181 protein-coding genes, 1 pseudogene and 1 riboswitch (1 of these 183 cut by a window edge) are annotated in these 192194 nt (G+C 68.7%); of the genes and pseudogenes, 85 read left to right on the top strand and 97 right to left on the bottom strand.

The window, feature by feature from the left end; genetic code table 11:
- Nucleotides 1-208: 208 nt before the first annotated feature.
- Complete coding sequence (locus ABD260_RS02765; RefSeq protein WP_344231683.1) at nucleotides 209-1552, top strand: HNH endonuclease signature motif containing protein; 1344 nt, start codon at nucleotides 209-211, stop codon at nucleotides 1550-1552.
- A gap of 346 nt (nucleotides 1553-1898) precedes the next feature.
- On the opposite strand, the gene ABD260_RS02760 is transcribed toward ABD260_RS02765, so the two are convergent.
- The 9 genes from ABD260_RS02760 to ABD260_RS02720 form a co-directional block, all read right to left on the bottom strand.
- The gene (locus ABD260_RS02760; RefSeq protein WP_344231682.1) at nucleotides 1899-2036 is read right to left on the bottom strand and encodes a hypothetical protein; all 138 of its coding nucleotides are present in this window, start codon (nucleotides 2034-2036) and stop codon (nucleotides 1899-1901) included.
- Nucleotides 2037-2983: 947 nt separating this feature from the next.
- Nucleotides 2984-3115, bottom strand: coding sequence for a hypothetical protein (locus tag ABD260_RS02755; protein WP_344231681.1), 132 nt, complete (start codon nucleotides 3113-3115; stop codon nucleotides 2984-2986).
- Nucleotides 3116-3308: 193 nt separating this feature from the next.
- Nucleotides 3309-4292: a porphobilinogen synthase gene (gene hemB, locus ABD260_RS02750; RefSeq protein WP_344231680.1), complete on the bottom strand. Its 984-nt coding sequence runs from the start codon at nucleotides 4290-4292 to the stop codon at nucleotides 3309-3311.
- 2 nt (nucleotides 4293-4294) lie between these two features.
- Nucleotides 4295-6010 (bottom strand): bifunctional uroporphyrinogen-III C-methyltransferase/uroporphyrinogen-III synthase, encoded by a 1716-nt coding sequence (locus ABD260_RS02745; RefSeq protein ID WP_344231679.1) that lies wholly within the window; start codon nucleotides 6008-6010, stop codon nucleotides 4295-4297.
- Nucleotides 6007-6891, bottom strand: a complete 885-nt coding sequence (gene hemC, locus ABD260_RS02740; protein WP_344231678.1) for a hydroxymethylbilane synthase — start codon at nucleotides 6889-6891, stop codon at nucleotides 6007-6009. Before hemC ends, ABD260_RS02745 begins: the two co-directional genes overlap by 4 nt.
- Nucleotides 6888-8210 carry a glutamyl-tRNA reductase gene (locus ABD260_RS02735; protein ID WP_344231677.1) on the bottom strand — a complete coding sequence of 441 codons (1323 nt, stop codon included), beginning with the start codon at nucleotides 8208-8210 and terminating at the stop codon, nucleotides 6888-6890. The genes hemC and ABD260_RS02735 overlap by 4 nt, the downstream gene beginning before the upstream one ends.
- Nucleotides 8207-8962 carry a redox-sensing transcriptional repressor Rex gene (locus tag ABD260_RS02730; RefSeq protein WP_344231676.1) on the bottom strand — a complete coding sequence of 252 codons (756 nt, stop codon included), beginning with the start codon at nucleotides 8960-8962 and terminating at the stop codon, nucleotides 8207-8209. The genes ABD260_RS02735 and ABD260_RS02730 overlap by 4 nt, the downstream gene beginning before the upstream one ends.
- 125 nt (nucleotides 8963-9087) lie before the next feature.
- Nucleotides 9088-9324: a glutaredoxin family protein gene (locus ABD260_RS02725; protein ID WP_184840041.1), complete on the bottom strand. Its 237-nt coding sequence runs from the start codon at nucleotides 9322-9324 to the stop codon at nucleotides 9088-9090.
- The gene (locus ABD260_RS02720; protein ID WP_344231675.1) at nucleotides 9321-10769 is read right to left on the bottom strand and encodes a class I adenylate-forming enzyme family protein; all 1449 of its coding nucleotides are present in this window, start codon (nucleotides 10767-10769) and stop codon (nucleotides 9321-9323) included. Before ABD260_RS02720 ends, ABD260_RS02725 begins: the two co-directional genes overlap by 4 nt.
- A gap of 360 nt (nucleotides 10770-11129) precedes the next feature.
- On the opposite strand from ABD260_RS02720, the gene ABD260_RS02715 reads away from it, so the two are divergent.
- Both ABD260_RS02715 and ABD260_RS02710 read left to right on the top strand, forming a co-directional pair.
- On the top strand, nucleotides 11130-11702 hold the full coding sequence (locus tag ABD260_RS02715) for a sigma-70 family RNA polymerase sigma factor (protein WP_202887630.1): 573 nt from the start codon (nucleotides 11130-11132) through the stop codon (nucleotides 11700-11702).
- A gap of 106 nt (nucleotides 11703-11808) precedes the next feature.
- Nucleotides 11809-13029 (top strand): DUF5667 domain-containing protein, encoded by a 1221-nt coding sequence (locus ABD260_RS02710; RefSeq protein ID WP_344231674.1) that lies wholly within the window; start codon nucleotides 11809-11811, stop codon nucleotides 13027-13029.
- 110 nt (nucleotides 13030-13139) lie between these two features.
- Here the strand turns inward: ABD260_RS02710 and ABD260_RS02705 are convergent, their stop codons facing one another.
- Both ABD260_RS02705 and ABD260_RS02690 read right to left on the bottom strand, forming a co-directional pair.
- A complete protein-coding gene (locus tag ABD260_RS02705; protein WP_344231673.1) occupies nucleotides 13140-14249 on the bottom strand; it encodes a lysophospholipid acyltransferase family protein in 1110 nt (369 codons plus the stop codon).
- A gap of 1030 nt (nucleotides 14250-15279) precedes the next feature.
- The gene (locus ABD260_RS02690) at nucleotides 15280-15381 is read right to left on the bottom strand and encodes a 30S ribosomal protein bS22 (protein WP_008356322.1); all 102 of its coding nucleotides are present in this window, start codon (nucleotides 15379-15381) and stop codon (nucleotides 15280-15282) included.
- A 282-nt stretch (nucleotides 15382-15663) separates the two neighbouring features.
- Here ABD260_RS02690 and ABD260_RS02685 point away from each other — a divergent pair, with 282 nt between their 5' ends.
- Genes ABD260_RS02685 through ABD260_RS02675 form a run of 3 tightly spaced genes read left to right on the top strand, consistent with a single transcriptional unit; the run spans nucleotide 15664 to nucleotide 16925 of the window.
- Nucleotides 15664-16152 (top strand): class I SAM-dependent methyltransferase, encoded by a 489-nt coding sequence (locus ABD260_RS02685; RefSeq protein WP_425553272.1) that lies wholly within the window; start codon nucleotides 15664-15666, stop codon nucleotides 16150-16152.
- Nucleotides 16153-16196: 44 nt separating this feature from the next.
- Nucleotides 16197-16688: a GNAT family N-acetyltransferase gene (locus tag ABD260_RS02680; protein WP_344231670.1), complete on the top strand. Its 492-nt coding sequence runs from the start codon at nucleotides 16197-16199 to the stop codon at nucleotides 16686-16688.
- A gap of 21 nt (nucleotides 16689-16709) precedes the next feature.
- A complete protein-coding gene (locus tag ABD260_RS02675; RefSeq protein ID WP_344231669.1) occupies nucleotides 16710-16925 on the top strand; it encodes a hypothetical protein in 216 nt (71 codons plus the stop codon).
- A gap of 9 nt (nucleotides 16926-16934) precedes the next feature.
- Here ABD260_RS02675 and ABD260_RS02670 read toward each other — a convergent pair whose 3' ends face one another.
- Entirely contained in the window at nucleotides 16935-18740 is a 1806-nt protein-coding gene (locus ABD260_RS02670; RefSeq protein WP_344231668.1) for an AfsR/SARP family transcriptional regulator, read from the bottom strand.
- A gap of 53 nt (nucleotides 18741-18793) precedes the next feature.
- On the opposite strand from ABD260_RS02670, the gene ABD260_RS02665 reads away from it, so the two are divergent.
- The gene (locus ABD260_RS02665; protein WP_344231667.1) at nucleotides 18794-19663 is read left to right on the top strand and encodes an alpha/beta fold hydrolase; all 870 of its coding nucleotides are present in this window, start codon (nucleotides 18794-18796) and stop codon (nucleotides 19661-19663) included.
- A 54-nt stretch (nucleotides 19664-19717) separates the two neighbouring features.
- On the opposite strand, the gene ABD260_RS02660 is transcribed toward ABD260_RS02665, so the two are convergent.
- Nucleotides 19718-19933, bottom strand: a complete 216-nt coding sequence (locus ABD260_RS02660; protein ID WP_132209923.1) for a helix-turn-helix domain-containing protein — start codon at nucleotides 19931-19933, stop codon at nucleotides 19718-19720.
- 188 nt (nucleotides 19934-20121) lie between these two features.
- The gene (locus ABD260_RS02655; protein WP_344231666.1) at nucleotides 20122-21297 is read right to left on the bottom strand and encodes an acetoin utilization protein AcuC; all 1176 of its coding nucleotides are present in this window, start codon (nucleotides 21295-21297) and stop codon (nucleotides 20122-20124) included.
- A gap of 127 nt (nucleotides 21298-21424) precedes the next feature.
- Between ABD260_RS02655 and ABD260_RS02650 the strand changes: the two genes are divergently transcribed.
- From ABD260_RS02650 to ABD260_RS02635, 4 genes are all read left to right on the top strand, one after another.
- Complete coding sequence (locus ABD260_RS02650) at nucleotides 21425-22540, top strand: GDSL-type esterase/lipase family protein (protein ID WP_344231665.1); 1116 nt, start codon at nucleotides 21425-21427, stop codon at nucleotides 22538-22540.
- A gap of 224 nt (nucleotides 22541-22764) precedes the next feature.
- Nucleotides 22765-23544, top strand: coding sequence for an SGNH/GDSL hydrolase family protein (locus ABD260_RS02645; protein WP_344231664.1), 780 nt, complete (start codon nucleotides 22765-22767; stop codon nucleotides 23542-23544).
- A gap of 147 nt (nucleotides 23545-23691) precedes the next feature.
- Nucleotides 23692-24660 carry a tryptophan--tRNA ligase gene (gene trpS / locus ABD260_RS02640; protein ID WP_344231663.1) on the top strand — a complete coding sequence of 323 codons (969 nt, stop codon included), beginning with the start codon at nucleotides 23692-23694 and terminating at the stop codon, nucleotides 24658-24660.
- Nucleotides 24657-25415 carry an endonuclease/exonuclease/phosphatase family protein gene (locus ABD260_RS02635; RefSeq protein ID WP_344231662.1) on the top strand — a complete coding sequence of 253 codons (759 nt, stop codon included), beginning with the start codon at nucleotides 24657-24659 and terminating at the stop codon, nucleotides 25413-25415. Before trpS ends, ABD260_RS02635 begins: the two co-directional genes overlap by 4 nt.
- A gap of 18 nt (nucleotides 25416-25433) precedes the next feature.
- On the opposite strand, the gene ABD260_RS02630 is transcribed toward ABD260_RS02635, so the two are convergent.
- From ABD260_RS02630 to ABD260_RS02620, 3 genes are all read right to left on the bottom strand, one after another.
- A complete protein-coding gene (locus tag ABD260_RS02630) occupies nucleotides 25434-26006 on the bottom strand; it encodes a hypothetical protein (RefSeq protein ID WP_344231661.1) in 573 nt (190 codons plus the stop codon).
- 87 nt (nucleotides 26007-26093) lie between these two features.
- Complete coding sequence (proC, locus tag ABD260_RS02625) at nucleotides 26094-26897, bottom strand: pyrroline-5-carboxylate reductase (RefSeq protein ID WP_344231660.1); 804 nt, start codon at nucleotides 26895-26897, stop codon at nucleotides 26094-26096.
- A 29-nt stretch (nucleotides 26898-26926) separates the two neighbouring features.
- Entirely contained in the window at nucleotides 26927-27856 is a 930-nt protein-coding gene (locus tag ABD260_RS02620; RefSeq protein ID WP_344231696.1) for a proline dehydrogenase family protein, read from the bottom strand.
- A 151-nt stretch (nucleotides 27857-28007) separates the two neighbouring features.
- Here ABD260_RS02620 and ABD260_RS02615 point away from each other — a divergent pair, with 151 nt between their 5' ends.
- From ABD260_RS02615 to ABD260_RS02605, 3 genes are all read left to right on the top strand, one after another.
- A complete protein-coding gene (locus ABD260_RS02615) occupies nucleotides 28008-29042 on the top strand; it encodes a DUF695 domain-containing protein (RefSeq protein ID WP_344231659.1) in 1035 nt (344 codons plus the stop codon).
- 95 nt (nucleotides 29043-29137) lie between these two features.
- Nucleotides 29138-29647: a SigE family RNA polymerase sigma factor gene (locus ABD260_RS02610; protein WP_344231657.1), complete on the top strand. Its 510-nt coding sequence runs from the start codon at nucleotides 29138-29140 to the stop codon at nucleotides 29645-29647.
- 11 nt (nucleotides 29648-29658) lie between these two features.
- The gene (locus ABD260_RS02605) at nucleotides 29659-30702 is read left to right on the top strand and encodes a hypothetical protein (RefSeq protein WP_344231656.1); all 1044 of its coding nucleotides are present in this window, start codon (nucleotides 29659-29661) and stop codon (nucleotides 30700-30702) included.
- Nucleotides 30703-30747: 45 nt separating this feature from the next.
- On the opposite strand, the gene ABD260_RS02600 is transcribed toward ABD260_RS02605, so the two are convergent.
- Genes ABD260_RS02600 through ABD260_RS02575 form a run of 6 tightly spaced genes read right to left on the bottom strand, consistent with a single transcriptional unit; the run spans nucleotide 30748 to nucleotide 35210 of the window.
- The gene (locus ABD260_RS02600; protein WP_344231655.1) at nucleotides 30748-31485 is read right to left on the bottom strand and encodes an ABC transporter permease; all 738 of its coding nucleotides are present in this window, start codon (nucleotides 31483-31485) and stop codon (nucleotides 30748-30750) included.
- Nucleotides 31482-32204 carry an ABC transporter ATP-binding protein gene (locus ABD260_RS02595; RefSeq protein WP_344231654.1) on the bottom strand — a complete coding sequence of 241 codons (723 nt, stop codon included), beginning with the start codon at nucleotides 32202-32204 and terminating at the stop codon, nucleotides 31482-31484. The genes ABD260_RS02600 and ABD260_RS02595 overlap by 4 nt, the downstream gene beginning before the upstream one ends.
- 43 nt (nucleotides 32205-32247) lie before the next feature.
- Nucleotides 32248-32817, bottom strand: coding sequence for an HDIG domain-containing metalloprotein (locus ABD260_RS02590; protein WP_344231653.1), 570 nt, complete (start codon nucleotides 32815-32817; stop codon nucleotides 32248-32250).
- Complete coding sequence (locus ABD260_RS02585) at nucleotides 32817-33422, bottom strand: TetR/AcrR family transcriptional regulator (protein WP_344231652.1); 606 nt, start codon at nucleotides 33420-33422, stop codon at nucleotides 32817-32819. Before ABD260_RS02585 ends, ABD260_RS02590 begins: the two co-directional genes overlap by 1 nt.
- Nucleotides 33419-34273, bottom strand: a complete 855-nt coding sequence (locus tag ABD260_RS02580; protein WP_344231651.1) for a sugar phosphate isomerase/epimerase family protein — start codon at nucleotides 34271-34273, stop codon at nucleotides 33419-33421. Before ABD260_RS02580 ends, ABD260_RS02585 begins: the two co-directional genes overlap by 4 nt.
- Nucleotides 34274-34277: 4 nt before the next feature.
- The gene (locus tag ABD260_RS02575; protein ID WP_184839986.1) at nucleotides 34278-35210 is read right to left on the bottom strand and encodes a Ppx/GppA family phosphatase; all 933 of its coding nucleotides are present in this window, start codon (nucleotides 35208-35210) and stop codon (nucleotides 34278-34280) included.
- Between the two features lie 97 nt (nucleotides 35211-35307).
- Between ABD260_RS02575 and ABD260_RS02570 the strand changes: the two genes are divergently transcribed.
- Complete coding sequence (locus ABD260_RS02570; protein ID WP_344231650.1) at nucleotides 35308-36048, top strand: DUF3109 family protein; 741 nt, start codon at nucleotides 35308-35310, stop codon at nucleotides 36046-36048.
- A gap of 55 nt (nucleotides 36049-36103) precedes the next feature.
- On the top strand, nucleotides 36104-36736 hold the full coding sequence (locus ABD260_RS02565; RefSeq protein ID WP_184839981.1) for a VOC family protein: 633 nt from the start codon (nucleotides 36104-36106) through the stop codon (nucleotides 36734-36736).
- Here ABD260_RS02565 and ABD260_RS02560 read toward each other — a convergent pair.
- Entirely contained in the window at nucleotides 36733-38118 is a 1386-nt protein-coding gene (locus ABD260_RS02560) for a WS/DGAT/MGAT family O-acyltransferase (RefSeq protein ID WP_344231649.1), read from the bottom strand. The two genes, ABD260_RS02565 and ABD260_RS02560, sit on opposite strands and share 4 nt — an antisense overlap.
- A gap of 122 nt (nucleotides 38119-38240) precedes the next feature.
- On the opposite strand from ABD260_RS02560, the gene ABD260_RS02555 reads away from it, so the two are divergent.
- The 11 genes from ABD260_RS02555 (at nucleotide 38241) to ABD260_RS02505 (ending at nucleotide 51033) form a co-directional block, all read left to right on the top strand.
- Nucleotides 38241-39434 carry an MFS transporter gene (locus ABD260_RS02555; RefSeq protein WP_344231648.1) on the top strand — a complete coding sequence of 398 codons (1194 nt, stop codon included), beginning with the start codon at nucleotides 38241-38243 and terminating at the stop codon, nucleotides 39432-39434.
- A 4-nt stretch (nucleotides 39435-39438) separates the two neighbouring features.
- A complete protein-coding gene (locus ABD260_RS02550; protein WP_344231647.1) occupies nucleotides 39439-40134 on the top strand; it encodes a class I SAM-dependent methyltransferase in 696 nt (231 codons plus the stop codon).
- A 97-nt stretch (nucleotides 40135-40231) separates the two neighbouring features.
- The gene (locus tag ABD260_RS02545) at nucleotides 40232-40783 is read left to right on the top strand and encodes a P-loop NTPase family protein (RefSeq protein WP_344231646.1); all 552 of its coding nucleotides are present in this window, start codon (nucleotides 40232-40234) and stop codon (nucleotides 40781-40783) included.
- Nucleotides 40773-42023, top strand: a complete 1251-nt coding sequence (locus tag ABD260_RS02540; protein ID WP_344231645.1) for an ABC transporter substrate-binding protein — start codon at nucleotides 40773-40775, stop codon at nucleotides 42021-42023. The genes ABD260_RS02545 and ABD260_RS02540 overlap by 11 nt, the downstream gene beginning before the upstream one ends.
- On the top strand, nucleotides 42023-43795 hold the full coding sequence (locus ABD260_RS02535; RefSeq protein WP_344231644.1) for an ABC transporter permease subunit: 1773 nt from the start codon (nucleotides 42023-42025) through the stop codon (nucleotides 43793-43795). Before ABD260_RS02540 ends, ABD260_RS02535 begins: the two co-directional genes overlap by 1 nt.
- On the top strand, nucleotides 43792-45090 hold the full coding sequence (locus tag ABD260_RS02530; RefSeq protein WP_344231643.1) for a tetratricopeptide repeat protein: 1299 nt from the start codon (nucleotides 43792-43794) through the stop codon (nucleotides 45088-45090). Before ABD260_RS02535 ends, ABD260_RS02530 begins: the two co-directional genes overlap by 4 nt.
- 9 nt (nucleotides 45091-45099) lie before the next feature.
- On the top strand, nucleotides 45100-46500 hold the full coding sequence (gene radA, locus ABD260_RS02525) for a DNA repair protein RadA (protein ID WP_344231642.1): 1401 nt from the start codon (nucleotides 45100-45102) through the stop codon (nucleotides 46498-46500).
- A 131-nt stretch (nucleotides 46501-46631) separates the two neighbouring features.
- The gene (locus ABD260_RS02520; protein WP_344231641.1) at nucleotides 46632-47585 is read left to right on the top strand and encodes a beta-ketoacyl-ACP synthase III; all 954 of its coding nucleotides are present in this window, start codon (nucleotides 46632-46634) and stop codon (nucleotides 47583-47585) included.
- Between the two features lie 180 nt (nucleotides 47586-47765).
- On the top strand, nucleotides 47766-48860 hold the full coding sequence (disA, locus tag ABD260_RS02515; RefSeq protein WP_319036389.1) for a DNA integrity scanning diadenylate cyclase DisA: 1095 nt from the start codon (nucleotides 47766-47768) through the stop codon (nucleotides 48858-48860).
- A gap of 107 nt (nucleotides 48861-48967) precedes the next feature.
- Nucleotides 48968-49540, top strand: a complete 573-nt coding sequence (locus ABD260_RS02510; RefSeq protein ID WP_344231640.1) for a PadR family transcriptional regulator — start codon at nucleotides 48968-48970, stop codon at nucleotides 49538-49540.
- Entirely contained in the window at nucleotides 49516-51033 is a 1518-nt protein-coding gene (locus ABD260_RS02505; protein ID WP_344231639.1) for a DHA2 family efflux MFS transporter permease subunit, read from the top strand. The genes ABD260_RS02510 and ABD260_RS02505 overlap by 25 nt, the downstream gene beginning before the upstream one ends.
- Here the strand turns inward: ABD260_RS02505 and ABD260_RS02500 are convergent.
- A complete protein-coding gene (locus ABD260_RS02500; RefSeq protein WP_344231638.1) occupies nucleotides 51030-51761 on the bottom strand; it encodes a hypothetical protein in 732 nt (243 codons plus the stop codon). The genes ABD260_RS02505 and ABD260_RS02500 overlap by 4 nt on opposite strands.
- 54 nt (nucleotides 51762-51815) lie before the next feature.
- Here ABD260_RS02500 and ABD260_RS02495 point away from each other — a divergent pair, with 54 nt between their 5' ends.
- Complete coding sequence (locus ABD260_RS02495; RefSeq protein WP_344231637.1) at nucleotides 51816-52694, top strand: HhH-GPD family protein; 879 nt, start codon at nucleotides 51816-51818, stop codon at nucleotides 52692-52694.
- A gap of 51 nt (nucleotides 52695-52745) precedes the next feature.
- On the opposite strand, the gene ABD260_RS02490 is transcribed toward ABD260_RS02495, so the two are convergent.
- The 6 genes from ABD260_RS02490 to ABD260_RS02465 form a co-directional block, all read right to left on the bottom strand.
- Nucleotides 52746-53696 (bottom strand): DivIVA domain-containing protein, encoded by a 951-nt coding sequence (locus ABD260_RS02490; RefSeq protein WP_344231636.1) that lies wholly within the window; start codon nucleotides 53694-53696, stop codon nucleotides 52746-52748.
- A gap of 72 nt (nucleotides 53697-53768) precedes the next feature.
- Nucleotides 53769-55883 carry a kinetoplast-associated-like protein gene (locus ABD260_RS02485; RefSeq protein WP_344231635.1) on the bottom strand — a complete coding sequence of 705 codons (2115 nt, stop codon included), beginning with the start codon at nucleotides 55881-55883 and terminating at the stop codon, nucleotides 53769-53771.
- 494 nt (nucleotides 55884-56377) lie between these two features.
- The gene (locus ABD260_RS02480; RefSeq protein ID WP_344231634.1) at nucleotides 56378-58930 is read right to left on the bottom strand and encodes an ATP-dependent Clp protease ATP-binding subunit; all 2553 of its coding nucleotides are present in this window, start codon (nucleotides 58928-58930) and stop codon (nucleotides 56378-56380) included.
- 358 nt (nucleotides 58931-59288) lie between these two features.
- Nucleotides 59289-59618 (bottom strand): histone-like nucleoid-structuring protein Lsr2, encoded by a 330-nt coding sequence (locus ABD260_RS02475; protein WP_344231633.1) that lies wholly within the window; start codon nucleotides 59616-59618, stop codon nucleotides 59289-59291.
- A gap of 285 nt (nucleotides 59619-59903) precedes the next feature.
- Complete coding sequence (gene lysS / locus ABD260_RS02470) at nucleotides 59904-61424, bottom strand: lysine--tRNA ligase (RefSeq protein ID WP_344231632.1); 1521 nt, start codon at nucleotides 61422-61424, stop codon at nucleotides 59904-59906.
- Between the two features lie 9 nt (nucleotides 61425-61433).
- Nucleotides 61434-62645, bottom strand: a complete 1212-nt coding sequence (locus ABD260_RS02465) for an MFS transporter (protein WP_344231631.1) — start codon at nucleotides 62643-62645, stop codon at nucleotides 61434-61436.
- A 58-nt stretch (nucleotides 62646-62703) separates the two neighbouring features.
- Here ABD260_RS02465 and ABD260_RS02460 point away from each other — a divergent pair, with 58 nt between their 5' ends.
- The 4 genes from ABD260_RS02460 to ABD260_RS02445 all read left to right on the top strand — a co-directional run bounded on the left by ABD260_RS02460 (nucleotide 62704) and on the right by ABD260_RS02445 (nucleotide 65434).
- Entirely contained in the window at nucleotides 62704-63270 is a 567-nt protein-coding gene (locus ABD260_RS02460; RefSeq protein WP_344231630.1) for a helix-turn-helix domain-containing protein, read from the top strand.
- Nucleotides 63271-63352: 82 nt separating this feature from the next.
- On the top strand, nucleotides 63353-63799 hold the full coding sequence (locus ABD260_RS02455; RefSeq protein ID WP_344231629.1) for an NfeD family protein: 447 nt from the start codon (nucleotides 63353-63355) through the stop codon (nucleotides 63797-63799).
- Nucleotides 63787-64692, top strand: a complete 906-nt coding sequence (locus ABD260_RS02450; protein ID WP_344231628.1) for an SPFH domain-containing protein — start codon at nucleotides 63787-63789, stop codon at nucleotides 64690-64692. Before ABD260_RS02455 ends, ABD260_RS02450 begins: the two co-directional genes overlap by 13 nt.
- Nucleotides 64693-64750: 58 nt before the next feature.
- The gene (locus tag ABD260_RS02445; RefSeq protein ID WP_344231627.1) at nucleotides 64751-65434 is read left to right on the top strand and encodes a DedA family protein; all 684 of its coding nucleotides are present in this window, start codon (nucleotides 64751-64753) and stop codon (nucleotides 65432-65434) included.
- Here ABD260_RS02445 and ABD260_RS02440 read toward each other — a convergent pair.
- Nucleotides 65420-66718 (bottom strand): hypothetical protein, encoded by a 1299-nt coding sequence (locus tag ABD260_RS02440; RefSeq protein WP_344231626.1) that lies wholly within the window; start codon nucleotides 66716-66718, stop codon nucleotides 65420-65422. The genes ABD260_RS02445 and ABD260_RS02440 overlap by 15 nt on opposite strands.
- 132 nt (nucleotides 66719-66850) lie before the next feature.
- Here ABD260_RS02440 and ABD260_RS02435 point away from each other — a divergent pair, with 132 nt between their 5' ends.
- On the top strand, nucleotides 66851-67423 hold the full coding sequence (locus ABD260_RS02435) for a carboxymuconolactone decarboxylase family protein (protein ID WP_344231625.1): 573 nt from the start codon (nucleotides 66851-66853) through the stop codon (nucleotides 67421-67423).
- On the opposite strand, the gene ABD260_RS02430 is transcribed toward ABD260_RS02435, so the two are convergent.
- Genes ABD260_RS02430 through ABD260_RS02410 form a run of 5 tightly spaced genes read right to left on the bottom strand, consistent with a single transcriptional unit; the run spans nucleotide 67412 to nucleotide 72391 of the window.
- Complete coding sequence (locus ABD260_RS02430) at nucleotides 67412-68179, bottom strand: type III pantothenate kinase (RefSeq protein WP_344231624.1); 768 nt, start codon at nucleotides 68177-68179, stop codon at nucleotides 67412-67414. The genes ABD260_RS02435 and ABD260_RS02430 overlap by 12 nt on opposite strands.
- Nucleotides 68179-69033 (bottom strand): carboxylating nicotinate-nucleotide diphosphorylase, encoded by an 855-nt coding sequence (nadC, locus tag ABD260_RS02425; protein WP_344231623.1) that lies wholly within the window; start codon nucleotides 69031-69033, stop codon nucleotides 68179-68181. The genes ABD260_RS02430 and nadC overlap by 1 nt, the downstream gene beginning before the upstream one ends.
- Nucleotides 69026-70693 (bottom strand): L-aspartate oxidase, encoded by a 1668-nt coding sequence (locus ABD260_RS02420; protein ID WP_344231622.1) that lies wholly within the window; start codon nucleotides 70691-70693, stop codon nucleotides 69026-69028. Before ABD260_RS02420 ends, nadC begins: the two co-directional genes overlap by 8 nt.
- A 22-nt stretch (nucleotides 70694-70715) precedes the next feature.
- Nucleotides 70716-71543 (bottom strand): pantoate--beta-alanine ligase, encoded by an 828-nt coding sequence (gene panC, locus ABD260_RS02415; RefSeq protein WP_344231621.1) that lies wholly within the window; start codon nucleotides 71541-71543, stop codon nucleotides 70716-70718.
- Nucleotides 71540-72391, bottom strand: a complete 852-nt coding sequence (locus tag ABD260_RS02410) for a Rossmann-like and DUF2520 domain-containing protein (protein ID WP_344231620.1) — start codon at nucleotides 72389-72391, stop codon at nucleotides 71540-71542. The genes panC and ABD260_RS02410 overlap by 4 nt, the downstream gene beginning before the upstream one ends.
- Nucleotides 72392-72474: 83 nt before the next feature.
- Between ABD260_RS02410 and ABD260_RS02405 the strand changes: the two genes are divergently transcribed.
- Complete coding sequence (locus ABD260_RS02405) at nucleotides 72475-73035, top strand: 2'-5' RNA ligase family protein (protein WP_344231619.1); 561 nt, start codon at nucleotides 72475-72477, stop codon at nucleotides 73033-73035.
- Nucleotides 73032-73682: pseudogene (locus ABD260_RS02400) on the top strand (SAM-dependent methyltransferase); the annotation flags it as partial. The gene ABD260_RS02405 and the pseudogene ABD260_RS02400, both read left to right, overlap by 4 nt.
- Before the next feature lie 104 nt (nucleotides 73683-73786).
- On the opposite strand, the gene ABD260_RS02395 reads toward ABD260_RS02400, so the two are convergent.
- Both ABD260_RS02395 and ABD260_RS02390 read right to left on the bottom strand, forming a co-directional pair.
- Complete coding sequence (locus tag ABD260_RS02395) at nucleotides 73787-75196, bottom strand: PH domain-containing protein (protein ID WP_344231618.1); 1410 nt, start codon at nucleotides 75194-75196, stop codon at nucleotides 73787-73789.
- A complete protein-coding gene (locus tag ABD260_RS02390; RefSeq protein WP_344231617.1) occupies nucleotides 75193-75681 on the bottom strand; it encodes a PH domain-containing protein in 489 nt (162 codons plus the stop codon). Before ABD260_RS02390 ends, ABD260_RS02395 begins: the two co-directional genes overlap by 4 nt.
- Nucleotides 75682-75707: 26 nt before the next feature.
- Here ABD260_RS02390 and ABD260_RS02385 point away from each other — a divergent pair, with 26 nt between their 5' ends.
- Nucleotides 75708-76901, top strand: a complete 1194-nt coding sequence (locus ABD260_RS02385; protein ID WP_344231616.1) for an NADH-quinone oxidoreductase subunit D — start codon at nucleotides 75708-75710, stop codon at nucleotides 76899-76901.
- A 47-nt stretch (nucleotides 76902-76948) separates the two neighbouring features.
- Here the strand turns inward: ABD260_RS02385 and ABD260_RS02380 are convergent, their stop codons facing one another.
- The 14 genes from ABD260_RS02380 to dacB form a co-directional block, all read right to left on the bottom strand.
- Nucleotides 76949-77719 (bottom strand): inositol monophosphatase family protein, encoded by a 771-nt coding sequence (locus ABD260_RS02380; protein WP_344231615.1) that lies wholly within the window; start codon nucleotides 77717-77719, stop codon nucleotides 76949-76951.
- A gap of 382 nt (nucleotides 77720-78101) precedes the next feature.
- The gene (locus tag ABD260_RS02375) at nucleotides 78102-78542 is read right to left on the bottom strand and encodes a hypothetical protein (RefSeq protein ID WP_344231614.1); all 441 of its coding nucleotides are present in this window, start codon (nucleotides 78540-78542) and stop codon (nucleotides 78102-78104) included.
- Nucleotides 78543-78553: 11 nt separating this feature from the next.
- On the bottom strand, nucleotides 78554-79075 hold the full coding sequence (locus ABD260_RS02370; RefSeq protein ID WP_344231613.1) for a DUF3180 domain-containing protein: 522 nt from the start codon (nucleotides 79073-79075) through the stop codon (nucleotides 78554-78556).
- Nucleotides 79075-79632 carry a 2-amino-4-hydroxy-6-hydroxymethyldihydropteridine diphosphokinase gene (gene folK / locus ABD260_RS02365; RefSeq protein WP_184839914.1) on the bottom strand — a complete coding sequence of 186 codons (558 nt, stop codon included), beginning with the start codon at nucleotides 79630-79632 and terminating at the stop codon, nucleotides 79075-79077. Before folK ends, ABD260_RS02370 begins: the two co-directional genes overlap by 1 nt.
- Nucleotides 79629-80024, bottom strand: a complete 396-nt coding sequence (folB, locus tag ABD260_RS02360) for a dihydroneopterin aldolase (RefSeq protein WP_344231612.1) — start codon at nucleotides 80022-80024, stop codon at nucleotides 79629-79631. Before folB ends, folK begins: the two co-directional genes overlap by 4 nt.
- Nucleotides 80021-80506, bottom strand: a complete 486-nt coding sequence (locus ABD260_RS02355) for a nuclear transport factor 2 family protein (RefSeq protein WP_344231611.1) — start codon at nucleotides 80504-80506, stop codon at nucleotides 80021-80023. The genes folB and ABD260_RS02355 overlap by 4 nt, the downstream gene beginning before the upstream one ends.
- Nucleotides 80503-81300 carry a dihydropteroate synthase gene (folP, locus tag ABD260_RS02350; protein ID WP_344231695.1) on the bottom strand — a complete coding sequence of 266 codons (798 nt, stop codon included), beginning with the start codon at nucleotides 81298-81300 and terminating at the stop codon, nucleotides 80503-80505. Before folP ends, ABD260_RS02355 begins: the two co-directional genes overlap by 4 nt.
- A gap of 169 nt (nucleotides 81301-81469) precedes the next feature.
- Nucleotides 81470-82627, bottom strand: a complete 1158-nt coding sequence (locus ABD260_RS02345; RefSeq protein ID WP_344231610.1) for a S1 family peptidase — start codon at nucleotides 82625-82627, stop codon at nucleotides 81470-81472.
- A gap of 132 nt (nucleotides 82628-82759) precedes the next feature.
- Nucleotides 82760-83332, bottom strand: a complete 573-nt coding sequence (gene folE, locus ABD260_RS02340) for a GTP cyclohydrolase I FolE (RefSeq protein WP_344231609.1) — start codon at nucleotides 83330-83332, stop codon at nucleotides 82760-82762.
- A gap of 118 nt (nucleotides 83333-83450) precedes the next feature.
- Complete coding sequence (gene ftsH / locus ABD260_RS02335; protein WP_344231608.1) at nucleotides 83451-85487, bottom strand: ATP-dependent zinc metalloprotease FtsH; 2037 nt, start codon at nucleotides 85485-85487, stop codon at nucleotides 83451-83453.
- Between the two features lie 174 nt (nucleotides 85488-85661).
- Nucleotides 85662-86216: a hypoxanthine phosphoribosyltransferase gene (hpt, locus tag ABD260_RS02330; RefSeq protein ID WP_184839903.1), complete on the bottom strand. Its 555-nt coding sequence runs from the start codon at nucleotides 86214-86216 to the stop codon at nucleotides 85662-85664.
- 5 nt (nucleotides 86217-86221) lie between these two features.
- Nucleotides 86222-87307: a tRNA lysidine(34) synthetase TilS gene (tilS, locus tag ABD260_RS02325; RefSeq protein WP_344231607.1), complete on the bottom strand. Its 1086-nt coding sequence runs from the start codon at nucleotides 87305-87307 to the stop codon at nucleotides 86222-86224.
- The gene (locus ABD260_RS02320) at nucleotides 87279-88373 is read right to left on the bottom strand and encodes a zinc-dependent metalloprotease (protein WP_344231606.1); all 1095 of its coding nucleotides are present in this window, start codon (nucleotides 88371-88373) and stop codon (nucleotides 87279-87281) included. The genes tilS and ABD260_RS02320 overlap by 29 nt, the downstream gene beginning before the upstream one ends.
- Before the next feature lie 63 nt (nucleotides 88374-88436).
- Nucleotides 88437-89732 carry a D-alanyl-D-alanine carboxypeptidase/D-alanyl-D-alanine endopeptidase gene (gene dacB, locus ABD260_RS02315; protein ID WP_344231605.1) on the bottom strand — a complete coding sequence of 432 codons (1296 nt, stop codon included), beginning with the start codon at nucleotides 89730-89732 and terminating at the stop codon, nucleotides 88437-88439.
- A gap of 125 nt (nucleotides 89733-89857) precedes the next feature.
- Here dacB and ABD260_RS02310 point away from each other — a divergent pair, with 125 nt between their 5' ends.
- The gene (locus ABD260_RS02310; RefSeq protein ID WP_344231604.1) at nucleotides 89858-90346 is read left to right on the top strand and encodes an inorganic diphosphatase; all 489 of its coding nucleotides are present in this window, start codon (nucleotides 89858-89860) and stop codon (nucleotides 90344-90346) included.
- Nucleotides 90347-90499: 153 nt separating this feature from the next.
- Here ABD260_RS02310 and ABD260_RS02305 read toward each other — a convergent pair whose 3' ends face one another.
- Nucleotides 90500-90934: a MarR family winged helix-turn-helix transcriptional regulator gene (locus ABD260_RS02305; protein ID WP_344231603.1), complete on the bottom strand. Its 435-nt coding sequence runs from the start codon at nucleotides 90932-90934 to the stop codon at nucleotides 90500-90502.
- A gap of 87 nt (nucleotides 90935-91021) precedes the next feature.
- Here ABD260_RS02305 and ABD260_RS02300 point away from each other — a divergent pair, with 87 nt between their 5' ends.
- Nucleotides 91022-91987, top strand: coding sequence for a quinone oxidoreductase family protein (locus ABD260_RS02300; protein ID WP_344231602.1), 966 nt, complete (start codon nucleotides 91022-91024; stop codon nucleotides 91985-91987).
- A gap of 368 nt (nucleotides 91988-92355) precedes the next feature.
- On the opposite strand, the gene ABD260_RS02295 is transcribed toward ABD260_RS02300, so the two are convergent.
- The 3 genes from ABD260_RS02295 to ABD260_RS02285 form a co-directional block, all read right to left on the bottom strand.
- Nucleotides 92356-93792 (bottom strand): C40 family peptidase, encoded by a 1437-nt coding sequence (locus ABD260_RS02295; RefSeq protein ID WP_344231601.1) that lies wholly within the window; start codon nucleotides 93790-93792, stop codon nucleotides 92356-92358.
- Between the two features lie 245 nt (nucleotides 93793-94037).
- Nucleotides 94038-94850 carry an endonuclease/exonuclease/phosphatase family protein gene (locus ABD260_RS02290; RefSeq protein ID WP_344231600.1) on the bottom strand — a complete coding sequence of 271 codons (813 nt, stop codon included), beginning with the start codon at nucleotides 94848-94850 and terminating at the stop codon, nucleotides 94038-94040.
- Nucleotides 94851-94933: 83 nt separating this feature from the next.
- Entirely contained in the window at nucleotides 94934-96004 is a 1071-nt protein-coding gene (locus ABD260_RS02285) for a WD40/YVTN/BNR-like repeat-containing protein (RefSeq protein ID WP_344231599.1), read from the bottom strand.
- Nucleotides 96005-96341: 337 nt separating this feature from the next.
- Here ABD260_RS02285 and ABD260_RS02280 point away from each other — a divergent pair, with 337 nt between their 5' ends.
- Complete coding sequence (locus tag ABD260_RS02280; RefSeq protein ID WP_344231598.1) at nucleotides 96342-97931, top strand: ABC-F family ATP-binding cassette domain-containing protein; 1590 nt, start codon at nucleotides 96342-96344, stop codon at nucleotides 97929-97931.
- Nucleotides 97928-99238, top strand: coding sequence for an MFS transporter (locus tag ABD260_RS02275; protein ID WP_344231597.1), 1311 nt, complete (start codon nucleotides 97928-97930; stop codon nucleotides 99236-99238). Before ABD260_RS02280 ends, ABD260_RS02275 begins: the two co-directional genes overlap by 4 nt.
- On the opposite strand, the gene ABD260_RS02270 is transcribed toward ABD260_RS02275, so the two are convergent.
- From ABD260_RS02270 to ABD260_RS02260, 3 genes are read right to left on the bottom strand one after another with little or no spacing between them, the layout of a single operon-like run.
- Complete coding sequence (locus ABD260_RS02270) at nucleotides 99235-99540, bottom strand: thiamine-binding protein (protein WP_344231596.1); 306 nt, start codon at nucleotides 99538-99540, stop codon at nucleotides 99235-99237. The genes ABD260_RS02275 and ABD260_RS02270 overlap by 4 nt on opposite strands.
- A complete protein-coding gene (locus tag ABD260_RS02265; protein WP_344231595.1) occupies nucleotides 99537-101117 on the bottom strand; it encodes an MDR family MFS transporter in 1581 nt (526 codons plus the stop codon). Before ABD260_RS02265 ends, ABD260_RS02270 begins: the two co-directional genes overlap by 4 nt.
- On the bottom strand, nucleotides 101114-101734 hold the full coding sequence (locus ABD260_RS02260) for a TetR family transcriptional regulator (RefSeq protein WP_344231594.1): 621 nt from the start codon (nucleotides 101732-101734) through the stop codon (nucleotides 101114-101116). Before ABD260_RS02260 ends, ABD260_RS02265 begins: the two co-directional genes overlap by 4 nt.
- Before the next feature lie 127 nt (nucleotides 101735-101861).
- Here ABD260_RS02260 and ABD260_RS02255 point away from each other — a divergent pair, with 127 nt between their 5' ends.
- Nucleotides 101862-103523, top strand: coding sequence for a GMC oxidoreductase (locus ABD260_RS02255; RefSeq protein WP_344231593.1), 1662 nt, complete (start codon nucleotides 101862-101864; stop codon nucleotides 103521-103523).
- Nucleotides 103524-104090: 567 nt separating this feature from the next.
- Here the strand turns inward: ABD260_RS02255 and ABD260_RS02250 are convergent.
- From ABD260_RS02250 to ABD260_RS02235, 4 genes are all read right to left on the bottom strand, one after another.
- Entirely contained in the window at nucleotides 104091-105242 is a 1152-nt protein-coding gene (locus ABD260_RS02250) for a cation:proton antiporter (RefSeq protein WP_344231592.1), read from the bottom strand.
- Between the two features lie 59 nt (nucleotides 105243-105301).
- A complete protein-coding gene (locus ABD260_RS02245) occupies nucleotides 105302-106621 on the bottom strand; it encodes a GGDEF domain-containing protein (protein ID WP_344231591.1) in 1320 nt (439 codons plus the stop codon).
- Between the two features lie 152 nt (nucleotides 106622-106773).
- Complete coding sequence (locus tag ABD260_RS02240) at nucleotides 106774-107940, bottom strand: MFS transporter (protein WP_344231590.1); 1167 nt, start codon at nucleotides 107938-107940, stop codon at nucleotides 106774-106776.
- Nucleotides 107941-108145: 205 nt separating this feature from the next.
- On the bottom strand, nucleotides 108146-110554 hold the full coding sequence (locus ABD260_RS02235; protein WP_344231589.1) for a PEP/pyruvate-binding domain-containing protein: 2409 nt from the start codon (nucleotides 110552-110554) through the stop codon (nucleotides 108146-108148).
- Nucleotides 110555-110663: 109 nt separating this feature from the next.
- On the opposite strand from ABD260_RS02235, the gene ABD260_RS02230 reads away from it, so the two are divergent.
- From ABD260_RS02230 to ABD260_RS02205, 6 genes are all read left to right on the top strand, one after another.
- On the top strand, nucleotides 110664-111233 hold the full coding sequence (locus ABD260_RS02230; protein ID WP_344231588.1) for a TetR/AcrR family transcriptional regulator: 570 nt from the start codon (nucleotides 110664-110666) through the stop codon (nucleotides 111231-111233).
- A 76-nt stretch (nucleotides 111234-111309) separates the two neighbouring features.
- Complete coding sequence (locus ABD260_RS02225) at nucleotides 111310-111756, top strand: MarR family winged helix-turn-helix transcriptional regulator (protein ID WP_344231586.1); 447 nt, start codon at nucleotides 111310-111312, stop codon at nucleotides 111754-111756.
- The gene (locus ABD260_RS02220; RefSeq protein ID WP_344231585.1) at nucleotides 111753-112967 is read left to right on the top strand and encodes an MFS transporter; all 1215 of its coding nucleotides are present in this window, start codon (nucleotides 111753-111755) and stop codon (nucleotides 112965-112967) included. Before ABD260_RS02225 ends, ABD260_RS02220 begins: the two co-directional genes overlap by 4 nt.
- Nucleotides 112968-113036: 69 nt before the next feature.
- Nucleotides 113037-115433, top strand: a complete 2397-nt coding sequence (locus ABD260_RS02215; RefSeq protein ID WP_344231584.1) for a GH116 family glycosyl-hydrolase — start codon at nucleotides 113037-113039, stop codon at nucleotides 115431-115433.
- A gap of 38 nt (nucleotides 115434-115471) precedes the next feature.
- Nucleotides 115472-116002, top strand: a complete 531-nt coding sequence (locus tag ABD260_RS02210) for a TetR/AcrR family transcriptional regulator (RefSeq protein ID WP_344231583.1) — start codon at nucleotides 115472-115474, stop codon at nucleotides 116000-116002.
- A 17-nt stretch (nucleotides 116003-116019) separates the two neighbouring features.
- The gene (locus tag ABD260_RS02205) at nucleotides 116020-116517 is read left to right on the top strand and encodes a DUF2867 domain-containing protein (RefSeq protein WP_344231582.1); all 498 of its coding nucleotides are present in this window, start codon (nucleotides 116020-116022) and stop codon (nucleotides 116515-116517) included.
- On the opposite strand, the gene ABD260_RS02200 is transcribed toward ABD260_RS02205, so the two are convergent.
- The gene (locus tag ABD260_RS02200) at nucleotides 116474-118300 is read right to left on the bottom strand and encodes an FtsX-like permease family protein (protein ID WP_344231581.1); all 1827 of its coding nucleotides are present in this window, start codon (nucleotides 118298-118300) and stop codon (nucleotides 116474-116476) included. The genes ABD260_RS02205 and ABD260_RS02200 overlap by 44 nt on opposite strands.
- Nucleotides 118301-118369: 69 nt before the next feature.
- Nucleotides 118370-118924 (bottom strand): TetR/AcrR family transcriptional regulator, encoded by a 555-nt coding sequence (locus tag ABD260_RS02195; protein ID WP_344231580.1) that lies wholly within the window; start codon nucleotides 118922-118924, stop codon nucleotides 118370-118372.
- 118 nt (nucleotides 118925-119042) lie between these two features.
- Here ABD260_RS02195 and ABD260_RS02190 point away from each other — a divergent pair, with 118 nt between their 5' ends.
- Nucleotides 119043-121538 carry a bifunctional FO biosynthesis protein CofGH gene (locus tag ABD260_RS02190; RefSeq protein ID WP_344231694.1) on the top strand — a complete coding sequence of 832 codons (2496 nt, stop codon included), beginning with the start codon at nucleotides 119043-119045 and terminating at the stop codon, nucleotides 121536-121538.
- A gap of 525 nt (nucleotides 121539-122063) precedes the next feature.
- Here ABD260_RS02190 and ABD260_RS02185 read toward each other — a convergent pair.
- Nucleotides 122064-122711, bottom strand: a complete 648-nt coding sequence (locus tag ABD260_RS02185) for a hypothetical protein (protein WP_344231579.1) — start codon at nucleotides 122709-122711, stop codon at nucleotides 122064-122066.
- Nucleotides 122704-124635 carry an acyl-CoA dehydrogenase family protein gene (locus ABD260_RS02180; protein ID WP_344231578.1) on the bottom strand — a complete coding sequence of 644 codons (1932 nt, stop codon included), beginning with the start codon at nucleotides 124633-124635 and terminating at the stop codon, nucleotides 122704-122706. Before ABD260_RS02180 ends, ABD260_RS02185 begins: the two co-directional genes overlap by 8 nt.
- A 108-nt stretch (nucleotides 124636-124743) precedes the next feature.
- Here ABD260_RS02180 and ABD260_RS02175 point away from each other — a divergent pair, with 108 nt between their 5' ends.
- The 9 genes from ABD260_RS02175 to ABD260_RS02135 all read left to right on the top strand — a co-directional run bounded on the left by ABD260_RS02175 (nucleotide 124744) and on the right by ABD260_RS02135 (nucleotide 136109).
- Nucleotides 124744-125130, top strand: coding sequence for a TOBE domain-containing protein (locus ABD260_RS02175; protein ID WP_425553274.1), 387 nt, complete (start codon nucleotides 124744-124746; stop codon nucleotides 125128-125130).
- Nucleotides 125130-125936: a molybdate ABC transporter substrate-binding protein gene (modA, locus tag ABD260_RS02170; protein WP_344231576.1), complete on the top strand. Its 807-nt coding sequence runs from the start codon at nucleotides 125130-125132 to the stop codon at nucleotides 125934-125936. The genes ABD260_RS02175 and modA overlap by 1 nt, the downstream gene beginning before the upstream one ends.
- Entirely contained in the window at nucleotides 125933-126739 is an 807-nt protein-coding gene (gene modB, locus ABD260_RS02165; protein ID WP_344231575.1) for a molybdate ABC transporter permease subunit, read from the top strand. The genes modA and modB overlap by 4 nt, the downstream gene beginning before the upstream one ends.
- Entirely contained in the window at nucleotides 126736-127797 is a 1062-nt protein-coding gene (locus ABD260_RS02160; protein ID WP_344231574.1) for an ABC transporter ATP-binding protein, read from the top strand. Before modB ends, ABD260_RS02160 begins: the two co-directional genes overlap by 4 nt.
- Nucleotides 127798-128029: 232 nt before the next feature.
- Nucleotides 128030-130591, top strand: coding sequence for a class III lanthionine synthetase LanKC (lanKC, locus tag ABD260_RS02155; RefSeq protein ID WP_344231573.1), 2562 nt, complete (start codon nucleotides 128030-128032; stop codon nucleotides 130589-130591).
- 3 nt (nucleotides 130592-130594) lie between these two features.
- On the top strand, nucleotides 130595-130732 hold the full coding sequence (locus tag ABD260_RS02150; RefSeq protein WP_184839847.1) for a SapB/AmfS family lanthipeptide: 138 nt from the start codon (nucleotides 130595-130597) through the stop codon (nucleotides 130730-130732).
- Between the two features lie 147 nt (nucleotides 130733-130879).
- Nucleotides 130880-132766, top strand: coding sequence for a prolyl oligopeptidase family serine peptidase (locus ABD260_RS02145; protein ID WP_344231572.1), 1887 nt, complete (start codon nucleotides 130880-130882; stop codon nucleotides 132764-132766).
- Nucleotides 132763-134415 carry an ABC transporter ATP-binding protein gene (locus ABD260_RS02140; protein WP_344231571.1) on the top strand — a complete coding sequence of 551 codons (1653 nt, stop codon included), beginning with the start codon at nucleotides 132763-132765 and terminating at the stop codon, nucleotides 134413-134415. The genes ABD260_RS02145 and ABD260_RS02140 overlap by 4 nt, the downstream gene beginning before the upstream one ends.
- The gene (locus ABD260_RS02135; RefSeq protein WP_344231570.1) at nucleotides 134412-136109 is read left to right on the top strand and encodes an ATP-binding cassette domain-containing protein; all 1698 of its coding nucleotides are present in this window, start codon (nucleotides 134412-134414) and stop codon (nucleotides 136107-136109) included. The genes ABD260_RS02140 and ABD260_RS02135 overlap by 4 nt, the downstream gene beginning before the upstream one ends.
- Here the strand turns inward: ABD260_RS02135 and ABD260_RS02130 are convergent.
- Nucleotides 136088-136651 (bottom strand): response regulator transcription factor, encoded by a 564-nt coding sequence (locus ABD260_RS02130; protein ID WP_344231569.1) that lies wholly within the window; start codon nucleotides 136649-136651, stop codon nucleotides 136088-136090. The genes ABD260_RS02135 and ABD260_RS02130 overlap by 22 nt on opposite strands.
- A 214-nt stretch (nucleotides 136652-136865) precedes the next feature.
- On the opposite strand from ABD260_RS02130, the gene ABD260_RS02125 reads away from it, so the two are divergent.
- Entirely contained in the window at nucleotides 136866-137201 is a 336-nt protein-coding gene (locus ABD260_RS02125; RefSeq protein ID WP_344231568.1) for a hypothetical protein, read from the top strand.
- A gap of 89 nt (nucleotides 137202-137290) precedes the next feature.
- Nucleotides 137291-137953, top strand: a complete 663-nt coding sequence (locus ABD260_RS02120; RefSeq protein WP_344231567.1) for a transglycosylase family protein — start codon at nucleotides 137291-137293, stop codon at nucleotides 137951-137953.
- Between the two features lie 66 nt (nucleotides 137954-138019).
- Here the strand turns inward: ABD260_RS02120 and ABD260_RS02115 are convergent, their stop codons facing one another.
- Genes ABD260_RS02115 through ABD260_RS02105 form a run of 3 tightly spaced genes read right to left on the bottom strand, consistent with a single transcriptional unit; the run spans nucleotide 138020 to nucleotide 139935 of the window.
- Nucleotides 138020-138670, bottom strand: coding sequence for a class I SAM-dependent methyltransferase (locus tag ABD260_RS02115; protein ID WP_344231566.1), 651 nt, complete (start codon nucleotides 138668-138670; stop codon nucleotides 138020-138022).
- A 4-nt stretch (nucleotides 138671-138674) separates the two neighbouring features.
- Entirely contained in the window at nucleotides 138675-139319 is a 645-nt protein-coding gene (locus tag ABD260_RS02110) for a Pr6Pr family membrane protein (RefSeq protein WP_344231565.1), read from the bottom strand.
- 40 nt (nucleotides 139320-139359) lie between these two features.
- Nucleotides 139360-139935 carry a 2TM domain-containing protein gene (locus ABD260_RS02105; protein WP_344231564.1) on the bottom strand — a complete coding sequence of 192 codons (576 nt, stop codon included), beginning with the start codon at nucleotides 139933-139935 and terminating at the stop codon, nucleotides 139360-139362.
- Between the two features lie 105 nt (nucleotides 139936-140040).
- Between ABD260_RS02105 and ABD260_RS02100 the strand changes: the two genes are divergently transcribed.
- The 3 genes from ABD260_RS02100 to ABD260_RS02090 all read left to right on the top strand — a co-directional run bounded on the left by ABD260_RS02100 (nucleotide 140041) and on the right by ABD260_RS02090 (nucleotide 143385).
- Nucleotides 140041-140640 carry a TetR/AcrR family transcriptional regulator gene (locus tag ABD260_RS02100; protein WP_344231563.1) on the top strand — a complete coding sequence of 200 codons (600 nt, stop codon included), beginning with the start codon at nucleotides 140041-140043 and terminating at the stop codon, nucleotides 140638-140640.
- Nucleotides 140641-140722: 82 nt separating this feature from the next.
- Complete coding sequence (locus ABD260_RS02095; protein WP_344231562.1) at nucleotides 140723-141235, top strand: AAA family ATPase; 513 nt, start codon at nucleotides 140723-140725, stop codon at nucleotides 141233-141235.
- A 65-nt stretch (nucleotides 141236-141300) separates the two neighbouring features.
- Nucleotides 141301-143385 (top strand): molybdopterin-dependent oxidoreductase, encoded by a 2085-nt coding sequence (locus ABD260_RS02090; RefSeq protein WP_344231561.1) that lies wholly within the window; start codon nucleotides 141301-141303, stop codon nucleotides 143383-143385.
- A gap of 100 nt (nucleotides 143386-143485) precedes the next feature.
- On the opposite strand, the gene ABD260_RS02085 is transcribed toward ABD260_RS02090, so the two are convergent.
- A complete protein-coding gene (locus tag ABD260_RS02085) occupies nucleotides 143486-144511 on the bottom strand; it encodes a LacI family DNA-binding transcriptional regulator (protein ID WP_344231560.1) in 1026 nt (341 codons plus the stop codon).
- A gap of 296 nt (nucleotides 144512-144807) precedes the next feature.
- Between ABD260_RS02085 and ABD260_RS02080 the strand changes: the two genes are divergently transcribed.
- From ABD260_RS02080 to ABD260_RS02060, 5 genes are all read left to right on the top strand, one after another.
- On the top strand, nucleotides 144808-145557 hold the full coding sequence (locus tag ABD260_RS02080; protein WP_344231559.1) for a sugar phosphate isomerase/epimerase family protein: 750 nt from the start codon (nucleotides 144808-144810) through the stop codon (nucleotides 145555-145557).
- The gene (locus tag ABD260_RS02075; RefSeq protein WP_344231558.1) at nucleotides 145554-146651 is read left to right on the top strand and encodes a Gfo/Idh/MocA family protein; all 1098 of its coding nucleotides are present in this window, start codon (nucleotides 145554-145556) and stop codon (nucleotides 146649-146651) included. The genes ABD260_RS02080 and ABD260_RS02075 overlap by 4 nt, the downstream gene beginning before the upstream one ends.
- The gene (locus ABD260_RS02070) at nucleotides 146648-147256 is read left to right on the top strand and encodes an SGNH/GDSL hydrolase family protein (protein WP_344231557.1); all 609 of its coding nucleotides are present in this window, start codon (nucleotides 146648-146650) and stop codon (nucleotides 147254-147256) included. The genes ABD260_RS02075 and ABD260_RS02070 overlap by 4 nt, the downstream gene beginning before the upstream one ends.
- A gap of 76 nt (nucleotides 147257-147332) precedes the next feature.
- On the top strand, nucleotides 147333-149780 hold the full coding sequence (locus ABD260_RS02065; RefSeq protein ID WP_344231556.1) for a glycoside hydrolase family 2 protein: 2448 nt from the start codon (nucleotides 147333-147335) through the stop codon (nucleotides 149778-149780).
- Nucleotides 149781-149987: 207 nt separating this feature from the next.
- Entirely contained in the window at nucleotides 149988-150659 is a 672-nt protein-coding gene (locus ABD260_RS02060) for a polysaccharide deacetylase family protein (protein ID WP_344231555.1), read from the top strand.
- Here ABD260_RS02060 and ABD260_RS02055 read toward each other — a convergent pair.
- Nucleotides 150646-152106: an NAD-dependent succinate-semialdehyde dehydrogenase gene (locus ABD260_RS02055; RefSeq protein WP_344231554.1), complete on the bottom strand. Its 1461-nt coding sequence runs from the start codon at nucleotides 152104-152106 to the stop codon at nucleotides 150646-150648. The two genes, ABD260_RS02060 and ABD260_RS02055, sit on opposite strands and share 14 nt — an antisense overlap.
- Before the next feature lie 88 nt (nucleotides 152107-152194).
- Between ABD260_RS02055 and ABD260_RS02050 the strand changes: the two genes are divergently transcribed.
- The 3 genes from ABD260_RS02050 to ABD260_RS02040 all read left to right on the top strand — a co-directional run bounded on the left by ABD260_RS02050 (nucleotide 152195) and on the right by ABD260_RS02040 (nucleotide 156833).
- Nucleotides 152195-152431: a response regulator transcription factor gene (locus ABD260_RS02050; protein WP_344231553.1), complete on the top strand. Its 237-nt coding sequence runs from the start codon at nucleotides 152195-152197 to the stop codon at nucleotides 152429-152431.
- 77 nt (nucleotides 152432-152508) lie between these two features.
- A complete protein-coding gene (locus tag ABD260_RS02045) occupies nucleotides 152509-155418 on the top strand; it encodes an ATP-binding protein (RefSeq protein WP_344231552.1) in 2910 nt (969 codons plus the stop codon).
- Nucleotides 155419-155603: 185 nt separating this feature from the next.
- Nucleotides 155604-156833: an ROK family transcriptional regulator gene (locus ABD260_RS02040; protein ID WP_344231551.1), complete on the top strand. Its 1230-nt coding sequence runs from the start codon at nucleotides 155604-155606 to the stop codon at nucleotides 156831-156833.
- Here ABD260_RS02040 and ABD260_RS02035 read toward each other — a convergent pair.
- From ABD260_RS02035 to ABD260_RS02020, 4 genes are all read right to left on the bottom strand, one after another.
- Nucleotides 156826-157002: a hypothetical protein gene (locus ABD260_RS02035; protein ID WP_344231550.1), complete on the bottom strand. Its 177-nt coding sequence runs from the start codon at nucleotides 157000-157002 to the stop codon at nucleotides 156826-156828. The genes ABD260_RS02040 and ABD260_RS02035 overlap by 8 nt on opposite strands.
- A complete protein-coding gene (locus ABD260_RS02030) occupies nucleotides 156999-157124 on the bottom strand; it encodes a hypothetical protein (RefSeq protein WP_344231549.1) in 126 nt (41 codons plus the stop codon). The genes ABD260_RS02035 and ABD260_RS02030 overlap by 4 nt, the downstream gene beginning before the upstream one ends.
- 86 nt (nucleotides 157125-157210) lie before the next feature.
- Nucleotides 157211-157963: an alpha/beta fold hydrolase gene (locus ABD260_RS02025; protein ID WP_344231548.1), complete on the bottom strand. Its 753-nt coding sequence runs from the start codon at nucleotides 157961-157963 to the stop codon at nucleotides 157211-157213.
- Nucleotides 157960-158637 (bottom strand): DUF998 domain-containing protein, encoded by a 678-nt coding sequence (locus ABD260_RS02020; protein ID WP_344231547.1) that lies wholly within the window; start codon nucleotides 158635-158637, stop codon nucleotides 157960-157962. The genes ABD260_RS02025 and ABD260_RS02020 overlap by 4 nt, the downstream gene beginning before the upstream one ends.
- A 109-nt stretch (nucleotides 158638-158746) precedes the next feature.
- Here ABD260_RS02020 and lysX point away from each other — a divergent pair, with 109 nt between their 5' ends.
- The 3 genes from lysX (at nucleotide 158747) to ABD260_RS02005 (ending at nucleotide 163491) form a co-directional block, all read left to right on the top strand.
- Nucleotides 158747-162103 carry a bifunctional lysylphosphatidylglycerol synthetase/lysine--tRNA ligase LysX gene (lysX, locus tag ABD260_RS02015; protein ID WP_344231546.1) on the top strand — a complete coding sequence of 1119 codons (3357 nt, stop codon included), beginning with the start codon at nucleotides 158747-158749 and terminating at the stop codon, nucleotides 162101-162103.
- A 52-nt stretch (nucleotides 162104-162155) separates the two neighbouring features.
- The gene (locus ABD260_RS02010; protein WP_344231545.1) at nucleotides 162156-163073 is read left to right on the top strand and encodes a hypothetical protein; all 918 of its coding nucleotides are present in this window, start codon (nucleotides 162156-162158) and stop codon (nucleotides 163071-163073) included.
- A 76-nt stretch (nucleotides 163074-163149) separates the two neighbouring features.
- A complete protein-coding gene (locus ABD260_RS02005) occupies nucleotides 163150-163491 on the top strand; it encodes a hypothetical protein (RefSeq protein ID WP_344231544.1) in 342 nt (113 codons plus the stop codon).
- A gap of 352 nt (nucleotides 163492-163843) precedes the next feature.
- Here ABD260_RS02005 and ABD260_RS02000 read toward each other — a convergent pair whose 3' ends face one another.
- Nucleotides 163844-164671: a helix-turn-helix transcriptional regulator gene (locus tag ABD260_RS02000; RefSeq protein ID WP_344231543.1), complete on the bottom strand. Its 828-nt coding sequence runs from the start codon at nucleotides 164669-164671 to the stop codon at nucleotides 163844-163846.
- Between the two features lie 103 nt (nucleotides 164672-164774).
- On the opposite strand from ABD260_RS02000, the gene ABD260_RS01995 reads away from it, so the two are divergent.
- Nucleotides 164775-164921: a hypothetical protein gene (locus ABD260_RS01995; protein ID WP_344231542.1), complete on the top strand. Its 147-nt coding sequence runs from the start codon at nucleotides 164775-164777 to the stop codon at nucleotides 164919-164921.
- On the opposite strand, the gene ABD260_RS01990 is transcribed toward ABD260_RS01995, so the two are convergent.
- Together ABD260_RS01990 and ABD260_RS01985 are read right to left on the bottom strand one after the other, a co-directional pair.
- Nucleotides 164908-166281, bottom strand: coding sequence for an L-serine ammonia-lyase (locus tag ABD260_RS01990; protein WP_344231541.1), 1374 nt, complete (start codon nucleotides 166279-166281; stop codon nucleotides 164908-164910). The two genes, ABD260_RS01995 and ABD260_RS01990, sit on opposite strands and share 14 nt — an antisense overlap.
- A gap of 80 nt (nucleotides 166282-166361) precedes the next feature.
- Nucleotides 166362-166454: riboswitch (glycine riboswitch) on the bottom strand.
- Complete coding sequence (locus ABD260_RS01985; protein ID WP_344231540.1) at nucleotides 166452-166805, bottom strand: DUF3817 domain-containing protein; 354 nt, start codon at nucleotides 166803-166805, stop codon at nucleotides 166452-166454. Its footprint overlaps the riboswitch before it by 3 nt.
- A 109-nt stretch (nucleotides 166806-166914) precedes the next feature.
- On the opposite strand from ABD260_RS01985, the gene ABD260_RS01980 reads away from it, so the two are divergent.
- Complete coding sequence (locus ABD260_RS01980; protein ID WP_344231539.1) at nucleotides 166915-167886, top strand: alpha/beta fold hydrolase; 972 nt, start codon at nucleotides 166915-166917, stop codon at nucleotides 167884-167886.
- The gene (locus ABD260_RS01975; RefSeq protein WP_344231538.1) at nucleotides 167883-168209 is read left to right on the top strand and encodes an alpha/beta hydrolase; all 327 of its coding nucleotides are present in this window, start codon (nucleotides 167883-167885) and stop codon (nucleotides 168207-168209) included. The genes ABD260_RS01980 and ABD260_RS01975 overlap by 4 nt, the downstream gene beginning before the upstream one ends.
- A gap of 6 nt (nucleotides 168210-168215) precedes the next feature.
- Here the strand turns inward: ABD260_RS01975 and ABD260_RS01970 are convergent, their stop codons facing one another.
- On the bottom strand, nucleotides 168216-169238 hold the full coding sequence (locus ABD260_RS01970; protein ID WP_344231537.1) for a M24B family metallopeptidase: 1023 nt from the start codon (nucleotides 169236-169238) through the stop codon (nucleotides 168216-168218).
- Nucleotides 169239-169722: 484 nt separating this feature from the next.
- Nucleotides 169723-170460 carry a GntR family transcriptional regulator gene (locus tag ABD260_RS01960; protein ID WP_344231535.1) on the bottom strand — a complete coding sequence of 246 codons (738 nt, stop codon included), beginning with the start codon at nucleotides 170458-170460 and terminating at the stop codon, nucleotides 169723-169725.
- A 124-nt stretch (nucleotides 170461-170584) separates the two neighbouring features.
- On the opposite strand from ABD260_RS01960, the gene ABD260_RS01955 reads away from it, so the two are divergent.
- The 3 genes from ABD260_RS01955 to ABD260_RS01945 are packed head-to-tail and all read left to right on the top strand — an operon-like array spanning nucleotide 170585 to nucleotide 172775.
- Nucleotides 170585-171337, top strand: a complete 753-nt coding sequence (locus ABD260_RS01955; RefSeq protein WP_344231534.1) for a LamB/YcsF family protein — start codon at nucleotides 170585-170587, stop codon at nucleotides 171335-171337.
- On the top strand, nucleotides 171337-171942 hold the full coding sequence (locus ABD260_RS01950) for a 5-oxoprolinase subunit B family protein (protein ID WP_344231533.1): 606 nt from the start codon (nucleotides 171337-171339) through the stop codon (nucleotides 171940-171942). Before ABD260_RS01955 ends, ABD260_RS01950 begins: the two co-directional genes overlap by 1 nt.
- Nucleotides 171939-172775 carry a 5-oxoprolinase subunit C family protein gene (locus ABD260_RS01945; protein ID WP_344231532.1) on the top strand — a complete coding sequence of 279 codons (837 nt, stop codon included), beginning with the start codon at nucleotides 171939-171941 and terminating at the stop codon, nucleotides 172773-172775. Before ABD260_RS01950 ends, ABD260_RS01945 begins: the two co-directional genes overlap by 4 nt.
- A 54-nt stretch (nucleotides 172776-172829) precedes the next feature.
- Here the strand turns inward: ABD260_RS01945 and ABD260_RS01940 are convergent, their stop codons facing one another.
- The gene (locus ABD260_RS01940; protein WP_344231531.1) at nucleotides 172830-173330 is read right to left on the bottom strand and encodes a VOC family protein; all 501 of its coding nucleotides are present in this window, start codon (nucleotides 173328-173330) and stop codon (nucleotides 172830-172832) included.
- An 87-nt stretch (nucleotides 173331-173417) separates the two neighbouring features.
- On the opposite strand from ABD260_RS01940, the gene ABD260_RS01935 reads away from it, so the two are divergent.
- Nucleotides 173418-173771 carry a UBP-type zinc finger domain-containing protein gene (locus ABD260_RS01935; RefSeq protein WP_344231530.1) on the top strand — a complete coding sequence of 118 codons (354 nt, stop codon included), beginning with the start codon at nucleotides 173418-173420 and terminating at the stop codon, nucleotides 173769-173771.
- A 39-nt stretch (nucleotides 173772-173810) separates the two neighbouring features.
- Here ABD260_RS01935 and ABD260_RS01930 read toward each other — a convergent pair whose 3' ends face one another.
- From ABD260_RS01930 to ABD260_RS01905, 6 genes are all read right to left on the bottom strand, one after another.
- On the bottom strand, nucleotides 173811-174812 hold the full coding sequence (locus ABD260_RS01930) for a proline racemase family protein (protein ID WP_344231529.1): 1002 nt from the start codon (nucleotides 174810-174812) through the stop codon (nucleotides 173811-173813).
- Entirely contained in the window at nucleotides 174809-175711 is a 903-nt protein-coding gene (locus ABD260_RS01925) for a dihydrodipicolinate synthase family protein (protein WP_344231528.1), read from the bottom strand. Before ABD260_RS01925 ends, ABD260_RS01930 begins: the two co-directional genes overlap by 4 nt.
- Nucleotides 175708-177768 carry an FAD-dependent oxidoreductase gene (locus ABD260_RS01920; RefSeq protein WP_344231527.1) on the bottom strand — a complete coding sequence of 687 codons (2061 nt, stop codon included), beginning with the start codon at nucleotides 177766-177768 and terminating at the stop codon, nucleotides 175708-175710. The genes ABD260_RS01925 and ABD260_RS01920 overlap by 4 nt, the downstream gene beginning before the upstream one ends.
- The gene (locus ABD260_RS01915) at nucleotides 177765-178919 is read right to left on the bottom strand and encodes an NAD(P)/FAD-dependent oxidoreductase (RefSeq protein ID WP_344231526.1); all 1155 of its coding nucleotides are present in this window, start codon (nucleotides 178917-178919) and stop codon (nucleotides 177765-177767) included. The genes ABD260_RS01920 and ABD260_RS01915 overlap by 4 nt, the downstream gene beginning before the upstream one ends.
- A gap of 110 nt (nucleotides 178920-179029) precedes the next feature.
- The gene (locus tag ABD260_RS01910; protein WP_344231693.1) at nucleotides 179030-179614 is read right to left on the bottom strand and encodes a helix-turn-helix domain-containing protein; all 585 of its coding nucleotides are present in this window, start codon (nucleotides 179612-179614) and stop codon (nucleotides 179030-179032) included.
- Nucleotides 179615-179670: 56 nt separating this feature from the next.
- Nucleotides 179671-180723, bottom strand: coding sequence for an SDR family oxidoreductase (locus tag ABD260_RS01905; RefSeq protein WP_344231525.1), 1053 nt, complete (start codon nucleotides 180721-180723; stop codon nucleotides 179671-179673).
- Nucleotides 180724-180794: 71 nt separating this feature from the next.
- Between ABD260_RS01905 and ABD260_RS01900 the strand changes: the two genes are divergently transcribed.
- Together ABD260_RS01900 and ABD260_RS01895 are read left to right on the top strand one after the other, a co-directional pair.
- The gene (locus ABD260_RS01900) at nucleotides 180795-181688 is read left to right on the top strand and encodes a LysR family transcriptional regulator (protein WP_344231524.1); all 894 of its coding nucleotides are present in this window, start codon (nucleotides 180795-180797) and stop codon (nucleotides 181686-181688) included.
- On the top strand, nucleotides 181681-182613 hold the full coding sequence (locus ABD260_RS01895) for a cation diffusion facilitator family transporter (RefSeq protein WP_344231523.1): 933 nt from the start codon (nucleotides 181681-181683) through the stop codon (nucleotides 182611-182613). Before ABD260_RS01900 ends, ABD260_RS01895 begins: the two co-directional genes overlap by 8 nt.
- On the opposite strand, the gene ABD260_RS01890 is transcribed toward ABD260_RS01895, so the two are convergent.
- The gene (locus ABD260_RS01890; RefSeq protein WP_344231522.1) at nucleotides 182598-182783 is read right to left on the bottom strand and encodes a DUF3099 domain-containing protein; all 186 of its coding nucleotides are present in this window, start codon (nucleotides 182781-182783) and stop codon (nucleotides 182598-182600) included. The genes ABD260_RS01895 and ABD260_RS01890 overlap by 16 nt on opposite strands.
- Before the next feature lie 2 nt (nucleotides 182784-182785).
- Nucleotides 182786-183235, bottom strand: a complete 450-nt coding sequence (locus ABD260_RS01885; RefSeq protein WP_344231521.1) for a MarR family winged helix-turn-helix transcriptional regulator — start codon at nucleotides 183233-183235, stop codon at nucleotides 182786-182788.
- Nucleotides 183236-183359: 124 nt separating this feature from the next.
- Between ABD260_RS01885 and ABD260_RS01880 the strand changes: the two genes are divergently transcribed.
- The gene (locus tag ABD260_RS01880) at nucleotides 183360-184550 is read left to right on the top strand and encodes an MFS transporter (RefSeq protein WP_344231520.1); all 1191 of its coding nucleotides are present in this window, start codon (nucleotides 183360-183362) and stop codon (nucleotides 184548-184550) included.
- Here the strand turns inward: ABD260_RS01880 and ABD260_RS01875 are convergent.
- Nucleotides 184527-185747 (bottom strand): glycoside hydrolase family 113 protein, encoded by a 1221-nt coding sequence (locus tag ABD260_RS01875; protein WP_344231519.1) that lies wholly within the window; start codon nucleotides 185745-185747, stop codon nucleotides 184527-184529. The two genes, ABD260_RS01880 and ABD260_RS01875, sit on opposite strands and share 24 nt — an antisense overlap.
- Before the next feature lie 106 nt (nucleotides 185748-185853).
- Between ABD260_RS01875 and ABD260_RS01870 the strand changes: the two genes are divergently transcribed.
- Nucleotides 185854-186801, top strand: coding sequence for a TetR/AcrR family transcriptional regulator (locus tag ABD260_RS01870; RefSeq protein ID WP_344231518.1), 948 nt, complete (start codon nucleotides 185854-185856; stop codon nucleotides 186799-186801).
- A gap of 505 nt (nucleotides 186802-187306) precedes the next feature.
- Here the strand turns inward: ABD260_RS01870 and ABD260_RS01865 are convergent.
- Genes ABD260_RS01865 through ABD260_RS01855 form a run of 3 tightly spaced genes read right to left on the bottom strand, consistent with a single transcriptional unit; the run spans nucleotide 187307 to nucleotide 190900 of the window.
- Nucleotides 187307-188824, bottom strand: coding sequence for a dihydrolipoamide acetyltransferase family protein (locus ABD260_RS01865; protein WP_344231517.1), 1518 nt, complete (start codon nucleotides 188822-188824; stop codon nucleotides 187307-187309).
- On the bottom strand, nucleotides 188821-189807 hold the full coding sequence (locus ABD260_RS01860; protein ID WP_344231516.1) for an alpha-ketoacid dehydrogenase subunit beta: 987 nt from the start codon (nucleotides 189805-189807) through the stop codon (nucleotides 188821-188823). The genes ABD260_RS01865 and ABD260_RS01860 overlap by 4 nt, the downstream gene beginning before the upstream one ends.
- A gap of 4 nt (nucleotides 189808-189811) precedes the next feature.
- Complete coding sequence (locus ABD260_RS01855; RefSeq protein ID WP_344231515.1) at nucleotides 189812-190900, bottom strand: thiamine pyrophosphate-dependent enzyme; 1089 nt, start codon at nucleotides 190898-190900, stop codon at nucleotides 189812-189814.
- A 121-nt stretch (nucleotides 190901-191021) separates the two neighbouring features.
- Between ABD260_RS01855 and ABD260_RS01850 the strand changes: the two genes are divergently transcribed.
- Nucleotides 191022-191510, top strand: coding sequence for an Lrp/AsnC family transcriptional regulator (locus ABD260_RS01850; protein ID WP_184839738.1), 489 nt, complete (start codon nucleotides 191022-191024; stop codon nucleotides 191508-191510).
- Between the two features lie 139 nt (nucleotides 191511-191649).
- On the opposite strand, the gene ABD260_RS01845 is transcribed toward ABD260_RS01850, so the two are convergent.
- Nucleotides 191650-192194 carry the final stretch of a LacI family DNA-binding transcriptional regulator gene (locus ABD260_RS01845; protein ID WP_344231514.1) on the bottom strand. Its footprint extends 793 nt past the window's final position, so only the last 545 of its 1338 coding nucleotides appear in the window; its start codon lies off the right edge, out of view; the stop codon is at nucleotides 191650-191652.

Here is a 192194-nt window from a genome sequence, read left to right as displayed (position 1 = left end):
CAGATAGCCTGACCACCTCACATCGACCCTGTCCGTCGAAACGGGTCAAGCCCACCCCCACCCCAAACGCCAAGCCGACGCCCTGACCACCCTCCTCAACATCGCCACCAACACCAGCACGAACGTACGAGCATCCAACGGATCGGATGAGTACGTTGGATCGGCCAACGACTTGCGATCGGCTGACCACACTGACCCCACGCCGTACGTGGAACCTGACGACTGCCCTACTCCCAGCACGCGCGAGACGAGCAACAAGCTCACCCCCCTGTACGCCACCGAGCGCACCACCGACTCGCCGGTTCAACCTGCCCGTGAACCAGCCATCGTCGATCCACCGACCGTCCAACCGCCCGATCCAGTACCAGGGCACGGCCCCAAACCGCAGATCAGCGTCACCATCGACTTCGACGACCTGCGGACCGCAACCACCAACGCAACAGGCGCCCTCGTCTTCGGCGAACGCTTGTCCGCGGCAACCGTACGCCGCCTGGCCTGCGACGCCGACGTACTCCCCCTCGTCCTAGGCTCCAAATCCCAGCCCCTGGACGTAGGCACCACTCAACGCCTGGTGACCCGACCGATCCGCCGCGCCCTCAACGCCCGCGACAAAGGCTGCGTCATCTGCAACGCCCCACCGATCATGTGCGAAGCCCACCACATCATCCACTGGGCCGACGGCGGCATCACCGCCATCTCCAACCTCGCCCTGCTCTGCAAACGCCACCACCTCGACCTGCACTCAGGCCACTGGCAAATCCGCATCCTCAACGGCGTAGTCCAGGTAACCCACCCCACCTGGTCCACCCCCACCCACATCCCACCCACCAAGTACCACCCACCCACCACAAACCTCATCCACCACCCCCACACCCCACCCGACCCATGGAACGACCACGCCCCACCACCCACCCCACACACCGACGACACCCCACCACCCGGCCCATGGAACGACCACGCCCCACCACCCGACCCGCGGAACGACGACACCCCATCACCCAACGCGCAGAGCGGCCAGACCCGGACGCCCACCCCACGGAACGACGGCACCCCAACACCCGACCCATGGAACGACCACGCCCCACCACCCGACCCGCGGAACGACGACTCCCCATCACCCAACGCGCTGAGCGGCGAGACCCGGACGCCCGGCCCATGGAACGACCACGCCCCACCACCCGATCTGCAGAGCGACGACATCCGGATGCGCACCCCGCGGAACGGCAACACCCCAACACCCGACCCGTGGAACGACGACGCTCGACCCCAAGACCCACCCGACGCCGATCCACACCCGACGCCTCGACTTCGCCAGATCCCAACGCCTCCCGAGATCCCCTGGGCCAACGACCCACTCCCGCAAACCACCACCCACACACGATCCGCCCTTCACATCCCCTGGGCAGACGACCCCACACCTCCCACCACCCCAACCCGCCTCCCCCACAACCCGTGGGCCGACGACACCCCCACGCCGCACACGACTCCACCACCCCTCACCCCAAACAACCCCCAGAGCGACGACCCAACCCCACTACAACCCACAGGCTGAACACCACGCCCTACGAACCACCCCACGCGCTCTGACAACTGCTCACCAACCGCGGGGTTATCCCACCCCGCCGACAGACCACCCGCATCAGGCGGCACCATTCCACCCGCAGCGCTCGGCACGCCGCCACGCCCGGAACGCCTCCTTGCCCGTGAGCCACCCCGCACGCCATTCCTCCGCATCCGGAACGCTGCCCCGCTGCACTCGGCACGCCCCCTGCTGCAGCCGGCATGCCGTGCCGCCGCCCCAGGCGTGCCGCGCACCACGCCGAGCAGCACCAGACCGGGCAGCACCGCCCCACCAACCACTGACCCGAAGCACCCGCCCACCACACGCCTACGCCCACCTAGCTCCGGGCCGACCGCCCCGGCTGCAGCCGGGGCTGCCGCGCCGCCGCACCAGGCATGCCGCGCACCTGGCCGGGCAGCACCAGACCGGGCAGCACCAGACCGAGCAGCACCGCCCCACCAACCACTGACCCCAAGCACCCACCCACCACACGCCTACACCCACCTAGCACCGGGCCGACCACCCCGCCGCAGCCGGCACGCCTCGTTGCCGCACCAGGCGTCCCGCGCACCACGCCGAGCAGCACCAGGCCGGGCAGCACCACGCCGGCAGCACCAGACCCGGCAGCACCGCCCCACCAACCACTGACCCCAAGCACCCACCCACCACACGCCTACACCCACCTAGCACCGGGCCGACCACCCCGCCGCAGCCGGCACGCCTCGTTGCCGCACCAGGCGTCCCGCGTTCCACGCCGAGCAGCACCAGGCCGGGCAGCACCGCCCCACCAACCACTGACCCCAAGCACCCGCCCACCACACGCCTGCACCCACCTGGCACCAGCACCGGGGCGACCACCCCGCCGCAGCCGGCATGCCCCGCGGCAGCCGCATGCCGTGCCGCCGCGCCAGGCGTGCTGCGCTGCTCAACTCGGGGCGCCTGCCAGTCAGCGGACATCGCCCAGGGCGTCGACTCTGTCAACGGCGATCCGACGAAGCCGCCACCTGCTCATTCACGCATGGGGCGTCGTGTCCGCGGTCCTTGATCTCCCCTGAGCACGCCTCTAGCTGCAGGCCGCGCCGACCGAACGGTCCAGCGTTCACCGGTCCTGCACGGCCCACCTGCTGTACCGCGCATGCTCATATGCCGCAGCGCACCGGGCACCCACTCGCCCCATGCTCGTACGCGATCGCCTGACGCGCTGGGCACACGCAGCCCTCGTACGCCCCGGGTGCACCGGCCCTTGGTCGTTCACGACCTGGGAGTCGCCTACCCACTCCCCCAACTTGAGCACGTCAGACTGCTTGCACACGTACGCGGTCTGGCGAGTCGCATACGCCCATCGATCCGATCAGCTGCCTTCAATTGGCCGGGCCCGTGCGGCTACGTGCGCGAGCGGTCGCTCCGCTCGTACGTACGTGATCAGCTGGTACGTACGGCACGCGCGACCGCTCGTACGCCCGGGTGCACGCCGTGCTTGTGCGGCTTGAGCGCGTCAGTCTGCTCGTCATGCACGCACCCGTGCGGGTGCAACCACCACAGTCCCCTGGTCATGCGCCAGCCACACATGTACGCCGCCCGCACGCCCGGGAGAGCTTGCCTGGTCGTTCGACTTGAGCAGGTACGACCGCTCGCTTTCATACACGGCCTGTAGAGCTCGTCAACCGGGCACGCACTGTGCGGTCGCGTGCACAAGCACAGTCGCTTGCGTACGACAGGTGCGTCCGCCCAGGTCGTGCGCCAGGTGCTAGCGGTGGTTGAGTGTCTGGGCGGTTTCGGTGGCCCAGTAGGTGAGGATGGTGTCGGCGCCGGCTCGGCGGATGGCGGTGAGGGTTTCCATGATGGCGCGGTCGCGGTCGATCCAGCCGTTGGCGGCGGCGGCTTCCACCATCGCGTATTCGCCGGAGATGTTGTACGCGGCAACCGGTACGTTCACGTGGTCGCGGACCTGGCGGATGATGTCCAGGTAGGCCAGCGCCGGCTTCACCATCACCATGTCCGCGCCCTCGGCGATGTCCAGGTCGACTTCGCGGATCGCCTCGCGGGAGTTGGCGTTGTCCTGCTGGTACGTGTTCCGGTCGCCGGTCAGCGACGAATCGACCGCCTCCCGGAACGGACCGAAGAACGCCGACGCGTACTTCACCGCGTACGCCAGAATCACCGTGTCGACGAACCCAGCGGCGTCCAGCGCGGTACGAACGGCGCCGACCTGCCCGTCCATCATCCCGGACGGGCCAACCACATGTGCGCCGGCCGAAGCGTGCGCGACGCCCATCTCCGCATAGATCGCCAGCGTCGCGTCGTTGTCCACCCGGCCGGCAGCGTCGAGTACGCCGCAATGCCCGTGCGAGGTGAACTCGTCCAGGCACAGGTCCGACATCACCAGCAGCGCATCGCCGGCCTCGGACACCGCGTCCTCGATCGCGACGTTCAGGATGCCCTCGGGGTCCAGCGCGCCGGACCCCGTCTCATCTTTGACCGAAGGGATACCGAACAGCATGACGCCGCCGAGGCCGAGCTGGGCGGCTTCGGCGATCGCCTTGCGGGCGGTGTCGCGGGTGTGCTGGACGACGCCCGGCATCGACTTGATCGCGATCGGTTCGCGGGCGCCTTCCCGGACGAACAGCGGCAGGACCAGCTGCCGTGGTTCGAGGGTGGTCTCCGCGACGAGCCTGCGGACCGCGGCCGACGTCCTCAGCCGGCGCGGGCGTACTTCCGGGAATCCAGACATGGTCAGCTCTTTCGGCGGGAACCGGGACGGCGTTCGGACGGGCGGGTGACCGGCTCGCCGGCCTCCACCATGGTGTCGCGGCGGTCGGCGCCGAAGCGGGCCAGGGCGTCGGCGAGCTCTTCGGCGGACGGGGTTTCGGCCATCGCGTCGACGCGCAGGCCGTGCTCCTCGGCGGTCTTCAGCGTGGCCGGGCCGATCACCGCGATCACGGTGGAGGCGTGCGGCTTGCCGGCGATGCCGACCAGGTTCCGGACCGTGGACGACGAGGTGAAGACGACCGCGTCGAACTTGCCGGACTTGATCGCCTCGCGGGTCGGGGCCGGCGGCGGAGCGGCGCGTACGGTCCGGTACGCGGTGACGTCGTCGACCTCCCAGCCGAGATCGGTGAGGCCGGCGACCAGGGTTTCGGTGGCGATGTCCGCGCGGGGCAGGAAGACCCGGTTGATCGGGTCGAGTACCTCGTCGAACGGCGGCCAGTCCTCGACCAGGCCGGCCGCGGACTGCTCACCGGACGGGACCAGGTCCGGACGGATGCCCCAGGCACCGATCGCCTCGGCGGTCTTGTCGCCGACGGCCGCGATCTTCAGCCCGGAGAACGCCCGCGCGTCCAGCCCGTACTCGTCGAACTTCTCCCGGACCGCCTTCACCGCGTTGACCGAGGTGAACGCGACCCACTCGTACCGGCCTTCGACCAGGCCGCGGATCGCCTTGTCCATCTGCTGCGGGTTGCGCGGCGGCTCGACCGAGATGGTCGGGACCTCTTCGGGCATCGCGCCGTACCGGCGGAGCCGGTCCATCAGCGGGCCGGCCTGGTCCTTCGTCCGCGGAACCAGGATGCGCCAGCCGAACAGCGGCTTGGTTTCGAACCAGGACAGCGCCTCGCGCTGCTCGACCACGGCGCCGACGACGATCACTGCCTCGCCGGTGACCTTGGCGGCACGCAGGTCCGCGACGATCGTCTCGAGGGTGCCGACCACGCTGGTCTGGGTCGTGGTCGTCCCGCCGACCGTCACCGCGACCGGCGTGCCGGCGTCGAAACCGGCCTCGATCAGGGCGGCGGCGGTCTCCTTCAGGACCTCGGACGCGTTCAGCAGGACCAGCGTCTGCTTCGGCTGCAGCCGGGTCAGGTCGAGCTTGTTCTCGGCCAGGTCGACGACGGTGACCTCGCGGTCGCCCTTCATCGTCAGCGGAATTCCCGCGTACGTGGGCACCGCGCTGACCTCGCTGACGCCCGGCACGACGTTGAAGCCGATACCGGCCTTCCGGCACGCGGCGGCCTCTTCGGCACCACTGGAGAACGTGAACGGGTCGCCGCTGAGCAGCCGGACCACGTTCGCCGCGGACTTGGCGGTCTTCACCACCAGCCGAGCCCGGGCCGCGACCCGGAGCGCGCGGCTGCCCTCGGCGCCGGAACCGTCGATCACCTCGACGCCCGGCGGGCAGTAGGTCAGGAACGCGTCGTGCTCGGGACCCTCGACGACGACCGCGTCGGCGTTCGCGAGCACGTCCCGGCCGGCCAGCGTCAGCAGCGCCGGGTCACCAGGACCGACGCCGACGAACGTGACATGGCCGAGTGGTTTGGTCTGCTTGACGGTACTGGTGGCGGCCTTCTGCGGTGCCGCGGTGGCGGCTGTCTTCGCGCTCACGTCTGCCTTCGCCCTCGTCGTTTTCCTGCTCGTCTTGTGGGCCTTCGTGGTGGTGCCCTGTGCCGGTGTCATGTTCGCTCCAGCAGTTCGTACGCCAGCGCCTTGCCGAGCGCCACCGGGTCGTCGACCGGTCCGTTCGCGGACAGCCGGCGGACTCCGTCGTCCTGGCCGAGCGCCCCGCGCAGCCACAGCTCCGGGCCGTCCTCGCCCTCGACCACCTCGGCCAGGGCGCCGACCGGAGCCGTACACCCCGCCTCGAGCGTGGCCAGCAGCTGCCGCTCGGCGGTCACCGCGGCCCGGGTGGCCGGATCGTCCAGCGGCGCCAGCACGCTGAGGATCTCGGTGTCGCCGGCCCGGCACTCGACGCCCAGGGCGGCTTGTCCGGGTGACGGCAGGACCTGGATCGGGTCCAGCGTCTCGGTCACCTCAGCGAGCCGGCCGAGCCGGGCCAAGCCTGCCCGCGCCAGAATGACCGCATCGACCTTGCCCGACTTGACCATCCCGATCCGGGTGTCCACGTTGCCGCGGATGCCGGTGCACTCGACGCCCAGGCCGAGTGCGTCGATCTGGGCCGCCCGGCGGGGCGCCCCGGTGCCGATCAGGGCTCCGCGCGGCAGCTCGCCGAGGGTCAGCCCGTCCCTGGCGACGAGCACGTCGCGTGGGTCCTCGCGGACCGGGATCGCACCGATGGTCAGACCCTCGACCGGTGCGGTCGGCAGGTCCTTCAGCGAGTGCACGGCGATGTCGATCTCGTTCGCCAGCAGGGCATCCCGCAGCGAACTGACGTAGATGCCGGTGCCGCCGATCTGCTCGACCGGGGACACCTTGTCGGCGTCGCCCGTGGTGGCGATCGGGATCACCTCGACCTCGTGACCCAGCTTCCGTAGCGCGTCCGCGACCAGCGTCGCCTGCGCGTTCGCCAGCGCGGACCGGCGGGTGCCCAACCGGATCATGCGTGCTCACCTCCGGTGGCGTTCGAATCGGCGCGGGTGTTGCTCGTCTCGCCCGGTGTCTTCGCGGCGGTCACGGCGTCCACCGCCGCCTGGTCGAGCGCGAACAGTTGCCGAAGCGCATCGGCGTACGTCGGTCCGCCCGGGTCACCGCCCAACTCCTTCACCCGAACCGTCGGGTTGTGCAGCACCTTGTCGACGACCCGCCGGATCGTCCGCTCGACCTCGTGCCGCTCGTGCTCGTCGAGACCCGGCAGCCGGCGCTCGAGCCGGGCCAGCTCGCTGTCGACCAGCCCGCTGGCCATCGCCCGCAGCGCGACCACGGTCGGCGCGACCGACGCGGCCCGGCGGGTGGCCTCGAACGAACCGCTCTCCTCGCCGACGATCCGGCGGACCTCGTCGATGTCGTCCTCGCTGCCGCCGGCCGTCCGGGCCAGATCGGCGAGGGTGACCAGCGCGACGCCCGGAATCCGGGCCGCCTCGGGCGCGACATCGCGCGGCAGGGCAACATCCAGTACGCCGAGCGGGCGGCCGTCGGACGCGTCCCGGAGCATTTCCTCGGTCAGTACGACGCCGCGCGCGCCCGTACACGAGACCACCAGGTCCGCGTCGTGCAACGCCTTCGGCACGTCCGCCAGGCGGATCGCCGTGCCACCGATCCGCTCCGCCAGCACGACCGCGCGGTCGTAGTTGCGGTTGGCAACGGTCACGCTGCGGGCGCCACCGTTCGCGAGCGTCTGCGCGGCCAGCGACGCCATCGAGCCGGCGCCGACGATCAGCGCCCGCCGGTCCTCGAACCCGCCGACGGCTTCCAGGCCGGCCGACACGACCGAACGGCCGGCGGAGTCGATGCCGGTCTCGGTCCGGGCCCGCTTGCCGACCCGCAACGCGTGCTGGAACAGGGCGTTCAGGTCGCTGCCGATGGTCTCCAGGTCCTGGCCGACGCGCAGCGTCTCCTTCACCTGGCCGAGGATCTGGCTCTCGCCGACAACCATCGAGTCCAGCCCGACCGCTACCTGGAACAGGTGCGCGACGGCGCCTTCCTCGAAGTGCACGTACAGGTGCTCGGCCAGGTCGATCAGCGGTACGCCGGTGATCTCGGAAAGGATCGCGGTGATCTCGTCCATCCCGGCGTGGAAGCGGTCGACCGACCCGTACACCTCGGTGCGGTTGCAGGTCGCGAGCACCGCGGTCTCGGCCACGGCCGGGGAGTTGTTCACCGTCAGGGCCAGCTTGGTCGCCGCGTCCGCGTCAAGCGCGACCCGCTCGAGTACGTCGATCGCCGCCGACCGGTGACTGATACCCACCACCAGGTAGCTCACGCTCCGACACCTCCCCCGACACTCGGGAGATCCGTCAGACCGTTCATTGCTGGTAGCTCGGGCACCTGGGGGAGCGCCGCCTCTCCGGACTTGCGTTGTTCGTGGTACGCCAGGATCTGCAACTCGATCGAGAGGTCCACCTTGCGGATGTCCACGCCGTCGGGCACGGACAGCACCACCGGCGCGAAGTTCAGGATGCTGGTCACACCGGCGGCGACCAGCCGGTCGCACACCTCCTGGGCCGGGCCGGCCGGGGTGGTGATGACGCCGATCGAGACCCGGTCGGTCTCGACGATCTCCTCCAGCTGGGCGAAGTCGCGGACCTCCATGTCGCCGATCCGCTCGCCGACCAGGTCCGGGTCGGCGTCCAGCAGGGCGACGATCCGGAAGCCGCGGGTGCCGAAGCCGGAGTAGTTCGCCAGCGCGTGACCGAGATTTCCGATCCCGACGATGACGACCGCCCAGTCCTGGGTGACGCCGATCTCACGGGCGATCTGGTACCGCAGGTACTCCACGTCGTAGCCGACGCCGCGGGTGCCGTACGAACCGAGGTAGGAAAGGTCCTTGCGGAGCTTCGCCGAGTTCACCCCGGCGGCGGTGGCCAGGTCCTCGCTGGAGGCGGTCGCGATGCCGTTGTCGGACAGCGCGGTCAGCGCCCGCAGATAGACCGGCAAGCGCGCGACAGTCGCCTCGGGGATGCCGCGTTCGGTTCTCGTCGGCGGGCCGGGGCGACGGCTGCTGGCACGCGTCACAATTCTCCTGGGAGCAGGTTGGTTCACCGCGGTCTGACGGCCGGCGGCTCTCTTACTCTAGGAGCTTGTGAACGTGAGAACAAAATCGGCGGGAGTGAGCTGAGAGACACTCCCGGCCGGATCGCTTACCTCATCAGGGCTTTTCGGAGCCGGGCGGGGTCCACTCGCCAGAAGTCGTGCTGCTTGCCGTCGACGAAGGTGACCGGGATCTGCTCGCCGTACTGGGTGAACAACCGGTCATCCTGGGTGATGTCCACCTCGTCCCACTCCACCCCGGCCTCGGCGCAGACGGCGCGGATGATCTCGCGGGCGTCGTCACAGAGATGACAGCCGGGTTTTCCGTACATCGTGACCCTGCTCATGTGTCTCCCGCCCGCAGTCTGCCCTTGGCGACCTTCCCGGTGACCGAGTGCGGCAGGTGGTCCACCACCTCGATCTCGACCGGGCACTTGAACCGCGCCAGCCGGCCCTCGGCGTACGCGCGCACCGCCGCGACGTCGACCGTGGCGCCCGGCAACGGAACCACGAACGCCTTCACCGCCTCGCCGGTGTCCTCGGACGGTACGCCGATCACCGCCGCCTCGCGGACCCCGTCCGCGCCGACGAGCACGTCCTCGACCTCGCTCGGGAACACGTTGAACCCGGACACGATGATCAGCTCCCGCAACCGGTCGACCAGGAACAGGTCGCCGTCCGCGTCCAGGAAGCCGACGTCGCCGGTCCGGTACCAGCCCTCGGCGTCCGGTCCGTCCACGCCGTCCGGCCAGTAGCCGGAGAACAGGTTGCCGCCGCGGATCAGGATCTCGCCGGGGTCGTCGCCCTCGACGTCCTCGCCCTGCTCGTCGGCGATCCGGAGCTCGACGTTCGGCAGCGCGCGGCCGACCGAGCCGGGCTTCGGCGCCGCCTCACCAAGGGTCGTGGTCACGCCTGGGGACGCCTCGGTCAGCCCATAGCCCTGGTGTACGTGCAACCCGCTCGCCTGCTCGAACCGGTCGGCGAGCCCGCGGTCGAGCGTGGACGCCCCGGTCAGGACGACCTTGACCGACTTCAGCGCGGTGCGCAGGTCTGGCCGGGAGAGCAGTGCGTTCAGCGCCGGTGGAGCCAGCGGAAGGCGGCTCACGCCGTACCGGCCGATCAGGTCCAGGGTGTACGCGGGGTCGAACCGCTGTTCGACGATCAGCGCGGCCCCGGTCGCGACCGCCCAGCCGAGGACGGCGTTCAGCCCGAACGCGTGGAACATCGGCAGCACGCCGAGAACCACGTCCTCGGGCCCCATCCGGTCCTCGCCGAGCTCGGTGAGGTTCTGCACATTTCCCATCAGCGCCCGATGGGTGAGCATCGCGGCGCGCGGATCTCCACTGGTTCCGGAGGTGTACAGCAGCACCGCGAGCGTCTCGGGGTCGATCGGCGGCGGTAACTGAGCGTCACCCCGGAGCTCGTCCGGCGCGACCGTCCGGACCCCTTCGAGGCGCTCCGCGAGCCCCGGCCCGGCGATCGCCAGCCGGGCACCGGAATGCGCCGCGACGGCCGCCAGCTCGGGCTTCGTCAACCCGGTGTTCAGCGGTACGGCAACCAGTCCGGCACGAAGAATGCCCAGGTAGGACGTGACGAATTCGATGCTGTTGGCAACCAGCAGCAGGACCCGGTACCCCGGCACCAGGCCGGCCGCGGCGAGGCCCCGCGCGGTCCGGTCGACGGCCTGGTCGAGCTCGTTCCAGGTCAGCCGCCGATCCCCGTCGACCAGCGCGGGACGCTCGCCGTGACGTTGCGCTGTGTCACGAAGAATGTCCGCGAAATTCACGTTCACCAGGCGAGTCTGTCACGGCGCCGAGCCGGTCCAGGACCGGCCGGGTTTGGCAGAACGGTTGCAGCGGAGCGTGACCACCGATATACAGGTGCTTCGCGAACGCGCTTCTGCTGAACCTCACACTGCAGAAACTCCGTCCGCGCGGGGAACCTCATGCGCGATGGACCCTCCCCGACAGCAGGCTGCTCCGATCCCGGACGCAGTCCGCTGGCGCATTCGATGACGCTCGGAGCGAACGGAAGGCGGCACGCCCCAGGCTGTTGACAGTATGTGTTGCACCGATGACGCTCGGTGCTGTCGCAGCCACTGTGGCCATTCGCGAATGTGTCAGAAGACGTGTCAGTTGAACGGGGAGAAAACTTGACCACGCCGGAGCCAAGCCCGGACGGGATCAGACGCGCGGAGCTCGTCGATCGCGCCCAGGCCGGGGACGTCGGTGCCTTCGGTGAGCTGTACGACGAGTACTCGCTCACCGTCTATCGCTACATCTACGCCCGCGTATCGTCCTCGGCCCTGGCCGAGGATCTGACCAGCGAAACCTTCGTCCGGGCGCTCCGGGCGCTGGACTCGTTCCGCTGGCAGGGCCGGGACTTCGGTGCCTGGCTGGTGACCATCGCCCGGAACCTGATCACCGACCACTACAAGTCCGGCCGGGTCCGGCTCGAGGTGGTCACCGACGAGATCGAGACCCACGACCGGCAGACCGAAGGCCCGGAGATCGACGTGCTGGCCGCGGCCACCGCGGAGGTGCTCCGGGAGGCGGTGGCCGGCCTGCCGGACGAGCAGCGCGACTGCCTGACGATGCGGTTCTTCGCCGGTCTGTCGATCGCCGAGACGGCCAAGGCGCTGGAGAAGTCCGAAGGCGCCGTGAAGCAGCTCCAGCTGCGGGCCGTGCGGCACTTGGCGAAGGTTATCCCCAAGGACTTGAGGTGAGGAGGATGACAACGGATGTCTTTCGTAACCCGTCAGGGAGTTTCCTCGTTTGCCTGGTGAGGACCTGTCGGTGACCCCGGCAGGCCATTGAGGAGAACGAGAACTCATGAGTGACCTACACAGGGCTCGAGCGCGCGCGGAGGCATTCGCGCACGCCGTCGATCACGGGCCCCGTCACTCCGCGCGACTGAGCGAAGACCCCGAGTTGCTGGAAGCTGTGGAGCTGGCCGGACGGCTGAGGACCGCCGGCGCAGTTGCACCGCGACCGGAGTTCAGCGCCGAGTTGCGGCACCGCCTGATGGAGCAGGCGGCGGCGCGCGCGGCAACCACTGCGACTCCGCTGCTGGTGCGCAGCACACCGGACGACTCGGATGACCCGCCGGGTAGCGAGGACGTGGGCGCGTCCGTGACAGATATCCGCCGTCGCCAGGGCCGGAGGATCCGGCTGGTGGCATCGACCGCCGCGCTGGTACTGCTGGGAGGTGGCATCGGTTCCGCCGCCGCTGCCCAGCAGGCGATGCCCGGCGACACGTTGTACGGCATGAAACGCAGCATCGAGAACGTTTCGACCAACGTGAGCGTCGGTGACGACTCACGCGGCCGGCGCGATCTTGAGCACGCGATGACCCGACTGTCCGAAGTCCAGGAACTGGCCGCGAACGGCGGTTCGGTGGACACGATCAACGCGACGCTCGACGACTTCTCGGCGCAGGCCCGCAAGGGCGTGTCCCGATTGGTCGCGTCGTACCAGCAGAACGGCGATCAGAGTTCGATCGCCGCGATCACGGCCTTCATCACCAGCGCCCGCCAGGCTCTTGGTGAGCTCGCGCCGAAACTCCCACCGGAATCGCTGAAGTCCGGGGTGGAGGCGCTGGCCACGATCGAGCAGCTGGCTCAGCACACCACGGCGGCCTGCCCGAAGTGCAACACCCCGAAGCCGGCCACCGCCCCGAGTACGGGGACGAACCACCAGCCGAACCGCACCACCCCGGAAACCGAGCCGAGTGACCCGGTGAAGGCGAGCTCGAGCACGAAGGCGTCGACGACGATCCCGACGCCCGGTGCCTCGACCTCGCAACAGCCGAGCACGACGCCGACCAAGGTGCCGAACACGACCATCGTGGAGGAGTCCACCGCTCCGCCACCGACCGCACTGAAGACACCACCACGGCCTTCGTCGTCACACTCGCCGACTGCGACGCCCACGGTGCTGCCTTCCCTGACCCCGTCGACGCCGTCCTGGCCGTGGCCGTTCCCGACCCTGCCGACGACGCCGCTGATCAACCTCCCAGGCGTGCTGCAAAGCCTGTTCCCACCCTGGAAGTAAGCACCACCCCGAAGCCCCCGGTCCGACGGACCGGGGGCTTCTCCACTGTTGTGCTGGGTTCTCCACCCGGATGCCGGTGGAGAACCCACCAGACGAGTGGAGAAGCAGGCTCAGAAGAAGACGCTGCGGCGTTGCATCAGGAGGGTGTAGAGGGTTTGCTGGATGGTTTCGCGGACCTGGTCGGTGACGTTGAAGACCAGCATCGGGTCGTCCGCGGCGCCGTCCGGGAAGTCGTCGGTGCGGATCGGTTCGCCGAACTCGATCAGCCACTTCGACGGCAGCGGGACCAGGCCGAGCGGGCCGAGCAGCGGGAAGAACGGCGTCACCGGGATGTACGGGACGCCGACCAGGCGGGCCAGCGACGCCAGGTTGCCGACCAGTGGATAGATCTCCTCGGCGCCGACGATCGAGCACGGCACGATCGGTACGCGGGTACGCATCGCGGCGCTGACGAACCCGCCCCGGCCGAACCGCTGCAGCTTGTACCGCTCGCTGAACGGCTTGCCGAGGCCCTTGAAGCCCTCCGGCCAGACGCCCACCAGGTTGCCCTGCCGGAGCAGCCGCTCGGCGTCGTCGTTCCCCGCCAGCGTCGCGCCGCCCTTGCGGGCCAGCTCCCCCACGAACGGGGTCTTGAAGACCAGATCGGCAGCCAGCGTACGCAGCGGGCGGCCGGTGTGGTCGGCAACGATCAACTGGGTGATCAGGCCGTCCAGCGGCATCGTGCCGGAATGGTTCGCGACGATCAGCGCGCTGCCGGTGTCGGGGATGTTCTCCACCCCGCGTACTTCCACCCGGAACCACTTCTCCGCGAGCGGACGCAGCATCGGCAGTAGTACCTGATCGGTCAGATCGGTGTCGAAGCCGAACTCGTCGACCTCGTACTCGCCGGAGAGCCGCCGTCGCAGAAACGCCAGCCACTCGGCAACTCGCCGCTCGCCGTCCTCCCCGAACAACTCCCGCACCCCACGAGCCAACCGCTCGAACTCAGCCGCCCCAACCCCCGGCTCCCCCACCTCGAACCCAGCCGCGCGGCTCTCGTCGCCCTCAGTCGGAGCAGCGGTGGAATCGGTGGTTTCGGCGTCTGAGCCGGCCGGGGTGGCGCGGCGGGTTCTTTTGCTGCCGGCGAGGGTTCGGGCGGCAGCGGAGGGGGTGGTTTTGTTGCCGGTGGCTCGGCCTGGGCGGCCGGCGGTGCCGATGGGGATGATGTCTGCGTCAGCCACGGAGAGCTCCCAGGCCGGCGGTCAGCAGGCTGGAGGCGCGGGTGACGGCGCCGGTGCCGAGCGAGGCGCGGAAGGCGTCGAAGGCCGACGCGGTCGTGTACGCCGGCTCGAAGCCGAACTCGGTCCGCATCCGGGTCGTGTCGACCCCACGCCCGTACGTGAGAAAGGTGATCTGATCCGGCGAGAAGTCCGCCAATCGGGCCCGGCGCACCACCGCAGCGGTGCTGGACGCGGTGAACGAGGGCAGCCGCAGCGCGGGCCGGCCGAGCCGGCGGATCGCCTGCGAGAGCATCAGCATCCCGTCGCCGGCCAGGTTGAACGTGCCGGGCAGGTCGTTGACGGTGGCGTGCCGGATCGCCTCGACGCCGTCGTCCTCGTGCAGGAACTGCAGCCGCGCGTCGTACCCGATCACGGTCGGTACCACCGGCAGGCCGAAGTACCGCGTCATCGGGGAGTCGGTCTTCGGGCCGATCCAGTTCGCCATCCGGAGCGTGCTGACGCAGACGTCCGGGCGGCGCCGGGCGAAGCCGCGGACGTAGCCCTCGACCTCGACCGCGTCCTTGCTCAGCCCATGCTGATAAGTCGGAGGCCAAGCGGTCTTAGGAAGACAACTCACAAGACCAACTCCTTGGCTCACAGAACGACATGGCTACGATCCGACTTGGCCACGCCGGGCGCCTTCTGGCAGGCGGCGAGCAGCTGCATGGTGCCGATGACGTTGATTTCCTTCATCGACGACCGGCCACCGGCGCTGCCAGGCGTGGCCACCACCCCGGTGTGGACGACCGTGTCGACGCCCTCCGCGGCGATCACCTTCGCGATCACCGGGTTGCGGATGTCGGCCCGGACGAACCGCACCTTGCCGAGCTCCGCCCGCGGCGGAACCACGTCGACACCGATGACGGTGCCGATCGACGGGTCAGCCGCCAGCGCACGGGCACAGCGAGCACCGGCGTCTCGCGAGACGCCGGTCACCATCACTACCCGTGCCACCAGACACCCCCAGCCGGACCGGGCGCGGCGGAACTGCCTACTTACCGAGCTTGCGGCGCTGTACCCGCGTCTTCTTCAGCAGCTTGCGGTGCTTCTTCTTCGCCATCCGCTTACGGCGCTTCTTGATCACAGAACCCACGTCGGACCATCCAAACTCAAAGAGAACGTCGGCAAAGCTTACCCGTAGGTCGCTGCCCCGACCTAAAGCAGGCTCCACAAGTAGACTGAACGGGGACCTGGGGAGGCTGTATGAGAGCTCGGTACGACGGTTTGGCGGACTGGTACAAGTCGGATCGTAGCCATGTCGTTCTGTGAGCCAAGGAGTTGGTCTTGTGAGTTGTGTTCCTAGACCGCTTGGCCTCCGACTATCGGCTGCGGCACCGGGCGGAACTTCGGAACGATCCGCGCCACCGGCCGTACGGTGATCGGGCTGGACTACTCTGCCGACCAGCTCCGCCGCGCCCGGACGCGTACCGACGGGCCGTTGATGCGCGGTGACGCGACCGCGCTCCCGTTCCCCGACGCGAGCTTCGACACAGCTGTGACGATGTGGATCTCCACCGACGTCGAGGACTTCGGCGGGGTCGTTCGCGAGGCGGCGCGGGTGCTGCGGCCGGGCGGCGTACTCGTCGTGTACGGCGTCCACCCGTGCTTCAACGGGCCGCACATGTTCTTCAACGAGGACGGCAGCCGGCTCGTCCACCCGACGTACCGGCAGCGGGGCTGGCACGACGAGTCGCCGTTCTGGGGCGAGGACGGGATCCGGCGGCGGGTCGGGATGCATCACGTGCCGCTGGCGGACTTCCTGAACGCGTTCCTGATCCCGTCGCTGTCGATCGAGCGCTTCGAGGAGCCGGATGGTCCGGAAGTGCCGCATGCGCTGGCGGTGCGGGCCCGGCGTACGAGCTGAAACGCGGGCTGAAAACTGTCCGTGCGAGGTGATGGACTGTCGCCATGGTGACGCTGGAATCGTGGAGCGAGCAGGACTTCGGGTTGCTCGAGCGGTGCAACACGCCCGAGATGACGGCGCATCTGGGTGGTCCGGAGACGCCGGAGAAAGTGCGGGACCGGCATCGCAAGTACGCCGAGAACGCTTTCACCGGGCAGATGTTCGTGATCGTCACCTCCGACGGTGAGCGCGCGGGGCTGATCGGGTACTGGGAGCACGCCGACGATCCCGAGGACACCGAGACGGTTTGGGAGACCGGCTGGGCGGTGCTGCCGGAGTTTCAGGGTCGTGGTCTGGCGGTCTCGGCGGTGCATGCGGTGGCGGAGGTCGCGCGGGCGGTGGGTACGCACCGAACGCTGCATGCGTACCCGAACGTGGCGAACGCGGCGTCCAACGCGTTGTGCCGCAAGGCCGGATTCAGCTTCGTCCGCGAACGAGATTTCGAGTACCCGAAAGGACACTGGATGCGCTGCAACGACTGGAGCCTGGAGCTTTAGGCGCGCGGTACCGTGAGGGGCATGGCGTACGTGGTGTTTCTCGGTGGCGTCGTGGTCGTGCTGGGCGGGCTGACCTGGTTCGCCGCGTGGGCCAAGCGGACCGGGCGCGGGTCCGGCGTGGCGGGGGCGTTGGCGGCGTACGACGAGGCGTACCGGACGACGGCGCACAAGTCGCACTACGAGCTGCGGCAGCAGGCCGACCGGAAATCCGAAACCGGGTCGCCGGACGATCTCTAGCCGGCGCTACTAATCCAGGTAGTCGGTGACTGGGCCGAGGGTGAGGAGGCCGCTGCCGGCTGTGTGTTCGTCGGCCGCGGGTTCGAGGGCGGCCTGTGCTTTCGCGAGCAAGCGGAGATCGCCTGACTGGCGTGCGTTGTGGACAGTCAGCGCCCAGTACGCCTCGAGCAGCAAGCCCGGTGGCGGTGATCCGTTCATCGCCTGCGTATGGGGCCCGTAGTCGGCCGCCGGGATCGGTTCCCCGTGGCGTACGGCGTGTGCGGCCAATGCCAACGGAAGCAGACCATCGCTCAACCCAGGCATGCCCGCATCGTCCAGCAAGGTGGCGGCCGCGCGATAGGACTCGGGGGTGTCGTCGCGCAGGGCGGCGTACCAGCGGGTGAAGACCGCGACCAGTGGAAGTTCATGGCGTGCTGCCAGCGCGTCCGCGGCCTGTGCGTGCTCGTCGGCGCGAACGTGATGGGCTGTGGCGCAGGCGGCTTGCATGCTGATGAGATGGCCCAGAACCTCGTACGTAAAGAGGTTGTGGCGCTGGGACAACGTGACGAGCTCCGCGCCGATCGCCGCCCGTTGGGGCGCGAGGCCGGCGCGGTAACAGCTCTGCATGAACACACCGTTCAACGCGAACGCGAGCAGCATCGGGTCGTCGAGCCCGCGCGCCAGTTCCTCGGCTTCCAGCGCGGCCTCGCGGGCGCGCGCCGGTTCCCGTGCGCCGCGCGATTCGAGGGCGATGGTCGCGAGCAGGCGGGCGCGGATGCTCGGGTGATCCTGCGTCGGCAGGACCCGCTCAGCCGCCGCGACGATCGCCGCCGCCTGCGCTTCGTCGTCGGATCGCGTCCAGATCGCCGGTACGTCGTACGCGCCGATCACCCGCGCGGTCAGGTCGGGATCACCAAGCTCCTCGGCCGCCGCGACCGCAGCCAGCCGATGCCGCCGAGCAGCCACCAATCCTCCGCCCCCGGTCACCGCCAGACTCCGCAACAACCCCACCGAAGACTCGATCCGAGCCCGCGATCCGCCAACCACCCGCCCGTAAACCGCCGCGGCCTCCTCCCAAACCCCACCAACTCCAGCAGCTGACGTGAGGTGAGGTGCTTGGTTGAGGATGTCTGTTTCCAGGTGGAAGAGAGTTGAGCTGGGATCTAAGCCGAGTTGACTGACCAACGTCTCGCGAGCGCGACGTAGTACAGCGAGCGCATCGCCTTGGCGCCCGCTCTGGTACAGCGCCAGCGCCAGCAGCCGCCAGGCGTCTTCGCGCCACGGATGCTCGGTCACATGCGCATCCAGCTCAGGTACCGCATCCGCCGCCCGCCCCAGCGCGAGCCGCGCCTCGGCGACCCGCTCCACCGCCCGCAACCGCAGCTCCGTCAACCGCGTCCGCTCGGCCAGCGCCCACCCTTCATCCGCGAATTCCGCGTACGCCGGGCCGCGCCACAACTCCAACGCGGACAGCAACTCCGGCAACAACTGATCCGCCGGCAAGGACGCCCGTACCGCAGCCTCGAACCGCCACGCGTCGACGTTCTCCGTTTTCAGCGCGTACCCAGGACCGGAGGTGATCAGCAACCGCGGCGGCGTACGCGGCGCCCGATCCGGTTCGATCGCCCGGCGCAACGCGGCGACAAACGTCCGCACCGCACTCAACGCCCCAGCCGGCGGAACCGTCCACAAGTCATCGATCAGTACGTCGACCGGCACGACCCGCCCGCGCGCCACAATCAACCGCCCCAGCACCGCCCGATGCCGAGGCCCCTTCAAATCAACCGGCTCCCCCGCCGACCACCCCACCACCGGCCCCAACACCCCGAACTCCACCCGCCCACGGTAACGCTCATCGAATGCTCATCCGCCGGCGCGACGCTGGTCGCATGAACATCGAAGGATTCGAGTACGTCCGGGTACCCGGCACGGACGGCGTCCAGTTGAACGTCGCCGTCGGGGGTTCAGGTTCGGCGGTTGTGTTGTTGCATGGGTTTCCGGAGACGCACGTGATGTGGCGTGCGGTGGCTCACGAGTTGGCTGCGGAGCACACGGTGATCGTGCCGGATCTGCGGGGGTACGGGGCTAGCGACAAGCCGGTGGAGGGGTACTCGAAGCGGGTGATGGCGGCGGATGTGGTGGAGGTGGCGCGGGAGCTCGGGTACGAGCGGTTTGCGTTGGTGGGGCATGACCGGGGCGCGTTGGTTGCGTTTCGGGCCGGGCTGGATCATCCGGACGTGGTCACGCACCTGATGTGTCTGGATGTGCTGCCGACGCTGGACATGTGGGAGGTCATGCACGGCACGTCGGCGGCAGTCGGGTTTCATTTGTACCTGATGGCGCAGCCGCCTGGGCTTGCCGAGCGGATGATCGCTGCCAGCTCGGACGAGTTCTTTGGGTACTTTCTTGACCTGTGGGCGAAGGATCCGGCGGCGATTCCCGCGGACGTCCGCGCGCATTATCTCGAGGCGTGCCGGGCCGCGGTGCCTTCGATTGTTGCGGATTACCGGGCGTCGGCGACGGTGGATGTCGCGGACGACGAGGTTGATCTTGCTCAGGGCAACAAACTGCGGATGCCGGTGACGGTGATCCAGCAGGACTGGGGTTCGGCGCTGGGGTTCGACGCGGCAGCGCGCTGGAAGGCGTGGGCGCCCGACCTGCACCACCAGACCACCACCGCCGGGCATTTCATGGCCGAGGAGGACCCGGCCGAGATCACCACCGCGATCCGCGCCCTGCTCACCCGGCAGCGACCCTGACCATGACGAAGGGACCGGTCCGGTACTCGGAGCCGGTCCCTTCGTATCTCGTGGTTATCCGGCCTGAAAGTAGGCGCCTTTGAGGTAGTCGTGCACGGCGTCCTCCGACACCCGGAACGAACGTCCCACGCGGACCGCGGGCAGTTCACCGGAGTGCACCAACCGGTACACAGTCATCTTGGACACGCGCATGGCCGTGGCGACTTCCGCCACGGTCAGGAACTTCACCTCGGCGAGCGGCTGCTCACCACCGGACTTCTTTGATGCCATTGCGCACCGCACTTCCAGCACGGATCGTGCGCCGGCTTCCCCTCCGGCACCTCCGTCCGTGCATGTCACGAGCGTAGTGGCTGTTGGTACGAATGGGAAAGAGGGGGACTCCTGTGACTCAATCGTTGAACTCGGAACGGGGCCGGTCGAACTCGCTACGGAGCCGTTGAACTCGGTCCGGGGCCGCCTCAGTAGGTCGGATCGAGGCCCAGCAGCGGGAAACTGGCGTCCCGGGTGGCCTTGATGGCGCGGTCGAGCCAGGCGCCGGGGTTGTAGCCGGTCGACCAGTCGGCGTACGTGGGCTCGCGCCCGTCGGTCATCCGCACCGGCGCGACCCGCCCGAACCGCAGCTGGATCTCCTCACGCCAAGCGTCCGGTACCGCGGTGGCCGGATCGATCGGCTCCCCGGCCACGATCGCCAGCAAGTGGGTCCAGGCCCGCGGAACGACGTCGATGATCGCGTACCCGCCGCCTCCGGTCGCGACCCACTTTCCCCCGGTCAGCTCGTGCGCCAGGTCGTGCAACGCCAGGTACGCGGCCCGCTGCCCGTCGATCGTCTTGGTCAAGTGCGCCAGCGGGTCCTCGACATGCGAATCACAGCCGTGTTGCGTCACCAGTACGCTCGGCCGGAACGCCTTCACCACCTCGGGTACGACCGCGTGGAACGCCCGCAACCAGCCGGCATCGCCCGTACCAGGCGGTACCGCGACGTTGACGGCCGTACCTTCCGCACCCGGTCCACCAGTCTCACCAGGGCTGCCCGTACCCGGGAACAGCGTGGTCGGCGACTCATGCAGACTGACCGTCAGCACCCGCGGGTCGTTGTAGAACACCGTCTGCACGCCGTCCCCGTGGTGTACGTCCACATCCACGTACGCGACCCGCTCGGCGCCGTGATCGAGCAGCCACTGAATCGCGATCGCCGGGTCGTTGTACACGCAGAAGCCGCTGGCCTGGTTGGGCATCGCGTGGTGCAGACCGCCCGCGACGTTCGCCGCATGCAGTACGTCGCCCTCCCAGACCGCGCGCGCCGCCTCCACCGAAGCGCCGACGATGTGCGCCGAGACCTCGTGCATGTTCGGGAAGCAGTAGGTGTCGCTGGTCCCCAGCCCGTGCGCCGGATCCGCATCGTCCGGGTACTCGCCGGCGCGCTTCACCGCGGCCACGTACTCGGCGGTGTGCACGCTCTCCAGCAGCGCGTCGTCAGCGGTCGGCGCGGGCGCCACCTTCAGCCGGTCGAGTACGCCCAGCTCCCGCGCGAGCTTGATCGTCAGCTCGACCCGGACCGGACTCATCGGATGCCCATGGCCGAAGTCGTACGCGGTCAGCCCGTCGTCGAACACCAGCAACGCCTCGCCACTCATGCCCTTGACCTTAACCGCCACTCCGCCGGCTCAGACCACAACGAGCTTCCAGGCCGCTCGAATAGATTGCCGCCGGCCAGGCGCGGGCTGACGATCGGGGCATCCGCCGCCCCGAAGGAGACACCCCATGCGTGGATTACTCCGTGCCCTGCCCGCCATCGCCAGCGTCGGCGCCCTGGCCTTCACCTTCACCCCCGCTCCGGCTCCGGCTCCGGCTGCCGATGAACCAGCAGTCCCGATCAGGCGCGCGACGCCGACCAAGCTGATGCCGCTCGGCGACTCGAACACCGTCGGTGGTGACGCCGCCGGAGCCGCGTACCGGGCCGACTTGTGGCAACTCTTGCGCGCCGACGGCAGACCGGTCGACTTCGTCGGATCGGTGAACAGCGGACCGGCCGGCGTACTCGGCGACCGCGATCACGAAGGGCACGGCGGCTGGACGATCGGGCAGCTCCAGGGCAGTGTCACCGGCTGGCTGACCACGTACCGGCCGGACGTGATCACGCTCCAGATCGGCACCAACGACATGTACGACGACGCGTCGGCCGGCGCCGCGCCCGGCAAGCTGTCGACGCTGATCGACACCATCACGACCACCTTGCCGGACGTGAAGCTGTTCGTCGCGAGCATCCCGCAGCTCGCCGACCCGAATCACTACGCCCGCGTCGCGGCGTTCAACTACACCATCCCCGGCATCGTCGCGGCGAAGGCGGCGGCCGGGAAACAGGTGCGGTACGTGGACGCGAACTCGGGTCTGTTCCAGCCGTACGACTTCGTCGACATGTGGCACCCGAACTACGGCGCCGCGTCGAAGGCGGCGATCCGCTGGTACAGCGCCCTGACCGGCGTACCGATCACCCGGTACGAGGCCGAGCAGACCGCGAACGCGAGAGTCACGAACGCGAAGCGGGTCCAGATCACGTCGGCGTCCGGCGGCGGGAAGATCGGCTACATCGACTACGCCGACAGCTCGGTCACCTTCACTTTCCAGGTCGGCAGCGCGGGCACGTACCGGATTCGCGCCCGGGGCGCCAACGGGATGGGGACGGTCTGCAGCCACCAGGTGTCCGCGAACGGCGGGCCGAAGGCAACGGTCAAGTACCCGTCGTACAGCTGGGACCTGCTCGGTGAATCGGCCGTCGATCTGCCGCTGAACGCGGGGCCGAACACGGTGAAGTTCACCAAGGGCGACTGCTACACCGAGCTGGACGCCATCGACCTCAGCCTCGTGCCAACCGCTTGACCGGCTCCTGACGCACGACGACGGGCGGCGCGAACACCCCTCCCAGGTCGCGCAGCCCGCCTGTGGTCCAACAGTCGGTTTATCGGGCCCGGACTGCAAAGCGTTACAAGATCTGCAAATTTCTGTCGATCTACTCCCGGGTAACGCGCGATCCGACTGCATACAGTGAACTTGCGGTGAGATCCGGACTTGCGTGTCTCCGGTCCAGGCCGCACAGTTCTCCGGTGAGGAAGCAGACAACCCCGAAGCGCCGGCAGATCGTCACGGCCGGAGCGGCGGCGGCCGCCGCCATCGCCGCGCAAACCCAGACGGCCTCGGCCCAGACCGCCGCGGCACGCCCGGCTGCCGCGGAACTTGCGGCCTCAACCACCTCCACCGGACCGTACGGGTCGGGCGTCGCCGGTTTCTGGTCGTCCGCGACCCGCGCGATCTCCACCCCGGCGCAGATCGAGCGCACCCGCCAGACCGGCGGTGTCTACATGTTCGGTGACAGCATCTCGGTCCAGGACGGCAAGGCGCTGGCGGTCCGGCTGCTGAACCGCAACGGCACCCAGCTGGCCGTACACAACTGGTCGAGCCGTCCCACTTCCGGCGCGGTCGACGCGCTCCAGCAGTGGGCGTCGACGTACGGGCTGCCGCGCCGCATCCTGATGGCGAGCGGTTCCAACGACATCTTCGACCCGCCGAAGTTCGCCGCCCAGGTGGCCCGCGCGGTCAGCATCGTCGGCCAGAACCGGACGCTGTACTGGGTGAACCTCCAAGTCGTACGCCGCAGTGTCTCCGCGGCCGTACAGCTCGCGGACCAGCGGAACAGCTCCTGGCTGAACATGCAGCTGTACGACGCGCAGGAGCGGTACCCGAACCTGCGGATCATCCGCTGGGCCGAGTGGCTCTGGGTCAAGCCGTACCGGCTCGCGAACTACCTCCGCGACGGCGTACACCCATCCGTGCCGCTCGGTCAGGACGCACGCAACGAGCTGATCGTCCAATCGCTGGTAGGCTGATGGTGTGAACACGAACCTGCAGCAGTGGTGGGCCGCCTAGGGCGGTCCATCCCAGCGCGTGTTCGCACGCAGCCACCAAGGCCGCCTCGCCGAGGCGGCCTTTTTCGTGCGCTCGGTGGGGCTCAGACTCACCGAAAGGGCACGATCATGACCTCGCTTTCCGGCATCACCCCGTCCGGCCGGCTCACCATCGGGAACCACCTCGGCGCGCTCCGCCGGTTCACCGACCCGGACGGCTTCTACTTCGTCGCGAACCTGCACGCGATGACGATCAAGCACGACCCACGAAGACTCGCCGCGCTGACCCGCGAGTTCGCGACGCTGATGCTCGCGGCCGGTGTCCCCGAAGGCACGGTGTTCGTGCAGTCCGACGTACCGACGCACGCCCAGCTCGCGTACCTGCTGGAGTGCACTTCGTACGTCGGTGAGCTGTCCCGGATGATCCAGTACAAGGAGAAGGGCAACGGCCGGCCGATGACGCGGGCCTCGTTGTTCACGTACCCGTGCCTGATGGCCGCGGACATCCTGCTGTACGGCGCGGAGCGGGTGCCCGTCGGCGGTGACCAGGACCAGCACGTCGAGCTCGCCCGGGACATCGCGATCCGGTTCAACCGCGAGTACGGCGAGACGTTCGTCGTACCGCAGCTGAACAAGGCCGCGCTCGCGACGCGGGTGAAGGACCTGCAGAACCCGGCCGCGAAGATGAGCAAGTCGGACGCCGACGACGCGATCGGTACGATCCGGCTGCTCGACCCGCCGGACGTGATCCGCCGCCAGGTAATGCGCGCGGTCACCGACTCCGACAACGAGGTACGGCACGACGAGGCGAACAAGCCGGGCGTGACGAACCTGCTGGAGATCCTGGCGGCCTGTACCGATGGCGATCCGGTCGAGCTGGCGAAGGCGTACGCGTCGTACGGCGCGCTGAAGCAGGACGTCGCGGATGCCGTACTGGCGATCATCGAACCGCTGCAGAAGGAGTACGCGCGGCTGGCCACCGACCCAGGCGCGATCGATCACCTGCTGGCCCAAGGCCGGGACCGGGCGCTCGAAGCGAGCACGCCCCGGCTCCAGGCTGCGGCACGAGCGATGGGTTTGGCAGGATCTGCCCCATGAAGCTCCGCCCTAAGATTCGCGCTGCCTCGTTCAACATCCGCAACTCCTCCGCACCGGACGGCGAGAACGCCTGGCCGCTACGGCGGAAGGCGGCGGTGGCGGCGATCGAACAGCTGGACGCGGACGTGGTCGGGCTGCAGGAAGTGCTGCCCGACCAGCTCGAGTACCTGCGCTGGCGGTTCCCCAAGTACGAGATCGTCGGCGCCGGCCGGGACGACGGGATGAGCGCGGGTGAGCACTCCCCGGTCCTGGTTCGGCCCGGCGACTGGCGGATAGAGCGCCATGAGACGCGCTGGCTGTCGGACGATCCGGGGACGCCGGGATCGATCGGCTGGGACGCCGACCTGACCCGGATCGCGACTCTGGTCTGGCTCCGGCACCACAACGGGACAACGGTCGGCGTCGTGAACACGCACTACGACCACGCGGGCGAGGTCGCCCAGCTGCAGTCGTCGCGGCTGATCGCCCGCTGGATCACCGGCTCACTGCCGTGGATCGTGATGGGCGACCTGAACGCGACCCCCGATTCCGCCCCACTGAAAGCCCTACTGGCCTCCGGCCTGTCACTCGCCGTCCCCCTCGAAGCCGGCGGCAGCTGGCACGACTTCACCGGCGCCACCGACGACGCCCGCATCGACCACATCCTCGTCACCCCTGACTGGACCGTCACGGACGCAGCCGTCTCCCACCACCGCCCCGAAAACCGCCTCCCCAGCGACCACTGGCCAGTCGCCGCGACGCTGTCCTTGAGCTGAGTCAGCTAGCCGGCTGAGTCAGATGACGATGTGCCAGCGGAGTAGGAATGCGCCGATGGACAGGACCAGGTAGAGCAGGACGAGGAGGGCGCCGATGCCGGGGCGCGGGCGGTGGCGGCGCGTTGGGGTGTCCGCGGCCTGCTGCCGGATCGCCGCCATCACGGCGCCCACTTCGGCCGTCCGGTCCTTCGGGATGCCGTTGATCTCGTTCTCGTCCGGGCCATGGGTGAGTACGACGTTGTCGTCGCCGATCTCGATCGCGTCCACGTCCTGCCAGGACAGGCTGCGGATCAGCATGCTCGTCCGCGCCTTCAACGACGTCGCGGTCAGCTCGACCCGGTAGAGCACGACGCCGCCGGCAACTCGTACCACCGAGGCGCCGATGATCGTCAGCAGCCCGACCGCGAGCATGTCCCGCGCGCCCATCCACAGCCAGGAGTTCAGCGCCGGCACGGCGATGAAGGGCAGGATGAACAGCGCCCACGCCCACCAGGGCGCCGGGTCCAGCGGCACGCGCCACGGGAGCTGGGGCACCTCGTGGTGTTGCGGCTGCGCAGGTGTGGTGGCCGGCTCGACCGAACCATTACCCATGGGCGGAATCATCCCTCGAACATGGCAGGAATACCTCGGCGCCCAACCTTAACGCCACCTGAGGGACAGGTGTTACTCAGCGGCCCCTTACTCGGCGGCCAGGTCTCGTGACCGGTTGCGAGCGGCTTCGATCGCGGACAGGAACGCCGCGCGCACCTTGTGGTCCTCCAGCTCGCGGACCGCGGCGGCGGTTGTGCCGCCCGGGGAGGTGACGCGTTCGCGCAGTACGGTCGGGTGTTCGCCGGTTTCGCGGAGCAGCTTCGCCGAACCGACCACGGTCTGTACGACCAGATCGGTCGCCGTACCGCGCGGCAGACCCATGTGCACGCCCGCCTCGATCATCGCCTCGACCACGAAGAACAAGTACGCCGGACCCGAACCGGAAATCGCGGTCACCGCGTCCTGCTGCTTCTCCGGCACCCGGATCACCCGGCCGGTCGCGGCCAGCAGGCTCTCGGCCAGCTCCAGGTGGCTCTCGTCGCAGTGCGCGCCACGCGAGATGGCGGCCATCCCCTCGTCCACCAGGGCAGGCGTGTTCGGCATCACGCGGACGACGGCAACGCCTTCCGGCAGCCGCGATTCGACGAACCGGGTGCTGATCCCGGCAGCCAGCGAAACCACCGTCTGCTCGACCCGGATCGCGGGCGCGATCTCCGCGAGCAGCTCGGGCATGTCCTGCGGCTTCACCACCAGGACCAGCGTGTCCGCCCGCTTCGCCGCCTCCACGTTCGTGACGACCTCCACGCCGTACCGCTCGCGCAACTCGGCGGCACGTTCCTCCCGGCGCTCGGTGATCAGGAGGTCCTCCGGTCGCCGGCCGGCCCGAATCAGCCCGGACAGCAACGTCTCCCCCATCACTCCGGCCCCGAGGACCGCCACCTGTGCACTCATGGTCCACAGGCTAGTCCCCCGCGGGCGGGCTACTTCTTGCTGATCAAGGAGCGGGCGAAGAACTGCAGGTTCGCGGGCCGTTCGGCGAGGCGGCGGACCAGGTAGCCGTACCAGTCCTCGCCGTACGGGATGTAGATGCGCATGGTGTGCCCCTGCCCGGCCAGCCGGAGCTGCTCCTCGGGGCGGATGCCGAACAGCATCTGGTACTCGAAACTGCCCGGCCGGCGGTTCGCCCGGTCGGCGAGGGCGCCCGCGATCGCGATCAGCCGCGGGTCGTGCGACGCGATCATCGGGTAGCCGGCGCCGTTCATGAGCACCTTCATCGCGCGCACGTACGCCTTGTCGACCTGGCGCTTCTCCTGGAACGCGACCGACTCCGGCTCCTTGTACGCGCCCTTGCACAGCCGAACCCGGGAGCCCGCGTGCGCGAGATCGCGGCAGTCGGCCTCGGTCCGCCGCAGGTATGCCTGTAGGACCGCCCCGGTCTCCGGGAAGTCCTGGCGCAGCTCGCGCAGGATGCCCAGCGTGGAGTCGGTGGTGGTGTGGTCCTCCATGTCCAGCGTCACCGTGGTGCCGGCGTTGCGGGCGGCGTGGCAGATCGTCCGCGCGTTCTCCAAAGCGATCTTCTCGCCGTCACCGGGCAGCGCCTGACCGACGGCCGACAGCTTGACCGAGACCTCGGCGTTCTTGGTCAGGCCGGCCGCGGACAGCTGCTTCAGCAGGTCCAGGTACGCGTCCGCGGTGGCGGTCGCCGCGGCCAGGTCGGTGACGTCCTCGCCGAGGTGGTCGAGCGTCACGTGCAGGCCGTTGCTGACCAGCTTCTCGGTCGCGAGCACGGCTTCCGGCGCGGTCTCACCGGCGACGAACCGGGCCACGATGCCACTGGAAACCGGCAGCGACGACACTGCCTTCTTGATCTGGGGGCTGCGGGACATGCCCAGCAGGACTCGCCGAAGCACTACGTGTTCCTCCTCGTCAAACCCACCCATCTGCCAGTGGTGTCTGCAGGTTACGCGCCTGAACCGAGCGCTCCCTAATCGTGTGGCCGGGACCACACCAGCAGGCCTACTGGTTCGGCGGTCGCACCCCTGGCTGGGAGAAGATGCGCACATGCCCATCTTCAAGCGTCGCAGGCGGATCGTGGTGGACGCCGACCCGATCGGCGCGTTCTGGTCCTGGTGGTCCGGTACCGGCGCCACGACGGTCGCGGACGCCGTCGCGCGCCGGCAGCCGGCCGACGCGAACGCGATGCTGAACGAGCGGATCGCCCGCATCCACCCGGACCTGGAGTGGGAGCTCGGTCCCGGGCTGCACGCCGAGCACGTGCTGATCGTCACCGCGGCCGGCAACCCGGCCCAGCGCGCGGTCGCCCGCCGCTGGCTGCGGGCCGCACCGCCGTCGGACCAGCTCTGGGAGTACGCGGACCTGCGCCGCCCGGGGCCGGCGGTGACGATCCAGTTCGACGGCCTTCCGCCGGTCGCGATCGACGAATCGGTAGTGTCTATCGACCCGGATTCGGCGTCGGTGCATGTCGGCGTACATCACCCGGTCTTCGAGTCCTTGCCGGTGGATGCGCAGCGGCGGGTGACCTTCCTGATCCTCGATCTGGTGCTCGGCGAGGAGATGGTGGAGACCTGGGTCGGCGCGATCGACCCGTTGGCGCAGGCACCCGCGGGCGCCGTACCCGTCCAGGAGCTGCTGCCCGCGGTGGCCGGTTTCGCCGCCGAACACACGCTCGACGACGGCAGCCCGGCGTGGAAGATGCTGGAGGGTACCCGGGACGGTCAGCGCGTGATCGCCACCGCCGAGTACCCACTCCGCTCGATCCGCCGGCCGCACCTCGACACGCATGTGGCGGTTTCCATCCAGTACCCCTTGGTCCGCGACGACGGTCTGCCCGAGTCCGAGATGCTCGACGAGCTCCGCGCCTTCGAGGACCACCTGACCGACCGCCTGGGCGGCTCCGGCAACCTCCTGGCCCATGAGACCTCGGCCGGCACTCGAATCCTGCACTACTACGTCGACAGCACCACCCCCGCCGACGCCCAGCTGCAAGCCGCCACCACCGGCTGGCCGCACGGAAAAGTGACCCTGGTCACCACCCCCGACCCCGCCTGGCAGAACGTCACCCACCTCTCCAGCTAGCCGCGGCCGCCGGGTTCCTGTGCGAATCTGGTGGCGGTGCAACCTGGGCGATTCGGCTTTCCGTCTTGGGGGTGAGATGGAGAGTGGAGGCTCGGATGGCGGAGCGGGACCGGGAGTACGTCGAGTTCGTCGAGGTGGCGGGTGCGTCGTTGCGGCGGACGGCGTTCTTGGTGTCGGGTGATCGGCATCGGGCGGACGACATCGTCCAGGACGCGCTGTACAAGCTGTATCTGGCCTGGCCGAAGGTGCGGCGAGTGGGGAATCCGCTGGCCTACGCCCGCCGGATGGTGGTGAATGCGGCGTACGACGGTGGCCGGCGCCCCTGGCGGCGCGAGGTGGCGATCGCCGAGGTACCCGACCGGATGGTTCCGGACGACTTCGCCCACGGTCACGCCGAGCGGGACGAGGTACTGGCGGCACTCAAGTCACTCGGGCCGCGGCAACGTGCCTGCGTGGTGCTGCGGTACTACGAGGACCTGTCGATCGAACAGACCGCGGAAATCCTCGGCTGCTCGCAAGGCACCGTGAAAAGCCAGGCAGCCCGTGGCCTCGACACTCTCCGACGGGCCATCGACCTCCGGCGAACCGGCCGGGCGGCGCTGTGAAGGAGAACGAGATGGAAGACACACGTGAGGTCAGCGCCGAGCTGCACCGGCTGGCCGAAAGCGAACCACTGCAACCCGTCGACAGCGCGCAGGCGCTGGCCCGGGGCCGTCGCGGCCGGCGCCGCCGGACGTTCATCGGCGCGGGCGGAGCGGTCGCCGGCGTCGCGGCGGTCGCGCTCGCCGTCACCGTCCTGCCGAACCTGACCTCGGCCGGCCGGCAACCGAGCGTCGCCGGCCAGAGCCAGGCGCAGAACTCGGACTTCAGCGCGGTACCGGGCGTCCCGCGCGGCGAGGCGGGCGCCGACCAGCGGGTCTCCTACGACGAGGCGCAACGCCGGTGTTCGCTGCGGAATCCGGACGAGAAGCGGCCGCTGGAGAAACATGCCGGTACGTACCGCACCGGCCGGATGGCGATGTACAAGGTCGCGAACGGCGAGCGGTTCAACCGGTGCATCGTCCCCGGTGGTGACAAGCCGTCGGCCGAGCTGGTCGCGGCGGCGGCCAAGGATCCGGTGCCGACGAGCGTCGCCGGCAAGTTGCGGAACTGCTCGGTGCTGTCCTGGGTCGACCTGACCAAGTGGCAGGTGGTGGCCTCCGACCAGTCGAAGGATCGCGGCACCGGTGTCGTGGTCGCCGTCTCACCGTCGGGCACGAAGGTGGTCGACTGTGACCTGTCTGCGAACAAACGGCCGCTGGCCGAGCTGGACCGGACGACGGCGTTCACCACCCTGACCAAGCTCGGCGGGGACGACCCGACGCTGGAGCCGGCCGCCAAGGCCAAGCGCGCGAACATGTACGCCGGCGCCGGCGGCAGCGGGGCGTGCACCGCGGGCGTCTGCAAGGGATACGGGATGACCGCCTGGGGCCGGGTCGCGTCGACGACCGCGACCACAGTCCAGGTGCACCTGGGCAAGGCTCGCCCCTACGTGGTCCCGGTCGGGCAGGGCGGCTGGTTCGCGCTCGTGTACCGGACCACCGCTTCGCACAAGCAGGGCACCTACCCGAAGATCCAGGCGTACGACAAGAACGGAAAGGTCGTCCAGACCTTCAGCTGAAACTGACCCCGAGCCGGCGCGCCCTCCAGCGAGGGTGCGCCGGCTTCACGCGGTGCGGCGTTTCAGTGTTGCGGCGCCGAGGCCGAGGGCGGCGAGGATGAAGGCGAGGACGACCAAGGCGTCACCACCTGTGCCCGTTGTGAAGCCGTTGCCCTTGGCAACTCCCAGGACGGCGTCGACGGCGTAGGACAGTGGGAGCACGTCGCTGACCGCGTGCAGTACACCCGGCAACTGGTCGCGCGGTACGAGCAGCCCGCAGAGCAGGATTTGCGGGATCATCACGGCCGGCATCAGCTGTACGGCCTGGAACTCGGTCGCCGCGAAAGCGCTCGCGAACAAACCGAGCGCCGCGCCCAGTACGCCATCGAGTACCGCGACCACCCCGAGTTGCCAGGCGGCGCCCTGGATCTGCAAGTCCAGCAGATAAAGGGCAATCGACACCACCACCAGCGCCTGCACAACGGCGATCAGCGCGAAGGCGAGCGCGTACCCGAGCAGGAAATCCAGCTTTGCCATCGGCATCGTGAACAACCGCGACAAGGTCCCGCTGGACCGCTCCCGCAGCGTCGCCACCGAGGTCACGACGAACATGATGATCGACGGAAACACCGCCAGCAGCGGTCCGCCGACCCGGTTGAAGGTGTTCGGCGAGTCGGTGAACATCCAGTACATCAGGCTGACCAGCAACGCCGGCAGCACGATCAGCATCGCCACGGTACGACGGTCCCGGCGCAACTGCGCCAGCACCCGGGCCGCGACCGCGAACGTCACCCGCGGAGTCATCGTGCACCTGCCTTCCGGTCGATCAGCGTGAGGAACGCCTGCTCGATGTCGCCGGTACCGGCCGAGGCGAGCAGTCCGTCTGGCGTGTCGTCGGCGAGCAACTCCCCCTCCCGCATCAGCAACAACCGATCGCAGCGCGACGCCTCGTCCATGACGTGACTGGACACCAGCAACGTCGAGCCGGCGTCGGCCAACTCGTGGAAAAGATTCCAGAGATCACGCCGGAGCACGGGATCCAGCCCGACCGTTGGTTCATCCAACACCAACAGCTCAGGGTTGCCGAGCAGCGCGGCCGCGAGGGAGGCCCGCGAACGCTGGCCGCCGGACAGCTGGTCGACCCGGGCGTCAGCGTGCGTCATCAGGTCGACCGCCTCGATCACCCGTTGCACATCCGTCGAGTCGACCCCGAGCACCGCGGCGAAGAAGCGCAGGTTCTCGGTCACGGTCAGGTCGCCGTACACGCTCGGCTCCTGGGTCACGTACCCGATCCGGTCGCGCAGCCTCGGCGCGCCGGCCGGATGCCCGAGCACCGACACGTCGCCGGTGACCCGCGCCTGCAGGCCGACGATCGCCCGGATCAGCGTCGTCTTGCCACAGCCGGACGGCCCGAGCAGCCCGGTCACCGTCCCGGCCCGGAGATCGAAGCCGACCCCGTGCAGCACCTCCCGGCCGCCGCGGACGACGACCACGTCCCGGCAGCTCACGGCGTTTTTCATCATATGATGAATTTAGCGCTCGGAACGTCCACTGGCAACAACGAGGTCAGTTGACGGCGTACCCCGTGGCGGCACTCAGCGCACCCAGCTCGGGATCGCCGTACCGCGCCCGCAGCGCCCCGAACGCGGCCACCTTGTCCGCACCGAACCGCGCCACCTCCGTCGCGTACGTAGCCCCCGACAGGAACACCGGCGGCGTCCGCTTGCTGTGGAACTTGTCGGCATAAAGGACAAGTTCTTCCTCAGGAGTCGACGGTACGTAGTCGGCGACCGGGATCGGCAGTCCTTGCCGCACCACGTCCTCCCGGGTGATCCCGACCCCGGTGTGACAGGACGCGAACCGGCACAGCTCGACCGGATAGCCGATCGACGCGAGCAGTTCATGGCCGAGTACGCCATGCCGGATGTACGGCGCGGAGTCCAGCCGGTACACGCCGATGTCGTGCAGCAGCGCGCCCGCCCGGACGAGGTCGGTGTCGATATCCAGCCCACCGAAGAACTGCTCCGCCACCGAGCACACCAACTGACAGTGCTCGGACACGATCTCGTACGCGGCGCGGCTCGGCGCGTACTCGCGGTGCAGGGCGCGGATCTCGCCGTCGGTCGGTACCCGCATCAGCCGTCGATGTACTGCTGGATCGCGGGCGCGAGGTGGTCGATCAACGGACCCAGCTCCGTCGAGGCGACCGGCTCGAGCCCGGCCACGTACCGGGTCAGCGCGACGCCGATCAGGTGACTGGCGATCAGGCTGACCCGGAGCTTGGCGTCCGGCGGCCCGACAAACTGCGCCACCGGCTCGAGAATCATCCTGGTGATCCCCTCGCGCATCGTCCGCGCCACCTCGTCACTGGTGACCACGCTGCGCAGCATCGCCTTCATCCGCTGCTGCCCGTCGTCCGACTCCCAGAGGCCGAGGAAGACCGTCACGATCCGGCGGCCGAGCTCCGGGCGCGGGCCGTCGACGATCCGGGCCGCCACCTGCCGCGGGTCCATCGGCAGCGCCATCGCCTCGATGAACAGCTCGTCCTTGCCGCCGAAGTAGTGGTGCACCAGCGCCGCGTCCACGCCGGCCTGGCGGGCTACGGCGCGCAGAGAGGTGGCCGCGAATCCCTTCTCCGCAAAGGTTTCCCGGGCCGCCTTGACGATCTCGCCGCGGGTGTCAGGACCGCCCGGGCGACGGCCGGGTGACCGGCGGGGTGGTGACCGGCGAGCGGTGGTCACGGAGCCAGCTCCGAGACCACTCCGTCCGGGGTGACGGCGAACGGGGTCCGGCGGGAGGACTTGCGGACGAAGTGCTTGCGGGTGAACTCGAGCGACTCGACCAGGTCGATCTCGCGCTCGGAACGGCTGGTCGCGCGCCGGGTGTTGATCTCGATGATGATGTGGCCGCGGAAGTCCTGGGTGGCAAGCGTCGACAGCAGCTCCGCGGCACGTTGCGTACCGCGACCCGGCACCAGGTGCTCGTCCTTCGCGGAGCCGGTGCCGTCGGTCAGGTGGACGTGCGTGAGGCTCTTGCCCATTGTCGCGGCCAGCTCGACGCAGTCCTGTTCCGCGGTGGACGCGTGCGACAGGTCGAGCGTGGTGTGCGCGTACGTCTGCTCGGTCGGGTCCCAGCTCGGCGCGTACGCCTGCAGGCCCTTGCCCGGCGCCCGCCACGGGTACATGTTCTCGACCGCCAGCGTCACGCCGGTCTCGGCCTCGAGCCGGGCGATCCCCTCGACGAATCCGCGCGCGTAGTCCCGCTGCCAGCGGAACGGCGGGTGCACGACGACCACGTCGGCACCGAGCTCCTTGGCCGCCTCGGCGCTGCGCTCGAGCTTGCTCCACGGGTCGGTGCCCCAGACCCGCTGCATGATCAGCAGGGTCGGCGCGTGGATCGCCAGCACCGGCAGCTGGTGGTAGTCGATCAGCCGCTGGATCGCGTCGATCTGGGTACTCAGCGGGTCGATCCCGATCATCACCTCGACCCCGTCGTACCCGAGGCGCGCCGCGAGCTCGAACCCGCTGGCGGTGGACTCCGGGTACACGGAGGCGGTGGACAGGCCGATCTTCGCGGTCGTACGGGGGTTCATTCGCTCACCGGGGTTGCAGCTGGTCGAGCCGGGACAGGATGACGCCTTCGCGCAGGGCCCACGGGCAGACCTCGAGCGCGGGCAGGTCGAAGAGGTCCATCACGGCGTCCGCGACCAGGGCACCGGCGGTCAGCTGGAACGCGCGGCCGGCCGACACCCCGGGCAGCGCGGCGCGCTCGGCGGCCGTCATCGTGGTCAGCTTCGGAATCCACTCGTTCAGGTCGTCCCGGTTCAGCAGCCGCGGCACGTACGGCCCGTCGGCGGACGGTGCCGCGCCGGCGATCCGGGCCAACGAGCGGAAGGTCTTGCTGGTGGCGACCGAACGCTGCGGCTTGCCGGCCCGCAGGATCGGGCCTGCGACGGCGGCCAGCTCCATCCGGATCCGGCGGCGCAACGCGCGGACCTCGTCCTTGTCCGGCGGGTCCGCGGTCAGGCCCTCCCGGGTCAGCCGGCCGGCACCGAGCTGGACCGACTCCGCGACCGTGGGCTGCTCGTCCGACCCGGCCGCGATCTCCAGCGAGCCGCCACCGATGTCGAACACGCACAGCCGGCCGGACGACCAGCCGAACCACCGGCGGACGGCCAGGAAGGTCAGCCGGGCCTCGTCCTCGCCGCTGAGCACCTCCAGCGTCACGTCGGTTTCCTTGTGTACCCGGGCCAGCACCTTCTCGCCGTTCGGTGCCTCGCGGAGCGCCGAGGTGGCGAACGACAGCACCGACTCGCAGCCCTTGTCCTCGGCCAGCGCGACCGCTTCCTTGACGAACTCGACCAGCCCGTCCGCACCGGACTCGTCGATCCGGCCGTCGGTGTCCAGGTGCTCGGCCAGCCGCAGCTCGGTCTTGTGCGAGTACGCCGGCAGCGGCGCGGCACCACGATGCGCGTCCACCACGAGCAGGTGGACGGTGTTTGATCCCACGTCGAGTACGCCGAGCCGCATACCCTCACGCTACTGGACAATCGGATACCGGCCCCCATCAGCGCTTTTCCGGAGTCTCCGTTCACGGTTGTGGGGCTGCGGCGCGTACGCTTTCGGGGTGCCTGAGGTTTCTCTCGACTTTCCCCGTGCCTGGGTCGAGTTCGTCGACCCCGACGACGCCGATCAGGTGTTCCGTTGTGACCTGACCTGGCTGACGTCCAACTGGTCCTGCATCTTCGGCGGTGGTTGCCAGGGGATCTACAAGGGCCGCCCGAACGACGGCTGCTGCACGCTCGGGGCGCACTTCTCCGACGAGGACGACGAGAAGCGGGTGAAGAAGTACGTCAAGGAGCTCGGCAAGGAGGACTGGCAGTTCCGCAAGGAAGGCCGGGCAGGAGGCTGGGTCGAGACCGACGACGACGGTGACCGCAAGACCCGGGTCTGGGAGGGTGCCTGCATCTTCCTGAACCGCCCGGGCTTCGAAGGCGGCGCCGGCTGCGCGCTGCACGGGCTGGCGCTGAAGCGCGGCGTGCACTTCGTCGAGACCAAGCCGGACGTCTGCTGGCAACTGCCGATCCGGCGTACGTTCCGTGACGTGGAGCGGCCGGACGGGACGTCGTACACCGAGGTCGGCATCGGCGAGTACGACCGCCGCGGCTGGGGTCCCGGCGGGCACGACCTGGACTGGTACTGCACCGGCAACACCGAGGCGCACATCGCCGTCGAACCGGTGTACGAGTCGAGCAAGGTCGAGCTGCAGACCCTGATGGGCCTCAAGGCGTACGACGTCCTCGCCGAACTGTGCCGCCAGCACCTGGAAGCCGTACACCCGTTGTTGCCGCATCCAGCCTCGAAGTAGCTGACGACACACCCCCGCCCCGCTTTTGTCGGTGGGGAGCGCAAGAATGGCTGGCATGCGTCTGGATCATCTGTCGTACGCGTGCGGACCGGATGGGTGCGCAGCCACGCTCGAGCGGCTTTCGGAGCTGCTCGGGGCGGAGTTCGTGGATGGTGGGGTGCACCCGCGGTTCGGGACCGTCAACCACATCCTGCCGCTGGAGAACGACCGGTACATCGAGGTCGTCGACGTGCTCGATCACCCGGCGTCGGACAAGGCGCCGTTCGGGCAGGCGGTGCGGGCCCGGAAGGAGCTCGGCGGCGGCTGGCTCGGGTGGGTGGTCGAGGTCACCGACCTGGCCGCGATCGAGCAGCGCCTCGGCCGGCAGGCCGTACCGGGGAACCGGCACCGCCCGGACGGGGTGAACCTGACCTGGCGGCAGCTCGGCGTGAAGGGCCTGATCGCGGACCCGCAACTGCCGTTCTTCGTGCACTGGGACGACCTGAGCCAGCACCCGTCGATCGGCGGCAAGGACATCAAGCTGACCGCGCTCGAGATCGCCGGCGACCCGGCCCGGGTGACGGACTGGATCGGCCACCCGGCCGACCACCTGCTGGACGACCTGGACGTCGCCTGGGTCGGCCCCAACGGCCAGCCCGGCCTCGTCGCCGCCGTCTTCAACACCCCGAACGGCGTCGTCCGGCTCTAGAGCTTCTCGAGGTCCGTCAGTGCGGTCTCGAGGTGGCCGAGCATGCGTTGCAGGTGGGGTACGGTGCGGCGGCAACCGACCAGGCCGAAGTGGAGCTGGTGGTCGTAGCTGGTCACGCTGATGTTCAGCGCCTGGCCGTTCAGCACGATGCTCGCCGGATACATGCCGAGCAGGCGCGAGCGGTTCCAGTACAGCGGGCTCTCGCGGGGGCCGGGTACGTTCGAGATGACCACGTTGTACGGGGGTGGCGTCAGGCCCGCGACCCCGGGAAGTACCGCGGCGGGGCCGGCGACGCCGAAGCCGAGCGCGCCGACGATCAGGTTCTGTAACGGGGTCAGACCGGACAGCACGCTCTTGCCGTGCGCGGTGGACGCCATGATCCGGCGGATCCGGCGCTCCGGATCGGCCTCGTCGGTGGCCAGGTCGGCGATCAGCGTGGCAAGCGAGTTGCCGCCACCGGGCGCACTCTCCCTGTCTCGAAGTGAGACTGGGACCATCGCGGTCAGCGCCTTGTCCGGCAGCGCGTTCAGCTCCAGCAGATAGTTGCGCAAGGCCCCTGAACACATCGCCAGCAAAACGTCGTTCAGCGTCGCGCCAGTGATCGCCCGGACCTTCTCCAGCCGCTCGATCGGCCACGACTGCGCCGCGAACCGCCGCGCCCCCGTCACCCCTCGATTGAGGACCGTCCGCGGCGCCTGAAACGGCATGGTCGCCTGTACGAGCCCCTTGATACCGGCGAGCGGCAGGCCGGCCGCCTCCACAACTGTCTTGAGTATGTCTGTAGGCATTCGTGTGATTGTGGGCAGCCATCCATTCCCGGACCGCGGGTCTGCAGGTTCCGGCGGTAGCGCGTACGTGGCGGGCATGCCGGTGCGGTTGGGGTCGGTGGTGAGGGTGTTCTGCATCCAGCGGAGGGCGGTGACGCCGTCGATCATCGAGTGGTGGATCTTGCTGTAGACCGCGAACCGGCGGCCCTCGACGCCGTCGATCAGGTGCATCTCCCAGAGCGGGCGGTGCCGGTCCAGCAGCGTGCCGTGCATCCGGCTGGTGAGCTCGAACAGTTCCCGCACCCGCCCCGGCCGCGGCAGCGCCGACAACCGCACGTGGTACTCGAGGTCGATCGCAGCGTCCTGTTCCCACGACCAGTAACCAAGGTCCTGCACCCGGTTGCGGACCCGCCGGGCGAACAGCGGATTCACCTCGTGCGCCGCGATCAGCTCGTGGTACAGCCGGGAGACGAAGTCCCGCGAGCTCTCCGGAAACACCTGGTCGCGGCCGGCGCCTTCGGGCAGTTCGAAGAGCATCAGCCCGCCGACGTGCATCGGCTGTTCGCGGCTCTCGCCACCCAGGAACATGGCGTCCAGCGGCCCGACAGCGGTCATCGCACCATCGTCGCCGCCGGACCCGAAGCCCGTCTACACCTCCCGGCGAGGCTTCACCGAGCGTTTCCGCGGACCCGTTCATCGATCTGCCTTCCCCGTCAGGTTCATGAGAGGGTTTGCCCGTGACAAGCCAGCGGACGACCCTGCGAGTACTGGTGGCGAGCAATGCGCTCGGAGGGGTCGCGACGGCGAGCGGGTTCGCGGTGGCGGCGCTGCTCGCGGAGAACGTGTCCGGTTCCACCTCACTGGCCGGCCTGGTCGCCACCTCCACCACGCTCGGCGCGGCCGTCCTGGCCGTACCGCTGGCCGGGCTGGCCCGCTCCCACGGCCGGCGGGTGTCACTGTCGCTCGGCTACCTGATCGCGTTCGCGGGCGCCGCGCTCACGATCGTGGCGGCGCAGCTCGGTTCACTGGCGTTGCTGCTTGCCGCCGGTTGTCTCTTCGGTAGCGGCTCCGCCTCGAACCTGCAGTCCCGGTACGCCGCCACGGACGCCGCCGAACCGAGCCGGATCGCCCGTTCACTCGGCCTGGTCGTCTGGGCCACCACGATCGGCGTCATCGTCGGCCCGAACCTCACCGGCGTCGGCGGCTCGGTCGGTTCGTCGCTCGGCATCCTCACGCTGGCCGGCCCGTACGTGTTCTCGGTGGTCGCCTTCGGTCTGAGTGCAGCCACCGTCTGGGTGGGCATGCGCAGTCAGGTACGCCCGGAGAAGGTCGAACGGCAGCCGCTGGCAGCGACGTTTCGCCTGGTCGTGGGCATCCCGCACGCCCGGCTCGGCCTGCTGGCGATCGCGACCGCGCATGCGGTGATGGTCGGCGTGATGTCGATGACCTCGGTGCACCTGCGGCACCACGGCGCTTCGCTGACGATCGTCGGCTTCGTCATCAGTGGCCACGTAGCCGGCATGTACGCGCTGTCGCCGCTGACCGGCTGGCTGGCCGACCGGCTCGGCCGCATCCCGACCATCGGCATCGGTCTCGGCATCCTCGCCATCGCGATGACCATCGCCGCAGTTGCTCCGGACGACGCGCACGTACTGACCGGTCTCGCGCTGTTCACGCTCGGTCTCGGCTGGTCGGCCTGTCTGGTCGCCGGGTCGACGCTGCTGTCCCGGTCGGTCCCCGATGACATCCGTACCTCGGCGCAGGGCCTGTCCGACCTGACGATGGGCATCCTGGCTTCCCTTTCGGGCACAGCTGCCGGTCCGGTGCTGGCGTACCTCGGCTTCCACTGGCTGGCGATCTTCTGCGGCCTTCTGCTGATCCCGGTCGCCGTCCTGGCCGCCACCACGAAGCAGGCCCTGGTTAGGGTTTAGCGCTGTGAGCATCGCGGACGGCGGGATTCCGAGCCCGAACATCTGGCACCACCCCAAGGTGTACGAGCTGGAGAACCGGGCGGTCGACCCGGACGGCGTGATCGAGCCGGCCATGCGGGCGATCCGGGACTGGGCCGGCGCGACCGTACTGGACATCGGCTGCGGGACGGGCTTCCACCTGCCGATGTTCGCCGCGACGGCCGCACAGGTGATCGGCGTGGAGCCGCACGGTGCGCTGGCGGAAGCAGCACGACGGCGTACGCGGGCGCTGCCGAATGTCGAAGTACGGCAAGGTACCGCGCAGCGGCTGCCCGTACCGGATGCTTCGGTGGACGTGATGCATGCGCGCTGGGCGTACTTCTTCGGTCCGGGGTGTGAGCCTGGGCTGGCCGAGCTGGATCGGGTCATGCGCCACGGCGGTACCGCGTTCGTGATCGACAACGACGGCAGCCGGTCGACGTTCGGCGAGTGGTTCAGCGCTTCGTACCCGATGATCAAGGCGCCCGAGGTGGAGCGGTTCTGGGCGGATCGTGGCTGGCACCGTACGCCGCTGGACATGGGCTGGCGGTTCGGGAGCCGGGCGGACCTGGAAGCGGTGGTGAAGATCGAGTTCACCCCCGCGGACGCGCGCCGCATCCTCGCCTCGCACCAGGGCGTTGAAGTCGACTACGCGATCAACCTGTGGAGCCGGACCTATTAGCTACGGGCGACACTCGGTGCGCCTGCGCGGCGACCTCAGGTGCTCATAGGGTTGACGAACCACTGGACGGGGAGTTCCTGGGAGGCGCCAGCCACGGATGGACGGTCTGCTGCTCGAACGCGTACCAGGGCTGCCGGAGCGGCTCCGGATCGATGTAGGTGAGCAGCGTGCCGTGGTGGTTCCCCATGCCACCGACCGCCGCCGGCTGGCCGATGTAGTCACCGGGCTGGAGGAGCCGCCACGCGGTGCACTCGTGCTGCCGGGCGGACCGGTGCGCCTGGTACCGGCTGAAGGCGGACTGCTCCCCCACCTGACTGTGCTGGGCAACGTGATCCACGGGCACCGTGCTACGCATCCAGTCACCCGCCAGGCCGCCAAGGAAGAGAGTCTGGTCAAGGCGGTCGGCTGCGGCCTCGAAGACGTACTGGACCGCTACCCACACGAGATCACCCCTGGTCGTCGCCGGTTGGCCGGTGTGGCCCGTGCACTCGGCGCGTACCCGCGGGTGATCGTGCTGGAGGATGCGAACGGTCTACCTACCTGGGGATCGCTCCTGTCGATCCGGCCGAACCCTGACCTCGCCGCGGCGGCTCTCCTGCTCATTACCACCAGTGCGGCGCGTACGACGGGATTCACCGATGCCGACTAGCCGGAGAGCGTTCCTGGGTACTGCAGCGACTCTCCTACTCGCCGGCTGTTCGAGTGACGTACTTGGGCTGCGCCGGGCGGTGCGGGTAGCAGTGAGTTGGAGTGGCGAGGAGCTGCGGGCGTTCCACCAGGTGCTGAATGGGCTGGGCAAGCTGGAGTACCCGGTTGAAGTCGTACCGCTCGGCGACGACATCTCTACTGCCTTCGGTGCCCGCTCCACCCGTCGTCCGGATGTGGTGATGCTGCCGCAGCCCGGTCTCGTACCGCGTCATTTGGCGGATCTGGAGCCGATGCCGGATGACCTGGCCGCACTCGGCAGGGCCCGGTTGTGGAAGGAGCTGCTGGTCCACGACGGCACCACGTACGGTGTGCCCTTCAAGACAGCGCACAAGTCGGCGATCTGGTACCGGCCATCGGTGTTCAAGCAGGTCGGAGTACAACCGCCACGGCTGTGGAGCGAGTGGCTGACACTGAACCAGACCCTGCAAGAAGCGGGTACTACACCGCTCGCGCTGGCAGCAGGTGATGGCTGGGTACTCACCGACTTCCTGGAGAACGTGCTGCTCGGTACAGCGCCTAGTACCTACATAGGACTGGCCAACGCGACCAATCCGCGCCCCTCCGAACATCCACAGTTTGCCGCGGCACTCCGGTCGCTGGGGACGATGTGGGCGGCTCCTGGTGCGCTTGCAGGTGGGGTGAACGAGTCACTCGTACAGCAGTTCCCGGATGCACTGATCGAGGTGTTCGGGCATCGGAGAGCGGCCATGGTATTGGCGTCTGACTTCGCTGAACCGGTGGTGCGCTCGTTCGCCGCGGATCCCAATGACATCGGGCTGTTCACGTTTCCACCGATGACGTCTCGAGCTGCAGCACCGGTGGTCGTCGGTGGAGATGTGATGGTGCTGCAGAAACCGACCTCCGTCGAAGCGCGTGACCTCGTACGCCGCTTGTCCGCACCGAACGCGGCGGATCCGTGGATCGCGGACGGCGGCTTCCTGGTCGATGGGCGTACGACGGGCTACTCCCCCGAGTTGACCATGCTCGCCGAACAGCTGACCCGGCCTGGTGGGCAGTTGCAGTTCGACCTGTCCGACCGGCTCGGGCGGATCGGTGACATCAACGGCTTGTGGCGCGTGCTGACCGACTTCCTGATCGAGGTCGGCGGCCGGGGCGTGGACGCGGTACCGCAGGCGGTCGACGACGTGATCACCGCGATGCGGAAGGTGGAGGAGGACTGATGGGCCTGCAGACCAACCGTCTGTCCCTCGAGGTCGCCGGCCGCGAGATCACCGGTCGACCGGTACCCGGCAGACCACGCCGCCCGGCTGGGCCGTACCTACTGGGACTGCCGGCACTGCTGCTGAGCTGCCTGCTGCTGGTGCCGATCGGTGTAACGGTGGTGACCGCGTTCCGGACGAAGCACGGCTTCGGGCTGCAGAACTTCGCGGTGATGGGTGATCCGGCCGCACTGCATGCTGTCGGCAACAGTCTGCTCTGGGTGCTGGTTGCCTTCGGCATCGTCGCAGTCGGGTTCTTCCTTGCTCTGTTGAGTTATCGGCTGCCCGCGGTAACGACACTGCTGCAACCGGCGCTGGTAGTGCCGTTCGCTGTGTCCGTGCTGGTGTCCGGTGCGACGTTCCGGTTGATCTTCGACCCGACAGCGGAACGCGGGACAGTCACTGCGGTCTGGACCTGGCTGTTCGGTTCCAGTCCGGTCTGGCTTGGTCCGGGACTGTTCTGGCTGGTGCTGGTGTCCGCGTTCGGTTGGACCTGGCTCGGGTACGTCGTGTCGCTCTTCCGCGCCGGTCTGGACGCGATACCGGACGATGTGAGTCGCACGATCACCGCCGAGGGCGTACGTGGGTGGCGGCGGCTGCGTGCACTGGAGATCCCACTGCTCCGACCGATCACCGGTGTAGTCACGCTGACAGTGGTGATCGCCGCAGTACGCGTCTTCGACCTGGTGCTCATCGTCGTACCCGGCTCGATGCAGCGATCCGCTGACGTACTTGGGCTGAACTGGTGGCGGGCAACCGCGAGCGGCGACGACACCGGTCGTACAGCGGCACTCGGTGTCGTACTGTTCGCGATCGTCGCCGCAGTAGGGCTGATCGGCGTACGCGGATTGCGCAGGCGGCGTTGGGCGATGCCCGTCACCGTCGTACGCCCGGATCCCTTGCTGACCAGGCCAAAACCGAGTAGACGGGTACGGCGGTACGGCTGGCTCATCGGCTTTGTCGTAGCACTGGTGTGGGTCTTCCCGGCTGTCGTACTCGTTGCCACCGCACTGCACTCACCACGGGAAGCAGGCGTACGCGGTTGGTGGTCGCTGTCCGGTCTGGGGTTCTCGTCCTTCGTAGCGGCGGCGAATGTCGGGTTGTTCCGCGCACTGCTGTCGACCCTGATCATCGCGGCCGCCGCTACCGCAGTGCTGCTGGTGATTGCAGTACCGACGGCGTACCTGGTCTCGTGGGGCGGACTGCCGACCCGACTCGGCCGGTTCGTGATGGCGGTGTTCGTAGTGCTGGCCGTGACTCCAGTACAGATGTACGCCGCTCCACTTCGCGATGCGATCGACTCCGCCGGACTGGCCGGCTCTCGGATCGCGCTGGCGCTCGTACATGCGGCAGCCGGTCTTCCGTTCGCTGTGTTGCTGCTGCGATCCGCCTTTGCTTCTGCTCCACCTGCGTTGGTACCGGAGGCGCTACAAGGACCGGTGCGGCAAAGTGCGGTGCTGGCGACCGTACAGCGGACGTTCCGCCCCGCACTGATTGCTGTTGCGGTGCTGGAGTTCGCACTGGTGTGGAACGACTTCATCGTCGGCTTCCTGATCAGTGGACCGGGTACGACTCCGCTGTCACTGGTGTTGTGGGGTGAGGCGCGCCAGTTCTCCGCATCAAGTGGACCAGTGGCAGCTGCTGCGGTAGTCGCGTCAGTAGTACCTGTCGTACTGATGCTGACGTTCTGGCGGACCGTCGTACGCGGTCTGACGACAGGAAGCCGCCCATGAGCGAGGAGACACCACCGCCACCGGACAAACCGGATGAGCTGTTCCGCGCCCGCGGCTTCCGCTTCATCATCGGTACGGTCGCCTCCGCGCTGCTGACCGGCCTGGCGTCCGAGATGCTCAACCAGAGCCTGGACAGCGGCGGTTGGGTCCAGTGGGTCGGCTTCGGCGTGACCGTACTGCTCGCAGTCATCACAGCCATCCAGTACGGGCCCGTACTGCTCCGCGCCCGGCGCACTGCCCCGGAGAACCCACCCGAACTGCACACGACCGCGGAAGAAGCCGAGCAGTGGATGATCGCACTCGGCTCCGAAGCCGGCGGGATGTCCGCGGCCGAGTGGTACACAGTCAACGAGGAGTGGCTGCACGAGCTGCTGGTCGCCGAGAAGCCCACTGCCGAGACCATCGACGACTTCGCACGCATCTGCGACGCGTTGGAGGCCTGGTACGTACGCCGTGCCGCGCCGAACGACCTACTCCAGCTCAGTGAACTACTGAGTGCGGCAGCCGAGTCATGCGGCCGCCGTGATCTCGCCGAGCTCGGTGCGGCGCGGGCAGCAACGGCGTACCGGATGCTTGGTGATCTGGACACGGCCAGCGTGCGACTGGGCATCTCGGACAACCTCGCCACGCACAGCCGTACGTCCCCTGCACTGACAACCCGGCGCCAGGTGGAGCGGGCACTGCTGCACCTGGCCCGTGCGGATCGCGCACCAGCCGGCAATGACCGCGATGAGGCGGTGCTGAACGCACGCGACCGGCTGGACGACGCACGGCGCAACCGGCCCGGTCCTGACCTGGCGGCCGAGGTGGCGATCGCTATCAACCTCGCAGTGGTCCACCTGTACCAACTGGACGCCGAGACCGCACTGGACCAGCTACGACCTGCTTTCGCGAGGGCAACAGCCGCCGGTGATCTGAGTGGACAGGCGCATGCGCTGGAACTGATGGGCGTGGCCGCGTGGATGCAGCGCAGTGAGCACGAGGCGCGCAGTCGCTGGGAGCACGCCGCTCATCTGTACGCCGAGGTCGACGAACCCGAGGGCCGCGCCCGTTGCCTGCAGCACCTCGGTTCCGCCGAGGTCGCCGACGGCCGGCTGGACGCCGCGCTCGAGTTGCTCGAGGAGAGCGCCCAGCTCCGCACCTCCGACAGCGAGCTCCTGGCCGAATACCTCGACGCCGCCCGCCGAACCGCGAGCCCACCCCTCGTCGCCGCCGACCACCCCGGCCGCACACCGATGACCTGGCTGAAGCGCCGCCTCCGGACCTTCAAACGTTTTGTCGGCGGCCTCACCTAGGTTGTTCCCATGGCTAAGGCGGCGACTCAGGCGAAGGGCAAGTCCGCGTACGCGTGCTCGGAGTGTGGGTGGACTTCGGCGCGCTGGATCGGGCGGTGCGGTGAATGCCAGGCCTGGGGAACGGTTGCCGAGGTCGGCGCGGCCAAGTCGGCGCGGATCACCGCCGGACCGGTGACGTCGCCGGCGATGCCGATCGCCAAGGTGTCGGCGATCGAGGCCGAGTCCCGGCCGACCGGGATCGGCGAGCTGGACCGGGTGCTCGGCGGCGGGGTGGTGCCGGGCGCGGTGATCCTGCTCGCCGGTGAGCCCGGGGTCGGCAAGTCCACGCTGCTGCTGGAGGTCGCGGCCCAGTCCGCGCGCGGCGGCCAGCGGACGCTGTACGTGTCGGGTGAGGAGTCGGCCGCCCAGGTGCGGCTCCGGGCCGGCCGGACCGACGCGCTGGTCGACGAGCTGTACCTCGCGGCCGAGACCGACCTGGGCGCGGTGGTCAGCCAGGTCGACGCGGTCGAGCCGTCCTTCCTGGTGATCGACTCGGTGCAGACCATGGCCCACCCCGAGGTCGACGGGGCGCCCGGCGGCGTGACCCAGGTCCGCGAGGTGACTGGCGCCCTGGTCCGGCTGGCCAAGGAGCGGCACATCGCCGTCGTCCTGGTCGGGCACGTGACCAAGGAGGGCGCGATCGCCGGTCCACGGATGCTCGAGCATCTGGTCGACGTGGTGCTCGCGTTCGACGGCGACCGGCACTCCGGCTTCCGGATGGTGCGCGCGACCAAGAACCGGTTCGGCCCGTCCGACGAAGTCGGCTGCTTCGACATGGTCGACACCGGGATCGTCGAGGTCACCGACCCGACCGGCCTGTTCGTGTCCGAGCACGCCGAGCCGGTCGCCGGGACCTGCGTCACCGTGATGATGGAGGGCCGCCGCCCGCTGCTGGCCGAGGTGCAGGCCCTGGTCGGCCCGTCCGCGGCGCCCCAACCACGCCGGACCACGTCCGGGCTGGAGTCGTCCCGGGTCGCGATGGTGCTGGCCGTGCTCGGCAACCGCGCCGGGCTCAAGCTGACCGACCAGGAGGTGTACGTGGCGACCGTCGGCGGCGTGAAGATCACCGAGCCGGTGGCCGATCTCTCGGTCGCGATCGCGGTCGCCTCCTCGGTGATGGACCGGCCGATCCACCCCGGCCTGGTGGCGATCGGCGAAGTCGGCCTCGCCGGCGAGGTACGCCGCGTCGGAGGCCTGGAGAAGCGGCTCGCGGAGGCCGCCCGGCTCGGGTTCACCAAGGCGATCGTGCCCGCCGACGTGCCGAACCGGAGCAAGGACATGAAGCCGATGGACATCCAGAAGAAGTACGGCCTGCGCACCTTCGCGGCCCCCGATCTGCCCTCCGCGCTGATGGCGGCCGGCCTGGCCTGAGGCCTGTGTTCCCCACCACACAGGTGCGACGAGGGATCAACAGGCACTGGCCGGGAACGTACTCTGGGGTCGCCCCCACCGGATTCAGCGCTGAACCCGGCCTGTCCCCTGGACGACTGCAGGAGCCTCGGATGACCGGATCAAGAGTTGTCGCGCTCGGCCACTACCAGCCGGAGCGGGTGCTCACCAACGCCGAGCTCGCCACCATGGTCGAGACGAACGACGAGTGGATTCAGAGCCGGGTCGGCATCCGGGAGCGGCGGATCGCGGCGCCGGACGAATCGGTCGACGAGATGGCCTGGCGGGCCGCCGACAAGGCGGTCGCGAACGCCGGTCTGGACGTCACCGAGATCGACTACGTGGTCGTCGCCACCTGCACCGCGATCGACCGGTCGCCGAACATCGCCGCCCGGGTCGCGGCCCGGCTCGGCCTCGGCAACCCGGCCGCGATCGACGTGAACACCGCCTGCTCCGGTTTCGCGTACGCGCTGGCCACCGCGGACCAGGCGATCCGCGCCGGTGCCGCCTCGAAGGCGCTGGTGATCGGCGTGGAGAAGCTCAGCGACTGGACCGACTGGACCGACCGCACCACCTGCGTACTGATCGGCGACGGCGCCGGCGCGGCCGTCCTGGTCGCCGACGAGAGCGACGCCGACGGGCTGCCCGGGGTCGGGCCGGTGGTCTGGGGTTCGGTGCCGGAGATGTCCGACGCGGTCCGGATCGAGGGCCGCGACGGCCCGTTCGCGCAGGAGGGCCTGAGCGTCTTCCGCTGGGCCACCACGCAGCTCCCGCAGATCGCGCTTCAGGTCTGCGAGAAGGCCGGCCTGAAGCCCGAGGAGCTCGGCGGCGTCGTCCTGCACCAGGCCAACCTGCGGATCATCGAGCCGCTCGCGAAGCGGCTCGGCGCGGTCAACGCGGTGGTCGCCAAGGACGTCGTCGAGTCCGGCAACACCTCCGCGGCGAGTATCCCGATCGCGCTCTCGAAACTGGTCGAGAAGCGCGAGATTCCGTCCGGCGCGCCGGTGCTGCTGTTCGGATTCGGCGGCGGGCTTTCCTACGCCGGCCAGGTCATCCGCTGCCCCTGACACGACAGCGGCCGGCCACCGCCGGTACCGATCCACGCGGGGAACCGGCATTGCACGGTCCGGATGCACGGGCGGGTGCACGCGCACCCGCAACTGCAGGCCGGATCGGGCCGTTCGCACCCGGGCCCGCGGCAGTTTTCCGCTCCGCGGCGCTCGCCGGACCGCATAGACTCAGGTTCCGTGGCACCGAACACGGACAAGAACAGCACCGGCGCCCGGCTGCGCGCGACCCTCGCGGCGGTCGCCCCCGGCACCGAACTGCGTGAAGGCCTGGAGCGGATCCTGCGCGGGCGGACCGGCGCACTGATCGTGCTCGGTCACGACAAGGCGGTGGACGCGATCTCCACCGGCGGCTTCGAGATCGACGTCGAGTTCACCGCGACCGGCCTGCGCGAGCTCAGCAAGATGGACGGCGCGATCGTGCTCGACCGGGACGCGACCCGGCTGATCCGCGCCGCCGTCCACCTGATGCCGGACCCGGCGATCGTCACCCAGGAGACCGGCACCCGGCACCGCACCGCCGACCGGGTGCACCGGCAGACCGGGTTCCCGGTGATCTCGGTGTCGCAGTCGATGCACATCATCGCGCTGTACGTCGACGACCAGCGGTACGTCCTCGAGGACTCCGGCGCGATCCTGTCCCGGGCGAACCAGGCCCTGGCCACCCTGGAGCGGTACAAGCTGCGCCTGGACGAGGTGTCCGGCACGCTGTCCGCGCTGGAGATCGAGGACCTGGTCACGGTCCGGGACGTGGCCGCGGTCGCGCAGCGGCTGGAGATGGTCCGCCGGATCGCCACCGAGATCGACGGGTACGTGGTCGAGCTCGGCACCGACGGCCGGCTGCTCACCCTCCAGCTGAACGAACTGGTCGCCGGCGTGGCCGGCGAGCGCGAGCTGGTGGTGCGCGACTACCTGCCGCCCGCGACCGGCCGCCGGCCGAAGACCGCCGACGACGTCCTGGTCGAGCTGGACGCGGTCAGCCCGACCGACCTGCTCGACATCGGCCAGGTGGCGCGGGCGCTGCAGCTCGGCGGCGCCGAGCAGCTGGACGCCGCGGTCACCCCGCGCGGGTACCGGCTGCTGGCCAAGGTGCCGCGGCTGCCGGGCGCCGTGATCGACCGGCTGATCGACCACTTCGGCCACCTGCAGAAGTTGCTCGCGGCAAGCATCGACGACCTGCAGACGGTCGAGGGCGTCGGCGAGAACCGGGCCCGCACGGTCCGCGAGGGCCTGTCCCGGCTGGCCGAGTCCAGCATCCTGGAACGCTACGTGTAACCACGCTGAGTCACCCGACGCCTCCGGTTCGTGAAAGAACCGGAGGCGTCTTGCATTTGGCTCTGATACGTCTAATACTCCACATGGAACATTCCGTCTGGAGGATCATGGCTGAGCTCACCCCGCTGGCGATCTCGGTGCTCGCGCTGCTGAACGAGCGGCCGATGCACGCGTACGAGATGTACCAACTGCTGCTCAGCCGTCACAACAACCGGATCGTCAAGACCCGGCCCGGCTCGCTGTACCACACGGTCGAGCGGCTGGCCGGGCAGCAGTACGTCCGGGCGATCGGCACCGCGCGGGCCGGCAACCGGCCGGAGCGGACGACGTACGAGATCACCCCGGAAGGGAACGACGCGCTGACCCGCCGGGTGGAGAGCGGGCTGGAGAAGTTCGTCTACGAATTCCCGCTGTTCCCCGTCGTCCTGAGTGAGGCACACAACCTCGAGGCCGACGACGCGGTACTGCGGCTCCGGCGCCGGATCGATGACCTGGACAACTGGCTGGCCGACGTCGACGAGGCGCTCGGCCACGCCCAGCAGGCCGGCGTACCCGAGCGGTACTGGATGGCGGCGGACTACATCCGCGGCCAGATCACGGCCGAGCGCGGGTGGCTCGCCGACACCATCGAACGTATCGAGAGCAAGGAACTGGAATGGCTGTCCCGCAAGACGCAGTGAAGCCGGAGGTTCGGCCCTGGCCGGCGCTGTGGGCGCTGGTGCTCGGCTTCTTCATGATCCTGGTCGACTCGACCATCGTCTCGGTCGCCACCCCGGCGATCCTCGAGGACCTCGGGTCGGACGTCGGCACCGTGGTCTGGGTGACCAGCGCGTACCTGCTCGCGTACGCGGTGCCGCTGCTGATCACCGGACGGCTCGGCGACCGGATCGGGCCGAAGAAGCTCTACCTGACCGGCCTGGCCGTGTTCACGCTGGCGTCGATCTGGTGCGGACTGACGCACACCATCGAGCTGCTGATCGTGGCCCGGGTGTTCCAGGGCCTCGGCGCGTCGATGATGACGCCGCAGACGATGGCGGTCATCACCCGGATCTTCCCGCCGAACCAGCGCGGCCGGGCGATGAGCCTGTGGGGCGCGACCGCCGGCGTGGCGACGCTGGTCGGCCCGATCCTCGGCGGCGTCCTGGTCGACGGGCTCGGCTGGCAGTGGATCTTCTTCATCAACGCACCGGTCGGCGTGATCGGCTTCGTCCTGGCGGTCCGGCTGGTACCCGACCTGCCGACGCACGAGCACAAGTTCGACCTGATCGGGGTCGTACTGAGTGCGGCCGGGCTGTTCTTGCTGGTGTTCGGCATCCAGGAAGGGCAGAAGTACAACTGGGGCAAGATCACCGGGCCGATCTCGGTCTGGTCGCTGATCATCGCCGGCCTGGTTGTCCTCGCCGCGTTCGTGATCTGGCAGTCGCGCAACCGCGGTGAACCGTTGCTGCCACTCGGGTTGTTCAAGGACCGGAACTTCTCCCTCGCCAACGTCGCGATCACCACCGTCGGGTTCGCGATCACCGCGATGGCGTTCCCGTTGATGCTGTACGCCCAGGCCGTCCGCGGACTGTCTCCGACGAAGTCGGCGCTGCTGCTCGTACCGATGGCGGTGATCTCCGGTGCGCTGGCGCCCTTCGTCGGGCGGCTGGTCGACCGGGCGGCGCCGCGCTTCATCGCCGGGTTCGGGCTGCTGTGCTGTGCGGTGTCGATGTTCTGGATGAGTCAGGTGATCGAGCCGGACGTACCGATCTGGAAGTTGCTGTTGCCGATTGCCCTGCTGGGTGTCGCGAACGGCTTCATGTGGGCGCCGCTCGGTACAACCGCCACGCGGAACCTTCCGCTGCACCAAGCCGGTGCCGGTGCGGGTGTCTACAACACCACGCGGCAGATCGGTGCGGTGCTGGGTAGTGCGAGCATCGCCGTACTGATGGAGTCGCGGCTGGCGCACAACCTGCCCGTACGGCCGGGTGGTGCTCCTGCCGGCGCTGAGGGGTTCGCCGGGGGCAAGCTGCCCGAGGTGGTGCGGCAGGGTTTCAGCGACTCGATGGCCCAGGCACTGGTACTGCCGGCGCTGGTGCTGCTGATCGGACTGGTCGCCGCACTGCTGTTCACTGCGCCGTCGCACCTGCGGAAGCAGCCGCAGGACAACGCGCAACCGGCTGAAGCTGCCTAGACAACCTGGAAGGCTTGTGCGCCGGACTGCTTGCCGTCGTACTCGGCCTTGACGACGTAGGTCCCGGGCTTGGCGACCGGCTGCCCCGGCAGGCAGCCAGGCCTGGACCGATGTCCGTCCCAGGGCACGGTCACGGCCGCCTGCTTGCCCTTGGCAACTACCAGGGTGGCGGTCTGGACGGTCTTGCCGCACTGGGTGGTGGACCAGATCAGGTCGTTGCCGGACATCACCGTGATGGTCAGCTGGTCGGCGTTGACGGTGGCCTTGCAGCCGTCGCCGGCCGGGGTCAGCTGGACGACGAAGTTCAGCATCGAGCCGGAGACGATCTTCCGGTTCGCGGGGAGCGCGTTGATCTTGACGTCGGAGCCCTTGCACGGCAGGTCTGTCGGCGGCGTGGAATTGGTGGGCTTCGTGCTCGCCCCAGAAGTCGCCCCGGCGGTCGGCTCCTTGGTCGATCCCGAGCTCGGATCAGACGACGGTTTGGGCGTCTTGGTCGCCACGGTGCTCGGCTCGGGCGTCGGCCCGGTGCTGGGCGCGGAGGCCGGTGGCGCCCCGGTCGGGTTCGGATTCGGGTTGGACGCGGCCGTGTTCTGCGCGTCGCTACCGCCACCGGAGAACAGCCGGGAGAGCAGGATGATGAGCACGACGGCTACCGCGAGCACCAGTCCCCGGCGGAACCAGTACACGCTGGCGGGCAGGTGCCCGACCGGACGGAGCAGGCTGCTCATGAAGCGCACTCTAATATCGGCTGCGTGCAACACCACTCAGGCTCGCCGTTGCCCATGACCACAGCAACCGCTCTGCACGGGCCAGTCCTGCGCTGGTACGCCGCGAATGCGCGGGTGCTGCCCTGGCGGGAACCGGATGCGGGGCCGTGGGCGGTGATGGTCAGCGAGTTCATGCTGCAGCAGACGCCGGTGAACCGGGTGCTGCCGGCGTACCAGAAGTGGCTGGAGCGGTGGCCGAAGCCGGTGGACCTGGCCGCAGCGGCGCCTGGTGAGGCTGTGCGGGCCTGGGACCGGCTCGGGTACCCCCGGCGCGCCCTCCGGCTGCACGCGGCCGCTCAGGCGATCGTGGAGCGGCACGGCGGCGACGTACCGGACGACCACGCCGAGCTGCTCGCGCTGCCGGGAGTCGGCACGTACACGGCCGCGGCGATCGCGTCGTTCGCGTTCGGGCAGCGGCACGCGGTCGTCGACACCAACGTCCGCCGCGTACTCGCTCGTGCGCTGACCGGTGTCGCACAACCGACCATCTCCCCTACCGCGGCCGACCAGCGGCTCGCCGTCAGCGCATTGCCGGCCGACGAACCCACCGCCGCGCGCTGGGCAGTCGCCTCGATGGAGCTCGGCGCATTGGTGTGTACGGCGCGTACGCCGCACTGTGCCGAGTGCCCGATCCGCTCCCGGTGTGCATGGGTCCTCGCGGGCAGCCCGCCGTACGACGGACCGCCCCGGCGCGGGCAGACGTACGAAGGCACGGACCGGCAGGCGCGCGGGCGTCTGCTCGCCGTACTGCGCGCCGCCGACACGACCGTACCCAAGTCAGCCCTCGACGCCTCCTGGCCCGACGCCGTCCAGCGCGAACGCGCCCTCGACGGCCTGGTCGCCGACGGCCTCGTCGAACCGCTGGCCGACAGCACCTACCGCCTACCTACCTGAAACCAAGAAGCCGGCCCGAGCAGCTCGGGCCGGCTTCTTCTGTGTGGTACTTCAGTTCTTCTTGCTGCCGGTGGCGGCTTCGTCGTCCTCGGCCAGCAGGTCGAGGGACATCGCCGGGCTGCCGCCGGACAACGTCGCCAGCATCTGGCGGACGTTGGTCAGCTGCGCGTTGATGCTGTCCCGGCGCTGCGTCGCCGCCGCCAGCTCACGCTCGGACTCGGCGCGAATCCGCTCGGCCTTGTCCTTCGCGGCCGCGACGATCTCCTGCGCCTGCCGGTTCGCGTCGGCCAGCTGCTGCTGGGACAGCCGCTCGGCCTCGGAGCGGGACCGGTCGGCCTCGCGCTGCACCTGGGCCGCGCGGTCGGTGACGGCCGCGAGCTGCTGCTCGGCCAGCGCGGTCCGGGCCGCGAACTCCTGCTCGACCTTGCCCCGGCGCTCGGCCAGGGTGGTCTCGAAGGCAGCCGCCGCCTGAGCGGACTTGGCCCGCTCCTGCTCGTACAGCGCCTGGGCCTCGCTCCGGCGCGCGGTCGCGTCGCGCTCGGCCTCGTCACGCATGTCGTCGGCCTGGGTCCGGGCCTCTTCGAGGATCCGGGCGGCCTCGGCGTCGACCTCGCTCTTCCAGTCCAGCGAGTACTGCTCGGCCTCCTTGCGGACCTTCTTCGCGTGCGCCTCGCCGTCGGCGACGATCGCCTCCGCGTCGGTCCGGGCACGGGTCACCAGGTCGCGGGCCTCGTCGTCGGCCAGCGACAGGATCTTCGCGACCCGCTCACCGAACTCGGTGAAGGTCGGCGCGCGGTCCTTGGAGTCCTCCTGGGCGGAGATGACTGCCGCCTCCGCCGCGTCCGTGCGGGACTGCAGCTCCTGGACATGCCGCTGCAGCTGCTCCGACTGCTGCTGCAGAGCGGTCAGGGAGGTGGTCAGCTCACGGATGTGCTGATCCACCTGGGCAGGCTCGTAGCCACGCAGAACGGTACGGAACGGGGTTGGGCTTTCACTGCTCATGTTTTTCCGATGCTCACTTCGATGGTGGGTGGATCACACATTGTCACTGACGAGGATCTGGCTGTCACGTCCTCATCCTGATTCCCCCGTGGAACCCTCACTGGAGGACATTCCACCACCTGGGCGGAACCCCGGTACAGCGAGTGCCTCGATCACACCCGAAAGCTGGGTGAGCTCCTTGGTGATCTCGTCGCGGCGCTGGTTCAGCGCGGCGACCCTCGCCTCGGCGTCGGCGAGAAGTTTCCGGGCCTGGGCCCGCAGCGTATCGGCATGTTCGCGGGCCTGCGCCTCGATCTGCTGCGCCTCCGCCCGGGACTTGCGGATCAGTTCGTGCGCCTGGCGCTGCGCCTCGGACAGGTCGTTGGCGGCGCGTTCGCGCAGTACCTGCGTACTCTGCTGTGCTTCGGCCTCGCGACGGTTCGCCCGCTCGATGATTTCGCGCGCGTCCTGGCTCGCGGTGTTCTTCAGCCGGTCGGCCCGGGCCTGCGCCTGCGCGGTGACCTTCTCGGCCTCCTGCTTCGCGGCCGCGAGCGTCGACTCCGCTTGTTCGCCGGCCGAGTACAGCGTGGTCTCGGCGAGCTGGGTGAGCTCCGCGTTCTCCCGGGCGATGGTTTCCTGGGTCTGCTTGAGCCGGCTGGTCGAGCGGCCGACGACGCGGCGCAGGTGCGCGCGTTTGGTCCGGAGCAGCTCGGCCGCGTCGGCGGCGGCCTGGTCGCGGATCGTCTGCGCTTCCGACTCGGCGGCACCGATCAGGTCGTCGACGGTCTTCTTGCTCCACTGCGTCTGCTTCTCGGCCTCGGCGAGCGCCGCCTCGGCCGCCTTGTTCGCGTCCTCGAGGATGCGCTGGGCCTCGGTGGCCGCGGCCCGCCGGTCCGCCTCGATCGAGTCGACGACCAGTTTGGCCTGGGCGCGGGCGTCGGCCATCAGGCGTTCGTTGCCGGCCTCCGCCTCGGCCTTCCGCTCGGCGATCTCGGCGACCGCCTCGGTGCGCAGCTTCTCGATCTCCAGCGAGATCGAGGCCAGTTTGGCGCGCTCGGTCTCTTCCAGCTCGGCGGTGCGGCGCTCCAGCTCGGTCCGGTTCTCGCCGCGCAGCCGCTCGATCTCGGCGTGTGCTTCGGCGATCTCCGCGCGGGACTTCTCCCGTGCCGTCTCCACCTCGCGCTCGACGGCGGATCGCAGTTCACTCGCTTCTGCTTCGGCGCGGGCGATGACGTCGGCCTCGTTGCGTACGGCGGCCTGGGAGACGAGCGCCGCTTGCTCACCGGCGTCCGCGACCAGCTGCTGCGCTTCCTTACCGGCCCGCTCCACCGCCGCCTGCGCCGACTCCCGAGCCAGCTGCGCTTCTTCCAGCAGCTCAGCAGCCTCTTCCTTGACCCGAGCCGCTTCCTGAACAGCCGCCGCCACCCGCCGCTCAGCCGCCGCCGCACTCTCCACCTTCAACTGCTCCGCGGCCCGCTCACTCTCCGCCTTGAGCTCCGCGGCGGCACGCTCACTGTCAGCTTTCAACTGCTCGGCGGCGGCGACGCTCTCCGCGCGAACCCGCTCCGCCTCAGCCTCGCTGTCCTGCTTCAACTGCTCAGCGGCCGCGACGCTCTCCGCGCGCACCCGCTCCGCGGTGCTCTCACTGGCTGACTTCAGCTCAGCGGCAGCGCGCTCGCTCTCCGCCTTCAGCTGCTCGGCGGCGGCGAGGCTCTCCGTGCGCACGCGCTCCGCCGTGCTCTCGCTCTCCGCCTTCAGCTCGGCGGCGGTGCGGGTGGATTCGGACTTGAGGCGGTCGGCGGCTGCCTCGGCGTCCGCGCGGAGTTTTGCTACCTCGGCGGCGACCGTGGCGCGGAGCTCGGCGGCGGCTTGTGCGGCTTCGGAGCGGACCTGCTCGGCATCAGCCGTCGACTCGGTCCGGAGCTGCTCAGCGGCCCGCTCAGCGTCGCTCAGCACCCGTTGCGCGGCCGCCATCGCATCCGCGCGCTGCTTCCGCGCCGCGCTCTCCGCCTCGGCCTTCAGCCGCTCGTTCGCGGCCCGGATCCGGCTCGCCTCGTCCCGGGCGGCATCGTTCTCGAGCTCGGCCTGTTCGCGCAACGTGTCGGCGATCCGCTGCGCCCGCTCCAGCACCCCGCCCGCCTGCCGCACGCCAAAGGAACCGGTGTCGGCGACCGGTTCCTGGGTCAGCGGCAGACGCGGAGCGTCCATGCGACGAGATGATTCCATCACCGGCCCCCTTTCCGACAGTCCGGGTCCGAACAGCGTGGTCACAGGGTTACAACGCGCTAGACAGGCGGTAGGTAACTGCTTCGTCAGGAGTCGCGCGATCTTCCCATCGATTCGAAGCCCGGCGAAAGCGACTCCGATACCAAACTGATCACGCTCCGCAGGACGATACGACCATTCAGTAGCCCCACACGCAAATCCAGCGTGTCCCCCCAGTACGCCCGCCCCCACCAAAGTACTGACCACCTGCCCAGACCCCGATCCGGCCTGTACCACTAACATCCTCAGCTTCTCCACCCGTGTGGTGGGTTCTCCAGCGGTATACGAGTGGAGAACCCACAACACGGGTGGATATCCACCCGTGTGGGGGCGGGCGGCGCGGGCCCGGTGGGCGGTGGGCGGTGGGTGGTGGGCGGTGGGGAACGTGGATCGGCCCGGCACACCTGGGTGTGCCGGGCCGATCGGTGGTGCGGGGGTTACGAGTCCTGGATGCCGGTGCTGCCGCCGGTGGTGCCGCCGCCGGTGGTCAGGTCGGTGAGCTCCAGGTCGGAGGTGGTGGTCTTCTCGGTGCCGGTGAAGGTGAAGTACTCGGTCAGGCCGTCGGAGTTGGTGGTGCCCTCCGGGGCCACGTCGACCAGCACGATCTGGCCGGGGCGAAGCTCCCCGAACAGGATCTTCTCGGCCAGCACGTCCTCCACGTCGCGCTGCAGCGCGCGGCGCAGTGGGCGGGCACCGAGGATCGGGTCGAAGCCGCGGTCGGCGACCAGTGCCTTCGCCGCCGGGGTCAGCTCGATCCCCATGTCCTTGTCCTTCAGCCGCTCCTCCACCTGCGCCAGCATCAGGTCGACGATCTTCACGATGTCGTCCTTGCTGTGCTGGTGGAAGACCACGATCTCGTCGACGCGGTTCAGGAACTCGGGGCGGAAGTGCTGCTTCAGCTCCTCCGTCACCTTGCCCTTCATCTTCTCGTACGAGCCGGTGGCGTCGTTCGCCTGCGCGAACCCGAGGGAGACCGCCTTCGCGATGTCCTTCGTGCCCAGGTTGGTGGTCATGATGATGACGGTGTTCTTGAAGTCGACCACCCGGCCCTGGGCGTCGGTCAGCCGGCCTTCGTCCAGGATCTGCAGCAACGAGTTGAAGATGTCCGGGTGGGCCTTCTCCACCTCGTCGAACAGCACCACCGAGAACGGCTTGCGGCGGACCTTCTCGGTCAGCTGGCCGCCCTCTTCGTAGCCCACGTAGCCAGGCGGCGAACCGAACAGCCGGGACGCGGTGTGCTTCTCCGAGTACTCCGACATGTCCAGGCTGATCAGCGCGTTCTGGTCGCCGAACAGGAACTCGGTCAGCACCTTCGACAGCTCGGTCTTACCGACACCGGACGGGCCGGCGAAGATGAACGAGCCGCTCGGGCGGCGCGGGTCCTTCAGCCCGGCGCGGGTACGCCGGATCGAGCGCGACAGCGCCTTCACCGCGTCCTCCTGGCCGATGTACGACTTGGCCAGCACCTTCTCCATGTCCAGCAGCCGCGAGGACTCCTCCTCGGTCAGCTTGAAGACCGGGATGCCGGTCGCGGTGCTGAGCACCTCGGCGATCAGCTCCTCGTCGACCTCGGCGACGACATCCATGTCGCCGGCCTTCCACTGCTTCTCGCGCTCGGACTTGGCGTTGATCAGCTTCTTCTCGTCGTCCCGCAGCCGGGCCGCGCGCTCGAAGTCCTGCGCGTCGATCGCGGACTCCTTCTCCCGGCGAACGGTCGCGATCTTCTCATCGAACTCGCGCAGGTCCGGCGGAGCCGTCATCCGGCGAATCCGCAACCGGGCGCCGGCCTCGTCGATCAGGTCGATCGCCTTGTCCGGCAGGAACCGGTCGGAGATGTACCGGTCGGCCATCTGCGCGGCGTTCACCAGCGCGGCGTCGGTGATGGTCACCCGGTGGTGCGCCTCGTACCGGTCGCGGAGGCCCTTGAGGATCTCGATCGTGTGCGCGATCGACGGCTCGGCCACCTGGATCGGCTGGAACCGGCGCTCGAGCGCGGCGTCCTTCTCGACGTACTTGCGGTACTCGTCGAGGGTGGTCGCGCCGATCGTCTGCAGCTCACCACGGGCCAGCATCGGCTTCAGGATGCTCGCCGCGTCGATCGCGCCCTCGGCCGCGCCGGCCCCGACGAGGGTGTGGATCTCGTCGATGAACAGCACGATGTCGCCGCGGGTCCGGATCTCCTTGAGCACCTTCTTCAGGCGTTCCTCGAAATCACCGCGGTAGCGGGAACCCGCCACCAGCGCGCCCAGGTCGAGCGAGTAGATCTGCTTGTCCTTCAGCGTCTCCGGGACGTCACCACGGACGATCTGCTGGGCCAGACCTTCCACGATGGCGGTCTTGCCGACGCCCGGCTCACCGATCAGGACCGGGTTGTTCTTGGTCCGCCGGGACAGCACCTGCATGACCCGCTCGATCTCGGTCTCCCGGCCGATCACCGGGTCGAGCTTCGCCTCGCGGGCGGACTGGGTGTAGTTCCGGCCGAACTGGTCGAGCACCAGGGAGCTGCTCGGGGCACCCTCGGTGGGCGCACCGGCCGTGGTCGTCTCCTTGCCCTGGTAACCGCTCAGCAGCTGGATCACCTGCTGCCGGACCTTGTTCAGGTCCGCGCCGAGCTTGACCAGGACCTGCGCGGCGACGCCCTCACCCTCGCGGATCAGGCCGAGCAGGATGTGCTCGGTGCCGATGTAGTTGTGGCCCAGTTGCAGGGCCTCGCGCAGGGAGAGCTCCAGCACCTTCTTGGCGCGGGGGGTGAACGGGATGTGCCCGCTCGGCGCCTGCTGCCCCTGGCCGATGATCTCCTCGACCTGGGAGCGAACGGCCTCGAGCGAGATACCCAGGCTCTCGAGAGCCTTGGCGGCGACCCCTTCACCCTCGTGGATCAGGCCGAGCAGGATGTGCTCGGTCCCGATGTAGTTGTGGCTGAGCATCCTGGCCTCTTCCTGAGCCAGGACGACTACCCGACGGGCGCGGTCCGTAAATCGTTCAAACATCGCCAAAGCGCTCCTTGCCTCAGAGGAGTCGGACGTGCCGTGTAGGCCGACCCCCGTACCTGCATGCTAGTCCCCGGTGCCGACAGGCTCGCTCTCGGCGAACACCCGATCACTGTTCCGTCGGCCGCGCGGGCGGCATCACAAGAGAACAACCGGCCTGATCACGTCGGTGTTCCCGGGTCCGCCCCGGCAGTTGCCGTGTTCGCCACCAGCGAATTCCCGGAACTACCTGTCCACTCAGCGACCGGAGCCGACACGCCCGGGAGGCACTCTGTCCCACTCTGTGAAACAACCGGAATGCGGACGGTCCCGGCACCCTAATGGGGTGCCGGGACCGGCAGTGCCTGAAGTTCCGGAATTACTTGGCGTCGTTGTACGCCGCCCGGATCTCCGCGGAGATCCGGCCGCGCTCACTGACGTCGTAGCCGTTGTCCTTGGCCCAGGCCCTGATGTCCGCCGAGTCCGAAGCCGAGCGGCCGCGGCCCCGGGCCCTGCCCGCGCCACCCCGCCGGCCGGACACCCGGCGGCCGGAGCCGACGTAGGCGGCCAGGGCGTCGCGCAGTTTGGCGGCATTCTTCTTGGACAGATCGATCTCGTACGTCGTCCCGTCCAGCCCGAAGGTCACGGTCTCGTCGGCCTTTCCACCGTCGAGATCGTCCTCGAGGACCACCTGCACCCTTTGCGCCATCGATGACAGTCCTTTCCGCGCCCGTCACCGGGCACAATCCCCCTGCCGAATTGTGAGCACCTGATTTGTACCGCACAAACCGGCTTCCTGTCATTCATCGCCGCCGTACCGCGACCGTGACTTTGCGTATTCATCCGGGCCGAAACGATCCCGAAACCGGCCGGACCGGAATGCCGGCACCGGAACCGGACTAAAAAACCGGCCCCGGAATTCCCGGAACCGGTCCGTTGTGCTATGCAACGAACCGGTCCGGGATTCACGGAATCACTCCGGCCGGAAGCGGAATCACTCCGGCCGGAGCAGCGGGAACAGAATCGTCTCCCGGATACCGGTCCCGGTGAGCAGCATCACCAACCGGTCCAGGCCCATCCCCATACCACCGGCCGGCGGCATCCCGAATTCCATCGCGCGGAGGAAGTCCTCGTCCAGTTCCATCGCTTCCGGATCACCGGCCGCGGCCTGGATCGACTGTGCCTGCAGGCGATCCCGCTGGATCACCGGGTCGTTCAGCTCGGAGTACGCGACCCCGAGTTCGACGCCGTTCACGAACAGGTCCCAGGCCTCGACCAGGCCCGGAATTTCCCGGTGCGGCTTCGCCAGCGGCCGCGCCGACTCCGGATAGTCACGGACAAAGGTGGGCTGGATCAAGGTGTGCTCGGCCAGCTTCTCGAACAAGTCGACAGCGATCTCACCGGCATTCCGGCCGGGCTGCAGCTCGACGTCATGCTGCTCGGCCAACTTCGTCAGCGTGGCCAGATCGGTGCTCACGTCGACCTGCTCGCCGACCGCTTCGGAGAGCAGCCCGAAAAGCGTCGCGTGCCGGAACGGCTGCTCGAGATCGATGGTCTGCCCGTCCCGCGCGGTGATCGAAGTCCGCCCGATCGCGGCACCGGCGTTCCGGATCAGCTCCTGGATCAGCTCGGCCATCGTGTCGTAATCGCCATACGCCTGATACGCCTCGATCATCGAGAATTCCGCCGAGTGGGTGGAGTCCAGTCCCTCGTTGCGGAACGTGCGGCCGATCTCGTACACCCGGTCGACGCCGCCGATCATCGCGCGCTTGAGGTCGAGCTCGAGCGCGATCCGGAGCTTCATCTCCTGGTCGAACGCGTTCAGGTGCGTACTGAACGGACGCGCCGCCGCGCCACCGTTGGTGAGCTGCAGCACCGGGGTCTCGACCTCGACGAAGTCATGCGCGTCGTACGTCGCCCGCAGCGCCTTGAGCACGGCCGCCTTGGCGCGCACCATGTCCCGCGCCTCCGGGCGGACGATCAGGTCGACGTACCGCATCCGGACGCGCGCCTCTTCGCTCAGCGGATTGTGCTCGTTCGGCAGCGGGCGCAGCGTCTTGGCGGCCATCTGCCACGCCGTCACCTGCACCGACAGCTCACCGCGCCGGCTGGTGATCACCTCACCCTGCACGGACAGCAGGTCGCCGATGTCGACGAGCTGCTTGAACCGGGCCAGCTCCTCTTCGCCGACGTCAGCCAGCGAGAGCATGACCTGCAGCTCGGTGCCGTCGCCCTCACGGAGCCGTACGAAGCAGAGCTTGCCGGTGTTGCGCAGGAAGATCACCCGGCCGGCCACCGAGACCTGCTCGCCGGTGCGAGTGTCCGCCGCCAGCTCCTGCGCGTCGTACTTGGCGCGGAGGTCCTTCAGCAGGTGCGTCCGCGGCACGGAGATGGGGTACGGCTGCACTCCTTCCGCCAGCAGGCGGTCACGCTTCTCCCGGCGGACCCGCAGCTGCTCGGGCAGGTCGTCCTGCCCGTTGTCGGGGTTCACCGGGTCCACGTGTGCATCAGTCATAAGCAAAGGCTAATGACTGACTACCTCTTGTTCCGAATCCTTTGTTCGGGCGACCAACGCTCCGACTGCCACCGCAGCTATCGCGCAGGCCACTCCACCGGTCACGAAAGTGCCGCGCGGACCGAGCAATGTACCCGCCAGACCGCCCAGCAGCATCGCGAAGATGCTGCACGAGCGGGCTGTTCCGTTCAGGGCCGCGATCACCCGCCCGCGCACCGAATCGCTCGATCGAGTCACCACCAGCGCGCTGGTCGCCGAGTTCAGCAGTCCGCTACCCACACCGATCGCAGTGGACCCGACCAGGAGTACCGCGAAGTTGCCGGCCAATCCGATCACCACGCACGCCGCACCTATCGCAGCCATTCCAGCGACCACACCGCGGGTTCGGCTCTGGTCACTGCGCAGGCGGCCGCTGTACCAGGCACCGAGAATCGCACCGGCCCCAGTAGCAGCACCAGCAGCGCCGTACCCGCTCGGACCGAGTCCCAGCTCACCGGTAATGAGGAAGACCTCCACGACGTTGACGGCCTCACCCACCAGCACGAACACCCAGAGTCCCGGCACCAGGATGCGCAGTACGCCGTCCCCGAAGATGGCCCGCAGCCCCGCGGACACCCCGCCCTTCTCAACGTCAGCACCCGGCTCCGGCCGCCGGCGGGTGCGTACGAGCGCCGCGACCACTACCAGGACCATGAACGTCGCGGAGTCGACCAGCAACGCGCCGCGGCTCCCGGACCATCCGACCAGCAGACCACCAGCCGCTGACCCGGCCAGCGTCGCGACCCCGATCAGCGCCTGACTTGCGCCAGTAGTACGACCGATCAGCTCCTCGCCGACTATCCGCGGAATCAGCGCACCCCACGCCGGCCCAGAGACCGCCTGACCGATCTGAAGCACACACACCAGCAACAACGTTGGTACGAGGTTGTGCACGAACGCGAGTCCGACACCGGCAATCACCTGCAAGAGCCCCGACCAGACCAGCACCGTACGCGAGTCGAACCCGTCCACGATCCGCCCGGCGAACGGGATCATCGCCACCGTCGGTACGGCAAACGCGAGCAGCAACGCGGTGACGGCGGCCGGACCGTGCCCGTCCGAGACACGCAGGGTGAGCGCGATCATCGCGATCGCGTCGCCCGCGTACGACACCGCCCGGGCCGGCAGCACCAACCGGATGTCCCGGTACGACCAGATCGAAACCTGAAGTGTTTGCTTCACAGTTATGAAGTAAACACTTCATATTTTCCGGCGTCAACCGGTTCGCTACGCTGACCTGGTGGCCCTCAAGAAACGGCTGGTGATCAGCGACCCGCGGGCGATCCGCGCGCTCGCGCATCCGGCCCGGCAGCGGATCATCGACGAGCTGTTCAACGGCCAGGTGCTGACCGCGACCGAGTGCGCCGAGCTGGCCGGGCTGACCCCGTCGGCGATGAGCTACCACCTCCGCGCGCTGGAGAAGTGGGGCATCATCGAGCGCGCCGAGGAATCAGCTGACGGCCGCGAACGCCCGTGGCGGGCACCGGCGCGCAGCCTGATGATCTCGTCGCAGTCCGGCGGCTCCGGGCGGCTGGCCAGTCAGGCGATGATCCGGAGCACCGCCGACGCGGTGATCGACCGGTTCGCCGAGCTGGACGCGGACGACCCGTGGGACGACGTGAGCTCGCTGAGCCGGTCCCGGTTGTGGCTCACCCACGACGAGGCCAAGCAGCTCGGCAAGGAGCTGGCCGAGCTGGTGGAGCGCTTCGAGAAGCGGCGGCCGGCGAAAGGCCGGACGCCGGGGTCACGCCAAGTGAGCACGCTGTTCGCCGTCGTACCCACCGGTGAGCCGCCGGAAGACGCCTGAGGCTGTCTGAACCGTTAGCTGTTTCCAGGCGTATCCAGGAGTACCTTCGAAGTAGAGGTATTTCCGCCATCGGGTGGTCGTCATGCAGTCCTGGGTTCTGTGGGTGATCGTCGCCGCCGTCCTCGGCACGGCCGAGTTGATGACAGCGACCTTCGACCTGCTCTTGCTCGCCGTCGCCGCGCTGGCCGCGGCCGGTATGGCCGGGCTGGGTCTCGGCACCGGCTTCCAGGTGGTCGCGTTCGCCGCCACGGCGGGTGCACTGATCACGCTGGTCCGGCCGGTCGCGCGCCGGCACCTGACCGGGCATCCACTGATCCGTACCGGTGTGGCCGCCCTGGTCGGCCGGGAGGCCGTCGTGCTCGCGACCTGTGACCGGGACACCGGCCGGGTCCGGATCGGCGGCGAGGAGTGGAGCGCGCGCTCCTACGACCCGGACCTGCTCATCCCGGCCGGCACCCGGGTCGACGTCTTCGCCATCGAGGGCGCCACTGCTCTCGTCCATCCTCAGGAGGAGCCATGGCCGAACTGATCATCGGACTGGTCGTCGCACTGCTCGCCGTCGCTCTGGTCCTGCGGACGGTACGGATCGTCCCGCAGGCGCGGGCCAGCAACGTCGAGCGCCTCGGCCGGTACCTGCGTACCCTCGAACCCGGCCTGAACGTGGTGATCCCATTCGTCGACCGGCCCCGGCCGCTGATCGACCTGCGCGAACAGGTGGTCTCGTTCCAGCCGAACTCGGTGATCACCGAGGACAACCTGGTCGTCCACATCGACACGGTGCTCTACTTCCAGGTCACCGATCCGCGCGCGGCCGCGTACGAGATCTTCAACTACATCCAGGCGATCGAGCAGCTGACGGTGACCACGCTGCGGAACGTGATCGGCAGCCTGGACCTGGAGAAGACCCTGACCTCGCGCGAGCACATCAACTCGATCCTGCGCGGGGTACTGGACGAGGCGTCCGGCAAGTGGGGGATCCGGGTGAACCGGGTCGAGCTGAAGGCGATCGAGCCACCGGCGTCGATCAAGGAGTCGATGGAGAAGCAGATGCGGGCCGAGCGGGAGAAGCGGGCCGCGATCCTGAACGCCGAGGGCCAGCGGCAGTCCCGGATCCTGACCGCGGAGGGCGACCGGCAAGCGGCGATCCTGCGCGCCGAGGGCCAGGCGAAGGCGATCGACACCGTGTTCGAGGCGATCCACCGCAACGACCCGGACCCGAAGCTGCTCGCGTACCAGTACCTGCAGATGCTCCCCGAGCTGGCCAAAGGCCCCGGCAACACGTTCTGGGTGATCCCGTCCGAGGTCACCACCGCGCTCCAGAACGTCACCAAGGCGTTCAGCGGTGACGACACGCCCACCCCGAAACCACCCGCGGAGCTGCCGTCCGAGAACGGCCACAACCCTGAAATCTCCCGGGGGTAGCCCCTGGGATTGTTGCCCCGGCACGAAAGCGGTTGCCTGACGATGTCACCATGGGTACATGGGGGAACCACTGCTGATCGCGCAGGCAATCGCCATCCCGTCCGGTGTCGCGGTGCTCGCGTACCTGGTGGTCGGACTCGTCATCGGCGTCGAGAGCATGGGCGTACCGCTGCCCGGTGAGACCACGCTGATCGCGGCCGCGCTGCTCGCCTCGCAGCAGCACCACCTGAAGATCGAGTTCGTCATCCTGGCCGCCGCGCTGGGCGCGATCATCGGCGACTCGATCGGGTACTTCATCGGCCGCAAGGCCGGCCGCCGGTTGTTCGAACGGCTCGGCAAACGGTTCCACCACTTCTCCGAGGACCGGATCGTCCGGGCCGAGAAGTATTTCCACAAGTACGGCGTCTGGACCGTGTTCTTCGGCCGGTTCGCCGCGCTGCTGCGGATCTTCGCCGGCCCGATGGCGGGCATGCTGCGGATGCACTACCCGAAGTTCCTGGCCGCGAACGCGGCGGGCGGGATCGCCTGGTCGGCCACGATCGGCATCGTCGCGTACAAGATCGGTGACAACGCGGACAAGATCTTCGGCCGGGTGTCGGTCGGCGCGCTGATCGCGGTCGCGGTCGTCGCGGTCGCGCTGTACGTCGTGCACAAGGTCCGCAAGCGCCGCCGCGAGGCCGCCGAGACCGCGGAAACGACGACCAGCCCGGCGACCACGGCCGCCGAGTCAGCGGACGTGTAGCGCGAGTCCCGGCGTGGTGGCGCCGTCCATCGGCCGGCCGAACATCATCGCGCCCGGCACCACGAACCGGTAGACGAAGTCCCCCGCCTGCCCGGCCTTGAACGCCAGCGCGGCCTGCCCCTGCCGCATCGGCAAGGCCTTCACGTTGGTCCAGGTCCGCGTCTGCCGGTTCCAGACCTGCAGCATCACGGTCGTACTCATGGCCGGCTTCACCGCGATCGCCACGGTCACCGTCGACCCGGCCTTCTTCGCCGTCTCACCCCCCGCGAAACCGGCGGACGCGACGCGTACGACCGTCCGCGTGTACCCCGGCTTGCTGGAGGACTCGCCCGTGATCATCCCGGGCTTCGTGTACACCGGCACGGTGATCTTGTACGGACGGCTGCCACCCGTCGGTACGCCGATGTCGTAGTACCCGCCGCTGGTCGTCACGCCCCGCGCCGCCGGAGTCCAGCGCGCGCCCGGGGTGACCTGGGTCAGCACCACGACGGGTACGCCGGCCGGCGTCGCGCGCTGCGTACCGCACTTCGCCTCCAGATCGCACCCGACCTGCTGCAGGATGACGCGGCCCTTGACCCGGATCGGCACGCTGAACTGCGCCAGCGGCGGCACCGCCCCGCTGATCGAGCTGGTCAGGCCGAGCACCTGCCCGCCCATCCGGGCACCCCATTCGTTCTGGGTACGCAACTGGAAGACGTACGGCGGCTTGATGCTCTTGATCAGTTGCTGGTTCGACGTCGTCGCCGGACCGATCGCCTTCAGCGTCTCACCTGGCCGGCCGATCATCGGCACGTACCGCTGGGTCTTCTTGCCGGTGACGTCCAGCGGATCGTTCGGGGTGAAATCCTGGGGCGCGACCGGCACCGACCAGTTGATCAGCACGCCCCGGCCTTGTGCCGCGACCGTCGCGGTGTTCGGCCGGACCGGGCCGTCGGTGTCGAACACCGGCGAGCGGGTCAGCTTGCTGGTCACGCCGCCCTGCGAGGTCCCGGTCGCCACCGCGACCTTGTAGTTGCCGTCCGGAGGGAACGCCGACGTCGGGATCTCCCAGCGATTCGGGTCCCCGGCCGGGATGTACTTCACGTACGAAGGGCTCTCGCTGAGTACGCCCTCGATGGTGATCCGGTTCGGCTGGCCGCCGTCCTTCCAGGTCACCACGACCGCGGGCCGCCCGTTCGGCGCCCAGGCGACCGCGACGTCGGACGGAGCGGGATCGGAGGAACAGGCGGTCAGCGAAGCACTCCCCGCCAGAACCACCAGTGCTACGGCGAGAAAGCGCCGCACTCCGACCACCTCGTCTCCGCTGCCTCACGTCCGGGTGAACCTTACCCAGTAGCGGGTACCCGAGCCCTATCACCGTTGCCGGATCGGTATCGCGGCTCTACCGTGAGAGCAGCCACAAAGGGGGGAACCAGGATGGCATTCATCGACACACCCGACGACCCGGAGTTCTTCGACCGGAACCGGGCGCCGGCCGGGCACGTACCCAATTACGTCCGTGTGTTCGCGGCCAGGCCGGCCGTGTACGAGGCGTGGAAGCAGCTGGGTAGCGCGATCAAGGAGTCCATGGACCTGCGCCGGTTCGAGCTCGCCACGTTCGCGGCGGCGACCGCGCTGAAGTCGAGCTACTGCAGTCTCGCGCATGGTCAGGTGCTGGCCGACAAGTTCTTCACTGCCGACGAAGTCACCGCCTTGGCCGGCGCGGGGCCGGCGGACCCGGTCGATCAGGCGGTGATGTCCTTCGCCCGCAAGGTAGCGCTCGGCGCCGACGCGGTCACGCAAACGGACATCGACGACCTGAAAGCTCTTGGCCTGTCGGACGACGACGTACTCGACATCGCCCTCACCGCGGCGGCCCGGGCGTTCTTCTCCAAAACGCTCGACGCCACCGGCACCCAACCGGACTCCACCTTCGGCGCTCTGCCGGAGAACCTCCGCACGGCCCTGACAGTCGGCCGCCCGATCAGTTCAGTTGCCTCAGGCACCTAAATTGCGGACGTACGCGTAGTACAGACCGTGCAAGGTCAGTAGCGGTTCGTTGTGGACCGGGGTGGTGAGCTGGCCGGCCAGGAGTGGGGCGAGGGCGCCGGTCAGTACGACGGTGGTGCCCGCGGGAAGTGATTGTTCTTGCCGGATGCGGGCCAGCAGTCCGTCGATCAGGGCCGCGAAGCCGTGGATCGCGCCGGACTGCAGGGCCTCCACGGTGTTCTTCGCGACCACGGAACGCGGCCGGACCAGCTCGACCCGGCGCAGTTGCGCGGCTGCCTGCCCGAGCGCGTCGGTCGCGGTTTCGATGCCTGGGGCAATCACTCCGCCGCTGAACGCACCGGCCGGGTTCACCAGATCGATGGTGATCGCGGTACCGACATCGACCACCAGGCAGGGCGCGCCGTACTTGTGTACCGCGGCCAGCGCGTTGGCGATCCGGTCCGTACCGACCTCGCGCGGATTGTCCACCAGGACCGGAAGACCGGTCTTCACTCCTGGTTCGACGACCACGCTCGGTACGTTCTGGTAGTACCGCCCGACGACATCACGAAGCTCGTGCAGGACGTGCGGTACGGCGGAGCACACGGCGATTCCGGACACCTGCAACTCGCCGGTCAGCAGGCCCTGTAAAAGCACAGCCCACTCGTCCGCCGTACGCCGCGGGTCCGTGCCGACCCACCAGTGCCGCTTGACCGTGCCCTCGAACACCAGGCCGACCAGCGTCCTGGTGTTCTCGACGGCAACGGCCAGCAACATCAGGCCTCCTGCAGGTCCAAAGCGATGTCGAGTACGGGCGCCGAGTGCGTCAGCGCGCCGACGGCCAGGAAGTCCACGCCGGTTTCGGCGACGGCGCGGGCCGTGTCCAGGGTCAGCCCGCCGGAGGCCTCGAGCCGAGCGCGGCCGGCCACCTTCTCGACCGCCTCGCGCAGCAGCGGAACCGCCATGTTGTCCAGCAAGATCAGCTCCGCGCCGGACTCGACCGCGATCAGCGCGTCCTCGACCGAGTCGACCTCGACCTCGATCGAGAGGTCCGGGTACGCCTTGCGGACCAGCCGGAACGCCTCGGCGACCCCACCGGCCGCGATCACGTGGTTGTCCTTGATCAGCGCGGCATCGGACAGCGCCATCCGGTGGTTCTTCCCGCCACCACAGCGGACCGCGTACTTCTCCAGCGACCGGAGCAGCGGCATCGTCTTCCGGGTGTCGCGAATGACCGCGCCGGTGCCCTCGATTGTGTCCACCCAGCGCCGGGTCAGCGTCGCGACACCGGACAGGTGGCAGAGCAGGTTCAGCGTGGTGCGCTCGGCGGTGAGCAGTTGCCGGGTCTTGCCCCGGACCGTCATCAGCACGTCACCCGCGTGTACGGACGCGCCGTCGCGCACGCTGTACTCGATCTCCAGCACGTCCGGGGCGGCGACCTGACGAAGCACCAGCTCGGCGATCTCCAGCCCGGCGACGACACCATCGCCCCGGGCCACCAGCTCGGCGACGGACACCTGATCCGGGTCGACGGTGGCTGTGGTGGTCACGTCCACCCCACCGGCCAGATCCTCTTCGATGGTTGCCCGCACGAGGTCCGCGACCCACTGCCGGTCGACTGTCTCATCCATGCCGGTCATTCTCCTCAGAAACACGTGGGACAAACGTCGCCTGGGGCACAGCTCGGTCACGTACCGCGGGCAACGTGAGGTCCAGACTGCCCGACCAGTTCCGGTCGTCGCGATCCGGGTGGTCCTCGCGCCAGTGCGCGCCGCGGCTCTCCTCGCGGACGGTCGCGGCCGCGATCAGGGCCGCGGACACTGTGACCAGGTTGGTGGCCTCCCAGCCGGGCGTACCTGGCTCGTCGTACGGCAGCTCCATCAGCTTCGCGATCGTCGCGCCCGCCTCGGCCAGGCCGGCCGCGCTCCGGATCACACCGGCGCCGACAGTCATCGCACGCTGCAGCTCAGGCACCACATCCGCATCGACGAGCCCGGGCGTACGCGTGTCCTCGACCGGATCACGCTGTTCGGGCAGCCCGGTGGCGAGATGCGCCGCGATCCGGCGGGCGAACACCAGGCCTTCGAGCAACGAGTTCGACGCGAGCCGGTTGGCGCCGTGTACGCCGGTGCAGGCGACTTCGCCGCAGGCGTACAACCCGGGCACCGACGTCTCGCCGTTCAGGTCGGTCCGGACGCCACCGGACGAGTAGTGACAGGCGGGGGCGACCGGGATCAGTTCGCGCACCGGGTCGATACCGTGCGATCGGCAGGACGCGAGGATGGTCGGGAACCGGACCCGCCATTTCTCGTCGCCGAAGTGCCGGGCATCCAAGTAGACATGATCCTTGCCGGTAGCAAGCATCTGCCGCATGATCGCCTTCGCCACGATGTCCCGCGGCGCCAGGTCGGCGAGCTCGTGCTGACCGAGCATGAACCGCTTGCCGGTGTGATCGACGAGGAACGCGCCTTCGCCCCGCACCGCCTCGGACACCAACGGCTGCTGGCCTTTCGCGCTCTTGCCCAGCCACAGTACGGTCGGGTGGAACTGCACGAACTCCAGGTCACGGACCTTCGCACCGGCACGCAACGCGAGCGCCATCCCGTCACCGGTGGACACGCTCGGGTTGGTCGTTGCCGCGTACAACTGTCCGAGCCCGCCGGAGGCGAGGATGACGACCCGGGCCCGGATCGCGCCGACGCCGTCCAGCTGGCCTTCACCCATCACGTGCAGCGTGACGCCGGCGATCGCGCCGTCGGCGGCGGTCAGCAGATCGAGTACGAGCGCATGCTCGATGATGCGGATGTCCTTGGCGCGTTTGACCGCGGCGACCAGCGCCCGCTCGATCTCCGCGCCGGTCGCGTCACCGCCCGCGTGGGCGATCCGGTTCCGGTGGTGACCGCCCTCGCGGCCGAGCGAGATCTCACCGTCGGCCAGGGTGTCGAAGCGCGCGCCCAGGTCGATCAGGTCGTGCACCGCCTCCGGTCCCTCGGTGACGAGCACTCGCACGGCTTCCGGGTCGCTCAGCCCGGCGCCGGCGACCAGGGTGTCCTGCAGATGCTCCTCCGGCGAGTCCTCCGGGTCGAGCGCGGCGGCGATCCCGCCCTGCGCCCACTGCGTGGACCCGGAGGCGACGACGTCCTTCGTCACCACCAGCACGGACCCCAGCTCACGGGCCTTCAAAGCAGCGGTCAGCCCGGCCACGCCGGAACCGATCACCACTACGTCGACACTGTCGGTCCACCCGGGTTCGGGAGCGGCCAGCCGTTGCGGGACTGCGGGCACGGTCATTCGGTGACCGTATCAACGGAATTCATCTGAGGGTGATGGAAATGTTGTCAATGAGACGAGTCAGACCAACCCGCGCGGCGATCAGCATTCTCGCTTCGCCGGGGCCGATCACCGGGCCGAGATCGGGGGCGCGCAGGGCCAGGTAGTCGATCTTCACGGACGGTACCGCTTCGAGTTCGGCCTGTGCGGCGGCCACCACCGCGTCCGGGCCGTTCATCCCGGCCTTCGCTCCGGCGCTAAGCGCCCGGTAGAGCACCAGCGCCTCGTCACGCTCGGTCTCGCTCAAATAGCGGTTGCGTGACGACAACGCCAGCCCGTCCGGCTCGCGTACGGTCTGCACCGGGATCACGTCCAGATCCATGTCCAGGTCGCACACCATCTCGCGGATCAGCGTCAGCTGCTGGTAGTCCTTCTCACCGAAGAGCGCGATGTCCGGAGCGGTCAAGTGCAGCAGCTTCGAGACCACGGTGAGTACGCCGGAGAAATGCCCCGGCCGGAACACACCTTCGAGTTCGTCCGCGAGTGGCCCCGGATGCACGGTGACCGACGGCTCGTTCGGGTACAGCTCGTCGCGGGACGGGTTGAAGACCAGGTCGACGCCCTCGCTCTTGGCGATCGCCAGGTCGCTGGCCAGCGTGCGCGGGTACCGGTCGAAGTCCTCCGACGGCCCGAACTGCAACGGGTTCACGAAGATCGTCAGGACCACGCTGCCCTCGGGTCCGACCCGTTCGCGCGCCTCGGCCAGCAGCGCCGCGTGGCCTTCGTGCAGCGCGCCCATCGTCATCACCACCGCGCGTGGCCGGATCGCGGTCGCTGCTCGCAGCTCGGCCTTGGTCTGGGTGAGTCTCATCGCGGTGCCTCCCCTGTCTGCGCTGTCCGGTGCCCGTCGAGTAGTTCGGTGAACCGGCCGGCTGTCGCCGCGTCCAGCCGGCCGTCCGCCGCCGCCAGCTCCACGGTCGCGCGGGCCAGCTCGACGTAGGTCCTACCTGTGTGATCCGGCAGTACTGCGAGGTGTGCCGCGACGGTGTCGAGGTCGCCCCGGGCAATCGGCCCGGTGAGCGCATGATGACCGGCCCGCAGCGTGTTGTCGAGGGTTGCGGTCAGCAGCGGGCGCAGTGTGGCGACCGGATCAGCCACCCCAGCCGCTCGCAGTACACCGATCGCTTGGGTGACTAGCGTGGTCAGGTGGTTCGCCCCGTGCACCAGACCGGCGTGGTAGCGCGCACGCTGCTCGTCAGACACCCACTGCACCTGTCCACCCAGCGCCTTCACCAGCCGTTCCACGACCTCCTGAGCCGCCTCTGGCGCGGTAGCCGTGAACATGACCCCGTCCAGCCGCACAGGCCCACCGGGAAAGGTCATCGACGGATGCAGGGCTACCGGCGTCGCACTCAGCCCCGCCAGCGGCTCCAGCCCGTGCGCACCAGACAGGTGTACGACGTACTGCCCACTGCGCAACGGCAGCGCCTGCGCCACCTGGCGGATCAGGTCATCCGGTACGGCGACCAGCACCACGTCGGCCCGCTGCGTGACCTCAGCAGGCGGCAGCACCGGTACGCCAGGTAGTAGGCGGGCGGCGCGTTCCAGAGACGCGTCCGACCGTGCGGTGACACCGACCAGGGGATGTCCGGCTGCCGCCAAGGCTGCTCCCACGGCGGACCCGGCCCGGCCGGCTCCGATCAAGCCGATCCGTTCCATCACTCAACTCTCTTCTCGTTCCAGTCCCGCGGCGGGGTACCAGACGATCTATCTGCCAGCGTAGGCGATGAGAAGATGCTGCGGTGACTGATGCGTGGGCAGCACGGACCGGATTGACGGCGATTCTGATCACAGTGCCCGAACTGGCGGCGTACACGGACCGCTGGCGTTCGGTGTCACGGTCCTCAGCCCGGCCACAGGTCCCACTGACCGAGCTGATCCCGCCGCACGTCACTGTGCTGGTCCCCTGGGTCGCCGAGCCCACCGAGGCGGACATCGCCCGGCTGCGTGCCGCTGTGTCGACCATCGAGCCCTTCGAGCTCAGCTTCCCGACCGCGGGCCAGTTCCCGAACGGCACCGTCTGGCTGAAGCCGGAGCCCTTCGACACGGTCCGCTCACTCCTGCTGAACGTGTTCGCGGCTTTCCCGGAGTGCCCGCCGTACGGCGGTGAGTTCCCGGACGCGCGGCCACACCTGACCATCTCATCGTCCAAACAGGGCGGTCCGGCCGTACTGGCCGAAGCCACTGCCGCGCTGGCCGCCACACCGGCCCCGACAATGCGCCTGACCGAGCTGGGACTGTGGCGCGAGGATGCTGACGGAACGTGGCAGCAGCTCGGCACCGTGCCACTCGGCTCCAGATGACGACCTACCGGGACGCGTGGCAGGAGGCTCTGTACGGCCCTGACGGCTTCTACCGTCACCAGCGGCCCGCAGCGCACTTCCGGACCTCTGTGCACGCCTCCAGCCTCTTCGGACGGGCCATTGCCCGGTTGGCCACGCAACTGGAGCTCACGCAGGTTGTGGACATCGGAGCGGGCTCAGGTGAGCTGGGCAAGGTGCTGCGCGCCGAGGGGCTCGCTGTACGAGACATCGAGCTGGACGACCAGCTGCCTGACCGCTTGACCGGACTGGTGATCGCGAACGAGTGGCTCGACAACGTCCCGTGCGAGCTTGCCGAGTGGGACGAGGACGGCGTACCGCACTACCTGCTCCCTGACCTGACACCAGGTGCGGTTGTAGCCGGCAACGACCTGGACTGGCTACAGCAGTGGTGGCCGGGTGAACCAGGTGATCGTGCCGAGGTCGGGCGAGCCAGAGACGAGGCCTGGCAGGACGTGGTCCGGCGACTCGACCCAGGCGCAGTAGCGATCGCTATCGACTACGGCCATCTGAAAGCGACCCGGCCGCCCTTCGGCAGCCTGACCGGCTTCCGCTCCGGCCAGGAGTGCGCACCGGAGCCGGACGGCAGCTGCGACATCACCGCACACGTAGCACTCGACTCACTCGCAGCAGCCGTTGACGGCCAGCTGGTGTCACAACGAGACGCCCTCACCCAGTTGGGCTTGTCCGGCCGCCGGCCGCCGCTGGAGCTCGCCCAGACCGAGCCGATGCGCTATCTGGCCGAGCTGTCATCCGCGGGCGAAGCAGGTGAGCTGCTGGACCCGTCCGGACTCGGTGGGTTCGGCTGGGTCTGGACAGCCACCGGAGCCGACGCCGTACGCCGGGCTTCCCGCGCCCTGTCCGCCTGAGCATCCACCAGTACCGCGGCCTCGGCCTGGTCCCGATGGAACGCGATGACGTTCGTCGGACCGAGCGGCGTATCCGCATGCACGTTGGCAAGTCCCAGCCGCCGCTGGATCGGTCCCTGCGCCATCCGTACGGACTGCGTCTTGTGGTGCAGCACGATCGAGGTCTGCCGGCTCACCCAGCCTTTGGTGGCCACCATCACCTGCTCATCGACGCCGTACGCCAGGTAGCGCCAGCCGATCGGTCGCAGCCACTTGGCTCGTTCCGGTGCGCGATGCATCTCGATCCGGGCGAGATCAAAGCCGGGTAGGACACGGCTCAGTACGTACGCCACCTCGGTCCGCTCGCCCACTGGCAGCAGCTGTGCGCCGTCGAAGTCGTCCTCGCCGTCTTCCTTCTTGCCGGCTACACCGGCGATGTCCAGCTCGACCCGTGACCAGCCGATCAGCCGCCAGATCAGCGGCTCGGTGATCAGCAGCCCTTGTACGCGGCCCGGCGGGATCGTCTGCCGCTGTACGTCCAGCAGACCGCGCTTTGTCCGCAGACCATGGCTGGACTCGGACAGCGTGAAGCCGTGGTTGCCGACGACCTGCTTCCAGATCGGGTGCACGACACCGAGCAGCAGGGGCAGACCGGCGACCAGACCGACGTGGAAGTTCAGCACCATGGTCGCGACGATCAGCCAGATCAGGGCACCGGCACTACCGACCACAGTGGACGACAGCAGCGTCGCACCGAGCAACCGGTTCGTCGGTACGGTCAGGAGTGGTGGCGCCTCGGCTTCGGCCTGCTGCTCCAGCTCTTGTTGCGCAGCACCCTGTTCACCCTTCGCCCGTACCAGCAGGGTGGTCCGTAGCTGTACGGCCTCCTCGTACCGGAAGTAGCTCAGCTTGCCGTCGCTCTTGCCACCGCCGGCTACGTCCATCCGCAGCTCAGCCATGCCGAACAGCCGCGCGACGAACGGCTGCGCCACGTCGATCGCCTGAATGCGGTCGAACCGGATGATCCGCGTCCGCCGGAACAGGAACCCGCTGTCCACCCGGATCGCCTCGCCGGTCAGCTGCCACTTGGTGAACCACCAGGACAGAGCACCGAGCAGGATGCCTCCGACGAGTACGGCGGCCAGGCCGATGCCCGCGATGGTCAGGTTCCTGCGCAGCCCTTCGTTGTTGACCAGGGCGACCGCCGCGACAACGAAGTACCCCCAGCCCTTCACGAACGGGGTCAGTGGGTGCAGCCGCTGACCGACTACCTCTGCCGCCGGTTGCTCGGTCACAGGCCCCACGCCTGCGCCTGGCCAAGAGCGGACAACCGGTCCCGCAGGCGGCTCGCCTCATCCGGATGCAGCCCCGGGATCTTCGCGTCGGTCGCCGGCGTCGCGGTGTGCAGTTCGACCGTGGCCATCCCGTACGCCCGCTCCAGCGGCCCGGCGGTCACGTCGACGAACTGCATCCGCCCGTACGGCACGACGACCAGCTCGCGGAACATGATCCCGTGGCTGACCAGCAGCTCGTCCTCGCGCTCCGCGTACTTCCAGGACCGCTGGTTGCGGCCGATCAGCACCCAGGACCAGGCGAGCAGCAGGGCAATCACGACCACCGCGAGCAGGCCGTACAGCCAGCCGACCGTCAGACCGAGCGCCACCAGCGCCACGATCGCCACCAGTCCGGCCATGATCCCCGCATTCAGCCGGCGCAGCGTGGCCAGCTTGGGTGACACCGGCGTCCAACTGACATCCGAGGGTGCGAAAAGGTCATCCACGCCCCCAGCCTGTCACGATAGAGGGCATGAGCACCGAAAGAGTGGTTGGAGTCGGGGCCGGAGCTGCCGGATTCGACCCCGCGTACGAGCGTGGTGGGGCCGGATCGGACCTGCCGACCACCGACATGGTGCTCAACATCGGGCCGCAACACCCGGCCACCCACGGCGTACTGCGGCTGCGGCTGACCCTCGACGGGGAGCGGATCGTCGGCTGCGAACCGATCATCGGCTACATGCACCGCGGTGCCGAGAAGCTGTTCGAGGTCCGCGATTACCGGCAGATCATCGTGCTGGCGAACCGGCACGACTGGCTGTCCGCCTTCGCGAACGAGCTCGGCGTCGTCATCGCGGTGGAGCGAATGATGGGCCTCGAGGTACCAGAACGCGCGGTCTGGCTGCGTACGCTGCTGGCCGAGCTGAACCGAGTGCTCAACCACCTGATGTTCCTCGGCTCGTACCCGCTGGAGCTCGGCGCGATCACGCCGGTGTTCTACGCATTCCGGGAGCGCGAGACGATCCAGGCGGTGATGGAGGAACTGTCCGGCGGCCGGATGCACTACATGTTCAACCGGGTCGGCGGCCTCAAGGAGGACCTGCCGTACGGCTGGCTCGGCCGCGCCGCCGCCGCCTCCGCCGCGGTCCGCGGCCGGCTGCCCGACATCGAGGAGATCATCCTCGGCAACGAGATCTTCCGAGCCCGGACGGTCGGCGTCGGCAAACTCGCACCCGAGCTGGTCGCCCAGTACGGCGTCTCCGGCCCGATCGCCCGTGCCTCCGGCGTGGACGCGGACCTGCGCCGCGACGAGCCCTACCTGGCGTACGGGGAGCTGACGGATGTACTCCGCGTCGTCACCCGCCCCGAAGGCGACTGCTACGCGCGGTTCGCAGTGCTGCTCGAGCAGGTGAAGGTGTCCCTCGATCTGATCGACGCCTGTCTGGACAAGCTGTCCACGCTGCCGGCCGGACCGGTGAACGTCCGGCTGCCGAAGATCCTCAAGGTCCCGGAAGGCCAGACGTACGCCTGGACCGAGAGCCCGCTGGGGATCAACGGCTACTACCTGGTCTCCCGCGGCGACAAGACCCCGTGGCGGCTGAAGCTGCGCTCGGCCAGCTTCAACAACATCTCCGCGCTGCCGGCGCTGCTGCCCGGCACGATGATCCCGGACATGATCGCGATCCTCGGCAGCATGTTCTTCGTCGTGGGCGACATCGACAAGTAGAGGCAAGTCGAGCCAAGCAGGTCAGCCAAGTAGGTCAGCCGAGTAGGTCAGCCGAGTAGCTCCTGGAGTGGTTCGCGGATGCCCTCGGCGACCGCGAACACGCCGCGGGACTCCGGCGCGTGCTCGGTGCCGTCGAGGTCCAGTACGGTCACGCCGGCTTCACGGCAGATCGCCACGCCGGCCATCGTGTCCCACGGCTTGTTCGAGAACAGGATCATCGCGTCGAAGTACCCGTGCGCGGTCCAGGTCAGCGCGGTCGCGGCCGTACCGATCATCCGGAGCCGCTGCACCCGCGGGTAGAGCCGCTCGGTGAGCGCGACCCGTTCCGCGTTCACCTGCTCGGCGTTCGGGCCGACCGCGTAGTCGCCGATCGACACCAGCGCGTCGGACAGGTCGGTGCACTCGCTGCCCCGGATCGGCCGCCCGTTACAGGTGGCTCCGAGACCTTCGGCGGCAGCGTACGTCGTACCCAGCGCGGGGTGGTCGATCACGCCCGCGACCGCCCGGCCTTCGTGGATCAGCCCGAGCGAGATGGCCCACAGCGGTACGCCGTGGATGAAGTTCACCGTGCCGTCCACCGGGTCGAGCACCCAGCGCGTCCCGTCGGTGGCGCCGCCTTTCTCTTCGCCGAGCACCCCGATCTCCGGCGTCTCGCGCTCCAGGAACGCCCGCACCTCACGCTCAACCGCAAAGTCCACCTCGGACGCCATATCCCGGTCGCCCTTCAAGGTCAGCTCCCCCGGCGCCCGCGACCGAGCCACCGCCCGCCCACGCTCAACCGCCGCCCCCGCAACCTTCACCAACTCACCAAGCTCCACCCCCCGAACCTACCCGACCCCCACCCCCTCAGCGGCCAGCCCCACACCCGACGGGTTCGCCCCCCAAAACCCCGCGGCCCAACCCACCCTCTCAAGGGCCAACCCACCCTCTCAGGGGTCAGCCCCGCAGTTGATGGGTTCGGCCCCAAGAATCTCGGGGGCCAACCCAACGGCTCAGGGGCTGGCCCCTCAGACGTCGCGGGCGCGGCGCGGGCGCTGGGCGGGCGCTGGGCGGGCGCGGGTGCTGGGCGTGGCGCGGGCGGGTGGGCGTGGCGCGGGCGCTCGGCGCGGGCGTGGCGCTCGGCGCGGGTGTGGGCGCGGGCGTGGCGCTTGGCGCGGGTGTGGGCGCGGGCGTGGCGCTCGGCGCGGGTGTGGGGGTGGGTTAGGAGGCGGCTAGGCCGCGGAGTTTGAGGTCTACGACGGTTGGTGCCTCGGCTTGGGAGTGTTTGTCGCCGGCCGCGACCACGGTCGCGACCTCCTCGTCGATCTTGTCCAGGCGCTGGTCGATCTTGTCCAGCCGGCGCTGCATCAGGTCGACGAACTCGGCGTTCTCGACGACCCGGGCGCTGGTGATCCGCGAGTACTCCTGTGCGACCTGCGCGCGTTCGTCGGAGTGTTTCAGCCGCTCCACCAGCAGCTGGTGCCGGAACAGCACCGAGGCAGCGATCGCGACCAGGACAGCACCCCCGGCGGCCGCCCGGAGAATCCAGGCGTTCTGTGAGAACAGGGCGACGCTCACGCCCAGACAGACAACGATCACCAGACCGTTGGCGACGGTGAGAACTGTGGTCCTGGTTCGACGGCGGCTACCCCTTGACCCCATGGGTCGTCATGTTAAGGGGTTTCGTCCGGGTCCTTGGGAATGCGACACGCACGTTCGAGCAACAATCCGGCCGTGACGACCAGCACAGAGATCACCGCCGCGGCACCGGCCATGATCACACGGTTACGAGGCCCCGAGGAGCCCACTGCCTGCAGGAAGGATAACGCGAACCCTGCGTAAACACCGGTGCACAACGCGCCGACGAAAGCGCTTGCCTTGCCGATCATCAGCAGGAACACGGCCCGGGCCGGTTCGACCCGTTCGTGCCGGATCTGAATCCGCTGATGGGTGTTCCGGGCCGCCGCGAACAGCAGCGCGGCCAGGAACGCCCAGGCGACCAGCGTCAGCCAGGACACCGCCGGCGCGACTCCGCCGCCGGACTCGATCGCCTTCACCAGCGTGACGCCGACCGCGACGCCGAGGACGGCGATCGCGATCAGCAGCCGGCGCGACGTCGGCCGCACCGAACCCGGGTGCGGCGGCTCCTGCTTGTCCCCGGGCGCCCGGCCGGGCTCGGTGTCGCCCGGTGTCACTACTGCAGCTCGATGTCGAGCTTGGTCACGCCCTCGGTGCCGACCTTCGCGAGCAGTTCGGCGACCGGGCCGTGCCCGGGCAGCACCGCGTCCCGCTCGATGTCCAGCCACGGCGCCAGCACGAACGCCCGCTCGTGCGCCCGCGGGTGCGGAATGGTCAGCTCCTCGGACTCGATCGTCTTCTGCCCGTAGGTGATCAGGTCCACGTCCAGGGTCCGCGGCGCACCCGGTACGCCCCGCTCCCGGCCGAACGCCTGCTCGACCGCGTGCGCGCGCTCCAGCAGCAGGTCGACCGCCAGCGTGCTGTCGGCGAGCAGGACGATGTTCAGGTACGGGCCGGATTCCTCCGGTCCGCCGACGGGCTGGGTCTCGTACACCGGCGAGACCTCGACCACCACGACGTCCGGGGTGTCCCGGAGCGCGTCGACCGCGCCCTGCAGGTTCGCCTCACGGTCGCCGAGATTGCTGCCGAGCGACAGGATCACCTGGCGGATCGGCTTCAGGCCGCCGCTCAGGGTGTCCGCGTCGATGACGTGGGGACTAGGGGTCTCAGTCACGAGGATTCTCCGGCTCTGCGCTGCACGGTCAGGACAACGTCGTCGAACGGCACCGTGATCGGTGCCGAGGGTTTGTGGATGGTCACGGCCGTCGCTGTCACCCGGTCGTCGGCGAGACAGAGATCGGCGATCCGCTGGGCGAGGGTCTCGATCAGGTCCACCGGATCGGTCTCGATCGCCTGGTGCACCCGCTCGGCCACCACCCCGTAGTTCACGGTGTCGGCCAGGTCGTCGGAGGCGGCGGCGGGCCGGGTGTCCAGCTCGAGCCGGACGTCCACGACGAACTCCTGCCCGTCGGCCCGCTCGTGGTCGAAGACCCCATGACGCCCGAAACCACGGATCCCACGGATCTCGATCACATCAGGCGGATTCGCAGTAGTGGGACCGCTCATTCCGCCTCCTCCTGTCGGCCCCCAGACGACAGTACCGGTGAGGCATGGTGAATCCACAACCGCCAGCCGGAGGAAGTTTTCCGGAAAACGTTCGTGGCCAGCGCCTTGCCACCGGCGAAACCTTCCTCCGGGGCGCCTTCACCGGAGGACAGGACATTCTCCGTACACGTGACGTATGCCACGTCTTCATCCACCCGTACCTGCACGTCGGTGAGGAAGAACTGGATGTACGGGGTGTTCGCGAAGATCATCGCCCAGGCGCGCATCATCTCCGCGTACCCGGAGATCGCCGCGTTGCCGGGATGAATGCAGACCGGATCGGGTTCCGGTAGCCAGACCGCCGCCATCAGATCCAGGTCGCCGGCCTCGAACGCGTTGTAGAACGCGGTGTTGGCGGCCAGCACGACGTCGTCCACCCGGGCGCCGGACGCGCCCGTACCGCCCGCGCCGGGACGCGGAGCGCCGGTGGGTCCGTCGGTCATACAGTTCCCCATCTCTTCGCTACTCGGACGGCGTCCGCGCTCGGTGCCACCGCGTGCGCCCGGACACACCAGGCTCCCGCGGCGGCGGCCAGGGCGGTGACGGCCGCGCTCGCATCGTCTCTTCGTACCGCCGGTCTGGGTGCACCGGTCTGCTCGTCGGCGAGCAGCCTACCGAGGAACGCCTTCCGGGACGCAGCAATCAGCAACGGCCGCTCCAGTACCGCGAATTCCCGGATCCGGCGAAGAATTTCCCAGTTGTGACCCGCGTCCTTCGCGAACCCGAGCCCCGGGTCGATCGCGACCCGGCTCAGGTCGATCCCGGCCTGCTTCAGCGCTTCGAGCCGTTCGCCCAGCTCGGCGATCACCTCGGCGACCACATCGCCGTACTCGGCCCGGTTCTGCATGTCGATCGAGTGCCCGCGCCAATGCATGCACAGGTACGGCGCCTTCCGCTCGGCGACCAGCGGCAGCATGTCCGGGTCGGCCTGGCCGCCGGACACGTCGTTGATCATGGTGGCGCCGGCGTCCAGCATCAGCTCCGCGACGTGCGCCCGCATCGTGTCCACCGAGATGATCGCGCCCTCGGCCGCGAGCGCCTCGATCACCGGCAGCACCCGGCGGATCTCCTCGTCCGGAGCGGGCCGTTCGGCGCCCGGCCGGGTCGACTCGCCGCCGACGTCCAGCAGGTCGGCACCCTCGGCCAGCAACTCGCGGCCGTGTTCGATCGCCGCCTCCGGCTCGAACCACTTGCCGCCGTCCGAGAACGAGTCCGGAGTCACGTTGACCACGCCCATGACGAGACACCGGTCCACGACCGGCAGTCCCTGCACGTGACCCCACGACCCAGTTCTCACCCACACACCGTAGTAGCCCGCACCCCCACCCCGACAGGCAGCCGCCGATTTGACGGCCGGCTGGTCAACCAGGTGCTCGCAGTGGTACTGCAGGAGGTGCTGGCCGCGGTCAGTTGGCGAGGATCAGGCGGGATTCGGTGGCGCTCAGCACCTCACCGATCGGCTGGGCGTACGACTCGTTGGTCTGACCCGACTTTTCCAGGCACTGCCCATTGATCAGCGCCGCGCCGCTGGTGATGCCCTGCGCGTAGTTGCCGGTCATGTTCGCGCCGCCGGAGTCACCGGACTCGACGCAGGCGGTGTGCTGGAACAGCCCGCGGACGACGCGGTTGTTGCCGTAGTTGACGGTCACGTTCCGGGCCACGATCCGGCCGCAGGTCCAGCCGGTGCTCTTCCCGGACTTGCACACCGTCGAGCCGACGGTCGCGTCCGCGATCCCCTTCACCGCGACGTTGCCGTTGCCCCAGCCCTCGACGTACCCCTGCTGGTTCCAGCCCTCGATCACGCCGACCGAACCGAAGTCGTGGCCGGGGAAGGTGGAGGTGTACGTGTTCCCGAGGACGTAGCCGTTCCGGGAGAACGACGGCTTGCCGGACGTGCAGTGGCCGGCCGTCAGGAAGATCCGGTTGCCCTTGCGGGTCCGGGCGTTGAAGCCGAGCGAGCACACGTAGCCGGTGTTCTTGTCGACCTGGAGGCCGCCGCGCAGCCCGAAGTCGTCGGCGGTGGTCCGGATCGTGCCGGCCACCCGGCGGACCGTCACCCGGTCGCCGTTCGCCTCGGCCCGGCGCAGGAACCGGTTGGTGATCGGGTCGTGCGCGTTCTTCGGCACCGAGACGACGACGGTCCCGGTGATCGGGTCGACGTACCAGGACCGGACCTTGCCGGCGCTCGACGTACTGGCCAGCTGGTTCAGCTCGCCCTGGACGGCGTTCAGCTGCTGGGCGGTGAACTTGACCAGTCGCGGCACCGCGCCGATCTGCCGGACCAGCGCGGCCGCCGACAGGTTCGAGACCGCGACGATCAGCTCACCGGCCTCGTCGTAGTAGCTGCCGACGACACCCGAGTCGGAGCCGAGCTCGGACTCCAGGGTCTCCGCGAGCAGCGGGTTGGTGACCGTGCCGGCCGGCTTGGTGGCCGGCTTGGTGGCCGACTGCGGGTCCGGCTGGTCCGGTGTCCCGGCGGTGGCCCAGTTCGCCGCGACCAGGCCGGCGGTCGTCAGGACGACGACTCCGGCTAGTGCGGCGCCGACCCGGATACGCCCCGACATCCTGTCCTCCTCACACCGGCCCTTGGTCCCCGTTGGCCAAGTGCCACTACGGAAAGTAAACGTTCAGCAACAGAATGTCCAGAGGGCTGGTCTCTCAAACGTCAACGATCACACTGCCCGCCGAGCTACGGCTCAGCCGACGATCAGGCTCATCGCCTCCGCGCGGGTGACCGGGTTCCGGAGCTGGCCGCGGACCGCCGAAGTGATCGTCTTCGCGCCCGGTTTCCGGACACCGCGCATCGTCATGCACAGGTGCTCGCACTCGATCACCACGATCACGCCGCGCGGCTGCAGCAGCTCCACCAGCGACTCGGCGACCTGGGTGGTCAGCCGCTCCTGGACCTGCGGCCGCTTCGCGTACACGTCGACCAGCCGGGCCAGCTTCGACAGCCCGGTCACCCGGCCGTCCCGGCTCGGGATGTAGCCGACGTGCGCGACCCCGGTGAACGGCACCAGGTGGTGCTCGCACAGGCTCCAGACCTCGATGTCCTTCACCAGCACCATCTCGTCGTGCTCGATGGCGAACGTGGTCGTCAGCACGTCCTCGGCGGCCTGGCCGAGCCCGGCGGTCATCTCCGCGTACGAGCGCGCCACCCGGGCCGGGGTGTCCTGGAGCCCTTCGCGGTCCGGGTCCTCGCCGATCGCGATCAGCAGCTCACGGACGGCCCGTTCGGCCCGCCCGTGGTCGAACTTCGGTGATGTCATCCCAGACCTCCTGACGGCAGACTTCGCACGGTACCGGGCCGGACAACGAAAACACCGCAAACGAACGAAAACGCCGCCACCCGGACCGGGTGGCGGCGTTCACTGGTCTGACCGCAGGTTACTGCTTGCTGGGCGGCGGGGTCGGGCCGCTGCCGTAGTCCGGCGGCCGGATCGCCTCGTCCGGGCCGACCGATCCACCCGGCAGCACGTCGGTGAGCGAACCGTTCTGCTCGCCGCGGGTCGGCACCGGCATCACCGGCGGCTGGTCGGACGGAATCCGGGTCGACGACCCGGTCCAGGCCGGCCGGCGGTCACGCTTGACGATCGGCCCGAAGACGCGGGCGATCTCGTGCTTGTCCAGCGTCTCCTTCTCCAGCAGCTCCTCGACCAGGTGGTCCAGCACGGCCCGGTTCTCGACCAGGATGTCGAAGGCCTCCTGGTGCGCGTTCAGGATCAGCTTGCCGACCTCCTCGTCGACCGCGGCGGCGATCTCCTCGGAGTAGTTCCGCTGGCTGCCGAAGTCACGGCCCAGGAACGGCTCGCTGCTGTCCTGGCCGAACTTGATCGCGCCCAGCCGCTCGGTCATGCCGTACTGGGTGACCATTGCCCGGGCGAGCGCGGACGCCTTCTCGATGTCGTTGCTGGCACCGGTGGTCGGGTCGTGGAAGACCATCTCCTCGGCCGCGCGGCCACCGAGCATGTACGCCAGCTTGTCCAGCATCTCCGACCGGGTGGTGGAGTACTTGTCCTCGTCCGGCATCACCATCGTGTAGCCGAGCGCCCGGCCGCGGGGCAGGATCGTCACCTTCTGCACCGGGTCGGAGTGCGGCAGCGCGGCCGCGACCAGGGCGTGGCCGCCCTCGTGGTACGCGGTCAGCACCTTCTCCTTGTCGGACATCAGCCGGGTCCGCCGCTGCGGTCCGGCGATCACCCGGTCGATGGCTTCGTCCAGCGCGCGGTTGTCGATCAGCTGCGCGTTCGAGCGGGCGGTCAGCAGGGCCGCCTCGTTCAGTACGTTCGCCAGGTCCGCACCGGTCATGCCGGGGGTGCGGCGAGCGACCGCGGTCAGGTCCACGTCCTGCGCCATCGGCTTGCCGCGGGCGTGCACCTTCAGGATCTGGGCCCGGCCCGGCAGGTCGGGCGCGTCGACGGCGATCTGGCGGTCGAACCGGCCCGGGCGCAGCAGCGCCGGGTCCAGCACGTCCGGCCGGTTGGTGGCCGCGATCAGGATCACGCCGCCGCGGACGTCGAAGCCGTCCATCTCGACCAGCAGCTGGTTCAGGGTCTGCTCGCGCTCGTCGTGACCACCACCGAGGCCGGCGCCACGGTGCCGGCCGACGGCGTCGATCTCGTCGATGAACACGATCGCCGGGGCGTTCGCCTTGGCCTGCTCGAACAGGTCCCGGACCCGGGAGGCACCGACACCGACGAACATCTCGACGAAGTCCGAGCCGGAGATCGAGTAGAACGGCACGCCGGCCTCGCCGGCGACCGCGCGGGCCAGCAGGGTCTTACCGGTACCGGGCTGGCCGTAGAGCAGCACGCCCTTCGGGATCTTCGCCCCGACCGCCTGGAACTTGCCCGGCTCCTGCAGGAACTCCTTGATCTCGCCGAGCTCCTCGATCGCCTCGTCACACCCGGCAACGTCCGCGAACGTCGTCTTCGGGGTGTCCTTGGTGATCAGCTTGGCCTTGGACTTGGCGAAGCTCATCACCCGCGATCCGCCGCCCTGCATCGAGTTCATCAGGAAGATGAACACCACCGCGATCAGCAGGAACGGGATCAGCGTCGAGAACACCTGGCCGATGAAGCTCGGCTTCGGGTTCTCCACGTTGTAGGTCTCGACCTTGCCGTTCTGGTAGAGGGTCTGCAGGTCGTTCCCGAGTGTGTCGGCCTGGCCGTCCACCCAGTTCGCCTTGATCTTCGAGCCGTCGGTCTTCTCGACCCGGATCTCCTGGTCGGGGTCGATCAGCGTCACCGACTTGATCGTCTTGTCGCTCGACGACTTCGCCTGCTGGATCAGCTGCACGACCTGACCGGTCGGCTCGGACTTGTACCCGGTCGTGCCGGTCAGGAGCTGCCCGATCACCAGGACGCCAAGGAAGGCGACGACGATCCAGAACAGGGGTCCGCGGAAGATGCGCTTCACGTCCATGATCGAGGCCTAGGCCCCGTCCCTCCTAGCTCGGCAGGCCCGGGTATGCGGGCTTGTGACGGTAACACCAGTCCAAGTGTCTCGTGCCGGGCAAGCCTGCCGACCACGAGGGTCACCGAACGACGGTACGTGCCTGTTGTACAGGCTGTCACCAAGTCTGCCCCGGCGCGCCGGTCAGGAGTAGACGTGCGGCGCGAGCGTGGCCACGCAGCGCAGGTTCCGGTACCGCTCGGCGTAGTCCAGCCCGTAGCCGACGACGAACTCGTCCGGCAGGTCGAATCCGACGTACCGGACCGGGACCTCCATCTTCGCCGCCGCGTCCGGCTTCCGGAACGCGGTGCAGATCTCGACCGAGGCCGGGCCGCGGGACTGCAGGTTGCTGACCAGCCAGGTCAGCGTCAGCCCGGTGTCGATGATGTCCTCGACGATCAGCACGTGCCGGCCGCTGATGTCGGTGTCCAGGTCCTTCAGGATCCGGACCACGCCCGAGGACTTGGTCCCGGAGCCGTACGAGGAGACCGCCATCCAGTCCATCTCGACGTGCCGGGTGAGCGACCGGGCCAGGTCGGCCATCACCATCACGGCGCCCTTGAGAACACCGACGATGAGGAGGTCCTTGCCCTCGTAGTCCTGCTCGATCCGGCCGGCCAGTTCCCGGAGCTTCGCCAGGATCTGTTCCTCGGTGTAATGGATCGTGCTCAGGTCCTTCTCGATGTCCGCAGCATCCACGCGGCTCAGCCTGTCACATCAGGGCCCAATGCGATGAATCCACCCTTGCGGACGGCCCGGACGCCCTGTGGTAAGTCGATCCAGCGCTGACCGCGCCAGTCGGTCACCAGCGCGTCGACGGCCGCCACATGGCCCGCGGTGAGGTCCGTGGCGCGGCAGCCGGCTTCCAGCGCGGCCTGGCGCAGGACCCGGGTACGGACTGCTGTGGGTTCGCCCGCGAGTACGCCCAGGTCGCCGCGTACTTCGCCCTCGGCCCGGCTCAGTGCGGTCTCGGCGACGTCAGCAGCGAGCTGGTCGAGCGCATCAGCATCCGCGCGGAGCAGTCCGGCCGTACGCGCGAGTGCTTCGACCACACCGGGCCCTAGGGCCTCCTCCAGGATCGGCAGGACCTCATGGCGTACGCGGACCCTCGTGTACTGCGGATCGTCGTTGTGCGGATCGTGCCACGGGCGCAGACCGGATGCGATGCAAGCGGCGGCTGTGGTGGCGCGTGGCACGTCCAGTAGCGGGCGCCGGAGCAGTCCGACCGCCGGGGCCATCCCGGCGAGGGAACGGGCGCCGGAACCGCGTCCCAGGCCGAGGAGGACGGTTTCGGCCTGGTCGTCGCGGGTGTGGGCCAGTAGTACGACATCAGCGGACAGTTCGTCGGCCGCGTCGCGCAGCGCGTCGTACCGGGCTGTGCGGGCCGCACCCTCCGGGCCGCCTTCGGTACCGACGGTGACTGCCCTGACCTGGACCGGGTCCAGCCCGAGCGTTCTGCACTGCTCGGCGGCTGTCTCGGCGATGTGGGCGGAGTCGGCCTGCAGGCCGTGGTCGACGATGACCGCACCGGCGCGTAGACCGAGCTTTGGCGCCTCGAAGGCAGTGGCGGCAGCCAGCGCGAGCGAGTCGGTGCCGCCGGAGCAGGCGACGAGCACTGTGGTGCCTTGTGGGAGGCCGGCGAGGGCGGAGCGGACAGCCTCCCGGGTACGCGCGACGGCGGGGTGCAGCCGTCCCCGGCGGTGCTCGACCAGCTCCTCAACCCGTCTGTCCGCTGGTTCACCGGCTGACGAGCCCGCGGGCTCAGCCGTGGAGTCGGGTGACCCAGGCATCCGGATTCGCGATCTCGTTCTTGGTGGGCAGCGTGTTCGGACCGGTCCAGACCCGGTTGAAGCCCTCCATGCCGACCCGGTCCACCACGCGGCGTACGAAAGCCGCACCGTCCTTGTACTGCTTCAGCTTCGCGTCCAGCCCGAGCAGCCGCTTCAGCAACTGATCCACCGGGTTGCCGCTCGTCCGCCGCGAGGAGAACTTGGACCGGATCTTGTCGACGGTCGGAATGACAGCCGGACCGACTCCGTCCATCACGAAGTCCGCATGTCCTTCCAGCAGGGACATGACCGCGGTCAGCCGATCCAGTACCGCACGCTGCTCCGGCGACTGCATCAGGTCGACCAGACTGAGCTCCGCCTCACCGCGGATGGACTGTCCGAGCCGCTGCGCCGCCTCGCGGAACATGGCCGCGTACGCCGATGCGTCCAGCTCGGCCTGGTCCAGGAACAGGGCGATCTCCGACCGGAGGTGGTCCCGCAGCCAGGGGACCGCGGTGAACTGCACGCGGTGCGTCTCCTCGTGCAGACACACCCACAACCGGAAGTCCCTGGGTACGACGTCCAGCTCGGACTCCACGTGCATCACGTTCGGCGCGACCAGCAACAGCCGACCGGTCAGCCCGGGCCGGTCCGGATCGGGCTGCGCCGGGTAGAACGGGTCGAACTGCCCTAGTACACGGGAGGACAGGAACGCCAGCAGCGCACCGGCCTCGATACCGGTCACCCGGGAGCCCACCGCGGATGACAGACCGGCGGTCCGGTCTGCCTTCTCGCGCAGCTTGTCGGCCAGCGGCTGCAGGACGGTCCGGAAGCCGTCCGCGTTGGCCTGCACCCAGCCGGGCCGGTCCACGATCACCACCGGTGCTGTGGCCGACGTGGCCTGCAGACCGGTGAACTCACGTACGTGGCCCTCGGACTCGGCCGCGAACTGCCGCAGCTCGGCGACCACCTGGTCCGCCTGCGCGCGGCTGACCGCGGGACCCGGGCGCAACAGCCTCCGCGCCACACCGGTCGCCAGCTGCCAGTCGACCATCTCGGTCGTGGTCTCGCCTTCCGCCGTACTCATATAACGACCCTAGTGCTATGTACCAACATGCGCCGCCGGATGAGGTGGTTCAGGTGAGGTGGTTCAGCAGCCGCAGGCGGCGAGTAGAGCGGTCGTCCGGTCCAGTGCGGCGCGCGCATCGAGCGTCTTCGGCACCGGAACGCTGTCACTGGCGACCGCGAAGACCAGGAGCGTGCCCGACGCGTCCCGCGCGTACCCGGCGAGGCTGTGGACCCCGGTGAGCGTTCCGGTCTTCGCCCGGACCAGTCCGAGCCCCGGACCGGTACCGACAGTGGTGAAGCGCTCCCGGAGGCTCCCGTTGAACCCAGCCACTGGCAGCCCGGTCAGCAGGTGCCGCAGCTCCGGGTGGTCCTTAGACACGGCTACGCGCACCGCACCGGCCAGTACATCCAGTGGCACCTTGTTGGCCCGGGTCAGACCGCTGCCGTCGTAGATGGTCGCCTTGGAGACATCCAGCCCCAGTTTGGTCAGCGTGGCGCGTACGCCCTTCACCCCACCGGCGTACGAGCCGCCGTTGCCGGTCGCGATGCCGACGTGCCGCAGCAGCGTCTCCGCACCGTCGTTGTCGCTGTGCAGGTTGATGTACTCGACGATCTGCCCGAGCGTCGGCGACTTCACCTGTGCAATCGGAGCAGCAGCAGCAGCCGGTGCGACCGCCGGCTTCGGCGCAGTCACCTTGATGCCGTACGGCACCAGCGCCTTCTGGAACGCCACCGCCGCGGCCTGAGCCGGCGCCGGCGACCGCTTCGCCATCCCGGGCGCGATGCGGCCTTCATTCACCCACAAAGCCGACGTGGGCGCGGCAATACCTTCCGGTACGTAGTTGGCCTCCCAGCGCGTATTGACGGCCGGACCGGTGAACAGCGACGCGTCGTACCCGAGTGAGACCGACGTGACACCCTGCGCCTTCAGCGCCTTCGCCGTACTCGCGGCCAGCGTCTGGAGCGTCGCCCTGGCCGGGAAACCATCACCGGCGGACGGCCTGGCTACCAGCAGCGGGTCACCGCCACCGACGAGGACGATCGACCCCTTGCCGGCGCTGACCACCTTGGTCGCGAACGTGTGGTCCGGCCCGAGCGTCTCCAGCGCCGACACAGTGGTCAGCAGCTTCAGCGTGGACGCCGGCGTGTACGGCGTACCGGTACCGACCGAGAACAGCGGCTTGTTCCGCGAGGCGTCGTACACGTACACACCGTGGTGCGGACCGAGCGACGGGTCCTTCAGTACGCCGGCCAGCGCCTTTGCGACACCCGCTGCCGTCGGAGCGACACCCTCTGTGGTCGCCGGAGCCAGCACTGCCGGAGCCTGCTGAGCCACCGCATCCCGCACTGATCCGGGCGCGGCACCGGCTGTACTCACCTGGCTCGTGCACAGGCTTGCGCACAGGGCCGTGGTGATGAGCGTGACGAATGCCGCACGGGCAGGTCGGGCCACCGGGCTGCTCCTGTCATTCGGTCGGTCGGAACCGTGACAGTATCTGCCGTATGGAGTTCGACGTCTTCATCGAGATCCCCAAGGGCACCCGGAACAAGTACGAGCTGGATCACCAGACCGGGCGGCTCCGGCTGGACCGGACACTGTTCACGGCTACCCAGTATCCGTCCGACTACGGGTTCATCGAGGACACCCTTGGTCAGGACGGCGACCCGCTGGACGCGCTGGTGCTGCTGCCGGAGCCGACGTTCCCCGGCTGCCTGATCCGCTCCCGCGCGATCGGCATGTTCCGGATGACCGACGAGAAGGGCCCCGACGACAAGGTGCTCTGCGTACCGGCCGGTGACCCGCGCCAGGAGCACCTGCGCGACATCCACCACGTCCCGGAGTTCGACCGGCTGGAGATCCAGCACTTCTTCGAGGTCTACAAGGACCTGGAGCCGGGCAAGTCGGTCGAGGGCGCCACCTGGGTCGGCCGCGCCGAGGCCGAGGCCGAGATCAGCGCCTCCTTCAACCGCCTCAAGACCTCTTCGCACTGACTCGCCCAGGACACCCCGTCCGGCCGAGTCAGCTGGACGCCCCAAACCGGTTTGGGGTGGTTGTCTACGTGGAGTGGGGCGGGTTCTACCCCTGGAACAGGCGGTTAGGCACCCCAAACCGGTTTGGGGGAGGTGGAGCGGCGCGGCCCGGGCTCAGGAGTCCGGGGCGAGGCGGCTGAGCAGGCTGAGCAGGGTCTTCTGCTCGGCCGCGGTCAGCGGTTTCAGCAGGTCCGCCTCGGCGGCGTAGATCAGCCGGTCCATCACCTCCAGCTGCCGCTGCCCGGCCGGGGTGATCGCGACGATCTTCCGTCGCCGGTCCGCCGGGTCGACCCGGCGGGCGAGGAACTTCTGCTCCTCCAGCTCGTCCAGCAACGTGACCAGATCGCTGCGGTCCAGCCCGATCCGGTCCGCGAGCGTCGCCTGCGCCCCCTCGCCGTCGTCGGCGAGGCTGGCCAGCACGTGATAGTGCAGCGTACGAATGCCGGCCGTGGTCATGTGCTGCCGGACCAGCCGGTGCGACTGCTGACTGGCCCGCCCCAGCGCCCACAGCACCCGGTCGGCCAGTCGATGCTTCGGCGACTTCTCCACCCACCAACTCTATTGGCTTCGGCAACGACTGGCGTTATCGTGGGAATCTCCCATTATTTATTTCTCCCACAATATGGAGCTCCCATCATGCGTGCAGTGCGCTTCCACCGCCACGGCGGCCCGGACGTCCTCCAGCTCGACGAGGTCGATGTGCCGGAGCCCGGCGCCGGCCAGGTCCTGATCAAGGCCGAAGCGATCGGCGCCAACGCCATCGACACCGTGCTCCGCCGCGGCGGCTCGGCCTGGGACCGCCCGCTCCCCGGCACCCTGACCGGTGAGGTCGTCGGCCGGATCACCGCGCTCGGCCCGGACACCCCGCCCGGCGTCGCGGTCGGGCAGCGCGTCGGCGCGGTGGCCGAAGACGCGTTCGCGGAGTACGTGGCCACCGACGCCGCCTTCCTGGCGGCGATCCCCGACGACGCCGACCCGGCGGTGGCGACGATGCTGCCGATGACCGGCCCGCTCGCCTTCCGGCTGCTCGAGACCGCCAACCTCCCGGCCGGCGGCACCGTGCTGATCCACTCCGCGGCCGGCACCATCGGCCACCTCGCCGTCCAGCTAGCCCGCGGCTACGACCCGAAGACGATCATCGGTACGGCGTCGTCGCCCGCCCGCCTCGACTTCATCCGCTCGTTCGGCGCCGAAGCCGTCAACCTGACCGATCCGGACTGGCCGGACCAGGTCCGCGCACTCGCGCCCGAAGGCGTCGACGCCGTCCTGGACTCGGTCGGCGGCGCGGTCTTCGATCAGGGCCTGGAACTGGTCAAGCCGACCGGCACCATGATCACGTACGGAGCCATCAGCACCGAGCTGCCGACGATTCCGGCGGCCGCTCTGTTCGGCTTCAAGACGGTCACCGGGGTTTCGCTGATGGGCTGGCGCAGCGCCCGGCCGGACGCGGCCCGCGCCGACGTCGCCGAGGTCACCCGCCGCTGGCAGGCCGGCGAGCTCCGCCCGGTCGTCCACGCCACCCACCCATTGGCTGACGTCGCCAAGATCCACGAAACCCTGGACGCCCGCTCCGCTCTCGGCCGACTGGTCGCCATCCCCTGAAGAACCCCCTGTGACCGATGCGTGGGTCAGGTGGCGCCCTGGCTGGGGTGTTGGTGGAGCTTTTTCCTGTAATAGCGCCAGAAAGGCTCCTACCTGTCGCGGAAAAGGCTCCTGCGACGGAGTGGGTGATGTGCAGGGGTGGTGCGCAGGTGGACAGGAGGTGTGGGTTGGGTGAGTAGTGCACTGGAGCGTGGACGGGCTGGGATGTACGGCGTATCGCGGGTGCACTACCTGTCGAACTGCCGATCGGCCACACCTGACCCACCCATCAACCGCCTGAGCCTGAAACGAGGCGGTTGACAAACCGGAGCCCCCGGCAACAAATTTCTTGCCGGGGGCAACCGATTGAGGGGCGTACGGGAAATGCTTCAGGGGCGGCCGAAGAAGTTCGGCGGAATCCAGTAGTAGACGCTGTCGATCTGTACCGGCTTGCCGGTCCGCGGCGCGTGCACCATCTGCCCGTTGCCGATGTACAGCGCGACGTGGTGGATGGTGGCCGGGTCGCTCGGGTTGGTCGCCCAGAAGATCAGGTCGCCCGGCCGCAGGTCGTCCTCCTGGATGTGCTGGATCTGCTCGTACTGCGCGGCGCTGTAGTGCGGCAGGTCGACGCCGGCGTGCGCCCAGGCGCCCATCGTCAGCCCGGAGCAGTCCCAGCGACTCGGACCAGTGGCACCCCACAGGTACATGTCACCGATCTGCTTCAGCGCGAATCGGATCGCCGACTGCGCGCCGCTGCGCGAACCGTGACTGCTGCCACCGTTCCCGCCGTTACCACCGCTGCCACCGTTGTCGCCGCCGTCGCTCGGCGCGGACGGCTTGTGCCGCTTCGGCGGATTCTTCTTGCCGTGGTTCTGCTTCGCCTGCTCACGGGCCTCCTGCTGCTCGCGGGCCCGCTCAGCCGCTGCGGCGCGCCGTTCGGCGGCCTCCTTGGCGGCGATCCGGGCCTTCAGCTCGGCGGCCTTCTTCGCGGCGAGTGCGGCGGCGCGCTGCCGCGCAAGCTCCTCGAGCCCCCGCTGCCGCTGCGCCGCCACCTGCACCGAGACGCTCTGCAGGACAGCGAGCTGGGCGATCGACTGCGTCCGCTGCACGCCGATCGCGGTGACGGCCGAAGCCTGCGCCGCTTCCGCGTTCTCGGCCGCCTGCTTGGCCTTCGCGGCCTCGTCGGTCGCCTTCTTCACCTTCACGACCGCCTGGTCGGCCTGCACCTTGAACAGGTTCGTCATCACCTGGGTCGCGGAGAACCGCAGGTAGGAGCCCTGCATCGCGGCCGACACCGAGCGGGCCGCGCCGGCCGAGTCGAGCAGCTCCTGCGGGCCGTTGGCGGTGAACAGCGGCGCGATCTTCGCCACCTCGCCACCGCCCTGGTACGACGCGGCCGCGAACCGGCCGATCTGCTGCCGCTGAGCGGTCAGGGTCTTCTGCGCCTCGGTCGCCCGGGCGGCCGCGGCGGCCGCCTCGGCCTTCGCCTGCTGCAACCGGTAGACGGCGCCGTTGTACGCCTCGTCGGCGATCCCGGACTGGAGGCCGAGCTGCTCGAGCCGCGCGTTCGCGGCGGCCAGCTGCTTCTCGATCGCGGCCACCTGGCCGGCCTTCGAGTCGGCGGCCTGCTTGGCCCGCTCGACGGCGGCCTTGGACGGAATCACCGGCGGCTTCGGTTTGGTGGCTTCGGCCGGGAGCGTTGGGACGGCCATCGCAGCAGCCAGACAGATCGCGAGCACACCGGAGAGCAGCACGTTGCCTGCCCGGCCGGGCTTCCCGTTACTCGCGACCCGCTCGCCGGACGTGGCCCTCGTGGGCGTCCGCATCGGGTCGTTCCTTCCGCCGGTCACGAACCCCTTCCCCAGGGTTCGTGAGCTTTTGGTCCTCCTGGACCACATACGTGACACTAGTTGCCTACAGCCCCATTGGGAACAGTTTTCACACAAGTATCTTTGTTTCACCCGTGTGTCGACTTGACAAACTACAAGCTTGTAATTTCGCGAAGTCCCAGGTGGGCGCACGAAAACGCCCCTCCGGCCGGTGCCGGAGGGGCGTCTGCGCGCCGCTGGATTCAGCTCAGGACGAACGTGGCGACGACCGGCAGATGATCCGAGGCCGGCGTCACCGGTACGGTCGCGCGGACCGGCCGCAGACCGGCGCTGTGCAGCTGGAAATCGATCCGTTTCGTCGGGTTGCCCGCCTCGATCGTGTACCCCGGACCGACGCCAACCTCGGCCCAGGTGTCGTCGTACGCGGCCGTCAGGGTCTTGATCTCCGGTGCCGTCGGCGTCGCGTTCAGGTCGCCGACGAGCAGCGTCGGCGTACTCGATCCGCCCAGCAGCTCGACCACCTTCTGGGCCTGCTCGAGCCGCTCGGCGTTGTTGTTGCTGGTCAAATGCGTGTTCGCGAACCGCAAGTGGGCGCCGCGCACTGTGATGTTTGCCACCGCCAGACCGCGCTGTTCACCGGTCGGGTAGAGCGGGAGCAGCGTGTTGGTGAAGTCCTTGATCGGATACTTCGACAAGATCGCGGTCCCGTATTGGCGGCGCGGGTCGCCCGGCTTCACGGGCGGCAGGTCGAGGTTCGCCGCGTACGCGTAATGCATCTTCAGGCGCTTCGCGAACCAGGCCGGCTGATCCACCCAGTTGCTGCGTACGTCCCAGTGCCGATCGACTTCCTGCAGCCCGATCACGTCGGCCCCGGACGTCTCGATCAGCGCCGCGATCCGTTCCAGGTCGAGTACGCCGTCGATGCCGGCGCCGTGGTGGATGTTGTAGGTCATCACGGTCAACGGGCGGCCCGGCCGGCCGGTGTCCGGCTGAGCCGCGGCGACGGTAGGTACCACCATCAGGAACCCCACAAGGACGGTCAGCAATTTACGCATACCAGCATCTTTCCGGGTAACCGGCGACACGCGCTCGACGAACGGGTGTCGCCGGCCTGAACGTCAGCACACGAGCCTGAACCTCAGCGCACCAACCGCGCGACCGCGCCCTTCGCCCCGGAGGCCCAGCACCCGGCGTTGGCGCCATGCCCGGCGCATTCCACGCTGTCGAAGCTGCCGTCGTAGAACTGCTTCCAGCTCCGCCCGCCGTCGTAGCTCACGTCGCTGCCGGACGGCCCGACCGCGACGACGGTCGACGGCGACCCGGGTACGAAGTGGGCACCGCTCCGGTAGCCCTTCGGCGCTTTGTCCGCCGGCACCAGCTTCCAGGTCCGGCCGCCGTCGTACGTGACCGATGCGGCTTTGACCGCCTCGTTCGGCTTCAGGAAATCACCGCCGACCGCGACGCCGAACAACGAATTGCGGAACGCGAGACTGAAGATCCCCGCCGCTTCACCACTGGCCATCGGCGAGTCACTGACCTTCCAGTGCCGGCCGCCGTCGAAGGTCCGGAACACCCGCGGCCGATCGCCACCGCCGGTCGCGAACCACGCGGTCCGGCCGGCACCGGCGACCAGGCAGGTCCCACTCGCGGCGAACGCGAACTCACCGGGCAGCGCGGCCGGCATCCCGTCGTTCGGCTGCACTTTCCAGGACTTTCCGCCATCCGTACTGGCCGCGATCCGGAACTTCCCGTCCACCGGATCACTCAGCGCCAAGCCGTGCTTCGACCCGTTGAAGGCGAAACAGTCGTAGAACGCGTTCGGGTCGGTGTTCCGGAACGTCTCCGTCCAGGTGTTTCCGCCGTCGGCCGTACGGTAGACCCGCGACTCCTCGCCCGGGCCGATCGTCAGCGCGACCGCACTGCGCGCATCGAACGCCTCGACGTCGCGGAACTGCAGTTTCTCCGCGCCCTTCGGGCTGACGTTCTGCCAGCGCTTGCCGCCGTCGACCGTACGCAGCACCGTCCCTTCGGTGCCGGCCACCCAGGCAACGTCCTTGCTGACCGCCGCCAGCCCGCGGAACTGCGCCGTAGTCCCGGTCGGCGTCAACTCCCAGCGGTACGACGAGCCGCCATGTGCTTGGGCGGGAACGACCTGAGCCATCAAGAACAGACCTCCTGCCGCACCAGCGGCCACACGCAGGAATCTCATGCGCGCGAACCTAACCCACCGGACAGGCTCGCGTCAGTGCCTCAGCCCGAAGGGCGCGATGCACGGCAGCTCGCCGGTGCGGTCTTCACATCTGGTAGTCTTTGCGCATGCATTTGTACTTCCTGTGACGGCTGAGTCGGCCTACCGCGCTCGTTGAGTCTCTCCGAGCTTGCGACGGCCCACTTGTCCAGGCCCGCTTCGCGGGTCGCCGTCATTTCGCGTACCCAATTGCCTGTTTCGTGGCCGTGGTGCGCCTGTTTGAAGGACGCAATTGCACACCCACACGTATCGTCTTCCCGCGCGCCATCGCGCGCAACTGACCGCCTCCGACGTCTCTGTGACGCGAGGCATCACCCGGGTCCTGAACCAGGTCGACCTCACCTTGTCTCCGTCATCGCGCGTCGCGATCGTCGGGGAGAACGGGCGAGGAAAGTCAACGCTGCTTCAGGTGCTCGCCGGCACCCTCAGCCCCGACCACGGCACCATCCAGCTCACCGGCACGATCGGTGTCGCCGAGCAGGAGCTGGACACCGCCGACGAGCGCACGGTCGGGCAGGCCGTCGCGGACGCCATCGCCGACGCTTTGGCGGCGCTGGCGCGGCTCGAGACCGCGAGCCAGGCTCTGATCGACAACACGGAGTCCGCGGCCGACGAGTACGCGGCCGCACTGGAGCTCGTCGACGTGCTCGACGCGTGGGATGCCGAGCGACGAGCACAGATCGCACTCGAAGCTCTCGGTGCGGAAACCGACATGGCGCGACCGCTCGCCGAGCTCTCCGGCGGGCAGCGCTATCGCGTGCGCCTGGCCTGCCTGCTCGGCTCCGACAACGACTTCTTGTTGCTCGACGAGCCGACGAATCACCTCGACCGCAGCGGACTCGAGTTCCTCACCGCACAGCTGCGGGCACGCAGCGGCGGGGTTGTGGTCGTCAGCCATGACCGAGCTCTGCTGTCGGATTTCGCTGCGACCATCGTCGATCTCGACCCGACGCCGGACGAGCGTCCGCGCGTCTACGGCAACGGCTACTCCGGCTACCGGGAAGGACGATCAGCCGAGCGGGAGCGTTGGGAGCAGGAGTACGAGCGACAGCAGGCCGAGCACGCTCGACTCCGAGACGACCTCAGCGCCGCACGGAACCGGCTCGTCTCGGGGTGGCGGCCGGAGAAGGGGCACAACAAGCACGGGCGCGCCACTCGGGCCAGCGGCCTCGTCCAGAGTGTTCATCGACGCCAAGAGGCACTCGACGCGCACGCCATCACCGTTCCCGAGCCGCCGCTCGAGTTCCGATTTCCTGAGCTTCGTACCCGCGCCGGCGCGTCACTGCTGAACGTGGCGGACGTGAGCCTCGCGGGACGGCTTCGTGGGCCGGTGTCGTTCTCGTTGTCTCAGCGTGGCCGACTGGTCGTGACCGGTCCCAACGGTGCCGGCAAGTCCACTCTGCTCCGAATCGCCGGCGGGGACCTGGTCCCGGACACTGGGTCGGTGCGCCAGTCCGGCGGCACCCGGGTGGGCTTCCTGCGTCAGGAGAGCGATCTGCCGCCGGAGCAACGAGCAAGCGAGCTGTACCACTCGCACCTCGACGCGCTCGTCTCCGCCGGCACGGTGCCGGCGTCGGAGGTGATCGGGCTGTCACAGCTTGGTCTGCTGAAGCCGCGAGAAGCGAGCAAGCGGGTGGGCGAACTCTCGGTCGGCCAGCAACGCCGCCTCGATCTGGCGCTCGTGCTTGCCGTCCGCCCCCACGTGCTGCTCCTGGACGAGCCGACCAACCATCTCTCCATCGCGCTCGTGGACGAACTCACCGAAGCGCTCGGGGCGACGCAGGCGGCCGTCGCCTTGTCGTCCCACGACCGGCAACTGCTGCGCGATGTGGCCGGATGCCCATGCATCGACCTGTCCGCGACAACTGGGAACGAGGTGCCGGTATGACCGTGAACAGACTCAGTCTGCTGCGCTCCCTCCGCCCGCTGGCGTCGCGCGACTACCGGCTCCTGTTCGCCGCGGTCGGCCTGGAGGTCTTCGGTACGGGCGTGTGGACGATCGTCATGGTTTTCCAGGTGATCGCGCTCGACGACAGCCCGCTCGCGCTCTCGGCGGTCGCGACGGGGATGAGCCTTGGGCTGTTCGCGTTCTCGATCCTCGGGGGCGTGGTCGCCGACCGTGTCTCCAAGCGCCGCATCATCATCACCGTGCAGGGCTGCACCGCCGCGGTCATGTCGGCGGTGGCCGTCCTGTCGCTCACCGGAAGCATCCACCTGTGGCACGTCGCCGCCGCTTCGTTCGCGATGGGGGCCGGCAGCGCCTTCTTCTACCCGGCCTACAGCTCTTATCTGCCCCAGGTGCTCCCACCAGAGCAGTTGCTGGCTGCCAACGGTCTGGAGGGCGCACTCCGGCCTTCGCTCGGGCAGGGCCTCGGCCCCGCGGTCGGCGGAATCGTCGTCGGCATGTTCTTCCCTGCCATCGGCTCGGCGATCGTCGCGGGCTCGTATGCGATCGCGTTCGTCATCACCCTGTTCCTCAGTCGCCAGGTGGAGCCGAGCACAACCGAGGCTTCAGAGGTACCGGTAGGTGAACGACCCAGTGTGTTGGACGACCTGCGTACTGGTGTGCGCTACGTCGTCGGCACGCGCTGGCTGCTGTGGACGCTCTTGTTCGGGTCTTCCCTCGCACTGATCATCCAAGGCCCCATCGAGGTGCTGCTGCCGTTCCTCACCCGCGACCGATTCTCCGACGCCGAGGCGACCTTCGGCTTCCTGATGGCCGCCTACGGAATCGGCGGCGCAGCCGGCTCCCTGGTCGTGTCGTCGCTCAAGCTCCCGCGCCGCTACCTCACGTTCATGATCGGCTGCTGGGGCGGCGGAACACTGCCGCTGGTGGCGATCGGGGTTGCTCACGAGCTGGTCGTGATGCTGGTCGCCCTGTTCGTCGTCGGAGCGGCCACCGGAGCCGGAGTCGTCATCTGGGGGACGCTGCTGCAAAGACTCGTCCCGCTGGGCATGATCGGCCGGGTCGCGAGCCTCGACTTCTTCGTCTCCATCGCCTTCATGCCCGTCTCGATCGCGATCGCCGGACCGCTTTCGCTGCTCGTGCCGATCCCGGTGATCTTCGTGATCGCAGGGATCCTCCCGCCTGTGCTCGCGCTGATCGCGCTCCAGGCGGGCCGAATGCGAGCCAGCGAAACGAGCCACCCGCTGGACCCCGTCGAGGCTCCGGAGACGGCCGGCCAGGCCCCTTAGGCGCCCGACTCGATAGCGCGCTCCAGGCGCTCCACCTTCGCGGCGATCTGGCCGGTGTACCCCGGCCGGATGTCCGCCTTGAGCACCAGGCTGACCCGTGGTGACACCGCCGCCACCGCGTCCACCGCCTGCTTCACGACCGCCATCACCTCGTCCCACTCCCCTTCGAGGTTCGTGAACATCGCGTTGGTTTCGTTGGGAAGACCAGAGGCGCGAACGACGCGAATGGCCGCGGCCACCGCTTCGCTCACGCCTCCGGTTTCGTCACCTGCGGACGGGCTGATGCTGAATGCGACGATCATGCATCCTGGATATCAGGTTCCTCTTCCTGCGCGCGACGCTCGGTCCCCGAAGTGGTCAGCAGCGCCTTCTCCTTGATGAACAGGACCGCGACCAGCGCGAGCACCGCGAACGGCACGGACATCGTGAACAGGTCGGCGGTAGCGGCGCCGTACGCGTTCTCCACGACGGTCCGCACCTCCGGTGGCAGCTCGGCGATGTTCGGCACCGCGTGGCCGCCGCCGGACGAGGCACCGCCCGGGTTCAGCGTCTCGGTGACCTTGTTCGCCAGGATCGCGCCGAGCACGCTGACGCCGATCGTGCCGCCCATGCTGCGGAAGAAGCTCACCGCCGAGGTCGCCGCGCCGAGCTCCCGCGCCGGCACGTCGTTCTGTGCCGCGAGCACCAGGTTCTGCATGACCAGACCGATGCCGACACCGAGCACGATCATGAAGGCCCAGAGCAGGTACTTCGACGTGTGCGCGTCGATCGTGCCGAACAGCCCGAGCCCGATCGGCAGCAGCACACTGCCCACGACCAGGTAGATCTTCCACTTGCCGTACTTGGTGATCAGGCCACCGGCGATCGTCGACGCGACCATCATGCCGAGGATCATCGGCAGGCTCATCAGGCCGGCCTTGGTCGGGGAGTACCCCTGGGCGATCTGGAAGTACTGCGCCAGGAACACCGAACCGCCGAACATCGCCACCCCGACCAGCGCGCTGGCCACGATGGCCAGGGTCACCGTGCGGTTGCGGAACAGGTCCATCGGGATGATCGGTTCCGGGTGCCGGCGCTCGACCAGGACCGCGGCCAGCAGTGCGACCAGCGCGATCGCGACCAGGCCGAAACTCCAGCCGGAGACCCACTCGAACTTGCTGCCGGCGAACGAGGACCAGACCAGCAGCGTGCTCACGCCGCCCATGATCAGCACCGCGCCCCACCAGTCGATCTTCACCTCGCGGCGTACGGTCGGCAGCTTCAGCGTGCGCTGCAGCAGGATGATCGCGGCCAGCACGAACGGTACGCCGACCAGGAAGCAGGCCCGCCAGCCGAGCGGCGAGTCGACCAGGAAGCCGCCGAGCAGCGGTCCACCGACGGTCGCCGAGGCGAAGATCGCGCCGAAGATGCCGGAGTACCGGCCGAGCTCGCGCGGCGGGATGATCGCCGCCATCACGATCTGCACCAGCGCGGTCAGACCGCCGGCGCCCAGGCCCTGCAGCACCCGGCTGCCGAGCAGCACCTCGATGTTCGGCGCGAAGCCGGCCACCAGCGAGCCGATCACGAAGAAGCCGAGCGACAGCTGGACCAGCAGCTTGTTGTTGTAGAGGTCGGCGAGCTTGCCCCACAGCGGCACGGTGGCGGTCATCGTCAGCAGTTCGAGGGTGACCACCCAGGTGTACGACGACTGGCTCGCGCCGAGATCGTGAATGATCCTTGGCAGCGCGGTCGAAACGACCGTTCCGGCCAGGATCGCGACGAACATGCCCATCATCAGGCCGGAGATGGCCTGGACGGTCTGCCGCGGGGTGAGCGTGGTGGGTTCGGTGGCGGTGACCTCACCCACCGGTTCCGGTGAAGGCGACGAGGTCGTCGTCATGCTTGGCCTTTCTGGTCGTCCGGCCCGAAGGCAGTATCGATGCCTTGGGCAAGTAGTTGGAATGCTTCGGTGAGCAGTTCGCTGACCGGGCGATCGGGAACCGTCTTGTGCAGTTCCATCACCATCCGGCAGGCGGTACCGGCCGCGTTCACGATCAGCGCCGGCCGGAGCGAGCCGGGTGGCTCGCCCATCCGCTCCGTCAGGGCCGCGGTCAGTACTTGTTCGTCTTCGATGCTGGCGTGCAGCAACTGGTACAGCAGAGTCGGGGTGCTCATGATCAGCTCCCCCCGGCGCGTCATCTCCCCGTCCTCCTCGAAATCGCGCAGCACGTCCTGCACGATCACCCACATCGTGGTCAGCGGCGACTCGGTCGGCGGCGCCGCCCGGACCCGCTCCAGCGCACGGTCGACCTGCTCGGGATTGCGCCCGAGGATCGCGTACTCCTTGTGCGGGAAGTAGTTGAAGAACGTCCGCACCGAGACGTCCGCGGCCTCGGCGATCTCCTCGACCGTGACCTGGTCCGGCCCCTTCTCCAACGCCAGCCGCAACGCGGCGTCGGCCAGCGCCGCCCGCGTCTCCCGTTTCTTCCGCTCCCGCAACCCACCCTGCTGCCCCACGAAAACGAGGGTACGGACAATTTTGCACTCAGTGCAAACTATTAACCCTGAAACTTTGCACCCCTGCATCCCACCTGACATGCCGACAGCCCGGCGAGATCGTGATCAATCAACTACTGTGCGTCAGGTGATTAACGAGACTGCTCCGTCCGCATGGACTCGTCGCCGGTTCGCCGGCCTGACCGCCCTCACCGCCGCTGCCGCCACCGGCCTGACCCGGATCGGCCCCGCGGCCGCCACCCCGTCCACCGCCGCCCAAACCACAACCGCTCGAAGCACGACCGCGCCGTACACCACTGCCTTGGTCGTCGGGACCGGCTACGGCTCCGCCGTCACCGCGCTCCGGCTCGGCGAGGCGGGGATCCGGACCACGATGATCGAGCTGGGACAGCAGTGGACCACCGCCGGACCGGACGGGAAGGTGTTCTGCTCGACCCTGAACCCGGACCGCCGGTCGATGTGGTTCCACCGCCGGACCGAGGCGCCGCTGGACACGTTCCTCTGGCTCGATGTGGTGAACCGCGACATCGGCACGCCGTACGCGGGCGTACTGGACCGGATCGACTACCCGAACATGGGCGTGTACGTCGGCCGTGGTGTCGGCGGTGGATCGCTGGTGAACGGCGGGATGGCACCGACCCCGCAACGCGCGTACTTCGAGAAGGTGCTGCCCCAGGTCGACGCGGCCGCGATGTACGCCCGGTACTTCCCGCTCGCCCGGCGGATGCTCGGCGTGAACACGATCGATCCGCGGTACCTGGAGAAGACACCGGCCTACCAGTACGCGCGGGTGTCGCGAAAGCACGCGCACCAGGCCGGATTCAAGACCGCGGTCGTACCGAACGTGTACTCGTTCGACTATCTGGAGAGGGAGGAGCGCAAGGAGGTACCGCGATCGGCGCTGGCCGGTGAAGTGATCTACGGCAACAATCACGGGAAGCAGTCGCTGGACAAGACGTACCTCGCTGATGCGATCGGTACCGGGAACGTGACGATCCGGACGCTGACCCGAGTGACCACGATCCGGCGGTACGGCAAGGGATATCTGGTCGGCCTCGAACAGATCGATGCCTCCGGCAAGGTACTGAAGCGCAGCGAACTCGCCTGCCGGTACCTGTTCCTCGGTGCGGGCAGTGTCGGTACGACCGAATTGTTGCTCCGGGCAAGGGAAACCGGAACGCTGCCGGATCTCCCGGCCGCGATCGGCACCGGCTGGGGCAGCAACGGCAACGTGATGACGGCGCGCGCCAACCACGCCTGGGACCCGACCGGTTCCTTGCAGTCGACCATCCCGACGCTTGCCATCGACAACTGGGACGATCCGGTCAACCCCGCGTTCGCGGAGATCGCACCGCTGCCGGTCGGCCTGGAAACCTGGGCCAGCCTCTACCTGGCGATCACGGTCAACCCGGAACGCGGCCACTTCACCTACAACCACGCCACCGACCGCGCCGACCTGCACTGGTCAGCCGGCCAAAGCGCACCCTCCGTACGCTCCGCGCAAGCCCTCTTCGACCGGATCAACCGCGCGACCGGCACCACGTACCGCCGGGATCTCTTCACCGGCAACCGCGCCTTCGCCGCCGACTTCTGCTACCACCCCCTCGGCGGCTGCGTACTCGGCCAAGCCACCGACCTTTACGGCCGAGTGATTGGTCACCCCAACCTCTACATCACCGACGGCTCCCTGATCCCCGGCTCCCTGGGCGTAAACCCCTTCGTCACCATCACCGCCCTGGCCGAACGCAACCTCTCCCACCTACTGACCACCGACCTCAAGAACCGGTAGAATAGACACACGAGCCTCCGGCACGATCACCGTGTTCGGAGGCTTTTGTGTATGACCATTCTCTACAAAGCCGCCGCCACCATCAGCGGCGACGAGATCCTCCCGCTCAACCAGCTCCGCGACCGCTTCCCCGACGTGTACGAGCGGGAGGTCGCCAAGTACGCCGGCCGGCCGCCGTACGTCCTCGACAACCCGGTCCCCCCGCTCAAGTGCTGCTGGGCGGACGTGGTTTTCCTGTCCCCGGTGCATCCGGAACCGATCTTCGCCGCGCTTCGTGAGTCCGGGCGGATCGGTCGCGGAAGCCTTGCCTACTGGACCATCGACGCTGGGCTACTCGATCCGGCGCGGACCTGCATCCTGATGAAACGCCACGATCCGGAACACCGGCCACAGCCGCCGGAAGACTTCATCCCGTACACCCCGGAGGCAGTCGCCGCCCTGAGCATCCCGTCGGATGGGGTTATCCACCCGTCTTGTGGGTTCTCCGTCGGTACAACGGTGGAGAACCCACAACGCCACTGGATATCCACCCTTCGGTGGGCGGGGTGGGTGGGCGGGGTGGGTGGGTTAGTGGGGAGGTTGTTGTTGGGCGGTCAGGCCTTGGCGTACGGCGAGGCCGCCTGCTACTGCGCTGACCGCGATCGTGATCAGGGCGCCGAGGATGAGGGCGGAGGGTTCGCCCGGTTGGAGGACGTGCAGGGTTGTACCGACCGTGGCCGCCGCGACGGGTACGCCTAGTTGCGCGGAGGCCAAGGCACCGATCGGTAGCGGTTGGCGGGTGAGCTTGCCGGAGAGGTGACTGATCACGGCACCGGCACCGAGCGCCGCGCCCAGCCCGATGAAGGCCGGTTTCGTGCCGAGTTCGCGCAGATCGAGGGAGGCCCCGAGCCAGACGAAGAACACCGGCCCGAGGAATCCTTCGGTCAGCGCGAACAGTTGCCGCGCCAACCGCCGTGGCTCACCGACCGCCGCCACCGCCAGCCCGAGTACGAATCCGGCCAGCATGATCGAGACATGGGTGGCCGTCGCGAGACCGGCGAGCGCGAACAGCACCATCAGACTGACCCGCAACTCCAGCGCGAACCGCCGGTCCTCCGACACCTTGTGCGCCCGCTGCCGCAACCCCGACCGCTCCAACCGGTTCAGCATGAAGAACACCACCACCCCGGCCGCGATCACCGCCACCGCACCAAGCGCCGCGCGCCCCGCATGCGGTGGATCGATCGCCAACGGTAACGCCACGATGCACGCGGCATCGGCGATCGCGACCTGCGGCAGCAACTCCACCACCGACCGGCCACCAAGCCCGAGCGAGTCCACGATCGGCAAAATCAACGCTGCCGACGAAGACGCCATCAGTACGGCGTACAACGCGACATGCCCGGTGCCGAAGACCGCGTTCAGCACAAAAGCGAGCCCGGTCGCGACCACCCCGGTCACCACCGCGCGGAGCAGCCCGGGCCGGATCGCCCGCCGCAGACTCGCGTCCCGGACCGGAACGTGGGTGCCGGCCACGAACATCACCAGCCCGAACCCGATGTCGGCCAGAAAGGTGAACCGGGCATCGGACGCGGTCAGGTACCCGAACCCCGTCTTGCCGAGGACGACGCCGGCGATCAGTTCGCCGAGCACGATCGGGATGTGCCAGCCGCGCGGGAGCGCGAGCAGCGGACCGATCAGACCGATCGCGACAACCACCGCGAGCATGGTGAAACTCACCGCGCAGCTCCTTTCCCCGGATCGCCATTGTCACCCGCGACCGCGGTCCAGGGCGGGATTCAGGCGGTGGGCAGCTCGCTGTCGTTTCCCGGCGCGCTGACGACGCGGTTCCGGCCGAGGTCCTTGGCGTGGTACATCGCCAGGTCGGCCGCCATCTGCAGCTCGTCGAGCGTCGTCCCGGAGTCCGGGTACGTCGCGGCGCCGATCGAGCAGGTGATCGTGTCGCACAGCAGCGGGCCGCTCCCGGTGGTGATGGTGACCTGGAGCCCGGCGATCCGGCGCCGGATCCGCTCGGCGGCCAGCGCGGCGTCGGCGGCCGGCGTCCGTGGCAGCAGGATCGCGAACTCCTCACCGCCGAGCCGGCCGACCAGATCGTTGTCGCGAACCTCCTTGCGCAGCTCGTCCGCGACCGCCTTCAGCGCATCGTCCCCGGCCCGGTGCCCGTACGTGTCGTTCAGCATCTTGAAGTGGTCGAGGTCCAGGTACAGCACGCCGAGCGGGGTGTTCGTACGCTCCGCGCCGGCGAACTCGCGACGGGCGATCTCGTGCCAGAAAGCCGCGTTGGCCAAGCCGGTCTTCGGATCCGTACGTGACGCGGCCTGGAACTGATCGACCAGCAGCGCGCGGTGCAGGCCGAGAATGGTCAGCAGCAGGACCGCGACCGCCCACGGCTGGCTGAGCAGCAGTGCCGCGGTCGCGACCCCTAGCCCGAGCGACCCGGCGACGATGAGCTGATCCGACAGCCGCCCCAGCGCGTTGCGCCCTGGGGAGTCGGGGTTGGACAGCATGATCGCGCCGGCGACCAGCACGTAGTTCACGAACCAGTACGCCAGACCGGCCGCGACCACCGCGACGAGCCCGATCGGACCGGACGGATAGCCCGGGTACACACCGGGACGGATCGTGGCCATCGCCACCGCGCCCGCGGCACCCGCCAGGATCAGCGTGGTCGCGGTGAAGACCGATCGGTACGGCGGCACCCGCCGGACCCGCAGCCAGGAATGCACGTACGTGCTGACGATCAGCAGCACGGCCAGCGGTGGCGGCAGGATCAGGATGCCCGCGAACGTCCACATCCCTTTCAGGTTGACGTACGGAATGCCTTCCGCGCCGACCTTGCGCAGCCGCTCGATGTCCCGCGCCGCCTCCAGGTGGATCGCCGAACCGGCCACCAGGACGAGCAACCGGATCCAGTCACCGCCGGTCACCGCGACCAGGTTGACCGTCGCGCCGACGACGAGGAAAGTGATCAGTTCAACCGCGAGGACGAAGCCGAGCACCGGCCGCGGCTGGGTCCACATCGCCCACCGGGTGGGAATCCAGGCAGCGTCGTTACGTCTCCGCAGGCGACGATGCGCCAGCCGATGCCTGATACTCATGACAAGACCCCCGCCTCACAGTCGGTCCTTGTCACAGCGTAGCCGTGATGTTCACGCAATGTCACTGCCTCACTGTCACTACCTCGCTGTCACATGCCTCACCTTGCGCGAGAGGAGGCCACTGCCATGCAGAACAACGACTGGTGAATCGATCACGCGAGTCGTCGCGTCGCCCCGGCGTAACCGTACGCCGCTCCCGCCGCGACCAAAACACCTAGAATGCCGGCCGCCGCCACGACCGACGCGGGCGCCCAGCGATCCGCCAGCGCGCCGGCGGCCAGCACACCTATACCCTGCGAGACGATCAGCGCAGTGCGAGCCAGGCCGAACGCCTGGCCGCGCTGTGCGTCCGGCACGTTCATCACGAACGCCGCGCTCGCCGCCAGCTGGTACGACGCGCACAACCCGGACAGCATCCACAACGCCACCGTCACCCACAGTCCCGGCTCGGCCACGCAGCCGATCAGCGGTGCACACGACCCGATCGACAACGGACCCATCAGGGTGAGCCGGCGTTCCGGCGCGACCCGGGTCAGCAACAGCATCCCGATCATCTGCCCGGCGGGGTTGGCGGCGAGCAGGATCCCGACCGCGGCCGGTCCACCGCCGACAGACGCGGCGTACGGGGCCGCAAGCCCTTCGATGCTGACGTAGAAACCGGCAACACACGCCAGCGCGACCAGGTACCGCAACTGGCGATCGCTCCAGACCAGCAGCGCGCCCGCGGACAGCGAGGCCCACCAGCCCTTGCTTTCTTCGGTTGTCTCCGGCAAAGCCCGCTCTCGGACACCGAACCACAGCAACAGCCCCGACAGCCCAAAGGTCGCGGCATCGGCCAGCAACGCGTTCCCCGCGCCGAAGGCCGCCACCAACGTGCCGCCGGTGACGAACCCGGCCAGCTGCGCCGCCTGGCCAGTGATGTTCGAGACCGAGCTGGCCAGTACGAACTTGTCCCCGGTCAGGATCGACGGCAGCAAAGCCGCCCGCGCCGACTGAAAGGGCGAGGCGAGCAGCTGCACTGCAACCAGCAGGACACACAGCACCCACAGCGAAGCGCCGGGAATCGCCATCGCCGCGACCAGTACGGCCCGCGCGACATCGCAGCCGATCATCAGCCGGCGCCGCGGGAACCGATCCGCCAACCCGGACAGCAACGGCCCACCGGCGATGTCCGGCAAGAACGTCAGCGCGTACGTCACCGCCGACAATCCGGCCGACCCGGTCCGGTCGTACACCAGCACGGCCAAGGCAACCCTGGCCAGCTGATCCCCCACCACCGACCCCAACTGCGCAAACCACAACCACCGAAACTCGGCCACAGCGAAAACCTCGCTGTACGTCGCAGGCCGATCAGCGGAACCAGTACCGGAAGAGTGAGCGGGGCGGGCCACCAGCCCAACGTACAGACAATCCCCACCCCCAGCCCCCACCACGGTGCGCCGCCGCCCACAAACCCCCAGAAGTTGCAGCAACCTGCAACTTCAGCCCCGCCGCCGGCCTCGGCCCGGCCGCTCGACCGACGGCTTACCCCAGCGGAGCGTCTTCGCAATCCAGCGTGATCGTGCCCATGGCCCCGTCGACAGTGATCAGCTGCCCGTTGCGGATGCGAGTGGTGGCGGCTGGTACACAGATGACGGCCGGGATGCCGTACTCACGGGCGACCGTCGGTCCATGGGCCATCACGGCGCCGGTCTCCGTGACAAGGCCGCCGGCGGTGAGGAACAACGGGGTCCAGCCGGGGTCGGTCGTCGGGGCGACGAGGATCTCTCCGGGTTCGATGACAACGGCGGAGGGGTCTCGAACCACCCGGGCTCGGCCGGTGACGCGACCGGCTGCCGCCCCCACGCCGACGAGCGACCGGCCATCGGACGGTGGGGCCGGTAGGAGCGTCTCCACATCCGTGCCGTCCGAGAGCAGGGCGACCGGAACACTGCGACGGCGCCGTTCGCGCTCATACTCCGCGCGCCGCGTGGCAATGGTCTCGCGCACGTCAGGACCGGTCTCCACTACCGTGCGCAGCTCGACGAGGTCGAGGAACATGACGTCGTCGGGGCCTGCAAGCAAACCCTTCGCGTGGAGTTCGGCACCGATCAGGAGCAGGCGGCGGCGACGGTCGCGCAAGGAGTAGAGCCCGACGAGCTTGCCCGCCTCGCGCAGCCCGGACAACTCCCTGGACCTGTGCAGGAAGAAGGCGGCGAGGCGCCCCCGCACCGGGTGCTTGCTACGGGCCCTCCGGGAGAGCTCGGTGAGCATCGACTCGGCCTTCTCCGCGGCGCGCCGAAATCGGCGGTCCGGGGCCTGCTCGGGGTCCGTGACGCGCAGGTAGTTGGCGAGCATCGTGAACACCGGTGCCGGGTCCTCGGCCCAGCGGGGTACCCCGACGTCGACCTCGGCGGCCGACCGGGTGCCGTACCGCTCGAGGAACGCGTCCAAGCCGAAGTCCGGAAGCGTGCCCGCCAGTTGGGCCGCACCGAGGTCCGATGGCGGGGTACCGATCAGCAGCTCGCGGTGCGGCTCCGCCCGCCGGGCCACCTCCCACAGGGCGAGGTTCATCTCGATCGTGACGTTGTACGGCATTCCGCCGAGCACCGTGTGGATCTCGTCCTCGCTTGCGATGCCCTTGAGCAGCGACGGCAGTGTGGCGGATACGGCGAGGCCGCTGACAACGGGCCAGGTGATCGCGCCGGCGAGCGTGCTCTGCTCCGCGTCTCGCTCGACCAGGTCCAGCAGCTCAGTTACCGTGGCCGGATCGGCGACCGGCTGCCGACGGAGACGTTCGAGCTCGCCGAAGACGCGGGCGCGCGCCCGCGCCGGACGGGCCAGCGCGCCGAGGATCCCGGCGACGGCCTTGGGACCGGTCTTCAGGGCGGCCGCAGTGCGCTGCCGCGGAGTCTTCCGTGGCGCGAACCGCGGATCGTCCAGAAGGTGTTCCACTGCCGTCTGTGCACGCGGCCCGAAGTCGACCGCCATCAGCTTGACGAGCCGCTGCCGCGTCGAGGGGTCGCGCAGCGCGTCGGTCAGATCGCCGTACAGCCGCGCGCCGATGTCAACGATCTCGACCGTGAGGCCGAACGCCGCAAGCATGCCCGCCAGCATCGACTTCAGCGTCGACATGCCCATCGGAGTGGCAGGCTGCAGCATTCCCTGGACATGGCCGAACTCGACGTACAGCCGCGGACCCGGCTTGTCGCTCGACGGCGGCGCGGGAAACAGAGTGGTGATCGGTCGCGCTTGCAACAGCCACAGCGTCCCGTCGTGGTCGTAGGCCCACTCGATGTCCTGCTCCACGCCGAGCAGGTCCTTGATCCGCTGACCGGCCGCACGCAGTTCCTTCCGGCGGGCAGGTGTGAGGCAACCGCGCTCTCCGTCCTCGGCGCCGTCCAGCACGTAGTGGTCGGCTGCTGTCGCTCCGTCGACGACCGCCGTCCCCAGCCCCGGCGCGGCGTCGACCACGCTCGCACTGCGCGAGCCGGTCAATGGGTCGGCGGTGAACAGCACGCCCGCGACTTCGGCGTCAACCATGCGCTGCACGACGACAGCCATCCGGACGGAATCGTGCGGGATGCCGTTGGCCTCGCGGTAGGTGGTCGCGCGCTCGGAGTGCAGCGAAGCCCAGCATGCCTCGATGGCCTCGATCAGTGCCGCACCGCCCATGACGCCGAGGTAGGTGTCCTGCTGGCCGGCGAAGCTCGCGTGCGGCAAATCTTCGGCGGTAGCGCTGGAGCGGACCGCGACGGGTCCGCCGCCGAGACGTTCGTACGCCGCCAGCACCTCGGCGCGCGGCACCCGCCCATTCGCGTACGCCTCGGTCGTCACGCAAAAGCCGTCCGGCACCCGCTCACCGAGCCGGATCAGCCCGGCGAGACCGGCGGCCTTGCCGCCCACCAGGTCATGCCGGCCGCAGCCGATCGCCGTCAGCTCCAGCAGATTCATCCCCGCCACCTCCTTCGCCCCGGCCAGGTCCGCCCTGGCCGGTACCCCGTTTTCCAATACGACCGCAATGAATAACGATGACAATACAGGTGCAATGTAAACTGGGCCAATGCCGCGCAGAGTGGACCACCGAGAACGCCGTGAGCTGCTCGCCGACGCACTGATGCGGCTGGCCGCGACCCACGGGCTGCAGGGCGTGAGCCTGCGCCAGGTGGCGGGCGAAGCAGGCGTATCGACCGGAATGGTGCAGCACTACTTCCGCACCAAGGACGAGATGATGACCTTCGCGCTGAGCATGGCCGGGAGCCGGATTCGCGCCCGCTCCGAGGCGGCGGCCGCGTCGGGGACGCCCCGCGAGCTCGTCCGCGGGGTCCTGCTCCAGATCCTGCCGCTCGACGACACTCGACGGCTCGAGAGCCACGTCGGGCTCGCGTTCCTCGCGTACGCAGCCGTGAAGCCGGCGATCCGGGAAGGGCTGCGCGCCGACGCCGACGAGCTGCGCGGCTTCATCGCGCGGCAGCTGCGTGCGGCCGGCGCAGGCAACCTCGATCCCGACCTCGCGGCGATCGGCCTGATGGCGCTCGTCGACGGCCTCGGCATGCAACTGCTGTCAGGACAGTACGCAGAGCAGGACGCAGTCGCCGCACTGGACGCCCAGCTGGCCCTGATCTTCAGCTAGCGAAGCACCCAACCGTACGCCGTGAGGTGGTTCACTTCGGTGGAGATGCATAGGAAAGCTATGTATATTTGGGGGTGTGAGTGCTGCTGATCTGACTCGGCTCGGGGAAGAGCTGGTGGTGGCTTCGACGCGGTTGTCGCGGCTGGCCACCCGGAACGTGAACACGCTGCCGCACGCCGCGATGCGGGTGCTGGGGCGGCTGGACGAGCTCGGCGAGGCGCGGATCAGTGAGTTGGCCAAGGCCGATCGGTGTTCGCAGCCGACCATGTCCAACCTGGTGCAGCGGCTCGAGGAGCAGGGGTGGGTGCGGCGTACTGCCGACCCGGCCGACTCCCGGGCCAGCCTGATCAGCCTCACCGACGCGGGTCTTGCCGAGCTGCGCAGCGCGCGCAGTCAGGCCGGCGCCGCGCTCGCGGCCCACCTGGGCCACCTGTCCGCGCCCGACCTCGCCACCCTGGAGGCCGCCGCCACCGTCATCCACAAACTCCTCACCATCGATCCTTTGGAGGCAACGCCCCGGTGAGCACCTCGTCGTTCCTGAAGCAGCCCAAATCCGTCTGGGCGGTCGCGTTCGCCTGCGTGATCGCTTTCATGGGCATCGGCCTGGTGGACCCGATCCTGAAGCCGATCGCCGAGCAGCTGCACGCGAGCCCGTCCCAGGTCTCGCTCCTGTTCACCAGCTACATGGCGGTGATCGGCGTGGCGATGCTGATCACCGGCGCGGTCTCCAGCCGGATCGGCGCCAAGCGCACCCTGCTCATTGGCCTGGCCATCATCGTCGTGTTCAGCGCGCTGGCCGGCCTGTCGAACAGCATCGGCATGATCGTCGCCTTCCGGGCCGGCTGGGGCCTCGGCAACGCACTGTTCATCGCCACCGCCCTGGCCACCATCGTGAACTCGGCCGCCGGCTCGGTCGCCGAGGCGATCATCCTGTACGAGGCGGCGCTCGGCGTCGGCATCGCGGCCGGCCCACTGGTCGGTGGTGAGCTCGGTACGATCTCCTGGCGCGGCCCGTTCTTCGGAGTAGCGGTGCTGATGACGATCGCACTCGCCGCGACCGCGTTCTTGCTGCCCGCCTCACCGCCCGAGGCGCGACGCACCTCGATTCTCGAACCGCTGAAGGCGTTGCGGCACCGGTCGCTGGCAACCGTCGCGGTCACCGCGCTGCTCTACAACTTCGGCTTCTTCACGCTGCTCGCGTTCACGCCGTTCCCGCTGGCCATGTCGGCTCGGCAGATCGGGCTGATCTTCTTCGGCTGGGGCCTGTGCCTGGCGTTCACCTCGGTCTTCGTGGCACCGCGGCTGCAACGCCGGTTCGGTACGTTGCCGGTGGCGATGACGGTGCTGTTCCTGTTCGCCGTGGATCTCGCGGTGATGGGCCTGTACGCGCACCACAAGCCCGTACTCGCAGTGGGTGTGGTTGTGGCCGGACTGTTCCTCGGCATCAACAACACCCTGATCACCGAGGCAGTGATGGGCGCGGCGCCGGTCGAGCGCGGTACGGCCTCCGCCGCGTACTCCTTCGTGCGCTTCTCCGGTGGCGCGGTCGCTCCGTGGCTGGCCGGGAAGCTCGGCGAAGAGGTCAACATCCAGCTGCCGTTCTACGTCGGCGCCTTCGCGGTGCTGCTCGCCGTCGGCGCGCTGGCGACCGGCTGGAAGCCGCTGTCGCACCTCCGCATCCCCGCCAACCACTCGACCGCCGAGGCCGAGGCGCTGACCGCCGCCGACGCCTGAGGGATTGGTCTACCCGACCCGCCGGAGAACGATTTCTCCGGCGGGTTTTCGCGTCTAGGGTCGATCGGTATGTGGCCAACCCTGCGCACGTACACCGGACGTCAGCTCCGCCGGATCGCCCTCCCGCTCGGCGGGATCGGCACCGGGACGGTCAGCCTCGGCGGCCGCGGCAATCTCCGCGACTGGGAGATCGTGAACCGCCCGGCGAAAGGCTTCCACCCCGGCACCGCCTTCTTCGCCCTGCGTACGTCGTCCCCCTCCGGCGCGATCACCGCCCGCGCGATCGAGGGCCCGCTGGATCTCAGCGAGTACGAGGGCGCGCACGGGAGCGGCGCCCAGAACCACGGTCTGCCGCGCTTCCGGGACGCGACCTTCGCCACCGCGTACCCGTTCGGGCGACTCGAACTGCGCGATGACGACGTACCGGTCGACGTCGATCTGGAAGCGTTCAACCCGTTCGTACCCACCGATGTCGCGGCGAGCTCCTGGCCGGTCGCGGTGCTGCGCTTCGCGATCACCAACCGCACCGCTGAGCCACTGACCGTCTCCGTCGCCGGCGCCCTGCAGAACTTCATCGGCCGCGACGGTCGCTACGATGTTGCCGCGGGCAACTACAACACGTTGGCCGAACCATCAGGTGTACTGATGCGCAGCCACGGCGTCGATCCCGGCGCCGAGCAGTACGGGTCGATCGCGCTGGGCGTGCTCGACGGACAGGACGTTTCGCGGCGCACCGGCTGGGCCGACCGTACCTGGGGTGACAGCCTGCTCGACTTCTGGGACGACTTCACCGACGACGGCCGCCTGGACGAACGGGTCAGCGAATCCGCAACGCCAGTCGCATCGGTCGCGGACCGGCGTACCGTCGACGCCGGGGCGACCGAGCGGTTCACGTTCCTGCTCGGCTGGCACTTCCCGAACCGGCGCGGCTGGGAGAACCCGGACTTCGTCGGCAACCACTACACGACGTTGTACGCCGACGCGTGGGATGCCGTGACACAGTTCGCACCGCACTTGGACGAGCTCGAACGCCGTACCGTCCGCTTCGTCGACTCCTTCGTGTCGAGCGATCTGCCGGATGCAGTGAAAGAAGCAGCGCTGTTCAATCTCAGTACGCTGCGTACGCAGACCGTGTTCCGTACGCCGGATGGACAGTTCTTCGGGTGGGAGGGCTGCTCCGACCACGAAGGCAGTTGCATGGGGACCTGCACGCATGTCTGGAACTACGAGCAGGCGACGCCGTACCTGTTCGGCGAGATCGCGCGGTCGATGCGTGAGATCGAGTTCCTGCACGCGACCGGCGACGACGGGTTGATGAGCTTCCGGGTCGGGCTGCCGCTGGACCCGAAGGCCCGGAACTGGAAGGTCGCGGCCGCGGACGGGCAGCTCGGCTGCCTGGTGAAGCTGTACCGGGAGTGGCGGCTGAGCGGCGACGACGACATGCTCCGGTCGCTCTGGCCGGCCGCGCGCCGGGCGCTCGAGTTCTGCTGGATTCCCGGCGGGTGGGACGCCGACCGCGACGGCGTGATGGAGGGTTGCCAGCACAACACCATGGACGTCGAGTACTACGGGCCGAATCCGCAGATGCAGTCCTGGTACTTGGCCGCGCTCCGCGCCTGCGAGGAGATGGCGACGTACCTGGGCGATGATCTGGCCGGCGAATGCCGGAAGCTGTTCGCGAACGGCAGCGCGTGGATGGACGAGCACCTGTTCAACGGGGAGTACTACCGGCACGAGATCCGGCCGCCCGCGTCCGCCGACGACATCGCGCCCGGACTGCGCGAGACGGCCGGAGCACCTGACCCGACGCATCCCGTACTGCAGATCGGCGACGGCTGCCTCGTCGATCAGCTGGTCGGCCAGCACCTCGCGCGACTGACCCAGCTCGGCTCATTGCTGAACGAGGAGCACGTCGCCACCACCTTGCGCAGCGTCGTGCGCTACAACCGGCTGTCCGGGTTCACCGGGCACTTCAACCACATGCGCAGCTACGTACTCGGTCCCGACGAATCCGCCGTCCTGATGTGCAGCTACCCGCGCGGCAACCGCCCCGAGCGCCCGTTCCCGTACTTCACCGAAGTGATGACCGGCTTCGAGCACATCCTCGCCGTCGGCCTCATCTCCGAAGGCATGATCGACGAGGGCGTCCAGCTGATCACGGACATCCGGCACCGGTACGACGGCGAGCGGCGCAATCCGTACGACGAGGCCGAATGCGGTCATCACTACGCCCGCGCGATGGCGTCCTGGGGTGCGGTCGTCCAGCTCACCGGCTTCGACTACAACGCCCACACCGGGGTGATGCGCTTCACGCCGCAGCACCCGGACGTACGCCGCATCTTCTGGTCGACCGGGGACGCGTTCGGGACCTTCGACACCGGCACGCAAGCGCTGGAGGTGCTCGAAGGCGACCTGAACCTCACGTCCGTCTACTTGAACAACCTGCCCGTCACTCAACCCAGCTGAGACCTGACCATACCAAACGGTATGGTATGGTCGGCCTCGTGGTGACTCGGGTGGAGTGGGTTGAGGCGGGGGTCGAGCTGCTGGCGACCGAGGGGGCGCCGGCGATCACGATCGAGCGGCTGACCGGCGCGCTGGGGATGACGAAGGGGTCGTTCTATCACCACTTCGCGGGCGCCGGCGGGTTCAAGACCGCCCTGCTGGAGTACTTCGAGCAGCAGTACACGACCCGGTTGATCGATGCTGTGCAAGGCGGAGACGCCGAGCCGCGGGCGAAGTTGGAGCATCTGTTCCGGCTGGTGCTGACCGACCGGGACAACGTGGCGCTGGAGATCGCGGTCCGGGCGTGGGCGCTGCAGGACGCCGAGGTCCGCGCGGTGCAGGAGCGCGTGGACGCGACGCGTACTTCGTACGTGCGGGAACTGTGCCGCGGCCTAGGCGCCGAGATCGATCCGGATCGGTACGCGCAATTGCTCTACCTGATCCTGATCGGCGCGGAGCAGGTGCTGCCGACGGTCGACCGGGATGACCTGCGCGAGATCTACAGCCTCACGCTCCGCCTCATCGACTGATCGAATTGGGAGTGGTCATGCCGACGACATTGCACGAGCTGGACGAGCTGATTCCGGTCGTGGACGAGATCGACGTGAAGACGGCGCATGCCGACGTGACGCTGCGCGAGTTCGCCGCCGGCGCGCTCGGTCACAGCCCGCTGTGGCTGAAGAGCCTGTTCGCCGCCCGGATGGCGGTCGCCGCGATGCTGCGGCTCGAGACCACCGGCGTACCGGACTCGCGGCGGCTCCGGCCCGAAACCGTGAGCTTCACGCCGGGCGAGAAGAACTCGTTCTTCACGGTCGTCCGCGGCGAGGAGGATCGCTATCTGCTGCTGAAGATCACCGACAACCACCTGGTGGCGTACCTGGCGTTCTTCACCGACGACGAGCATCCGGCGACGTTCAAGATCGCGACCCTGGTGCAGTACCTGCGGCCGGCCGGGCGGTTCTACTTCAACCTGATCCGCCCGTTCCACCACGTCGTCCTGCTCAGTATGTGCCGGGCCGGCGAGACGTCGCGCGGTACGCGGTAAGCGCGGCCGTCGCGCCGACGACCACCAGCGCGGCACCGAAGATCAGCCCCAGCAGCTGCCACGGAACGGCCAGCGCCTCCATCCCGTACGGTCCGGCCGCGATCCCGGCGAGTGCGGCCGCGGCCACCACGGCCCCGAGCAGTACGCCGACCACCACGACGGTCGCGGACTCGACCAACGCGACGGTGACGACCTGCCCGCGGGTCAGGCCGGCCATCCGCGCCAGCGCGAACTCGCGCTTCCGGTCGGCCGTCGACATCACCACCGCGTTCACCACCGCGACCGCGGTGAAGATCCCGGCCAGACCCATCAGCGCCGCGAACAACCCGGCATTGCTGCGCTGCTGGGCCTCACCCCGCTGCTCCGCCCAGGACTTCACCGTCTGCCCGTCCATCGTTGCCCCAGGCTCCAATTTCACCAGCGTCTCGGTCCGGCCGCCGGCCGGCAGCAAACTCCTGGGAATGAAGAAGTTCTCGCTCACGTCCAGGGTCTCGGGCATGATCGCGACCACCTTGACCGCGACCTTTCGATTGCCAAGAGCAACTTTCACGGTCGACCCGAGCTTGTACCCCTCGACCGCCATCCCCGGCCCGATCGCGATCGTCGAACCGGTCAGCTGGTCCAGCGATCCCTTCCGCGGCCGCAGCCGGTGCGTCGCCTCGTACGCGGCCGGATCGATCCCGATCGCCTCCGAGTACACGGTCCGCTTCCCGCGCGTGATCGCGATCGGTACGGCGGTCTGCGTCGACGCCGCGACGATCCCCGGCCCGGGCGCGACCGGGTGATCGACCACCACGTCCGCGGTGATCAGCCGCTTCTGCTCGACCCCGACGGCTTTCGCCAGCGATCCGAAGGTGCCCCACAACCCGACCGTCAGCCCGACCAGGACGATCAACGGCGCCGCGGTGGCGGCACTGCGGCGGACGGCATGCAGTACGCCCGATCGCGCCAGGTCCGCGATCAAGTTGCCCCGGACAACGAACGCGGGCAGCCGGCCGGCCAGCGGTACGACGACCGGGCTCAACTGACTGAGCGCGACCGAACCACTGATCATCACCATCAGGCCGATCATCAGCCCGGCCACCAGATCGCGCGCCGCCTGCGCCGCGATCACCATCAACAGCGTGCCGCCCGCCGCGGACAGCCCCCAGAACCAGCGCCACGCGGTCATCACCCGCTGCGCAGCCTGCCCCTCGACGATCGCTTCGAGCGCACTGATCCGCGACGCCCGCCAGGCCGCGGCGAGAACCCCGGCGAGCGCCGTACTGACACCGACGATCATCGCCACCCACACCGCGCCCTGGTCCCACGGCGCATGGAACCAGCTCGGCAGCATCCCCAGCTGGGTGAGCAGCCACGTCTGCGCCCAAGTCGCGACCACACCGAGCGGTAGCCCGACCACGCTGCCCAGCACCCCAAGCAGTCCGGCCTCCATGACCACCATCAGGCACAGATACCCCCGCTGCGCCCCCACCAGCCGGAGCAGCCCGAACTCACGCCGCCGCTGCACCGTCATGAACCCGAACGTCGTGCTGACAATGAACACGCTCAGGAAGGCGGCCAGCATCACCGACATACCCAAGAGCGTTGACGCACCGACGTACCCCTCCCGCACCTGTGCGCGCTGGTACGCCGTCAGTCCGGCCGGCAACACCGGCTTGTCGGTTGCGGCGAGCATCTGGAGTCCCGACTGCACCAGACCAACACCCAGCGCGACAGCAACCACCGCACCGGCGAACAACTGCCACCTGGTCCGCAGTGCTCCGACAGACAACCTCAGCATGTAGCTAGCCAACCGGCTGAGCACACGGCGTGCCCTGGCCTGCGCACCCGACCACAGGTAGCCCGTGCGCTACCTCAGCACCTCAAGCAGGGCAGCCAGGTCGCGGCGGTCCACGTCGCGAGCACCTATCAGCGCATGCATCAGCAACCCGTCCAAAGCCGCCACTAGGAGTCGCGCCTTCTGCGGGTCACCGGCGAAGGCGCGGGCGATCTCTGTCAGCGGCTCCAGCCAGGCGGAGGCCGCCTCCCGCAGATCGGGGCGCCGGGCGGCGTACAAGTACAGCTCGTAGAGCGCGAGCGTGCGGCCACGTCGGCGTACTGCACTGTGCTCGATCAACCGGGCCAGCTCGTCGGCGGGCCGTGCGCCCAGTTCACTCCCCCGGCCGTCCAACTCGACCGCGAGATCCTCCGCCGCCGACTGCAGCGCGGCGACCAGCAATGCGTCCAGGGTCGGGAAGTGATAGGTGATCGACGCGACCGAGACATCGGCCTCCGCGGCCACCACCCGATGGCTGACACCTGCGACTCCGTCGCGTTCTATCACCGCCAGCGTGGCCGCGAGCAGCTCGCTCCGGCGCTGCTCACCACGCACTCGCCGCCCGTCGGCAACCCTCCTGACCTGCACAAACAGCAAACTACCAGGACGTTTGTACGGATTGATTTTGGTCTCCGGAATCGCGGGAACGACCGTCGCGGGCAACTTAGGCTCGGATCTCGTGGCCAACTCTGAACTCGGTACCGCGATGCGCCGCGCCCTGAAGCGCGCCGGCGACGGCAAGACCCTCGACCCGGTGGAGGTGGAGGTCCTGCTCGGCGCGAGCAGTGAGGCGCTGACCACCCTGATGGCGACCGCCGCGCGGGTCCGCGACCAGGGCCTGGCCGACGCCGGGCGGCCGGGCATCGTCACGTACTCGAAGAAGGTCTTCATCCCGCTGACCCGGCTTTGCCGCGATCGGTGTCACTACTGCACGTTCGCGACCACGCCCGGCCGCGTCCACGCGCCGTACCTGTCGCCGGACGAGGTGCTGGAGATCGCCCGCCAAGGTGCGGCACTGGGCTGCAAGGAGGCGCTGTTCACGCTCGGCGATGCGCCGGAAGAGCGGTGGGACGCGGCGCGGCAGTGGCTGGACGAGGCCGGGTACGACAGCACGCTCGACTACGTACGCGCGATGGCGATCCGGGTGCTCGAAGAGACCGGGCTGCTGCCGCACCTGAACCCGGGCGTCATGTCCTGGCAGGACCTGCAGCGGTTGAAACCGGTCGCGCCGAGCATGGGGATGATGCTCGAGACCACGTCCCGGCGGCTGTTCGAGGAGAAGGGCCAGCCGCACTTCGGGTCGCCGGACAAGGACCCCGCGGTACGGCTGCGGGTGCTGGAGGACGCCGGCCGGTCGAACGTACCGTTCACGACTGGATTGCTGATCGGGATCGGCGAGAACCTGACCGAGCGGGCGGACTCGATCTTCGCGCTGCGGAAGATCGCGCGGCAGTACAACGGGATTCAGGAAGTCATCATTCAGGGGTTCCGGGTGAAGCCGGACACCGCGATGCGGAACGACGCCGACGTACCGCTGGACGAGTGGCTGGCCGCGATCGCGGTCACCCGGGTCGTACTCGGTCCGCGGGTACGGGTGCAGGCGCCGCCGAACCTGGTCGATCTGGCCGAGTGCCGGGCGTTGCTGGACGCGGGGGTGGACGACTTCGGTGGGGTTTCGCCGCTGACGCCCGATCATGTGAACCCGGAGCGGCCGTGGCCGCAGATCGACGACCTGGCGAAGGTGACGGCCGACGCTGGGTTCGTGTTGCGCGAACGGTTGACGGCGCATCCTGAGTACCTGCGGGAGCCGTGGCTTGATCCACGGTTGATTTCGCACGTGGAGGCGCTGGTTGATCCGGCGACCGGCCTGGCGAACGAGAGCGCGTTGCCGGCCGGCCTGCCCTGGCAGGAGCCGGACGGCGGCTGGGACAGCGTCGGCCGCACCGACCTGCACACCGCCATCGACACCGAGGGCCGCCGCACCGAAACCCGCTCCGACTTCGACGCAGCCTACGGTAACTGGGACGTCATCCGAGAAGACGTAGCCGCCCGCCGCGCCGCCTCCACGTCACCTGAACGAATTGATAGTGAGGTGAAGGCTGCGTTGGCTGCTGCTGAGCGGGATCCGGCGGGGCTTTCTGATCAGCAGGCTTTGACTTTGATGACTGCTACGGGCCCGGCGCTCGATGAGTTGGCTCGGATTGCTGATGAGCTGCGGAAGCAGACTGTTGGTGATGACGTCACGTATGTGGTGAACCGGAACATCAACTTCACGAATGTCTGCTACACCGGCTGCCGGTTCTGCGCGTTCGCCCAGCGGCGCACGGACGCGGACGCGTACTCGCTCTCGATGGACGATGTCGGGCAGCGCGCCGAGGAAGCCTGGGTGATCGGCGCGACTGAGGTCTGCATGCAGGGCGGCATCCACCCCGACCTCCCAGGCACCGCGTACGCCGACCTGGTCCGCGCTGTCAAGGACCGGGTCCCGCAGATGCACGTCCACGCGTACTCCCCGATGGAGATCGTGAACGGCTCGGTGCGTACCGGACTGTCGATCGAGGAGTTCCTGATCTCGGTCAAGGAAGCCGGTCTGGACAGCGTCCCCGGCACCGCCGCCGAGATCCTCGACGACGACATCCGCTGGATCCTGACCAAGGGAAAGTTGCCGACGGCAAGCTGGATCGAGGTGATCAGCACCGCGCACAAGGTCGGCCTGCCGTCCAGCTCGACGATGATGTACGGGCATGTCGACGCACCGCACCACTGGGTCCAGCACCTGCGGACGATCGCGGCGATCCAGGACCGCACCGGCGGGTTCACCGAGTTCGTGCTGCTGCCGTTCATCCACCAGAACTCGCCGATCTACCTGGCCGGCGTGGCCCGCCCCGGCCCGACGTACGACGAGAACCGGGCCGTGCACGCGATGGCGCGGATCATGCTGCACGGAAGGATCGACAACATCCAGTGCTCGTGGGTGAAGCTCGGCGTCGACGGGTGCGTGGACGTCCTCAACGGTGGCGTGAACGACATCGGAGGCACGCTGATGGAGGAGACGATCAGCCGGATGGCGGGCTCCAAGCACGGCAGCCGCAAGTCCATCGGCGAACTCACCGCGATGGCCACCGCGGCCGGCCGCCCGGCCCGCCAGCGCACCACGACGTACGGCGAAGTACCGGCCCGCCCGTCACTGGAACTCGCCTGACCAGCCGCCGCTGACCCCCTGTTTTTGTTGAGCGCCTGACGATTGGTGACGTCAGGCGCTCAACCAGTCCGGGCAGATAGTTGTTGCGGCAGGCAACATATCTACGGAACGTGAAGCGATCTGTACACAGAGTTGCCTACTTCAAAGGCAATGCAAATGTTTGATCGGGAGGATTCCCGGGGAGCTGCCGCCCGTGGCACGGTTCTGGTGTCGGCGGCGGACGGGTCGCCGGCAACCGGGTCCAGGTGGCCCCCGCTGCACTCCCGTCCGGGACCGGACTGTACCTCCCCTGCCGGCCGCGGAATGAGTGTCCCGGGCCACCCTCCTTCGGGCCACTTGCCCTCTCGGGGCAAACAGCAGGACGCCGGCCGTGCCGGCTGGGCATCGGTCGCCAGTGAGGTGGTGACCGGCGCCCGGCACGGCCGGCGTTTCTCGTTCTGGAGCCTTCCTTCCTGTACCGGTGCGACTGGGGACCGGTACACCGAGGAAGGCTCCTCGCTTTCAGAGGTCAGTACGGGTAGGAGTTCAGTACGGGTAGGTGTCGTCGCGGCGGGTCGGGTCCAGGTCCCAGAGCGAGAACTCGACGATCTTGTGCGACTCCTCGCCCCCACCCGGGATCAGCCCGTACGGCTCGTACTCCTTGGAGCCCAGCCCGTCCAGGTAGCAGAGCAGCTCGAACGCGGACTGCGCGTCCTCGATGTCGTCGATCGCCTCGTCGGTCAGCGCCTCGTCCTGGGCCTTCTCGGCGCGGTCGCGGACGTACCGGACGAAGGCGTCCGGGTCGGTGACCACGTAGTCGTACCGCGCTTGGTAGCTGAGCCGGAGCCCGTTCTCCGGGAGCAGCGGCCCTTCGAGCTCCTCCAGATCGTCCAGGTCGTTGAGGGCGCCGCCCTCGACGATCTCGCGGTAGTCGGCGGGGTCGTCGAAGTCGTCCGGGCCGAGCGGCAGGTCGTCCAGCTCGTCCGGGTCGTACGAGTCGATCCCGAGGAAGATGTCACCCCACCCGCGCTCGTGTACGGCGTCCGCGAGCGCCCGGGCCTGGACCCGGACGTTCTCGATCGCGCCGGTGGCCCGCAGGTCGTGCAGGTCCAGAGCGTCGGCCTGCTCCAGCAGCACCCGGGCGAGTTCGCGGGCGGCCTCGGCGGCCGACGCGGGTTCGATCGGCTCACTCATGCTGTGACGGTACAACCATGGGTACGTCGACCGCCGAGCCCGGTACGCCGAACGCGTCGACGAGGTCCACTGCCACCGGCCGGACGATCGCGCACAACTCGTTCACCAGCGCGGTGATCGCCTTCGAACGCCCTGGTGACAGCCGCCCGTGCTCGAGGTACCAGGCCCGCTCCGCTTCGATCGTCGTCAGCGCGTGCAGGTCGTACAGATCGTGCAGCGACGGTTGCACCTCCTCCGGAGCGTCTCGCACCGCGGACTGGAAGGCTTCCAGCACGACCCGATCGACATGCGCGCGCCCGGCCGCGATGACATGGTCCTGGCACCGGTTGAACACGTCGAACGGATCGTCCCCGGCGTCGATCCCGGCCTTCAGCCGCCGCGCCACCCCGGACAGCATGTGCTCCTCCCGGTACCGCAGCAGACCCGAGTGGTACGCGTCGTCACGCAGGCCGGCGTCCGGGTCCGACGTGTCGCTCCGGTTCGGTACGACATCGCGCAGCCGCTCGATCAGTGGCCGCAGCGCCGCCTTCTCGACCGCGATCTCGACCGCCTGCGCCGCGACGAACCGTGCCGTGCCCAACGGGTCCAGCTCGCCGAACGACCTGCGGTAGTCGGTCAGCAATCCCTTCGCCACCAGCTGTAACAGGACAGTGTTGTCGCCCTCGAAGGTGGTGAACACGTCGGTGTCGGCCTTCAGCGTGGCCAGCCGGTTCTCCGCCAGGTATCCGGCGCCGCCGCACGCCTCCCGGCACACCTGGATCGTCTCGGTCGCATGCCAGGTCCCCAGCGCCTTGGTCCCGGCCGCCTGCGCCTCCAACGCCCGCCGATCGTGCTCATCCCGGTCGTCGTTGAACACCCGGACGAACTCGTCGACCAGCTCGGCCTGCGCGAAATGCAGCGCATACGTCCGGGCGAGCAGCGGCAGCAGCCGGCGTTGATGCATCCGGTAGTCGAGCAGCAACGCCTCCTCCGCACTCCCCGGCGCACCGAACTGCCGCCGCTGCGCCGCATACCTGATCGCGATCGTCAGCGCCACCTTGCTCGCGTTGATCGCCGCCCCGCCGACCGACACCCGCCCCTGCACCAAGGTCCCGAGCATGGTGAAGAAGCGCCGGTCCGGATTCTCGATCGAGCTGTGATAGTTGCCGTCAGCATCGACCTGGGCATACCTGTCCAGCAGCGCGTCCCGCGGCACCCGGACCTGGTCGAACACGATCCGCCCGTTGTCCACCCCGTTCAGCCCCAGCTTCGGCCCGCAGTCGGTCAGCGTCACGCCGGGCAACGCGGCACCGTCCTCATCCCGGATCGGCACCAGCAGGCAGTGCACGCCATGCCTCTCCGGACTCTCCGCACCGACAACCAACTGCGCGAACACCGCCGCCATCCGCCCGTGCCGCGCCGCGTTGCCGATGTAGTCCTTCCGCGCGGCCGGCGTCGGCGTGTGCACCACGAACTCGTCCGTCGCCGGGTCGTACGTCGCCGTCGTGCCGAGCGCCTGCACGTTCGACCCGTGGCCGGTCTCGGTCATCGCGAAGCACCCGAGCAGCCGGCCACTGACCGCATCCGCCAGATACCGCTTGTGGTGCCGCTCGGTGCCGAGGTGCAGGATCGCGCCGGCGAACAGGCCGAACTGCACCCCGGCCTTGACCATCAGCGACAGGTCGCCGAATGCCAGCGTCTCGAAGCCGGCGATGAACCCGCCCAGGTCGTCGGCCCCGCCGTACTCCTTCGGATACCCGCGGGCGGGCAGCCCGTCCGCGGCCGCGACCAGCAGCAGCTCGAGCACCTTGTCGCGGTACTCGTCCCGCGGCAGGCGCTCGGCCAGGCCGGCAAACTCGGCGTGCGCGGCCAGCTCGGCCCGCGCCACGTCCCGGGCCGCTTTGTACGGCCCGTCCAGGTAGTCCCGCATCCCCGATGTCCTCATGCCTTTAACCTACGAGGAATCGCAGCCACTTTCCGTCACCATCCGGTGACTGTGGAAAACCTGGTATCAACCCGCAGTTGCGGAAGTATGCTGTCTACCGTGCCGAATTTGCGGGTGAGCGAAGCAGCCGCGCTGCTCGGAGTCAGCGACGACACGGTGCGTCGCTGGATCGACCAGGGCCGGCTGCCGTCGACACAGGAGAACGGGCGGATGGCCGTCGAGGGGCAGGCGCTGGCCGCGTTCGCCCAGCAGCTGGCCGAGACGCCGGAGCCGGGCGCCACCGCGGCCGCCTCGGCCCGGAACCGGATGCGCGGGATCGTCACCCGCGTCCTGAAGGACGGCGTGATGGCCCAGGTCGAGATGCAGGCCGGGCCGTTCCGCGTCGTCTCGCTGATGAGCCGTGAGGCCGCCGACGAGCTCGGGCTGGAGCCCGGCGTGGTGGCCGTCGCCTCGATCAAGTCCACCCATGTCGTCGTCGAAATCCCGGAGGCCTGATGTTCCGCCGCGCTGCCCTCGCCGCTCTGGCCACGGTCGCCACGCTCGCCCTGGCCGGCTGTGGGGACAACTCCGCCGACAAGGCGCCGGTCGGTTCGTCGTCACAATCGGGCAGCACGAGCAGCAGCGGCACGCCGGCCGTGTCCGGGACGATCAACGTCTTCGCCGCCGCCTCGCTGACCGGCACCTTCACCCAGCTCGGCAAGGACTTCGAGGCCGCGCACCCGGGCGTCAAGGTGACGTTCAACTTCGGCGGCAGCTCGGCGCTCGCGCAGCAGCTCAACCAGGGCGCGCCGGCCGATGTCTTCGCCTCCGCGGCACCGAAGAACATGGACCAGGTGACGGACAAGGGCACCCCGACGAACTTCGTCAAGAACACCCTCGAGATCGCCGTACCCAAGGGCAACCCGGGCAAGATCACCGGCCTGAAGGACTTCGCCGACAAGGCCAAGAAGATCGCGCTCTGCGCACCGCAGGTGCCGTGCGGCGCGGCGGCCGACAAGGTGTTCACGGCGGCCGGGATCACGCCGCAGCCGGACAGCCTGGAGCAGGACGTGAAGGCGGCACTGACCAAGGTCAGCCTCGGCGAGGTGGATGCGGCGCTGGTCTACAAGACGGACGTGCTGTCCGCGAAGGGCAAGGTCGACGGCATCGAGTTCCCCGAGTCGAGCAAGGCCGTCAACGAGTACCCGATCGCCACGCTGTCCAAGGCGCCGAACCCTGATGGCGCGAAGGCGTTCGTCGACTTCGTCCTGTCCGACAAGGGCAAGGCAGTACTGACCGCGGCCGGCTTCTCCGCACCGTGAGTCGCCGTGGCAGGAGTACAACTGGGCGGCTGCCCCTCGTACTCCTGCTGCCTGCACTGATCGGTCTGGCGTTCCTGCTGGTCCCACTTGTCGGCCTGCTGGCCAAAGCACCTTGGTCGACGCTGCCGGACCGCCTGTTCAGTGCGGACGTGTGGCAGGCACTGAAGCTGTCACTGATCTGCGCCACCAGCGCTACCGCGGTTTGCCTAGTCCTGGGCGTACCCCTGGCGTGGTTGCTCGCGAGAGGCGGGTTGCCTGGCCGGAGCGTGATTAGAGCGTTCGTCACTGTCCCACTAGTGCTCCCGCCGGTTGTGGGAGGCGTTGCACTACTGCTCGTGCTCGGGCGGCGCGGTCTGGTCGGCCAGTACCTGGATGCCTGGTTCGGGATCTCGCTACCGTTCACCACCGCCGGTGTGATCGTGGCAGAAGCCTTTGTAGCCATGCCGTTCCTGGTGATCTCAGTCGAAGGCGCCCTGCGGGCCGCCGACCCCCGCTACGAAGAAGCGGCCGCCACGCTCGGTGCAAGTCGATGGATGACCTTCCGGCGCGTGACACTGCCGTCGATCGCTCCCGGCATCATCGCGGGGACCGTACTGTGCTGGGCCCGCGCACTAGGTGAGTTCGGCGCAACCATCACCTTCGCCGGCAACTTCCCGGGGCGTACGACGACCATGCCCCTCGCCGTCTACCTCGCACTGGAAACAGACCCCGATGTAGCGGTTGTACTCAGTCTGGTGCTCCTACTGGTGTCAGTAGTCGTCCTGGCCTCCCTACGCGAGCGCTGGTTGGGCGGACTGCAATGACCTTGTCCGCCAACCTCCAAGTCACCCGGGGCCCTTTCGAACTGTCCGTCGACCTGACCGTGGAACCAGGTGAGGTCGTGGCGCTCCTCGGCCCCAACGGCGCCGGCAAGACCACTGCGCTTCGCTCCATCGCCGGCCTGCTCGCCCTGAACGGCGGGCGCATCGTCCTCGACTCCACGGTCTGGGACGAACCACCCCGCACATTCCGTACGCCGGACCGCCGCCCCATAGGTGTCGTCTTCCAGGACTACCTGCTCTTCAACCACCTCAGCTGCCTGGAGAACGTGGCCTTCGGCCTGCGCGCCCGCGGAGTGGACAAAGCCAGTGCCAGGACAACAGCAGCCCGCTGGCTGAAGACAGTCGGCCTGGAGGCGTACGCCCGTACGCGCCCACGTGCTTTGTCCGGCGGCCAGGCGCAGCGCGTCGCACTGGCCCGCGCACTGGCCACCGAGCCAGAGCTGCTCCTGCTAGACGAACCACTAGCAGCCCTAGACGCCAGCACCACCCTGCACGTACGGGCCGAGCTTGGCCAGCACCTGCGCCGGTTCGACGGCCGTACTCTGTTGGTCACCCACGACCCGCTGGACGCCATGGTGCTGGCAGATCGGCTGATCATCATCGAGAACGGCCAGGTAGTACAGGAAGGCAAACCGACCGAAGTAGCGCATCGCCCGCGCACCGACTACGTAGCCCAGCTTGTAGGCCTCAACCTCTACCGGGGCACTGCAACCAGCACCACAGTCGCACTGACCGACGGCGGCAGCATCACCCTCGCTGAGCCCGCCACCGGCCCAGTACACGTCGCTTTCCCACCTACTGCGGTCAGCCTCTACCCAGAACCGCCTTCCGGCAGTCCGCGCAACACCTGGCCCGCAGTGGTCACCGGTATCGAACAGCACGCCCACACCGTCCGCGTACGCCTCGACGCCTCACCCGCCGGCCCGAAGGACCTGCTCGCCGACATCACCACCGCGGCCGTCGCCGAGCTGCACCTGACCCCCGGCCAGCCCCTGCACGCGACCCTGAAGGCGACCGAGGTCCACACCTACCCGGTGTGACCACGACTCATCCGGGGCGAAGTTACGCCCCGTGATGCGGTTGTCGCGGATTGACATCTTGTTACGGGCCGTTCCACGCTCAGGGCGCGCGATGAGGTAACGAAGAGTGTTTAGATACTCACTCGTAGTGTGTGCATTCTTCACATCAGAGTGATGACATCGTGCACTACGCCGACCCCCGGCCGGGCGCCCAAGATGTGGCGGGGCACCACGAAAGGGGGGTCGGACAGTCATGCACGAGAGTTACGAGTTCTACTGCCTAGCGGACCGGCGGTTCTACGAGACGCCGGCGAACCGTGGTGCCGAGCACCCGGACTTCGCGATCACCAAGCGCGAGTTGCCGGACGGCTGGCAGCACGTGCCAGGCGAGCAGTGGATGCACTACGCGCCGACCGGACTCCGGCTGCCCGAGCAGGGCTGGAAGATCCACGTGTCGGCGCGCTTGCAGGACGTCGAGCGAACCCTGGATGCAGTCTGGGCGTACTGCGTCCCGCGCGGCATCGCGTTCAAGTTCCTGCGCAACGAAGCCGTTCTGCTGATGGTCAACTCCAAGGCCGCTCCCCGCGGGTCGAGCGGCAAGCTGGTGACCATCTACCCGACCGACGAGGCCCAGCTGGAGCTCGTCCTCAAGGAGCTCGACGAGGTACTGCACGGCGTCGAAGGCCCTTATATCCTGAGCGATCTGCGCTACGCGGACGGTCCGCTCTTCGTCCGGTACGGCGCGTTCGTCAGCCGCTACTGCCTCTCTCCGACCGGCGAGCGCGTGCTCGCGATCGCGGACGACCGCGGCAACCTGGTTCCGGATCATCGCGGCCCGACGTTCGTCACGCCGCCGTGGGTGCAGCTGCCGGACTTCCTGCAGCCGCACCTCGACGCCCGGAACGCGGTCACCACCAACGACCTCGCGTACACGATCGACGGCGTCATCCAGTTCTCCAACGGCGGCGGCGTCTACCTCGGCCACCACAACGAGTCCGGCGAGCGCGTCGTGCTCAAGGAAGGCCGCCCGCACGCGGGCCTGGACATGGCCGGCCGGGACGCCGTCGCCCGGATCGCGCACGAACGCGACATCCTCGAGCAGCTCACCGGCCTCGACGCCGTACCGCGGACGCACGACTATCTGCAGCTCGGCGATCACCACTTCCTGGTCCAGGAACACATCGACTCGGTGTCCCTGCAGCGCGAGCTGGTCCGGCGCTACCCGCTGACCCACCCGGACGCGACCGACGCGGACAAGGCGGCGTACGCCGAGTGGGCGACCGCGATGGTGACGAAGGTCGGCGAGGCCGTCGGGCAGCTGCACGAGCGGGGCGTGGTCTTCTGCGACCTGCACCCGGACAACCTGCTGCTGGACGTGAACGGCAAGCTCACGCTGATCGACTTCGAGGTCGCGACCAAGGCGGAGGACCAGGCCCGTTCCACGCTGGCCCACCCCGGGTACGCGGCGCCGCAGGACCGGCAGGGCATCGACGTCGACCGGTACGCACTGGCCTGCATCGCGCTCGGTGTGTACGCACCGCAGGCAACGATCTTGCTGAATCTCCATCCGGGCAAGGCGTTCCAGCTCGCGGACATGATCGCCAGTACCTTCCCCGTACCGCGCGCCGCGCTCGACGAGGCCGTACGGACCATCGTCGGATCGAATACGAAAAACGACCTCGCAGACCTCGCACTACCGGGCCAAGCCGAGTGGACCGATGTACGCGCCGCATTGACCAAGTCGATCGTCGCCAGCGCGACACCGGAGCGTACCGACCGGCTCTTCCCCGGCGACATCGCACAGTTCCGCGACGGCGGCGGCATCGACCTCGCCACCGGCGCAGCCGGCGTCCTGTACGCCCTGGCGAAGACCGGCGCCGGACGCTTCCCGGAGTACGACGACTGGCTCCGCAAGCGCGCCATCAGTACGGAGACCGGCCCCGGCTTGTACGACGGGCTGCACGGCGTCGCGCACGTACTGGACGAGCTCGGCCACCACCAGGACGCACTGGACCTGGTCGACCGCACTCTCGCCGACGACTGGAGCTTCCGCGAGCTCGGCATGCACTCCGGCCTGGCCGGTATCGGGCTGAGCCTGCTGCACTTCGACACCGAGCCGGCGCTGCGCGCGAAGGCAGTCCGCGTGCTCGACCTGGTAGCTGACCGGCTCGGCACCGACGTACCGGAGATCAGCGGCGGTCAGTACGCACGCGCCGGTCTGATGTACGGATCGTCGGGCCCCGCACTGCTCTTCCTGAACGCGTACGAGCTGCTCGGTGACACCGGCCTCCTCGACCTCGCGGAGATCGCCATCCGGCAGGACCTGAAGCGGACCGTACTGACCGAGGACGGCATGCGCCAGGTCAATCAAGGCTGGCGCACCCTGCCGTACCTCGAAGAAGGCTCCGCCGGGGTCGCACTCGTACTGGCGCGCTACCTGCGCCACCGGCCGTCCGACGAGCTCGCCGTGACGCTGCGCGAGCTGCAGCGGGTCACGCACTGCTCCTTCTACGTCCAGCCTGGTCTGTTCATGGGCCGCGCCGGTCTGCTCCTCACCGCCGCCGCTCTCGGCGAGGACCAGGCCACGGTCGACGACCTGGTCCACGGCCTCGGCTGGCATGCGATGCCCTTCGAAGGCGGCCTCGCGTACCCCGGCAACCAGCTGCTGCGGTTGTCGATGGACCTGTCGACCGGATCGGCCGGCGTCCTGCTGGCCCTGGGTACGGCGCTGCACGACGCGCCGGTGACCCTCCCGTTCCTCGGACCTCCCCAGTGGTCCGAGTATCCATCCCGACGTGCACCGAAGGAGGTGTAAAACATGGCACTTCTCGACCTTCAGGGCCTCGAGACCCCGGGTTACGGCCACCACGGCCACCACCACGGCGGCTCCACGCTGACCGTGCTGGGCTGCGCTTCGCAGACCCCGAGCAACCTGAGCCTGCTGCTCTGCCACTGACAACGGCACCTGTTATGCCAGGTAGTGAGGCCCTGGGTGGGCGGCATACCCACCCAGGGCCGACCTGTCTCCCAACTCCTGAGGGCGGCCCTCTTGTAGCCCGGCGGCCCCGGGCTCGTTGACCTGGTGGACGGAAGGAGCAGTGAGGTGATCGATTCCGTGCAGTCGCATCCATGCGCCGAGCGCCTGTCGCTCGTGGAGCAGATGCACGGCCGTACCGTCGCGGACCCGTACCGCCGGCTCGAGGACCCCACGGCCGCGGGCACCCTGCGGTGGTTGCAGGACCAGGACGACCACTGGCTCACGTACGCCGGGACGCTGACCAACCGGTTCGGCTGGAAGAACGCTGTCCGCCGCCTGTCGGCCGTCGGCAGTGTCTCCGCACCAGTCCGGCGCGGCGGCCGCAGCTTCACGCTGCGCCGAGCAGCCGACCAGGACCACGCCGTGCTGTACGTCGACGAGACGCCCCTCCTCGACCCGAAGCAACTCGACCCCACCGGTTTGACCACGCTGGACGCCTGGCAGCCCACCCCGGACGGCAGCAAGCTCGCGGTGCAGCTGTCCCGCGGCGGTGACGAGCGCTCGATGCTCTCTGTACTCGATGTAGCCACCGGTCTGACCATCGACGGTCCAATCGACGGCTGCCGCTACTCCCCGATCGCCTGGCTTCCGGACGGGACGTCCTTCTACTACGTCCGCTACCGCCAGGTACGCCACCACCAGCTCGGTGTCCGCGAGGACAGCATCGTGCTCGACAGCGAGGCGACGTACGGCTTGGAGATCAGTGCCGACGGCCGCTGGCTGACGATCACCGCAGTACGCGGTACGGGGAATGACCTGTGGCTCGCTGACCTGACTACGGATGCTCCACCTGCGTACGTACCGCAGGAAGCCACCACGATTATGTCGGTCGGTCCGGACGGCCGCCTGTACGTCGTGACCACGCAGGACTCCCCTACCGGGCGGATCTGCGTCGGTGACCCGGCTGAGCCGACTGTGTGGCATGACTACATCCAGCCGAGCGGACCGTTGACCGGTCTGGCCGTTCTGGACGACGTCGTTCTGGTAGGTACTCTGAGCGAAATCACCGTGCACGACCGTGAGACCGGACAGCTGACCGGCGTACTTGAACTGCCCGGTCTCGGGTCAGTCGGGTCACTGAGCGCGGACGGCGACGAGGCCTGGTTCACGTACACCGACAGCGTCACGCCGCCAACGGTCTGCCGCTATGACGCCCGTACTGGCCGGACGACCTACCAGTCCGAGGCCCGCGCCCAGGTGGAGACGCACAAGCTGACCACCAGCTCCGGTGTGGAGCTGCAGATCATCGGCAAGCCCGGTCCGCGCCCCACCATCCTGTACGGGTACGGCGGCTTCGGGCAGTCGCTCACCCCGACGTACTCGGCATTCGCGCTGGCCTGGGTCGAAGCCGGTGGCACTTTCGTCACCGCGGCAGTGCGTGGTGGTGGCGAACGCGGTACCGCCTCGCACCTGGCCGGCACGCGCCACAACAAGCAGAAGGTCTTCGACGACTTCATCGAAGCTGCCGAGCATCTAGTAGCTGCTGGTTGGACAAGCACTGATCAGCTAGCTCTGTGTGGTGAGTCGAACGGCGGCCTACTAGTAGCCGCTGCACTCACCCAGCGACCCGACCTGTTCGCAGCAGCCGTCTGCTCCGCGCCACTCACCGACATGGTTCGCTACGAACAGTCCGGCCTCGGCGCACGCTGGACCGCCGAGTACGGCTCGGTGCAGGACCCGGGTGACTTCAACGCACTGCTGTCGTACTCGCCGTACCACCAGGTGACAGCGGGCGTGCAGTACCCGGCCGTACTGCTCACCAGCTTCGGCAACGACACTCGCGTGGACCCCTTGCATGCAAGGAAGTTCTGCGCAGCGCTCCAGTACGCAACCGCGTCGCACCGCCCGGTGCTGCTGCGGCATGAGGCGGATGCGGGGCACACCACCGGCGGCATCAACTTGGCCGCCGACATGCTGGCCTTCATCGCCGACCAGACCGGCTTGAGCACATGATCACCTTCGGCGAGGTCGCCAAGCACGGGCGCGGCTGGCTGCCGTTGATCGGGCTCAACGCGCTGATCGGCAGCGGGGTGACGCTCGCCTTGCCGACGGTCCTCGGGCGGTCGGTGGATTCGATCGTGGCCGGTTCCGGGTACACGCGGTGGCTGGTCGTCGCGGCCTCGCTGATCGCGCTGGGAGTGGCGGCCAGCATCGTGGACGCCTTCGCCGGGGCCGCCTGTGTCGCGGAGACGACCGCCTGGCTACGGCGCCGACTGGTCAAGCACGTCGTACGCGGTGGTCCGGACGGCGCCCGTGAGTTGGAGACCGGCGACCTGGTCACGCGAGTGTCCGCCAACGCCTCAGATGCCGCGCAGGCCGGACCGGCCGCGGTAACAGCGATTGCCGCGATCGCTCCGCCGGTCGGGAGTCTGGTCCTGCTCGCGTTCATCGACCCATGGCTCGCGGCCGCGTTCTTCGGCGGCGTGCTGCTCGTCGTCCTGGTGCTGTGGACGTTCGCCAAGCGGACCGCCGACGTGAGCCTGGCCTACCAGGAGACGCAGGGCCGGATCGCCGCGCTGCTGTCCGAGTCACTCACCGGCCTCCGCACCATCACGGCCGCGGGCACGGCTGAGCGCGAGGAGAGCCGCATCCTCGGCCTGCTGCCCGAGCTGCACCGGAATGGCGTCGTCACCTGGCGCATCCTGGCCCGCTCCGGCGCGCAGGCCGCGGTAGTCGGTCCTCTCGTACTCGTCGCCGTTCTGGCCGTCGGCGGGCTGCAGCTCGTATCCGGCCGGATCACCGCGGGTGAGTTGTTCGCCGCCTCGCAGTACGCCGTCCTTGGCGCGGGGCTCGGCAACCTGACCGGTGTGCTCGGCGAGCTCGCCCGCGCCAAGGCAGGCGTACGGCGATCCGCCGAGGTGATCGCGATCGAGCACGTCCCGCACGGCACGCTGCCGTTGCCGGCCGGGCCGGGACAGCTGACGTTCGACCGGGTCAGCGTGATCGCCGACGGGAATGTCCTGCTGGACAACGTGAATCTCGACCTTCCCGGCGGCCTGACCGTCGCCGTTGTCGGCCCGAGTGGCGCCGGCAAGTCAGTACTCGCCGCAGTGGCCGCACGGTTGCGGGATCCGTCGACCGGACAGGTGTCGCTGGACGGCGTACCGCTCCAGGCAGTCAGCCGGCGCGTGCTGCGGAAGGCGGTCGGGTGCGCTTTCGAGCGTCCGCAGCTGGTCGGCCGAACCATTGGCGAGGCCATCGATCCGCACGCGGTCAGTCCGGTCCGTACGCTCGCCGCCGCCCGCGCCACGCACGCGCACGACTTCGTCAGCCGGCTGCCCGAGGGCTACTTCACTTCGTTGCGCAAGGCACCGATGTCCGGCGGCGAACGGCAGCGCCTCGGCCTGGCCCGGGCCTGGCCGGCCAGTCGCTTGCTCGTCCTGGACGATGCCACCTCCAGTCTCGACACCGCGACCGAACGTCAGATCAGCCGCACGCTGACCGAGGACCGGCAGCACCGCACCCGCCTGATCGTCACCCACCGCCCCGCGACCGCCGCCCACGCCGACCTGGTCATCTGGCTCGACCAGGGCCGAGTCCGCGCGATCGCCCCGCACGCCGACCTCTGGCACAACCCGTCGTACCGGGACGTGTTCGGATGAGACGCGAGCTGTCGTACGGCACGCAGGCGCTGAAGAGGCGGGCCACGCTCAAGCTGGTGGCGTGGTCGGTGCCGGAGATCCTGCCTACCGCGGTCTACGGGATCGCGGTGGCGCGGGCGACTGACAGCTTTCTCGGTGGGAGGACCTGGCAGGGCATCGCGTGGCTCGGCGGGCTGGTCGCGACGGCCGGCTTGGGCTCCGCGGGCGCCCGGCAGGTGTACGCGCGACTCGGCGATCTGGTCGAGCCGCTGCGCGACGACCTGGTCCGACGCGTGGTCGGCGGAGCGCTCCGGTCCGGTGACGACGGCTCGGTCGCGCGGCTGAACCGTCAGGTCGAGATCGTCCGGGACACGTTCGCGGGCCTGGTCCTCGTCCTGCGGAGTTTCGCGGTCACGCTCTTCGGCGTGCTGACCGGGTTGTTGTCGCTGGCTCCGCTCGTGGCGGCGTTCGTCGTACCGCCGTTCCTGATCGGGTTCGCGCTGTCCCTTGCGGTGCTGGGGATGGCGGCCGATCGGGTGCGTGCGTCGCTGGCCGCGGACGAGGAGCTCGCGGCGTCGGCCGGGATGGTGTTCGGCGGGGTTCGCGACATCACGGCGGCCGGCAGCGAGGAGTACGCCGAATGGCTGGCCGGGCGGCCGATCGAGGCGCACGCGGCGGCCGAGCGCGCGCTGGCGAAGGTCGCCGCGCTCCGGACGTTGTGCTTCGCGGTCGGCGGCTGGCTGCCGTTGCTGATCCTGCTCGCGACCGGTCCGTGGCTGGTCGGGCGTGGCGTCAGCACCGGTACATTGCTCGGCGGCCTCACGTACGTGCTGATCGGTCTGCAACCGGCTTTGAACACAGTGATGAACGCCCTGGGCGACAGCGGCCTGCGGTACGTGATCACGCTCGGCCGGATTCTCGACACTTCACCGGCCGCTGCCCAACCGCGGCCGATCGACAAGCTCACCGGGTACCAGGTCGGCGTCCACGAACTGACCTTCGCCTACGGACCGAACGCCGAGCCGGTGCTGGACAAACTCGAACTGACAATCCCCGAAGGCGAGCATCTCGCCGTCGTCGGCCCGAGCGGAATCGGCAAGTCGACATTGGCCGGCCTGATCTGCGGCATGCTCACCCCGACCGGCGGGCAGCTGCTGCTCGGCGGCGCGGCACCGACCGAGGTGACCACGCAGCGGCTGGCCGCGACCCGGGTGCTGATCCCCCAGGAGGCGTACGTCTTCACCGGCACCGTCCGCGCCAACCTGAGCTACTTGTTGCCAGAAGCAACGGATGGGCAACTCGACAAGGCGGTGGACGCGATCGGCGCGACCCGCTTGATCGACCGCATCGGCGGCTTGGACGCCGACGTACGGCCGGGCGACCTGTCCGCCGGGGAGAAGCAGCTGATCGCGTTGGTTCGGGCGTACGTGTCGCCCGCGCCGCTGGTCGTACTGGACGAGGCGACCTGCTTCCTCGACCCGGAGGCGGAACGGCAGGCCGAGGAGGCGTTCGCCCAGCGCGACGGGACCTTGGTCGTGATCGCGCACCGGATCAGCTCGGCACTGCGCGCGCGCCGGATCCTCGTCCTGGACGGCAACAAGGCCGCGCTCGGTACGCATGCCGGCCTGCTGCGGACGTCACCGCTCTACCGCGACCTCCACGGCAACTGGACGCCAAGCAGTAACAGTACGGTTCAGATCCAGCCCGCGTCCTGAGCCTTCCGGATCGCCTCGATCCGGCTCCGCGAACCGGTCTTCGCGAGAATCCGGGACAGATAGTTGCGGACCGTCCCCGCGCTGAGACTGAGCGTCCGGGCAACTTCCTGGGCGGTGGCACCGGTGGTGACCTGACGCAACACCTCGCACTCGCGATCCGTGAGTGGGTTGTCACCGGCCTTCAGCGCCGCCACCGCGAGGCGTACGTCCACCACCGGCAGGCCCTTCGCGACATCGCGCACTGCCTGCACCAGTTGGTCAGTGGTCGCATCCGTTGCCATCAGCCCGATTCGCGGCGCCTGTTTCACCAGGGCCAGGCTGGTCGCCGCGATCGCCTCATGGTCGATCAGCACCAGTACGCCCCGGCCGGACAGCTTGCGGCAGAGTTCTTCGATCCGGATCCGGCCCGGCAGCTGCGGATCGAGCACGACCACATCCGGACGCCGCCCCGCCACCGCCAGCACGTCGTCCGAGCAGTCCAGCTCGGCCACCACGTCGAGGTCGTTCTCCCGCGCCAGCACCGTGGCCAGCGCCCCACGCACCAGCACTCCCCGATGCCCGAGTGCTACCCGGATCACCCTGCCCCCAATACATACCGTCGCCGCATCCACCGCGCCGCGGAAACCCACTGACCGGACGACGGTGCCCGTGTTTCGATCAACGAGTGAACCCACCGAATGACACGGCCGACCTGCCGATCCGGCCCGGCGGGCAAGGCCCGGCGCCGTCCCGCCGGCCGATGTGGGCAGCGTCACGATGCTTGCCGCCGGCACCGTCGAGGGGGTTGAGTCGACCCTGCTCAAGTGGGCTGCCCAGGTGCGCTTCGCAGAGCTGGACGGAACCCGGCCGATGATCCGTGATCTGAGGCGTGAAACCGGCCCCGGAACGCTGTTTCAGAAGCTGCATAAACTGATCGGTTTCAGGCATCGAAAAGACCCGGAAACCGTTCTGTCGCAGGGCTTTCCGGACATCAAACTCCGGAAAAAGTTCGGGGCAGATTCCGATCTGGACTTGCGTTTCCGGCGAACCTCGCACAGGATGGCTCAGGTCGCGCCGTTACCGGGGCGTGACCATTCGGACGCAGTCCCGTGACCTCACACGGTGACAAGTCCGAGTGCCCCTCCCCTGTTACGGGGGACGTGGTGTGCCTGCCACGTCCAAGCCCAAGGAGTATTTTTTCCATGCCCAAGGCTCGACATGCGCGCGCCCGGCGAAGCACTCGCCGGGTGGCCCGAACCCTCTCCATCGCCGGTCTGGGAGCCGGCATCACCGCCATCGGCACCGCCTCGGCCTTCGCGGCCGACTACACGGTCAAGCCCGGTGACACCCTCTCCGAGATCGCCCAGGCCAACGGCACCAGCTGGCAGGACCTGGCGAAGGTGAACCACCTGAAGGACCCGAACCTGATCCTGATCGGGCAGAGCCTGACCCTGGACGGCGCGAAGAGCTCCGCCGCCCCGGCGCCGCAGGTCACCGAGCAGAAGTCGGATGTGCGCAAGTCGTACACCAAGAAGTCCGACTCGTCGGACTCGAAGAAGTCCAGCCGCGAGTCCAGGTCGAGCCGGTCCCAGGACCGCCCGAAGGCGAGCAACAGCGGCGGCAAGGCCAGCCTGAGCGGCGCCTGGGCCAAGGTCGCGAACTGCGAGTCCAGCGGCAACCCGCGGGCCGTGAACGGCGCCGGCTACTACGGCCTGTTCCAGTTCGACCTGCAGACCTGGCGCAGTGTCGGCGGCTCCGGCAACCCGGCGCAGGCCTCGGCCGGCGAGCAGCTGATGCGGGCGAAGAAGCTGTACGCGCAGCGCGGCGCTTCCCCGTGGCCGGTCTGCGGTAAGCACCTCCGCTGATCACTGGACCGCGGGCCGGGCGATGGCCGGATGACCGTCCTCGCCCGGCCCAGCGGGACCGATCGATCAGCCGCGGGTGATCACCAGCATCTCGTTGGCACCCGCCTGGAACTCGTACGGCACCTTGCGGACCTCGGTGGTCACGCCGTCGAGCGCCTCCAGCACCTCGGGCAGCCACGGAATCTGATCGCCGGCGCCCTGCACCACCAGCGGGAAGATCCGCACCTCGGCGTTGCTCACCCGGATCAGCTCCCGCAGCGCGGCCTCGTGCCACGCCCGGTCGAACTTGTCGGCCCAGGTGAACAACAGATGTGAGCACAGCACGAGCTCGAATCGGCGGTCGCCGAACGGCAGCTCCGGCAGGCCCGCTGCGACGTACCGCTCCGGCGCCGCCATCACGTCCTGCAGGAACCGGTCGGCGGCCTCGATCCGGTGCTGGTCCCGCTGCTCCGGCGTCCCGTACCAGTGCCAGACGAAGCTCGCCTTGTGCTCGTCGACAATGCCCGATCCGGCCGGCAGGCTGCGCCGGACGGTGTCCACCAGCTCCGGCGTCTCCAGTTCGTACGCCGGGTCGACCGCGATCGCGTCGACGCCCCGGGCCGCGGCTTCGGCCGTGAAGCCGCTTCCGCCGGCGCAGCAGTCGAGGATCGAGTCGGGCAGTTCTTTCAGGTCGAACATCGCTTCGTACTCGGCGTACGAGCGCGAGGTCACCAGCACGGGTCTACCTTTCGACGGAGCTCTTCTTCCGGTCCAGCCGGCGATCCACGGTGGTCGCACCGGCCGCCAGAGCCAGGAAGAGTACCGCCACCAGCAGACAGTTCAGTAGCACCCGTCCGTACCCGTGCTCGCTGACATCGACGAACGGGTACGGGTAGAAGCCGACGAACTCGCCGCGGATCAACGTGAACGCCAGCCACAGCAGCGGGTACACGATCGACCAGCCGACGATCCGCCAGTCGGTCATCCCGCGCGGCCCGAACGCCAGCCAGCCAAGCACTCCGGCCACCGGCGTCGCGGTGTGCAGCAGGAAGTTCGCGACCGCGGCCCAGCCCTTGAAGTCGGCCAGCGGCGCGAGCGCCACGTGGTACACGATTCCGGTCACCGCGATGCAGAGCACACCGTTCAGCCGCAAGGTCCGGAACAGCCTGGTCTGCGCACGATCCGGTTGCGCCGCCAGCATCAGCACGGTCCCGCCGAGCAGCAGGTTCGACTGAATGGTGAAGTACGCGAACACGTTGAACACGCGCTCCGGGTTGTCCGGGAAGAATCCCTCGTGCCCGTTCGCGGTCACCGCGAGCTGGATGACTATCCCGATCACGACCAGCAGGCCGGTGATCGCGGCCCAGATCCGTCCAACCGTCGTCATGCCGGAAATGTACGCCGAGTGACGGCGCGAATCCGGGAGATCAGACCGACTGCTTCTGCTGCGCCGCCTGGACCTCGCCATCCGGCTCGTTGTCCGGCTCGGCGCGGCCGAACGAGTAGCTGAACGAAACGATCGCGTCGATCACCAGCACCAGCGTCCAGGTCCCCGCCGGCCCGAGCACCGCGTTCCAGCCACGCCCGGACAGCAGCCCGAGCCCGATCATGATCGAGACACCGATCACGTACGCGAGCAGGTGCAGGAACCACCCGGACCGCTCGTGCCTGGCCCGCACCGGCCCCTTCTTCGGCAGCTTCGGCGGACGCGGCGCCCCGGCCAGATAGTGCGCCGCCCAGCCGTCCACCCACTTGAGCGTACGGTGACCGAACCCGACGCTGACGCCGACGAAGATCGCGGCCAGCGAATGCTTGAACCCAGGCTCGGCGCCGCGGTGGATGTCGATCACACTGGCGCCGAGCAGGATCACGTCGACCAGCGGCACCGCGGCGAGCAGGACCAGGCCGGTCCGCCGCCACCGCAGCAGGTACCGCGTGACCATGCCGGCGGCGAGCAGCACCCAGAACCCGATCTCACACCCGGCGATCACAGCGACCAGCACGACGTTCACCCTCCCCAAGATTTCCGGCCGAGTTGTTTCAACCCGGCCTGTTTCAGTACGACTGTGTTGTAAAAAGACTAACACGGCTGTGCTAAAACGGACCACATGCCGAAGATCGTCGATCATGCGACCCGCCGCGAGGAGATCGCCGAAGCGCTCTGGCGGGTGGTCCGCCGGGACGGCATCCGGGCCGCCTCGGTGCGTACCGTCGCCGCCGAGGCGGGTTGGTCGGCCGGCGCGGTGCGCTATTACTTCCCGGACCAGGACGGCCTGCTCAGCTTCGCGATGGACCTGGTCTCGCAGCGGGTCACCGCCCGGGTCCGCGCGGTCTCGGCCAAGGGCAGCGTGCCGGCGATCGTGCTGCGCTACCTCGACGAGGTGCTGCCGCTGGACGACGAGCGGCGGGCGGAGTTCGACATCTGGCTCGCGTTCATGGCCCAGGCCCAGGCCGAATCCGGCGCCGGTACGTTGCATGCGCTCGTCGACCGGGTGCACAACGAGTTACGTGAACTGTGCACGTTGCTGATCAATGCCCTGACCGAGAACGAGCTGCTGCGGGACGGACTCGACGTACGCCGCGAGATCGAACGTTTGCATGCCTTCCTCGACGGCCTGGCCCTGCACGCGGCGATCCAGCCGGCGCACTCCACGCCGGCCCGGATCCGGCAGCTGATGCGGCATCACATCGAGTCACTGCTGAGCTGAAAGGCCCTGCAAAAGCTGGGATTTCGGACAAGAATCGCCGCGACCGGACCAAAACCGCGCGGCGCATGGCACGATCACTCGCATGGAGTCCGAGGGGGTGATCGTCGTCAGCGGAATCATGGCGGCGGGGAAGTCGTCGGTGTCGCAAATGCTGGCCGAACGCTTCCAGTACGGGGTGCATCTGCGCGGCGATGTTTTCCGCCGGATGATCGTCAGCGGGCAAGCCTCGATGTCCGAGGACGTCCTCGAAGCGCAACGCCAATTGCAGCTGCGCTACCGGCTCGCTTGCCAGGCCGCCGACTCGTACGCGAAGGCCGGTTTCACCGTGGTCCTGCAGGACGTGGTGATCGGTGAGTTGCTGCGCGAGTTCCTGGACGGCATCCGGACCCGCCCGCGGTACCTGGTCGTCCTGACGCCGCGGCCCGACGTGATCTCCAACCGGATCGGCGGGGCGCGCCATCTGGTCGACGAGCTCGACTACGAGCTGCACGCGTTCAGTCCGCGTCGTGGGCTGTGGCTGGACAACTCCGACCTGTCGGTCGGTGAGACCGTCGACGCGATCCTCGGCCGGCTGGACGAGGCGCGCTTCGACTGAAGCCGGCTCGACTGATGGCGCTTCATCTGATGGCGGCGGTGGCTACCCAAGGGTAGTTTGAGTGGATGACCGTACGGCGCACCTCCTGCAATCTGTGCGAAGCGATCTGCGGTGTGCTCGTCACCGTCGAGAACGGGCGGGTCACCGACATCCGCGGCGACGAGTCGGACCCACTCTCCCGCGGCCACATCTGCCCGAAGGCGGTCGCGCTGCGCGATCTCCAGGACGACCCGGACCGGCTGACCACGCCGCTCCGGAGGACGACCGATGGTTGGCAGCCGATCGGATGGGACGCGGCGTACGAGGTGATCGCCGCCAAGTTCAGCGCGATCCAGCGTGCGCACGGACGTAACGCGGTCGGCGTGTACCTCGGCAACCCGAACGTGCACAGCCTCGGCGCACTCACGCATCTGCCGACGATGGTCCGGCAACTGCGCACCAGGAACCGGTTCAGCGCGACCTCGATCGATCAGCTGCCGCACATGCTCGCTTCGTACTTGCTGTACGGGCATCAGCTGATGGTCCCCGTACCGGACATCGACCGCACTTCGTACCTGCTGATGCTCGGCGCGAATCCGCTCGCCTCGAACGGAAGCATGATGACGGCACCCGGGTTCGGCCGGCGATTGAAGGAACTGCGCAAGCGCGGCGGCAAGGTGGTCGTCATCGACCCGCGGCGGACCGAGACGGCGGCGATCGCGGACGAACACCATTTCGTCCGGCCCGGTACGGACGCGGCGTTCTTGCTCGCGTTGATCCATCAGGTGATCGAGGACGGCAACGCGCGGCCGGCCGCGTACGTCGATGGTCTTGCCGCGGTCGAGGAAGCGGTGGAGTCATGGACGCCGGAGCGAGCCGCGGAGGTCACCGGCATTCCGGCGGAGGTGATTCGCCGGGTCGCGGGTGAGTACGGTGCCGCCGACCGGGCCGCGTGTTACGGGCGGGTGGGGGTGTCGACGCAGCAGTTCGGGGCGATCTGCCAGTGGGCGATCCAGGTCCTGAATATCATCACCGGCAATCTCGATCGGCCCGGCGGCACGATGTTCCCGCGACCGGCCGTGAACACGTTGCTGGGGTTGGGCCGCGGGCACATCGGGGTGTGGAAGAGCCGGGTCCGTGGGCTGCCCGAGTTCGGTGGTGAGTTGACGGTGTCGACGATGGCCGAGGAGATCCTCACGCCAGGCGATGGACAGATCCGGGCGATGCTGACGGTAGCCGGCAACCCGGTGTTGTCGACACCGAACGGTCGCCAGCTGGGCGACGCCCTTGATTCCTTGGAGTTCATGGTCGCGATCGACCCGTACCTCAACGAGACGACCCAGCACGCCGACGTGATCCTGCCGCCGGCGCCGCCGCTCGAACGAGAGCACTACGACCTGGTGTTCCATCAGCTCGCGGTCCGGAACACCGCGCGCTGGAACGATCCCGTGCTGCCCAAACCCGCGGAAGCACGGCACGACTGGGAGATCTTCCGCGACTTGGGCCTAGCGCTGGTACGTCGTACGCCCTGGAGCCGGCGGAAGGTCGCGATGATGGCGAGACTGCGCGTACCACCACGGCGGATCGTCGACGCCGGGTTGCGGATCGGGCCGTACCCACTGTCGCTCCGGAAGGTGCGGCGTACGCCCGGCGGGATCGATCTTGGACCACTGCAGCCTGCGCTACCGGAAGCGCTGTTCCATCGGTCGAAGCGGATCGAGCTGGCGCAGCGGATGATCCTGGATGACCTGCCGCTGCTCGATGCGCTGACCTGCGGCGACGGTGAGTTGCTGCTGATCGGGCGACGGCATCTGCGGAACAACAACTCCTGGATGCACAACTCGGCCCGGCTGGTGAAGGGCAAGCCGCGGCATCACCTGCTGATGCATCCGCACGACCTGGCCGACCGCGAACTCCGCGACGGCCAGCTCGTCACCGTCACCTCCGCGGCCGGCTCGATCGCGGTGGAAGTTGCCGCCAGCAACGACATCATGCCCGGCGTGGTCAGCCTGCCGCACGGCTTCGGCCACCAGCACCCCGGCACCCGCCTGACCGTCGCCAGCCAAGTGCCGGGCCCCAGCGCCAACGACCTCACCGACCCCGACCTGGTAGACCCCACCGCCGGCACCGCCGCGGTCAACGGCGTACCCGTCACCGTGACTGCCCTTTGATCCGGGAGGTTCTCCACCGCTGTGGTGGGTTCTCCACCCGCACACCGGCGGAGAACCCACAACACGAGTGGAGAAGCAGGTCAGCCGGGTGGGAGGCGGGTCAGCCGGGTGGGGTGGCGGAGCTTTCGCGGATGATGAGGAGGGGGGTGGAGTAGAGGTGGGGTTGGGGTGGGGCGCCGGTTAGGGCGTTCAGGAGGTGGCGGGTGACTTCGGCGCCGTAGCCGACGGTGTTGTGGCTGAGGGCCGTCAGGGTGGGGCGGGTGATGCTGCAGAGGGGTGAGTCGTCCCAGGCGACAACGGTGACATCCTCGGGTACGCGCAGGTTCTGGCCCTGGATGACCGCGAGGCCGGCGACTGCCATCAGGTCGTTGTCGTAGACGATCGCGGTCGGGCGCGGGTGCTCGGCGAGCGCCGCGCGAGTAGCGGCCGCGCCTTCGTGCGCTGAGTAGTCGGTGTGGTGAATGCGCGCGGCCAACTGCAGCCGATGAGTGGCAAGGTCGAACGCACGGTCGCGAATCCACACATCGCCGAAGTCCGGCCGCCCGGCCACTCGCGCGACCGTCCGATGCCCCAGTGAGGCGACATGTTCGAGCGCTGCGTTCATCGCGGCGGTGGCGTCCGTCCACACACACGGCATCCCGTCGGCCAAAGTCGGATCACCGACCAGTACGGCCGGCATGCCCAGCTTGCGCAGCACGGCGATCCGCGGATCGCCGACGCGCAGGTCGACGACGATCACCCCGTCCACCCGCCGCTCGGCCGCCCACTTCCGGTACGTCAGCAGTTCTTCGTCGAGGTCCGCGACAACCTGCAGGGCCAGCGCGTACGAACACTCTGACAGCACGGACTCGACGCCGCCGACGAAGCCCATGAAGTACGGCTCCTCGACGAGGGTCTGCGCCGACCTGGCGAGCACCAGGCCGAGCGTCTCACTGCGGGCCGCGGACAGCTGGCGGGCGGCCCGGTTGGGCACCCACTCCAGCTCGGCGGCGACCTGCAGTACCCGGGCCCGGGTCGCTTCGGACACTCCGGGCCGGTTGTTCAGCGCGTACGAGACCGCGCCGGGGGAGACTCCGCAACGGCGGGCAATCTCCTTGATCGTCACTCGGTGCACATCGTCGGGCACGTCGGCAACTCCTCACGGGCGAGCGAACCGCTGACGGACGGTTCCGCAATCCTCCAGTGTGCGCCCGTACCACACTCCCTGTCATCAGTTATGTACAGACCGTGACTATTTGATCAAACTTCAGCTTCTGTGAAGGTGGCCGGCCGTACGCGAAGTGACCGCCCAGTCGTTGGGCCGAGGGTGGTGTCCGCGGGGCCGGTTGGGATACGGTTGCCATCGTTACTTAACCGGTTCGGCTCATCAGTCGGTGCGGACCCCCAGGGCAGCGGGCGAGGCACCGCCGACAAGGAGAAACCATGGTCGCAGTGGACCACCTGTCCCTCCAGTTGTACACGGTCCGGGGCAAGCTCGAGGAGGACTTCGACGGCACGCTGGCCCGGATCGCCGAGCTCGGCTACACGAAGGTCGAGCCCTTCGGCGTGACCGCGTTCGCGGACCGCCTCGCCGACGCGCTGCCCAAGCACGGACTGTCGGCGCCTACCACCCACGCGGGCCTGCTCCGCGAGGACAGCGCCCCGATCTACGCGGCCGCCAAGCGGCTCGGCATCGGCACCGTGATCGACCCGCACACCGACCCGGCGCGCTGGCAGTCGGCCGACGAGATCAAGGTGATCGCCGACGGGCTGAACCAGGCCGCCGTCGAGGCCGCCGACCACGGCCTCACGGTCGGCTACCACAACCACCACTTCGAGCTCGAGTCGACAATCGACGGCGTGCACGCGCTGGAGATCCTGGTCGACAACCTGTCCGACCAGGTCATCCTCGAGGTCGACACGTACTGGGCGGCCGTCGGCGGCGCGGACGTGCCGGCGCTGCTGAAGAAGTTCGGCGAGCGGGTGACCGCGATCCACGTCAAGGACGGCGACGGGACGCTGAACAACAAGGCCCAGGTGGCGGTCGGCGACGGCAGCATCGCGGTCCGGGACATCCTGGCCGCCGCCCCGAACGCACTCCGGGTGGTCGAGCTGGACGACTTCAGCGGCGAGATCCTCGACGCGGTCGCCGGCAGCTACAAGTTCCTGACCGGAGAGGGTGCACCTGCATGACGGCTGTTGGCGTAGGTGTGATCGGCGCCGGAGTGATCTCCGACGCCTATATCAAGAGCATGCAGAGCTTTCCGGACCTGAAGGTGGTCGCGATCGGCGACCTCCGGCCGGAGGCGGCCGAGGCCAAGGCCGCCGAGTACGGGATCGAGAGCCACGGGGCTCCCGAGGTCGTGCTGAACCACCCGGACGTCGAGATCGTGGTCAACCTGACCATCCCGGTCGCGCATGTCGAGGTGGCGCTCGCGGCCCTTGCCGCCGGCAAGCATGTCTGGAGCGAGAAGCCGTTCTCGCTGGACCAGGACAGCGGCCTGAAACTGCTGGCCGCGGCCAGTGACGCCGGGCTGCGGCTGGGCTGCGCGCCCGACACCGTGCTCGGCCCGGGCCTGCAGGAATCGCGGCGGATCATCGAGCGCGGCGACATCGGTACGCCGCTGACCGCGCTCACCCTGATGCAGTCCCCCGGCCCGGAGTCCTGGCACCCGAACCCGGCGTTCCTGTTCCAGGAAGGCGCGGGTCCGCTCTGGGACATCGGCCCGTACTACCTGACCACGCTGGTCCAGCTGTTCGGTCCGGTCGCCGCGGTCGCGGGGCTCGGCTCGAAGTCGCGGGACAAGCGCACCATCGGGTCGGGTCCGCTGGCCGGGACCGACTTCGACGTGACCGTGCCGACGCATGTCAGCGCGATCGCGCGGTTCGAGTCGGGGCAGACGTCGCAGAGCATCTTCAGCTTCGACTCGCCGCTGCCGCGGGCCGGGTTCGTCGAGATCACCGGTTCGGAGGCGACCCTCGCGGTGCCAGACCCGAACGCGTTCGACGGGGCGATCAAGATCCGCCGCCGGGACGCCGAGGACTGGGAGACCGTCGCCGAAACCAAGGCGGTCGCTCAGCGCGGCACCGGCGTACTCGAAATGGCGCGGGCGATCCGTGCCGACCGTCCGCACCGGGCCACCGGGGCGCTGGCCTTCCACATCGTCGACGTGATGGCCTCCATCACCGATTCGATCGACACCGGCGCGTTCGTGGACGTAAAGAGCACGGTCGAGGTGGCGCCGACGCTGCCGGACGACTGGGACGTCACCGAAGCGACCCTGTGACCGGCATCGTTCTCGATCCCCGGCGAACCGTTGTGTTCGCCGGGGATTCGGTCACCGACTGCGGCCGCCGCACCGATCCGGACGGGCTCGGCGACGGTTATGTACGCATCCTGTCCGGCGAGCTCGGTGCCCAAGGACCGAAGATCGTCAACGCGGGTATCAGTGGCAACCGGGCGGTCGATCTGGCCGCCCGGTGGGACACCGACGTACTCTCCCATGACCCGTCGCTGGTCACGATCATGATCGGGATCAACGACACCTGGCGGCGGTACGACGAGGACGATCCGACCACACCGGAGTCGTTCGAGGCGTCGTACCGGTCGTTGCTCGATGCTCTTTCCTGTCCGGTGGTGCTGATCGAGCCGTTCCTGCTGCCGGTGAAGGACGGGCAGGACACCTGGCGCGAAGATCTCGACCCGAAGCTCGAGGTGGTCCGGAAGCTGGCGGTCGAGTACGCCGCGATCCTGGTTCCGGCCGATGCCGAGCTGACCAAGCAGGCCGCTTCCGTCGGAGCGGCCACCCTGGCCGGCGACGGAGTACATCCGTCCGCCGCCGGGCACCGTGCCCTCGCCACGCTCTGGCGGCGGTACGTACTGGACGACTGACGTCCGCCGCTCCCCCTCGCCTGGTGGGGAGCGGTGCAGTTTCGCTAAACCGGTTCATCACCCCTGGAGCCAAACCATGACAGCGCCTGTGACCTCGCTGAAGACCTTCGACCTGTGCACCGCCGGTGGTGCCGCCTGGACCGTAAGCGCGGTCGAAGGCCCCGTCCCTGACGGCCTCATCGGCCGGCCCGTCCCGGCCACGGTGCCGGGTGAGGTGCACACGGACCTGCTCGCGGCCGGTGAGATCCCAGACCCGTTCGACGGTGACAACGAGTCCAAGCTGCACTGGATCGGCCGGACCCGGTGGAGCTACCGGACCAGCTTCGCCTGGGTTGCTGATGGCAACGACCGGCAGGAACTAGTGGCCGAAGGCCTGGACACGGTTGCGACCGTCACGCTGAACGGCCAGGAGATCGGGCGGACCGCGAACCAGCATCGGTCGTACCGCTTCGACGTCACCGGCGTACTAGTTGCCGGTGACAACGAGCTGGTGATCGAGTTCGAAGGACCGGTGGCGGCGGCCGAGGCGGCGCGGGCGAAGAACGGCAACTGGCCGCACACGAACCACCACCCGTACAACCAGCTGCGCAAGATGGCGTCGAACTTCGGGTGGGACTGGGGACCGGATGTCGCGACCGCGGGCATCTGGCGCCCGATCCGGATCGAGTCCTGGTCCGGCGTACGCATCGACTCCGTCCGTCCGCTGGCCGGCGTGGTGGGCGATCGCGGCGTACTGACCACGCACGTCGGTCTGGCCTGGACGGACAACACGTCCGCGACGCTAACCGTCGAAGTCGGCGGTACGCAGCAGGCGGTGACCGTCGAACCCGGGACCCGCAGCGTGGAGATCGTCAGCACGATCGACGCGGTCGACCTGTGGTGGCCGCGCGGTCATGGCGAGCAGCCCTTGTACGACGTGACGGTCACGCTCAACGCCGACGAATGGCACGGCCGGGTCGGCTTCCGCACGATGTCCGTCGACACCGCGCCGGACGACGACGGTACGCCGTTCGTCCTGTCCGTGAACGGTAAACCGATCTACATCCGCGGCGCGAACTGGATTCCCGACGACGCGTTCGTGACCCGGCTGACCACGCAGACGTACCGGACCAGCATCCAGGACGCGGTGGACGCGGGGATGAACCTGCTGCGGGTCTGGGGCGGCGGGATCTACGAGAGCGAAGCGTTCTACGACGCGTGCGACGAGCTGGGAATCCTGGTCTGGCAGGACTTCCTGTTCGCCTGCGCCGCGTACTCGGAGGACGAGCCGCTGCGCACCGAGGTCGAGGCCGAAGCACGAGAGGCCGTGACGCGACTCAGCAAACACGCCAGCCTCGCGGTCTGGAACGGCAACAACGAGAACCTCTGGGGCTACGTCGAGTGGAGCTGGCGGGTACCGCTGGCCGGCCGGCCGTGGGGCGCCGGGTACTACCTCGACCTGCTGCCGAAGCTCGTCGCGGAGCTCGATCCGCGGACACCGTACGCGGCCGGCAGCCCGTACTCGTTCGATCGGTTCATCCACCCGAACGACGAGCGGCACGGCACGATGCACATCTGGGACGTGTGGAACCAGGTGGATTACACGACGTACCGGAAGTACAAGCCGCGGTTCGCGTCCGAGTTCGGCTTCCAGGGGCCGCCGGCCTGGTCGACGCTCACCTCAGTAGTGCACGACGTACCACTTGACCCGTACGGCGAGCAGATGCTCGTTCACCAGAAGGCGTCCGACGGCAATCTGAAGCTGGAGCGCGGGCTCGGTGCACACCTGCCGAAGTGGAAGAACATCGATGACTGGCACTGGGCAACACAGCTGAACCAGGCACGGGCTGTTGCCTACGGCATCGAACACTTCCGCAGCCTGTTCCCGTTGAACACCGGTGCCGTGGTCTGGCAACTGAACGACAACTGGCCGGTGGTGTCCTGGGCCGCCGTCGACGGCCACGGGATCCGGAAGCCACTGTGGTACGCGTTGAAGCGCGTGTACGCCGATCGCCTGCTGACTGTCCAACCCCGCGAAGTCGGCTTGGTACTTGCCGCGCACAACGACACGGACGAGAACTGGTCCACCGAAATCACCGTGACCCGACGCTCGACCGGTCGCGGTGGAGAGGCGCTGGCGCAGGAGACCTTCGCCCTTGAGGTGGCCGCCCGGTCCGGCGCGCTCAACGCGCTGCCCGATGAGGTGGCCGCGGACCCGACCAGCGAATACCTGGAGGTCCGCGCCGCAGACGTGACCACCGCTTTCTGGTACTTCGTCGAGGACACGTCCTTGCAGCTCGCCGCGGACGCGTACACGGCGCACGTGGCCGCAACCACCGACGGCTACGACGTCATCGTCACTGCCAACGCGCTCACGAAGGACCTGTGCCTCTTCCCGGATCGCCTCGACCCGGCGGCCCGAGTCGACTCCGGACTGGTCACCCTGTCCCCCGGCGAATCGCATACGTTCCACGTAACCGGTGCCGCCGCTCCGGAACAACTGGCGTACCCGGTCATCCGGTCGGCCAACGATCTGGTGCAGTAGGCATACTGGAGTACCGTGAGCTGGCCGAAGCGGGTTGCAAGCGGTGTCCTGGTACTGACTCTTGTCGGCTGCAGTGACAACAGTCCAACAGCCGGCGGGCCTACTGAGACACCGCAAACACACGCACCGGTCGCTCCGGTACGTACGGTCCGCCCCACGCTGGCGCCGGCACAAGCGAAGCCAGGTGCATCCAGCAACACCAACCTGATGCCCGTACTCGACCATGGGCCGCGGGACAAGAAGCAGATCGCGCTGACGTTCGACGCGGACCTGACTGCACTCATGCGGCGACGACTGCAGTCAGGGAAGGTCAAGTCGTACTACAACAAGGCGCTGATCGACGAGCTGCGTACGCTGCACGTCCCCGCCACGCTCTTCCTCACCGGCATGTGGATGGAGCAGTACCCACAGGTGACGAAGGAGCTTGCCGCCGATCCACTGTTCGAGCTGGGGACGCATACGTACGACCACCGTGGTTTCACCAAGCACTGCTACACGCTGGGGACCGTACCGAAAGAGCAGATGCTCGCTGACGTACGGCGTGCGATCGTGGAATTGGACCGGCTGGACCCCCATGCGACCAGGTGGTTCCGGTTCCCCGGTGGGTGCTACGACGCGACGGCACTGCACGAGCTGGCGCCGGCTGGTGTCACCGCGGTCGGTCTGGACGTACCGGGCGCGGATGGGTTCGCCAAAGCGGCGGAGCCGATCGTGAAGCAGGTGCTGGACCACGTACAGAACGGGTCAATCGTCGTACTGCACATGCACGGCGGCGACAACGCCCCGTACACCGCGCAGGCGGTCGGGCCGATCGTGAAGGAGCTGCGGGCTCGCGGGTACGAGCTGGTCACGGTGACCCAGCTGGTCAGTCGACGTTGATCGCTATGTACTTGACCTCAAGGTACTCATCGATCCCCACGCTGCCGCCCTCCCGGCCGAGGCCGGACTGCTTCACGCCACCGAACGGCGCGGCCGGGTTGGACACGATGCCCTGGTTGAGCCCGATCATGCCGGCCTCGAGTCGCTCCGACACCCGGAGCGCGCGGCTCAGGTCCTTGGTGAACAGGTAGGAGACCAGGCCGAACTCCGTGTCGTTGGCCATCCGGACCGCCTCGTCCTCGGTCTCGAACGCGGTCAGCGGCGCGACCGGCCCGAAGATCTCCTCCTTCTGCAGCCGGGCCGTCGCCGGTACGTCGGCGAGCACGGTCGGCTGGAAGAAGTACCCGTTGCCGGCGGCAATCTTTCCGCCGGTCAGCGTCCGCGCGCCTTGCGCGATCGCGTCGGCCACCAGGTCGGCCACCTTGTCCCGTTGCTTGGCGTCGATCAGTGGCCCGACGTCGACCCCTGCCTCCGTACCGCGACCGACCTTCAACGCGGACATCCGCTCGGTCAGCCGGGCCGCGAACTCGTCCATCACCGACGACTGCACGTAGACCCGGTTGGCCGCCGTACACGCCTCGCCGCCGTTGCGCATCTTGGCCAGCATCGCGCCGTCGACCGCCTTGTCCAGGTCGGCGTCCTCGAACACGACCAGCGGCGCGTTCCCGCCCAGCTCCATACTGGTCCGCAGCACCTTCTCGGCAGCTTGCTCGATCAGCTTCCGGCCGACCGGCGTCGACCCGGTGAACGAGAGCTTCCGGGCCCGGCCGTCGCGGATCAGCGGCTCCATCACGCCACCCGAGTCCGACGTGGTGATGACATTCAGTACGCCGGCCGGAAGCCCCGCTTCGGCCATCAGCTCGGCCAGTTTGAGCATCGACAGCGGTGTCTGCGCGGCCGGTTTGATCACCATCGTGCACCCCGCGGCGACCGCCGGCCCGATCTTGCGGGCGCCCATCGCGGCCGGGAAGTTCCACGGCGTGATCAGCAGGCACGGCCCGACCGGCTGCCGCATCACCAGGAACCGGCCGGACCCGTTCGGCGCGACCTGGTACCCACCGTCGATCCGGACCGCTTCCTCGGCGAACCACCGGAAGAACTCGGCCGCGTACGCGATCTCGCCCTTCGACTCGGCCACCGGTTTACCCATCTCGAGCGTCATCAGCAGTGCGAGCTCGTCGGCCCGCTCGGTCATCAGCTCGTACGTCCGCCGGAGGATCTCGCCGCGGTCCCGAGGTGCGGTCGCGGCCCACTCGGCCTGCGCCGCCACGGCCGCGTCCAGCGCCGCCAGCCCGTCCGCCGGACTCGCGTCGGCCACCTCGCAGAGCGTCGCACCGGTGGCCGGGTCCTCGACCGCGAGCGTCCGCCCACCATCGGCGGCCACCCACTTCCCCGCGATGAACAGCTCGGCCGGACACGCTTCGACGACTTCCCGTTCGGACGACATCAGCCCACCTCTCGTCTGGTCAGCGGTACCCAGAATATGGGGGCTGATCACCCATGCCGGGCGCCGCTCGCGGTGAAACCATGATCAAGTGTTCGACTCAGCGCTCAGCTACGCGGCGGACGAGGCGGCCCAGGTCCCGGAGCTGACCGACCGCCAGATCACCATCGGCTGGCTGCTGTCGACCGGCGCCAAGGACGCGGCGATCGCCCGCGAGCTGGGGCTGTCGCTGCGGACGGTCCGGACCGAGATCAGTGCGCTGATCGCCGGCCTCGGCGCGAAGTCGCGCTTCCAGGCGGGATGCCTGCTGATCCGCCGCTTCGGCTGAGCCGGTGAGCCGGTGAGCCGGTGAGCCGGTGAGATTCGGCAGGCGGCGGCGGGGTGAGCTGGTTAGAGTGAGCAACCGTGCAGACCCGTTCGCCCAGAGCGGTCGGCAGGGATCGTGAGATCGAGCAGCTTCAGCACCTCCTGACCGCGGCGCGAGGCGGTCGGGGCGGCGCTGTCTTCCTGGCCGGCGAACCCGGCATCGGCAAGACCAGGCTGGCGGAATTGACGACCAGTACAGCCGCCGAGGCGGGTTTGCTGACGCTGCGCGGACGGGTCGGGACGATCGGAAGCACGGTGGCGTTCCGCCCGTTCACCGAGGCGCTGCTCACGCTCACCCGCCGCGGCGAGCTCCCCGGCACCAGTGACCTCGGCGCGTACCGCCAGGTGCTCGCCAGACTGATCCCGGACTGGGACGACGGCACTGCTCACGCCACCGACCCCTCGCCTGTCCTGCTCGGCGAGGCAGTACTACGGCTGCTCAGCCTGGTCTCTGCGGGGCGCGGCTGCCTCCTCGTACTGGAGGATCTGCACGGCTCCGATCCGGAGACTCTCGCGATCGTCGAGTACATGCTCGATCAGCTGGCTGAGCAACCGATCGCACTGGTCGCGACACTGCGCCAGGAGCCCTGCCCGGCGTACGACCTGGCCACCCAGGCTGCACAGAGTGGAGCGGCCGCGCTGATCAAGCTGCAGCCACTGGACCGTGCCGAGGTCGCCGAAATGGCCGCCGCGTGTCTCGCTGTGCCGGTGGCTGCCGTCCAAGGTCAGCTGGCAGATCGGCTGTGGCGGGACAGTGCGGGCATCCCGTTCGCGGTCGAGGAACTGCTCCAGGACGCTGATGGCCCTACGCAGGTCGTCAATCGGCTGCCCACCAAGGTCCCAGCAGCAGTGGTACGGAGTGTCAATCACCGCGCCGACCAGCTCGGAGCGCAGGCCCGTGACCTGCTCGTCATGGCTGCCGTGATCGGACATCGGTTCCCGCTGAGCGTCGTACGCCGGGCCAGCGGCTGCGACGAGGAAACACTGCTGTCCGCGGTACGGGCCGGACTGGCCAAGCAGCTGGTCGAACCGGATGAGCCGGAGCCCGACTGGTACGCGTTTCGGCATCCGCTGACCGCCGAGGCCTTGCTCGCCGGGCTGACCCCGATCGAACGATCCGCACTGGCCACGCGCTGCGCGGACGCCATCGAGGAGTTGCACCCCGAGCTGCCGGACGAGTGGTGCCAGTTGACGGCCGAACTGGCCGTGACCTCGGGTGACAAGGCACGGGCCGGGCGGTTGTTCGCGATGGCCGGCGAACGTGCGTTCCAAGCCCGGTCAGTGGCCTCGGCGATCCGGCTGCTGGAACGCGCCGATGAGCTACTGACCGACGAGCCCGACCCGACCTGCCGTGCGGAAGCGCTCCGATCGTTGCTGCCCGCACTCAGCGTGGCCGGCCGGTTCGACAGCCGGGGCCAGCACGCCGCGACGATCGAAGCGCTCGCCGCCCGGAACCTGGACAGCCGCCGGCTGGCCGCCTTGCACGTCGGGCTGGCCATGATCGACCAGATGGCCGGCCACCTGCCCGCCGCGCTGGACGAGATCGCGATCGCGCGCTCCTTGCTCGGCCCGGCCGCGGCCGACGAAGACCTCGCGCCGGTCGACGTGCTCGCCACCCAGCTCGAGCTGGCCCGCGACAGCCCGGACCGGGTGCGGACCGCGACCCGGCTGGCGGTCCGCGCGGCCGCGGCCGCCGAGCGGGCCAAGCTGCCGGCGGTCGGCGCCGAAGCCCTGCAAATGCTCGGGATTCTGGCCCGGGAGAACGATGCCGGCCTGTCGATCGAGTACTTCGACCGGGCCCGGCAGCTGGCCGACGAGCACGGGATGGTGCTGTCCCGGATGATCTCGCTGATGCTGCAGGCCGGCACGATCTGCCTGGCCACCGGCAGTGTCGTCGAGCTGGAATACGCCCGGCAGCAGGCCGTGCGGATCGGCGCGCTTCCGATCGCCGACGAAATGGACGGCATCCTCAGCCAGCAGGCAGTCCTGCGCGCCGAGTACGCCCGCGCGGCCGAGCTCATCGAGAACTGCCTCGACGCTACCGGGAAGTTCCGGATCGGCCGGATGACAACGTACTTCCTGACCACCAAGGCGATCCTCGAAGCACACCAGGGCCACCGTACGGAGATGGAAGCGACGCTGGCGGAAGCCGTCGGCCGGTCGGCGTACGAGCTGCCGTACTGCTACGGACTGGCCCGGACGTTCTGTGCCTTGCTGGAGGAGAACCGCGAGCTGGCCGAAGCGGATCTGGCCCAGGCGCTGGAGTACCAGGCGAACAACCCGACGACGTTCCACCTGGTCGGGAAGAACGGTCTGAGCCTGCTGCTCGGCGTACTGGCCGGCCGGAGCGGCTGGGATCACTTCAAGACGGTCACCGCGACCGCGGCCGGCGGCATGCGCTGGAACAAGCAGTTCGTCCAGCTGGCACATGCCGTACTCCTCGGACGGGACGGACAGGCCGAGCAGGCCAACGCCAAGCTGCTGGAGGCACTGGAGACGTCTTCGCTGTTCCCGATGGCACAGCACCTCGGGTTGCGGCTGGTCGCGGAGCCCGCGTACGCGGACGGGTGGGGTGAACCCGTGGCCTGGTTGCGGCAGGCCGAGGACTACTTCCACCAGGCCGATGTCCCGGCTGTGGCGAGTGCGTGCCGCAGTCTGCTCCGGCAGTTCGGCGCTACGGTGCCACAGCGCCGGAGTGGTTCGGAGCAGGTTCCAGGGGCGCTGCGACAGCTCGGAATCACCACCAGGGAGTACGAGGTCTGCCGGCTGCTGGTGGACCGGGTCAGCAACAAGACGATCGCCGCCCGGCTGCACATCTCGCCGCGTACCGTCGAGAAACACGTCGCGAGTCTGATGACGAAGACCGGGCAACCGGACCGGGAGGCCCTGAGCAGCTTCGCCCGATCCACCCTCGCCGATGGAAATACCTTGGCTGAACCGCTTGAGTGACCCTTGGTGGTCTACCCGATTACGGGCAGCGATGCGTGTGCTGGAACATCGGATGGCCGATCGGTGATAGTTGTCGACGCACGCATCGGAACGCCGCCGCTCGGTGCGGAACCGGAGCTGGACACGGACAGTATTTACGAACGCTCGCTATCTATACTGGGTGGGTGGCAGGCAAGGGGTCGGACATGAGCAAAGGAACGATCGGCGGCGGCGGAACGACGATGCTGCGGCGGATCAATGTCGCCTCGGTCCTGGACGCGGTCCGCCGATCCGCGCCGGCGCCGTTGCGCGTCGCCGAGCTGGTCGAGCGCACCGGTCTGGCCCGGCCGACGGTCGCGCAGGCGGTGGACGAGCTGCTGGAGGCCGGCTGGCTGCAGCAGCACGGGCCGGACTCCGCGGACCGGTCACTCGGCCGGCCGGCCATCCGGGTCTCGCTGCGTGGCCGTGCCGCGCCGGTGCTCGGCCTGGATGTCGGACCGCACCGGGTCACGGTCGGCGTCTCCGACCTGGCCGGCCGCAAGCTCGCCCTGGTCCGGCGCTCCGGCCCCGGCTGGACCGCGCAGGAGCTGCTCGGCGTGATCACCGACGTGATCAACGAGGCGCTGACCGAGGCGGAGGTGCCGGCCGAGGACATCGCTGCCGCGGTCGCCGCCAGCCCCGGCATCGTCGACGAGCACACCGGGCGGGTTCAGCTGGTCCCCAGCGTGCCCGGTTGGTCTGCGGTTGACCTGATCAAACACGTCCGCGGGCTGCTCGACTGTCCGGTCATGCTCGACAACGACGCCAACCTGGCCGCGCTGGCGATCGCAGCGGCTCGTGGTGGAACCGGCACGCTGCTGGCGGTCCAGTGGGGCGAGCGGCTCGGTGCGGGCATCGTCATCGACGGGCGGTTGCACCGTGGTACCGGAGCAGCTGGTGAGATCGGATTCATCGCTACTGACACCGATGACGTGATCAACCCGGATGACAGCCGCGGACCGCTGGAGCGGGCGGTTGGCTCGGAGGCGATCGCAGCGCTGGGCCGCCAGGCCGCACTGGACAATCCGCAGTCGCGGCTGGCCGAGCTGGGCGGAGAGCAGCTCGACACCGCCGACGTGTTCGCCGCGGCAGCAGAGCGCGATCCGGTGGCACAGGCCGTGGTGCAGCAGGTGGCGCGTACGTTTGCGCGTGCGCTGGCGCCGTCTGTTCTCGTACTGGACCCGACCGCAGTGGTGATCGGTGGCGGTGTCGCTCGCGCCGGTGCGGTCCTGCTGGACGCCATCGCGGACCAGCTGCGCCTGCTGACCCTCAACCACCCGCGGCTGGAGCTGTCCGCGCTGGCCGAGGATGCAGTAGTCACCGGGGCGATGCGGATGGCGCTGGACGAGGTGTGGCAGCGCAAGCTCCCCACCCCGGCCATGACCAGCACTACCTAGCTACTGCGGGTCCTTTCAGCACCTTCGCACCGGGCGCGCCACACCAGCACGTGTAGGTGAGCTCGTACACCACCTGTCCGGCCAGATCCACGCGCCGGTCGAGCCCGGTCACCATGCTCAACGGCAACAGCGAGCGCCGATCGCACACCGAGCAGGTCACGACGATCATCGCGGACCCCAGCTGTACATGCGGCTGAGGTAGAGCCGGGACAGCAGTCGTGCGTGCTGGCGTACGTCGTCCAGGAACCACTTCCAGCGAAGCCCACGGCCTATCGCGAATTGATCACCCATTGTGCACATCCACTACACAGAGAAGCACTGCCACGATCGTTTCAGTGCAATAAGCGTACGCCTCCACGCCCGGTGTGCGGAAGGGTTTATTGCCGGTGGACTGCGGTCGCGACGGCGTCGGGGCGGTCCAGGTGGACGAGGTGCGCGGAGTCGGACAGGATCTCGACCCGGCCGCCGATGGCCGCAGCGAGTTCCTGCTGGCCGGCGAGCCAGCGTTTCGCCCCGGTCTGCGATCCGCCGCCGGTCGCGACCAGGACCTCGGTGGGCGCGACCTCGGCGATCGGCCCGGCCAGCAGCTTCGCTGTTTCGGCCGCCATCTCCCAGGTGGCCGCGAGCTCGTCCCAGAACAGCAGCCACGAGGTCGCTGCGCCGTACCGCGCCTTGATCATTGCCTTCGACAACGGCTCGTTCCGGGTCAAACTGCCGTACCGGACACTCAGCCGGCGGAATGACGTACCGATCAGCTGCGGCCCGCCGATCCGCCCGAGAAACCGTGCCAGCCAACGGATGACCCGGTCGCCCGGCGCCCCCGGGTAGAACATCCGCCACCCGGTCTCCGAGGTCAGGCTGCTGTCGACCAGCACCAGCCGCGTCACCTCCAGCGGCCGGGTCAGCGCCCAGCGCAGCGCGGCCAACCCGCCGATCGAGTGACCGATCAGCCCGACCTCCGCGCCCGGCTCCAGGCCGGCCGCGGCCCGGAGCGCGTCGACCTCGGACGTGACCGGTGTCCGCCAGGGATCGATGATCCGGACATCCAGGTCCGGAAGCAGGCCGGCGACCTGGGCGAACTCCTCCGGAGTCTCGGCCAGGCCGGGCAGCACGATCCACGTCACACTCATCGAGAGCAAGCTTGCCTCAAGGCTGGTAACAACGTCCCGAGCAGCAGGCAGGTCAGCACCGTCGTGACCCGTTGCAGGATGCCCGGTGCGATCACCTCGGCGCCGCTCAGCGTCTCGTACGCCACCACCGATCCAAGCCAGACCTGCGTCACCACGACCCCCGCGGCGAGCAGCGCGACCGTCTTGGCGAACCATCCGCCCCACCCGTAGCGGCGGATCGCCAGGACGGCGAACACGCCCAGCGCGATGGTGCCGGCACCCGCGATCGTCGAGGTCGCCTCGTGCAGCATCAGCGCGAACCCGGCTTGCCCGCCCGCCTCCTCCGAGTCCCGGCAGGCCGTACCCACCGACGGCGCGCAGGCCATCGGCATGAACGAGTCGAACATCGTCCCGATCGCGAACAGGGCAGTACTGATCAGCACGCCGGAGATCTCCCAGCGGACGTTGCGGGCCCGGCGGGACAGCACCACGGCGGTCAGCGTCAGCAGGCTGCTGACCAGGTCCATCGCTCGCGCGTACGGGCTGGTCGCCTGGTCCCGCGCGCTCAGTTCGCTGAGGAAAGAGATGTGGACGTTCAGCGGAAAGCCGGCGATCGCTTCGAGAATGAGGCTGCAATAGATCACGGCCGCGGCGATCATCAGGGCGCGGACCAGGCGGTACGGGACGGCGAGCATGTTCCTCAGCCTGTCAGGTCAACCAAAGTCTTGACTGTGGCGTCAACTGTACTGTTGAGGTAGTGCTAGGTCGACCGAAGTCTCAGCAAACTAATGGGATGATCGGCTGGTGCGGTCGGAGGAAACAGCAGTGGTACCGGCGTGGCAGCACCGCGCCGCGGTCTGGGTTGGCCGCGTGGTCGCGGCTGCTGCCGTGTGGTCGTTTCTTGCGATTCCGTTGCGATTCGTCGCCCCGCGACTGGTCCGGCACGCCGACATGGCCTTCGAGTTCGTCGGCATCCCGGCCGGGCACACGATCTTCTCGGCCGTCTATCTCGCCGTCGTCGGCAGTGCTTTGCTGCGCGGTAAGCGAGCCGCGCTGCTCTGGGTGCTCTGGGTCTTCGAAGGCCTGTGGCTGTTCGGCCTGACCGCCTACATCGCGTTCAGTACGGTCCGGCTGAGCAGCCCGCGCGGTACCGAGTGGCTGTCCGACCTCGACCGCACCTCGGCGACGGACCTGGAATGGGCGATCGTCCAGGCGGTCGTGGTGATCGGCCTGATCGTGCTGCTGTGGAAGATCCGCGCCGCCTTCCCGGCCCGGCTCGCGACCGGAAGCCGCCGGCTCGCGATCGGCGCGCTGGTGTTCGGGATGCTGATCTCGCTCGCGGTCAGCGTCACCCTGACCCAGATCTTCCCGCGGACGCTGACCGGCCAGCGGCAGAAGATCGGCTGGGCGGTGGCGGCCGCCTTCGGCCAGTCCCGCAGCAAGATGTCCGGCCACGAGGGCCACGGCTGGATCGGCCTGTCCGTCGGTGCGATCTCGGCCGCCTCGCTGGTGCTCGCGTTCTGGATCTTCCTCCGGTCGGTGCGCCGCGTCCGCTACCTGACCCAGCCCGAAGAGCTGGATCTGCGCCGGCTCCTGCTGCTGCACGGCGAACGCGACTCCCTCGGGTACTTCGCCACCCGCCGCGACAAGGCGGTCGTCTTCTCCCCCGGCCACGACGCCGCGATCGCGTACCGGGTGGTCAACGGGGTCAGTCTGGCCAGTGGTGATCCGCTCGGTGATCCGGTCGCCTGGCCGGCGGCGATCCAGCGATGGCTCGCCGAGGCGCGGACGTACGGGTGGTCCCCCGCTGTCCTTTCGGCCAGCGAGGAGGCCGCGCAGGCGTACGTCGACGCGGGCATGCGGGCGTTGTCGATGGGTGACGAGGCGATCATCGACGTCGCGGACTTCACCTTGGAAGGCCGGACGATGCGCCCGGTACGCCAGGCGGTGACGCGGGTGCAGCGAGCCGGGTACCACGCCGAGGTGGTCCGGCACGGTGATCTGTCGCCGGAGGCCCTCGCGCAGTACGTCCAGCTGGCCGAGAAGTGGCGTGGCGCCCGGACTGAGCGTGGTTTCTCGATGGCGCTCGGGCGGCTCGGCGACCCGGCCGACGCCCGGTGCGTGATGGTCATCGCGCGGGACGCCGACGGTGTCGTACGCGGCCTGCTGTCCTTCGTACCGTGGGGTGTCCGGGGTGTTTCGCTGGACCTGATGCGGCGCGATCCCGAGTCCGTGAACGGCCTGATGGAGTTCATGGTGACGTCGTTGGTCGACGCGTCCGGCGACCTCGGCGTGCACCGGATCTCGCTGAACTTCGCGATGTTCCGGGAGATCTTCAGCGACGCCGAGCGGGTCGGCGCCGGGCCGTTCCTGCGCTTCACGAACGCGCTGCTCACCGCGGCCTCGCGGTTCTGGCAGCTGGAAAGTCTTTACCAGTCGAACGAAAAGTACCTGCCCCGCTGGTCGCCCCGGCTGATCTGCTACTCGCGTGGCGCCTCGCTGGCGCAGGTGCTGCTGGCAGCCGGTACGGCGGAAGGCTTCCTGCCCGCGCCGCGGCCGTGGACTCGCGTGGACAGCGTCGGCGCCGCCGACCGGCACGCGATCAGGTCCGCGGACGGGCTCGCGTTCACCACCGCGGTTCGCGAGCAGGAGGTCGAGCTGCTGCGGCCGGCGCTGCCGACCCGCAAGCTGACCGAGCAAGAGCAGATCCGGCGGACCAAACTCGCGGAGCTTGTTGCCGCGGGCATCGATCCGTACCCGGTCGGCGTACCGCGGACGGAGACGCTGGAACGGATCCGGGAGCTGTACCCGAACCTGCCGCCGGACCACCACACCGGCCACACGGTGTCGGTGACCGGCCGGGTGCTGCGGATGCGGGACCACGGCGGCCTGTCCTTCGCGCAGTTGCAGGACGGGCTGACCCAGCTGCAGGTGATGCTCACGACCGACGCCTGCGGCGCGGAAGCGCTGGACCGGTGGCAGCGGCTCGTCGACATCGGCGACCACGTCAGCGTCACCGGCGAGGTCGTCACCAGCCGTCGCGGCGAGCTGTCGGTCGCGGTCACCAGCTGGGTGATGGCGGCCAAGTGCCTGCATCCGTTGCCGGACAAGCGAAAGGGCTTCACCGACCCGGAGGCGCGGGTCCGGCTGCGGCACATCGACCTGGTGATGAATCCGGACTCGCTGCGGATGATGCAGCAGCGCAGTGCGGCCGTCCGCGCGATCCGGAACGGGTTCGAGACGCGGGGCTTCATCGAGGTCGAAACGCCGATGCTGCAGGCCGTCCACGGCGGTGCGAACGCGCGGCCGTTCGTCACGCACATCAACGCGTACGACACCGAGCTGTTCCTGCGGATCGCACCGGAGCTGTTCCTGAAGCGGCTCAGTGTCGGCGGGATGGGCAAGATCTTCGAACTGAACCGCAACTTCCGGAACGAGGGCGCCGACGCGACCCACAACCCGGAGTTCACCTCGGTCGAGGCGTACCAGCCGTACGCGGACTATCACGTGATGCGCGAGCTGACCCGGGAGCTGCTGATCGAGGCGGCGACCGCGGTGTACGGCAAGCCGGTGGTGCGCCGCGACGGCGAGGAGCTCGACATCTCCGGCGAATGGCCGGTGATCACGGTCCACGACGCGGTCGGCCAGGCCGCCGGTACGCCGATCGACCCGGATACGCCGATCGAGCGGCTTCGGGAGCTGTGCGCGGAGCATGGCGTGCACACGACGTTCGACCTGACCGCCGGCGAGCTGGTGCTCGAGCTGTACGACGAGCTCGTCGAGCCGAACACGATGCTGCCGACCTTCTACACCGACTTCCCGCTGGAGACGTCGCCGCTGACCCGGACCCACCGCACCGAGCCGCGGCTCGCGGAGCGCTGGGACCTGGTTGCCTTCGGCGCCGAGATCGGGACCGCGTACTCCGAGCTGGTCGACCCGGTCGAGCAGCGCCGCCGCCTCACCCAGCAGTCGCTCAAGGCGGCCGCGGGCGACCCGGAGGCGATGTCGCTGGACGAGGACTTCCTGTCCGCGCTCGAGTACGCGATGCCACCGACCGGCGGCCTGGGCATCGGCGTCGACCGGGTGATGATGATGCTGACCGGCCAGAACATCCGCAGCACGCTGGCGTTCCCGTTCGTCCGCCCGGCGCCGCGCGAGTGATGCTCTACTCTGGCAGCTGACGCGCGGGTGGGGACCTGGGGGTGTGTGGGGAATGAAGCGCTGGGTTGCGCTCTGTGCTGGGCTTGGTGTCGTGGTCGGGTGTGGTGCGGAGCCGCAACAGACGCCTGGGCCGAGTGCGTCGGCTACCGGTAGTGCGGCGCCGGCGCCCGCGTCGTCGGTCCCGGCTTCGGGGCCGTTGAGTACGGCGGCGTACCAGGCGGAGCTGCGCCGGATCGACCAGGTGCTGACCGAGTCGGCCCGGCGGCTGACCCGGGTCCGGACGGCCGAGGGGCTGGCCGATTCGATGAGTACGGTCGCGGAGACGCTGAACACGGTCGCGATCCGGTTGGCGGCACTGACGGTGACGACGCGGTTGAACGCCGTACACGAGCTGCTGAAGGAGCGGATCGGGGTAGCGGCCGCGCAGCTGACGTCATCGGCGCCGAAGACCGAGGACGACGCGCGGTGCGGCGGGGTCGCGTACACCTCGCAGAAGGTCCAGCGGCAACTGCGCACCGACCTGGACTCGGCGATCGTCCAGTTGCAGCGGCTGAAGCTCAGTTTCGGCAAGACGCTGCCTGATCCGGGGCCGGCGCCGGAGCCGGTGCGTCCGCGGAGCGGGGAGATCCTGGTACGGCGTGGAGCTGAAGGCACCGGTCAGGTGAAGATCACCAACGGGACGGCGCATGACGTCGCGGTGTCGATCGTCAGCGACGGTCAGCCGCCGGGCGATCCACAGGTGATGGTGTACATCCAGGCGAGCGACACGACGACCGTGAAGCGGATCGGCGGCACGTACCACCTGTACTTCAAGAGCGGCAGCGACTGGGACCAGACCAAGCGCAAGTTCCGCGCGGACTGCTCCTTCAAGAAGTTCGACCAAACCTTCGGCCGCAACCAGGGCTGGCAGATAAACCTCCAGCCGACAACCCACGGCAACGCAGACACCACCCAAGTAGAGGCCTACTGAGGTCGTCGGTTACAGCCCCAGCTTGCGGAGGAGTTTGCCGAGGAAACCACCCGGTTCAGGGCGACTGGGTGGTGTGGTGGGGCTGGTCGGCGAAGCGGTTGGCGTCCCGGGTGGGCTGGTCGATGGATCGGTCGGCGGTGGGCTGACCGGCGCGGTCGTCGTCGTACCAGCTGTTGGCTCGGTGGGTGGGACGACTGGTGGGGTGGCGGTGACGACCGGGATGGTCGGTGCGCTGCTCTCCACGATCTGCGGTGCCGACGAGGTCGCCGGGCGCGTACCAGGGGTGACCGGCAACTGGACCGGCAACTGGACCGGCAACTGGGTTGGTACAACGCTCGGCGTCGCACCGGGCGACGGGATCGTCACCGCGGTCGGCGTCGGCGTGTGCGGGATCCGCGGCAGGTTCTCCGTCGGCTGACCAGGCTGCAACCCCGCGACCGGGCTGACCGGCTCAGGCCCGCCACCACCGCCTGGCAGCGGCAACAAACCCGCCCCGATCCGCGGCCCGCCGAACAACGCGACCAGGACCAGGACGAGGTATCCGAGCAGCAGGAGGCCGGCGCCGGTGGCGACCTGTCGCAGGCGCCGCGGGTTCTGCCAGGGCGGTCGGCGGGAAGCCGTGGCAGAGATCGGATTCACAAGTCCCGCAGGTTATCGGCTGAAAGGTCGTTTGAAACAGTCCTTGGAGCAAATTCCACCGCAGCCCGCACCAATTCAAGAATGTCATACCGTTTACGCGACAGTAGGAATGCATTCCGTTAGCTGACAGCTCAGGTCAGCGCTTGCAACCCGATCACCGACAACAACCGCAACTTCTCCGCCGCCTCGGTCCCAGGCGCCGCGGTGTACACGACGATCCGCAAATCACTGCCCGGTACCGCCAGCACATCGCAGTCGATGCTGAAGTCACCCACCTCAGGGTGCCGGATCGTCTTCCGCTCGGACCGATGGAATCCGACCACCCGCTCGTCCCACAAGCGCGCGAACTCGGCGTACCCGCGGAGTTCTTCGATCAGCGCCCGCAGTTCCGGGTCCTGTGGATAACGCGCCAGCGAAGCGCGGAGATCCGTGACCATCGCGTTCCGGAATTCGCGCTGCTGTTCCGGCGTCTGCACGATCCGCCCGCCCGGCTCGGTGAAATTCCGGTAGATGATGTTCCGCCGCCGGCCCTGGAATCGCGACGGGTCACCGGACATCGCCGCGAACAGCGGATTCCAGGTGATCATCGTCCAGGCGGCGTCGCACACGCAGAGCGGCGCGCCCTCCAGCTGGTCGACGATCCGCTGCACACCTGGCGGAATGTACGCAGACACGCGCCCGGGTGACGGCTCCACCTCACCGGCCAGTACGAACAGATGGTTGCGCTCGGCATCGGACAACCGAAGCGCCCGCGCCAGTGCCGACAACACCTGCACCGACGGCGACTCCGCCCGCCCCTGCTCCAGCCGCACGATGTAGTCCACCGACAACCCCGCCAGCTGAGCCAGCTCCTCCCGCCGCAACCCGGGCGCCCGCCGCCGTCCACCCACCGCCAACCCAACCTGCTCCGGCGTCACCCGATCCCGCCAACCATGCAACGTCCGCCCGAGCTCACCCATACAAGCCAGTATCCCGCCCCCACCCACCCACAACCTGGTACTGCCGTTCCCTAGGAAATCGTGGGTACTACCTGGTCGACACCGGCAGCGAGAGGGTGGACCCATGACCACAACACTCATCACCGGCGCAAACCGCGGCCTCGGCTACGAAACAGCCAAGCAACTGGTGTCCGCCGGCCACACCGTCTACCTGGAGCCTGCACGGCACGGTGCCGTGGTGACCGAGAGGACGCCGATCAGCATTCGATGACGTTGACGGCGAGGCCGCCGCGGGAGGTCTCCTTGTATTTGATCTTCATGTCAGCGCCGGTCTCGCGCATCGTCTTGATCACCTTGTCCAGGGTGACCACGTGGACGCCGTCGCCGTGCATCGCCATCCGGGCGGCGTTGATCGCCTTCACCGACGCCATCGCGTTTCGTTCGATGCACGGGATCTGGACCAGGCCGCCGACCGGGTCGCAGGTCAGGCCGAGATTGTGTTCCATCGCGATCTCGGCCGCGTTCTCGACCTGCTGGGGCGTACCGCCGAGCACCTCGCACAGTCCGGCCGCGGCCATCGAGCAGGCCGAACCGACCTCCCCCTGACAGCCGACCTCGGCGCCGGAGATCGACGCGTTCTCCTTGTACAGGACGCCGATCGCTCCGGCCGCGAGCAGGAACCGGACCGCGCCGTCCTCGGTCGAGCCCGGCACGAACCGGCGGTAGTAGTGCAGCACGGCCGGGATGATGCCCGCGGCACCGTTCGTCGGCGCGGTGACGATCCGTCCGCCCGAAGCGTTCTGCTCGTTGACGGCGAGCGCGAACAGGTTCACCCAGTCCATCACCTTCAACGGATCCACCGACCACGGGTCCTGCGACAGCTTCTGGTGCAGGGCGTGCGCGCGGCGCGGCACCTTCAGCCCGCCGGGCAGGATGCCCTCGGTCTCGCAGCCCTCGCGGACGCAGTCCTGCATGACCTGCCAGATCCGCAGCAGCCCGTCCCGGATCTCGTCCTCGGTCCGCCAGGCCAGCTCGTTGGCGAGCATCACCTCGCTGATCGACAGCTGGGACTCCCGGCACCGGTCGAGCAGCTCTGCACCGGTGGTGAACGGGTACTTCAGCGGGGTGGTGTCCGGCACGATCCGATCGCCCGCGGCCGCGTTCTCGTCGACGACGAACCCGCCGCCGACCGAGTAGTAAGTACGCTCCCGCAGCACCGCGCCGACGGCATCGCGCGCCGCGAAGATCATCCCGTTGGGGTGGTACGGAAGTGCTTTGCGCCGGTGCATCACCAGGTCGGTGTGCTCGTCGAACGCGATCTCGTGCGTACCCGCCAGGGCCAGCCGGCCGCGTTCGCGGATCGTCTCGACCCGGGCGTCGACGGAGTGCGTGACCACGGTCTCGGGGTCGGCGCCCTCCAGCCCCAGCAGCACCGCCTTGTTGCTGCCGTGCCCGTGCCCGGTCGCGCCGAGTGAGCCGAAGAGCTGCGCGCTGATCGTGGTGGTCGCGGTCAGCAGGCCGTCATCGGCCAGACCGAGCGCGAAGGTACGGGCCGCTCGCATCGGTCCCACGGTGTGGGAGCTCGACGGGCCGATCCCGATACTGAACAGGTCGAAGACACTGATCGCCATCGTGTGGAGGTTCCTTCCGGTCGCCGTTGACCGTTTGGTGTCCTCCCCGTTCTGTTGGGCGGAGTGCCCTCCAGAGGTGCCTCGCCCGTGCGGTGAAGGTGCCTGAGAGATTCTTGGGGAGAGTTGCTCCTACGGCGCCTGGGCCGGACCCAGGACTCTCCCGCACGGGTTCATGCGGCTGTTGAGTTGACTTCCGCTGTGGACGGTACGGCGACGCCACGCCCGGCGTCAATCCGGCCCGTCTTCACCGCCCAGATCTCGAAGAACCAGGTGAACAGCGGGGGAACACTCGCTGCCAGTGCGGCCAGGGTGACCGGCCAGGACCAGCGCAGTGGGCCGCGTACGGCCAGTACGGTCGCCACGTACACGACGAAGATGCCGCCGTGGATCGGGCCGAAGATCTTCACCCCGACCTCGTTGTCGGACAGGACGTATTTGAACAGCATGCCGATCAGCAACCCGGTCCACGAGATCGCCTCGGCGATCGCCACCGTCCGGAACCACCTGGCGTATTTGGTACTCATCAAGGACCGACCCTAACAACACTTTCAAGGGCTCGTTGGGTTACTGCCCCGGGTCGGCTGGGGCTCGTCCCCGATGCCGCGAGCAAGCGATTGCCGAAGGATCGGCGGCATGACTTTCTCCCGACGTGCCCTGGCCGGTGCGACCGTGCTCGGAGCACTCGCCGCCGGCCTGACGGCACTCCCGGCGGTCGCGGCCGCCAAGCCGCAGGTGCAGTGGACCGACTGCAAACCCGAAGGCAAGGACAAGCCCGCCGACGTGCAGGGCTCCCAGTGCGCGACGCTCCGGCTGCCGGTCGACTGGCGTGACCCCAGCGGGCCGACGTTCGACCTCGCGATCGCCCGCCGCACCGCCAAGGTCCCCAGCGAACGCGTCGGCGTCCTGGTCTTCGGCCCGGGCGGTCCCGGCGACTCCGGCGTCGACCGGATCAAGACCGGGATCGACCGCTTCAGTACTGACCTGCAGGACCGTTTCGACATCGTCAGCTTCGACCCGCGCGGAGTGGCCCGCAGCAACCCGGTGCGCTGCTCGGCGGAGCTACTCGCCAAACAGCCGTCTCCGATCATCAAGAGCGCGGCCGAGTTCAGTACGACCATCAGCTACAACCAGCAGCTCGCCAAGGACTGCCGTACGAACACCGGCCCGCTGTACGACCACCTCGACACCTGGCAGACCGTCCGTGACGTCGACGCGATCCGCCGGGTGCTCGGTGAATCCAAGATCACGTTCCACGGCAGCTCGTACGGCACGGTGCTCGGCGGGCAGTACGCGGAGACGTACCCCAACCGCGTACGCGCCATGGTCCTGGAGAGTGTGAGCGACCACAGCACGAACTCCACCCGCGCGTTCCTCGATGACCAGGCGGCCGCGGCACAGGACTCGTTCGACGAGTTCGTGAAGTGGTGTGACGCCACGACGACCTGTGCATTGCACGGCCAGGACGTCCACGCCGTGTGGGCGGACCAGCTCGCCAAGTCCGCTGATCCGTACAAACTGAGCTTTGTCGTGTTCAAGCTGCTCTACGGCCCGCAGTGGTCCAAGCTCGCGGACACGCTCGCGTGGCCCGCAACAACCAGGACATGAAGTGCCCGGGTCAGCTGACGGCGGTGTCCATCTGTCTCGGTGCACCGAAGGCCAACAACCCCCAGCACGTGCTGAAGGTGCGCGGCCTGAAGACCCCGGTACTACTGGCGAACGCGATCCACGACCCGGCAACCGGATACGACTGGGCGCGCAGCGTGGCACGGCAGCTCGGCCGGAGCGGCGTACTGCTCACGTACGAAGGCTGGGGCCACGGAAGCTACTCGAAGGGCACCTGCATGCAGAGCACGGTCGACAAGTACCTGATCTCACTGGACGTGCCACGGCGAGGCACCAGCTGCCCCGCCGTTGCACCGGTTGGCTGACGGTACTTACTTCCCGGGCAGGTGCGACCGGGTCCACTGCTCCAGACCGTCTGTGGTGATCGGCAGGTCCTCTGTCAGGATCTCCAGGCGGTCGGAGTGGACGACGACGTTGTCCTCGATCCGGATGCCGATGCCGCGCAGCTCCGGCGGGACGGTCTCGTCGTTCGGGTGGAAGTACAGGCCCGGCTCGACCGCGAGCGCCATCCCGGCCTCGATCGTGCCGGCGAAGTACGCCTCCGGCCGGGACGCGTCGCAGTCGTGCACGTCGAGACCGATGTAGTGACCTGTGCCGCAGACGATGTACCGCCGGTGCTGCTGGCCGTCGGGACCGAGCAGCTCGTCGAGCGACACGTCGAGCAGACCCCAGTCGCGCAGCCCTTCGGCCAGCACCCGCAGCGCTTCGTACTGGAAGGCCCGGTACGGCGCCCCGACCTTGACCGCGTCGAGTGAGGCGAGCTGCGCCTTGTGCACCAGGTCGTGTACCTGCCGCTGCGCCGCGGTGTACTCGCCCGTGGCCGGGAAGGTCCGGGTGACATCCGCGGTGTAGAGCGTCCGGGTCTCGACGCCTGCGTCCAGCAGGATCACGTCGCCTTCGTTCACCGGCCCGTCGTTGCGGACCCAGTGCAGCACGGGTGCATGGTTGCCCGAAGCAACGATCGACGCGTACCCGACACCGTTGCCGGCGGTCCGGGCGCGGCGGTCGAACGTACCCTGCAGCCAGCGCTCGCCGCCGCCCCGGATCGCCTCCGGCAGCTCACTGGCCACGTCGCCGAACGCGAGCACGCTCGCGGCGACGGCCTCGCGCAGCTGGTCAAGCTCCCAGTCGTCCTTGATCCGGCGCAGCTCGGCGAGGGTCTGGCGGAGCGAGTTGCCGTCGGTCGGCGAGGTCCGGACCAGCGCGTCGAGCATCGGCTCGACGCCGGGGACGGACAGGATGAACGGCACCGCCCCGCGGACCGCGGCCGGCAGCTCCTCGATCGGGCGGCAGGCAATCTGCAGTGCGTCCGACCAGTCCTTCAGGCCCGGCACCGGGCAAGTCGGAGGCCAAGCGGTCTTAGGAAGACAACTCACAAGACCAACTCCTTGGCTCACAGAACGACATGGCTACGATCCGACTTGTCCCCCGAGATCACCAGCACCGAACCCTCGGCCTGGCAGCCGGTCAGCCAGACGAAGTCGCTGTCCGCGCGGAACTGGTAGTCGGTGTCGTTCGACCGGACCGGCGCACGGCCGGCCGCGAGCGCGATCCGGCGGCCCGGCAGCGCGGCGGCCAGCTTCCGCCGGTGCTCGGCGGCCGCCTCGGCGAGCCCGTCCGGCACCGTGACGGTCCGGTCCACCGGCCCCCAGCCGCGGGAGATGAAGTCCCGGAAGCCCTTCGAATCGATCGGGCGGTACGACTTCGGGGTCTGATCGGTCCGGGCGTCATCGGTCATGAGCTGTGCTCCCCTTTGCAGCTGACGAGTTTCCAGCTCATCAACTCAGGTTTTCGCTTGCCGACGCAAGCCCTTATCCGCTAACGCGCGCGGAAGGCGGCGAGGATGCGCTGCTCGGAGTCCAGCAGGTACTCGTGCAGGTCCGCGGCGGCCTCGTCGTACTTCCTGGCTTCGAGCAGCTCCAGCAGCGCCCGGTTCCGCCCGATGTACGGCTCGTGCAGCTCGCGCGGGGCCGCGATCACGTGGAAGAGGAGTCGCAACTCCGCAAGCAGCCGGCCGGTCACCGCATTCATCCGGCTGCTTCCGGCCAGGCCGATCAGTTGCTGGTGGAAGCGCATGTTCGCCGTACCGACTGCCGGCCAATCGTCCGCTTTCGCGGCGGCCTCGGCCGCGTCGACCTCGTCCCGCAAGAGCACGAGTCGCTCCGCCGGAACCTCCGGGTCGAGCGCAGTCAGGCCGCGGACGACATCCACCTCCAGTACGCGGCGCAACCGGTACAGGTCGATCACGTCGTGCTCGCCCAGCTCCGGGACGAAGACGCCGCGATGCAGCTTGTAGACCAGCAGACCCTCGTGGGTGAGCAGCCGGAAGGCCTCCCGCAGCGTGTTCCGGCTGACCTCGAGGACCTCGGTCAGCTCGACCTCGGACAACTGGGCGCCGGGCGGCAGTGCGCCCTCGGTGATGCTCCGGCGGAGGATGTCCGCGGCGCGCTCGGCCGAGCTGCTGCGGTCCAGCCGCGCGACATCGGCGGCCACGGTCCGCAGCCACGCCTGCCGCCCGGTCTCCCGCTGCATCCCCTCGGCCCCAGGCGTACTCATGCCCCGATCATCCCGCACTCAGGGTGAAAAGCGGAACAGCGCTTGCCGGATTGTTGAACAATCTCTAGGCTCGGACCAACGGACCAGGCCGGAGTTTCGGCAGGCAGGACGTGCGGAGGTGGCGATGGATCTGAACGCGGATCTCGGCGAAGGCTTCGGCTCCTGGCCGATGGGTGACGACAGCGCCCTCCTGGACGTGGTGACCAGCGCGAACGTGGCCTGCGGCTTCCACGCCGGCGACCCGTCGATCATGCGCCGGGTGACCGCGCGGGCGGTCGAGCGCGGCGTCGCGATCGGCGCCCACGTCGGGTACGCCGACAAGGCCGGTTTCGGCCGGCGCTTCGTCGACATCGAGCCGGACGCGCTGCGTGACGAGGTCGTGTACCAGCTCGGTGCGCTGGACGCGTTCGCGCGGATCGCCGGCGATCGGGTCCGGTACGTGAAGCCGCACGGCGCGCTGTACAACACGATTGGCCACCATGAAGCACAGGCCGCGGCGGTGGTTGCCGCGGTCGCCGACTACGACAAGTCGCTGCCGGTGCTGGGTTTGCCGGGATCGGCCTGGCTTCGGCTGGCCGCGGACGCCGGCCTGACTGTGGTGCACGAGGCCTTCGCGGACCGCGCGTACACCCCGGAGGGCACGCTGGTGTCGCGGCGCGAGGCCGGGTCGGTGCTGCACGACGCGGACGAGATCGCGGCGCGGTGTACGGCGATGGCGACCGGGCAATCGATCCGGGACAACGGGGGCGGATCGCTCATGGTCGCGCCGGCGTCGATCTGCGTCCACGGTGACACCGCTGGCGCCGTCGATATCGCCCGGCGGGTACGCGGCGCCCTGGAGGGAGCGGGTGTGACGATGCGCCCGTTCACCGGCTGATGCGGCTGCTCCCGTCGGGAGATCGCGCGATGCTGGTCGAGCTCGACAACCTCGACCAGGTCCTCGGGTACTACGCGGCGCTCGTCGCGGATCCTCCGGCTGGTGTGATCGACATCGTCCCGGCGGCGCGCACCGTACTGGTCACGACCTCCGGGCCGCTCGGTGCGCTGTCGCAGGCGCTGCGGGTGGTGACGCCGGCCGATACCACGCAGGCGGCCGGTGACCTGATCGAGATTCCGGTGACGTACGACGGCGCCGACCTCGACGACGTCGCCCGGTTGCTCGACTGCAGCGTGAGCGAGGTGATCGCGCGGCACACCGGCGACGAGTGGACGGTGGCGTTCTGCGGCTTCGCGCCCGGGTTCGGGTACCTCACCTCGTCCGGCGAGTGGGACCTCCCGCGCCGCGAGTCGCCGCGTACCAAGGTGCCGGTCGGCGCGGTCGGGCTGGCCGGAGAGTTCAGCGGCGTGTACCCGCGGGAATCGCCCGGCGGATGGCAGCTGATCGGCCGGACGGCCGTGCGGATCTTCGACCAGGACCGCGAACCGGCCGCGCTGTTCCATCCCGGCCGCCGGGTCCGGTTCGTCGACGCGGGTCGTGGATGAGCAGCCTGACCGTCATCGAATCAGGGCCGTTGGCAACGATCCAGGACCGCGGCCGGGCCGGCCAGGCGGCGCTCGGGGTGCCGATGTCGGGCGCCTGCGACCGGGCCGCGTACGAGCTGGCGAACCGTCTTGTCGGCAACGTCCCCGGTGCGGCGGCGATCGAGCTGACGTACGGCGGGCTGGTCGTGCACGCCGACAGCGATCTGGTCGTCGCGATCACCGGAGCGCCGTGTACTGGCGTACCGCTGAACGCGCCCGCCAGGCTCCGCGCCGGCGAACTGCTCCGATTCGGGCCGCCGGCAACCGGTTTGCGGACGTACCTCGCGGTGCGCGGCGGGGTGGACGTACCGCCAGTGCTCAGGTCGCGATCGACCGATCTTCTGTCCGGCCTTGGGCCCGCGCCGCTTGCAGCCCATCAGACACTGCCGATCGGAACGTTGGTCGAGCCAATGCCGGGTGTAGATCTTGCCCCGGTAGCGCATCCGCCTGGTGGGGAGGTGCGGTTGCGGGTGACGCCGGGACCGCGGCGCGACTGGTTCACGGACAGCGGGTGGGCCGCGCTGCTGGGGCAAACCTATCAAGTGAGCAGCAACAGCAACCGCGTCGGCGTACGCCTGGACGGCTCGCCGCTGGAGCGTTCGCGGACGGGCGAACTCGCCAGTGAGGGCATGGCCCACGGCTCGATCCAGATCCCGCCGTCGGGCACCCCGGTGATCTTCCTGGCCGATCATCCGGTGACCGGTGGCTACCCGGTCATCGCGTACGTCACCGGGCCGGATCTGGACGCGTGCGCCCAGGTCCGGCCCGGTCAATCGGTACGTCTTCTTGGCTGAATCGCCTTGTCTACTTGGCCATCCGGCCGCGTCTAGTTGGCGATCCGGCTACGTCTAGTTGGCGAGCCGGCTGCGCATTTCGTCCGCGAAGGTCTCCTGCGCCGTGCGCATCTTCGCCGCCTCGACCGGATCCGCGAACAACTCCCCCAGCCGGGCCGGGTCCACATCCTCGACATGCGTCTGCAGCCACCAGATGTTCCCCAGCGGATCCTTCACCCGGCCACCACGGTCGCCGGTGATTCCCGAGTACATCAGCTCCGTCACCACGGTCGCTCCGGCCTGCAGCGCCCGGGCGTACGTACGCTCGACATCATCGACGTACACACTGAGCAGACTGGGCAGCTCCGGCCAGTCCGGCGCCGCGTCGAACACCATCAGCACCGCGCCGTCGATGGCGATCTCGGCGTGGCCGACCGTCCCGTCCGCGTTCAGCACCCGCAGCCCTTGCGGCACCTCGAACGTGCTCTCCACAAACTTCAGGAACCGATCCGCACCCTTGGCCGCCACGTACGGGGTCACGGCCGACTTCCCACCAGGAATCTTCTGCGTCGTCATGCTCCGATCCTTGCCGGAGTAGCGGACAGTTTCTGTCCTCTTCGAGGATCGTTGTGAGCGACCGGGTCTTGGACCATGATGGCCGGTATGACGGAGAATTCCGGAACCCCAGGGATCGACAGCACCGTTCCCCCGAGCGGCACCGGCTGTGTCGAGTGCCTCGAGGCCGGCGGGTGGTGGTTCCACCTGCGCCGGTGCGCGCAGTGCGGGCACATCGGTTGCTGCGATTCCTCCCCCGCCCAGCACGCGTCGGCCCACGCCACCGAAACCGGCCACCAAATCGTCCGCAGCTTCGAACCAGGCGAAGACTGGTTCTGGCACTACGGCGAATCCGAGTACTACGACGGTCCCACCCTGGCCCCACCAGCCGCCCGCCCCGACACCCAACCAGTCCCGGGCGGAAACGTACCTACCGACTGGCAATCCAAACTTCATCGGTAGAGAGCATGCCTACTCGCGGTCAGCCGCCTTCCTGCTGGGTTACAGGACGAAGCCGGTTGGGAAGGGGTCGTCGGGGTCGAGTAGGTAGTTGGCGGTGCCGGTGATCCAGGCTCGGCCGGTGACGGTGGGGACGACGGCGGGGTACGGGCCGACTGTGGTTTCTTCGATCAGGCGGCCGGTGAACCGGGTGCCGATGAACGATTCGTTCACGAAGTCGGTGTGCAGGGGAAGTTCACCGCGGGCGTACAACTGCGCCATCCGCGCCGACGTACCCGTACCGCACGGCGACCGGTCGAACCAGCCCGGGTGAATCGCCATCGCGTTGCGCGAATGCGCCCCGTCCTGACCGGGCGCGGTGAACTGCACATGCTTGCACCCGTTGATCCCGGGATCGAGCGGATGCACCGGCCGGTCGGTCGCGTTGATCGCGTCCATGATCGCCAGCCCGGCTTGCAAGATCCGGTCCTTCTCGGCCCGGTCGAACGGAAGCCCGAGCTGTTCGAGCGGCAGGATCGCGTAGAAGTTCCCGCCGTACGCCAAGTCGTAACCGACCTTGCCGAGTCCCGGCACCTCCACCGAAGCATCCAGCGCATGGCTGTACGAAGGGACGTTCCGCAATGTCACGCGCTCGGCCCGGCCGTTGCTCACGGCAACGTCCACCACGACCAGCCCGGCCGGGGTGTCCAGCCGGACCTCGGTGACCGGTTCGGTGACCTCGACCATGCCGGACTCGACCAGCACCGTCGCGACCCCGATCGTGCCGTGCCCGCACATCGGCAGGCAGCCGGACACCTCGACGTACAGCACACCCCAGTCCGCGTCCGGGCGGGTCGGCGGCTGCAGGATCGCGCCGCTCATCGCGGCATGACCACGCGGCTCGTTCACCAGGAACAGCCGCAGATCGTCCAGGTGCTCGACGAAGTACTCGCGGCGCTCCGCCATCGTCGCACCCGGGACCACCCCGACCCCGCCGGTGACGACGCGGGTCGGCATCCCCTCGGTGTGCGAGTCGATGGCGGTGATGGTCCGGACGGATCTCATCCCAGTGACTCCACGGCCTTCTTCATGTCCTGCTCCAGCTGCGCGAGGTGCTCGGGTACGAGCGGCCCGCGCGGTGGCCGGCAGGGTCCGCCGAACCGTCCGACGTAGTCCATCCCGTACTTGATCGCCTGCACGAACTCGGTCCGCGAGTCCCACCGGAAGGAGGCGACCAGCGGCTCGTACAAGGCCCGCGCCTCCTCCAGCTTGCCCTGCGTGGCGAGCTCGAACAACCGCACCGATTCCTTCGGGAACACGTTCGGGAAGCCGGCGAACCAGCCGGTCGCGCCCATCAGCAGCGCCTCGAGGGTGAGGTCGTCGGCGCCGGCGATCACGGCCAGGTCCGGAGCCAGCTCGCGGATCTCCAGGATCCGGCGGACGTCGCCGGAGAACTCCTTCACCGCCACCACGTTCTCGATCTGGGCGAGCTCGGCCAGCACGTCCGGAGTCAGGTCGACCTTGGTGTCCAGCGGGTTGTTGTAGACCATCACCGGCAGCCCGGCCTTCGCGACCTCGGTGAAGTGGCTGATCACTTCGCCGCGGTTCGCCCGGTACATGGTCGGCGGCAGGCACAGTACGCCGTCCGCGCCGTCCTCGGCTGCCTTCTCCGCCCAGGACCGGGCCTGGTGCGAACCGGGACCATGTACACCGACAACCACGATCCCGTCGTCGCCGACCGCCTCGATCGCGGTCCGGGCGACGGCGCGGCGCTCGTCGTCGGTGAGCGACGAGTACTCACCGAGCGAACCGTTCGGCCCGACGCCGCGGCAGCCGTTCTCGACCACCCACCGGCAGTGCTCGGCGTACTTGTCCAGGTCGGGCCGCAGCCCCGCCGGCGCGGACACATCCTCGGCGTACGGCAGCGCGGTCGCGACGATCACGCCGTCCAGCTTCTCGCTCACTGTTCCTCCATCGTTTCGGACTCGACCTCGGCCGCGGCCAGATCGCCCAGCCTCACCGGCACCGCGATCGGTCGTTTCATACTCGGACTCGGCTGTTCGCCGGGCCGGGCGAGCAGAGCGGCGACGTTGCGCGAACACACCCGTCCCTGACACATCCCCAACCCAGCCCGACTGCTCAACTTCAGGGCGCGCCCATCCACCAGCCCCCGCTCCTCGGCCGCCCCCTCGACCTCACCCCGCAAAACCTCCTCACACCGGCAAACCACCGTGCCCGCATCACTCCACCTCACCCACCCATCCCGCACCGGATAAGCCCGAGCCAACGCCCCCGCAAACCGCCGCCCCCGCTCAACCTGCTTGGCAGCACCCGACCGCACTTCGCCGGGAGCTGTCGCGTCGGGAGCCGACCGCACCCCGCCGGCAGCTGTCGCGCCGGGTGCCGACCGCACCCCGCCGGCAGCTGTCGCGCCGGGAGCGGGCTGCCCCTCTCCGGTAGTTGTTGCGTCGGGAGCGGACCGCACCCCGCCGGTAGCTGTTGTGTGGGTAGTTGGGTGGGGGTGGTGGGTGGTTTGCTGGACGTGATGGGCGGCGGCGGTTCCGGCGAGTTTTCCTTCGGCGGCGGACAAGGTGGCGCCGCCGATTCCTGTTAGTTCGCCGGCGGCGAAGATGCCGGGGATAGTGGTTTGCTGGTTGGCGTCTACAGCGACCGCCGGACCTCCGTCTGGCCCGGTGGTCAGCTCGCAGTGGGCGGCGACGGCCAGCTCCAGGTTGGCGGTGAAACCGAAGCCAAGACAGACAGCGTCAACCTCGACCCGGCGTTCACTTCCGCGAACCACGTGCCAGTTGTCGTCCAGCCGAGCGATGGTCACCGCCTCGACCCGATCCGTACCGTGCGCGGCAATCACCGTCGACCCATGCCGCAACGGAACCCGATGCCTCGCGAGCAGCGCCGCATATCCGGCAGCTTCACGAACCTTGCCAGAGGCAACAACTACGTCACTCGCCCAGCCTTTGCGTACGGTACGCAACGTATTCGCCTCGAGCAAGGCGACCACCTCTGCGCCAACGCCGATCAACGACTCGGCCACTGGAAGCAAGAACGGCCCGGTACCGGCAACAACCACCCGCCGCCCAACCGCAACCCGATGCCCCTTGGCCAACGCCTGCGCAGCACCAGCCGTGTACACCCCGGGAAGATCCCAGCCAGGAAAGGGCAGCACCCGATCGTACGCACCGGTCGCCAGCACAACAGCCGACGCATCGATCGGAAACGGCTGCCGCCCGGACGCATCCGCAGGCCCTCGCTGAGCCCACAACCGACGCCCTTCAACCGCCCAAACAGACGTCTCCGGCAGGTACTTGATCCGCGGATGCCCAACAATCCGGTCCCGCTGATCCGCGAACGTCTTCCACCCGTGCTGAATCCGCTCCGGCCGCCGAGCACCAGCCTCAACGGGAAGCTGCCGATGGTACTGCCCCCCAACCGCCCGCCCGCTGTCCACCAACAACACCTCAACCCCAGCATCCGCTGCAGCAAGCGCAGCCGAAAGCCCCGCCGGCCCAGCCCCCACCACAGCAACAGCTGTCCTACCCGCCTCCGCGGTTCCGTCCTCCAGGTGAACGCCCGCCCCGGACATAGGCGACACGGACGGCGCCGCCGCCCCCGACCCGGCCGTCCCCAGCGCAGCCTGAACCGGCGCGGTCTGAACCGGCGCGGCCGTCTTCGGCGCGGTGCGAACCGCGGCGGGTAGTTCAGCACCGCGCTGGGTGGTGATCTTGTCGCCTGAGGCGATTGTGCGTTGGCAGGCGCGAACGTCGGGCAGCCCGTTGACCGTGATCAAGCAGTCCTGGCAAGCGCCGATTCCACAAAAGACCCCGCGCGGCTTGTCACGGACGCGAGTCGTACGCCAAGCATCCCGCCCGTTCGACAAAAGAACAGCCGCGATCGTCTGCCCCGCGTACGCCGCGACGCCCTCGCCATCAACCGTGACCTCAACAGCTTCCGGCGTACCGACCTCAGCCGGATCCCCCGACCGCGGCCGCAAGTACGAGCTCATGCAGCGATCACCGCCGCTCGATCAACCCGGAACGGCGCCGGATCGACATGCGGCGCCAGCCCGAGGAACTGTTCGGTGATCAACCGCCCGGTCGCCGGCGCGAGCCCGATGCCCGCGCCTTCATGCCCGGTCGCATGCCACAACCCGGCAATCCGCGGATCGGCCCCGATCACCGGCAGATGATCCGGCGCGTACGGGCGGAACCCACCGTACGCGCGCATCACCGGCACCTCGCCCAGGAACGGGAACAGCCCGATCGCCTTCCGCGCCAGCTCGCGCAGCACCCGGACCCGGATCGTGTCGTCGAACCCGATCCGCTCCCGGCTCGACCCGATCAGCACTGTCCCGCCGCGCGTCGACTCGACCACGGTCGACGTCTGCAGGTCGGCCTCGCCGCTGCCGACCGCGCCGACATAGTCCGCGTCATACACCTTGTGCCGTACGCATTCCGGCAACGGCGCCGTCACCAGGATCATCCCGCGCCGGGGCAGCACCTCGATCGGCGCACCAGCGGCCGCACCGAACGCACCGGCCCACGGCCCGCACGCATTGAGTACGGCGCCACACGCGATATCGCCCGCCGAGGTCTCAACGCCAACGACCCGCCCGCCGGACTGCCGGATCCCCAACGCGGTCACACCCGACCGCACTTCACCGCCCCGCGCACGCACCGCCGCGAGCAGCGCCGTTGCCGCCAGCACCGGCTGCACCTGCGCATCGTCCGGATAGTGCACGCCGACCGTGACCCGCGGGGTGAGCAGCGGCTCCAGCTCGAACGCCTCGGCGGGCGTGATCACCCGCGCCACCACCCCGGCCGCGCGCTGTTTGGCGGCGAACGCGGCCAGCGGCGCGGGATCGCCGGTCGCCACTACGACGCCGCCCTTCGCCTCCCACTCGATGTCCGCGACCGGCTCGAGCAGGCGCTCGCGCACCACATCCCACTCCGCGCGGGAAGCGACCGCAAGCTCGAGCTCCGGCCCGGGTTCCTTGTCGGAGACCAGCACGTTGCCCTCACCGGACGCGGTCGTCCCGGCGGCCGGTCCGTCGCGGTCGATCACCAGCACTCGCACGCCGGCCGCCGACAGCGCCTCGGCGCAGGCCGCCCCGACCATGCCCGCGCCGACCACGACCACGTCGGGTGTCGCGTGCATGGCGGCTCTCCCTCACGATGCGTTCGCTAAAATGAACGATATCGAGAGTACGCGCCGTCCTGAGGACCGGTCAATGCACTCGACCGGACCGCATCCGGAACTCTTCCTGCTCAGCCGGCGAGGTGCGGGCCGCCCGCGGCCGTCGGGTACACGTCCGGCGGGTACTCGAGCAGCAGCACCGACCGCACCACCCCGCCGACCGCTTCGTACGCGTGCGGCCCCGCCGCCCGGAACGCCAGGTAGTCCCCCGCGCCGAGCTCTTCGGTCTTGCCGTGCGCGCTGATCCGCAGGCAACCGGCCAAGACGATGTGGTGCTCGGTCCCCGGGTGCCCGTCGGAGTGCTGGACCGCGTCCGGCCGGATCTCCTGGTTGTAGATCTCGAACAGCCCGCCCGGGTGTTCGAGCCGCCGGAGCATCCGCAGGTCGACCGCGTCACCGGACAGCACGTCGATCTCCGCGGACCGGACCAGGACCATGCCGGCGGCCGGCGACTCGGCCAGCAGCGCCGACACCGGCACCCCGAGAGCGTTCGACAAACTGAACACTGTTTCGATCGTCGGATTCCCCGCGCCGGACTCCAGCTGCGACAGCGTCCCCTTCGCGATCCCGGACCGCCGGGCCAGCTCGGACAGCGAAATCCCCTGCTCGTCCCGCCGCGCCCGCAGATTCGTCCCCAGCACCCGTCCCGCACCCATGCCAGTCACGCCAGGGAGCATGCCACATCTCTGCCATGCCCCTGCCATACCCACAGTCAGGGAATGATCCGCCGCCTCCGCAGGTCCGCGAAGATGCGGTAGAACATCTGCTCGGTGTCGACGTACTCGTGGAACCCGGCCCGGCGGGACTTGGAGGAGTCGGCGAAGAAGTCGTAGTCCCAGCCGAACACGAAGTCCGCGAACGGCCAGGACGACACCTCGGCGTACGAGGTCGCGGCCAGCCCGTGCGTCGCCTGCAACTGTTTCCAGACCTGCTCCTTGTCCGCCATCACGTCCTGCAACGACATCCGCAGCGGCGGCGCGGTCTCCAGCCCGAACCACGCGGCCAGCTTCGGCCACAATTCGCTCCACCGGAACAGATCACCATTGGTGATGTTGAACGCCTCGTTCGCCGCGGCGGGCGTGGTCGCCGCCCAGACCGTTGCCTTCGCCAACAAACCGGCATCGGTCAGCTCGAGCAGCGAGCCGTACGCCCCCGGCTTGCCCGGGAACCGCAGCGGCACCCCGAGCTCCTTCGACATCGACGCGTACACGGCGATCGCGACCGCGAGGTTCATCGGATTGCCGAGCGCGGAGCCACCGACCACGGACGGGCGCAGCGCCGACCACGTCCACGCCTTGCCCTGCTGCCGTTCTTCCAGGAACCGCTGCTGATCCACGTTGAACTCAGGCGGCAGGTGCGGCGGATCATCCTCCCGGGCCGGCGTCTTGAACGGCCCGAGATGCGCGCCGTACACCTTGTAACCCTGCATCAGACTGACGTGCCGCAACCCGCGCGCGACCGGCTCGATCGCATCGACGACGTTGACCAGCATCGCCAGATTCGGCGCCACCAACTCGGCCCAGCTCGGCCGGTCCTGGTATGCGACATAGAAGACATGCGTCACCTCGGTCAGCTCGGACAGTCGCGTCCGGGTGTCGTCCGGATCGAGCAGGTCGACGGCAACGTGCCGCACCCGACCGGGTACGTCGGTGCCACCGCGCCGCGACAACCCGATCACCTTCCACTCCGGCAGCGACGCCAAGTGCTCGACCAGGTTTGTCCCGATCACCCCGCGAGCTCCGACCACCAACGCAACGTTCTCCATGCCGAACAGCCTTGCTGACCTGCGAAGATAAATCCAAGGCTTAGTTTTCACCGAAGCCATAAGCTTTGATCATGGCAACGCTGAGGCAGCTGGAATACCTGGTCATGGTGATCGACGAGGGCTCGTTCACAAAGGCCGCCGAGCTCCTGCACGTCACGCAGCCGGCACTCTCACACCAGATCCGCGCCCTGGAGCGATCGGCCGGCGGACCCCTGCTCGAGCGGCTCCCCCGCGCCGTACGCCTCACCCCGGCCGGCCGCGCCATGCTCCCGCACGCCCGCGCCACCCTGGCCGACGCGGACCGGGCCCGCTGCGCCGCGCGCCAAGCCGCCGGGCTCGAGGTCGGCGAGCTCCAGATCGCGACCCTGTACTCGATCACCCTTGGCGTACTGCCCGCGGCACTGCGCCTGTGGCGACTGACCCACCCGAACGTCGGCATCCGCCTGTTCGAGCACCGCCACACCGACGAGCTCGTCGACGCGATGTACGCCGGTCAAGCCGATCTCGCCGTCGGCCCCGAACCAGCGAACTGGACCGGCCGCACCCAGGTCCTCGGCACCGAAGACCTGGTGGTCGTTGTCGCCACCAACGATCCGGCCGGATCTGGGAACACCGTCAAGCTGCAAGACCTGGCCGACCGCGCCTGGGTGCATTACGCGCCGAGTCACGGGCTCGCCGATGTCCTCGATCTGGCCTGTGCACAAGCCGGATTCGAACCACGGATCGCCGTACGCACCGAGCAGACCGCCGCCGCGCCCGCGCTCGCAGCCGCCGGACTAGGACCCGCGCTCGTCCCCGACAACATCCTCCCGAAGGACTTCGACGGCCACATCCTGCAGCCACAACCGCCCGTACGCCGCACGCTCACTGCGTACACCCGCGGCGAACCGGACCCGCTCGCCGCCGCCTTCATCGACGTACTGTTTCGCACGACCGCCGCGCGGGCACGCGGAGGGGATGGCTGACGAAGCGTCCGATGCCACCGTCCTGCTGGCCGGTACGGCGAATCTCGCGATCGCGATCGCGAAGACCGTCGCCGGCCTGCTGTCGGGCTCGACCGCGCTGCTCGCCGAGGCGGCGCACTCGGTCGCGGACACGCTCAACCAGGCGTTCCTGCTGACGGCGCTGCATCGCAGCCGGAAGCCGGCCGACAACCGGCACCCGTTCGGCTACGGCATGGAGCGATACTTCTGGTCCCTGCTCGCCGCGGTCGGCATCCTTGTCCTCGGCGCCGGATTCTCGATCACCGAAGGCCTTCGGTCGCTGCTCGCACCGCAGCCGATCGCCGCGCTCGCGGTTATCTACCCTGTGCTCGCGCTCTCGATGGTGTTCGAGGGATCGTCCTGGCTGAAGGCCGTCCTGCAACTTCGGCGCGAAGCCCGCGCCGCCGGCGTACCCCTCCTGCAGCAGCTGCGGAACGCCGAGCCGGCCGTGAAGACCGTGGCGCTGGAAGACTCGGCCGCGCTGATCGGCCTGCTGATCGCGGCGACCGGTGTGACGCTGGCCGTCGTCACCGGCGAACATCTCTGGGACGGCGCCGCGTCGATCGCGATCGGGGTGCTGCTGATCGTGGTCGCGTTCACCCTCGGGCGGGACAACAAGGCGATGCTGATCGGCCGCGCGCTCCCGCCGGAGACACAGCGCGAGATCCGCGCCATCATCGCCGGTCAGCCCGGCGTCGACGGCGTGATCGACCTGCTCAGCCTGCGCCTCGCCCCGGACCAGGTGCTGGTCGTGGCGACGGTCGATCTGGTCGACAGCGGGACCACCGGCGCGGCGATCGAGCAGCTCGCCGAGCGGATCGACACCGAGGTACGTCGAGAGCATCCGACCGTGCGGCACCTGTACCTGGACCCGACGCCCGGCGATCCGGGTCAGCGCTGGTCCTGACCCCAGTTCGCCATGATCACCGCGATCGGCGGCAGTACGGCAGCGACCGCGCTCATCCCGATCGCGGCCGGGATCGAGAACAGCCGCACCACGAACCAGGCCAGCCCGATCAGCGTGAGGCAGCTGCCCATCAGCCAGAAGTACACCTTGCGGTTGTTGTACTTGGCCATGGTCACACCGTCAGCGGGAGCTTCCCGAGGGCGCGCACCAACGGGGACAGCTCAGGTAGCTCAGCGGCCTGGTCAAGGGCAGACGTCAGTACGGCGTCGTGGGTCGGCTGTGCTTGTGCCAGCAAGTCCCGGCCGGCCAGCGTGACCTCGGTGTAGATGCCACGGCGATCGTCCGGGCACAGGTACCGCTCGAGCAGCTTGCGGTCCTCCAGCCGGTTCACCAGGCGGGTGGTAGCGGACTGGCTGAGCACCACCGCGTTCGACAGCTGGTTCATCCGCAGGTGGTAGTTGTCCTGCCTGGCCAGCACGTCCAGCACGCTGTACTCACTCACTGACAGCCCGTGCTGCTTCTGCAGCGCGCGCTCCAGCTCGTCCTCGATCCGGGCGTGCAGCGCCGCCAGGGTTCGCCACCCCTGCGCCCGCGCCGCCGCGGCGTCATCCGGTAGTCCCACGGCACCTCCACTTGAACCAAATCCTTGCATGCGCAATCATAGTGACTGTGCAATAGCCCGCGTGTGCAACTATCGCGCACGCCGGTAACTGTCTTAAGACTACATTCGAGAGAGAGAAGAACCCATGCCCGCCGCGTTGCTCGCGCTCGCCATCGGAGCGTTCGGGATCGGGACCACCGAGTTCGTGATCATGGGCCTGTTGCCCGAGGTCGCCACCGACTTCGGGGTCAGCATCCCGTCCGCCGGATTGCTGATCTCCGGGTACGCGCTCGGGGTCGTGGTCGGCGCGCCGCTGCTGACCGCGATCGGCTCGAAGATCTCCCGCAAGACCGTCCTGATCTCGCTGATGGGCGTCTTCATCGCCGGCAACCTGGTCTCCGCGCTCGCCACCTCGTACGGCGTACTGATGACCGGCCGGATCGTCGCCGCGTTGTCGCACGGAGCGTTCTTCGGAGTCGGATCGGTCGTCGCCGCGTCCCTCGTACCGAAGGCGAAGCAGGCCAGTGCGATCGCGCTGATGTTTACGGGGCTGACCGTGGCGAACGTGCTCGGCGTGCCGGGCGGGACCGCGCTGGGGCAGCAGTTCGGTTGGCGGTCGACGTTCTGGGCGGTCACTGGGCTCGGCGTGATCGGCCTGTTGGGCATTGTGTTCCTCGTACCGCGGCAGGGCTCCGCCGAAGGGCCTGGGCTGCGGAGTGAGCTGGCGGTGTTCAAGAGCCTGCAGGTCTGGCTGGCCCTGGCTATGACTGCGCTGGGGTTTGCGGGGGTGTTCGCGTCGTTCACCTACATCGCACCGATGATGACTGGGGTCGCCGGCTTCTCCGCGGGTGCAGTGACGTGGCTGCTGGTTCTGTTCGGTGGTGGGCTCGTCGTCGGCAACCTGATCGGCGGCAGGGCCGCGGACCGGTCGCTGATGCGGAGCCTGTACGTCATCCTGACGCTGCTGGCCGCCGTACTGATCGTGTTCGTATTCACTGCACACGCCAAGCTGCCTGCGGCTGTGACGATCGCGCTGTTCGGTACGATCGGCTTCGCTACCGTCGCGCCGCTGCAGAAGCGAGTGATGGACAAGGCGAAGGACGCACCGGCGCTGGCGTCCGCTGCCAACATCGCCGCGTTCAACCTGGGCAACGCCATCGGCGCGTACCTGGGCGGTCTGACGATCCAGCACGGTCTCGGGTACACAGCACCGAACTGGGTAGGTGCCGCGCTTGCAGCGTCCGGTCTCCTCGTCGCACTCGTGTCGGGCCTGCTGGACCGCCGGACTGCCACCATGGCGCCGCCGCCTCGCCTAGCAGTTGCGGTAGATGCGTGACATTGCGTGAAACGACTTTTTGGGCAGCCAGTAGTACCGGGACGCCGGATTGGTGTCGTCGGAGCGGTACACCTTGCACAGGCTGTACGCCGCGATGTCCTCGTCATGCGGGCGATCGTGCGGCCGGTGCGGCGCATCCGGTGAGATGAAGGTGTACGGGGATGCGCCCAGGAAGCCCTCGGCCGCGAACACACCGAGCATGTTCGCCAGGTGGTCCGCCTGCTCTTGCTCGTTGCGTACGTACTGCGGCGGGATGACCGGTACGTCGCCGCTGTAGTCGACGATGTCCCACCCCATCCCACCCGCCTTCGCCGCCCCGGTGAACGTGCAGCAGCCGAACTCCAGGATCAGGATCGGCTTGTTCCATCGCTTGAATTTCGCGAGTTCCTTGGTGTGGCCGGCGCGGTTCGGGTGGTACGAGTAGTAGTCCAGGCCGACGATGTCGAAGAGCGACCAGTCGACTTGTTCGAGATCGCTCGCGGCACCGTACGTGATCCGCCCGCGGAAGTTGTCGCGGGCAACCGTCACCATCTTCGCGCTGAACGCCTGGAACCGGCGCTGGAGCGCGACCCGATCGAGGTCGGGGCGGCTCAGGTACTCGACCCGCTCGGCGAAGGTCGCGCCCAGCGCGATGCCGGGTGTGAAGAGCATGAACTCACAGCCGATGACCAGGATCACCTCTTGGTCGTAGCGTTGCCGCAGCAGTTCCGCCGCGATCGCCACCTTGCGGAGCTTCTCGAGTTCCGCGGGTTGTGGTTCGTCGAAGGATCGGGGCTGGATCGAGACGGTCAGGCCGGCTTCGAGCGCGACTTTCGCGGTTTCGATCAGGCGGTGCGGGTCGCTGCCGTAGATGCTCACCCAGTTCGCGTGCAGCCGGTGGCGGATGGCGTGGATCTCGGAGCGCATCACGCTCGTACGCCAGTACGCCCGACTGTCCTCGTCGAGGCCACCACCGGTGTCGTACGCAACCCCTTTCAACTCGAGTCCTTTCGGGACAGCTGCTGCCGCGGTCGTGGTTGCCGACGCGGTCGTGGTTGCTGATGCGGTTGTGGTTGCTCTTGGGCTTGCCGAGGCGGTTGTGGTGGCCGATGCGGCTGTGGTGCCGGCTACGCCGGCTGCGGCGAGGAGGGTGAGGAACCGGGCGCGGTTGATGGTCGATGGCCGGTGCTGTCCTGGCGAACCTGCTGCTCTGTTCATGCTCTTCAGGTTTTCGCGACTTCGGTTGTGGGTCGTCGGTCCTCGGTTCAGAGGGGTGTGACTTTGGTTGGTGAAACAGTGTGCTCGGATCTGAGACACTGTTTCAGTGCGAGCGGCGGATCGATCGACGGTGCTGGGTTCGGTGTGGCTGCGGGACGAGCCGGAGCCGACCCGAGCGCCGCTGACCCGCGCGGAAATCGTCGAGACGGCGATCCGCCTGCTGGACCGCGACGGCCTGGACCGCTTCTCGATGCGCACCATGGCCGCCGAGCTCGGCACGGCCGCAACCTCCGCCCTCTACTGGCGAATCGCCACCAAGGACGACCTCCTGGAACTGGTCCTCGACCAAATCCTCGCCCCCAACCAGCCGCCTACGGCAGACCGGGCGGATGCAGCAGACCGGGCGGACGCGGCTGACCGGGCGGACGCGGCTGACCGGGGACGTGTGGTTGGCGGGGGACCCGCGGCCGGCCGGGGACGTGTGGTTAGCCGGGAACCCGCTGACCGGGCGGAGGCGGCGGGCCGGGAACCCGTTGACCGGGCAGAGGCGGCGGGCCGGGGACCTGCGGCTGGGCGGGGACCCGTGGTTGGCCGGGGGTTCGCGGGGCAGGGGGTGGTGGGGCGGGGGGATTGGCGGGACAAGGTGAGTGAGGTGATGCACGCGGCGTACGAGGCGTTGTCGGAGCATCCTTGGGCCGCGCAGTTGCTGCCGACGCACGCGGGCCTCGGGCCGAACTACCAGGCGCTGACCGAATCCGTCCAGCAGCTCCTGACCGATGCCCGGTTCAAGGGCACCCACCTGGACGCAGCGATGTCGGCGATCTTCCACTACTTGATCGGATCAGCGGTCACCGACGCGGCTTGGCGAGCAGTCGTCCGCCGCAGCGGCCTCACCGAATCCACCTGGGCCCAAAAGTCAGCCGACCGAGTAGGCGTAGACGCCACCCACCTCACCGCCTACCTGAACCCCCAAAGCCAAGCCGGCCCCCACGCCCGCTTCACCACCGGCCTCCGCCTGATCCTCAACACCCTCCGCCCCCGCCAACTGACCTAACCCTCCCCCACCGCCCGCGCAACTCTTGCCCGCCCCATCGGGTACCGAACGACGGGTAGTCATGGTCAACTCCGCCGACTCCTGAGCGTGCAGCACCCGCCTTCGGCGGTCCCTGGCCCGACCACTACCCGTCCTTCGGCACCGAGCACCCGGTCAACAGCTGAATGACTCCAACACGCAGCCGCCCCGCGACCCGAGTTCACCAGCCCCCACCCCCACCACCCACCACCCCAGCCGTCGCCACACCCGCCGCGAGCACCACCCCCCGCACCGGCGGGAACCATCCATCGCCAGAGCGCCGAGCCTGAAGCGGCTGCCCCAGCCGTTCGTCACACGCACCTCCTGCCCCGCCGAGCAGTGCTGCTACAAGTCGACGAGGCCTCCCGTCGGGCAGTGGTTCTACAAGTCGGCAAGGGCGCCGCCACTTCCTCCCTCCCCCCAGCGCAGTGGTTCTACAAGTCGGCTAGGGCACCGCCACTTCCTCCCTCCCCCCAGCGCAGTGGTTCTACAAGTCGGCTAGGGCTGAGGTTGGGGTTTCGAAGGTGTTGGCTACGAAGCGGAGGAAGCCGGCGGCTGTGGCTCCGTCGCAGACTCGGTGGTCGAACACCAGGGAGAGTTGGGTGAGTTTGCGGATCGTCAGCTGCCCGTCGACCACCCAGGGACGATCGATGATCCGGCCGACGCCGAGGATCGCGACCTGGGGGTGGTTGATGATCGCCGCACTTCCGTCGACCCCGAAGCTTCCGTAGTTGTTCAGCGTGAAGGTCCCGGAGGTCAGCTCCTGCTGCGTCAACCGCCCGTCGCGCGCCGCCGCCGTCAACCGGCGGATTTCCCCGTCCAACCCACGCGCAGTCAGCAAATGCGCATTCGGTACCGCGGGAACAGCCAGCCCCCGATCAGTTTGCGCCGCCAAACCCAGATTCACCCCGTCGTACTGGACAAGTTCCGCACGCTCGACATCCACGTACCCGTTGAGCTCCGGGTACTTCACCAGCCCAGCCACCACGAACCGGGCCATCAACGCCAGCAACCCCGGCCCCGGATCAGTTGCCGTCCGCAACGATTCGCGCAACTCGATCAGCGCCGTCGCGTCCACGTCCACCCAGGTAGTAGCTTCCGGGATCTCCGCACGACTCCGGGTCAACGTCGCGACAACAGCCTTCCGGAAGCCGCTCATCGGCGTACGCCGCAACTCCCCCAACCCGGTCCGCGAACCCACCGCGGACGCCGCGCTCGGCCCCGCCGCCCGCGCGGACACCGGATGCGCCGCCGCAGACCGCTCAGCCGCTGAAGGTGCCGCCCCCGACTCCGCGGGCATCGGGCTGATCTGCGGCTCGACCTGTGGATGGGCGAGTTCGCCGACCTCGGCGCGCTGGCCCCGACTCCGCAGGGTTGTACGGTTCGCGATCGCTTGCTCCACATCGCGCCGCACGATCAGCCCGTCCGGCCCCGACCCGGTCACCTCGCGAAGCTCGACCCCCGCATCACGCGCCAGCCGCCGTACCAACGGCGAGATCACCAACGGCACCGACCGGCGAAGGAGTTCTTCGCCGGCATCCACATCCCGGGCGCGGACGCTTTGCGGAACATTTCCGGCACCATGCGCCGGTTTTGTTCCGGAAACCGGCACACCCCCGCGCGGCCGCCGACGACGGCCGATCGCCCCGCTCTCCACGGTCCCGTACCCGACCAGCACGTTCCCCGACCCAGCACGCTCCTCTTCCCTATACGCAGCCCCCGCCGCCACACCGCCCGAACCGCCAACCCCAGCCGCACCGGCCGCGCCCTCCGGGTCCGCGACCGTGATCAGCGGCTTCCCGACGAGAACGGTTGCGCCGGGCTCGCCGTGCAGTTCCTCGATCACCCCGGCGTACGGGGACGGCAACTCGACGATCGACTTCGCCGTCTCAACCTCCGCGACCGGCGTATCAACTCCAACCACGTCGCCAACTTTCACCAACCAACGCACGATTTCCGCCTCGGTCAGGCCCTCGCCGAGATCCGGCAGCAGGAACGTGTTCACGAGTCCTCCCACTGCAAATCGTCCACCGCATCCAGCACCCGATCCACGCTGGGCAGCTGGTACTTCTCCAGCTTCGGCGGCGGGAACGGGATGTCGAACGCGGTCACCCGGCGCACCGGCGCGGCCAGTGAGTGGAAGCACTTCTCGGTCACCCGCGCGACGATCTCCGACGAAACACTCGCGAACCCAGTCGCCTCCGCAACCACCACCGCGCGCCCGGTCCGGCGTACGGCCGCGCACACCGTCTCGTCATCGAACGGCACCAGCGACCGCACATCCACCACCGTCAACTGCCGCCCCTCGGCCGCCGCGACCTCCGCCGCTTCGAGCGCGACCGGCACCGCGGGACCGTACGCGATCAACGTCGCATCGGCACCTTCCCGGCGTACGACAGCAGTACCGATCCCCGGCTGTGCTTCGGTGAGATCGACCTCTTCCTTCGCCCAGTAGAGCTTCTTCGGCTCCATGAACACCACCGGGTCCGGGTATTCGATTGCCCTGCGCAACAAATCGTACGCGTCCGCGACCGTCGCCGGCGTGACCACCGTCAGACCGGGCGTATGCGCGTAGTAACTCTCCGACGAGTCGCTGTGATGCTCCACCCCGCCGATGCCACCGCCGTACGGAATCCGCAGCACCATCGGCAGCGAAACCTTGCCCCGCGTCCGGTTGCGCATCTTCGCGACATGCGAGACGACCTGCTCGAACGCCGGGTAACCGAACGCGTCGAACTGCATCTCGACCACCGGGCGCATCCCGTTCATCGCCATCCCGACGGCCATGCCGACGATGCCGGCCTCGGCCAATGGGGTGTCGAAGCAACGATTCTCGCCGAACTCGGCGCTCAGCCCGTCGGTGATCCGGAAGACGCCGCCGAGCGCGCCGACGTCCTCACCGAACATCACCACCCGTTCGTCGGCGGTCATCGCGTCGCGGAGCGCCTGGTTGAGAGCCTGGGCCATCGAGATCTTCGTGTGCGTCATGACCTCACGCCTCCTCTCGGGCCAGCTCGTCGCGCAGGAACGCGGCCTGCTCACGCAGTTGCTGGGTCTCCGTGGCGTAGAGATGGGTGAACAGCTCCGCCGGGTCCACCTCGGGCTCCGGCATCAGCCCGGCGCGCAACGCCGCGGCGACCTCGGCCGCGCCGGCTTCAGCACGCTGCCTCACGTCGTCGTCCAGCCAGCCCTGCTGATCCAGGTACGTCGTCAGTCGCTGGATCGGATCGCGGTCAAGCCACGGAGCAACCTCGGCGTCCTGGCGGTAGCGGGTCGCATCGTCGGCGTTCGTGTGCGCCTGGACCCGGTACGTGTGTGCCTCGATCAGCTGCGGACCTTCGCCCGCGCGGGCCCTTTGCACCGCGCGACCAAGCACCGCGAGCAGCCCGGCAAGATCGTTGCCATCGGCACGTTCACCCGGTACGCCGTACCCAATGCCTTTGTGGGCAAGGGATGGCGCGGCGGTCTGCTTGGACAACGGGACCGAGATCGCGTACTCGTTGTTCTGGATGAAGAACACCACCGGCGCATGGAACACGGCCGCGAAGTTCAGCGCTTCGTGGAAGTCGCCCTCGCTGGTGCCACCGTCGCCGACCAGCGCCATCACCACGGTGTCCTCGCCCTTGAGCCGGGCCGCGTGCGCGACGCCGACCGCGTGCGGCAGCTGGGTGGCGAGCGGCGTGGACTGCGGCGCGACGTGGTGCAGGTACGGGTCGTAGCCCGAGTGCCAGTCGCCACGAAGCAGCGTCAGCGTCTCGATCGGATCGACGCCACGGCTGACGATCGAGACCGAGTCGCGGTACGTCGGGAACAGCCAGTCGCCTTCGCGCAAGACCATGGTGGCCGCGAGCTGGCACGCCTCCTGGCCGTGCGACGACGGGTACACGGCGAGCCGGCCTTGGCGTACGAGGGCGCTCGCCTGGTCGTTGAACCGGCGGCCCTTGACCAACTGTGCGTAACCGTCGAGCAGAGCGTCCTTGGTGGGCAGCTCGTACGACGGGTGATCGTGCGGTACACCGTGCTGATCGATCAGACAGACGGGGTCCGCGGAGGGGAGCAAACGCTCTTCGACGGTGGTCATGAGGTACTCCTGCGCAGGAGACGGACGGTAGCCACATCGTCGTCCTTCCTGGCCAAGTTGTTCCAGACCTGGAAGAATTGGGAGATGTTTGGTCCAGGTCCCTACCGGAAGGGTGCGCAGAATGTCCGAAGAGGTGATGGTGCACCGGGCCGGTCCTGGACAGATTGTCGTCGCGCCGGCGCTGGACGAGGTCGACCGGCAGATCATCGAGGCACTCGGCCGGGACGGACGGCTGTCGATCCGGGCGCTCGCCGATCAGGTGCACATCTCCCGCGCGAACGCGTACGCCCGGGTCGAACGGCTCACCAGCACTGGCGTGATCACCGGCTTCACCGTCACGGTCGACCCGCTGAAACTCGGGCTGGCGACCTCGGCGTACGTCACGCTGAGTCTGCGGCAGAGCTCGTGGCGGACGCTCCGGAAGCAGTTGCAGGCGATCCCGGAGATCAAGCACATGGCGCTGGTCGGCGGGGACTTCGACGCGATTCTGCTGGTCCGCGCGGCCGACAACGAAGGACTCCGCCGGGTCGTACTGGAGAAACTGCAGGCACTCCCCGAGGTGCTCGCAACACGCACCGCCCTCATCTTCGAGGACATCGGAACGCTCTAACTCACGCCCTAGCCAGACGCTTCAGCTCGCACCGCTTCAGCCCGGGCGCCTCGGCTCGGGCGCCTCAGTTCAGGGCGCTTCAGTTCAGGGCGCTTCAGTTCAGGGCGCTTCAGTTCAGGGCGCTTCAGTTCGGGGCGCTTCAGCAGCCGCAGGATTTGCGGAGGATCAGTTCGGTGGGGAGGGTGAGCGCTTCGACGGTTTGCTCGCCTTCGATCAGCCGGTTGACGGCTTCGCGGGCGAGGAGTTCCAGCGGCTGGCGTACGACGGTCAGCGGCGGCCAGCAGTACTCGGTTTCCGGCGTACCGTCGAACGCCACCACCGCGATGTCCTCCGGCACCCTCAGCCCCGCTTCGTGTACCGCCCGCAACACCCCGATCGCCTGCAAATCCGAACTGGCAAAGACGGCAGTCGGCCGCTCAGTTGCCGCCAGCAACTTTTCCCCAGCAACCCGCCCACCGTCCCGCGAGAACGCCGCCCGCACGACCGGCCCCGCCGCCAACCCCGCCGCCCGCAACGCATCCCGCCACCCCAACTCCCGCTCCACCCCACCCCCACGCCCCACCACCACACCCCACCCCGGCCCCACGCCACCACCTACCGGCCTCCCCTGCACTGCGCCGGAACCATGCACCTCCCTCCCCGGCACCGCACCCGCACCACGGACCTTTCTCCCCGGCACCGCGC

It is taken from the genome of Kribbella hippodromi (genome assembly GCF_039531045.1).
GTDB lineage: Bacteria > Actinomycetota > Actinomycetes > Propionibacteriales > Kribbellaceae > Kribbella > Kribbella hippodromi.
The sequence above is the reverse complement of the archived record's forward strand: the minus strand, read 5'-3'. Positions and strand labels throughout refer to the sequence as shown.

Bases quoted from the DNA above. Each gene is read 5' to 3' on its own strand.
- ABD260_RS02755 (WP_344231681.1), bottom strand. From the start codon at position 3,115: ATGACCAGGGGACTGTGGTGGTTGCACCCGCACGGGTGCGTGCATGAC.
- hemB (WP_344231680.1), bottom strand. From the start codon at position 4,292: ATGTCTGGATTCCCGGAAGTACGCCCGCGCCGGCTGAGGACGTCGGCC.
- ABD260_RS02745 (WP_344231679.1), bottom strand. From the start codon at position 6,010: ATGACACCGGCACAGGGCACCACCACGAAGGCCCACAAGACGAGCAGG.
- hemC (WP_344231678.1), bottom strand. From the start codon at position 6,891: ATGATCCGGTTGGGCACCCGCCGGTCCGCGCTGGCGAACGCGCAGGCG.
- ABD260_RS02725 (WP_184840041.1), bottom strand. From the start codon at position 9,324: ATGAGCAGGGTCACGATGTACGGAAAACCCGGCTGTCATCTCTGTGAC.
- ABD260_RS02710 (WP_344231674.1), top strand. From the start codon at position 11,809: ATGAGTGACCTACACAGGGCTCGAGCGCGCGCGGAGGCATTCGCGCAC.
- ABD260_RS02680 (WP_344231670.1), top strand. From the start codon at position 16,197: ATGGTGACGCTGGAATCGTGGAGCGAGCAGGACTTCGGGTTGCTCGAG.
- ABD260_RS02675 (WP_344231669.1), top strand. From the start codon at position 16,710: ATGGCGTACGTGGTGTTTCTCGGTGGCGTCGTGGTCGTGCTGGGCGGG.
- ABD260_RS02665 (WP_344231667.1), top strand. From the start codon at position 18,794: ATGAACATCGAAGGATTCGAGTACGTCCGGGTACCCGGCACGGACGGC.
- ABD260_RS02660 (WP_132209923.1), bottom strand. From the start codon at position 19,933: ATGGCATCAAAGAAGTCCGGTGGTGAGCAGCCGCTCGCCGAGGTGAAG.
- ABD260_RS02655 (WP_344231666.1), bottom strand. From the start codon at position 21,297: ATGAGTGGCGAGGCGTTGCTGGTGTTCGACGACGGGCTGACCGCGTAC.
- ABD260_RS02650 (WP_344231665.1), top strand. From the start codon at position 21,425: ATGCGTGGATTACTCCGTGCCCTGCCCGCCATCGCCAGCGTCGGCGCC.
- trpS (WP_344231663.1), top strand. From the start codon at position 23,692: ATGACCTCGCTTTCCGGCATCACCCCGTCCGGCCGGCTCACCATCGGG.
- ABD260_RS02635 (WP_344231662.1), top strand. From the start codon at position 24,657: ATGAAGCTCCGCCCTAAGATTCGCGCTGCCTCGTTCAACATCCGCAAC.
- ABD260_RS02630 (WP_344231661.1), bottom strand. From the start codon at position 26,006: ATGGGTAATGGTTCGGTCGAGCCGGCCACCACACCTGCGCAGCCGCAA.
- proC (WP_344231660.1), bottom strand. From the start codon at position 26,897: ATGAGTGCACAGGTGGCGGTCCTCGGGGCCGGAGTGATGGGGGAGACG.
- ABD260_RS02615 (WP_344231659.1), top strand. From the start codon at position 28,008: ATGCCCATCTTCAAGCGTCGCAGGCGGATCGTGGTGGACGCCGACCCG.
- ABD260_RS02610 (WP_344231657.1), top strand. From the start codon at position 29,138: ATGGCGGAGCGGGACCGGGAGTACGTCGAGTTCGTCGAGGTGGCGGGT.
- ABD260_RS02605 (WP_344231656.1), top strand. From the start codon at position 29,659: ATGGAAGACACACGTGAGGTCAGCGCCGAGCTGCACCGGCTGGCCGAA.
- ABD260_RS02600 (WP_344231655.1), bottom strand. From the start codon at position 31,485: ATGACTCCGCGGGTGACGTTCGCGGTCGCGGCCCGGGTGCTGGCGCAG.
- ABD260_RS02595 (WP_344231654.1), bottom strand. From the start codon at position 32,204: ATGATGAAAAACGCCGTGAGCTGCCGGGACGTGGTCGTCGTCCGCGGC.
- ABD260_RS02590 (WP_344231653.1), bottom strand. From the start codon at position 32,817: ATGCGGGTACCGACCGACGGCGAGATCCGCGCCCTGCACCGCGAGTAC.
- ABD260_RS02580 (WP_344231651.1), bottom strand. From the start codon at position 34,273: ATGAACCCCCGTACGACCGCGAAGATCGGCCTGTCCACCGCCTCCGTG.
- ABD260_RS02575 (WP_184839986.1), bottom strand. From the start codon at position 35,210: ATGCGGCTCGGCGTACTCGACGTGGGATCAAACACCGTCCACCTGCTC.
- ABD260_RS02565 (WP_184839981.1), top strand. From the start codon at position 36,104: ATGCGTCTGGATCATCTGTCGTACGCGTGCGGACCGGATGGGTGCGCA.
- ABD260_RS02560 (WP_344231649.1), bottom strand. From the start codon at position 38,118: ATGACCGCTGTCGGGCCGCTGGACGCCATGTTCCTGGGTGGCGAGAGC.
- ABD260_RS02545 (WP_344231646.1), top strand. From the start codon at position 40,232: ATGGACGGTCTGCTGCTCGAACGCGTACCAGGGCTGCCGGAGCGGCTC.
- ABD260_RS02540 (WP_344231645.1), top strand. From the start codon at position 40,773: ATGCCGACTAGCCGGAGAGCGTTCCTGGGTACTGCAGCGACTCTCCTA.
- ABD260_RS02535 (WP_344231644.1), top strand. From the start codon at position 42,023: ATGGGCCTGCAGACCAACCGTCTGTCCCTCGAGGTCGCCGGCCGCGAG.
- ABD260_RS02530 (WP_344231643.1), top strand. From the start codon at position 43,792: ATGAGCGAGGAGACACCACCGCCACCGGACAAACCGGATGAGCTGTTC.
- radA (WP_344231642.1), top strand. From the start codon at position 45,100: ATGGCTAAGGCGGCGACTCAGGCGAAGGGCAAGTCCGCGTACGCGTGC.
- ABD260_RS02520 (WP_344231641.1), top strand. From the start codon at position 46,632: ATGACCGGATCAAGAGTTGTCGCGCTCGGCCACTACCAGCCGGAGCGG.
- ABD260_RS02510 (WP_344231640.1), top strand. From the start codon at position 48,968: ATGGCTGAGCTCACCCCGCTGGCGATCTCGGTGCTCGCGCTGCTGAAC.
- ABD260_RS02505 (WP_344231639.1), top strand. From the start codon at position 49,516: ATGGCTGTCCCGCAAGACGCAGTGAAGCCGGAGGTTCGGCCCTGGCCG.
- ABD260_RS02500 (WP_344231638.1), bottom strand. From the start codon at position 51,761: ATGAGCAGCCTGCTCCGTCCGGTCGGGCACCTGCCCGCCAGCGTGTAC.
- ABD260_RS02495 (WP_344231637.1), top strand. From the start codon at position 51,816: ATGACCACAGCAACCGCTCTGCACGGGCCAGTCCTGCGCTGGTACGCC.
- ABD260_RS02490 (WP_344231636.1), bottom strand. From the start codon at position 53,696: ATGAGCAGTGAAAGCCCAACCCCGTTCCGTACCGTTCTGCGTGGCTAC.
- ABD260_RS02485 (WP_344231635.1), bottom strand. From the start codon at position 55,883: ATGGACGCTCCGCGTCTGCCGCTGACCCAGGAACCGGTCGCCGACACC.
- ABD260_RS02480 (WP_344231634.1), bottom strand. From the start codon at position 58,930: ATGTTTGAACGATTTACGGACCGCGCCCGTCGGGTAGTCGTCCTGGCT.
- ABD260_RS02475 (WP_344231633.1), bottom strand. From the start codon at position 59,618: ATGGCGCAAAGGGTGCAGGTGGTCCTCGAGGACGATCTCGACGGTGGA.
- lysS (WP_344231632.1), bottom strand. From the start codon at position 61,424: ATGACTGATGCACACGTGGACCCGGTGAACCCCGACAACGGGCAGGAC.
- ABD260_RS02455 (WP_344231629.1), top strand. From the start codon at position 63,353: ATGCAGTCCTGGGTTCTGTGGGTGATCGTCGCCGCCGTCCTCGGCACG.
- ABD260_RS02450 (WP_344231628.1), top strand. From the start codon at position 63,787: ATGGCCGAACTGATCATCGGACTGGTCGTCGCACTGCTCGCCGTCGCT.
- ABD260_RS02445 (WP_344231627.1), top strand. From the start codon at position 64,751: ATGGGGGAACCACTGCTGATCGCGCAGGCAATCGCCATCCCGTCCGGT.
- ABD260_RS02435 (WP_344231625.1), top strand. From the start codon at position 66,851: ATGGCATTCATCGACACACCCGACGACCCGGAGTTCTTCGACCGGAAC.
- ABD260_RS02430 (WP_344231624.1), bottom strand. From the start codon at position 68,179: ATGTTGCTGGCCGTTGCCGTCGAGAACACCAGGACGCTGGTCGGCCTG.
- nadC (WP_344231623.1), bottom strand. From the start codon at position 69,033: ATGGATGAGACAGTCGACCGGCAGTGGGTCGCGGACCTCGTGCGGGCA.
- ABD260_RS02420 (WP_344231622.1), bottom strand. From the start codon at position 70,693: ATGACCGTGCCCGCAGTCCCGCAACGGCTGGCCGCTCCCGAACCCGGG.
- panC (WP_344231621.1), bottom strand. From the start codon at position 71,543: ATGAGACTCACCCAGACCAAGGCCGAGCTGCGAGCAGCGACCGCGATC.
- ABD260_RS02410 (WP_344231620.1), bottom strand. From the start codon at position 72,391: ATGGAACGGATCGGCTTGATCGGAGCCGGCCGGGCCGGGTCCGCCGTG.
- ABD260_RS02385 (WP_344231616.1), top strand. From the start codon at position 75,708: ATGAGCACCGAAAGAGTGGTTGGAGTCGGGGCCGGAGCTGCCGGATTC.
- ABD260_RS02375 (WP_344231614.1), bottom strand. From the start codon at position 78,542: ATGGGGTCAAGGGGTAGCCGCCGTCGAACCAGGACCACAGTTCTCACC.
- folB (WP_344231612.1), bottom strand. From the start codon at position 80,024: ATGAGCGGTCCCACTACTGCGAATCCGCCTGATGTGATCGAGATCCGT.
- ABD260_RS02355 (WP_344231611.1), bottom strand. From the start codon at position 80,506: ATGACCGACGGACCCACCGGCGCTCCGCGTCCCGGCGCGGGCGGTACG.
- folP (WP_344231695.1), bottom strand. From the start codon at position 81,300: ATGGGCGTGGTCAACGTGACTCCGGACTCGTTCTCGGACGGCGGCAAG.
- ABD260_RS02345 (WP_344231610.1), bottom strand. From the start codon at position 82,627: ATGTCGGGGCGTATCCGGGTCGGCGCCGCACTAGCCGGAGTCGTCGTC.
- folE (WP_344231609.1), bottom strand. From the start codon at position 83,332: ATGACATCACCGAAGTTCGACCACGGGCGGGCCGAACGGGCCGTCCGT.
- ftsH (WP_344231608.1), bottom strand. From the start codon at position 85,487: ATGGACGTGAAGCGCATCTTCCGCGGACCCCTGTTCTGGATCGTCGTC.
- tilS (WP_344231607.1), bottom strand. From the start codon at position 87,307: ATGCCTGGGTCACCCGACTCCACGGCTGAGCCCGCGGGCTCGTCAGCC.
- ABD260_RS02320 (WP_344231606.1), bottom strand. From the start codon at position 88,373: ATGAGTACGGCGGAAGGCGAGACCACGACCGAGATGGTCGACTGGCAG.
- ABD260_RS02310 (WP_344231604.1), top strand. From the start codon at position 89,858: ATGGAGTTCGACGTCTTCATCGAGATCCCCAAGGGCACCCGGAACAAG.
- ABD260_RS02300 (WP_344231602.1), top strand. From the start codon at position 91,022: ATGCGTGCAGTGCGCTTCCACCGCCACGGCGGCCCGGACGTCCTCCAG.
- ABD260_RS02295 (WP_344231601.1), bottom strand. From the start codon at position 93,792: ATGCGGACGCCCACGAGGGCCACGTCCGGCGAGCGGGTCGCGAGTAAC.
- ABD260_RS02290 (WP_344231600.1), bottom strand. From the start codon at position 94,850: ATGCGTAAATTGCTGACCGTCCTTGTGGGGTTCCTGATGGTGGTACCT.
- ABD260_RS02285 (WP_344231599.1), bottom strand. From the start codon at position 96,004: ATGAGATTCCTGCGTGTGGCCGCTGGTGCGGCAGGAGGTCTGTTCTTG.
- ABD260_RS02275 (WP_344231597.1), top strand. From the start codon at position 97,928: ATGACCGTGAACAGACTCAGTCTGCTGCGCTCCCTCCGCCCGCTGGCG.
- ABD260_RS02270 (WP_344231596.1), bottom strand. From the start codon at position 99,540: ATGATCGTCGCATTCAGCATCAGCCCGTCCGCAGGTGACGAAACCGGA.
- ABD260_RS02265 (WP_344231595.1), bottom strand. From the start codon at position 101,117: ATGACGACGACCTCGTCGCCTTCACCGGAACCGGTGGGTGAGGTCACC.
- ABD260_RS02245 (WP_344231591.1), bottom strand. From the start codon at position 106,621: ATGAGTATCAGGCATCGGCTGGCGCATCGTCGCCTGCGGAGACGTAAC.
- ABD260_RS02235 (WP_344231589.1), bottom strand. From the start codon at position 110,554: ATGAATCTGCTGGAGCTGACGGCGATCGGCTGCGGCCGGCATGACCTG.
- ABD260_RS02230 (WP_344231588.1), top strand. From the start codon at position 110,664: ATGCCGCGCAGAGTGGACCACCGAGAACGCCGTGAGCTGCTCGCCGAC.
- ABD260_RS02215 (WP_344231584.1), top strand. From the start codon at position 113,037: ATGTGGCCAACCCTGCGCACGTACACCGGACGTCAGCTCCGCCGGATC.
- ABD260_RS02205 (WP_344231582.1), top strand. From the start codon at position 116,020: ATGCCGACGACATTGCACGAGCTGGACGAGCTGATTCCGGTCGTGGAC.
- ABD260_RS02200 (WP_344231581.1), bottom strand. From the start codon at position 118,300: ATGCTGAGGTTGTCTGTCGGAGCACTGCGGACCAGGTGGCAGTTGTTC.
- ABD260_RS02190 (WP_344231694.1), top strand. From the start codon at position 119,043: ATGCGCCGCGCCCTGAAGCGCGCCGGCGACGGCAAGACCCTCGACCCG.
- ABD260_RS02185 (WP_344231579.1), bottom strand. From the start codon at position 122,711: ATGAGTGAGCCGATCGAACCCGCGTCGGCCGCCGAGGCCGCCCGCGAA.
- ABD260_RS02180 (WP_344231578.1), bottom strand. From the start codon at position 124,635: ATGAGGACATCGGGGATGCGGGACTACCTGGACGGGCCGTACAAAGCG.
- modA (WP_344231576.1), top strand. From the start codon at position 125,130: ATGTTCCGCCGCGCTGCCCTCGCCGCTCTGGCCACGGTCGCCACGCTC.
- ABD260_RS02160 (WP_344231574.1), top strand. From the start codon at position 126,736: ATGACCTTGTCCGCCAACCTCCAAGTCACCCGGGGCCCTTTCGAACTG.
- lanKC (WP_344231573.1), top strand. From the start codon at position 128,030: ATGCACGAGAGTTACGAGTTCTACTGCCTAGCGGACCGGCGGTTCTAC.
- ABD260_RS02150 (WP_184839847.1), top strand. From the start codon at position 130,595: ATGGCACTTCTCGACCTTCAGGGCCTCGAGACCCCGGGTTACGGCCAC.
- ABD260_RS02140 (WP_344231571.1), top strand. From the start codon at position 132,763: ATGATCACCTTCGGCGAGGTCGCCAAGCACGGGCGCGGCTGGCTGCCG.
- ABD260_RS02135 (WP_344231570.1), top strand. From the start codon at position 134,412: ATGAGACGCGAGCTGTCGTACGGCACGCAGGCGCTGAAGAGGCGGGCC.
- ABD260_RS02125 (WP_344231568.1), top strand. From the start codon at position 136,866: ATGCTTGCCGCCGGCACCGTCGAGGGGGTTGAGTCGACCCTGCTCAAG.
- ABD260_RS02120 (WP_344231567.1), top strand. From the start codon at position 137,291: ATGCCCAAGGCTCGACATGCGCGCGCCCGGCGAAGCACTCGCCGGGTG.
- ABD260_RS02110 (WP_344231565.1), bottom strand. From the start codon at position 139,319: ATGACGACGGTTGGACGGATCTGGGCCGCGATCACCGGCCTGCTGGTC.
- ABD260_RS02100 (WP_344231563.1), top strand. From the start codon at position 140,041: ATGCCGAAGATCGTCGATCATGCGACCCGCCGCGAGGAGATCGCCGAA.
- ABD260_RS02095 (WP_344231562.1), top strand. From the start codon at position 140,723: ATGGAGTCCGAGGGGGTGATCGTCGTCAGCGGAATCATGGCGGCGGGG.
- ABD260_RS02090 (WP_344231561.1), top strand. From the start codon at position 141,301: ATGACCGTACGGCGCACCTCCTGCAATCTGTGCGAAGCGATCTGCGGT.
- ABD260_RS02080 (WP_344231559.1), top strand. From the start codon at position 144,808: ATGGTCGCAGTGGACCACCTGTCCCTCCAGTTGTACACGGTCCGGGGC.
- ABD260_RS02075 (WP_344231558.1), top strand. From the start codon at position 145,554: ATGACGGCTGTTGGCGTAGGTGTGATCGGCGCCGGAGTGATCTCCGAC.
- ABD260_RS02065 (WP_344231556.1), top strand. From the start codon at position 147,333: ATGACAGCGCCTGTGACCTCGCTGAAGACCTTCGACCTGTGCACCGCC.
- ABD260_RS02060 (WP_344231555.1), top strand. From the start codon at position 149,988: ATGCCCGTACTCGACCATGGGCCGCGGGACAAGAAGCAGATCGCGCTG.
- ABD260_RS02055 (WP_344231554.1), bottom strand. From the start codon at position 152,106: ATGTCGTCCGAACGGGAAGTCGTCGAAGCGTGTCCGGCCGAGCTGTTC.
- ABD260_RS02040 (WP_344231551.1), top strand. From the start codon at position 155,604: ATGAGCAAAGGAACGATCGGCGGCGGCGGAACGACGATGCTGCGGCGG.
- ABD260_RS02035 (WP_344231550.1), bottom strand. From the start codon at position 157,002: ATGATCGTCGTGACCTGCTCGGTGTGCGATCGGCGCTCGCTGTTGCCG.
- ABD260_RS02030 (WP_344231549.1), bottom strand. From the start codon at position 157,124: ATGGGTGATCAATTCGCGATAGGCCGTGGGCTTCGCTGGAAGTGGTTC.
- ABD260_RS02025 (WP_344231548.1), bottom strand. From the start codon at position 157,963: ATGAGTGTGACGTGGATCGTGCTGCCCGGCCTGGCCGAGACTCCGGAG.
- ABD260_RS02020 (WP_344231547.1), bottom strand. From the start codon at position 158,637: ATGCTCGCCGTCCCGTACCGCCTGGTCCGCGCCCTGATGATCGCCGCG.
- ABD260_RS02010 (WP_344231545.1), top strand. From the start codon at position 162,156: ATGAAGCGCTGGGTTGCGCTCTGTGCTGGGCTTGGTGTCGTGGTCGGG.
- ABD260_RS02000 (WP_344231543.1), bottom strand. From the start codon at position 164,671: ATGGGTGAGCTCGGGCGGACGTTGCATGGTTGGCGGGATCGGGTGACG.
- ABD260_RS01995 (WP_344231542.1), top strand. From the start codon at position 164,775: ATGACCACAACACTCATCACCGGCGCAAACCGCGGCCTCGGCTACGAA.
- ABD260_RS01990 (WP_344231541.1), bottom strand. From the start codon at position 166,281: ATGGCGATCAGTGTCTTCGACCTGTTCAGTATCGGGATCGGCCCGTCG.
- ABD260_RS01985 (WP_344231540.1), bottom strand. From the start codon at position 166,805: ATGAGTACCAAATACGCCAGGTGGTTCCGGACGGTGGCGATCGCCGAG.
- ABD260_RS01980 (WP_344231539.1), top strand. From the start codon at position 166,915: ATGACTTTCTCCCGACGTGCCCTGGCCGGTGCGACCGTGCTCGGAGCA.
- ABD260_RS01975 (WP_344231538.1), top strand. From the start codon at position 167,883: ATGAAGTGCCCGGGTCAGCTGACGGCGGTGTCCATCTGTCTCGGTGCA.
- ABD260_RS01960 (WP_344231535.1), bottom strand. From the start codon at position 170,460: ATGAGTACGCCTGGGGCCGAGGGGATGCAGCGGGAGACCGGGCGGCAG.
- ABD260_RS01955 (WP_344231534.1), top strand. From the start codon at position 170,585: ATGGATCTGAACGCGGATCTCGGCGAAGGCTTCGGCTCCTGGCCGATG.
- ABD260_RS01950 (WP_344231533.1), top strand. From the start codon at position 171,337: ATGCGGCTGCTCCCGTCGGGAGATCGCGCGATGCTGGTCGAGCTCGAC.
- ABD260_RS01945 (WP_344231532.1), top strand. From the start codon at position 171,939: ATGAGCAGCCTGACCGTCATCGAATCAGGGCCGTTGGCAACGATCCAG.
- ABD260_RS01940 (WP_344231531.1), bottom strand. From the start codon at position 173,330: ATGACGACGCAGAAGATTCCTGGTGGGAAGTCGGCCGTGACCCCGTAC.
- ABD260_RS01935 (WP_344231530.1), top strand. From the start codon at position 173,418: ATGACGGAGAATTCCGGAACCCCAGGGATCGACAGCACCGTTCCCCCG.
- ABD260_RS01930 (WP_344231529.1), bottom strand. From the start codon at position 174,812: ATGAGATCCGTCCGGACCATCACCGCCATCGACTCGCACACCGAGGGG.
- ABD260_RS01920 (WP_344231527.1), bottom strand. From the start codon at position 177,768: ATGAGCTCGTACTTGCGGCCGCGGTCGGGGGATCCGGCTGAGGTCGGT.
- ABD260_RS01915 (WP_344231526.1), bottom strand. From the start codon at position 178,919: ATGCACGCGACACCCGACGTGGTCGTGGTCGGCGCGGGCATGGTCGGG.
- ABD260_RS01910 (WP_344231693.1), bottom strand. From the start codon at position 179,614: ATGGGTGCGGGACGGGTGCTGGGGACGAATCTGCGGGCGCGGCGGGAC.
- ABD260_RS01905 (WP_344231525.1), bottom strand. From the start codon at position 180,723: ATGGAGAACGTTGCGTTGGTGGTCGGAGCTCGCGGGGTGATCGGGACA.
- ABD260_RS01900 (WP_344231524.1), top strand. From the start codon at position 180,795: ATGGCAACGCTGAGGCAGCTGGAATACCTGGTCATGGTGATCGACGAG.
- ABD260_RS01895 (WP_344231523.1), top strand. From the start codon at position 181,681: ATGGCTGACGAAGCGTCCGATGCCACCGTCCTGCTGGCCGGTACGGCG.
- ABD260_RS01890 (WP_344231522.1), bottom strand. From the start codon at position 182,783: ATGGCCAAGTACAACAACCGCAAGGTGTACTTCTGGCTGATGGGCAGC.
- ABD260_RS01880 (WP_344231520.1), top strand. From the start codon at position 183,360: ATGCCCGCCGCGTTGCTCGCGCTCGCCATCGGAGCGTTCGGGATCGGG.
- ABD260_RS01875 (WP_344231519.1), bottom strand. From the start codon at position 185,747: ATGAACAGAGCAGCAGGTTCGCCAGGACAGCACCGGCCATCGACCATC.
- ABD260_RS01860 (WP_344231516.1), bottom strand. From the start codon at position 189,807: ATGACGCACACGAAGATCTCGATGGCCCAGGCTCTCAACCAGGCGCTC.
- ABD260_RS01855 (WP_344231515.1), bottom strand. From the start codon at position 190,900: ATGACCACCGTCGAAGAGCGTTTGCTCCCCTCCGCGGACCCCGTCTGT.
- ABD260_RS01850 (WP_184839738.1), top strand. From the start codon at position 191,022: ATGTCCGAAGAGGTGATGGTGCACCGGGCCGGTCCTGGACAGATTGTC.